The sequence below is a fragment of the Paraburkholderia sp. HP33-1 genome, from assembly GCF_021390595.1.
GTDB lineage: Bacteria > Pseudomonadota > Gammaproteobacteria > Burkholderiales > Burkholderiaceae > Paraburkholderia.
Window position 1 is genome coordinate 57,672 of record NZ_JAJEJR010000004.1, and the last position, 207,671, is coordinate 265,342.

The following is a 207,671-nucleotide window of genomic DNA, read 5'->3' on the forward strand; positions in this document are numbered from 1 at the left end:
CGGATCGAGGTGGCCTGCCTTGCACACGCCCTGGATTTCCGGCCACTGGCACTTCAACGCCAGTTCTTCGAGCGTATCGGCCCGGATGATCAGGCCTTCTTCGATTTCCTTGAGGTTGTCTTGCGACCACGGCGGCACGCGGGAATTCAGCGTCGTCATTGCCGCACCACCGGCACGGACTTTCTCATCGAAGATGTGGAATGCCGGCACGTTCGTGAATTCCGGAGTGCCCGGCGTCGTCACCAACCATGCATCGCGGTTTGCCAATCCGTGTTGAACCACTGACGTATCCACAGTTTCGTTATGGAAGCGCTTCGCCTGTCGGTTCACCCACAACAGGCTGCCACCATCCTTGAAGGCACCGTTTTTGTAGCCGAAGCCCGCGACCTTGTTCAGATCGTACGTCACGTAAACGTGGCCTTCCTTCGTCTTGATGCCCATGTTTAGCGGGCCCGCTACGGCGTTCATGTGCCAGAGTTGCGCGCCGACTTCCTGCGCCATACGAATGCCGTCACCGGTCAGATTAGGGCTACCAAGGAAGTAGATCGGGCAAGCAGTCAGGAACTGTTTGCACATGGCATCGTTGGCTTCGAAGCCGCCGCTGGCCAAGACTACTGCCTTGCGAGCACGAACCGCGATCGTCTTGCCGTTCTGCGCGGCTTCAACGCCGAGAATCCGCCTCGTCACCGGGTGCTGGACCAGTTTGGTGACGCGTGTATTGCACTGGACGCGCGCGCCCGCCTTCTCCGCTTGTGCGGAGATCGCATTCCAGAGGCCTGCACCGCCCGGTGCGGCCACGACGCTCATACCTTTGATGCTCTCGCCGCCCGGAGCGCCCGCGAACTCGGGAAAGAAACCCGGTGCCGAAAACGGTTGCGGGTTGTCCTTGAGCGGCAATTCGAGTTTGTGCTGCCACGCCGGTATGTTCTTGAGACTCGAAACGAAATGACGAAGAACGCTTTCATCTGTCTGGCCTGCGCACAGCCAGTTCAGATAATTAAACGACTCTTCTTCATCGACAGAGGTCATGATCAGACCACCAGCGACACAGACCGAGTTGCCACCGCCCTGCACGCCCTTCTCGAGAACGAGCACGTCGGCTCCCTGTTCAGCGGCTTCGAACGCAAATACCGCGCCTGCACCGCCGTAGCCGACAACAACCATATCGGCTTGCTCATCCCACCGGGGCTCGGTCCAGTTCAATTCCATTTTCGTCATTCCTCGTGACTCAGAAAACATACCAGCGCGGTTCGATCTGCTTAGGCTGCCGGTGCAGCAGCGGCTTGCTCAGCCTCTTCCGCCGTGCGAAGACCGTTGTAGATTTCGTTGTAACGCAGCACCGGTTGATCCATCACCAACATGATCATCTTGCGACCCGGCGTTTTCGAGATCGTCGCCTGCTGCGTTTCGATGATTGCCTTGTCTTCAGCGAATGCTGCTTCGGCGATCGCGAAAGCGTGATCGGTCAGATCGGCATGCTCGTGATCCGGACCGAAGTTGTAGAAGAACATCGACTCCCTATCGTTGATCGGCGTGATCATCTGGCATGTGCAACGGCGGAAGATCGGCTCTTCTGCGGGCTTACCATCGACGAGACGATCTTGAACGCCCGGTGCGTACGAATGGATCTTCAGGATGAAGACGCCCGGTACCAGAAACGTGCTGACCACGTTATCGTCGGAGGGGATTTCGCCGAAGTAAGGATTCGACGGACGGCCCAGGTGCCAGCGATCAGCAACGACGCCACGCTCGATCGTATCGATACCGCGTTTTGCTTCGCCTTCTTTCTGAATCTTGAGCGACACCTTGTTGTTGGCACCAAACGTCGCTTCATGAACATAAGGTGCGTGCGAAAGGTCGAGCAAGTTGTCGGCAACAATTTCCGCATTGCCCTTCCATATCTTCTTCGAGCATTTCATCGCGAAGACAGCGCTGTCCGGACCTTCGATCGGCGGAATCAGTGCGGGATCGGCCTTTGCAGCATCACCCATCCACACCCATGCGGCACCATGCTTTTCTTCGACCGGGTAGCTACGAACGCAGACCTTCGACGAGATACGATCGGTGCCCGGGATTTCGGTGCAGCGTCCATCCGCGGCGAATTTCAGGCCGTGATACATACAGCGCAGTTCGTCACCTTCCTTGCGGCCGACCGACAGCGGAACCAGGCGATGCGGACAAACATCTTCGAGTGCTACCAGCGTGCCGTCTTCCTTGCGATAGAGGGCCAGCGCCTCGTTCATCAGCGTGAACGGGACGATATCAGTAGCCGAGAACTCGCTCGACCATCCAACCATATACCAGCAGTTCCGGAGGAATTTCATTTTCAGTCTCCTGGGAGAGGGATTGAGAACGGATAAATCGAGAACAAGATGCGACACACAGACCTACCAGTCCGCGCATCCGGCTTCTTTGACTTATCCGAATCAGCATCTTATATAGTATTCAATTACGTATTCTTAGAATCTTATCGCGTTGCTGCCCGCGACATGACCCGGGATAACCCCTGAAATGTACAAAAACGGAGTTCCAGATTTTTTGGAACGCCGTTTATGCTCGCAACGTCGCTAGCTAAAGTAGACCCGTTCAGCTGTCGTATGGAGAACCTTGTGCTGATCTTCAGCCGACAGCGTGGACACGGAATCCTTAGCCAACTGCACCATGTCCTTGTACTCGCCTTTCGACTGAGCGATGTCTGAACCCCACATTACGCGGTCGGCACCGAACGAACGCACTACACGCTCGACGACCGGCGCGGAGGGCAGCTCGAGCGCCTTCAACTTGCCGAGGTTGATCATGGAATACAGCAGGAAGACGTTCGGAGTGTCCACGAACCTCAGCAGTGCCTCGTCCACACCGTAGTCCGGTCCCGGACCTTCGCCGACGATATTCGAGAAGTGATCGAGAATGACCGGCGTGTTTGGGAACTCCTTCACGACGTCCTGGAGTGCTTCGAGTGCCGCCAGACGATTCCAGCGGTAGAAGTGCAGACGCACCGAGCCGCCGAGATCCGTCACGGCTGCCCAGGCACGACGCGCTTCTCTCGATGCGAACCAGCTGCTATCCGCGCCCTTCTTCGGCTCCGTCAAACGGATGCCGACCGACTTGCGCTCGCCAACCCAGTATTTCACCGTTTCTTCGACGTTCGGTGCCAGTGCGTCGAGCATGCACAGCGAACGCAGACGAGTCGGGTTTCTTTGCGCCGAATCGACGACGTACTCGTTGTGGAAGCCGTAGAGGTGCGCACGTTGGACCGCGAGCGCCTTATCGATACCGGATGCGTCGAGCAGCTCGATCAAGCGCTCGGCCGTCACGGGGTTGTCAAATGCGTTTTCTTCGAGAACACCACTCAGCGGCGACGGCGGATACTTCTCTCGGTCGGTCGAAATCAGGTGTGCGTGGCTGTCGATCATGACGTTACCTTTATAAAATTTAGTGTGACCAGCAAAATGCGGCGCTATTTCCAAGGGTCCACGCACACGTGGATCGCACCTTGAATCCCCCGGCCTGCAGTGGCTAGAATCGCGTCGTGAACCTGCGACAGACCGAATGTGTGCGAGCACACTTCGTCGATCGGATAGCGACCCGAGCCTACATAGCGCAGTGCCAGTTCGACCGCTGCGTAGCTGCGGCCACGCGGTGCACGAACCGTCAGATAGCGCTTCTTGATCTCGCCGATGGGTACGTGCTGCTCCAAGCCGTTCAGGCTCAAATACGCGCCCTTTGCCGCCAACGCGATCGACTGCTTGACGATCTCGCCCTTCGGGTCGCCAGTCGTATCCACCACTACGTCCACGCCCCGGCCCTTGGTGATACGCATTACTTCGGCTTCGAGGTTCTGCGTTTCGACGTTGATTGCGTAGTCGGCGCCCAGGCGCAGCGATAGATCGAGACGGCTTTGATCGCGCGTCATGCCGGCCAGAATCACCGTATAAGAGCCTGCGGCCTTGGCCGCCAGCACGCAGCCCAAGCCCTGCTGGCCCGGCCCCCACACAAGTACGACCTTACCGGGACCTGCGCCGCCGTCGAGGCACGCCCACTGCACGCCATTGCCGAACGGCACCGCAAGCGTTGCGTGCGTTGCCGGCATGTCTTGAGGAATCTTGTGCATCACCGTGTTGAGCGGCAGATGCATATACTGCGCGTAGCCGCCCCACAGGTGCGGTGCCTTCTTGGCAGTGGACATACCGAAACGATCGGTATTCAGGCGGTCCTTCACATTGAAGAAGTCGACCTCCATACACAGACGAAAATCGCCCTTCATGCACCATTCGCAGTTCCAGCACGGAAGATATTCGTGGAGAGCAACGCGGTCGCCGGACTTGACGCCCCAACGCTTGGCCGCGACTTCGCCGACTTCATTGATGGTTCCGACGTTTTCGTGGCCCATGATGACCGGTACGTGACCGGCCTTACGGTACAACTCAGGATCGCTGCCGCCGACGCCGCTCGCTTCGATGCGCAGAATTCCGGTTTCAGGCTTGACGGTCGGATAATCAAATTCACGGATTTCCGTGGTTTCGACATCTGTCTTGACTGCGGCCAGTACCTTTTTCGTCATGTGTTTGTCTCCTGCTCGTTTCGATCTCAGAGTTTCCCAAATACGCGACGTGCGTTAGCACCAAAGATCGCGCCGAGATCCTCATCAGATAATCCGTTGAGTGCAATCCGGGTCAGTTTCAATGCATTGCCGTAGCCTTCGCGAGAGCTCACGACGGGGAAATCGGAACCCCACATGAGGCGATTCGCGCCGAATGCAGTGACCGCCTCGTGGACAAGCGGTGACGTCGCGTCCCCGAAGGGGCGGCCGAGATGCCATGTTTTCGGGTCGCGAGGCATCAATTCGCCGAGCCCAGGAACTTTGAGCATGACATTCGGAAAGGCCGCGAGTCTGAACACCTGGCGACGAATCGCCAGTTGCTCATCCGTCGTGACCGGCGTGCTATTGCCGCCCAAGTGTTCGAGGATCACCGTCGTCCCCGCCAACTTCGCAACCAGTTCGATAAACCCCGGCGCGGTGAATGCTTCGGCCGACCCGACACAACTGACGGGCAGTCCAGTTTCCTGAACTGCGCGCCACGCTTGCGGAAGACGACCATCCGGAAGACACCAGGAGGGGCGAAGCCGGATACCGGACACGCCTTCGCGTGCCAGGTTCTTGATCGTCATTGCAACGTCCGGCGCTTCGACATCAACCCAAGCCACGCTCGACAGACGGCCTGGATACCGCCTAACGCAGTCTTGCTGATATCGGTTATCCGTCTGTCCGATCATCTGAGTGAGAATGACCATATCAACACCATGTTCATTCATTTGATCGAGCAACGTCTCGACAGGCTCATACCAATGAGGCGAAACGTGCGCGTGACTATCGACGATCATCTGGACCTCAGGCTTTCAGAGTGACATCCGGATTGAGCGGCACTTCGTCCTTCCACGAACGGCTGTTCGAGAAAATTACCGTCGAAGCGTGAATCTGATTCCACGGAATCGAGTTCGTCAGCACGCTCGGCAGTTCGCCGCTGTCCGCGTAAGTACGAGCCGAGCGGATCATTTGACGACGCCACGCAACGACCGCGACGTCCGAGGTGCCGAGGTGTTCCTTCGTGCGGTCGAGGATACGGCCCTGCGTTTCGCTGACTGCGTGGTCCTGCGTCAGGATGCCCTTGATTCCCGACATAGACGACGTCTTCATGGCTTCGCGGTCCTGGTTGTACCAGTTGTCGATGTTGAGTTCCTTGCGGAAGTTTTGATCGACCCAGTGACCGCCTTCCTGAACGCGATATTCGATATCGACAGGCTGTGTTTCGTCGAAGAACCACTGGATGTGCCATGTCGATTCATCATCGCGTGGGACGAATGCATTGGCCATGCGACGGTTCTTGCGAACGCCGAAGCCATCGGGCGGAATCAGCGTGAAGAACGGCAGGATCACTTCCGTCACGCGGGCGTGCAATTTGCCTTCCTCACGGAAATTGCGGACACCGGCGTAGCGCAAGCCGTACAGCGTGTATTCGACCTCGATCTTCGGACGCAGATCGCGCTCGTGATCGTACTTGGCCGGCGCTGCCCACGGTTGTTCCCGGTGCAGGACCCCTGCGTGTGCGGAGTCGATCGTGCCTTCGACGGCTTGAGCGTAGTTGCAGTCTTCGAGCACCTTGAATGCGGCGACTTTTTCCGCCGGGTACGACAGGAAGTCGAAGTCGGGGAATTGCGGGACTTTCACCGGATCGCCCATGTAGGTCCAGATCACACCAGCGACTTCACGAGTCGGATATGCGACTGCCTTGATACGCGAGCACAGCTTCGAATTTTCCGGTTCGGTCGGCGTGTCCATGCACTGGCCGTCGACGGCGAACTTCCAGCCATGGTAGAGGCAACGCAGACCGCCTTCCGAGTTGTCGCCAAGTGCAAGCGATGCACGACGGTGCGGGCACTGCTCTTCGAGCAGGCCGACCTTGCCGTCGCTGTCGCGGAATGCGACGAGATCTTCGCCCATCAGACGCAGACGCACCGGCTTGCCGCCCGGTTCGCTGATTTCCGATGCCAGCATCGCCGGAATCCAGAATTGACGGATCATCTCGCCGTTCGGCGTGCCTTTACCAATCTGAGTCAGAACGTCGTTATCTTCGCGGGAAAGCATGGGTTTGCTCCTAAATTTCTTTATCTGTGAATATGGGTGGGAGATACGTGCTCTCTCACTAGCCTTAAACGAGTTCGACGGCCTTCACAAGTCGATCACGCGCGTCTACCGTGTTGCCGTCATTGCCAATGAAGTCGTGCGCTTCGACAATCAGCTTGCGCAGAGCAACAAGGTTCCGCACTTCCCGCGTGTTCGATCCCTGCCGTGCTGAGGCCGCAATATCGTTATCGAGCAGCCGCCAGACTTCATCCATCTCGGATTCGCGGTAAATCATCTGTTCGAAAGTGCTTGACTTCTCCACGCGCTCAATCAGTTCACGAAGCGTTTGCGGCAAGTAATCTTCGATCGTGTGAATATCATCCACGTTCATGGGTCATCCTTATTTCTTTGGACCGGGACCGAACTGCGAAGGCGGGAGGCCAAGCGCCTGGCGACCAAAGGCCGTCAACGACGAGTCCCACGTGAAAGCGAAGTGCTGCGCGGCGGAATTTACGTCGCGCCAGATACGTTGGAGGTCCGAAGCATTGTAAATACTGGTACCACCTGCGGCCTCGAACACACTGTTGGCCGCGCGACGAGCGGTTTGAGCCGAATAGGCCCAATCGCGCGGAATACGCGACCATTCGAGCGCCGTCAGCGATTGTGCGCTTTCTGCCGTGTCGATGCGGCGCGTGTCTTCGAGAATCAACGCATAAGCCGCGTCGAGATCTGCCGTAGCATGTGCCAGGCGTTCGATCGTTGCCGACTGTTCTGCCATCTGATCGGCCGGCATTGCCTGGAGACGGGGTGCCAAACCCTCGCCGAACGACCGGAGCGCTGAGCGCGCGATGCCCAGCGGAGCGCCGACGAGCGAGAACGGCGTGACGTTCTGGAACGGCATCCGGTAGATCGGGGCACGCATTGCGTCAGCGCCTTCGACGTTACCCGTCATCATGTCTTTGACCGACACCGAACGATGCTTCGGAATGAACGCCTCCGCAACCTTGATCGTGCGGCTACCGGTGCCACGTAGGCCAGCCGTGTGCCAGTCATCGACAATTTCGATTGCCGAGCGAGGGATCACGAAGAAGCGGGGTTCAGGCGGCCCGTCCAGACGCTGCACGGCGTTGCCGATGATGACCCATTGCACGTGATCGATACCCGAACAGAAGCGGCCCTCGCCGTTCACGAGTTTGTAGCCACCCTCAACTTCGGTAATCGTCCCGCCCAAGCGAAACACAGTCGCCGTCAGTGCGTGACCTTCGCCAAGTACGTCTTGCTGTGCCCGCAACGGGAACAGGTTCAACATCCAGCTATGGCCAGCCAGAACGCCGAACACCCAACCCGTCGAGCCACAGGCCGATGCGATTTCTGCCGTAACTTCGACGAGCGTCGTGAAGCCCAACTCGGAACCGCCAAACGACTTCGGTGTGATGATGTTGAAAAGACCTGAATCGCGCAGCGCGTCGATCGTTTCTTTTGGCACCACACGATCGCTTTCGGTCTGTTTGACGCGCGAACGAATCGCATCATGCAAACCACGGGCGATATCAAGGGCTTCCTCGCGGCTGTTAATACGGCTCAAGACATTCTCCTGGTGGAACTTGCTGCCGCGGAACGGAGCCCGGCGCGCAGAATAGTTTTGCTTCAAATATCGCTTAGTGTTCGTTGCGACCGTAACGACCTTCGACGTTCATACGTTCCTTGGCGTCGAGGAACCAGCGATAGTGGCCTCCCTTCGAGATTGGCGGCACATCTTCGGAGACGATGTACCAGCTCTCGCCATCGTTTTCCGTCGCATAAATTTCGCCCGTTGCAGTACCCGCGACGAGCATGATCTTGTCATCCCAATGATGCAGACCCATTCCCTCGATGTTGCCGATGATCTCCTCGGGCAGACCATTGCGCATATGCTCCCAGGTCACACCACCGTCGGCGCTCTTGAGTACAGTTGCGTTCGCCGACTTACGGACGTTCCAATCACGTGGTGCGTTGCCCGGTCCACCGAGATACAGCACGTTGTCGTTGCGTGGGTCGATGAACATGGCGTCGGGATAACCGATAAGGTCTTGACGCGTCATTAAGTGAACCCACGTTTCGCCAGCGTCTGCGCTGTAGTGCAGGCCTTCGCCGCCGCACATAAACATTTGCTTCGGATTCGACGGGCGAATCAGCACGCGGTGGTTGTCGTGATAGAACTTGTCGTGTTCCGATTCGTACGAACGCGGCTCGGTCCACGTCTTGCCGTCGTCGGTGGTCTTCAGAAGTGCGCCCTGCTCGATACAGACATAGAGCGTCTTCGGTTCGGCGGGGTGAAACGAAATGTTCTTGACGTGTGCAATATGCGGCGGCGGCGGGAACGTCCACTTGTCTTGGCCCGGCACCGTCATCATTTCGGGAATTTCGACCCACGAAGCACCCAGATCGTCGCTGCGATAGAGGGTGGACGGCTCGGTGCCCAGGAACAGGACGGTTTTCCCGTCCCGCTCCTGTTGCGCCATCGTATAGATATGCGTGCTGTTCAGGCCATTGCTGGCCGGTTCCCAAGTCACGCCCAGGTCCTTCGACACCACGAGACTGCCTTGGCCGTGTGCGCCCGCGAACAGCAGGCCGGCATTCGGAACGTAGAGCAATGCGCTCACGTGGCGATCTTCCAGCGTCTTGCGCGTGAGCTTCCACGAGGCACTAGTGTCTGCACGCTCGAACACCAGCATGCCGCGAATCGTAGCAACCAGCAGCGTGGTTGCCGCGCCATCACCGTGCGTAACGGTTCCACCGTTGGTGGTCAGAACTGCGATCATTTCTCCTCCTAGGGGAATACCCCATGTGATGTCGCCTGTTTGACTCCGAAGAGTCTTTGACTTTTTTTTGCCTAGGCCAAATAATATGCAAAAAAGAATTACACGTCAAACGACGGAAGGAAACTTTCGATGATTGGTGATTGCGATGCAACAAGTCTGGTAACCAGGGAAGAGTGATGTGTACTTCTTGCGCACCATTTGCAGCGTTCCGCGCGTTTTACGATTTTGGAGGTGACATGACTGAACTTAATGAAGTGATGACTCTGCGCTTGACAGCAAGTCAATATTTGGCGCGCAACACGCTGGCTCTGACGTTTGAAGATCCCGAGGGCGAGCGTCTGCCCGCCGCCGACGCGGGTTCCCACGTCGCATTGATCCTGCCGAACGGATTGACGCGTCAGTACTCTCTGCTTGAGTCCAGCGATAGCCTAATGCAGCGTTCGTACGTGATCGGCGTAAAACTTGACCCACAGTCGCGGGGTGGTTCCCGCTACATTCACGAAACGATGCGTGTCGGTGACCTTGTGCAGGTCGAAACCCCGCGCAATAACTTCCCGCTCGACGAAGACGCTGAGCACACTGTTCTGGTTGCCGGTGGTATCGGAATCACGCCGATTCTGTGTATGGCTCGCCGCCTGAAGGAAATCGGAAAATCGCCGCGTATCTACTATTCGTGCCGTGACCGTGTTGATGTCGCCTACGCCGATGAATTGAAGACGTTCGAAGGTTCGGTCGTTCACGTCGATGCGGAGGTCGGCACCTTCCTCGATATTGCAGACGTCGTAAAGCAGGAGCCGGCGTCGGCCCATTTCTACTGCTGCGGTCCTGGCCCGATGCTCGAAGCATTCGAAAAGGCCTGCTTGACATTGCCTCCGGAACAGGTCCACGTCGAGTACTTCAGTGCCAAACACGAAGCCGCACTCGATGGCAACTTCGTCGTTGAACTGCGTAAGAGCGGCAAGACGCTGACTGTCCCGCAGGGTAAGACGATTCTCAGCGTCGTGCGTGAAGCCGGTGTGCCGATATCGTATTCGTGCGAAGAAGGCGTATGCGGCGCATGTGAAGTCCGCGTGCTGGACGGTGAGCCCGATCACCGCGACGCCATTCTGTCGGAGCCCGAAAAGGCATCGAACAAGACGATGATCATCTGCTGTTCTGGCTGCAAGGGCGATCGCCTCGTCCTCGATCTGTAGGAAACACCAGAGTGCCCACGCCCACCCATCATCTCACGTTAATTTAGGAGACAAGTAAGTGATTATCGATTGCCACGGTCACGTCAGCGCACCCGCAGAATTGTGGGTCTACAAGGCACACATTTTGTCTCATCGCGGCGAGCACGGCCGGAAGATGCCGGAAGTGTCCGACGAAGAAATCCTGCACTACGCCAACAAGAAGGAAATGGCACCGGTCGGCCACCTCGACATGCTCGACCGGGTCGGCACGAACGTCCAGTTGATGTCGCCGCGTCCCTTCCAGATGATGCACAACCAGAAGCCGGGCAAACTCGTGCACTGGTTCACGGAGGAAACCAACAACATCATCTCCCGCACGGTCAAGCTGCTGCCGAAGCGTTTCATCGGTATCGGCGGCCTGCCGCAAGTGTCGGGCGACCCGATCGAAGTCGTGCTGCCGGAACTCGAGCGCTGCATCAAGGAACTCGGCTTCAAGGGCGTGCTGCTGAATCCGGACCCGTTCGAAAACAGCGGTGTCGAGGCCCCGGGGCTAGGCGACCGTTACTGGTATCCGCTGTACGAAAAGCTGTGTGAGCTCGACGTACCGGCGCACATCCACGCTACTGGCTCGCACTCGGCACGTTCGCCGTACACCGTTCACTTCGTCAACGAAGAAACGATCGCGGTGTTCAACCTCGTCAATTCGAACGTCTTCAAGGACTTCCCAACTCTGAAGATCATGGTGTCGCACGGCGGTGGTTCCATCCCCTATCAGATCGGCCGTTTCCAGTCGGGCGCTTCGCGCGCCGGCCGTAACTTCCTCGACGGCATGCGTAACCTGTACTACGACACCGTGCTCTATTCGGAAGAATCACTGCGTCTCCTGATCAAGACGGTTGGCGCCGACCGCTGCATGTTCGGTGCTGAGTGCCCAGGCGTGGGTTCAGCTATCAACCCGGACACCGGCCGAACATTCGACGACATCAAGCCGTACATCGAAAGCTTCGACTGGCTCTCGCAGGCAGACAAGGATGCGATCTTCTTCGGCAACGCTCGTGACTTCTTCAAGCTCAACCTTGCGGATTACGAATAATCCCGACGCCCATAGGACTCTAAATCATGGCAAAAATCGTATTGGGTATGGGAACGTCGCATGGCCCCATGCTCATCACGCCACCTGAGACCTGGGGCGCTCGCGTGCCTGACGATCGACTGAGCAAGCATGAGTTCGAGGGCCGGGAATGGGCCTTCGATGAACTCGTCGAATATCGGCGTAGCGAAAACCTCGCGGATCAGATCACGCTCGAAAAGTGGACCGAGCGACATGCTCAGTGTCGGGCGGCTATCGAGGAAATGGCGCGCGTGCTTGCTGAAGCCAAACCTGACGTCGTTGTCATTGTGGGCAACGATCAGATGGAAATCTTCACCACGGATTGCATTCCCGCATTTGGCGTCATGCACGGCCCGACGATCGTGAACAACATGATCAGTCACGAGAAACTGATGCAAATGCCCCCGGGCGTGCGTCATTCGATGCCGGGTTACAAGCCGGAATCTGCCACGCATGAAGGCGTTCCAGAACTTGCGAAGCACATCATCAAAAGCGCGATCGCCGACAACTTCGACGTGGCCGCTCTTAGCCGCTTGTCGGAATCGGAAACACCGCATGCGTACGGGTTCGTGTTCCGCCAGTTGATGAAAGACCAGGTCGTTCCGACCGTGCCGGTGTTCGTCAATACGTTCTATCCGCCGAATCAGCCGACAGTCGCACGCTGCCACGCTTTCGGTGCATCGATTGCTTGCGCAATCGAATCATGGGATTCGGACGCACGCGTGGCTGTCATCGCTTCCGGTGGCCTGACGCACTTTGTCATCGACGAGCGCGTTGACAATCTGATACTCGGTGCGATGAAGAAGCACGATCTCACGCCGGTATTCGCATTGGGCGAAGAAATCTTTCAAGCGGGCACCTCGGAAATCAAGAACTGGATTCCCGTCGCCGGCATGATGGACAAGCTTGGCTTCGACATGACGGTGGTCGACTACGTGCCCTGCTACCGCAGCGAAGCCGGTACTGGCAACGCGATGGGCTTTGTGTACTGGAAGCCGCAGGCCGAATAAGGAATATTCAAATATATGGCAACTAAAGACGAATACATCCATCGCCTTCGTCGGCTGGACTGCTGTGCGGTCTCGGACGCACTCGACAAACTCGGCTTGTCCGGCGTTGTAAGCGGGGTCGCCCAAGCCTCAGGCACGACGCGCATCGCCGGTCGCGTGATCACGATGAAACTCGGTGTTGGTGATCCGCCTCCGGGGCCGCCGCGTCATCTGGGCACCACCGCTATCGAACTCGGCGGCTGCGACGATGTGATCGTTGTCGAGCAGCGTACCGGTATTGAAGCTGGTTCGTGGGGCGGCATTCTCTCGCTGGGTGCCAAGGTTCGCGGTATCGCCGGCGTGATCGCTGACGGTCCGGTTCGTGACATCGATGAATCGCGCGAGATGGGACTGCCGGTGTTCGCAAACAAGTTCACTGCCCTCACCGCACGTGGTCGTATCGTCGAAAAGGGCGTGAACGTCCCGGTTGTAGTCTTCGGAACCGCAGTGGAAGCCGGCGACTACGTGATCGCCGATAGCAGCGCCGTGATCTTCATCGGCCGGGAAAACATCGCCGAGGTGATCGAGACTGCTGAGTCGATCGTCGCGCGCGAAGCCTTGATGGCCAAGGCAGTATTGGCGGGCACGCCGATCCATGAAGTCATGGGCGGCAACTACGAACTTATGCTTAAGGATTGACCATGTCGGAAATCAAACGAGACAGGAACGTTTCGCGCGCGGCGAAACTCGAAACGGCGACCCTGAGCGACGCACTGGACCGCGTGGGCTTGAACGGCCAGTGCTACAAGATCAAGCCGCGTGATTCGTCCTTCCGGATGGCCGGACGGGCATTCACGATTCTCTACGGCCCGGCCGCGTCGCCCGCAGGCACCGTGGGTGATTTCATCGACGACGTTCCGCCCGGCTCGGTTATCGTCCTCGACAACGGTGGTCGAGAAGACGCAACGGTTTGGGGTGACATCCTGACCGAGATCGCACATCGCCGTGGTATAGCTGGTACCGTGATCGACGGCATCAACCGCGACGTACATCTGTGCCTGTCGCTCGGCTACCCGGTTTTCTCCAAGGACAACTGGATGCGAACGGGCAAGGACCGCGTTCAGGTCGAAGCCACCAACGTACCGGTGAATATCGGTAACGTGCGCGTTGCTCCGGGTGATCTCCTGTGCGGTGACGCTGACGGCGTGATCTCGATCCCGAAGGAACACGAAGAGCGCGTGCTTGCTGCTGCTGAGGAAATCGATGCCGCCGAGAAGGCGATTCGTGAGGCTGTTGCAACAGGTATGCGGCTGGACGAGGCTCGCAAGCAGTTCAAGTACCACCAACTGCAAACGCGCCGCGTCGGAGAAGAGGCATGACGGGACCGATATTCAATCGTCTCGCGACCACGCGACGCGATATCCAGCGACCGGACATCACTCTGCTTAACGCCGCTGCAAAGCTGCCGGCAGCAACCCTTCACGAGGCTGCCGGAAAGATCGGAGTGCTGCCCTATGCAATTAAACCTGTCGCTCCCGGATTCAAGATTTGCGGCCCCGCTGTGACCGTCCATTCGCCCGGCGGTGATAACCTCTGGCTTCACCGTGCGATTTACTCCGCACAAGCAGGTGATGTTTTAGTCGTCTCTGTAAGCGAAGCGTATGAACATGGATACTGGGGCGAGATCATGTCAACGGCCGCCAAAGTTCGCGGGCTTGCCGGTCTGGTCATTAACGGCTGTGTTCGCGATCAGCGACTGTTGTCCGAGATCGGGTTTCCTGTTTTCGCTCGCGGACTTTGTATCCGTGGCACGGGAAAGGATTTCGGTGCCAGAGGTTGGATCAACGCTCCGACTCGATTCGACGACGTGACCGTAAATGCGGGTGACCTGATCATTGGTGACGAAGATGGTGTTGTATGCATCCCGCGCGAGCGAATCGCCGAGGTGATCACTGCATCGGAAGCACGTGAAGCATCGGAAGCACAGCAGATGAAGCGACTAGAGGCGGGCGAGAGCACGCTCAGCATCTTCGGTTGGGACCAGTAAGCCGGCTGAGACTTGCGGGTCCATCGGATGAGGTGGTGTCCGTAAAGATCACTACCCCATCCATTTTTTCCTAGTTCTTCCGATTAGGAAGGTAAATTGAGCATAGAAGAATCTGAATTCAAACGCGCCATGCGCTGCTTGACCGGGCACGTATGTTTGATCACGACTGGTTCTGACACGGACGGCCCGCTTGCCGGCATGACGGCAACCGCTGTGACGTCTGTTAGTGCGGTGCCCCCTATTCTGCTGGTCTGTATCAATCGTTCGAACTCCTCTGTGGCGCACGTGCAGGCCACTGGCAAGTTTGTCGTCAACGTTCTCGCGCGCAGTGAGCAGGAATTGGCTCAGCGTTTCTCGCGACCGATTTCGCCTCAAGAAAAGTTTCAGGCAGGGGCGTGGAATCGTATTAAGACAGGCGCCCCGGCTTTGGCCAGTGCTATGGTCAATTTCGATTGCAGCGTCGAACGCATTATTGAGATCGGTACGCACGACGTGATTTTTGGTCATGTCGAAGGCACCGCCATTAATGGCCACGCAATGACGCCACTGCTGTATTCCCAAGGCTCCTACGGCGAATTTCAAACGAATAAGGCCGTCGATTTCCATGATTTGCTGTGGATCTCCAACTGGGGGTCCGATCAATTTAGCAAGTTCTGAAGGAGGTTCGGCCCGGATCTTACCGCACGCGATATAAGGCGCGGTTATGCTAATAAATGACGAAGAATTGGATCTGCATCAGGTTATTAGAAAAGGCGTTTCGGTATGGCCTTCGGTCTTTGTGCTCCCGCGGTGACCGGAGGCATGCACAAAGCAGAGTTACGACCGGCGGTGTTTTCGATGAGCTGTCGACCAGCGCGTTGATTGAGAACGCGCGTCGGTCGCGTGGGCAACGCCGATATCGGTGACGTCCGCTTCGGCCATTGGCACGAATTCAACTTCGACGACTTCTTGATCGCCGGCATCGATCCTGCAACGGGCATCGCAGGCGATATGCTGACTTCCGCACTGGTTCGTTCGGCTCCGATCTCGTCGCCTACCCCGGTTATTCCAGCGGGGGTCCGCTCGTGCTGATTACCAATGCACAGGCATCCTCAACGGCATGGAGGCCACCGATTGGTATCCGGCCGGCGACAAGCGCATGAGCAATGCTATCAAGTTCATGAGCGATGAATGCGGCCGATTCTCTGGCGGCGTCATGTCGACATTGATCAACGCCGACCACCTCGGTCTGGCTAACCTGACCGTGGGCTGGCACTGGCTACGATCTGACGCCAGCAGTGAGCGTCCGTGTGGCGCAAACGCAGGAATATGGCAATATCCTGCTGCAGAACGTTCGCGTAAATCAAGCCGCTGTGGGTCACGTACGCACCGTCGAGGCGCAAGAGGGTCTATCTGATCAGTGTGTACCAGAATACGACTGGCGCGTATGCTGTTGAAATCAGTAACATCATTTCCAGCGGCAAGCCTCAGAGCCTAGCCGAACTCGGACTGCTGACGTCGTTCTAACGAGGGCTGTCCATGAAAAAAGGTCACCTTTAGGTCTCCTTGTTCGTTCTATTCTCGAGCCGCAAGCACCCGCATCAACCCCTCGAGGACCACCATTCGCCCTTTCTCATAAGTCGCGAGTAGCAATCCCCGATCCTTGCTCTCTAAAGCCTTCACCAGCCTTGCTTCGATATTGGCACTCCGATGTTGCGGATGCGCTGAGATATCAGCAGCCAGTGCCCGATAACGATCGGTGAGTCGCATCAATCGTAGGACTTCCCGCTTGATCACCTTATTTGGCGAGAGGTCGAAAATCTTGTCGTGAAGCTCACGGTGTAATTCAATCCAGCCCTCACGATTACCCGCTTGAATGAATTCTTCAAGCTTGGCGAGTAAGACCTTGAATTCCCTAATCTGCGCGGCTGTCGGCCATTCGACCGTCATGAGTACCTCTGCTTCGAGGAGCTGGCGCATCCGATACAGTTGTCGGGCCTCATCGCTTGACAGCTGAGCGACGAAAAATCCGCGATTCGGATCGTGTTCGATGATGCCTTCCGCCGCTAGCAGTTTCAACGCCTCACGCACCGGCACACGACTGATGCCGAAACGTTCAGCGAGGTCCGACTGTCGAAGCTGAAAGCCGGGGGCGAGCGTTCCCCTATTGATCAGTTTTCGCGTCTCTGACGCGACCTGAGCTGGAAAATCAATGCCATCCAGTTCCGGGAGGGTGGTGGCGGGCGTTCGGCTTTGCGTCAGGATCGTATTCATTTTCGCATTATATCTCGAAATTTTTGACCGATGAAATCTACCGTGGATGCTACGGGAGCTCACCTGGCTTTCCCTTGACGTCTCCGCATTCTCTATTCGTTTTCTTTCAAAATCTCCGGTGAATCATGCGATCGTGTATCAACCCGTCGATCGCGCCGTCTATCAAGAAAATCATTACGACCCGCAAGAGCGTGGACAATCTTCCTCTGTAGCGTGCGAATATGAATCTCTTCGAGTTTGGTGTCTTCGCGCAGACTGATCATGCTATGCCGGGCTGTTCTGGTTCAGTAGGCGGTTCAATCGACTTTCCCGGTTCGGGTATCAAAAAAAACAAAAGCCCGCTCCATGCGGGCTTTTGTTTGTTGCTATTTGGATTCAGATCAGTACACGAAGCCGGGCATCACTTCGCTAGCAGTCGGGACGTCCTTGATTTCGGGGATACGCGCCGAACCGAAGACCACCAACGGACGCATCTGACCATTCTTGATGTACGGGGCTGCGACCTCGTATGGAACCGGGATCACTTGCACCTTCGCTTTCATCAAGCCTTCGATTTCTGACGCTGTGTCTTTGTAGGACAACTTGACCATGCGAACGCCGTTCCGCTTTTGCAATGTGGTCATCGCGGTCAGGTCACGCGCACCGTCATCCGTCGTACCGAAGGTGTAGCAATCCGGATTGTCTTTCAGGCGGCTAATCAGATCCGCGTAGTCCTTGATGTCGGTTCCGGACACGCCTTTGCCTATTTCAGCGACGAGGACAACACCCGTGGGCGCAGGAACCGGCGCATCCGCTGCCGGTTTAGCCGCAGGAGCCGGTACTGGTTTAGCAGGTGTACCCGCCAGGGCGACACCGGAGATCAGTGCGTCTGCTGCGAGGACGGCCGAGAGGAAGAGTTTCCGGATGGGTTTCAAGATCGATTGTCTCCACGTATTCGAAATGACGCTTGAAAGGCGGGCCTGTTCGCCCTGTCACGAATGTAATACAGTTTTGTATTACATGTCAATCTTCGTTGCCGTTGCGTGTTATCATCCAGGGGCTCGTTGAGCCTTCCATGCTGTTCATGATTTATCTTCAGTCGTACGATATATTTCAGACCGTGTATTGCTAGAGCGGCGAATGAGTTGAGTATCGTTAGACAGGTACGCGCCAGAACTGAAGTTGTTCTCACGGCGGCGGCCGAACTCGTGGCCGGCAATGAGTACCTAAGTCAGCATCCCGAGAAACGGTCAGAATCGCTCGAACAAACGGAAACCAGCGTGGCTCAACTGACGGCCCTCGTCGAGGAAGCGACGGAAGCTGCGCATGACGTTCACTCGGAAGCCGACCGCCTGCAGACGTTGATCGGAACTTCAAGATCCCACGCTCCAAATGATCTGGTACGACCAAGGACGGCTTCTTAGCGTGGCGCCGGAAAACGCCACTTCTCCAGCGGCGTTAATGAGCAACTGTCTTACCTGTCAAGCCGTGTGGATGGACTCATCAAAGGCTTTCCTGTTTTAGCGATGGTGTTGAGGTTAACCAGCAGGTTTTGCATGCATGCAAGCAGAACAACCTTGTTCGGCTTACCGGTCGCGACGAGCCGCTGATAAAAGGTGCCGATCACGAGTCTCGGTTGAAGGGCACTACCTCGATCAATGCAATGACCTCACGCCGCGTCAAGTTGCCAAGTTCCGGCACGTCAGCAATCAGCCTGGCGACGGTCGCTGGATTGGCTCCGCGGACATTGGATAGGAGGTCCACGAGACTGGCGCAGTGCGCCTGGACGTGCTTTGCCAGGGCTGCTTCAACAGCCTTGAGCTGTTATCGAGGAGCGGTAACGATCACGCGTCGAATGCTCATCAACGGGCTTTTAGGCTCGTGATGCTTATCAGGCTGCGTGAGCGCCGTCCGTAAGCAGAAAGATACAGGTCGGTTACCCGGCCCAAGCGGCCCGATCGCCGTACGCTGTTCGGACCGTTTCCTCGTGGGCTATCTGCGAGGCGGCGTCGCGACCGCCCATACGCTTCGCGGCCGTCAATGCCCGAACAGCGGACACTACTTGCTTCATAGCCCGCGCCCGGCAAGCACGGCCAGAATCGACTGGTTTATTTTTTCTCGCTCAAGTTCGTAGGCTCGCATAACTTTTTCACGCTCGCGCGTGCGAATTGCAGTCATGAGCCGGTGTTCGAGGTGCGCCTTCGGACGTTCGCCCGGTCGATGCACTTCGGTCGCCAGTGCGCGATACCGGTCGGTCAGTCGAATCAAGCGCAGGGCCTCGCGGCGTACAATCTTGTCGGGTGAAAGATCAAAGAGCAGCCCGTAGAATGCGTAGTATTCTTCGAGCCATTCGGCGCGCTGATGGCTTCCCAAGTACTCGTCGAGCTTGGCAAGCATTCCATTGAGCTCGACCGTTTGAGTGCGATCGGGCCACTCTATCGATTGAAACAGATCGCGTTCTACCAAAAAGCGGTAGCGGTAAAGCTGCGCCGCCTCATCCGACGATAGCGGCCCCACGAAAAAACCCCGGTTGGGGTCATGCACGATCACGCCCCACGCTGCGAGCAGATTCAATGCCTCGCGTACAGGCACCCGACTGACACCGAAGCGTTCCGCCAGTTCCGACTGACGCATTTGGTGCCCTGGCGACAGGACACCTCTGTTAATCAGCTTGCGCACCTCATCAGCAATCTGCGCCGGAAGATCGATATCATTGAGTTCGATTTTGCTCACGTGTGTAATCGTATGGTTCGCCGTTTCCGACACTGTTCGTGGGTTCCGTCAGTTCGAATTCCGACCATATTGTATGCGATCCTCGAACCCATCCCTTAAAGCGGTGCGCGTGTCGAATCCGCGAGGTAGTGGACACAAAAAGCCTGTCGGATTCCCCGATCCGCAGATTTTTCACGATTCACCTAAGAGCGCCTACGCCACGTGGGCACCGCCGGGACCTAGAATTCCACGGACCGATTCGAAGCGATAGAAAGCCGAAATAAAAACTACTGAAATAGATCGGAAACGCAACGCCGGCCGCCCCGGTGTCGTCGCCGACCGCGAGAGGTGCACGGCGATGCGGATTGAACGACTGCACGCGCCACATTTTGCCAATGCTCACAGAGTCGATGTCCGAGCGTGGAGCCGCTCCGCTTGGACATCGCGAGATTGCGCCCACGCATGCGTGTCCAACTGGTTCACTGTCCAAAAAGCGCAGGTTGAGCGCAGGTTAATGGCCGCAGCCATGCGGCCAGTGGGCGGCTTGACCGAGCAACCAGCACTTTGCGGTTGAACAAGTATCGTCAGGTACGACCATCCCGTGTGACACGACCGGCCCGGCAATCTGGCGACCGTCAGCTTCGGACTGCGCTATGAAGAAAACCGAGGATCGTTCCGGTACTGGAGACCAACGTGACACCCAAAAGCGCGGACAGGCACACTCGCAGATACAACCGAGACTGCCGGAACCGTCGTCTATTTGTCGCCGGCGTCACGGTCGCTGTATGGCCGGCTGGCTCCATCGCAACTCGCGGGGCATCTCGGAAGCCATGCAACGGAAGGCCTCGGCGCACCACCCGAGCGTGCCGCGAGTTCAAGTTTTCTTCAAAAATGCGATACTCGATGCGGTTGTAATGATAAGTTTTCTTATCATAAGATGTATGTTTATGACGTAAACTCTGCAGCATGAAAACGCGCCAGTCCTCCCTGCCCGCCCCGGCTTTCCACTCCGAACCGCCGGCCTTTCCCGATGCCGACGAGCTCGCCATGCTGCGCGCGTGGTATGCGGGGCTCGCGGTGCGGCAAGCCGCCGAACGCTACCTGCCTTCAGCGCCCGGTGAAGGGACCTCCGCACGGGGCGTGCTTGGGCGTATCCGGCGAAGACTCATTGCCATCGCCCGCGCCGCATGTCGCGACGATCTGGTGACGCTGCTCGGGCATCCACCAGAGGAGCGCGAACGCCACGCGAAGGCGGTGGCGCACGCCATCGACACCCTGCGCATGGCTCGCGCACCTGAGCCACAGATCGCCGACGACATCGCGCAGTGGTTCACGCCACGCGCCGTGCGCGTGCTGCGCGCCCACGGCATCACCACGCTGGCCGATCTGACCGTACGCATTCCGCGCCGGCGCCAGTGGTGGAAGGCCGTCCCCGGGCTCGGTGCGGCGAGCGCCCGCGCGATCGAGGCGTTCTTCGCCGCGTGGCCCGCGTTGACGGAAAAGGCGCGCGCCCTGATCGTGGCGAGCCAGCGCAATGACATCGTGCCGTGGGAATCGATCCGGCTGCCGCACGAGGTTGACGGCACGACGGGCACCTTCCGCGCGCCGCGCGAGACCTGCACGCTCGACGCTTCCAACGACTACGAGGCCGTACAGACCTGGCTTGCGCTGCACGAGTCGCCAGCCACGCAGCGCACCTACCGCAAGGAGGCCGAGCGCCTGATCCTGTGGGCGATTGTCGAGCGCGACCGCGCGCTTTCATCGCTGACGACCGAAGACGCGATCGCCTACCGCGCGTTTCTCCGCCATCCTTCGCCACGCGGACGCTGGGTCGGCCCGGTGCGTCCGCGAACCTCGCCCGACTGGCGTCCGTTCAATGGCAGCCTCTCGGCGCGCTCGGTTGCGCATGCGCTGTCGATCCTGGGCGCCCTCTTCCGCTGGCTCATTGAACAGCGCTACGTGCTCGCCAACCCGTTTTCCGGCGTGAAGGTCCGCGACGCCACCGGCACCGGTGTGCTGGATGTCTCGCACGCGTTCACCGAAGGCGAATGGGCGCTGGTACGCACGATTGCTGACGGGCTCGAATGGTCACACGGCTGGTCGGTGCCCGCCGCGCAGCGACTGCGCTTCCTGCTCGACTTTGGCTATGCCACGGGCCTGCGCGCGAGCGAACTCGTCGGCGCGACGCTTGGGCACGTCGAGACAGACGCCCGCGGCGATCACTGGCTGCGTGTCACTGGCAAGGGCAAAAAGCTCGCTCGCGTGGCGCTTCCGCCGCTCGCGTGGGAGGCGCTCGCGCGTTACCTGGCCGAACGCGGCCAGCCGGTCCTGCCCGTACGGTGGCAGCCCGGGACGCCAGTCATTGGCAGCCTCGAGACCGACAGCGGTGCGGCGATCAGTAGCGTGCGGCTCTGGGGCGTGCTCAGGCGGTTCTTCCTGCTGGCCGCGAGCTCGATCGAGGCTGATCACGCTCCCCTCGCGGAGAAGCTGTGCCGCGCGAGCCCGCACTGGATGCGGCACACGCACGCGACCCATGCGCTCGGTCGCGGTGCCGAACTCACGACGGTGCGCGACAACCTGCGGCACGCGTCGGTATCGACAACGTCGATCTATCTGCACAGCGACGAGGTGAAGCGGGCGCGCCAGATCGGCGACGCGTTTGGCAGCCGCAAATGAGCGGCCGCGCGGACCACGCGAACGACGGGTGCCTGTCACCGAATCGACTATCGCGTAGCCATGCCGACATGCCAGAAGCTGCATCGCTTGCGTAATAATCCTGACGCGCGTGAGCGCGCTGCTCTCCTGACCACCATGGATACCGTGTTGACTTTGACCCCGTGTGCTCGCCAGCCGTCGCGGCGTGGCGTTCAGCCTCGTCCGTCCGAACGGCACGGTCGAATGCCAGATCACGATCGCAGCACTGGAAGCGCATTTCTTGCTGGAACCCCGGGCCACTGATGCCCGGATCCTGAAGATATTCCGGGACGGCCGGCCGCATCCGGGCGCAAGTTGCTTGCCCATCCGGCCGTCAATCTCGAACTGACCCCTGACGTTTTCACGCTCGCCCCCGATACACGCACCCCACCCGTTCTCAAGTTGCTCGGCAGACCGGAGAGGCGTTACGTTTTCGCAGGCCACGGGTCGACATGCTGTGGACTAGCGCTCTCGTCGCGATACCGGCACGCTTTGTGATTTCCGTTGCGCGATGCCGCTCTCCCCGGTCTACTGGCGACATATCCGCTTCGCAAGAATCAGTGCAATCCGGCTTCGCGATAGTCGCCGCAAGCAGCTTATCGCGCGTCTTTTGCCGTCCTTTTTCCCGAAAGCGCGGAACATAGCGCCCGGTCCGCGTCGTCACCCATAGCACAATCCTTCGACGCCAACCAGGCGGCATGATGAAGCGAGACGCGCTCAATGTCTGTTATGGCGTCTCCATCAAGAGTCCACCCTAATGGTGCTGAAGTCAGCCCTCTTTCCACTCTCTTCGCCTTGTCGGCGTCCGACTCTCCCGCCGGGCCTTGTTTTTGCAATATTTCGAAGAGAATTGGAGATGACAGCGACCAGCGAACGAGATGTCCCTCAGGAAGCCGTTTTGCCAGCGTCTCGACATTGTATCCCGCGCGTCCCGCGCGTGCGTTCTCAAAGATGCTTCCCGCTGCGAACAGCGTGCCTAAAGCCGAACCTGATTTAAAGCGATTCCCTTCAACGGTCGGAAGGTCCGCTTCCGGATTACTGGAAACGTAAACGACATAAATCCGCTCCATTCGGACCCCTGCCCGTACGAGTTCGTCGACCAGATAGGACAGGGCGTCGGCACCGGAATTGTCAATGTATCCGCCATCTGCGACAGCTACCGGAAAACCACGTGCACCACACACATCAGCGTTCATCAAAGGCCTCGGCGACCAGACACCGTCGTCCGAGCAGGCGACACCTACGGTACTAACGATCGGAAACCTGGCGCTGTCCAATACCGCTGCAGCAAGTGGCTTCTGTTCATCCAGCAGGTGCTCACCGGGAAAGACACCGCCTGCGCTGGAGTTGACCGCAACCTTTCCATCAGACGCCGACGATGCATTGAGCAGCAGAAGAGGAAGATGGCCCGGCTGGGAATTCAGCGTCGCTACGCTGTCGTCAAAGGGGTTCCTGCTTGACTGAGTGCGCTCCCTTGAACGTAGTGAACCATATGCTTGCGACCAAAGATCGACCAGCAGGGAATCACGACTGTTGGCGTCCGTGCCATTCCAGATCAGCGATTTCAGTAGATCCCATGCAAAGTATCGACTCGCCACAGGAGATACAAAATCGTTCTCGAAAAACGGCCTCATCCTGGCGACGGCTTCGCTCCCCGGCACTTGTGCCTGCCGTGCAGATACACCAAGACCATCCTTGAGTGAAGATTCCCACAGGGCCGCTCCAAGACTGCCCCCAGAAACGGCACTGATTGCAAACACCCGGTCGCCAAAATGCCCATTAGTGATGGCGTCGGCGGCCGCTAGGCTATCTGCAACATGTGCCGCGGCCCTAATTCCTCCCCCGGCCGCAGCGATCAATAAGACGGGGGCGTCGGCGTACGTGTCTGCGCGATGGCTCTCCCAGGCTGTGATGAAGGGCGAAAGCGAGCGCCTTTCAAAAAAACTGCGGTCTTTATGGCCGCTAGCCGCTGCGCGTGCGCCGTCCGCAGCGAAATCGAGGTCGGGACCTAGTTGGCTCAGTGTTCGGAGGCCCACCACGACCGATAGTATGGCCACGGCTATCAAAGCAACCTTCACGAAAAGGACGCGACGAAGCGACACGACCGAAAGCAGCACCCCGCCCGCTGCGACGGGCATAATGAGCGCCACGAGCCGTGCGTGCCAACCCTGTAGTCCAAGGACAGCGACCAGAATGAAGGCAGGCCAAGCGTAGGCCAGCAATCTTTTCGTGCGATTCGTACTTCGCGGGAGCTGTCGACGTTCCCTTTGAACAGGCGAAAGTCGAAGCAGCACGAACCCAATTGCGGCGGGCCACAACCAGAGAAACAGCGTTAGAAAAAACATAGCGCCGGAGGCCGTCTCGTCCGTTGGCAACACTAGGTGCAGCCGTTGACCGAACGGCCCCACAACCCCAGAAGCCCACGCCACCATGACGGCGACCAGCGAGGATGCGGTCCTTCTAGCGACGAATCGCTCGTAGTAATACGCAGCCAACGGCACCATTACCATGGCGATTGAGAGCAACGGGCTGTTGCGCTTTCCAGTGTAGGCCGATGCAAGTACCCATATGAAGCAAACCAGAAGCGACCCAGGCGACTTCCCTGGCAAAACCGACGTCATCGCAAGGAATATAAATACAACTACAAAGGCGCCGACAGAGGACGCGTCAATCAACGTCACATTCCTCTCTGTCGCGAATGGCAGCAACCCAAGGGCAGACCACATGATGGTACATCCCACCATACCCACCATCCGCGCGACATTTTCACTTTCAATGAGCCACTTCCTGCGCAATTGGGGAGACACATCGAAAGAACGCAAGTCCCGCCTTACGCTTCGACGCAGTGGACGAAGCTCTGCCTGAAAGTGACGCCAAGAGACGATCGCGAAAAGCGTGTTTACTCCGGCCCACCCGAGCACCTGAATCAAGTCGCGTCGATATCCGGACTGCAATGTCCCGGGGTACAAGGCATGGAACAGCCGCCTAGACAAAGCTACAGACTGTCCTGGAATGGACAACACGCCATAAATTGCGAGCGTGACCACGCCGATTGGTACAAGTGCACACAACGCCCGTACGACCGCGATACGAGAAGGGCGGAAGAATATGCGCTGAAGTCCTGTCAGGACGTCATTGACCGAGCCAGACAGGGTAAAAAGCAGAGGCGCGGCCAACAACATAAACGGTACGTGAATCGTCCACTCTGGCATTAGTTGAAGCCAGGTCAGGAACCACTCCACGGATTTCCATAGAGGATCAAAAAGCAATTTTGACACGTCAAGTATTTATCCAAGGGCTAAAAATCGTATCCACATCAACCTCGTAATCACGAACGAACGGCGCATTGAAGCTCAATCCGCAACTCCTACGAATCCGTGGTTCGAGGGCATTTTGATTTTCAACGCACCGATATTCAGATGCGTTGGGTTATTACAGGAAGAAGCCGCACTCTTTCAGAGTGTGTGGGTCGATATCGGAGGGGTTCTTACAATAATCATCGCCTTGTCGGCAAGCCTGCTCATATCGATTGCCAACGTCTAACGTCAACCCAAGAATGCAGTGGCAGACGTCTAACGCCGCGAGAGAAAGAGGTTTGAGGCTTCAGCGATTAACTCAGAGAGGGCCAACCGCATCCCCGCACCAACGCTTGATATCCGCGTAGCCCGTCTCCTGAGTCCGCCAGTTGAGATCCTCCGCTTGGCGCGAAAGCAGCTGATTGACTGCCGCTTCACCCAACAGATGGATATACGACTGAACCTGACACTTTACGCTCGCGCGCAAATGCATTATCGGCAGCGTGGCTCAAAGCTTTACCGTCCCCTTCCGCCGAGCTCCCTGATCACCGTGGCCTCAAATCGCACGCGCAATTTGCGCATAGCCTTGTCTGGAACGACAACCTACAGGAGGTCGCGCACTTGCGTTTGCTATCCATCGAACTTCCAAGACGCGGCGTCCTTCTGGAGGCGGCCGCGAACGTCACCTGATGTGCAGGGTAGTAAGTCGCACTGTGCACCGCTGCGTAATGGGCCGGATGCGCAGGGTTGAGGGCGAGGTTGACGGTTTTTACGCCGTAAGATTTTCTACCACCCATGATCACGTCACCCACTGGAATCAACAGCGATTTACCACGCGACGCAGGGGCGTCCCTCGACCCGATCTCGTCGAACCAGGCGTCGGCGCGCACGATCGCATACTTCACGCCATCGACGATGACATATGTCTCTATGCTGCCAAGCTGGTAGATGTTGTCCTTGACGTCGATTGCCACAAAGGACACTTCCTCGGCCAATACCGACGCTAGTGTGTGGGCAGATCAAATCAGCGGCATACCGCCGCCGTTTCGAGAAATCCGTACGCGTGCCTTATCCGGACCTGTCGCAGCATCACTGGATCGCCCAGCGTTGCGGCGCCTCGATCGCGCCCGCGTCGGAGGGAGAATCGCCGAGGTCGCCCGAATACTTCAGCTCTACGGCATCTTCGCCTGCCGAGACGCGACGATAAATTTTTGCGCGTGCGCAGCAACGGCGGCCTTCATCGAGAGGCAAAACATCGGTGTGAAACTCCTCGTAGTCGAATTGCATGGTTGCCTCTGAAAAGGTGTGCTGCTCATCACGCTGGATAGGCCGCAGCCACGCGGATGCGTCTGGACCTATGTTTTCGAGCTAGTTTCGGTAGTCAAAGGCGCGACAAATGAAAAAATCCACCTTCGTCAGCCTGGGATTCGACCTCATCGAAGGCAAAACGGGCGACGGCTTGCTAACCGATGCCGACAATACCGATAGCGTGACTGGCGCCCGGTATGGGGATACCCAGTTCCCGCCCGGACCATGACAACGTCATGTCGCTGAACGAAGTCCAGCGGTGCAAACTGGCGAGTCCCTTCAACGAGCGCTTACTCGGCGCTCACAGAAGTGAGGCAGCATACGCGTCCTCGCTCGCCGCGAAGTCCATCGGGTGACGTTCGATGTTGACCCGGATCCCAGCCCACACCTGGCAGGTTTGGACCTGTCAGTCCATACGCGCGAGGTTATGAAGGAGCGAATCTTTTACTCCTGCGTAACGCGAGGCCGTTCAGTCAGTCAGCCCCGCCGGTAAGCTTCTAGATGCCCGCAATGTTGAAATGAATCGGCAGCGTCACGAAACGGATCAGTGGGAGTCAAATGCATTGGCAGGCTCCCGGAAACGCTCACCTTCATGTCGAACTCGCCGCCTAGCCGCACCGTCGCGCTGCAGCCCGCCCCGCTGGAAACGCTCGCGATTCTCACGGCGCTCGACGGCCGCGCGCAGATTGCCGTAGCGAATGATCTCGAGGCGATCTGCGCGTGGCTCGCGCGCCTTGCCAACAAACCGGCGACCTTCGACAGCGACGGCAGGGAGGCCGAACGGCTGCTGCTCTGGTCGCTCGTGCAGTTCGGCAAGGCGCTGTCGCCGGACTGCCCGCGCATCACCCGCTATCTCGAGCCGGCGTTGTGGCAGGAGGTTAAGGATCACATCCCGTCAATGCCGCAGAAAACCCAGCGAGACCACGCGGACTTTTACCGCGTGCGATGGCTCCTCACCCTGCTGTATCTGGGCCGCCTACGCGTCGGCGAGGTCGGCGGCAATATTATGGGCCAGTTCTTCGTGCGGCGCTATGCGGATAGCACGATGCGCTGGTGGCTGACCGTACACGGCGAGGACGATAGGGAACGCCTAGTGCCGGCAACCCGCGAACTGACGACGGAACTCTCACGCGACCGGCAATCGTTGGGGACGACCGCCCTGCCCTCGCCCAGCGAGGCTATGCCGCTCGTGCTCCCGATCGGCAACACAACAGAGCCGCAACGGAAGAAAACGGAAGGCCTGTCGCTAAGGCCGTTGACGCGGGCGATCGTCACGGAGTTGTCTGCGGGCGCGGCATCTCCGCTGCGTGAACGCGGTGAAGCGTGCGCGGCATCCGCCGACCTGTTTGAGCAGGCCTCGGAGCACTGGCTGCGGCACTGCGCCCGGTCGCGCATGGCCGATCGACAGGTGGACATCGGGCCCGTGCGCGATAACCTCGGCCACGCGTCGCTGACGACGAGCCTGCATCTGCACGTCGACGGCGATCGCCGGCACTCTGAGACCGACGAAAAGCACTGCATCGACGGGCGAGACCCGTGAGGTTGTCGGGCATGAATTCCGTCGCACGGGGCTGGATCCAAAATAACGCTACGGTTCGCAAACCGCACCGCCTTTGCAAGAATCCTTGTATCGCGTGTTGTGCGTGGCCACCCCTGCCCTGCCATGGAAACCCTTGAACTCGACCGCAGGAGCTCGCGAATCGCCGCGGCGTCGCGTTTGGTCTTGTACGTCAGCACAATACCGTTGAATGCCTGATCACAATCGCGGCGCTGGAAGCGTATTTCTGGCTTGAACCCTGGGCCAGTGACGCGCGGATCCTGAAGATATTCCGGGACGGATACGGCCGCATCCGGGAGATGGCAGAGCCCAAGTCGCTTGCCCATCCGGCGACGCATCTTGAGCTGACAGCCGACGATTTCGCGCGACTGTGAGCAGATGATGCGAAGCGTTGCCTGCCGCGGTTTGGCGCCTGGGGGCAAACGGTGTTGGTCCCGGCAAATTGCACCGTCCCGATGTCACCGGTTCAAGTCGGCGATCATCGATGCGCGAAGCGCACCGGGATGCTCTGTTATCGGGTCGTCGGCGAACGGGCCGCCGCGGCGACGGCATCAGTGGGTTACTGTTCCCTTCATGTGTGTTTCCGCTCACGAAACCCCGTGAATCGCAGGTCAGCATCCCCCTCCCGTCACAATGAAGCGAAAGGCAGCGAGCGAGACTCGAGCGAACGCTTTCCAGACGAAAGAGAATCGAGGTCGGAGTCGATCTGTCGGAGACGCGTGAGGAGTGCCGCTGCGGTTCTGCAAGCCGGTTTGTGGCGGAGCGGACCGGAGTCGCTTGCGTGACTGACCGTTAGTTGCACCCAATCACCTATATTGGCTCATTGAATATCCGCGACGGCGGCGATATGCTTCGCCGCTGAACGGATCCGCGTCAATAAACTCGGTACGGAATGAAGGGCAACACAATGCGACTGCGACGTATCACAGCACGGCGATCACCGGTGCACGGCAAGGGGTTGTTTGCATTGCGGCCGATCGCCGCTGGCGAGCGACTGATCGAATACAAGGGCGAAGTCACAACCTGGCGTCGTGCGTCCGCTCGCCAGCAATCGGCTGCCGGACATACCTTCGTGTTCGGCCTGACCAGCGGACGCGTGATCGATGGCAGCCGCGGCGGGAACGGTGCCCGTTTCCTCAACCATGCCTGCATGCCCAACTGCGAAGCCATTGAGGTCGGCGACCGGGTGTTCATTTACGCGCTCGTCGCCGTCGCTGCGGGTGAGGAACTGTTCATCGACTACGGCCTTACCGTCGACGACGAGGTCACCGAAGAGGTGCGCGCCCAGTACTCATGTCGTTGTGGCACTTCGGCGTGCAGGCAGTCGATGCTAAGCGCAGGTCAGCCATAGCGACCGTGGCCTTTCCGCTTCCTTTGCAGTCTGCTTCGATACCCGCTTCGTCATACGCGCTCGTCTGGCGTTGCGCTGCGGCTGATGCGGAGAGCACCAACTAATGCCGATTGTCGGACTCACAGCCACTGGACGTGCCGTAAAAGCTTCAACGGCAGGTACCGGAGGCAGTCCGGTCATCGGGGGCCGCTCCAACAAATGACACGTCTGCCCGAACGCGCTGGCACGGAGGTACGCCCTGCAAAGGGCTATTGCTCATCTTCGTCGACCGCGAGTAAGACACGATTTCGTAAAGACTGTTGTGCTCTCCGAAGGGTGTTCCAGCAGATCGCGCAACAACCGAGTTTGAGGAACGCTTCGTCCACGTCAACGCGACATTCGAAGCGAATTCCAGACCAAAAATAATCTATCCCTGCACCGTGATTGCATTTGGTCGAGTGTCGCTTCGAGATAGTCCGTCGATAACAGTCACACCCCACGCACCTTGCGGTGTCTGACCTGTCACTTCGATGTTGCACTTTACTAGTGAATCATTTGACACGACCTCGGTTGCAGATATTTGGTCGGAGCCTTTGACAAACTTTACGGCTTTTACGGTATTTAGATTATCCCCTGTGACACTCACGTTGTACTGTCCGGGTGTCGACACCGACAGCGGCTTGTCCGACGTAACACTGCGGACGATGGGCGGCATCTTCGCACCATCAGATACCGCACCCACGGCGCCGGACTTTGATCCAAAATAAAAGCTTGACACAGCGGTGACCAAAGTTCCAACAAGAACGAGCAGTTGCTTGGCGAAATCGCCACTCGTTTGATTAGAAGGGTCTCGATAGGTGACTTTGTACTTCCCCGCATCCATCGTTACAACTATATCGGTCATGCTTTTGTTATTGATTAAAAACTCGGTTTTCTGTTGTTCGTTCAATTCTCCAATCGAACGAGCCTCGCCGAGATTTAAGCTTTCAAATAGGAAAACTGACAGGATCGCGAACAGTACTACAAGGGACAGCGCAATTACGGCTCGAACTGAACCCTCAGGCAGCGCTAGTGCTTGCGATTTGTCGGATAGTCCAAAGGTGCCGAATGCAAGCGAAACAAGCGCCAAGGTCGCAAGTAAGACGACGACACCTGAAATCGCAAGTACCGGCAACCTCACCTCGAGCCCAGAACTTTCCCACAAACGAGCGACGGCCGCAATGCAACCCAGAAGGAGTGCGACGGCTATTAAAACGGTCAGCAATGTAAAAACCAGTTGTTTTGTCATGATCCACCCAACATATTTACAAGTAAAAAAACATCTTCAATGGAATTTGCATCTCCGCTTAATTCTTCTTGGACGATAACTCGTAGTAGAAGTAACTACGACTCAAGGTCACATCGAAATATGCTCAATGGCTTTGAAATATAGTCTCCAGCCTGCAGCAATCCGAGAAATATAATCTACGAGTGTGGGGCAGCGCACATCATCTGGACCTTAGATCAGGTCGAATAGTTTTGAGCGATGCGCGTTTGTAGCACTTCTCAAGTTCGAGGATAGCGAACAAATCGAAGTGTCCGGCAAGGAGAAAGGCACCCGGATGGATCTTTTCGGGTAGCCGCCAAGTTGTTGGTCGCCCTCCCACTAATCGTTGCTAGTGCCTCAAGTTTGGCCGCGAGTTCATCGGCCTCTTCTTTGGCCGCATGTTCTTCCAGCCAAGCCGCATGAGTCCAGCAGCTTCGAGCTCATCCGAAGTTGTCGCGAGTTGTAGTTGGTTTGTTCGTCGGTCCAGTAACAGATTGGGGAAACAGCACCGCCACCTGAATCTAGCGCGGTTATACGGATCAACATGTGTAGGCGGGAATTGAAATAAATAGAATTTCGAACGAACAGTGCGAGTTGTGCCGATCGAACCGGCGGCGAGAAGTGGGCATACAACTCCTTGAAAGATCGGTTTTGCGTCGGAGGATGGATCGACCTTTCATCGGCACTAGTACCTCTATTTTTTACGGAAGTGTGCATGTAGAGCAACCTCACCGAGAATTCACTGGACCTTTTCAATGACTGTCACGGGTGTCGTATGAAGTGTCTAACAATTCTGCTAATACTACTACTGGGTGGTTGCGCCGCAAACGTCACCCACGAATTGGAGAACGCCAATTCATCTGGACTACGCTATTACGAAAGCGCTCCATACTTGCTGGTCTATTCTGACGGAAAGGGTGGCTTGGTTTGGCAAGTGATCTTCCTGCCAGATCAAAGCCACGTCATGGTAGCCAGTCCAGAAATATGGGGTGGCCGCACTCAAATGGCGCTCAAATTCCAGAATGGCATTCTCACGACAGCGACAACTGTCGGCGACACTACCGTTGTGTCGAAAGCCATCCTCGCTGCCGTGCAGAGCGCATTGCCGCTGATTGCCAAGGCTGCGCTTGAGGGGCCACCCGAAAGTTTGTTCCCGGCACCGTCGATCTACAAAATCGTCGTAAAAGACGACATCATCAGTTTCCTCGGCGGCCGAGGGGATAAAGACATAGCGGTGCCTCTCAACACTGGAGCGGGCCAATGAGACAACATGCGAACGGCCGGTTTAGAACGCTGATGATTCTGTTGTCCAGCGGTTCGTTAATTGCTGGTTGCGCCAACATCGACGTAAAGAAGGTTGACGGTGATCTATCTGCCGTGAAGGGGCAGCGATACTATCTCCCCAAACCAGCTATCCAAGTCGTGCCGCAAACGAATGGTACCGTGGCGGTTAGTATTCTCTATTTGCCCGACAAGTCACACAGCTACGCCATCGACGCGAAATCATGGTTAAGCGCGTACAGTTTGCAAGTCCTGTCAAACCCGGACGGGACGCTCTCCGGCGTGTACTATCAAGGCGACACAACGGCGGTATCACAGCAGGCTGCAACTACAGCGGGGAGTTTGGCCACCCAGTCTGCAAATTTTTCGCTTGGCAAGGCTGAGGCGCAACAGTCCAATATCACTGCAGCACAGACGGCCGTGGACACTGCCCAGGCGGCCGCTGACGCTGCCAATGCTGCTTTGGCTAGCGACAAGAACTCTGTTGCCTCGAATCCAAACAGCGTCAGCTCTACAGCAATTGCGGCAGATGAGTCTGCTGCCGCGCAGGCGGCTGCCAAACTGGCGGTTGCCAAGCAGGTGTTACAACGGGCAAGTAGCCAAGTTCCGCTGCCCGGTAGCACAACTTTGACTCCAAGTGCCGTCGCGACCACAGATGCGGCTCCCACGCCCGACACAACATTCAGTGGTGGTACTTGGGCCGCGTCGACGTCGGTATCCCTGCCCAATCCCCACCCGGCGATGCTCTACGTACTGAATGATACGATCGATCCAGCCACAAAAAAGGAAGCCGTTTCATTGAAATCGGCAGTCGCAGTGTTCGATGCGACCGGCAATCCGGTGGGCAAAGACGGCAATCTCATTTCCAGTCTTCCTGATTTTCCTGTCGCCTATAGTGGCCTTGGATCGCCCACGGTGATTGCACCGACCGATCCGTTTCCTGCCAAGGACCATCAAATCACTCTGCAGCTTAGCCGGGCCATTGTAGGTATTATCAACCCGCGAGTACTTACTGGCACACCGGAAAAAATCGTCACTCTTGCAACCGATCCGAAGGTAATGCAAGACTATCAGACGCTGCAGATTGACACGACTGGTCTGAAAGCAGGTACTTATAAATTCGCATTTTCGGCGAATTATCGTCTAACCAACAATAAGGACAACACTCGTTTGGTAAACCTCAGTACAACATTCATCTTGCAATAGTCGAGGTGATTCTTGATCACGATCTTTCCCGCAGATGTGAATCTTACGCCTGATCTGCCACATGTATCTGGGTTGGATTATCAGGGGGTTCCGATTGAGACTTACTTCAGCCAGTCTGCACCCGCTTTGCAGCTTAGCGTAGATTGGAGTTTTCGCAACCAGGCTTCATCCATTCTCGCGGACAGCGGTTTGGACATGGCGCACCTGGAGCAAGCTCTTGAGCTAATTCTCCCTCACGGTGCGGGAACCTCGGCCGGATTGTTGCTTTGTGATAGTCTCATAGACGATCCAGTACTGGGTCTCGATCCTAACCAATACGGGTTCATGTTCGACCTAGAAGGCGATACAAACACAGAACTGCAACCGCGAAGGGGTTGTGCAATTTTTTTATCGGCGATACAGGCGCGGTCGGGGGACTTAAGCCCAGCTGATATGCAAGAGTTTATTGCCTTCACGGCGATACATGAACTTGGTCACCTCTTCAATCTGTGGCATTCGGCAGACAGTTCGTCCACTTTCATGACCCCGCACCCTGACCCGGAACAGATCCCGAGCCACGCGCTAGGAAATACTTTTGAAGAGATTCACGAGGATTATCTAAAGTTCGTCAATGATCCCTCTGAGAGTCAGTTCGTTCTACCAGGTGGATCGAACTTCGGAGATCGTATATCGGGCTTTCCGTCAGGCACAGACCCAGCCGACAGCCTAGAGAGCCCGGCGGATCGACTCAACTTGCAAATCCACGTTTCCCACGAGACATGCTATTCCTGCGAGCCTATTGAACTGTTTGTCACTGCCAGTGTGGCGGACCCCGTACATCAGCTGGTGACATTGGACGAGTTCCACCCCAGTTACCCACGCTTTGAAATCTGGATTACGAATCCCGCTGGCGAGCGTCGACGGCATCGCCCGACTCATCTGTACTGTCGCCCCGGTCCTTCAATAGCGATCCGGCAAGCAGAAGCCATTCACCGCGAGATATGGCTAGGAGGCAGCTCGCGCGCACCAACCTTCCGAGCCCCTGGCATTTATGAACTTGAAGTATGGCTAAAAGGTGGTGCTGCTTCTGTAGCCACGTCTAACCGGGTTCAAGTGGAGGTGCTACCGGCCGAACCCCGAGATCGCAGGTGGCAGGAAATGAAAGGCTTGCTCGCAATACCTTCCTTGCGCAACACGCTGAGATATCGCCGGCTCACTTCGCGCTCAGCCTACGAGGCACTATCGCGAATGAACGAGGTTAGAGAAAATTCGGCAACAGGACGCGCGATCAACTATGCCTTGGGAGTGGCGCTTCAAAAGGCTGGCAAATCTTCACGCTCAAACGAACGTGCTCTTGCGCTTCAAAAGCAAGGCATCCTTTATCTTCAACAGGCGCTATTAGGTGAAACGCACGAAGGCCGTCGCGCACGTATCGATCGCATGGTGCGGGAGACAAAAAAAGGTAAGATCAAGTAGGCCACGATGCGATAGTCGTGGACCGCCGGACGCTAAGCGTTCGCGCATCCAAAGCTTATGTTCGGATGAATAGACGCACTTGCGACTGCCTGCATACGGCCGATACGGTTGAAAGACTCTGCCCAGAGGTCCTCCATGACGTACCTGCCCATGGTAAGACGGGATGCTGTGGGCCATCCCAACTTCACGGGACGGCTCTCGCACCGCCCGATTAGCCTTTAGAGTGGCAGCACGACCAGCATATGGGTCGAAGCCCAAAAAGTGGGCCGCCAAATCCTCAACGTCGAAGAACATGAACTCGAGACCGACCAGTCGTCCTGATTCGAGTCAGCGGTTCTGGACGCGCGGGGAACTCACGGGACAATGTGCGAACGTTCAGCAACCACTAGGTGATCGAGCGCTCCAGACAGCTAGCTGGGGTGAATCCCGTGCGGCACAAACCGTTCGAGCCATTTCTGCCCATAGCTCGCTTCGTGCTTTCTCCCAGTCGACCGCGCCGCATCTTTGCCGCCAAGCAAGATTGGCTTCGTTTGTTTCGCAGGCCTTGAGCTCGTTCTACCTCTTCGTTTGGTACCACGTCCATTCACGGTCGAGGACCAACTTCTCCGCGACCGTCAAACGCGCACCTACCGGCTTCCCGGGAGGTGCAGACGAAAACTTGGACTACCTGGACGTAGTTCATGTACTCGTACGAAGACCGCGTTCGAGCGGTCCGGCTCTACATAAAATTAGGAAAGCGCATCGCGGCGACCATTCGTCAACTCGGATACCCGACGAAGAACTCTCTGAAGTCCTGGCATCAAGAATACGAAAGATGTCATGATCTGCGGTCGGGCTATGTGCGTTCGAAGCCGAAGTACTCGCCTGAACAGAAGAAGGCGGCCGTTGAACACTATCTAAGCCATGACCGGTGTGCCGCTGAGACCATAAGGGCTTTGGGATACCCGGGGCGCGGAACGCTCGCGGCCTGGGTTGAAGAACTGCACCCCGGGACCGGGAAACGCGTTGTGGGTAGCATAGGCGAGATTAGCAAACAAGACACCTTACCGTTCCTGAGTGTGCGCTGTCGCGCATACGATTGAAACTACGCCCTTCGGCCGTCTTGAATTGTAAGCTACGTGTCCTAGAGTTCACCAGCACTTGCGGGAGAACAGAAATGAATATCGATTAATATTGTTAGTAATCCAATCGCGTATTGCGGATATTAATTTCCTTCAATTGGTCCAGGATGGCTATGGCGAACTTTCGGCAACGCGATTGGGATTCCTCGTCCGGGTCATTTGTGAAATTGTTGTAGTCGACAAACGAGAGCGTCCGGTTTTGGGTAAGTGCATCCTGCCTAAATCCCCCCGTAAAATAGTGCGTCGCCGCTCGATGGCGAGCGAAGTCAGATCGGCAAGTCTGAAAGTGGCGTTGGAGTTTCAAGCAATTATTTCCTTAAAATTATCATCGGAGGAAATGTATAGCATTTGCATCCGGTGAGTCGCTATTGGAAGGATCATGCCCAATGCAATAAGGATTGCTTACAATAATATTTAATAAGATGAATGCAATCAATCTAAAGCATTGTTTACCGACACATAACCAGGATCATCTCATCATGGCAATTGAAACGATTAAGCCTCTGATGTCACTGCCAGAGAACTTCAAGATCAACGAAGTGCTCCCGGAGCCCGTGGCAGGCCTCCCGAAGCCCGAACCCACGCTGGGGATCGCGCTGTCCCACTTCACGGGAACCTTCGCTGGCACAGGCTTCAATACCATATTCCGCCCTAACAGCGCAGCGCCGACCACGACCACCTTCACCAATCCGGTCACCCCAGCACCGCCGACGCCCCCCAGCGAGAACGTGCTCGAACTCAATTTGACGCAGGAAACGCTTACGTTTGCGTCGTCGCTGGGCACCGTACCCAATCGCGGACTGGAAGCGCAGAACGACATCGTCCTCAATGGCGTTCCTTATGCGCAAGCCATCAACGACGTGACCAACCCGGCTACCGGCCGCGGCGACGGCAAGGCGACCGCGATCCACTTCGAACCTGGCCTCTGGATGCGCGTGCCCACGACCGAAACCACTCCCAAGCTCGGAGCCTCCCTGGTGCGCATGGGATCGATCCCGCATGGCACCACCATCAATGCGCAAGGTCTGGAACCGAAGGCGGCGGCAAATGGACCGCCCACCATCCCGCCGGTGAACATTACCCCGTTCGTCATCAATTCCAGCCCGCCGCACTTCATACCGTTCATCAGCCAGACGGCGACCAACAAGAACACTCCGCGCATACCGCAGGACTTGACGACCTTCATCGCGGCAGGCACGATTACCCAAGAAATCCTGAACGACCCCAACCAGGTCCTGCGCAACGCAATCGCTGGCCAGACCATCACCAGCACCATCACCTTCACCGTTTCCACGACGCCGCCGCCACCGGAATTCGGCGGCGGGGCCGGCAACATCGCGTTCCTCGAGGGCGACGTCAACACCACCAATCCGAATGCCGACGCCGTCCGCATGACCGCCACGTTCTGGATCGAAACCGTGGAACATAAGATTGTGGTTCCGCCGTTCAAGCCCGGCGAGCCGGCGCTGAAAATACCCGCCACGCCAGCCAAACCCGGCCTGCCGGCCCCAGTCTTCGACGTATTGCCGCCGCGCGAACTGCTCGAGCCGACCACCATCACGGTAACCTCGACCCAGATCCAGTATTCGCAAGTGGTATTCCTCAACTTCGGCGGTCTGACGTGGCCGCACGTGTCGGTCGCGACGCTGGTGCCAGGCCATACGCAGACGGTGCCGCATTCGGCTTGGGGATGATCTGACACAGGAATAGATGGACTGCCGGCAGTCAGTCCATTCAACGCCCAAGCACGGCCCTTTGGCGCCGTTCGGGTAATGTTGTCCGTCTTGGCAGCGGTCTCAATCACCCTCCAAGGTGCTTCCGGCTGCTGCCAAAGTGCCCAAGGTTCCCGCCGTCTCACCCATCAACAAGTAGGCTATGGGAGCCTTGGCCTTACCGGGCGTCCGGTAGAAAAACGACGACGCAACACCTAGCTCTTCGAGTTCCTTTCGGAGCTTGCCAACATTCTCCGCAACACGGCGGCTACGCCCTTCGTTCGTCATCACTTTGTATTCCCCTGTCCGCCGTGGCGGGCGCCGCGCTCAACGATTTACGACGTATACCGGCTTTGCTGTCATAAGCATCAAGAAGTAGCATACGAGGCCAATCGCCATCAGCGGCAGCCAGACCCAGGCAAGTAGGGAAAACAGGCCCAGCGAGACTACGGAGCCTGCGATGCCATACAGCGGATCAGTCCGTTTTACGTTATCAACCACCAGCCACGCAGCGATCAAGGCACCGACGAGCATTAGCACCATCCCGTTCAAAGTGTCGCCATGAGACTGCTGCGCCGAGTGTCGCCACATCTGACCGACGGCGTACACCCCGATTGCGGCTGCGGTGATGTAAAACGCTCGCTTGGTAAAAAACACATGGCCAAATTTCGATGCGCAACGGTTGTTGAAATTTGTGATACCGACAAGAAATGCAACTAGCACAGTGGCCACTAATATCAATTTGATTACCAGCATTTTGAAGCCCGTAGTTGCAGTTTATTTTCCGGCATCCGGCCGGTGCGGGGCGCGATGACGCCTGTTTTCCTAACCCTTTTCATTAGAGCAGCCACGCTTCACGCAAGGGCGTCGGCTACGCTCCATGTTGGAATCCGCCGTCATCGAAAGCACCAGGTATTTGTCCGTCACGTTCGCATTCCGGCCGTTTTAGTCTCGTGCTCCGTCAAGCTCGGCAGCGCAACGGCTCGCATGATTGCGTCACCCAAAGTGAGAATGAGGTGCATGTTGTCTTGGACTGGTTTTAGGTCAGTGCCCGCAGCTCGGCTACTCTCAAGCATGGCGCGATGATCCAATGCGGCGAAGTAGGCCCTGTTAAAAGCGTTTCGAACGTCAGGTTCCAAGTACAGCGCATTGTCGTCCCACCATGTCTGACATTCAACTGCTACATGGCCAATATTCTTATTGTCAATGTTGGCGATCAGCTTCCGCCAGCGAGAGAAAGCTTCTTGATGCGCCTGCAAACGGCGATCGACCGCTGCAAACCGTAACTCGTGTGTTGCCTTTAATTGCTCGATCAGCACTGCGTTTTGATGAGATATCGAGGCCAGCCGCGCCGCATTCTGGGTTTTTATATCTTCGACAGTGCGGGTGAGCTTCGCGATATCTTGCGCCGTGGCGCGGTTTTTACCCTTTTCCTGCATGTAGCTGACCAGATATCCGCATACCACGACCAGTAGCGTGACGATCGGCGACACCACTGTCAGCCAATCGGTGCGATGGAAGGAACTCATGTCTCTCGCGCCTTTTCCTGTTTTCCTAGGTCTCCCAGCGAGGCTGCGCCGCACTAGCGCTACGCGGCGCCGGCGGTACTCGTAGGGCCTGCGTACCCGCGGCCGGCGCCGCTTTCGGCGGTGATTTCTTAGCCGCAGTTGTTTTTGCCGCGGCCTTTTTGGCCGGAGGTTTCTTTGCCGGAGCGTTCTTAGCGGCAACCTTTTTCGCCGCACCCTTCGACGCTGCCTTGTTCGTTGGCAATTTCCTCATCGCTGCATTCGCCCTTCGAGCGGGCCGGACTTTCAGCAACTTCGAGAAGTGATACAAAATACTTTGCCTAAGTGTCTCCGAAACGGCCCCCGCTACGTTCCACACTATTGGGGTCCCACCGAGCAGACAGAAATACACGAATATCTGGTGGCCCGACAGATCGCGCAGACTAACGAGCGCACCGATACCGCCCGCCATACTCGCAAGCTTCCCGATCGATGCTCCTGAAATAGGAGACCGCATCACGGGGATCGATGTGTTGGTCAGAAGTGCGGCATATTCAGGAATCACGTGTGTACCGTGACACCTTTCCAGTGATGCGACTGTTGGTCGGGTACGTGACCGCACGACTCCTCTTGCATCGATCGACGACCGCAGGAAGCCCTCTAGAATGAGGCCGACGTCGCGCTTATCGATGCTCGAAACCGCCATGCGCTCGCTTCGCCCCTTTTTCAGATCAACCACGACGTCACGGACTGCCTTCCGAAACTCCTCCGGCCGATGATAGCCAGGGAGTGTCAATATCTCGAAACTGGGCAGCTCTGCAATCGAGGCTGAAATGTTTGTAACGAAGAGTTGCTGCACTGACAGGTCATTCTGGTCCATTTTTATAGTCCTTGTCTTGCTCGCGCGAGCTCTCTTACTTCCTGTTAGCGAAACACCAAAACAGTCAGGACAAGCGTCATGGGAGACGCTATTTCGGCTAGTCTCAGGGCTTTTCCCACTGTCTTGTAGCCATCAAATAGCACCCTACTACAACCAAGACCAGAAAGCCGACCGCAGCAATTTATCGAGTATCGGGATTCACGCTTTACCCCATTTTCCGATGCGTAGTAAACGTGTCTTAGACGATCTGAGAGGAAGGTGAAAATTGATTCAGGACTCGGACGATCTCCACTCCGACCTTCTGGCGACCTGTCTCAATCTGAATCTGGATATCTGTGGCGACCGTTGCGACTTTGGCGTGATCTTGGAGAATGATCGTCGGATTGCGACGCAAAGTCTCCAAATACTCCTTCATCGTGCGCACCGCGCCCTTGATGAGCGTTACGCCTTCCACTGCGCCCACCGTCCCTAGCTCGAGCATTGGAATCTGCTGGAGGACATCAAAAGCATCTTGAAAGGCGAGCGCGTCGTAGTCCGCGACGTAACGCTCAGCCATATGACGATCAAGAAGCGCAATAACCGCATCGCCCACAAGGGTGACGGCGTGCTCAGTAATCCCTCGAACGGCAGCAAGCTTACTCGAACGCCGCATGACGTCCTGCTGATTCGCCTCGCGTCGCTGGCTTGAGGCGATACTGACAGCATAGAAGATCGCGCCGATGGAGCCAAAGGCTTGAACCCAGCCCGCGTAGTCTGCGCTTGTGGAAGGGCGATGGAAAATGAAGGCGGCGACCAGCGTTCCAACGAGAAGGACGAACCAGAACCTCTTTACCCTCGCGAGGGTGATCTTGCTAGACAACAGGCCAATCGATTGATCCATCTTGCCTCCTTAGTTTCCGTCGCTCACGCGTCGTTTTCTCCGTCGCTCAGCCTGTCGAAGCGACCCATCGTTTGTCTGTTACGTTCGAGCTCGAGATAGCATTCAGAGAACGCCGACGACCGCGGCACCAATCAGCACAGAACGAGAAATGCCGTTACAAACGCAGTCCACAAGGAGCCCTTGGTTTCGTCATTCAACATCATAAGATGATCGCGTTTTCCTCTCTGTACCTCGTCACGTCAGCGTCTGCCAGTCGTGCGAGCCTTCTCTGCCTCGCCAACGATGGCCAAATTGTGGACTTGCTTCATTCGCTTTAACTGCTCGCGGATGTCGGCCAGATCACAGGCGGGGTCCATCAAGTCAATCTGAATTTGCTCAAGCGTACCTTTCGTGATGCGATTTGCACGCCACTTTGCAGCAAATCCACCCGAAGCAGATATTACGGCGAGCAGAGACGAGATAGCCGCGAGTGCTGTAGCCAAGTCCGTCCGCGACGTCGGCTCGATACTGATGGACTTTAGCTGCAGTATCAGGGCCGCAGCGGCGCTAAGTATGGCGGCCCCAAAAACGAACCCGTGATACAGCAGGCTCCAAAGCTTGGTCCATCGGTTTTCAGCGCTCAGCTGTCGAGCCACATAGTTCGTGATTTGCTTACGTTCATCCGCATCAGGCATAGGGAGATCTCCGAAAATCCGTCGGCAAACCTTCGACTTTCCTCGTTTTCCGTGATCAATGTACTCGGCGCCATGCGTCATCTATTGCACCGAAAACGATCGGAACAAAATCATGGCCTTCGAACGACACCGGTCGGTCATACTTTGGGTGTTCAAGCGCCGCAGGAGCACGGAGCATGTCGAGGATGCGCGTGCTGTGCTTCCCGGTCGCTGCCACTTCCGCAAGAACTTCCGCCTCGATCTCATGCAAGAGTGCCCACGTCGGCACTCCGGCGGCACGATGCCGCAGGACCACAGCAGGCACCACTTCCTTCACCGCCGCGTTGGCGGAAAACAGCACATCCATTCTCTGGTCCTCGTGTTCCGATTTTCTGTTCAGTTCGTTGACGAAGGCGTTGCCTGCTTCTTATGAGAACCTGACGGCCGCTCGGCCGCTCCTTTCCTGATCCCCTCGACCAACGATTGCATTTCATCGAGCTTTTTCTGCATCCTATCGACCTGATCCGGAGGCAAGTGCCTACCACCAATAGCCTTTTCGATCTCCCACCGTATGGCGTTCGTCTCAGCCATTAGAAGCGACAACTGGTTGAACCGATCGATCGCAATTTCTCCGTCTCGACGCAGTGTATCGATCTCTAAAGAAAGACCAGCAACGTGTACTCGTTTGATCCGCCACTCCGTGGCGGCATTCAGAAAAGCGCTGAAGGGTCGCCGGAACAACGATAGGCAGAAGATCAGCACGACAGGCCATGAAAGAACTACCGTGGCCCACTCCAACGGCATGTTCATGGGTCACTCCTCGCTGCTTTCCGTTCTCAAAAGTCCTGCGTGACAAGCAAGCAGCGGCCGGCAGGGAGGCGCTGCGGTAGTCTCACCCTGGCAACCGCCTCGATCTCGGCCCGGTGCGCGTCGAAGGCGGCCACCAGATCCGCGCCGCGCATCGACCTTGCGCCGAAATGATCTTCCAGAGCTTCGGCAGAAATCTCACATTCAACCTCTGCTCCGTCGACCAGCGCTGGGAAAGCAACAGTGGTCTTTGGCGTGTATCGCGCAGGCTGGTTGAGAAGTGGATCACCACGATCGCTCTCCTTTTCCTATACCCGCAACTTACGTTTTCCACCCAACAGCGTGGGCGGGCAAGCTGTTTCACGCTGACCCAAAGGGTTCGATCTCGCTTGCAAGGCATCGATTTCCTTGTCCACAATTCTCCGCGCAGCCTCGATGCTTTCGAAGGCCAAGCGCGCCGCTGGGTCGATGCGGGCGGTCTGTTGTAAGCGAAGTCTCACTTGAGCATTCGACGCGTTCTTCAACAGCCTCTTCATCCGGTTCAGGTCCGCTTCGTTCATGATTTCCGTTGCGTTACTTGTTCAATGTTCGGGCGGCCCAGAAGAATGCCGTCCACACATGATAGTGGCCCGGATTACGACCCGTCTACAGGCGAGTCGTCCGCATCCGCTTCCTTTTTATTGAGGCTATTGGCATGTATTGCGACCGCAACGGCTGAGATAAACACGACCTGTATGAATGCCACTTGCAACAGCGATATTCGAAAATGCTCCAAAAGCGAAGTGGAGCCGGAGATCCAGCAAGCACTCCCTGCAGACAGCCATATCCACCACATTGCCGTGTACACCAGGTTGAACCATTTGTGCCTATCTGACCCGGTCAAAACGGACCTGACGGCAGATTTCTTGACAAGACGGTGGACGGGCACGTCCATGACGAGACGACCACCGAGGAACGCACTAGCCAAGGCAAATTGATCTACAGCGACGACTAAGGGGCCATCCAGTTGATCTGCCGGGACCGCAGCAAGCGTTACGACTACAAGGATCGCCGTGGCGAACGCGGCCGCGACGCCCTTCGTCGTCAATGCGTCTAATTTTTCCACGGCGAGTCTTCCTTATTTCGGTCTTTCCCCGTTTTCCTTGTTCAAATGCGGCCGCCGCTCTTCAAGGCCTCTATGGCGGCAATGCAATTTGGATCGCCACAGTCCGCCATGCATTGCAAACAGCCCCGCCGCAACTGACGCTGACCGGATCATCCGGATTTTGAAGCTCGCGCCCGCAAATCGCACAGCGCGCAGATTCAGGGGTCGCCAATACTTGCTCCATCGCTTTTCCGGATTGTCTGATTGAACGTCGTTAGCTGGAGTTCGACAATGAGCCTTTCCGCCGGCGCATTCCCCTGTTGCCTCCTACCCGCTGCCGTTCGCTGCTTCGTTGGCATACGACGAACGGCAGCGGGCCTTTTCCCGTTTTCCGATGACTTGGATCCTACGATGCCTTCCTGGCCGCCAATACACGATTAATAGTCACGCCGGGAGGTGCCACGAGCGGTCCGCTCGAGTGCGCAGGAAGCAAGCACAAAGAACCGGTGCAAGGCACATTCCGAACCACCCCACCTTGTGTAACTTGCAACTCCGTAGCGACCACATCGAAATCGCAACTATTCCCTGTCTGACCTCCCGAAATCCACAAGCATTTCAGAGGATCTGATTTAACCTGTGCCACTGGAAATACGCCGTGCCACTCCAAATCAAAAACACCAACTGCTGCGCCCACAACTGCCACGACGTAATAGATAACCACCAGTGTCACAATTGCCTTGGCGAATAGACTCCGCTCAAAGTAACCGATCAACTTGCCCTGCCAACTTCCGTCGCTTTCGCCATCCGCAACCGGTCTCTTGGTCACAGTCTCCCCTCCAGCCTGTCAACCTCCCGGCATCCGGCCGTGCGGTACCGCAAAGAACGTTTGAACGTCCTACTCATCCAAATTAGTTGCTTTGATAACACTGCAGCATCGCTTGAATGCGGACAGGGCCGGGTGGGTGATTCAGATTGCCCGGATTGTTTCCAAACAATTGAATGAGAGCACTGAAAGCTTGGGGCGGAAACCAACCTTGATGCTTCCCTGTCGTCACCGCCCAACAGTCAGCACCAATTTCGTTTGCGCCCACAAAAGCGTGGCCACATTCGTGCGCGTAGGCCCATAGTTTAAGCACGTGCGGAAAGGTCCCAACTACGGCGGGATTTATCAGGATGGCTTGACCATTGTTCATCGCTGCGTCTGGGATGTTTGTAGTTAGAATGGTTGGAAGCGGCCCGCAGGCTACCGGTATCCCATCAATCGCAAAGCCTCCCGGAGGAAAAACCTGGGCCATGAGATTAGGGCTTATCGTCATCGATAGAGCCATTGTTGCAGCAAAGAGTGCACTACGAAGGCAAGAGATCTTTTTCATCTTCTTTCCCCTTCCGGCCTGAGGCCGGCGCTGATTGGACTACTCGACAGTCTTCACTCCATCTAGCTCAAGCATCGCGGCATTTCCCGTTTGTCCTGTCATTCGATTTTGACTGTGCCTTTGATCACCAAGCTATCGAAGTCAGCTGCTGTGAAGCCTGCGTTGGAGCCAGTGAAGTCGGAGATGTAAAAGCCTAGCTCCTTGCGCAAGCGGTCGCGAAGCGCCTTCTGTTGATCACGATCCGCATCGCGAACCTGGCTGAGCAGCGCCCTCACGCGGTCTGCGTCCGATGCCGAGAAGACTGTTCGACCTTTCAAGGGCGCCTCCAGCCGTTTTCCGTTATTCAAAAGGGTTCAAGATGCGAGCGCCTGTTCCCGCAAAGTCGTCAACGTTCCGCGTGACAACAGTCAGGTCATGGATCATCGCGGTCGCCGCAATCAACTTGTCCAGCGCGTGTTCCGCGTGCGGTACTCTCAGACGCCCCCATACCTGGCCGATCTCTTCATCGACCGGCAGGATGTTCTGTGCAAACTCCTGCAACACTGCGTTCAGCCACTTTTCGAGACGCGTCGCCTGCGGCTCGTCTCCCCGGTGTCGAATCAGCTCGACACCTCGGCGCAACTCGCCGACTGTCACAACCGAAAGGTACAGATCGATATCGTCACGCGCTGCCGCGCGGAAGAATCCCAAGACGCCCTTGTTTGCCCGACCCTGTTTGCGAATCTCGCTTATGACATTGGTGTCAACCAAATACATGTCCCGCCTCGCCGTCGTCCACTCGCACGAAATCGGCGTCGTCACCCACATTCGGCATCGCCATCAGGACTTCCGCGAAGGTCTTGCGTTGCGGTCTGCGCAGGGCCTTCGCAAGAATCTCGCGGTGCTCCGCCTCGGCGCTCCGACCGTGCGCAGCCGCACGCTCTTTCAGGCTCTGGACGAGCGCGTCATCCAGATTCCTCACGACAAGATTTGCCATGCTCACCTCTCTTTCAAAGCATGCTATCAATGCTAGCACAATCTGAGGGTAATGCAATCATTGCAATCACTTTTGTGGCTTCCTGGACGGACCAGGGAAGGACGAGAGTTTTATCAGCCGCAGGCCTCCGATTGTTGAGGAAGATACGCCGCCATTGCACGCCTCAATCAGATGACTCCACGCACAATCGACGCGAGTGTCACAGGATCGCTCTCAACCAGCTTCTTCACCGCACCCAGGCTCGATACTCCGATCAGTTCCTGAATGATTTTCACCGAGCGTCCTTGGCGATAAAGCCCGACCGCAAACGATCGGCGCGCGGCCAGAGCGCCGCCATGCTCGATGCCGGCTTGCTGATGCAGTCGTCGAATAATTTCGGCCAAGACCTCGCAGGAGTAGCTGACGGCGCCGCTGGCCGTCACTCGGCGCGTAAAGGCGAACGGCTCGCCATCCCCCGCCAGAAACAACGGGCTTCTATCATCTAGGCCACGGAAAGCCGCTGGTGTCGTCGTGATGCCATGTCGTGCTACCAGCCGGTACGCCAGATAATCATCGATCGCCCGACAGGTTTTGGCATTCGCCCAGATCAACGGGCGAGCCTTGCCGTTGAAGGCGATTTCGGCACGAACGATGGATTCGACGCGCACCCGATTGTTGGCCTCAAGATAGTCTGAGACGAGAAGTTTGGCTGCTTCATTGGGCATGAGGCCAGTGCCGTGGAAGAGCAGCAAAAGCGCCACGTCGCGGACCGGGTTTTGTCCCGTGACGGCCGCGACTTTCAGGGCGTGGCGCAGCTCATGCGGTTCGATAACTGGGGGCTTTGCCATCCTGTATTCCCGAAGATTTTGTGCAGCATTCTCGGTCATTACGAGGAAGTCTGCTCTCGGCTTCCGGGTATCGGTGCTTGCAGCCTTTGTCTACGTGGAAACCTCGGAAAACCGGCCCGCGGCTTGCGCTGCCGGCGCGGCGGTATGCGGTATGAATGGTGCTCACTCTTAGATGAGATCCGCCTCCAGGACTGGTCCTGATGAACGCCGATGAAATTCTGCTGCAGGCGATTCGCGCCGCGGTCATTGCCGACGTGGTGCACCGTGCACGCTACGCTCCTGTGCACGCCTGCACGCCCGCCGGTGAGGAACAGTAAAAAAGCCCACGGTTCCGGAGTACGCGAGGGCTGCTCAAGATTTCAGGCGTTGAAGGAAAGGCGGAACTGATCACCAGAAGCTGGCGCCGCGCGACGCGTGGCCGCTGCCATCCAGCGATTCATTTCCGCTGCCCGATGGGCAACCGTATTCGGGATCCCGGCCCGTCGGGCTTTCACCCGCGCCGCGAAATCTGCTGCCATCGAATCGATACTCGCCACGTGGTCGAACATCTTGACGCGGGATAGCGCCTGTCCCTTCACGCCATACAGATGCAGACGCGCCCCTTATGGAAGATGCCCCTCCAGTCCCTCAAGTATGGAAAAAAGCCCGTGCCGAGGATCGGTCAGGTGCCGTCGACAGACGGAGCCGACGCCGATCAGAACTGGAGGTGCGATCCAGGGCATCCATCGCTCCCACACTTCCATCATGAGATCGATACTGCGTTTGTAATCGTCGACGGCCCACCCCTGCGCAGCGGGAACCGGGATGCGAACGGCATTCTGCACTGCGTCGACGCCCATCGTTTTCGACAACTCATCCTGCCACGCATACACGACACGTAGCATCCCTCCAGAAGCGTCGCCGTTGCGTTGACGCGATAGTCGATTGCCGTCTGGTCGGCGGCAACCTCGGGCTCGCAACAGAGATCAGGCTGGGCAACCCATGATGCACCGGAGACCCGCGAACTTGACGATCCAGACTTGAATTTGGTGTGCACGCTCGATCCCGGGGCGAAGATCCGAATGTGCCACCATCAGACCGCTTGCTGATGGCCCCCTGGATGATCGTCGCGGCCGGTTACCGACTCGATTCCCGGGGCCGTTTCCGGCGGACAGATCTGGCGCGAGCACTTGCCGTTGTCGGCCCCTGACGTATAGAAGCCGCCGCTCTCACTTATCACCACTGCGCGACCAGAGTGTCGTCCTTGCAGTTCGTGGCAACATATGAACGATGCCCGCTAAGGAGACCCACTATGGCGCTGAAAGTCGCCGCCCCAATGAAAGCTACGGAAGTTTTTCTATCGGAAGCCCTTCTGTCCGAAGCCAGGGATCTCGGCGTGGACATAACCCAAGCTGCAGAAACCGGACTCGTCAAAGCTGTATCGGACAAACGTGCCGAGCTTTGGCTAAAGGAAAACGAGGAGGCGATCGCCTCCAGCAACGCCTATGTGGAGCAGCATGGCCTGCCGCTTGATGAGTTCAGGATGTTCTGATGGAGCGAATCAATATTCATCAGCATCCATGCGATACATGGCTCGCCCGGAACCACGGGCGGGAGATGGCAGGCTGGGGCGTTTCTGTCTGGTTACCAGCTTTGGGGACTCTTTCGGCCAACACTGCCGCACTTCCTGATTTGGCTTTGATCCAGTGATGACTTTGGGCATAACCAGAAATGAGCGATTCCATGCGATGCTCTGACTGGATTTAAACACACTGTTAATTTTTACAGCCCGTCGCGCCACCGCAAGATGGATTTCAAGCAGCGGGTGCCGGTTCGCTTCACCTGCCCAGACGGCATGGTCGACCTCGTGTCGAGCAGGATCAATTGAGCTATAATGACGGCTCAACTGACCACTGACGGGTGCGTACCATGCAACTCGTTTCCCCCGAGAAAATCGCTGCAGTCATGGGTCTCAGCCCGGTTCCGCATTCGATCGCTGAACTCGAGGCCCAGGTTGCTGAAGGCCTGCCCAAATCTGCCTTGCGAAACGGCGTCGAGCAGATCGCCCTGACCGCGGAGGCAAGGCGCGCGCTCCAGGCACGCGTCGTCCCCGAGGCAACCTACAAACGCCGGCGCGACAGGCTGACGCCTGACGAATCGGAAAAGACGGAGCGACTCGCGCGGGTCTACGCGAGCGCGGCGTACGTCTGGGACGACCCGGCGGATGCGCGAACCTTCCTTGCGACGCCACACCCCCTGCTGGAGGGGCGCGCGCCGCTCGAGGTCGCGCTGACCGAGCTGGGCGCGCGCCGCGTTGAAGAACTGCTCTGGAAACTCTTCTATGGGCTGCCGGCCTGATGAGGATCTTCCGCATTGCCGACAGACGCCATCCGGTCTGGAGCGGCACCGGCGCCATGCTGGTCGGCGGCCGGTTCAACAACGCCGGCCGTCCTGCTATTTATGGCGCCCTCACCTTTGCGGGCGCCATGCTGGAGGTTCTGGTTCACGCGAGAATCGGCAAGGTGCCAAAGACTCATGTCTGGATCGAGGCACAGGTTCCCGATGGTGTGCCGATCGAAAGGCAGACAACGGCCACGCTCCCCGAGGGATGGGACGGACCCTCCCCTGAGATCGCGCGTGAGTTCGGCAACCGCTGGCTGGAGGAATGTCGCTCCGCGATCCTGATCGTGCCTTCGGTCGTTGCACGCGCCGAGTCCAATGCCCTGGTGAATCCCGCTCATCCGGACGCTGCGAAGATCGTCGTATCCGCACCGCAGCCCGTCGTATGGGATGACCGCCTGTTCCTTCTGCCCGTGGAAGATGACTCCGCGAAAGCAGAACGGCACTGAACGTTTCCAGCACAAGATCTGCGTCGGGCACTCATGCTCACGTCGACGCACAACTCTGCGCGAGTCACGAAGGCCCTGTCAGCCGACGCAGCAAATCGCGCAGGCGGTTTCCTCCGGCAGACCCAAGATGTTCATGGGGATCTGATTGGTCAGCGCGCGCCGCACTTCGTCGCTCAGGTTGTCGAGCATCGACGTGTCGATAGGACCGACGCTTACCGTGTCGACCCGTTTTCCTATTCGGGCGCTTTATGACCGGAACATGTTGTCCCGATGCAACTGAAGGAACGGACGCATGTCGATGAGCTCGCTGGTCGTCAATCGCATGTGAGGCGTGACGTCGAGCTGTGAGAGAGTGCCGGCCTTGAGCAGCGGGCTGATCTGGATGCGGAAGCTATCGTCGAAGGTAATCAAGCCTCTGTCGAACAGCCTAGCTCGCCTTCGGAGTACCTGCAGACTTCGAGGCCGCGGCGATCAGGAACTTCGTCCGATCCTTTGCGCTTGCGATCCAGGCCGGTGCGCGACCACGACCGCTCCACGTCACTCCCGTTCTGGGGTCCTGATACATCGGAGGCTGCGGCCCACGGACGTACTTCCCGGTCTTTGGTGTTTTCTGTGCAGTCGCTGCTGATTTCGCCGCGGTTTCCGCGATCAGAAACTTGCTGCGGTCCTTCGCTTGAGCTATCCAGGCGGGCGCACGACCGTGGCCAGACCAGGTCGCACCCGTCCTCGGGTCCGCGTATTTGGCAGCCGAGGCCGCCTGCTTCGCCGGCGAACTCACGGCGGATTTACGACCACGACGTTTGCCCAGAGATGCTTCGATGTCAGCAACGGTCAGGGAATGCTGTTCCATAAGATCCCGGATCTTCCCGATCACCCTGGTGGAATCTCTTGCCGCTAACGCTGTTGCCTGGGCCTGGAGCTTTGCGATCTTTGCCTGCACGGATTCCAGCGTTGCCATAGGTTGCTTTCCTTTGGATAAGATGACGAGCCGCACTATGCCATATTGCCCAGCGAATACAACACTCCGAAAAACATCGCTTGAGAGCTAACACACGTCGGGATGCTCGACCCCAGGCTGAGGCGGATATCGGCTATTCGAGTGGCGCCCGCCAATGAGGCCCGAACTTCGCGCATGTTCAAACCGACGCATCGATCGAACAGGGAAAAGCTCTCACGCCTCGAGCGCCACGTCCGCCAGTTTCTCCTGCGTCAGTCGTTGCGTTCACCTGGAGAGGCAGTCGACGTCGAGGCGACAGACCCATAAAAAAGCCCGCGTGAAAGCGGGCTTCCGTGAATCGGACACTCTTCTCAGGCTGCCGCGTCCTTCAGCTTCTTCAGCGGACGTACCTTCAGACGGACGGTCGCCGGTTTGGCATCGAACCAGCGCTCTTCGCCCGTAAACGGGTCCTTGCCGAAACGCTTTTTCTTCGCCGGAACCTGCTGCACGCCAATCTTGAGCAAGCCCGAAAGGGTAAACTCGCCTGCCCCTTTCTTGTGGACGGCACCGAGGATGGTGCTTTCGAGTGCGGCGAGCACAGCCTTTGCCTGCTTCGGCTCAACCCCGGCTTGCGTAGCAACATGGCTCGCAAGCGACGCCTTGGTGAATTGCTCTTTCAAGGGCTTGAGCGTCGCGCTCGCGGCAGCCGTCTTCTTTGCCGACGCTGCATTTTTCGCTGCGGGTTTCGTTGCAGCCTTCTTTGCTGCAGAGTCTGCGGTCTTCTTTGCCATTGAATCCTCTTTCAGGGTTTAGAGAACCGCTTAAGACGGCACACGACGCTGCGCGCTACTGTGCCGTCTTAAGCTGGGCCCTAGCGTAGCAATGGTTGTTTCGGTATGCAAGAAGTTGGGCCCTTAAAACAAGCCGCTTTGTGAATTTTTTGCCGGCAGACTTGCCTGAAGCTGACTTCAACACCCGCCTCATTCTGATGGCGCGCCCGACATTCTGGACGCGCCGCATTTCGCCATGGACGGAGGTCATCAACACGGAACTCGCCGTGCAAAGCAGGTGATTGGGCAGCGGCACTATCCTGTCCATATCGCCAGTGCTTTCCGGCGGACCGATCGCTGTTGGTCAGGGTGGCGCGCGCCACGCGGCCGTGCGACAGGCTGCCTAGCGTAGCAAAACACCGAGTCGCGAGCAGACTGGACGGTTGCGAAGGTACATAACGACGTGATGGCGAGATAGGTTGGACCGCAAGAACATAAGCCTGATTGACGCTGAGCGCTTCGAGCGCGCTGGATAGTAGAGGCCGTTCTTGGCGCATTCCATCAGGGCGCGCAGCGTTGGCTGTAGACGCCGCATATAAGCCTGCAGCCAAACCCTCATCGAGCTTCACGGCGATATTACCTTGCAAGCCGGGCGGCGTTCATATAAGCGTCAAGCAGGACGACCGGACGTAGTCATTGTCGCCCCCCACTTGGAGCGTCCAGACAAGACAGGCGAAGGCAACACTAGCAGACACAACACCGACATGGGCAAAAAGGCGGCGACCCTTGACTTCTTGAGCGTCTCAGCTTGCATTCAGGGACCTGGCGCTATAACCGTATCCTTGCCCTGCACGGTCAGATCAGTCCCACCCGACTGGTTCGATTAATATAATTAGTATTGGAGAACAACACACTGTTCTCTTTCGACGGGAATTTCGCGACAGCTAGCGATTTAGCGAGAGATCCACTGATCCGGGATAAGACCCGCGATATTCGCACGACCAGCTCCGGCCGACTGTGGACTGCCACGACTGCCGGGTTCGTCGGCACCAAGATCAGCGTCGATAGCGACGCGTGAATCGTACGTCGGCCGCGAAGTACCGTCTCAACGCGACAAACAGCCATACAGCCACGGTCGCAAACACCAGGGTCGAAACGAACTCGAATGACTTGCTCAAGAGCCGTTGCGCGGCGAAACCGGGTATCAACGCGGCGCCGACAGCAAGGAACGCTGCCAGCCCGGTATTTCCGTATCGGATTTCAGCCTGGCATCCCACGCAGACCCGTGCACCGTACGGCACCCGATTGACGCAGTGAGGGCACGTCATCCGGGTTGTGGTCCTGAGCGGGTAAGATCTGGTCAATTCCCGCTCTTTCATTCGGCATCGCATGGGTATCAGCTCCCGGCACCGACGACCGGTACCGCTTGTGGCACGTATCGCGGCCTTGATACCAGCGGGGCGCTACGCTGATTCGTTGCCACCCGTGCATCGATGGCCGCTACGTAGCTGTCGTAGGTTGTACAAGCACCACCTTGGGTGAACATGTTGGGCTCACCCGTCTGAAGCGGAAAGCGCGCGAAATACGGCGCGTAGTTGCCGCTCGCGCAGTCCGCTCGGGCGTACTCCCACATGATGTACTGGTGCATTTCGGCGTATGGGGGAATGTTCGCATCGGCCGCCTCCAGCATCGCCAGCGTATAGAGTGCAGTCGTATCGAACGTCCCGCCCTGCCACTCGCCGATGTTGATCGCCGCGCCATCCGGGAGGGTGGCCGATGCTTGGCCGCTCAACTGGCTCTGCGACAGCACGTGGCCGACTACCGATGACGGCAGATCGTACTCGACGCCATAGGCTTCAATAGCGTTCAGCGCATCTGCATACGCATTCAGTGTGTCCGCCGCCGAGCCCGGCACCAGCGCGAGGTAGTCCACACCCGGTGTCCCCGTGTCCTGCGGGAGAATCGGATCCGTCATACCGATCAACGACAACACCATGCTCGCGCCGCCCGTGTAGCCGTTCACCACCGAGCCCCCCGTTGAGGTCACCTGGGCCATGCGCTGCGAAGCGACAAGGGTCAGCGGTGTAATCACGAAGTGGCTGAAAGCCGTCGTGATGAACGGTGTCACGAGTTCCAGCGAGCCGTTGGCCTGCGTCGTGCCGTCGGACGTCGAGACGTACGTACCGCCCGTCGCCACGAAACGCACAAAGCTGGCCGTCGCATACGGCGTGTGATTCAGCGTCATGCTGAATGTGCCGTCGGCAGCGGTCGTTGCCGTGCCGATTACCGTGCCGTTCGAGCCGTCCGCGCCAAGCATGTAAGCCGTCACTGTCGAGCCTGCCGTTGCGCCACTGCTGTATACCTCTCCCGTGACCGCCATCGTCGAAGCACCGGGGGCTGGCTGATTGCTGTACGGATTCCTGGGAACGGAAGCAGCCGGCGGTGTGGCAGGGCTGCCTGTGTCAGTGCTGCCGCCGCCACTCACAGGATCAGCTGACCCGCTGGCCCCACCTCCTCCGCATCCAGCCAGAATCCCCGCAATCAAGAATGCAGAAAGCGGCGGTATTTTCATTGCTTCACCCGGTTGAGCGTCATCGTACCGGCGCCATTCATCAGCGGCAGCACGAGCGTGTCATCGGCCTCTATGTGGGTCACGACCACCGACCGGTCGCCGACCATGAGCTTGAGCAGGCCATCCTGATAGACCCCGGGCAACGTGGCATCGGACGGTTTGGGATTCTTGTCCGTCACCAGCTCGCGCAACAGGAAACTCGGCCCGTTTCGCGTGATCTGGACTTTCTCCCCCTTGTCCGGGTTGTACCAGGTGCCGGCAAATTCGGATCCATCCGGCTTCTTCGTGCAGCCCGTCATGACGACGGCCCCGGCCACGATCAACGAGGCGATCTTTTTCATTTTTCTCATTTCCTTGTAGTCAGATACCGGGCACGTCGAAGCCGGGTAAGCCGCGCGCATATAGCCATGCCCAGTGTCGTCAGCAGCGAGCCGTGCCCTCACCGCGGGTCTCACTTCCTGCGCTCCAGGCCACGAATGTTGTCGACCAGCATCACAAGTGACCGGGCGCGGTTGCGCCTGCGCCCGGTCCGCGCCCCGCTGCACAAAAGTCGCCCCGAGCATCAGCGGCGCAAGCAGACCGCAGGTGTAACGCGGGCGTTCAAATGATCTCCCGGCGAGGCGGTTGAATCCGACGCCGTGACCGCGTGACTCGTCGTCCGGCACGCCGATGCCATACTTCAACTCGACTCTCGACAACTTCATGTCGAGCCTGTCGAGCACGGCTGCGAAACGGCTCAGGCGCACCAGCAGCCACGCGAGTGCCGGCGTCAGTGCCACGTCAGACATGGCTGATGCGTACGTGTCGACCACCTCTCTGTTCTTCTCAACCAACCCGTTCTTTACACCCTCCATACGAAGGAACAGATCGTACAGATCTGCCCGGCCATCGCCGTTTCCGCGGAGCTGGGCAGCAACGCTCCGACGGTCGTATTGCGCGTATTCACACAGGCACTGACTCGTCACGCTCATGGTTTTCTCCTTGATGTGTCTTGCACAAATCAATCTACAGAAGAGAACGTTGGTTTCTAGCCCTGTCGTTTCAGTCCGGCAGCCACATCTACTGCGCCTGCGACGCCAACAGTTCGGATAATGTGTGGACGCCAGCCTCAGTAACGGATTGCGGGCGAGCCGGGACGAGTGCGCCCGGCTCGCGCACCTTGACGCCGTGATTCGCTTCGGATTGCTTATTGGGTGATGTTGTCGTTTGCACCACGGCCAGCGGTGCCGGGGCACCCAACCTGACAATGTCCGCAAGCGTCATCGGCCCGTACAGAGGCTCCAGCTGAGCGCCGATACCGGCCAGACGCAGGAACTCCGCATTTGCGCTGGAGGCAGTGTCAAGTCACTGGAGACGATGACAAGCCGCGTGATACGACTGAACGCGAACGCGGCCGAATGGACGATGAAGAGCGAGCCATGTTCGAGTCCTCAGGCTTAAGCACAGATGAACGCGTCGCGCGGCAACCACAATTCACCACGAAACGGAAACCCGCTTACCTGGCTGTGGACGGGAGTCGGGTCGGGGCGACATTTATTCAGCGGCAACACGGCTCTCACCTGTCTCCGGTCCGGAACCGGTGATGCAGATGCCGGCCTGGCCGGCATCTGATCCTTCCCGCACGCCGTCGCCCTCAACGACAACCAGCATGTTCTTCAGGTACGCCGCGCTCGCCTCATCACCTTCCTCGGACATGATGCGCAGGTACACAGGCGTGCGAAGCAGGGCTTCCAGTTCCGTCCTCAGCCCGAGGGTGAGTTGGCCCTTCTCCCCGAACGTCATGAACTCGTACGGAATGCTGGTGTCCTGTGGGCGGCGCTTTCCCATTGCCCTCGCCCCAACCAAATACAGGCTGACGAAGCCATTCCGCCCGACCGCCTCGCTCATCGTGCCAAGGTGCGGCTGGAGCGCATCGAGTTCCGCGATCGCGCGCCTCTTGTGGATTTCGGTCATGTTCGACACGCTGCCGCAGTACGCGCTGATGATCGACACGCGGGAGTGCCCCAGAAGCTGCGCCACCAGTTGAGCCGCCACGCGCGTCTCGCCACGCAGGGGGCTGTTGCCACCGCGGATTGCGCTGTGCACGCCAGACAGGTGCTCGAACTCGTTATTGGCAATCTCGTGGCGCAGGCCGTGGAGCGTTACACCCAGATCGGCCTTCGTGAGCCCGAACTTTGTCGCGATGTACGAAAGGCGGCGCGCATTGGTCTTGAGCGACTCACCCGGCCAGCCGAGGAAGCCGTCATGGTCCCGCACGACCGCCTGAAGCTGTCGCAGTACGTCGAGCTTTTCCGGCGTATCGAGCGGGAGCACCCGATACCGCCCCCCCTTTGTGCCTTTCCTGATGGGAAGCCCCGAGCCGCTCGCCGCGATCGCCGCCGTCAGTTCGTCGCGCGAGACCTTCACATCTCTGAATGCGACGATGTTTGTTGTGCTGCCCACCACCACCGTCGCATGCGGACGAAGACAAACCATCTCGAGACGACGCAGCCCCCATGTGCGGCCCGCAAGCAGCATGAGCCACGCGCGCTCGTCAAACCGCCGGACTTGTGCGAGTTTCTCATCGACGTCCACACCGTTTGCCGACCAGCTTTTGTCCGTCTGCGCCGAGAGCGTGCGCCTGACCTGCGTCGGGACTTTGACGTACTGGGCTGACGGGCCGATCAGCCCGGGCTTGCCGATCCAGCAGCAAAAGATGCGAAACGTCGTGATCCGGTTCTGTATCGTCGACGCAGCCTTGCGCTCCTCGAGCCACCTGTTCACCAGTGCCTGCATGTGCTTCTGCCGGAAGCTTGTAATCGTGTCGAACCGATATCCAAGGATGCGCAGTTCGCGGAAGGCCTGAAAGAGGATGTCGCCACGCGCCTTGAGCGTGAGGTCCGACGCACGGCGATCGCCGCGAACCGTGCGCATGTTCTCCCGCTGCCTGAGAAGGTCCGCCAGTTGCTGTTTCCAGTTCCCCCGCGAAAAAATCGCCTGCCCGTTATTAGTACGCATACCCGATGCTTTTCTGACTGCGCCAAAAAATCTAGTCATTCCCACACTCCTTTGCCGGATGTCGTCTAGCTGCCTCGTGCACCTTGCGTGCGCAGGAGCATGCCGCTTTTACCACCGGTCTCATCCCCGCAGGAGTCTGCGCACAGGCGCGCCCTTCCCGCCGGGCTCGAGACCGGACCATTGCTTCGCTTCCTGCGGGGTGGTTCTTGTCGCCTTCCGGAGCGACGGGGGATGCCAATGCCTGTACGTTAGAAATTTCTGGGGCCGGACAACCGATCCCTCGGCCGTCCGGACGCGCTTTCGCACCATCCCTGCCTGGATACAGGCGGGGAGCCTTCGTCGCGGTCTTTTGAGGTGCGACCTCCTCGTGACTCGCGATTCGCGCCCTGAGCATTTCGCGGGCGAGTCGGTTTCCTCGCTTTCCTTCTCTTGCAGCCACCGAACCCGTGACGGGATTCGAGCAAGTTGCCAGATACCCGGGCCATTCTCGACACGCCTGTTCTTGCGGTCGAAAACGGACAGGTCAGCTTCCATGCGTTCGCACGAAGCCGCGTCCAGCGGAAATAGGATGATCGGAATGACAAAAAGCGCTTGCGCTTCGCGCCAGTGGATTGCGCCCGTGCAGGATCGGGCAGCTGGCGAAGTGCTCCGGACGGAGCCATCACACAAGTCGGGTCAGTGGTGTACACCGAGACCGTCTTGCGAAAAACTCGCGCCGCACGCTTCCTTCGGAAGTGTGAGCGGCAAGAGCTTTGGGTGTGCCAGAAGCTTCCAGTGCTGATGCAAACGCTGACCGCACGCTCGATGCGCGACAATTGCCGGACCAACCCGGCGCTCTTCGCGCAGGAATCCTTCGTGGGATCAGTGCTTGAGTCGAGATGAAAAACGCTCTGGCGGACAATGCCCGGCGGCGGTGACTTCGCGTGCCGTGCAAATCCGCGAGGGACTCACGAGTTGAATTTTGCCCGTGAGATCCTCATCGGATTTCGGGCGAGGCGGATGCCTCGACAGTCCTGCTTCGTGGACGCGATACCGTCCGGTTGTGTCGCTGAGGAACGTCGTTGGCTAGATGCGGCCCAGCTGCCGATCAACACAACGCGTGGTGTGGTCGATGGTTGGGAGGTTAGAGACATACACGCTTCCTGTCAAGAACAGGACCGGTTATCCATACTCCTCACTATTGCAAAATCGCCTAAAAGCACTAGCGCTTATGAACCTCACGCGCATGGCTAGACACTCCCTTTACAACCGCTTTTGCAAATCGGTCAAAAAATACGGGGGCTGGCACTCCTGATCTCGTCGATCACAACTCCAACATAGCGGACGACCGTTGAAAGGGTGGCCAGCTATGGCCAGTAAGCGGTCAATAACTGGCCATTGTTCTCGCATCCAGCCGCTCATTTCCCATCACCCCCTTGCCGTGGCCAGTTTCTGGCCAGAAATGGCCAATATGTGGCCAATAACTGGCCATTGTTCTCGTATCCAACCGCTCATTTCCCATCACCCCCTTACCGTGGCCAGTAACTGGCCAAAGTTCTCGTATCCCAACCCCTCATTTTCCACCCCCGTGGGGGCATCCATCCGGAGCAGCATCTTGAATCGTTGGCCGATGCCTATGCGGCGACGAGGCCATCTACGAAACGGGCCGTGTACGTCACGCACGTACACCCACAGTCGCCCGGTTTTGGTCCGGCCGTTGCTCGGTGCGAGCACGGGCACGGGCACGGGCGTACATCGGCATGCAGTACTTGAGGCCTGCTGGGCGCATTATCTCGAGCGCGGTTCTATTCGTGTTAGCGCCGATTTAAAACTGACCCACCGGGGGTGCGGCAGAAATCTTGGACTACCTGGAGGTAGTCCATGTATTCGTACGAAGACCGTATCCGAGCGGTTAAGCTCTACATAAAACTCGGAAAACGCATCGCAGCGACGATTCGTCAACTGGGTTACCCGACAAAGAATGCTCTCAAGAGCTGGCATCGGGAATACGAACAATGCCATGATCTGCCTGCTCGCTATGTGCGTTCGCGGCCGAGGTACTCGGTCGAACAGAAGAAGACGGCCGTCGAGCACTATCTGAGCCATGGTCAATGTCTTGCTGCCACCGTGAAAGCATTGGGATTTCCGGGGCGCGAGACGCTCGCAGCCTGGACAGATGAGTTGCGCCCTGAAACCAGGAAACGCGTTGTCGGAAAAGCTGGCGGCGTATCTCAGCCTCCAGAGTTGAAGCAGGCAGCAGTCATCGAGCTGTGCACTCGAGAGGAGGGTGCGCAAGAGGTTGCCCAACGGATAGGCGTGAGCAGGCCGACGTTATACAACTGGAAAAATAAATTACTCGGTCATGAGGTTCCGGCATCCATGAAACGCCACAACGATTCGCCGCAGGCCCCTGAACGAGGAGAACCGGAGCGGCAGGTCGAATCGCTTCGACGTGATATCCGGCAATTGCAGCTTGAGCACGACATCTTGAAGAAGGCCAATGAACTGCTAAAAAAAGCCGGGGCGTCGACCTGCGGCTCCTGACCAATCGGGAGAAGACGGTGCTGGTTGATGCCCTGAGACAAACGTATGCGCTGTCAGAACTCTTTGCCGGCCTGGGCCTTGCGCGCAGCTCCTACTTTTATCATCGGGGACGGCTACGCGTCTCTGACAAGTTTGCCGACGTGCGTCGTACCATTGCGAGCATCTTCGAGCTCAATCATCGTTGCTACGGCTATCGTCGGATTCGGGCGGCTCTCGGCCGGCAGCATGTCTTCATCTCGGAAAAGGTCGTGCGACGTTTGATGAAGCAGGAGCGCCTGTCCGTTGCCATCACGAAGCGGCGTCGCTACGGTTCCTACCTGGGAGAAATCAGCCCTGCGCCAGAGAACCTCATCAACCGTGACTTCCAGGCGGCAGCCCCGAATGAGAAGTGGCTCACCGACATTACGGAGTTCCAGATCCCGGCTGGCAAGGTATATCTGTCGCCCGTCATCGACTGCTTCGATGGGTTGGTGATCAGCTGGTCAATAGGCACGCGTCCAGATGCCGAGCTCGTGAACACCATGCTGGATGCAGCCATCGAGAAGGTGGCCAATAGCAACGACCGACCTGTCGTCCACTCCGATCGCGGTGCCCACTATCGCTGGCCGGGGTGGCTCTCACGTATCCGCGATGCAAAGCTGATTCGCTCGATGTCGCGCAAAGGGTGTTCCCCCGACAATGCGGCCTGCGAAGGTTTCTTCGGGCGGCTGAAAACGGAGCTGTTCTATCCTCGGGACTGGCAGGCTACAACAGTTGACCAGTTCATTGACGTAGTGGATTCGTACATCCGCTGGTATAACGAGAAGCGCATCAAAATCTCGCTTGGCTCGCGCAGTCCCTTGGAATACCGTCAGAGCCTTGGGCTCGCAGCATAAACGTAAACGAGTCCAAGATTTCTGCCGCACCCCCGTCGCAGGGGCGGCCAACTACTAACACGAGCTCACGGCTCAACGTATAGGAATGGCCTGCCCACCCGAAGTGCTCCCCAGTGCCCCATGTCCCGGATGGTCACACCATACGACCGAACTGCACGGCGCGGGACCGTGAGGCACCGGCTATATCATGCCGGTTACGAATGCCATAGAATCGATCAACATGAGCCTGCGCAAGGTGATCAAGACCCGCAGTTCGTTCCCGACCGATGAGGCCGTCACCAAGCTGTTTTACCTGGCCCTGAACAACATCAGCAAGAAGTGGACGATGCCGATCCGCGACTGGAAGGCCGCACTGAACCGCTTCACGATCCAGTTCGAAGAGCGGCTGGTGCCGGGTTAAACCTCAACCCGTTTACACAAAATTCCGGACACCCCCCAAGCCCCGTCGTTCAGGGCGGGGAGAATGTCAAGTGATGTTCGCCGCCGCCTCTTTGTGCGGCGACGCGCCCTGTCGTTCGAGAGACGCTTTTGCGCCGCGTCACGTCCAAAAGTGATTTTGTGCGACCCGCCGGCCTCGGTTCAGCTGCGGAAGGTGCGGCCATTCCCCCGTAAGGTAACCCATTCCGACCCGGGCGAATTCACATCCTCCCCGTCCTTTAGGGCGGGGAGGATGTCGGGACTCGGCGACAAAGCGTACCTATTCATAGTTTCGACGTCAGTCGCTGCTCGTCCGATGCGGCGCCTCCCAGAAATGTTTAGGTGTGCGCGGCGTTTCTAGAGGCCCTATGTTTTGTCGCCTCGGGGTTTAGCGGCTTTGATCTTAGTGAAAACGTGGCCCGCAAATCCGTCTCTCAAGTCGGGGAACTTGTCGACCATCGACTCCGCCAGGTCCCCAGTGGGATCTATCCCAAGCCTGCGCAGTGTCAGCTTACCCGCGGGGCTAGCTTTATAGGTTCGCCGCCAGTCATCTCGCTGCTTGGACCCGGCAGCTTCATAAGCCTCCCATCCGCGCCGGAGTTCCTCGCCCCTTCGGTCTTGAGCACGCACATCCTGGGCCGCGACCCGCAACGCCACTTGATTCGCGGCCCGTTCTTTCAGTTCGACTTCGCGTTGTTCTGTCAGGGCCAGGTTCTCCTGGATCTCAACCATCTGCCGCTCGGCGTCTGAGATGATCCACCCTTCCTTCAAGGCCTTCATGAAGAAGCCTGCCGGACTCTTCGACACCTTGCCCAATTTCAAGCTGAACCGCGTCCGCTCGATCGCCTGTTCCAACCGTTCATCGTTGTACGTGTCGCGCGATGCCGCAATCTGGTTGAGTTGAGCGCTGGACAGCCCGAACTCCTGCTTCAACGTTTGATAGATCGCTTGCGCCTGCTCGTGGGTATGAAGGATGCGCTCAGCCATCTCTTTGCGCTCGATGCGAAACTTCAAGCGGCCGATTTTCCGGGATCCCTGCTCATTGCGCGTCTCATACGACAGCCTCAGGTCAGAGACCTCGTTGATCTGGTCAATGGCAGGTACTAGCCAGTCTCGTTTGAAATACTTGAACTCGTTCGCCTTGGCACCCATTGCGCCTTGCCACAAACGCAATTCATCGAGGCTTAGCCAATCCGTTTCCCCTTCATCCGCGTAGGGAAGCAAGTGGTCGTACATGACACGCGCGTAGCTGAGAGTGAAGAGAGACGTAATGCGCAGGCTGAGCCAATGCGACTTGCCCGGGCCACGTATGATCCCTACGAGATCGGGGGGTACTCGAAACTGGAAGCGGCCGCCTGAGTACGAGATACGTCCGATCAGTTGCACTGAGCCAAAAGGCTTTTCGCCGTTGGCTTCAGGCGCGGTGGTCGCTTGGATCAAAGCCCGTTGGGCTTCGGTGATGACCTGCTCGAGATGTGTGTTGTTGCGACTCGAGTAACGCATGAGCCACTTGAAGTAGTCCAGCTCAACGTCATACAGATCACGTACCTGTTCGTCCTGAGCAACGATGAAATACGCCGCGTCGATCAAACGTCGAGCTGCAACCCCCAGATCGATAATGCGGATGAGAACGTTTTTTCTCGCGAAGCCAATGTCGGACCGCGCTGTGTCGACCGGTAAGTCCTGACCCGTTGCGTCGTCGAACAGAGCTAAGGCCAGTTGCCGCGATGTGGCTACCTGCCCTGCTGTTGTCATACGGCCCCCAAAGCTCATGGTCAAAGATGTCTGGAGCGGTACGGTACCGATGGGAAGGTGCCGCGTCAACACAGATCACCTCACCTTGCCCGGTGTGGTCTACACAGAACACCTCACCTTTGTAGAGGCGCCCTCCACAATTCGCCTCACCATCCGCGCCAAAACGCCTCACCTTGCGGATCAATTTGCTTCACCTTTCAGTGGTAAACACCTCACCGTGGCGCTCAATTCACAGCACCTTTGACACAATTCGCCTCACCTCTTGAGCCTAACTCTTTGTTTTTTATGGTTGGACCTGTTTGCGTTAGTTGTTTGTGGGTTTTTTTTTACTAAATACTAACCACCAGAGAGGCCAGCGAATAGAACGGTCAAGCTCGAGTCAACCCGAGTGCGGGCAACGGCATGGAAGTCTTGTTCCGGCCTGCCGCGTGGTTCTGTTCGGGCGCACGTCGGTTTTTTTTGCCAAAAGATAGTCAGATGGAGACCGATCGGAGGTGAGGGAAATTGTGTGTTGCACAGAAACGGAGACTAAGTAGCGCCGCTTTGCGGACGCTAAGGTGAGGTGTTCTGTGTTGGAGATGGGACATACACAGGCCGATGCACCCACCTTTTTCTTTGGATTTTTGGGTTATCTGCGGAACCTTTCCTTTCATTAAGTACGGTAAGTCATTGAATGTAAAAGAGAACGTTTGACTTTTTGATTGAGGTGGCTTTCGCCCCCAGATTTCAATGGTAATTCTCCGTCACGTTGAGTATTCTACGGTTCGACGCGTTATCCAACAGAAACCGTAAAAACAGCTGATGAGCGTGAAGAAATCATCTCACCGTCGATAAAACATAGGAACTGAAAATGAATTTGAGCGAATTGCCCGGGATCGACCGGCGCGTAAAGCTCTCCAACTTGGGAGAGTTTGCCGAACGTCTGTCGGTCATGGCGAATGAGCTGCGCGACCAAATTCTGGCCCCAAGGCCTCGTAAGAACCCTCCCGTCTTCACAATCGGGGAATTGGCGGAGCTATGCGGCATCGACCGTCAGAAGATCAATTACTTGGCGACCAAGGAAGGTGGCGAACTTCCGCCGGGTATGGCTCATGGTACTGGAAGGGCGCGCATTTTCTCTCTGAAAGATGTACGGACGTGGGTACAGCAGGTATCCGACATTTATCAGACTCCACTCGTCACGGGCACTCGGGAGCATCGCGGGCGCGTGTTGATCACGGCGAACTTTAAGGGTGGCTCTTGTAAGACCACAACAACAATGTGTATCGCGCAGGGCTTGAGCTTGCGTGGTCGCAAAGTACTTGTCATTGACCTCGATCCGCAAGCATCTCTTTCGGAACTATGCGGTCTGTATGCCGAAAAAGATGTGACCTGGGAGGACACCGTCCTCCCGTTCATCTATGACCCGGACATCGAGGGCGGACTTGCGTCGAAGGTTCAAAGCACATATTGGGATGGCTTGGATGTGATCCCAGCACACAACTACCTGCACGACGCGGAGTTCCATCTTCCGACAGCACAACAGACTAACCCTGGCTTCGAGTTCTGGTCTGTGCTTCGCAAGGGGATCGAACCACTTCGAGCCCAGTACGACTACATCATTCTGGATACTGCACCGTCCCTGTCCTACATGACCCTTAATGGTCTTATGGCAGCTGATTCGATGGTTATGCCGTTAGTCCCGGAAAGCTTGGACTTTATCTCCTCAGTATCTTTCTGGTCACTGTTCGCCGAGGTCGCGCACGGGTTTGTGGAACATGAGGTCGACAAAACGTACGACTTCATCTCCGTCCTGCTGTCGCGCGTGGACTATGGAACGACGTCGTCTGCGCCCGTTGTTCGCTCCTGGTCGCAGCGAGCATACGGCGATTGGCTGCATGCAACCGAGGTCCCGGCGAGTTCTGTTATGAGCAACGGCGCATTGGCCTTCTCGACGGTCTTTGACCTTTCCCGTTCCGATGCTGTCGCAAAGACGCTAGCTCGAGTCAAGCAACCGCTCCTAGATTACTGCAAATGGATTGATGATCAATATGTCGCGCAATGGAGGGCTGGACAATGAGCAACTTGCGTGAACGCATGATGAGCAAGACTGCTGAAGTTCGAGCCGCGAAGGACATCCAACTCGACCAGCAGCAAGAGAAGCCCACTAGCCCTCGGACCGCACCGGGGATGGCCGGCGCATTGGCCCAGGCGCAACAGCGAATTGTCGCGCTCGAGAAAGCAGGTACGGCGTCAGACGTTAATGTTTCGGAGATTGTTCCAAACCCATGGCAACCGCGGAAGGTGTTCAACGAAGCGAAGTTGACACAACTTGCGGAATCAATTCGCGAAGCAGGATTGGTCCAGCCGATCATTGTTCGACGCGCTGCGCACGGCCACCAGATCGTTGCGGGCGAAAGGCGGTGGCGAGCTCACAAGATGATCGATAAGGAGACGATCAAGGCCGTCATCATCGATCTTTCTGATGAAGAGATGGCGATGTTGGCCTTGGTGGAAAACATCGTGCGCGATGACTTGTCGGATTATGAGATCGCTCGTTCTATCCGCAGCACTGAGAAAGAATTTCCCAACAGAAAGCGTATGGCAGAGGCTCTGGGTTTCTCTCGTTCGGAACTCTATCGCTTCCTCGCGTTTGCTGACCTTCCGGACTTTGTGATCAAAGATCTGGATATACAGCCTAGGCTATTGGGCGCGACCGCGGCGGAAGGCTTAGTGTCGATCCTGCGAGACAAGAACCCGAAGGCGGTGGATGTTGCAAGAGAGATGTGGGCAAGGGTGGTTGCAGGGGACCTCGATCAATTGAAACTCGCTAGGGCGATCAAGCAGGCTATCCAGAGCGGCGATAATGGGTCGCGCGGCGTCAGTGACCGTAGTATCGAAAAGATCTTTGCGGGGAAAAATCAGGCAGGATCAATAACGAAAGATGCCGTGGGCTTCACGGTGAAAATCCGAGCGGGAATGCTCACGTCAGAGAAGGAGCAGCAGATACGTAGGCTTATATCAGAGCTTTTTTCGGCAAGCGGCGGTAGCGCCGATTGAGGCGAACAGTAAAAGGTGCCCCAAGAGGCACCTTTTTTATCGTCACGGATTTGGGATCCGATCGTGGTCCAAGTTTGGACACTGTTCTCGTTATGGGCGACAAGTAGCCATAGGCAAGGCCATGTCGTGGCGACGCAAGTTCGGATGTGTCGGCAAGGCATTTTTCGCGGTTTGGGTAGGCGCACCTCCCTCCGTAAGGGGAAAACGCGCTGCCGCTCTCCACAGTTTTCCGGACGCTTTGAGTCCGTGTCCCAAGTTGGGACACTCCGCGCGGACACCTTTGTTTGATTCGCCGCCGCCAACAGTTGGCTCTCTCTCCGGTCCCTGCCTCGGCTTCGAATAACCCGTTCGTCGTGACGACGGCCCACGCCAGTGACGCGATGGCCGCATCGTTCCAACTAGGGTCATTGGTCGTGCGCCGCGTCCGGAACAGCTGCAGAAGCGCCCTCTTTCCGCCGGGAATGGCGAACGGCATCGTGGTGTTCACGAAATACGCATCGAATCTAGGATTTTCGACCCATAGATCGAATCGTGCCGGCTCGATTCTCAGCCCACGTCGACCGACCACGGGGACTGCGAATAAGGCATCAATTAGTGCGAGACTGCACGCGCATCGGTAGTATTGAGAAGGTCGCTGCGGGAAAGTCAGGCGGGGTTAATAACGAAAGACGCTGTGTGATTCACGGTAACAATCAGGGCAGGAATGCTCACGGCAGAGGAGGAGAAGCGGCGGCAGCGCCGATTGATGTGAACGGGAAGGGTGCCTACGAGGCGCCGTTCTTTTGGGGCCGCGATACTATCGCGAAGCGTGTCCCAAGTTGGGACGCGACTCCGCGCGGGCGATGGGTTGTGGCCGGTTGCGCGATGAAGTGAAAGGTACAAGTCGGTAGGCGTTGAGCAGGAAATCTCTCGCAGATCGCAAGCTTTGGTCTCTCACCCGCGCGGGAGGAAACCGCGCCAAATGCTACCCGCTCCCGATTTTCGCCGCTCTTTGATCTCTTGGCGTCGTGTCCCAAGTTGGGACACGACAAGCGGAAGACTTCTCTGATTTCCTATCACCTGGAGTGTGCACTCTTCCGACCGGGGCGGCTTTGAGCGAGCCTTGGGCCGTGAAGGCAGCCATGGCAGAGACGCAAATCGGGACGATTTCCCACCAAACGATTGTCAGCTAGGCGATTGGCATCCTGCGCAGCAGCAAAGGCCTTTGCATGAGCCCAGAAGTGATTTTGCTCTATTGGCGGCCCCGCGGTCGCTGTGGGGCCGCCGTAGCCGTTTCCTGGGGAGGTGGAGTTCGCTGTACGGGTGGAAAATCGAAGGCTCGGATCGTCCTTATTGATGGCCGCCGGGGGCGTTGGTTATTCCTGAGCACTGCCCCGTTTCGCCACTAGTGCGAAGGGACGGTAGCAGCGGCTTGCCTTCACGCGCAGGACTACGGTCCCGCAACGCTGGTGGACCGCTCGCGCTGTGCCCGGGAGAGTCTGGCACGCAGAACACCGTCAGTCGAGCGCGCCCGGCGTGGGTCGGGCACATGATCAGCCGGCGCCTGCGCGATCAGGGCCGCATGGAAGTGCACTCTCGCACCGCGGCCACCATCCCGCATAGCCACCGCCAGATCGACAGCGCGGAGTTCGGCCGCCACGCCGTGGCAGCGCTTGGAGCATGCGCAGCTCGACGAACCCTAGTAGATGGATTCCTAAAGCTGGATCGATCTGCACCACAGACGACGCCCTTCGCCATCGACGGTGCTCGACGACCATTCGCGCTACTCCCTTACGCTCGACGCCTGCTGCTGTATCTGGATCGTTCGTTCCGGCGCTACGGGTTGCGGTTTTCCATCACCACGGAAAACGGTTCGTCGTCGGGCAACCCCAGCGGACCGGGGCAACCCAACGAACTGGCCATCTGGCCGCCCGGTGTGCCACAAACTTGCGCCACATACGGAGTTGGTCCGTTGCACTTTGGGGTTGTAAAACTTGGAGCGCGGGGTTTGGCCCCTGAGAGTAGATAGCCGGCACGAAGCCAGTAGGAGCGGTTAAGTTCGTACACCTAAGCGCTTGCCGTTCTCCCGACTTGATTTACCGCTGTGAGTTGAGAACGTTGGCCGCGGCATGGCTGCCCATCTCCGTGAAACATTGATGAACAATTTTCAGTTGCTGGAAAGCCCCGTCCATCGGCGCTTCTTTGCATTTCCCGGCAATTGTTTCACGACGTACTCTAATTAGAAGCAACCAAACGGCGATTGTGCGAAGATAGAACGATGATCTCGGTATGGTCTTGATTTGATGGTAGTGAATATTACGTAATCTGTAACGTATCTTGCATTGCTGCCGGACGGCTTTCCGGTTGTTCCTCGCGGTTGGCGGGCGAGATAAAGTTGGATTCTCGCATGGGCCGATCACCTCTAAATCTGTGGCGCTCGCGCTGCCCGCTAGCTGCGCACCCGAATCGCTCGCGGCGCCAGTGTCTGGGCGGCGACAATTATCTTGTCCGGTTGATTGACGATTGTCTTGGCCGGTGGTGAGGAGTCGGAGGCGGCGTAGCCGCCGGAGACGACGAACCACCGGCAGCGCCGGGATGACGGGGTCATAGGATGGCTGGTCGCGTTCAAGAAGAAGCGAACAGCCATGTCCGGAACCCGAATCACGGACCAGCAGGTCCGCCTCTATATGAGCAAGCGCAAACATCACACTCAGGAAGTCGCCGCCGCCAAGGCGGGCATGAGTTCGCGCACGGCACGGCGCATTGAACGGGATGGCCGGTTACCGTCACAGAAGCCGCGTCGCGATTGGCGCACCCGCCCCGATCCGTTTGCCGAGGTCTGGGAGAGTGAAGTGCTGCCGTTGCTGCGCAGCGTGCCCGACCTGAAGGCAGTCACATTGCTGGGCAGGCTGCAGGAGACGCACCCGGGCCAGTTTCCCGACAGCATGCGGCGCACGCTGGAGCGACGCGTTAGCCAGTGGCGCGCCCTTGAGGGACCGGGCAAGGAAGTGTTCTTTCCTCAGGAACATCTGCCGGGCGCACGAGGACTGTCCGACTTCACCGATATGGGCGGACTCGGTGTCACGATCGCCGGCGTGGCGTTTGCCCACCGGCTGTACCACTTTGTGCTTGCGTTCTCGCACTGGGAATACGCCTGTATCGTCGATGGGGGCGAGAGCTTTGAAGCGCTCTCCCAAGGCTTGCAGAATGCGTTATGGCAGGCCGGCGGATGTCCACGGGAACACCGCACCGACAGCCTGTCGGCGGCGTTCAGGAATCTGCAGGAACAGGACGACTTCACGGCCCGCTATGCCGCGCTGCTCGAGCATTACGGCATGGTCGGCACGCGCAACAACCGCGGCCAGGGCCACGAGAACGGTAGCGTGGAGTCATCGCATCGTCACCTGAAGGAGGCAATCGATCAGGCGTTGATGCTGCGCGGTCATCGCGACTTTGCCGAGCGTGCTGCCTATGACGGATTCGTTCGCGAAGTCGTCATGCGCCGCAACCGGCGCAATGCTGCCGGGTTCAACGTTGAGCGCGAGCATCTCCACGATCTGCCCGAGCGTCGCACGACCGACTTCGTCGAGGAGGAGGCGCGTGTTACCCGCTGTGGCACCTTTACCGTGCGCGGGATCCTCTACAGCGCACCATCGCGCCTGATCGGCCACCGCCTGCGGGTGCGGCTCTATACCGACCGACTCGACTGCTATCTGTCCGGCGCACTGGTGCACAGCACCCAGCGAGGCTCGCGTGTGCCCTACGGCCGCGGCCGTGCCCTCGACTACCGACACTTCATCGAGGCACTCAAGCGTAAGCCGCAGGCCTTCAAGGGCCTGGCGTTTCGCGACGACCTGTTTCCGCGCGAAGCGTATCGCCGCACCTGGGAGCAGCTTGAGGCGAGACTGGCACAACGGGAAGCCTGCAAGCTCATGGTCGGGCTACTCGAGCTGGCCGCGCATCACGGCGTCGAGGCAATCCTGGCCGAACGGCTCGATGCGTTGCTCGCTGCCGGCAAGTTGCCCGACCTGGAGCAGTTGCGTCACGAATTTGCACCACGTCAGCCCCAGTGTCCTGAAGTGGTGGTTGAGACGCCATCGGCGGCACTCTATGACACGCTGCTCGATGACGAGGTGCCGGTATGAACACCGCTGCTACCTGCGATGCCGCGCGTCTGGGGTTGATGCTCAATGAGCTGCGGCTGCCGACCATCGGCCGGCTGTGGCCTGAATTTGCCCAGCGTTCCGACAAGGAAGGCTGGCAGGCTACGCGGCTACTTGGTGCGCTGCTCGAACACGAACTCGCCGAGCGCGTGAAACGGCGCATTGAGCGGCACCGCGTCGAATCGCATCTGGATCCGACCAAGACGCTCGACACCTTCAACTTCAGCATGGTGCCGATGGTCTCGAAGGCGCACGTCATGGCGCTGGCCAGCGGCGATTCGTGGCTGGAGAAAGGCGCCACGATCCTGTTGTTCGGGCCGCCCGGCGGCGGCAAGACACATCTCGGTTCCGCCATCGGCCACGCTCTGATCGACGCCGGTTACCGGGTGCTGTTCACCCGCACCAGCGAATTCGTGCAGAAGCTGCAGGTCGCACGCCAGAGCCTGCAGTTGCCGTCGATGCTCGCTAAGCTCGACCATTTCGATCTGATCATCCTCGACGACCTCTCATACGTCCGTAAGGATCAGGCCGAAACCAGCGTGCTGTTCGAGCTGATCGCCGAGAGATATGAGCGGCGCAGCCTTCTGATCACAGCCAACCAGCCGTTCTCCGGCTGGAATGATGTCTTCCCCGACCCGGCCATGACCGTGGCCGCCATCGATCGCCTCGTCCATCACTCGACGATCTTCGAACTGAACGTCGAGAGCTACCGGCGCCGGAACGCCAGCGACAACAAGGCTGCACGGCGGCGTCAATTACCGGATCCCGAGCCACAAGGAGCGACAACCATGACCTCTTGAACAGCGACAATTACCCCCGCTGACCGGACAAGATAATTGTCGTTCGGCCGGACTTCATGCTTGACGCTCTACAAGTGTCCCCATTCATAAGTCACCTGCTGGTCCGGTATGAGCCGCGCACAGTTCCTTTACCGCATGCGACGGCTTGCGTTACGCGCTTTGCTGCATGTGCGTCCGGAACCTGGGCCCGATTGCGTTCGTCTGTATGAACTGGTGCTGGTGATGGGGCTCGCGCGCCAAATTTCTCGCTCATGTGCGGCGGCTCGCGCGCTGCGGAGGCTCCCGGTGAGCGAGCGCTTCCTTACCGCCGGTCCGGGACGCGAGGCAAAGGGGGTATTTCTGACTATCGCGTCGCGTGGTTTTGCTTGGGGATAGACCAGCTCGCCGCGGAACAACCAGATAGCGTCCCCACGCTCAAGCGGTGACGCACGCCGCTAACCGACGCTCTTCGCACAGTGGCTGAGGCAGTTGGCGGCGCGGTGGGCGCAGAAGCCGCAGCTCGTCGCGAGGAACGTCGCAGTCGGGAAGCGGTGAGTTCTCGCACTGGAGGTGCCGCGTGTTCCGTATGGACCAGGTTTCCTGTAACGGGCCGTTTGTGCCCACGGACACACCGATACCGCGCTTCATGAGTTGCGACCAGTTGGTCGCCCGTGCGTCCCGGCTCGCGTTACCAGTTTTGCTGCACGCGGCCGGGACTGGTGTCTTCAGAGTACCAAAATTTGGTACTATGCCTTCATCACCAGCCGGAGCCCATCATGAGCAAGAATACGTCCGTTTCCCTAGGAAGACACTTTGCCGAATTTGTCGAGGACCGCGTCCGCGCCGGGCGCTATAGCACCGCGAGCGACGTGGTGCGGGCTGGCCTACGCTTGCTCGAAGAACAGGAAGCGACGCTCGATGCGCTGCGCTCAGAACTGGAAAAGGGAGAACGTTCGGGTGCGTCCAGGCCATTCGATTTTGACGCTTTCCTGGCTCGCAAACGGAAGTCAACCCCGTGAAGGGTTTTGTCCTTTCCCCGGCCGCAGAACTCGATCTCGATGATATATGGGACTACTCGGTCGAAAACTGGGGGGCCGCGCAGGCCGAACGCCATATCCGACTGATTCAGGACACCATCATCGGGCTGGTGCAAGGCACGCAACCGAGCCGATCCGCTTCCCATGTTCGTGCCGGTTATCGAAGCGTGCTGGTCGGTGCGCACGTTGTGTTCTTCAGGGAGCACGATGAACTCGTCGATGTCATCCGGATACTTCATCAGAGGATGGATCCTTCGCAACATTTGGCAAGCGAGAACTAGTTCCTTGAACGGCTCGCTCATCAGCATTGCCGCTCCCGATTTTCTTGCGCTCGCAGTGCTGCTGATCAGCACACGCGGATGCTCGCCTCTCCGATCCCTGTCCCAGCATCGCGTCCACATGCCGCAAGGTGCACGAGGCCAATCCGTTTTTGCGGGAATTCGTTGTATCGTTCGGCGCCTCCGGCCATATCGCGCGGTTCGAAATCGAAGGGGGCGGCAAATGCCGGTCAGACAATCACCTGACCGAAAAGAGGTGGTACGTTTCGATCCTGGCCGTTCGCCACCACCGCGAAGACGAGTACCACTAAGTGGCTTTCATCCCCCTCATTTCTGGACCGCGGTCGCCCGGGCCGACAGAAGCGCTGGCAGTTGAGACTTTCAACCCCTACGGGTGGGGACGTCGGAGCCTAGCGACGTGCTCCGGTGACAGGTGCGCGTCCTGTTTGCAGCGGACTCGCCTCGTTGAATCCCTTGGTGGCGCGAATCCGCCAATTCTTCTCCGGACCCTTACCATGAGTGCGCGACGCTCCACGTTGCGTGCGCCAGCGCCATTTCTGTTTTGCCTGAGGAACGCGAGAAACTCGCACGCAACTAACGGTCAGGCCGATCCGAATCCGGGTGCGCCTATCGGTGGCATCAGCGCATCAATGGAGCGCGCGGCGTACAACAGGTGGGCGAAAAACGTTGAATGCGATCCCTGTCAGCGGTGAACGGCCGCTGCCGCGTGGGGAGTTAAGCCGACGAAGCCGGGCGTATCCGTTTTCGCCGTATTGTCGGCGACGAAACCTACAAGGCGGGCTCGCTCTGACACGTTCTCATAACGAAGATGGCGAAGTGGCGGCTTCGTCATAGCCGGAGAGGTGTTCGAAGACGATGTCCGGAGTTCTTCGCGACCTTCGGGTTGAAGTCCTGTTAGCCGAAGCTCGATCCCGCGACGATGCTGTTGCCCCTGGCCGCCAGATCGCGAAAACGCACTCCGGTTCCGCCGACTCAGGTACGTTGCTGATCCGCACCACCGGACCTTGTTGCCGAACCTCGCTTCGACCGCTTTGACTCCTGCGCGCGCCCATAGGTTAAGCCGGCGTCGCCGGGATTACCCCGCATGACGACGGCAATGCCGACCGGCCTTGCTGCGGAGCGAGGGGTTCATCGAACAGGTGTCAGAGCCGATGACAGACCGAAACATTAAGCGCCGGCGGGCGGTCGTACACGCAGCTCGACGCACGCACGGTCACGGACACGTCCGCGGGAAAAATGCAGAGACGTCTGCGGCAGGTTGAGGCCGTCAGGGCGCCCGATGTCGCGGCTGAACAGCGCCGCCGGTTGCTGTGCCATTGATGGCGACCGGCGCGGTCAGTGGGGAAGCAGGCGACGCCGTGCGTACCTTCGCACAAGGCCGAGGCCGCCGCGCCGGACGTTGCCGGGCAGCGCGACTTCCGCCAGGATAGCGGGATCCGCACTTCGTCGCCCCACATGGCAGATCGCTTCGAACTCGTCGCCCTCGCGCTGCCCGCCAACTGCGCACCCGAATCGCTCCCGGCGGTAGTGCCCCAGTTCATCGCCGCGTGCTGGCCCGGCATGAGCCGCGCCCAGCTGCTCGACCGCGCGCGCCGGCTCGCGATACGCGCTTCGCTGCGCGCACACCCCGAATCCGGGCCCGATGGTGTACGGCTGTACGCACTGGTGCTCGTGATCGGGGACGTACGTGCTGAACTTATCGCCCACGTACGACGGCTCGCGCGTCGAGGCGGTGCGCGGCGCGCCAGGGCTTCGTTACCGCCGGCGCGGGACGCGAGGCAAAGGGGGCTTTTCTGAGCACAGGATTTCATTTCTTCGTTGGGAGAGCGGCTCCGTGCAAATAGATGTCGGGGCAGGGCAGGATCCTGTCTGAGTGACGACGCGAAGCAGTTTGGTGTGGGCGCTCGTGCCCATTTCGCGAGACCACGCACCCTGCGGTTGCAGTACGGCGAACAATGCCGCCGGCTGAATATTGAGGACGTGATTTTCGCGAAGCGGCATCTGGCATGTCGCTGGGTCGGCTACAACCTGCGTGAAGCAATGCTGGGCGTCAGCAAGGCAAACCGGCCCGACAGCTTTATCGATCCTCCCGCCGGATCAAGGGAACTTCTACTCTTTCTCTTGCCGATGCGGGAAGCCGGAATTCGCCAGACCGCGCGCCTCGCTAACAATCAATAGTGCTAACTTTTTCGGTCCACTGCGGCGTCTGGTTTGCGCCGGAACCGTTCGACTGGCTGGATTTGTGACGACGACTCTTTAGGCTGGCTTGCCTGCCCTCGCGACAACTGGCTGAACCGTCTGTTGATCTCAAAGGATTCGATCGCCGTAGAAGGGCGTCAAACACTCCGATTCTTGCGGTCAAATTTCGCATAGGATGCGCGTGGAATTTGACCGCAAGAAACGGGGTGATTTCTTGGGGCGCGAATTTCAGTATCTGACTGTGGGGTACGGGTCTCAGCGCATGCATCGCCACGCAGATGATGGGAGCCTGCAATGCGAGTGATATATCTGTCTGCTTACGTATTGGCTGCGTTCGTGCTGTTCGCGAGTACAGAGTCACAATCGACGACATTGGCCAGCGAGCCACAAGCGGCGTCCACTAAAGCCACTACATCGCATGAACTGAAAACTTTGAAGGAGCGGTTGAGCGATAAAGCAAGCGACGAGCAACGTGTTGATAACTGCAAGGTACCCTTTGCGCAGCGAGGAACAAAGGTGCGACCGGATAGTTGCACACATACAGAGCAGATGCAGCAGTAGATCTGTCTCTGTTGCGTAATTAAAAGTGTCAACTCGCGTCGGCGCTTCGGACATGCAACTAACCGTCATGCGCCGCAACCGCCTTCCACGGCTTCGCCACAAACCGTTCGGAAAGAGGGAGGCCAGACTGCTACCCCGCCGACGGCACCGAAACGCGACGACTAGCCTCTCGCCAGACCCTACTCATCACTGCCTAGTCGCAGATACCCCGATCCTGGATCGCGAGGCGGTCCTGCCGTCGCATCGAGGGCGTCGTCGAACGGATCGGGAGAAGCCCATAGCAGAAATGTGAACGACACCAGACGCAGCGGAATGGCGCTTCGATCACGCTGCTGCTGATAATGAACGGACTCCGCCGGCGGCATTGCGGACAGCGCGTGCGCAGTCTTTGCCGATGGGCCGCACACCAATCTTCCTCCGCAAGCTGATGCAGCACACTGATTCGCGACGTCGTCACAGCGAAAAGCCCGTGGATCGCGATTAACGACGTCATCCAGCCGCCGGGCTGGCTGCCGAACGGTGGAGGCGAAACGACGGCAGAACTGCGCCGCATGCGCAAAAAAGTCAGCGCGTGCGATGTCGTCAACGGCTAATGGCGCAGTGCAAAGTGAAAGGCGCAGGGTGCAGACACGCGCCTTGCTGCGTTTTCCGGCTTTATTCCGGCGTCGGAGACCACCGGGACTAATTGACCGATGTTTTGATTGCCGTTGGTTCTGCCCTGCATTTGGCAAGCACCCCTCTGCCACCGAAGGGTACGAAGGCCTCAAGTATGCCGGCGACGAACGCGATGCCGTGCTTCTCGCGCATATCGTCCGGGTTCTAGCCGACTAATTCGTTGAAGCGGGATCAGATCCCGAAACCGCAATACAGGAGGCGTCACTGTTCCGGACTCGTCGCGTTGCTCGACATTACGCCAGGAATGTCGTGTTGCGACTCCTGACCCAAGTGAGCGGATCCTCTACGGCTGCCTGCTCGAAATCAACCATCGCGCGCCCCGCGGACAGAACTGCGCGCTGTTTGCCCGACTGCTTACCGAGAGTGGATGGAACAGCTTGGGCTCTACGTCGGCAATTGTGCAGATTGCTGACTGCGCGCGGCATCGTGCAGACGACGGTCAAGACGTGGAATGGTTAATGACCATCACTCGCCGGCTCGATGGACAGCGGAGTTCCACACCAGCGGCACTCGTGTCACACAGTTCACCATTCCTCCCTCAAAGCTGATCTGCCCAGCAGGATCGAGCGCAAAATCGGGAATGCGCTGGAACCACTCTTCAAGGAAAATGCGAATCTCGTTGCGTGCCAGGAGCGCCCCAGCGCAGCGATGTGGACCGTTGCCGAAGGCTGCATGTTGCGACGCATTAGGGCGCGCAAAGTCGGCATGCATCGGACACTGAAACTTGCGCTCGTCCATGCCGTGTAGCAGCGGACGGACGTACACCCGGTCGCCAGCTTTGAAACGAACGCCCTTGTATTCAAAGTCGCGCGTCATCACGCGGCCTGTGCTGGATGGCGCAAACATGCGCAGCAATTCCTCCACCGCGTTGCCAACGAGTTCCGGGTGTTCTGCCAGCTGACGACGATGTTCAGGATTGCGAGCGAGATAGAGCACGGCAAAGCCCATGGTGGATGCAACCGTGTCGAGTCCACCGAAGATGACATTGACCATCATGCCGCGGATTTCTTGTTCTGTGAGGCGTCTACCGAATACAGTTCCGTTCACTATCGCACTGATCAGGTCCGTACCAGGTTCCTTCTGGCGCTCGCGAATAATACTCTCGAGGTAGCCGAACAGCATCCGTTGTGACCATTCGCGACGCTCGGGGTCGTTGGCGCGAACGCTCGCCTCGGTCCATGCTAGCAGATCGTCCAGATCGCCGAGCGGGAGGTTCACGAGCCGCATGAAGATGGTTATCGGAAACTTCAATGCGAAGTCGGCCATGAATTCACACTGGCCTTTATCCCGGAAGCTTTCGATCAGGGATACCGCCAGGTCGCGGATCTCGCCTTCCATGTCGCGTATGACTCTCGGCGCGAAGAAGCGATTGATCAGTGCGCGATAGTCGGCGTGCTCGGGAGGATCGGCCGAGAGAGGCAAGATCTGCATTGTCGTGCTCGCGGGCAGAGTGATCTCGCGCATGGAAAATGGATCGTGATTCCGCTGCGCGAATTCAATATCTTCTGCTCGCGTGAGGATCCAGTGACCGCCGTTATGCGGTGTCCACACAATGTCCGGACCATCGTGCAGACGCTTCCACGCGCCGACGATGTCAGCTTCGCCGCCGGGAGGTCTGCTGAAATCCCACGCAACAACGAGTTCGTGAGGGACATGGTCGGGAACTGGAACGAGAGGGACTGCAATATGAGACATGTGTGTTCTCCGCGATCAGGTTTTCGCCGTCGGTTTCGGTCAGGTTTGGGAAACAGGTAGCCTGACGACTAACCCATCCAGTTCATTGGTCAATCGAATCTGGCAGCCGAGTCGGCTGTTGTTGCTTGCATCGATGGCGCCGCTCAGCATGTCGAGCTCGGCGTGTTGAGCGGGCGGAATCTTTGCGGCCCATCTATCATCGACGTAGCAATGGCACGTCGCGCAATTGCAGTAGCCCCCGCAGTCTGCGAGGATCCCGGGCACCGAGTTGTCGATTGCGGCTTGCATTAACGACTGTCCCGCAATGGCATCGACGGTATGCTCTGTGTTGTCGTGCTCGATAAAGGTAATCTTTGGCATTTCAGTATCCTAAGGTTCTACAGTGGGGCGAACATCGTAGTGGAATCCGCCTAGCCGACCGTGAAACCGCCGTCTGCAGCGATGATCTGACCGGTAACGTAGCTTGCGGCAGGGCTTGCGAGAAAGAACACGCTTCGGGCAACCTCGATCGGGGCGGCCATTCGTCCCATCGGAATCCGGCCCGCACCTACGATGGGGCCGCGAATCCGGAAGGTCGAGCTGATGTTTTTGCCGCCCTCGCTGGACATGCCGCCCGGAAGGATCGAATTGACGCGGATTCCGTCGGCCGCGAACTCGCTGGCCAGTGAACGCGTGATGCTGTCCACACCGGCCTTCGCAGCGTCGTAATGGGCGTTGACGCCCCATAGCGTGGGTCGAAGCGAGCCAACGGACGAAATGTTTACGATCGAGCCACCGCCGCCCTTCGTCTTCATGCGCGTGATGGCCTCGCGGCAACACAGGAACGTGCCTCGCAGCGTGACGTCCTGCATTCGGTCCCATTGCTCGACGGTCATTTCAAAGAATTCGGCCTTCGAACGGTGCGCGGCGTTGTTGATGAGAATATCTACGCCGCCGAACCTTGCATCGACGCTTGCGAATAGGGCTTTGACGGATGCTTCATCTGCCACGTCGACTTTGCATGGCATCGAAATGCCGCCGCCGGATTCGATATTCGCCGCTGTTGCGGACGCGGCGTCTGCGTTCAGGTCGGCGATCACGACATTGGCGCCGGCTCCGGCAAGCAACCCCGCGATCTCGCAGCCGAGACCTTGCGCAGAGCCGGTAACAACGGCGGTCTTGCCAGTGAGATTGAAAATCTGCGCGAGGCGCGCGCCGATCTGGGTTTCGTTAAACATGGAATGCTCCGTTTCGAGGGATCGAGAAAGGTCAGCTAATCAGAAATCCCCCATCGAGGGTGATTGACTGGCCCGTCATATAGCGGCCTGATGGCCCTGCGAGGTAAAGCACCGCGGCGGCGATATCGGCGGGGTCACCCCATCCGAGCGGCAGGCGCCGCTCCGCATCCGTCCCGGGTCCCGTGAGTTTCCCTGTCTTCAGGCGAGCCTGCATGTCCGGATGAAACTGAACCTTGCCGGGCACCGCCCCAGGAAGAACGCAGTTGACGAGGATCTGGTCGCGGGCATAGTCGAGCGCCGCGGATCGCACTAACCCTGCTACGCCGGCTCGCGCGGCGCCATAGGCGCCATTGCCATTGAGTACGGCATGCGAGGCTCCCATGGTGGTTACGTTCACGATGCGCCCGCCCCGGCCTGCGGCGAGCATGTGCTTGATCGCCTCTCGCATGCAAAAGAACACAGACTTCAGGTCGATCGCCATGACTTCGTCCCAGGCCGCTTCGGAGAACTCCGTAAGCGGCCCGTTATTGGTCATCGCCGCGCAGTTGACCACGATGTCCGGGCTGCCCCAGGCCGCCGTGACCTGCTCGAACAATGCAATCACGGAGGCTTCGCGTTCCACGTCTACCTCTATCGCGATTGCCTCACCGCCCGCCGAAAGGATCTTGTCGACGATCGGTTTCGAATGCGCCGCGCTGTGATCCGCAAATACGACCCGTGCGCCGGCCTCGGCCAGCACGGGTGCGATATCGACGCTGGAATTGCCTCCCTTGTCGGTAATGACAGCGATCTTTCCGCTGATGCCGAATAGCCGTTCAAGCACGGTCGTGGTCATCGAGTTGTCTCCTGTGAGGCTGTCACTAGGTATTTGTTAAGAATTCTAGCGAAAACATCCGACGAGAAATGGTTACCGTAGGGAACAATCAGAGTGAGCTAATTTCACTAATTCAGCGTCTCATGTGCGGCAGGAATGAAGCCACGCGGCGCCATGTTAGTAGACACAGTTGAAACGCGACGCAAAAATGCGCACGACGTTCTAAAAACATAACAGTTGTGCCAGCCGGGATTTCCCTCGTTGCGGGCCTTTTGACCTGCCGCGCAACATGCGCGTGGAGAACGTCGGACAGGCAGATGATGGGCCGGCGCAAACGCACATGCAACTCACAGGAGCGCATCAAGATGAGTGTTGCGACAAATAGCCCCGACCTGATGTATTCACACGGACGACTGCAAGATACTGACCGACTTCCACTGCAGGTTGAGGAAGTTACATCCTCGTGGCTGACCTCGGCGCTCGCGCGGAGCCATGAGGGCGTGGTGGTCGAATCACTGGCCATAGACGACGTGATGTACGGCACGGCTACCAAAGTCAGGGTGCGTCCCGCCTATAACGCACGAGGGCGCGAGCTTGGCTTGCCGGAGTCTCTGATCGTCAAGGGTGGATTTGTTCCTGAATATCGGAATCTGAACGCCTACATTTACGAATACGAGGCGAAGTTCTTCAGCGAAGTCCATCCGCGCTTGTATGCGAATGTGCCTGCCTGCTTCCATGCTGAGACGGATGGTCAAAGCGGGCAGTCGATTGTGATCCTCGAGGATCTGTGTTCTCGGGAAGTGGAGTTCTGTCGCGTGCAAAGGCCGCTGACGTTCGCGCAGGCGGCGGCAAATCTGGATGCGCAAGCGCGGTGGCATGCACAGTTCTGGCAATCGTCTGCGCTCGAGAACGATGGCGAATTGGGCTGGCTCGCGGCGCAGGACCCGCTCCCCGATGGCGAGACCGGTACCTATCACTGGGGCCAGTTGAAACCCGATGTGTTCGCCAGCTATACGCAGTTACCGCGCGGGGCTGCCGTGCCGAAGCGGTTTCACGATCGTGACTGGATGGAGCGGGCGCTCCTCAATCTACGCGCTTTCGACCGGATCGGGCCGATGACGTTTCTCCACGGCGATGTACACCTCGGAAACCTGTATTTCGACCGCGACGGCACGCCTGGTTTTCTCGACTGGCAATCGTATCGACGGGGACCTTGGGCCCATGACGTCACGTACTTCCTGATATCGGCACTGGATATCGCGGATCGGCCGAGATGGGAGCGTGCGTTGCTCGAATACTATCTCGAGCGGCTTGCATTTTACGGCGTCAGCAACCCGCCCTCATTCGAAAGCGCGCTAGATGCCTACCGGCGCCACATAGTCTATGGGCTGTTCTTCTGGCTAGTGAATCCCGTGGAATGGCAGGCGGAAGTCAACAATTGTGCGGTAGCGCCAAGGTTCGCGATGGCCGCGCTTGATCATGACATTCATGAACTCATGGGGCAATAACTTGTCAGGCGCTGAGCAACCCGGCTGGATATGCTGCTGCCGATGTCGCATCGAGTGTGGCGCTTGACGTAGCCACCTTCGCGGAGTACATTTTTCCGATCATCATTCGAAAATATGAATGACGCAAAAACTAGCGAGGAGGCGAAGCATGTCCGAAATGGTTGCACGGCGCACCACGACATGGCACAGAGTGTATGCGTGGGCAGGGCTCGGTGCGCTTTTCGTGTTAGCACAAATCCGCGCCTACGTGGCATGGATTCGTTCAGACGACTTCCGACCCGTCGATTTGGGCGGGGATCCGATTCCGGAGTCCGTGAAGGCGACCATCGACCACTACCAGTGGGTCAGCGTGCTCCTCTTGCTTCCAGTAGCGACATGGTATGTCTACGGAATCGTCAAAAGTCGCCGCATCGACGCGGTGCGTTTGATGATGATCGGCTGGCTCTCGGCATACTGGCTGGATCCATGGCTGGACTTTCTTCGCCCGATGTTCACGTATAACGCCTACGCGCTTAACTTCGGCTGCTGGTGTCGTTTCATTCCATTCTGGCAATCATCGCATGCCCGCATCGCCGAGCCCATCCTCATCGATGCGCCGAGCTATTTCTATACCTTTACGGGCACGGCCGTGGTGGCGCTATGGGCGATGCGTGGGGTCCGCAGGCGTTGGCCTCGCGCGGGCCACGTACGACTCGCACTCGCGGGTTTCGCCGCCATCTGGATGACAATGGGCTTGCTCGACATCGCCGCCAGCCGCTTCATGGGATTCGACGCGTGGCCGGGTGCGTTCCAGAGTGTTTCTTTTTGGGGTGGTCACTACTACCAGTTCCCGGTCTATGAGTTCCTGTTGTTTCCGTCTGCTTTCGTGGCGTCGGCTTTCCTTCTTCTGAGCGTCGACAAAGACGGATTCACGGCCATCGAGCGAGGTGTCGATCGTGTCGAGTGCCATTTAGCGGTTCGCACGGCGCTTCGGGTGCTGGCTTTCATCGCGTTTTGCAACGTACTGAATCTGGCCTACACGACCTCGATGGGTGTGCACGCGCTGTTTGCCGATCCGTGGCCAACAGATATGCCGAGCTGGCTCGCGAACATCCGCTAGCCGTACATAGTCTGCATGTCAAATGTCTCAGCGGAGAACGGATGACGCAATGCACGCCACAGCGCTTCGCCGACGTCGAGTATCGTGTAGAAGACGAAGTCGCTATCGTCACGATGAGCTATGCGCCGGTCAACGGTCTAGGGCTGGGCGTCCGTCGCGGACTTGTCGCCGCGTTCGAAGCCGCCCGGCGCGATGCGCGGGTTCGCGCGATCGTACTCAATGGCAGTGGACGCGGCTTTTCCGCGGGAGGCGACATTCGCGAATTCGGCACGTCTGCAGCGGCAGCCGCGCCAGCGTTGTCACTGCACGTTCATCCGGTGATCGAGGCGAGCGACAAGCCGGTTGTCGCCGCAATCCACGGATTTGCGATTGGTGGAGGTCTGGAAACCGCGTTGGTGTGCCACTACCGTCTGGTCGCGGACAGTGCGCAGATCGGTCTGCCCGAATGCAAGCTCGGCGTGATTCCTTTGTCCGGCACGCAGCGCTTACCGCGTGTGCTGGGCCTTGCAAAATCGATCGAATTCATTCTTGGTGCGCAGATCCTGCGTGCAAGCGCGTTCCGGGGTACCGCGTTATTTGACCGGATCGTCGAAGGCGATGAGCAGCACATATTGCGCCTTGCGATAGAGCTGGCGCGAGAGAAGATAGGTAGCGCGTCGTTGCCGTTGATTCGCCGGTGGCCATTGCCCGATCGCGATCCGGTTTCCGTTCTCGCTGAGGCGCGCTCGCGCCTCACATGTAGCGAAGCAATAGAAAGCGAGTGTCTGAATGCCATCGCTGCCGCGGCCGAGTCGGCCGATTTCGATGCCGGCATGGCCGCAGCCCGTGCGATTTACGATCGCCTCGTTTCGTCTGACGAGGTGTCAACGCAGCGAGACCGGTTTTTCAAGTCGCGCCAGAAGGGCTCCGCGGCATGAGTATCGGCTGACCCGGGGTTACACCAAGAGTTGCTTGCGCAGGTCGCCTTTTCGCACCTTTCCCGAAGGCGTGCGCGGCAATTCTGAAACCACGCAAAGGTGCTCCGGCGTCTTTTGCTTCGCGACACCCGCGGCGGCAAAGTGTGTCTGCACTGCGCCCAGATCGAGCGATGTGTGTTCATGCAAGATGACGACCGCACAGACTCTTTCGCCATATCGCGCGTCTGGCTGCGCCACAACAGCGACGTCGCGCACGGATGGGTGAGTGGCAAGCACTCGCTCCACTTCGAGTGATGAAATGTTTTCTCCTCCGCGAATGACGATGTCCTTCTTTCGGTCCGTGATGGTCAAGCAACCGTTTTCGTCCAGATGGCCGATATCGCCCGTCCTGAACCAGCCATCGTCAGTGAATGCGGCTACATTGAGTTCCGGGTCGGTGTAACCGACAAACAGCTCCGGTCCTTTGATCAGAATCTCGCCGTCGTGTCCAGCGGGGAGCTCGCTGTCCGACTCGTCGACAACGCGCACCTGCGAGCCGGGTTGAATGCTGCCGTCGGTGCAGGCCCGCATGTCAAAAGGCGAGTCGGCCCAGCCAACGCTCACTGTCGAATGCTCGGTCAGACCGTACGCGCGGGTTCCGGCGAATCCGGCGCGATCGGCCATGGCGACATGCTCAGGCGTGACGCCCGTGCCGCCCAAGCCGTAAGACACGAGCGACGCCAGGCTGCGTCCGTCGCGGCGGGCCGCTTCAAGGAGGCCCTGAAGATGGAACGGTGTGCCACCCGACAGCCGCACCCGATACTTCTCGACGAGTCGCGCGGCAAGCGAGGCGTCCCATCGGTCCATGAACACCATCTCTGTGCCTGTAATGAATGGACGCAACAGGAAATTGAAGCCCGCAATATGGCCAGCAGGGAATGGCGTCAGATACGGTCCTGGCCCGTCGATGAACGGAATCTGCCACTCTGCGCCTACTGTGCGATGAGAGTGCTGCACTCCTTTGGGCGAAGCTGTCGTGCCTGACGTGTACAGCAGCAGGCAGATGTCTTCTGACGTTGGCGGGTCGTCAGCGCGCCGATCATGCGTGGTCGCCGCGAGTCGCTGCAGCGCGCTAAACGTGATGCCGTTCGGAGGCGCCCGATCCCCGACGACGATAACGCGCTCGAGCTCGGGCGTGTCGCCGAGCGCGGCGATGCGCTCCAGGTAGTCGGTGCCTGACCAGAAGTCGGGCACGCAAAGAAATCGGGCGCGCGATTGTCGAAGGATAAAGCCGACTTCCGCAGCACCGTAGATGTGGACGATCGGCACGAGCACCGCACCGATCTCGAGTGCAGCCAGATACAGAAGCGCAGTCTCGCGCTGTGTGGGAAGCTGTATCGCGATCGCATCGCCCCGACGCAGGCCGATGGCTCTCAGCGCCCGGCCTATCTCTTTCGCGTCGTGCAGCAGGGACCGGGTGGTGCAAGTATAGGCGCCGCCTTGGGTATGAAAATGGAGTGGCGTCGCGCCGTGCTTTTCGACGGCGTGCGCAATCAGGCCAGCGAGAGGCAGCTCGGTCGACCACGGCGTTGTTTTCGATTCGCGCATGTCGGGATTCATGCTAGCAACGCTCGCAAGAGGCTCACCAGCGCGAGCGGCTGGTCAAGCATCATGTGATGGCCCGCGAGTGGCATCGTGACGGGCCCCTTCGCGCCGGGAATTGCAGCTACGATCCGGCGAGCGCGATCGGCGCTGACCACGCTGCTGCACTCTGCGTGAACATAGCTGACGGGAACGGTAATGCGGGTAAGCAGATCTTCCTCGCCTTCGACCGGCTGGAGGTTCCGCAGCTTCGGGTCGAAGCGCCATACCCAGCCGTCGGCAGTTTGCCGAAGCGATGTCTGCGCGAGATGCGCGAGGAGCCACGGCTCGCAATCCTGTTCGGGGATGAGACGAAAGCGACTGACTGCGGTATGCCAGTCCGGATAGGGACGAGGAGGCGGACGTCGTTCCACGATAGGCACGTTTTCGCCGCGCAGCATGAAATACGAATCGAGCACGATTGCATGCGAGAGACGATCTGGAAAGCTAGCGCATGCCTGAAGAAGGCGCGATCCGCCAAAGCTGTGTCCCACTGCGACGCACGGTCCGGCGCCGATCGCATCCACCACAGCGACGAGGTCGCGCACGAAAATGTCGGCGCTGTATTCCTGCCTGTTGGCGCTGTCGCCCATGCCGCTGAAATCCAGAGCGAAGACGCGAAAGCGATCGGTGAAGAATGGTGCGATGAAGTCCCACCAGTGCGTGTGCCCGAGAAAGCCGTGTGCAAAGACAAGTGGTGGTTTGCTAATGTCTGCAGCGTTCCACGAGACGTAATGCACGATAACCCCGTCGTCTTCAGTGAAGTGAGATCGATGCGGCTCGGTCAAGGCGCGATCGAACCATGAGGGGATACGGTCATTCATGAGGATTTTCCAAAATCTGAGGCTTCCACATGTCGTTGCACGAGACGGTGCGCAGCAGATTACACGCGAGAGGCTCTTCGATGTGCAACATATCGATTGCTTTGCAACGCCAGCTATGCAAGTGTGATGTGCTTTCGATGCGTGTCGATCCAGTCCGCCATTGGGGTGAGTTGGACACCACGTTCGGCAATCGAATCGATATCGACGCGATACCCCACCGCGTTGATCCATTCCTGTGCATTCACCCATCCGGGTGCGAGACCCCTTGTTCGGGCTTCATCCGGTGAGACGTGCGAAACGCTGATCCGTGCGCCCAGAACGTCGCCAAGGCGGCGCGCAACTTCAGACATCGTGAGCTTTTCAGACGCCAGCGGTACGGTCTGACCGTGCCAGCGCTGCGGATCGTTTAGCGCGCTGGCTGCGAACGCGCCCACGTCGTCGGCGGCAATCCAGTCGAGTCGTGCATCGGGTAGCAACGCGCTGAGCAGCAAGCCCTCGCGCAGATGCGGAAACATGGCGCCCGCTTTCGGCTCAGCGAGGTTGTCCATCATGAACGCAGGTTGCAAGATCGTCCATGAGGCGAATCCCGCCGCGCGTACGGCCTCTTCGACGTCCCATTTGTCGGTCCAGTATTTTCGGTTCCAACGCTTCTCGCTCCAACCTGGAAACGTCTCATGGTTGCCGGCCTGCGCCACCGACGTATGAACGAACTGCGGGACGCCCGCAGTGCGGGCCGCGTTGATGAGTGCAAAACCCTGGCGGCGTTCGCGGTCGCTGCGATCAACATCAGGAAGGAGAACGGAGAAGACTGATCCGACGCCCTCCATCGCTTTTTCGAGCGACTTGCGGTCGTCCAGATCTCCCCGCAGCGCCTGCGCATTCATCTCGACGAGTGCCCGTGCCGCCGGCGCGTCTGAATTTCGCGTCAGGAAGCGCACCTTGAGCCCAGCCGCGAGGAGGTGGCGAGCCGTGGCGCCGCCTTGCATGCCAGTGGCGCCGATGACGAGTACCGCGTCGGATGAATTGATCATGACTTGTCCCGAGGTCGAAACGATGGGCTAGGCGAGGCGTATTCTGGTCGGGCAGCTTGCGCGCGATGCCGCCAACCCAATGACAGTCGTTGCAGATTCGTGGCCCCGTGTTTCGAAGCGCACGTTCCGATATTAGCACGACGTTCAGACAACGAGCGAGCGGAGCGTGCCGCCAATTGATTCCTTGGGACCGCGATGCCAGAGAGCATGATCATTCGCGCGAGCAGACGCAAAGACGAAGCTTCGCCTTTGCGTCTGGCATGACGATCAATGCTGCGGCCGTAGCGTTTGAACGAGGCCGCCTTGATGTGCAACGATCACCTCGGAGCCCGGCCGATAAACGTCGGCGATTTCGTCTCCGCGCAGGCGGTTGCCCTGGAAGCCGCGCAGATAGCTCGTCTCGTCGAGTCGCAACGCATGTTCACCCTGCGCGTCGCGCACGATGATCCCGTCCGGTGTGATCGACGTCAGCGTACCCACATAGGGTAGCCGCGGCTCGAACGGAAAACTTCCGCCATGCGGCAGGATGCGCGTGTCGAGTGAAAGACGAAAGCGGTCCGAATGATTGCTGAGCCCAGAGTGCGGCGTGCGTCGGCTCATCAACAGGACGTCGCCCAAGCGGTAGTTCGTGCGCCGCCATGCATCTTCGGGTACGCTCGCAAGATCGATGGGGATGATTTTGTCGCCGTCTTTCCTGTGCAGGCACGCAAGCTTGTGCAATCCTTCCGCTACGGCCAGTCCGCCGACTTGCTCGTCGATATCGCTGAGCGGAATCCAGCAGATGATGAAATCGAGGCGGTCGCTATAGATAGCGTCTTCATGAATGAAGTCGAAGCGCGTGCGGCTTTTGTCGATGGCGGGTGGCGACGTGCGGTATTCGGTGAACGGGACCCAGTAAAGCGGTACGCTGAAAAGCCGCTGAAAGAACGCATGAATCGCGGGGTCTTCCATCACGGTGCGTGCGGCACGCTGCTCATTCATCGCCTTCACGGGAAAGAAGCTGAAATTCTCGCGGTCCTTGCCAGTCCATCGCACGTCTTGATCGTTGCGGTCCACGAAGCCATGACTGGCGAGGTGGTCAACTAGCAGAGCGCGCATGCGCTCCAGCGGCTCGTGGTCTAGAACGTCGCGAAAGAACAGATAGCCGTCTTCGTTCCATCGTTCCTGCAGCGCGGCGTGATTGCCAAGCAGGTCGTTAGAAACGTTGAATTCGCGCATCGTCGGCACGATATCCACGATCGGTGTGCTCATAAATTGTCTCCTTTTGTCGCAGGGGCGGATGTCGCCTCACAGCAATCCGCGCTCTTCGGCAGTGCGGGTCGTGGTGTCGATGCCCAATTCCCGTAGCGTCTCGAGAACGGCAGTGGTGGCGGAGGCGACGGCCGGGAAGCCTGCATACGGAAGCGCCTGAATCAGTACCCCTTCGAGCTCGCGTGCGCTCAGGCCGTTACGCACGGCGATGCGGACGTGGTTCTTTAGTTCGAGTGTCTGCCGGTTGGCGATCAGGATGCCCAGTGTTACGAGGCTGCGCTGCTTGCGCTCGAGCTTGTCGTCGCCCCATACATCGGCGAACGCATAGTTGACGGCAAGGCGTGAAATGTCGGATCCGAAGCCTGTGGATTCGCTTGCTGCTCGCAGGCCGGCTGCCTTGTCTTCACCCATGATTTCGCCGAACACTTTCAAACCATAGGCATGTTTTTCTTCGAGGCTCTTCACTTGTGTCTCCTGTTTAACCGCGGCCGCGCGGCTATTGATAGCGGATGCGACTCCGCTTTCCCCGCCGTTCTTGTTGCCGGCGATACCGACGATGATGCGTGCTACGATCGCTGCTAAAGAGGATCAAAATCTGCATATTAGGGGATCGAAATTCGCAAGCCCACCGCTCCGACTGAGCCAGTGAAAGACGTTGCCGCGCTCGTGCTGCCAGGCAGTTATCTGTCGAGCGTCGGCGCTCTGGTTGACGGATTCGCGCTGATTGCACGACACATATTCACCCAATTCGCACCTCCGTACCGTCACACGATGAAAACGCAGGTACGCCTGCTGAGCACCAACGGAAACAGCCTGGAGTTCGCTGGCGGGCGAGGGATGGAGAGTGACGGGAACCTGCTCGGCGATACTGAGTACCGCATCGTGTATGTCCCGGCTTTCGCCGTGGCCAGCGAAGAGGCACTCGTTACTCTCCTGGACCACGCGAAGCCCTTGACGGAGTGGTTGCGCTGGCAGCGCGCACGGGGAGCCGTATTGGCAGCGAGCGGCACGGGGGCGGCACTCCTTGCGCAGGCTGGGCTGCTCGACGGCGGCCCAGCAGCGGTCCCGCGAGTGCTCAGAAGCCTGTTCCGGTCGCGCTTTCCAAAGGTGCGCGTAAGCACTGGCTCTACGATCGCCGAGCACGATGGCGTGCACACTTGCAGCGTGCCAGCAGGCGAGTGGCAACTCGTGGCCCGCCTCGTCGATCGTGCAATATCGCCGCATACCGCCCAATGGCTTGCATCTACCACAGGCACGGACGGCGCCCGCGAGGAAGGCCGCTTGACGAGCGACGATCCTCTCGTGAGCAGCGCGCAATTCTGGCTCGCGCAGCGTTTCGCTCAGGACTTCAAGATCAGCGAGCTGGCGGACGTCCTCGCCGTTAGCCATGCCACGTTGCTGCGGCGCTTTGCGCGGAGCCTGGGCATGACGCCGCGTGCCTATGTGAGCTCACTACGCATCGAGTCTGCAAAGCGAATGCTGCGTAACACGCAGATATCAATCGAGCAGATCGCCGTCATGGTCGGCTATTCGGACGTGCGCGCATTCCGCAACATTTTTCACAAGCACGTTTCGACGAGTCCTTCCGCGTATCGGCGGCGTAGGACGGACCGCGAATGAAGGCGGCCCGCGTTCAGGCTGAATATTTGTCGAGTTCCGCCTTGCCGATATCGGCTGTCCGAAAACGTTCGAGCAGGTAGTCCACGAAAACCCTGACTTTGGCAGGCAAGTACTGGCGGTGGGGATAGTGAACATAGATGCGGGGTCCCGTACTGTCGGCCTCGTCACTCCGCACCCTGTATTCGGGAAGGACGATCCTGAGTGCTCCGGAATGCAGATACGGCAGCACCACAGGCACCGAGGACGGCGTGATGCCGGCGCCGCTGATCGTGGCGACCAGACTGATATCCGGCTGACCCGCCACGGTGAGGCGGCCGCGCGAATGATGGATGAACGTTTTATTCCTGCGCGCCGCGCCTTTGCGCGTACTGCCGGGCAAGCGTTCGAGATGAAGCGCTGCGAGTCCAAAAGCCATACGAATGCCGACGAAGTCATGTACGGTCAGTTCATCCGGCGACTGGGGCACGCCCTTGCGTTCAAGGTAGTCCGGGCTTGCGACCAGTACGATAGGGTAGTCACACAGCGGACGGGAGACATGGTTGGTCCCGCGTCCCCGCGCATGCTGGATGCTCACGTCGACACCGTCATTTACCAGGCTGGGCGCAATCTCGTCGTAGCTGATGTCGATTTCGACGAGTGGGTAGCGTTGAAGAAACTCGGCGATTACCGGAGTCAGACAATGCCTTCCGAACGTGGGCGTCACTGAAACCTTGATCAAACCCTCGGGGTGCTCGGGACTGCGTCGCACGTCCGCGACGGCTTCGTCGAGTTGACTCAACAAAGGCGCCACGCGTTGAAAGAACTGCCGTCCCTCGCTCGTGAGACTGAGCTTGCGCGTGGTCCGGTTGAAGAGACGCACACCCAGTTCGCGCTCCAGAGCGGCAATGCTCTTGCTAACGGCAGGCGGTGTAACCTGGAGCCGCGTCGCCGCCGCGATGAAGCTGCCGCAACGGACGGCCTGAACGAAAGGCAGCAGGTGTCGGATTTCGGGCATCGTAAATTAGTGAAAAAAAGTCACTCTAGAGGTTCCATTTGGTAAGCAGTGTAAAACATCAGCCGCCACTAGAATCGAATTTATCAAAGGCGGACCGCGTCGCGCGCTAGCCCGACAGCGAGACTGTTCAGGAGACGACGCGATTGAGCGCGACGGCGAGCGACCGGCGCCTGCCCCTGCATGCGTCTGCTGCCAGTAGAAGTCAAACGCTCAATGGAACAGCACATGGCATTTTTCTCATCGCACCAACGCCCAATTGACGTCCCCGGCGGCCTCTTTATCGGCGGCACGTTTGTCGAAGGTGATGGCGCTGCGAGCATCGGGCACGTCAACCCTTCGACAGGTCATCCGCAGGCCGTTGTGCGCCTGGGTAGCTCGGGCGACATCGACCGCGCGGTCAAGGCGGCCAAGGCGGCGCAACGCTTATGGATGGAGATGGGGCCACGCGCGAGGATGCGATGCTTCAGGCGCCTCGGCGAGCTGCTCGAAGCGAACAAGGAGCAGTTGGCTTTTCTCGGAGCCCGCGAGTCCGGCATTCCAGTATCACTCCCGCTGATGGACATGGCGCTTGGCTGGGTCGATCACTACATGGGATGGATCGACAAGATCGAGGGTTCATATGGTGAGTCCTATCCGGCGCCGGGCTTCAGCTACACGCGGCGAGAGCCCTATGGTGTAGTGGGCGTCATCATTCCCTGGAACGGTCCCCTCATGGCGACCTGCATGATGGCGCTACCGGCAATCGCGGCTGGCAATGGTGTCGTGTTGAAGCCGCCAGCGCTGGCGCCTTTCGTCGCGCTGCGAATCGCCGAACTCGCTCATGAGGCCGGCTTGCCGGCGGGGCTGTTCAACGTCGTACCCGGTGAGGCGGAGGCGGGCGAGGCGCTCGTGGCTCACCCCGACGTCGGCAAAGTCACCTTCACGGGCGGCGAAGGCGTCGCGCGGCGCGTAATGGCAACGGCGGCGGCATGTCTCAAACCGGTCGCATTGGAACTGGGCGGCAAGTCCGCCAATCTCGTCTTCGAAGACGCCGATCTCGACGTCGTAGCGGTAAAGGCGGTCTATGGCGCGTTGGCACTGAGCGGACAGGGTTGCGTAAACCCGACTCGGTTACTCGTTCACCGAAGCCGCTACGACGAAATGGTAGCGCGTGCCGCTGCGATAGCTGCCAGCATGAAGGTAGGCGATCCCTTCGATGCCGATACTGTCGCTGGACCGGTGATATGCCAGTCGGCTTGCGATCGTATCCTCGGCGTCATCGCGCAAGCGCGACGCCACGCGAAACTCGTTGCGGGAGGCGAGCGGTTGGGGGGTGAGCTGGCCAACGGTTTCTTCATCGAGCCAACCGTGTTTGCCGATGTGCAGCCCGGCAGCGACCTGGAACAGAACGAGGTGTTCGGTCCCGTGTTGTCTATCACTCCGTTCGCCGACGACGCCGAAGCCCTCGCGATTGCCAACGGTACGCGTTATGGACTAGGTGCGTATCTGCACACCAGCGATCTTGACCGGGCGCACGCATTCGCCGAGCGCCTCGATGCGGGCTACGTGAGCATCAACGGCTTCGCTTCGATGGCACCGGGCGCGCCGTTCGGCGGATACCGGCAAAGCGGGTTCGGCAGAGTGGGCGGCTGGGCGGGAATCGAGGAATATCTGCAACTCAAGAACGTTTTTGTTGCACGAAGAGAATGCAAGCGATGAGCGAGAGTGTTTTCGACTATATCGTGATCGGTGGCGGTTCGGCTGGATGCGTGATCGCGTCCCGGCTGAGCGAGAATCCTTCCACTCGCGTGTTGCTGCTGGAGGCGGGCAGGGAGGGGAAGGGCTTCATCTTCGACATGCCAGCCGGCAGTTTCGCGCTGATGGGAAATCCCAAGGCAGACTGGATTTATCCGACCGCACCGGATCCCTCCGCTGGTGCGCGCGTGACGACATGGGCTGCCGGAAAGGGGCTAGGCGGAAGCAGCAGCATCAACGGGATGGTCTACATCCGCGGCCAGCGTGGAGACTACGACGCGTGGCGCGACAGCGGGTGCACAGGCTGGGGATTCGACGATCTACTTCCGTATTTCCGGAAGTCTGAGAGGTTTACTGGTCCGGCGTCCTCCGCGCATGGATCTGACGGTCCGTTGGCGGTCTCGCCGCCGCGCGTATTGCATCCGTTGGCACACACATTTCTCGAGGCAGCCGCGCATTGCGGCATGCCAACGCGAAGTGAGTATTGCGCGGGAGACGTGCATGGATCATTTATCGTCTACGGCACTACTCGGAAGGGCAAGCGCTGCAGCACACGCAAGGCGTATCTCGAACCTGCCCTGGATCGGTCCAATCTCACTGTCGCTACAGACGCGGTCGTGGACCGCGTGCTTTTCGAAGAACGGCGGGCGATTGGTGTAAAGGTGATCGTCGCGGGCGAGAGGCGGACATTTACCGCTCGCCGTGAGGTTGTGCTGAGTGCGGGAACGATCGCGTCGCCCGCCGTGTTGTTGCGATCCGGCATCGGCGCTGGTACGGATCTGTCCTCGATGGGAATCGAAATCGTTGCCGATCTGCCCGGCGTTGGCCGCAATGTGCAGGAGCACTGCGGGGTTTCGCAAAGCCGCCTGATCGACGTGCCGACGTACAACACAATGGTGGGCCCGCTGCGTCTAGCGGGACATCTGCTGAAGTATGCAACGCTCAAGAGAGGGATTCTGACTTCGATAGCAGTCCACGCGATGGCCTACGCGCGCAGCGCACCCGGATTGAACGAGCCGGACATCGCCATGAGCTTCTTGCCGCTGGCGATAGGATTCGTCGGCGGACATCCCGCGCTGGCGAAGCAGGCAGGCGTTACGATCGGCTCGCAGGTGCTGAGGCCCCATGGACGCGGACGCATCCGCCTGAATGATCTCGATCCACACTCCAAGCCGCTAATCGAGCACGCGTTGCTTGGTGATCTGCGCGATCTTGCGCTGACGATCAAGGGCAGCCGTCTCGTGACCAAGATGTTCTCCGCGCCCCCGCTGGCGAGACACGTCATCGGCGATCTTGAACCCGCGTCGTTGCCTCAAAGCGATAGTGCGTGGGAGGCCTATGTGCGCCAACGTGTGGGCATCGGTTACCACCCGGTAGGCAGTTGCCGGATGGGAACGGACGACATGGCCGTTGTCGACGCTCACCTGCGGGTTCACGGTGTCGAGCGGCTGCGCGTAGTCGACGCTTCCGTCATGCCGAACATCATTTCGGGCAACACGAACGCTGCAACGATCGCTGTCGCCGAGAAGGCTGCGGAGGTGATCATCGCGGGTTGATCTCAGGACAATTTTGGCCCCGGTTGAAACTTGGGTGAAATGCGATCGTATTCGACCTACCGGGACGCAGCTGCCATCGTGACGGACCGCTGGAAGGGATGACGCTAAAGCGGCAGGCTCGCTCCGTTCTCCGTGACATGGACGATGCGAACATCGAGCGCGCCGTTCTCCATCGCCGGGATTCTTCTAACGTTCATCTAGCACCACGGTTTTACCCGCCAGTTCCGCTCAGCAGCATGTTCCGTTCGTCGCGAGACAGCGTGAAAACACAAAGCATTTCGGCAAGTCGCTCAGTCTGCTGCTTCATGCTATCGGCTGCCGCCGTGTGTTGCTGAACGAGCGTCGAGTTTACCTGTGTCATCCGGTCCAACTGTTCTACCGCCGCGCTTACCTGACTGACCCCGGCCGACTGTTCTCGCGATGCCTCGGCGATCTGGCCAACCAGTTCGGTTACCCCGCGAACTTGTGCAACGATGTCGGCGATCGTCTTGCCTGCCGAATCGACCAGCTTCGATCCATCCTCGACCGTTTCCACACTTTGCGTGATCAGCGCCTTGATTTCCTTCGCGGCTTGAGCGCTGCGTTGAGCGAGATTACGTACTTCCCCCGCTACCACGGCGAACCCGCGTCCGTCTTCGCCGGCTCGCGCCGCTTCGACTGCAGCGTTCAGGGCCAGGATGTTGGTCTGGAAAGCGATGGCGTCGATAACCGAGATAATGTCCGCTATCTTGCTACTCGATTGCGTGATTCTTTCCATCGTCCAAATGACCTGATCTACCACCCGGCCCCCATCTTCCGCTGCTTGGCTCGCGCGGGCTGCCAAATCACTCGCCTGTCTGGCCGCGTCGGCATTGTTGCCAACCGTCGAATTGATCTGCTCCATCGAAGCAGCCGTCTCTTCGAGACTGCTCGCCTGCGTTTCCGTTCGGCCGGAAAGCTCGAACGTGCCCGAGGCAATGTCCGAAGTCGCCTTTTGCATGGCCTTTACGCCATTGCGTACGTCGAGCACGGTGGCACGCATGTTGATACTGACCTGATTCAAGGTTCGGAGCACGTCACCGATTTCATCGCTTCGAACGCTGTGGCACGAGGCACTTAGATCGCCCGCGGCAATCTTCATCGCTGTCCGCGCAGCTTCCTGCAGCGGGGCGGCGATGACGCGCGACAGGAAAACCCCTGCCGCGGAAGTCAGCAGAATCAGGGCAACGAGTTCGCTCCAGAACGAGAACGAGGAAAGACCGTCGCTGCCGCTTGCCAGTTCGAGTATGTTCACCAGGGTGAGCGCGAAGAGGGCGCCCCAGATGTAGCGCTTGAGTCCAAATGAGCGAATCCGGCTAGCGGCTTTTCCAAAGAGGCCGCGACGAACGATGCGCCCTTGTTCCCAACCGAGTTTTCCATCACGGTCGAGGCTCAAGCGTCGGTAAAGTGCTTCGGTCCGCTCGATTTCCCCGTGAACCGGCTTGCTCAGAACCATCAGGGAGCCAATGTATTGCCCGTGCGAAACGAGTGGCGCCATGTTCAGGCGGCACCACACGAGCGTGCCACGCTTGCAGGCAAGCTTGATAAGGCCGCTCCAGGACTTGCCCTGCTTAACAGCCGCGCCGAGGTCGGCCAGTACCGGTTGCGGAACATCGCGTATGCGGTTCGCTCCCTGCATTGTCTGGAGCTCCTGCAGCGAATATCCGGTCACGCGTTGATAAACCGGGTTCGAATAGACGACCTGAGATTTCACGCCTACGCAGCAGACCATCAGCTCATGGTCCTCCAGCTCGTATTCGCGATTCGAATTGTTCTCTTGCCCCATTCTCCGTTCCAACCCATCCCAGCCGCCTTGGCCATTATTCGTATTATAGAACGACATTCAAAAATGTACGTTGAACGCTTCTGAACGTCAAGCTGGGGTGCACCCGACATGGCGTTGGATGTATCGTGCATACACCAAGTCGCGTTCAACAATGTGACCAGGGTTCGCCCTTGGTGCACCGAAACGGGACAAAGGCGATATGCTGGCGGCACCCGATATCAAAGCCATATCACGTCATGGAATTGCGGCATCTCAGACACTTCGTTGCGGTTGCGGAGACCCAGCACTTTGGCCGTGCGGCTGCGCGCCTAGGCATGGCGCAGCCGCCGCTCAGCCAGTCGATCATGCGGCTGGAAGAGCAGCTTGGTATCAAGCTCCTCGAACGCACACCGCGGGGCGTTTCGCTTACACCCGCCGGAGCCGCGTTGCTGGCGGAAGCGAAGCCACTGATCGCGCAAGCGGAGCTGGCCGAGCGGCGCGTGCGGCAAGCCGCCGACGAACTGGCGAGCTTGAGCGTAGCGTTCGTGCCGATGTGTGCCCTGAGAATCATGCCGCTGGCCATTCAGGGGCTTCGCAAGCAATGGCCTGGCGTTGATGTCCGGTTGATCGAGCGCGGCAGTGCTTTGACCGTCGCCAGCGTGAAAAATGGCAGCATCGACATGGGCGTGGTAGTTACCAGCTCCGCGGACCTCTCGGGTTTAGAGAGCGTGGTCATCGAGCGTCTGCGCGTGGTGGCCGCGGTCCCGGCGAAATGGCCCGTGGCGACGCAGCGCTCGATTCGCATCGTGGATCTCGCGCGATATCCGCTCATCATGTTCCCACAGCAGATGTCGCAGCCGCTCTTCGCTGCGTTCGAGGCAGCGCGCCGCGAGGCGGGGCTGTCGCCGCGGGTGACCCAGCAAGCCCGCCATCCATACACGATGCTCAACCTCGTGGCTCACGAACTGGGCATCGGTCTGATGCTGGACTCGGCGCGATACTTGCCAGTGGAGGGTGTCGCCTTTGTCGACATTGAAGATGTTCCAGCTTCAGGCGAAACCGAAGTATCGCTGGTCTGGGCGGATCGACCTCACAAGCCCTACCACCGATCGATGCTCGACATCATGCGCGACATCGCGTCGCCGACGACTACGTGAGCCGCGCAGTCACACCGTTCAACAGTTTCACTATCGTTGCTCCTTCCGTCATTCGCATCCTCGTTTATCTTGACACCATGAAGTCGTGCGTTTATTTTTCCGAATGATGTTCACAAAATAACCCGCTCGCACGGCGAGCCAAAGGAGGAGCAGTGAGCACGAATGTGGCGAGTCTATTCAATCTCGATCAGAAAGTAGCGGTGGTGACAGGGGCGGGCTCGGGCATCGGCCGTGAAACGGCTCTGCTGCTGGCGTCGGCCGGCGCGGCGGTGGTCGCGGCAGATTTGAACGAGGAAGCGGCGCAGCAGACGGCCAAACAGATCCAAAGCGCTTCCGGCAAGGCTATCGCGGTCAAAGTGGACATCGGCGATGAATCGTCGATTCTCGCGATGTACGAGGTCGTGCAGGCGAAGTTGGGGCGCCTCGATATTCTCGTCAACAACGCGGGCATCTATCCGAAGACGCAGTTCGTCGAGACATCGGCCGAAAAGTGGGACAAGGTGCTCGGCGTCAACCTGCGCGGCACCTTCCTGTGCATGCGCGAAGCGATCAAGCGGATGCGAGGTGCCAAGAACGGCGGTTCCATTATCAATATTTCGTCGGTGGCTTCGCTGCAACCGGTGATTTTCGACAACGGTGACTACGGCGCATCGAAGGCGGGGGTCAACAACCTCACCAAGGTGGCAGCTCTGGAATTCGCAGCGGATGGGATTCGTGTGAACGCAGTGCTGCCCGGGGGCGTGGCAACCGAGGGCGCGGCCGCATCGACGAAGGTTCATCAGGCCCACGGGCCGATTACGCAGCCTGGTCGCATGCCGCTGGGCCGCATCGGCGTCGCCTCCGATATCGCGAGGGCAGTGCTGTTCTTCGCCTCGCCCGCATCGGACTATGTCACCGGGCAGCTTCTCGCCGTCGATGGCGGCTTCCAGATCTCCTGATTGACCATCTGCGTCTCAATTCGAATCGCTAAGCTGCATTGAGAGCGCGGCTTAGCGCTTGAATCGACTTTCCTCGATTGATTGCCGACCCGTTAGCGCACATGTCCGTGTGTGCAACGGGCGCGCGCACGCGCTTCGTTCCTTCACCGCATTAGGTAGTGAAAACACCGACGACGTTAATTGAACGACTTGTTGCATAACCGTTTTCCGTGGCCTAGGATGTCTATCTAGAGGCGCCGTGCATGCGCCCAAGAGGCATAAGCCTGATCGGAGACATGCGATGTACATTCTCGACAGCGATCTACGTGGTCCTCTTGCGGACTATACGTTCGACTATCGTCGCCAGCGCGCTGAAAAGCGGGCTCTCTCGTCGGACGAATCGGCTCGCGCAAAACAACTGAGTTGGGCGGCGCGCGTGCTGGGTGCTATGGCGCCTCGTATTCGCGACAAGATGCGCACGGAGGGCAGGGTGCGATGAAAACGCTGACTCGCGAGAGCGCTCGCGAAGCGCGCAGGGTATGGCTCCCGCTCCTTCTCCTGTCGATTTCGGCAGCGGCCGCCTGGCTGTTGCAACGTGACCTGCGCATGGACGAACTAGGCCGGTCGGCGCTTTTCGACGTCGTGATGACGTTTGCCGTGCTTGGGACGACAGCATTCGCGGGCCTGATCGGCTGTGCGATAGCGAGCCGTGCGCGAGCGCAGGAGACCGATTTGTCGACTGGCGAAGGTTATTGCTTCCTGGGCGCGCTGATCGGTGCGGTCGTCTTTTTTGTCGCCATGACCATCTAATTGTAGAAGCCATGAATAAAGAGTTGAACGCACGCGTTGAAGCGCTGTTGGACACGCAGGCCATACTCGAATGCGTGCACCGGTACTGCCGTGGGGTCGACCGCATGGACCGTGAGTTGACGCTTTCGGCGTACCATCCGGACGCGATCGACGATCACGGCGCATTCGTCGGGAATGCAGAGGAATTCGTTGATTGGGCCTTCGCATACCATACCGAGCACCAGCTGTCGCACCATCATATGGTGTTCAATCACAGCGTCGAATTGCAAGGCGACGAGGCGCACGGGGAAACGTACTGGCTCTTCTTCGGAGAAAATCGCGTTAAGCCAGACACGCTAGCGGTGGGGCGCTATATCGACCGCTTCGAGAAGCGTGATGGCGTTTGGGCGATTGCCGCTCGTGTCTGTATCTCCGAAGCGATCAACGAACTGACGCCTGCAAAAGTGCCTGCTGCGTGGCGCGAGATCCTGATGAGCAATGGCGTTAGTGAAAGAAATCGCGAAGACGTCTCTTACGAGCGGCCTCTGACGACGCGTCAACCCAGCGAGGTTTAAGGCCTCACGGAAGCCTGCAACGACGTTCACCGAGGACACGGGAATCGAGTTGCCATGAAAGCCAACGTCGGCAGGAAGCCGACGTTGGCTTTCAGCTATTTGGTAAGGGCGTGATCGTGCTGTGACCGACGATCGAGAGAAACTCGCGGCGCGTGGAAGGATCATCCCGGAATGCGCCCAGCATTCGACTCGTCACCAGCGACGCTCCGGGCTTATGCACGCCTCGCGTGCTCATGCACTGATGCGCGGCTTCAAGAATCACAGCCACCCCCTTGGGCTGCAGCACGGTGTTCAGTGCATCGGCGATCTGAACGGTCATCTTCTCCTGAATCTGCAGACGCTTGGCGTAGACGTCGACGAGGCGCGCGAGTTTGGAGATGCCGACCACGCGATGCTCGGGTAAATAAGCAACGTGAGCACGTCCGATGATGGGCACCATATGGTGTTCGCAGTAGCTTTCAAAGCGGATGTCCTTTAACACCACCATCTCGTCGTAGCCATCCACTTCGGAAAACGTGGTTGCGAGAATCTGCATCGGATCCGATTCGTAGCCCGAGAAGAACTCGCGGTACGCGCGCGCGACGCGTGCCGGCGTTTGCATGAGACCTTCTCTATCAGGGTCGTCGCCCGCCCACCGGATGAGCGTACGCACGGCTTCTTCCGCCTGATCCCGCGTGGGGCGAAGCGACGTTTCCTCACCCGCAATGTTGTTGTCCCGCTTGTTCATCGACTCTCCTGATCGTTGATGCCTCCTCATGCCATCACAGACGTGTCTGCGAGTGCAGCACACGAATGTCGGTAGCGTGGAGAAAGTGTATATAATTGCACGGTGTTCGTAAATATAAACGTGTACTAAACCTCACACGCGACGCTCGACGGCTGCACATTGAAGATTCAGGTTGCACTTACACAGAGATCAGCACATGAAAACGCGCATTACGGATTTACTCGGGATTCGATACCCCATCGTTCAGGGGGGCATGATGTGGGTGGGCCGCGCCGAACTGGCCGCTGCGGTCTCGAACGCCGGTGCGCTTGGCACCATCACCGCTCTCACGCAGCCCACGCCCGAGGCGCTTCGCAACGAAATCGCTCGCGTTCGCTCAATGACGGATCAGCCATTCGCCGTAAACCTGACCATCTTGCCGACGATCAAACCTGTGCCATACGACGAGTACGTGCAGGCGGTCGTGGAGAACGGCGTGAAGATCGTCGAGACGGCGGGACGCAATCCCGAGCCATATATGCCGGCATTCAAGGCGGCGGGAATGAAGGTCATCCACAAGTGCACGTCGGTGCGTCACGCGCTGAAAGCAGAGGCGTTGGGATGCGACGCCGTGAGCGTGGACGGATTCGAATGCGCCGGACATCCAGGTGAGGACGACGTGCCCAATCTCATCTTGTTGCCGGCTGCGGCCGCCAGGCTGCGCATTCCAATGCTTGCGTCAGGTGGTATCGCGGATGCGCGCGGCATGGTCGCCGCGCTTGCACTCGGCGCGGATGGCATCAACATGGGCACCCGCTTCATGGCCACGCGGGAGGCGCCGATTCACGAGAACGTCAAGCGCAGGCTCGTCGAGCATGACGAGCGCAATACAGCGTTGATCTTTCGGACGCTGAAGAACACGTCGCGAATCTTCAGGAATTCGGTAGCCGAGCAGGTGTTGGAACTCGAGCATAAAGAGGGCACGACATTTGCGGATCTCAAGCCGCTTGTGAGCGGTGAGCGCGGCAAGCGGGTGTACGAGACGGGCGATACCGAAGACGGAACGTTCCCGGCTGGCCTCGCAATCGGGCTTATCGAGGATATACCCACCTGTGCGGAACTCGTGAGCCGGATGGTCACTGAGGCGCGCGCACTCATTCAGGGACGGCTGACCGCGCTCGTAGAAGAGAACTGACTCCGAGAAGACGGCAATCGAATGCGGCTGTGCGCGCCTGCGATTGAGCGGACGCGAACAGCCGGTGCATGCATCACGATCGCAATCAGGCGGGCGAGGTTGGATGACGCTGTTCGTCGAGTCGTTCGAGGTGAGCCAACAGCGACCGGGACGCGGCTGGCCGGAGCCTTTCGGGAACATCAGCGTAAGCAAGACGCAGCCAGTCGTCGATCGACCCGGTCGGCAGCGCACTGACCGCCTCGGCGATCTTTGCTTCCCGCGCGAGACGGTGTGCCTTGAGGCGGGCGATCCGGTCGCGCGCGCAGTCGAGTACGTACCCGTGTGCAGGCAGAATAAATTCGATCTCACGTTCGGCGCAGATCGCGTCCAACCGGTCCAATGACGTGAGGTACGCCGTCATGTTGCCGTCCGGAGGGTCGATGATGGTCGTGCTGCCGTTCAGAATGTGATCGCCGCTAAATAGCAGTCCATCTTCCAGAAGGACCAGGCACACGTGGTTGCTTGCGTGCCCCGGCGTTGAGACGATGAGCAATCGATGCGTCTCGCCGCCATGAGCAAGCGTTAGCAACTCCCCATCGAACAAGTCATGGTCGGGGACGAAGTGATTGCTTGCCCTGTCGCCGGGCCGAGACGGCAGGCCTAGGATTGGAGGCTTGTGCTGGCACATGGACTGCAGTGGTCTCGCTCCGGTAGCATGGTCCACATGGGAGTGCGTGCAGACGATCATTCGAATGTCGCCACCCGTCGCTGCAAAGATGCGTTGAAGATGCGCCCTATCGTCCGGCCCCGGATCGATTACGATAAAGCCGGTCGCCGCCGTGCCGACGATGTAGCTATTCGTGCCTGGGCCCGTCATCATCCCGCCATTCGCGGCCGTCAAGCGCAATACGTTTCTGAGAAGCGGGACGGCTTCGGTTGATTGCCAATCGAGTGCGTGGAGAACTTGACCGTCAGGACACACGAGGCGCAGTTCCCCGTATGGAGGGTCACCCTCCATGCAGCGCACGACACTGCCTGCCCTCATCCCACCGCGCGGACAACTGCTCCAGAGCGACCTTTCAGACGTACACGCCGCGAGCACTGCATCAACCGATTCGAACGAGCTAAGGCGTTCAAGCGTGCGCACGGTCGGGAAGATCATCGTGAAGTCGCCGGCGGCATGGCGCGCCAGCGCCTCATCGGGACGGACCCACACGGGTTCGAATTGTTCGGTGCCGTCCGCGACAGCGGTTTGATCGAGGGGCATGCGCGCCACGAAAAACTGCACGTCAAAGCGCCGCGGCAGGTCGCGGTCGGTGATCCAATGCGCAAACGGATAAACGCAATCCGCCGCGAGTGTGAGGCCATGCTGTGAGCAATGGATCTCGATCGCTGTTGACCGGTCTAGCCTTGCAATGTCGTAGTCGACGACAAACACGCCATCGTGTCGCCGTGCTAGCAGCACGCCGAGCTCTTCGAATGTTTCTCGAATGGCGGCCACGGCCTCAGTCGCTTGATCATCTCCTTGCGTGGCACGTCGTCGAACGCTGCCGGCGATTCGTCCATCGGATGGATCGATTGAGCCGCCTGGGAAGACGAACGCGCCCGGCGCAAAGCTCGCTTGCGCCGAACGTCGTGTCATCAGTACTTCAATGGTGTGCGACCTGTCGTATTGCGCATCGCGTAGCAAGAGCATCGTCGCCGCAGGGCGTGGAGCCACCGGCTGTCGTAGCGGGTGAAGCAGTTGTTCGGGGCGTACCACGTCTCTCCCTCTGGTTGAATGGATAACGCTGCGGGAGCCCCTAAATGCGCTCGAATATGGCCGCGATGCCTTGGCCTCCGCCGATGCACATTGTCACTAGCGCATAGCGCCCACCGCAGCGATGCAACTCGTGAATGGCTTTGACGGCAATGACCGCGCCCGTTGCGCCAATCGGATGGCCGAGCGAGATGCCTGATCCGTTTGGGTTGACCTTGGCGCTGTCGAATTCCAGCTCCTTTGCAACGGCGCAAGCTTGCGCAGCGAACGCCTCGTTCGCTTCGATCACATCGAGATCTGCAACGGTCAAACCCGCGCGCTGCAGTGCCTTCCGTGTTGCAGGCACCGGACCAATGCCCATGTATTGCGGGTCGACGCCCGCGTGAGCCCAGGAAACGAGGCGCGCAAGTGGACGAAGGCCGCGTTGCTCGGAGGTGCGGCGGGCCATCAGCAGGACTGCTGCGGCGCCGTCGTTGAGACCGGACGCATTGCCGGCCGTGACCGTGCCGTCTTTTTGGAACGCCGGGCGCAATTTGGCGAGGTCGGCGATGGACGTGCCCGACCGCACATGTTCATCGGTGTCGAAAAGGACCTCGCCTTTTTTCGTACGCAGTGTTACCGGCACGATCTGTTCGCGGAAGTTGCCGTCATGAATAGCTTGGGCAGCGCGCCGGTGCGATTCGACGGCGAGCAGGTCCTGGTCGTCGCGCGAAATGCCATACTTCTTCGCGACGTTCTCTGCGGTTACGCCCATATGGCAAGCGCTGAAAGGGTCAGTCAACGCGCCGACCATCATGTCGATCAGGCGGATGTCGCCCATGCGCGAACCCCAACGTGCGCCGGTCGCGACGTATGCTGCGCGCGACATGCTTTCTGCACCTGCGCCGATTGCAATCTCCGTGTCACCGTGCGCAATAGCCTGTGCGGCGGAGATGATAGCCTGGAGGCCGGAGCCGCACAGCCTGTTGAGCGTTAGCGCCGGTGCGTCCGCGCTGACGCCGCCTTCCATTGCGGCGACGCGCGCGAGATACATGTCGCGTGGCTCAGTATGGATAACGTTGCCCAACACCACGTGACCCACATCTTCACCCGGCAGCTTCGTGCGCTCGAGTAGCGCGCGGACGACTGTTGCGCCTAGCGTCGTGGGCGGAACGCTCGATAACGCGCCACCGAAATCTCCAATAGCGGTGCGAACGGCAGCGGTGACGACGACCTCATCCGACATGATGGCTCCTTGATCCCGATGATCGGCTACGATCCGATGTCATGTTTAACAATATGAATGACGTTCATAAAGTAGCGCATTTTCCGTTTTGTGTCCACGTTATTGTGCGGTGCGCAAGGCCCGGATCGTGACGGGCATCCAGTGCCGTATTTGCGCCAGATCCAGCGTTTGGTATCGGGCTTCCTATTGGGTGTAAACGGATAGACGTGATTGCGATTTGGCGTTATGCTGGTTCAACATTATGATCGACGTTCAATTATTGGTTGACGTTGGTCCGCAAGATCCCTGCGCGTCGGAAGGCGATGTGAGCGCTTGCGGGACATGACTTGCCAGATAACAACAGGACGACTCAGATGGATGCAGGTACGGCTTCGCACGACCCCCTGATGGATGTGCCGTTTCGCCCAATTCGCCTCGGCAGCATGGATGCCATCGTCGAGCGAAGACGCGATGGAAGCGTGGTATATGAACTGGAGGAACCGCTCGAACCGTATCCTGTCCGCTTGACGGAGCGGCTCGAACACTGGGCGAGCGTCACGCCCGATCGCGCGTTGCTCGCGCGGCGGACGCCAGACGGCAAGTCATGGGAATCCCTGACCTATCGGCAGGCGTTTGACGGAGCGCGTGCGCTGGGGCAGGCGCTGCTTGATCGAGGTTTGTCTCCGTCTCGTCCGTTGATGATTCTTTCGGATCGAGGCTTCGAACACGCGCTTTTCGCGCTCGCCGCGTTGCACGTCGGGATTCCCTATATTCCGGTGACGCCCGCGTATTCGCTCTTATCGGAGGACTTTTCGAAGCTCAAGCAACTTGCGGCCGTGTGCACCCCCGGCGTCGTCTTCGCGGATGACGGCGCGCGATATGGCCGTGCATTGCGTGAGGTGTTCGGCGACGTGGAATGTGTCGTCGTTGGTCCCTTGCCGGAGGGGCGTGCCGGCTCGCGCGTCGCGGACTGGCTGAAGACGCCTGTTACGGCCGACGTCGAGAAGGCGTTCAAGGCAGTCGGCCCGGATACGGTGGGCAAGATCATGTTTACATCGGGAACGACGGGCGCGCCGAAGGGCGTCATCTACCCGCAGCGCATGTTGTGCAGCAATCGACAGCAAGTCGCCCAGGTGTTCGCGTTTCTGCAAGATGGGCCTCCGGATCTCGTCGACTGGCTGCCGTGGCATCACACTTTTGGCGGTACGCACAACTTCGGCATGGTGTTGTACGGCGGGGGGACTTACTACCTGGACCCTGGCAAGCCAATGCCGGAGGAAATTGGCCCGACGGTGCAGGCATTGCGTGAAATTGCGCCGGTCGTCTACCTCAATACGCCCCAAGGGCTTGCCTCGCTCATTCCCCATCTCCAGGCGGACCGGGCGTTGCGGGAAAAATTCTTCAGCAAGCTCGCGCTCATCTACTACGGTGGTGCGAGCCTGCCGCAGTACATCTGGGCTCAACTCGACGAACTCGCGGTGCGTACCATCGGTCAGCGTGTGCTGATCATGTCGGGCATTGGCGGCACGGAAGCGGGGCCCACGCCGATGTCTGCAGCTTGGGATCCGCGACGGGAGGCGATCGCCGGGTTGCCTGTGCCGGGTGTCAAAGTGAAGGTGGTGCCGGTCGACGGGAAGCTGGAAATCCGCTTTCTCGGCGACTGTGTTACGCCCGGGTACTGGAAAGATCCCGAGCGCACCGCTGCTTCATTCGACGAAGAGGGCTATTTTCGCTCAGGTGACGCTGCAACGTTCATCGACCCGCAGCGTCTCGAACTTGGACTGCGCTTCGACGGACGCCTCGCGGAAAATTTCAAGCTGTCCTCCGGCACGTGGGTCAACGTCGCCGAGTTGCGACTGCACGCGCTGAACGTATTTGGCCCGTATGCTCGCGACATCGTGATCGCGGGGCACGACCGCGAGTACCTGACCGCGCTAGTCTTCCCTGACACCGAAGCGTGCCGCGCGCTTTGCGACGACCTCCACGATCCGATGCCGGGCGTCGACCAGATCGTCCACAGCCACGGCGTGCGCGCGTACTTCCAGGAGGGACTCGACAAGCTAGCCGCGCGTCCTGGCGGCAGCTCTGCCCGCATTGCGCGCATCGTCCTCGAAAGCGAACAGCCGTCGCTCGATAACGGCGAGTTGAGCGCAAAGAGCGCAATAAGCCAACGCAATGTGCTCGAGCGGCGGCGCGGTGTCGTGGACGAGCTTTATTGCGTGCCGCCCACGCCGCGTACTCTGATCGGCAACGCTGCCGCAGCAGCGGACGCAGATCGGGTTAAACGAACTGAAAACGCTGGAAGCTAAACAATGGATTTTCGCGTAGACACCGCGGACATTGCGTTCCGTGAAGAAGTTCGGGCGTACCTCAAGGAGCATCTGCCGGCGGACTTGGCCTTTCGCGGGCAGCAGGGCTTTCTCGCAGGTGATGACGATTCACAGCGCTGGACTCGCATTCTGTACGAAACGCGCGGGTGGTCAGTGCCGCATTGGCCGGTTGCTGACGGCGGCACCGGGTGGACGGCGATGCAGCGCTACATCTTCGAGGAAGAGTGCTATCTGGCGGGCGCTCCAATACAGAATCAGGCGGGCGTGTCGCTCGTCGGCCCCGTAATTTGCGAGTTCGGAAACGAAGAGCAGAAGCGGCGCTTTCTTCCTCCTATTCAACGTGGCGAAGTGTTCTGGGTGCAAGGTTTTTCGGAGCCGGGCTCGGGTTCCGACCTTGCATCGCTACGTACGACGGCGGTTCGCGATGGAGACCACTACATCGTCAATGGACAGAAGATCTGGACCAGCTTCGGCGCCTACGGCCAATGGAATTTCGTGCTAGTCCGCACGGATAGTGAAGTGAAGCCGCAGAAGGGCATCTCCTTCCTGCTCCTCGACATGTCGTCGCCGGGCGTTACCGTGCGTCCCATCGCGTCGCTCGATGGCTGCCATCACCTGGCGGAAGTCTTCTACGACAACGTGCGTGTACCCGCCGAAAACCTTATCGGCGAGGTGAACAAGGGCTGGGGATACACCAAGTTTCTGCTCTTCAACGAGCGGGCGTTTCTTGGCGCCGAGGCGCCTGCGCTCAAGCGCTATCTGCGCAAGATCCGGCACTACGCTTCGCGCGAGCGCGCGGCCGGCAAACCATTGATCCAGGACCCGACGTTTGCGGCACGTCTCGCACAGCACGAGCTGGAGGTTCGCGCAATCGACATGGCGGTGCAGAAGATCCTGCACGAGGGAATAGACGAGCGCAGCGGCGGTATGGCGATCGGATCCATGCTCAAGGTGCGTGGATCGGAACTCCATCAGAAGCTCACGGAAATGCTGCTGGAGGTGATCGGCGATTATGGCGCCGTGTTCTATCCCGATCCGAATGAAGAGCGAGAGCTACGGGAGGCCTCGTTCATCGGGCCCGAATACGCGCCGGGCCTGGCCGCGGAGGTTTTTTATCGGCGGGCTTGCTCAATCTATGGCGGGACGGCCGAAATCCAGCGCAACATCATCGCCAAAGCGCTGTTCGGCCTTTGACGCCGCTTCGAGCCACGACAGTCTCCGATCCCCGAGCCGTGGGATCGCCTCAATTGCCGGAAGAATAAGGGTGCAGCATGGACTTTGAGTTGAGCGACGAACAGCGGATGTTGCAGGAAAGCGCGCAACGCTTCGTGCAAAAGAGCTATACGTTCGAACATCGTCGCAATCTTGCCTCGCAAGCTGGGGGATTTTCGCGCGAGACGTGGCGCACGCTCGGCGAAATGGGTTGGCTTGGTGTCGCGGTGCCGGATGAGTTGGGGGGGCTTGGTCTCTCGCCAGTCGAAAGCGCGATCGTGGCCGAGCAACTCGGACGCGCGCTGGTGCTGGAGCCATACGTGATGTGCGGTGTGTTTCCTGTGTCGCTTGTCACGCGCTGCGGGGGAGAAGCGCAGCGTGAGACGATACTTGGCGAGATCGTTTCGGGCGAGACTGTCTATGCAGTCGCGCACAGTGAACGTGAGGCGCGGGGCCAGGTGCATTACGTGACGGCCACCGCGAAGAAAACAGACGACGGCACGTGGCAGCTGGACGGCTACAAGACCCTCGTGGTTGGAGCGCCGGTTGCAGACCGCCTGCTCGTTGTCGCTCGCACGGCGGGCGCCGCAGATGCCACGGACGGCATCGGGATTTTTGTCGTCGATCCGAAGCAGGCCGGCGTGACGCTCAAGACTCGCGCGTTGCTCGACGGCACGCCGTCTGCCGACTTGCTGCTCGACGGTGTGATCGTCGCAGAATCCAATGTTTTGGGTGCAGCGGGTCGTGCGTTCGAAGGACTGCAGGCCGCCGTTGACGAAGCGGCCGTCGCGATCTGCGCAGAACTGGTGGGTGATATCGAGGACGCTATCGAACTCGCATCGGATTACTTGAAAACGCGCAAGCAGTTTGGCGTGACGATCGGCAGCTTCCAGGCACTGCAACACCGGATGGCCGACATGGCGATCGAAGCGATGCAGGCGCGAGCAACGCTTCACCGCGCGTTGCTCGCAATCAGCGAGGACGGGGAGAACAGGAGCGTGGAAATCTCCGGGTGCAAGGCCCAGACCACTCGTAGCGCGAAGTTCGTCACGCAGCAAGGTATCCAGTTGCACGGAGGCTACGGCATCACGACTGAATACAAGGTGGGCCATCATTATCGCCGTCATCTGGTGCTCGACGCATTGCTTGGCAACATGGAGTACCACCTGAATCGCTACGCTCGCCAGATTCAGCACGAGGCATTGGTCGCGGCGGCCTGAACCCTATCGAGGCATTGCTATGAACTCGCAAGCAACTGATTTGCTTGGCGTGCAGCGTGACGAAGCGGTTCTCACCTTGACGCTGAACCGCCCCGGAGCGCGTAATGCGCTGAACCTCGCTTTGACCGAACTCCTCGTCGAGGCATTGCATCGTTTCGAAGCAGACGAAAGCTTGCGCGTCCTTATCGTGACGGGCACCGATCCGGCCTTTTGTGCTGGGCTCGACCTGAATGACTTTTCCGCGCCCGATGCGCCGCGCGCGAGAGTCGCGGAAATGATCGACATGTGGCCGCGCATCAGTAAACCAGTAATCGCGGCGGTCAATGGCGCTGCCATTACTGGCGGCCTGGAACTTGCAATGGGATGTGATTTCATCATCGCGTCCGAGCGTGCCCGCTTTGCCGACACGCACACGAAGATCGGTGCGCTCGCGGGAGGCGGCATGACCTCGAGGTTGCCTTATATCGTGGGTCCGAGGTGGGCAAAGCAGATCAGCTTTACCAGCGACCTGATGGACGCGGCCACGGCGTGGCGCATTGGCCTCGTGAACGAGGTGGTCAGCCACGATCAGGTGATGGAGCGGGCAGCGTCACTTGCGAAGACGATTGCGAGCCGCCGACCGGATCTCGTCGCGACGGTCAAGCGCGTGATCGATCAGGGTGCGTTAGCTTCGCTGGGAGAGGCCTTGCAAATCGAGAAGGCTGCATTAGCGCAAAGAAAGCAAAGCGTCGGCATGACATGGCAGGTGGGGAAATAATCGATCGCCCGTCCGAAACACGCGACGTGAACGCCGTCGCGTCAGCTCAATCGGCAACTTCGCCCTACGGGGATTCGCATGGCAAATCTCTACGATCTTCCAGACGACATTCAAGTGAAGGCCGATGGCGGCCTCCGGATCATTACGCTCAATCGACCAGACGATTTGAACGCGTCGACCACGGAAATGCTGCTCAGCTACCCGAAGCTCTTTGCCGCGCTGGCTTCGGATGCCGAGGCGCGCGTCGGCATTCTCACCGGTGCGGGGCGAGCGTTCAGCGCTGGCGGAGACATGAATCACTTCGTCAAGACGATCGACGACCCCGAGTTTGCGCGGCGAGTGCAGGAGAATGCGCGTCAAACGATACACGGCTTCATTGACGTGCCGATTCCGCTTATCGCGGCCGTCAACGGGCCTGCAGTGGGCTGGGGCGCGACGATGGCCACACTGTGCGACATTGTTCTAATGTCGGAGAAGTCGTTTTTCGCGGAGCCGCATATCAATATCGGTCTGGTTGTCGGTGACGGGATCTCCGTGTCGTGGCCGCTCTACACCAGTTTGCTGCGAGCGAAGGAGCTGATCTTTACTGGCGATCGCATCACACCGCAGCAAGCCGTTGAGTTTGGTCTTGCCAATCGGGTTGTCGATCCCGACAAGCTGATGGACGAGGCCCTGACACTTGCGGCAAAGCTGCTCAAGCAACCGCGCCACGCGCTGCGCGAAACCAAGAAACTGATGAACCTCCATCTTCATCGAAGTGCCGCCCAGATGCTCGACACGACACTCGCACGCCAACTGGAGGCGACGCTCAGCGACGAGCATCACGAGATCGCGTCGGCGTTCGTCGCCCAGCAGAAACGCAAGCAAGCCTGATTAAGAACGGTGGACGTCTCGTTAGTCGGCGAGCCTCTTTTTGTGGAGTATGTATGCGCTCATCGCTTTTCGACCTCACGGACAAGGTCGCAATTGTTACGGGATCGAGTCGCGGCATCGGGTATGCCAGCGCGCTCGGCATGGCGGAACACGGCGCGAAAGTCGTCATTTCCGGCCGTAACGCCGACGCCTGCGAAACTGCCGCGCAAGCCATCAACGAAAGGATCGGCATCAGCGTGGCCTTGCCCTTCGCTTGCAACATCGGCCGTAAAGCCGAACTGCAAGGTTTGGTGGCTGCGGCGAATGGTGAGTGGGGCAGCGTCGATATTGTGATGGCCAATGCGGCGATTCATCCGTGGATAGGATCCACACTCGATCTGCAAGACGAAACGTTTAACAAGTTCATGCAGGTAAACGTTCAGAGCAATATCTGGCTCTCCCAGATGACCATGCCCGGCATGATCGAGCGTGGCTATGGGCGCTTCATTTCGGTGGCATCCGTAGTCGGCCTGTTCGGCGATGCGGTGACCGGAACCTACGGGCTCACCAAAGCCGCCGACATGCAGCTGGTGAGAAACCTCGCGATGGAATTTGCCGCAAAGGGGATCACCGCCAATTGCATCGCGCCTGGCACCTTCAAGACCGAGATGGCGCGGTCGCAATGGGAGGACGAGGCGATGGTCGAATGGTACCGGGGTCGCAATCCATCGCAGCGCTTCGGCGAGGTCGGGGAGATCGCTGGGCTCGCGGTGATGCTCGCTTCGCCTTCGGGCGGCTATATCAACGGCCAGACGATCGCGGTGGATGGCGGCCACTCGATCTCGTTCCGCTGACCTGCGGGAGGAAGCATCATGCGCCCCCAGCTGTTCAGGACGCGGATCACTGACCTGCTCGGCATTCGCCATCCTATTCTTTGCGGCGGTCTCGGGCCGCGCGTATCCGACGCACGGTATGTCGCGGCCGTCGTCAACGCAGGCGGCATGGGCTTCATCGTCGGCGCGGGCTTTCCCGATTCCGATGAATTCCACAACGAGTTGCGCACCTGTCGAGCACTCACCGGTGCAAAGAACTTTGGTGTCAATCTCTACATATCGCGGCAAGCGGGCGGCGTGGAGCGAGTCAAGCAACAGATCCGCATTCTGATCGAAGAGAACGTTGCGTGCGTGGAGACGGCCGGTGCGAGCCCCGAGACGGTCGTGCCGTTGCTCAAGGAGGCGGGCATCAAAATCTTGCACAAGGTGCCCGCTGTGCGCTATGCACATACGGCGGTGCGGATGGGCGTCGACGCTGTGATCGTCGTCGGCAATGAATGCGGCGGGCATCCGGGCATCTACCAGATCGGTAGTATCGTGCAGGCCGCGCAGGCGCCGCGGGAAATCGGTTTGCCGGTTGTGATCGGCGGCGGCATCGGCACCGGGCGGCAGCTTGCAGGCGTGCTGGCGATGGGCGCTGACGCGGTCATCATGGGTACGCGCATGATGGTGGCCGAGGAGCTGTGGATCCACCCTGATGTCAAAGCGAAGGTGGTGGCAGGCGACGGCAGCGAAAGCGTCGTGGTCAAGTCTGCGATTCGTGACCATCACCGCGTGCTTCGCAACGACAGCGCCGAGGCGGTCCTGGAACTGGATCGCGCGCAGGTGAGCGAGTTCGAGCGGTTCCGTCCTCACGTGATGGGCGCCCTCGCACACCAGGCTTACGTGACTGGTGACACGCGCAAGGGCATGATCGACTACGGCCATGCTGCGGTCTTTGCTGACGGGGTGAGGAAGATCGAGGTAATTTTCGACGAGATCATCGACGACGCGGTAGCGGCGTCGAGCCGGTTGAGCACGCTGATGACGTAGACGGCCCTACATGGTGTCGATAGGCTGGATGTTGCACGACATACTCGAAGCCATCGAGCAAAAGCCCGCATCGTCACCGAGCTTCGAAGAGGCCGCCCACGCGCATAGGGTGGTGGAGGCAGTGATCGAGTCCGGCCGCAGCGGATGGTGGATCAAGATCGGCGATCGTTGAGGCGGACAGCGCGGCCACTACTCTAGCCACGTTCTGATGCCCGCGATGTACTCGGCAATCTGCCCGCGAGCCCGATTGCTGTCGCGGGCGATAATCGCCCGCGCGATTTCCCGATGGTATTCCTTGATCCTCGCCACGACGCGGTCGCGATCAGGGCGGCTTCGCCGGTGAAATGTGGAATGGGCATCGGCCAGTTGCAGGACGATGCCGGTGAAGAGGCGCAGTGCTGGATCGCCGCAAAGTTCAGCGAGCAGGAAATGGAATCGCAGCAGCTCATCGGCGCCAGCCCGGCCGTCGAGTTGCACCTCGGCCTGTACTAGCTCGCGCAGTCGTTGCTCGCCTTCATGGTCGAGACGTTCAATCACGAGATCCAGGGCGGCGAGTTCGAGCGTGCGGCGCGTCGCGAGAATATCGCGCGGCGCAATGCCCGCATACTCCAGATAGACGCCGACTGCCTGCATCGTCGCGCTCAGGTCCGGCTGGGCGACGATTACGCTACCGCCGCGTTGGATTTTAACGATCGAGTGATGCTCGAGCAGCCGGATCGCTCCACGCAACGCGGCGCGACTTACTCCATGGACTTTCATCAACTCCTGCTCAGAGCCGAGAGGCAGTCCCGCAGGCCATCCTAGATCGATGATGTGCTTCAGCATCGACACGAAAAGAGTCTGAGCGCGCGTAATCGGAGCACCGAGCGCATTGCGTTTGCGTCGCGGCGTGGTGGATGGGGGCGGCGCGGGTGTCATCGCGGTCAGCATCGAAAGCCACTGCTGACGCGGCGCGTCGGCAGGATGCCTGCCTTCGCGCAGCTTATCGCGGCGTAGCGCAGCGAATTGGGTAAAGAGCGCGACATCTGCCACCGGCACGATCAGCGTCAGGCTCGCCATACCCTCGGCCACCTTGCGTGCACGATAGTCGGCGACACGTTCTGCGGACGACTTTGCCATATCGGTTCGTCTGGATATGAATGCGAATGCCGTTCAATATATCGCACATATCGTTACATGTAACGAGGTTTTCAGACGCAAAGCCGATGTGTCCGCGCGGGCGGAAGCGAAGTCAGGCAAATCAATGCGTTAGCGCCAATGGAGTACCGGCATTTTCTCGAACCGCGTGTGTTGGGCAAAGCGCGCGAATCGACTGGTTTTTCTCCGCGAGCCGGGATACCTATAGTAAGTCACCACAACCACTTGATCATCGTGACCTGATATCGACCATGAGTGACACGAAACCCACTATGCCGCGCCGCGGCGACTTTGGCTGGCAGCCTCTCGTCAGTGCCTTCGAACCCACCATCGACGACATGATGTCCAACCGCGCCTACTTCGGGATGCCGCCGGAGGCGCTCTATCTGTGGGGAACGTTTCGCGACGAGGATGGCGAAATCTACTGCCCGATGCGACGAATTCCAGCCGGTCTGCAGACAGACGCGAAGGACACTCGTCGCCGCTTTTATCTTTGTACGACGCTCGGGCATGACGACGGTATGCACATGCATCCCGTCGGGAAGGAGTCTGTGCCGAACGATGGCTTTTCGAGAGCGCTCGAAGGCGACCGTATCCACTGGCGTAGCCATCCGCAGGCGCCCGGCAATCGTTTTCACGTGACCTGGACGCCGGAAGAATGCAGTTGGTACGAAGAGAACGGCATGGATATCAAGGGCAAGCTCGTCAAGCCCGGCATGCACTGGTATCTGCCGGGACGCGACGCGGGCATGTACTACGTCGCGAATATCTTTGAGATGGAAGGGACGATTCTGGGCAAGAAGGTGCGCGGCATGATCGGCTTCGATCCGATTTACATGTATGAGGGCGGTGAAATCTACAAGACGAAAGACGCGCTTGTGCAGGAGAAGCTGGAACTCGTCTGGTACACGTGGGCCACGCGCTACAAGGATGGCAGCATCGATTTTGGACACTTCACGCTTGGCAATGACATGTTCGGGTTTGCGATTCTCGGCAACGAAAAGGGGGAGGTGCGCTATACCTACGACGTGACTGGCAAGGTGGACTTCGGTGCAAGCGGCTATTGGCAGGAAGGCATCCGGTACTCGGCATTCGGCGATGAGTGGGAATTCATTCCCGACCCGAAGGGGCGCCTGGTGGGTCTCGGGACGCTGAAGAACCCCCAAGTGGACGGCCGCTGGCGCCGCGTTGGCGACACACGCGAACCCGACGTCTGGTTTGCGTGGGGAGAAGCGGCACCGGAGCACGGCGATCGTCCGGTGAACCGGCTGAAGGATCTGGGCACGCGAGTTGGCGTGAACTTCCGTAAATATTGACACCGCCTGAAGGGGGCCCTCGCGATCGGCATGCTTGGGCGGCGTGGCGGCGGGTGAAGCGAGTTGTAGCCCGGTACAACTCGACGTATTCCCGCCGCGCAGGCCTGTTCATTCGAAGCGAGGGAACAAAAGTGTTGGCGAGCAAAGAGAAGGAGAACGCAGTGAGCGGGAAAGTCGGTGTCAGCGGAGCAAATCAGATTGCAGACCGGATCGAAGGGCTCGCCGCTCGCGACCGGCAGTTTCGGGATGCGTTGCCCCTTGCAGCTGTGAACGAAGCGAAGCTGCGCCCAGGCTTGGGTTTGGCGCAGGTCGTCGCTGTCTGTCTTGAAGCTTACGCGGAACGGCCGGCGCTGGCGCGACGGGCGACGAGCCTGGTGACCGATCCGGTTACGGGACGGGCCTCGCTTCAGTTGGACACCGCCTTTGAGACCATTACGTATCTGCAACTGTGGTCGCGAGCTCGTGCACTCGCGAATACCTGGTACCACAGCGAAAGCAGTCCGCTGCGCGCGAACGACCTCATCTGCGTGATGGCGTTTGCGGGGGTTGATTTTACGACTGTTGACCTTGCAGCAATCCACAACGGCGCGGTTGTCGTCCCGCTTCAGACCAACGCGCCTCACCAGCAGCTACGCGATATCGTGAAGGAGGTGCAACCCCGGTGGCTGGCGACAAGCCTCGAGTGCCTTGAGACTGCAGTCGATCTTGTTCTAGACGGGCATCGCCCTTCAGGGCTGTTGCTATTCGATTTTCATCCGGAGGTCGATGACGAGCGGGCGCGTTGCGAGCATGCGCGCAAACGACTGGCTGCGTCCGGCATCCCCGACCTTATCCTTACGTTGCACGAGGCCCTTGACGGCGGAAGTCAACTGAAGCCGGCGCCGCTCTATGCCGAAGAGGGCACCGAAACAAGGATGTGCACGATCTATTACACGTCTGGCAGCACTGGATCGCCCAAGGGCGCCATGTACCCGGAGTCGATGGTGAAGGCGAGTTGGTGCGCGGTTACGCCGCTGCCGCTGCTGTATATGCATTACATGCCTATGAATCATTCATTCGGGCGCAGTGGGGTATTTTCGACGCTCGGCTCGGGAGGCACCTGTCACTTCACCGCCACGGCCGATCTTTCGTCCCTATTCGATGATATTGGGCTTGCCCGTCCGACCTCGATGGGGATTGTGCCGCGTATCTGCGAAATGGTTTATCAGCAATATTACGTTGCACTTGAGCGCCGTCGATCCGAGATGGCAGATATCGATGTGCTGAAGCATCAACTAATGATGGACGTTCGCAATCGGGTGCTAGGCGGACGCCTGCTGAGTGGAAACTTCGGCTCCGCACCTCTCGCTCCCGACTTGCGGCAGTTCATGGAAGACTGCCTCGGATTCAAGCTGGATGACCATTATGGTGCGACTGAGATTGCCGGTGCAGTACGCAATACACATGTCATGCGGCCACCTGTCGTCGAATACAAACTCGACGATGTTCCCGAACTCGGGTATTTCAAAACGGATCGTCCGTATCCGCGTGGCGAGTTGCTCATCAAGACCAACAGCATCATGCTTGGCTATTTCAGGAGGCCCGAGGTCACCGCATCGGTGTTTGACAAGGACGGCTTTTACAAGACAGGCGACATCATGGCCGAGGTCGGCGAAGACCAGTTGGTCTACGTGGACCGGCGCAATAACGTGCTCAAACTCGCGCAGGGCGAATTCGTGGCGATATCGCGACTGGAGGCCCTTTATACCAACGGCCACCCTCTGATTCGTCAGGTGTACTTATACGGCACTAGCGAGCGATCGTATCTGCTTGGAGTATTCGTGCCGAATGAAGGCACTCTAGTGGAAAAAGGCATTGCCGGCGACGATCGGGCAATCAAGTCGGCACTGCGAGAGGCCATCAAGGACGTTGCACGTGCGGAACAACTTAACGCATACGAGGTGCCACGAGATTTTATTGTCGAGCGTGAGCCGTTCAGCGTCGAAAACGGCCTGCTGGCTGGTATCGGAAAATACCAACGGCCCAAGTTCAAAGAGCGCTACGGCATCCGCCTGGAAAATCTGTATAGCGAGATCGCCGCCAGTCAGGCCAACGAGCTCGAGTCATTGCGCCGCGAAAGTCGGGATGCACCGGTGGCGGAAGTGGTCGCCCGAATCGCAGGCGCGACATTGGGCGTCGGCGTTACGGACCTTCCGGTGGATGCGACCTTCGCGGAACTGGGAGGAGATTCGCTATCGGCACTTTCGTGTTCCCTTCACTTGGAGGAGATTTATGGTATCGAAGTGCCGGTAGGCGTTATCAACAACCCGAGCGGCGGTCTATTGCATGTGTCCCGTTACATCGAGCGTGCGAGACAGGCCGGTCACCAGCGCCCGACGTTCGCTTCGATCCATGGTCGCGGCGCCACGAAGATCTGTGCCAGCGACCTGACCATCGACAGATTTGTGGATGCCGAAACGCTTGCAAATGCGTCCGATCTGAGCCCCGCCCGTGCTCCCGTTCGGACTGTGCTGGTCACAGGTGCAAACGGCTTCCTCGGCCGCTTTCTGTGTCTCGAGTGGCTGCAGCGTGTGGCCGCGGTTGGGGGCAAGGTTATCTGCATCATGCGAGGCCGCGATGCATCCGCGGCCAGCGACCGTATCGCGCAGGCCTTCGATACTGGCGACGCGAATCTGCGGAAGCAGTTCGAAGCGCTCGCCGCCCAACACCTCGAAGTTCTAGCCGGGGATCTGGGTGAGCATAATCTCGGGTTGAGTTCCGCCGCATGGCAACGCCTCGCAGATGAGGTAGATCTCATCGTTCATCCGGCTGCGCTTGTCAATCACGTATTGCCGTATTCGCAGCTTTTCGGCCCTAACGTGCTTGGCACCGCGGAACTGATACGTCTCGCATTGACGAGCAGAATCAAGCCGATCAGCTTCGTCTCAACTGTCGCTGCTGCGGCGGTCCCGGACGGCGGTCTGGTCGATGAGGACGCGGACGTGCGCGTGGCGACGCCGGTTCGTCCTCTCGACGGAGACCGCTATGCGGACGGCTACGCGAATAGCAAATGGGCCGGCGAAGCCCTTTTACGCGATGCCCACGAGCGATTTGGTCTTCCGGTCGCCGTATTCCGCTCGGGCATGATTCTGGCCCATAGCCAGTTCACAGGGCAGGTCAATGTTCCCGACATGTTCACACGATGGCTTCTAAGCATCGTTATCACCGGTGTCGCTCCGCGGAGCTTTTATTCGGACGGTAGCGCGAACCCGCACTACGACGGTTTGCCGGTCGATTTCACCGCGAAATCGATTGCCATGCTCGGTGCTAACGCGTTGACGGGTTATAGGACGTGGCACGTCGTGAATCCTCACGATGACGGAATTTCGATGGATACATTTGTCGATTGGGCGGTCGTCGACGGCTGCAAGATAAGGCGCATTGACGAGTATGCCGACTGGCTCGCCCGCTTTGAGACGGCGTTGCGTGCTCTACCAGAGAAGGCGCGCCAGCAATCTTCGCTACCGCTGATTCATCAGTTTGGCGTCCCGTGGTCCCGTGTCGCCGGCAACAGCGTGCCATCCGCCAGGTTCGAAGACGATGTGCGCAAATACATGGTCGGAGGCGATGGACGGATTCCCCATATCTCTGCGCGCTTCATTGGCAAGTATCTCGCAGATATGCGCCATCTTGGACTGATGAACTGAAAGATCGTCGTAACAAATCCGTGTTGGGGGAATCCATGACAGATGTTATCAACGGCTACGCTGCTGCCGCTCCGGGGGACGCGCTCGCACCTTTCCAGTTCACCCGGCGCCATCCACGGGTCGATGACGTAGTCATTGAAATCCAGTACTGCGGCGTGTGCCACTCGGATCTTCATCAAGCGCATAACGATTGGGGCAATACCCGCTATCCGGTCGTACCCGGGCATGAAATCATCGGCCGTGTCAGCGAGGTCGGCGCGTCGGTGACCCGATTCAAGACGGGCGATATCGTTGGCGTTGGCTGCCTTGTCGATTCCTGTGGCGATTGCTCACCATGTTGTGAAGGTGAAGAGCAATATTGTTTGAAAAAGCCTACGCCAACGTACAACGGTGTCGACCGACACGATGGGTCACCGACGTACGGTGGTTACTCGGAGCGGATCATTGTCTCGGAGAAGTTTGTGCTGCGGATTCCGGACGGTCTAGACCCTAAGGCAGCAGCGCCATTGTTGTGCGCGGGGATCACGAGCTATTCACCCTTGCGCCACTGGAATGTCGGGCGAGGTCAGAAGGTTGCTGTTGTCGGTCTGGGCGGCCTCGGTCATATGGGATTGAAATTTGCCAAGGCGATGAACGCCGAGGTGACGCTGATCACGCGCAGCGCCGGAAAGGAGCAAGAGGCTCGGCGTCTCGGTGCAGACCATGTGCTGGTGTCCAGCGACCCCGCGCAAATCGGTCTTGCGGCCGGGCGATTTGATCTCATTCTCGATACCATCCCAACCCCGCATGACCTCAACCCTTACCTGTCTACGTTACGGTTGAATGGCACACTTGTCCTGGTTGGCTTGATTGGCCCCATTGCGCCGCCTGTTCACAGCGGTTTGCTGGTGATGGGGCGCAGATCGATAGCGGGTTCCGCCATTGGAGGTGTAGGGGAGATGCAGGAGATGCTGAACTTCTGCGCTACGCACAACATCAACTGCGATGTGGAAATGATCAGGATACAAGATATCAATCGCGCATATGAGCGATTGCTCAAGAGCGACGTGCGTTATCGCTTTGTGATTGACATGAGTTCGCTAAAGGCACTAGCCGCAGCCGACTAATTGTACAGGCGCGCTGTTTGTGGCGATGACATCGGCGCCAGTGGACGGGCGCCGTTGCCATACTCGTCAGTCCTGACGGGCCGCCGATCTACCTTGCCTCGAACAATTTGGCGACATCCAGGAAATGCCGTGCCAATTTTTTTGCTGCATCACTGGCAGGTCGCGCGGCAGATCCGGTTCGTGTTTGTCAATGTCGGGAGCGTGGCTTGAAAGTATTGATGACGTAATTGTCGCTTGCAATTACAGGGATTAAATCGTGCCTTTTAGTCCGGGAAACCGATAAGACAACACGGAGATGCAATGACTGATAAGTGTGGAATTGGGCAGGCTCCTGATATGGATCGCCGCACGGCAATTCGAGTTCTGGGCGCAGCGGCCATCGGCGCCAACGGCCTCTTTGACATGGCCGCGCCAGGGGGCGCGTGGGCAACGTCTCGTCCCGCAAGCGCGGACAAGTCGTTGCCTTGGCCCCCAGCCGGCGCATTCGGAGGCAAGGCGATCGTGGGGCCGCACCAGCCTTCTGCGGAGACGATGCTTGATATGGCCGATCTGCTGGGCCTGCCACCGCAAATGTCATTTATTTACGGTTGTCTTCGAGACGAAGATGGCAATATGTCTGAGTGGGTCCGAACTTTCAACTTTCAGCCGGATGCTGCGCGGCAGGGTCTTTTCGTACAGTCGAACGTCGGCAAGGACGCACTGAGGGTCTTGCCTGACGTCTTCACAAAGGCCGCGACAGAAGCTGTCGCTTTGGCGGAAGGCGGATACGCCACATGGCGTTCATCGGACGGGGCGACGGGGAATCCGTATAAGCTCGAAATGTCGGCCGATGGCGAAACAATTCGTTGGACCGATGGCGGAGCGCTCGACGTCGCTGGCACTTTGATGGGACCCGGACTGCAGTGGTACATCGCGGAGCCGTCAGGTAGCGAGCTCTACGTGTCGCAGATCTATGAGATGAAAGGCATCGCGCTTGGCAAGCCTGTTCGCGGTGTGATGGCGTTCGACAAGGCCTATCTGCCGAAGGGTGTCAGAATGTACGGCGGCAAGGATCCCCTATTCCGCCCGAAGGAGCACCATCGGACCTGGTACACATGGGGTACGCGCTACAAGGACGGTAGCTATGACGCGGGTCACTTCGTTCTCGGTACCGACCGCATCGGCTTCGCATTGTTGACAAACGAACGCGGAGAACTCGTTCTCGATACGAATGTAACCGGTACTGTCGAACTTCTGTCCAATCAACCCTGGCCGAAGCGGGTATCGGTACGAACATCGTCAGGCGCTGAATGGGAGTTTATTCCCGACCCGAAGGGCCATATGCCGGACATGCTGGGCACGGGTGCGACAACTGCTTTCACGCCGCAAACTGAAGGTCGTTGGCGCCGTCTTGGCGATAGAAGAGAACCCCAAGCCTGGTTTGCGTGGGGCGAGGTTGCCGAACGCGGTCGTACTAACCAGGCATGGAACTATCGGTTTTGAGAATCCAACCGCGGCCAAGGGAGGCGGAAGCTACGTGCGTCCCCGGGCACGTCGCATTCGATGCAAACGCGCGAAGATCGAAAAGATGAGGGATGGCGACGGTTGGCCGATCCGTCGCCACGCTTTGGCTTTGACTTATTTCACGTACTTGCGAAACTCAGGCTTGCGTTTCTCGCGGAACGCATTGCCACCTTCCTTCGATTCGTCCGTGTCGTAGTAGAGCGCGAGCGCCTGCATTGCAAATGCACCGATGCCGCGAATATTCTCGGTGTCGATGTTGAACGAGCGCTTTGCCAGCGCAATTGCGGTGGGGCTCATCTGGAGAATCTCCTCGCACCACTTCTTCGTTTCCGCGTCGAGCTGCTCGGGCGGCACGACCGCATTGATGAGACCCCAGTCGAGCGCCTCTTTCGCACTGTATTTGCGGCACAGATACCAGATTTCTCTCGCGCGCTTCTCGCCGACGATTCGTGCGAGGTAGGCGGTGCCGAAACCGGGATCGACAGATCCTACCTTTGGGCCGACCTGGCCGAAGACCGCGGTCTCGGAAGCAATGGCAAGATCGCAGATCGTCACGAGCACGTTGCCGCCCCCGATCGCATAGCCGTTCACGCGTGCGATGACGGGCTTCGGAATGTCGCGGATGATGCTTTGGAGCTCTTCGATCGGCAGACCTACTGTGCCGCGACCGTTGTATCCGTCGCCGGACTGGTCGCCGCCGGTGCAGAATGCCTTCTCGCCCGCACCCGTGAGCACGACGACACCGATATCCTTGTTCCATCCAGCGAGGCCGAAGGCCTTGATGAGTTCCTCAACAGTGTTGGCGCTGAATGCGTTGTAGACCTTCGGGCGATTGATGGTGATCGTGGCGACCCCGTCCGCCTCCTGATAGCTAATGTCCTTGAATTCCATTTCGTGTTCCAATGTTGTTTGTTGATCGCGTTCGCGGCGCCGTCTAGCCGGCCATTGTCAGACCGCCTGACACGCTGATGACCTGGCCGCTGATGAATGCGGCGTCGTCACTCGCGAGGAAGGCAACCGTACCTGGGATGTCGCCCGGTTGGCCCATGCGGCCGAACGGTACGGCCTTGACGAGCGCCGCCTTGATGCGTTCGCCTTTTTCGCCCTGTGCGAGGTTGTCCAGAAGAGGAGTCGCGGTGGGGCCGGGGCAAACGACATTGACGGGAATCTGCTGACGGGCCATTTCGCGTGCCATCGTCTTCGTGAATGCGATAAGGCCGCCCTTGCAGAACGAGTACACCGCTTCCATCGAAGAGCCCACGCGTCCCGCATCCGACGAGATGTTGACGACACGGCCACGGCCGCGTTCGGCCATCCGCCGCAGAACGGCGTGGTGCATGTTCAGGGGTCCGTAGAGATTGATAGCGACCACCTTGTCCCAGAACGGCTTTTCGGTTTGCAGGAAAAATGCGCCCATGTCCCAGCCGGCGTTGTTGACGAGGACCTCGATGGGGCCGAGCTCGTCCTCGACTTTCGCCACCGCGGCGTGCACACCTTCGTGGTCAGTGATGTCGACGCGGTACGCGCGCGCCTTACCTCCCGCTGCTTCGATTTCCGCCGCCACACGTGCAGCGCCTTCCTCGTTAAGGTCGAACAGCGCGACGGTCGAGCCTTCCTCGCCGAATCGTCTGCTGATGGCGGATCCGATGCCGCCTGCTGCACCGGTGACGACGACGACCTTTTCCTTGAGCCCCTTCATTGATTCCCTCCGTAATATGCGAGACGCTTTCGCGCCAGTTATTCCTTGCTCAGCGCTTCAGAGACTTGTTCGGTTCTTCCCGTGGCCCGGGCGAAGAGCGCACTGGCTTCGCTTGCGCTGTAACCCGCTTCGATCAGAACCTCGATGCTGTGCTCGCCGAGATTCGGCGGTAGGTAGCGTACGTTGCCAGGCGACTCGGAAAAGTGCACCGGTATCGAGGTCATGACCATGTCGCCCTCCGTTGGGTGCTCGAAGCGCTGAAAGAAACCGGTCTCCTTGATGTACGCATCGTGCATCAGGTCTTTCAGGTCGCGTACTGGACCGTGCGGCACGTCCGCCGAGGCGAAGATGGCGTTCCATTCCGCAGTCGTCTTATTGAGGATAGCGTCGCCGACGATGCGGTACAGCTCGTTGATGTTGCGCATGCGCTCTGCCATGTGGCAGAAGCGTGGGTCTTCGAGCAGGTGCGCGGCATCGATTGCGCACAGCACGCGGCGCCATTGCTCGTTGTTCACGGCGAGTAGGCAGATATGGCCGTCTTTTGTCGCGTAGGGCCGGCGGTGCGGCGAGAACATGCGCGGATAGCCGAGGCCGGTTCCGTCATTGGAGCCCAGCGCCCCTTCCCAAAGATGCTCGAACAGATTGAATTGCAGCATCGTCTCGAACATCGGCACATGCACGAGCTGGCCGACGCCGGTACGCTCGCGGTGGTACAGCGCCATTCCGATCGACGACGCCAGCACGTAACCGCAGAACTTGTCGACGATCACGGTGGGGAAGTAGCGCGGCGAGCCGCCCGCGTCACGGTTCATCGCAGCAATGCCGGTTTCGCCCTGGATCACGTCATCGAAAGCCGGGCGGTCCTTGTAGGGGCCGTCGATTCGATAGCCGGCGCCCGACGCATACACGATGCGCGGATTGCGCGCCCGCACGGTTTCATAGTCGATTCCGAGGCGCTCGGCGGCACTCGGGCGCATGCTGTGCACGATCACGTCGGCGGTTTCGACGAGCTTGAGCAGCGCTTCGCGGCATTCGGCCTGCTTGAGGTTCAGGATCACGCTCCGCTTGTTGCGGTTCATGATCGTATAGAACACGGCCATATCGGGATTGCGGCCGGGACCGTTCTTTCGGTTCTGGTCGCCTTCGGGCGGTTCGATCTTGATGACGTCTGCGCCCATGTCGCCGAGCAGCTGCGTGGCGACCGGACCGAGCACGTTAATGGTCAGGTCGATCACGCGGACACCGGCTAACGGGCCGGTCGCCCGTTCGAGGGGTTGTTGTGGATTATCCATGCTCAGGCCTTGTACTCCTTGCCTTTAACGAGCCTGAGGGGCGTGTACACCATCACTTCCGTGCCGTCCTGCTTGATCACGCGATTGCGGGTGCGCACAAGCCCAAGTCCGGGGCGCCCCTTGCTAGGCCGACATTCGATGACCTCGCATTCCACATGGATCGTGTCGCCGACATAGGTCGGGCCTTTGATATCGAGTTCCATGTTCAGGAAGGCGAAGCCGACGCCCTGCATGGTGGCCTGAGTGAGCAGCCCTTCCATGAGTGTAAACACCAGCGCGCCCGGCGCGACGCGCCCCTTGATGGCCGACTGCTCCCGCAGAAACTCGGTGTTCGTGAACAGCACTTCCAGCATGCCGGTCACGGAAACAAAATTCACGACGTCCGTTTCTGTGACCGTCCGGCCCACCGTCTTGAACTTGCGTCCAACGGGCAGGTCCTCCCAGTGAATTCCCAGACCAACCGTTTCGATTTCTTCCATCGCCTGTCCTCTGTTGTTGTCGGCTCGCTAGTTAGCTCAGCTGTCGTTGTCAGTTCTTCTTGATGCGGCCCAGCACGTTGTCCGCGACGATGTTGCGCTGGATCTGGTTGGTGCCTTCAATGATCTGCACTACCTTTGCGTCGCGGAAATATCGGTTGATCGGGTACTCGTTGGAGATGCCTGCGGCGCCAAAAAGCTGTACGGCGTCGGTCGCGACTTTCATCGCGACGTCCGATGCGAACATCTTTGCCATCGCGGCCATTGGGGCGAGTTCACGGCCGCGAACGCCCGCGTCGACCAGTGACGCCGTGCGATAGACGAGCTGGCGCGCGGCCTCGGTCTGCGTAACCATGTCGGCGATCATCCAGCGCACTCCCTGAAAATTGCTGATGGACTGACCGAACGCAACGCGGTCCTGAATGAATTTGACGGTGTGATCGATTGCACCCTGCGCGATGCCAACAGCACGCGCGGCCACGATGGGACGGCTCGTGTTGAGCGCTTCCATTGCCACCTTGAACCCCTGGCCGCCTTCCGGCCCGAGACGGTCTTCGGCGCGGATGAACGCGTCGTCGAAATAGAGGGGACACGACGCCACGCCGCGCGCGCCCATCTTGTCTTCTTCGTTCCCGATAGTCAGACCAGGTGTGTTGCGGTCAACGATAAAAAGATTGATGCCCAGCGGTTGTCCTTCCTCATCGAGCGTCTTGGCGGCGACGAGAATGAAGTCGGCGATATGCGAATTCGTGCACCAGATCTTCGAGCCATTGAGCACATAGCCGCCGTTCTTGCGGCGCGCCGTAGTGCGAATGCCCGAGACGTCGGAGCCACTTTGAGCTTCGGTAATGGAGAGCGCGCCGCGCAAGTCGCCTGAGGCGAGTCCGGGCAGAAGGCGGGCCTTCTGCTCATCGGTGCCGCCTTCAAGAATGGCTCCGAAGGGCGTCCATTGCACGACCAGCAGATAGCCTGTGTTGTAGCAAACCCGCCCGAACTCCTCGACGGCGATGCAGGCCGACATCACGCTCCCGGCGCCGCCATATGCTTCAGGAAACGGCAACGTGAAGAGGCCCAGTTCCTTGAGCAGTGCGTACATGTCGTGCGGATACTCGGCCGTACGGTCGATCTCGTCGGCGCGCGGCGCCACGCGCTCCCTTGCGACGCGACGGATGAGGTCGCGAATCTGCACCTGGTCGTCTGTTAGTTCGTATGTCACTTCGAGCTCTCTTGCTAGCGGTTTCCCCGGCCGGGCTCGGATTCGTCTCTGGAGTGCGGATACGTCACCCGCCCCGCCGGCCACTTCCGAATCCTGCCCGGTGTGTCTTCATGTTTGTGAACAATGTTCGATAAAGTAAACGAAGCACTTGTGAGTCGTCAAGCGCTGAAACCGGCTGCCGCGGGTTTGTCCGAGGTGCGTCGGGAATTTGGTCGGGATGTAGTTACAGCCTTGCTCGGCGGGGCATGGAAGGGGTTTCCCACCGTTGACAGCGCCCTTCCTATGCGTTTAGTATTTGGAACAATGTTCGGTTATGTGTTCCATTTTGACCCGATAACGCGGCTCGATTCGGCGCGAGCCCATCGCAAAACGATTTGGAGGAGCGGGGAATGGACTCTCTTTGTCCTGAAGTCGATTATCAGAAATTTCTGGCCGAGGGCCGTTTGATGATTCAGCGTAGCCGCAGCAGCGGCCGCTACGTGTTCTACCCGCGGGTGGCGGAACCGGTTACCGGTGCGCGCGACCTTGAGTGGGTCGAAGCCTGCGGGAAGGGAACGGTTTATTCAACTACCGTGGTGCGCCAGAAATCGCCCACGCCAAGCTACAACGTAGCAGTGATCGATCTGGATGAAGGTGTGCGCATGCTCAGCTGTGTAGAGGGCATCGAGCCGGAGGCTGTGCGCATCGGCATGCCCGTGCAGGCGAAGATCGTGTACCGGGGGGATGCGGCACTGCTTGTGTTCGAGCCAGCTTGACGCCCGCTAACCCGCAACCGGCCGTCAAGAGCCGGTCGCACCGATGAAAGGTAGATCGAATGGAATTCAACTTGCGCGGGCGTACCGCACTGGTGGCAGGTGCCACCTATGGGATTGGGGAAGCACCTGGCTTGTCGTCGCTGGACCTCGCTGCGCGCGCCTCCGTTGACGCGCTGGCTCAGGTAGGGCTTACGCCTGGCGATGTCGACGGGCTTTTCGTGTGCACGCCGGACGACATGCTCTCGGGTCTTACGTTTGCCGAGTACCTCGGTATTAACCCGAAGTTCACCGACAATAATCGAAGCGGCGGCTCGGCGTTCGAGATCTACGCGCACACCGCGGCGATGGCGTTGTGTACGGGACAGATCGACGTTGCCTTGATCGCATACGGGAGCAATCAGCGCAGCGCGGCAGGCAAGCTTGTGCAGTCGTCGCGCCCCTCGCCGTGGGAGAGCCCGTATAGGCCGATGAATCCGGTGTCGTCTTATGCACTTGCGGCGGCGCGGCATATGCACCAGTACGGCACGAAGCGCGAGCATCTTGCCGAAGTGGCCGTGGCCGCGCGCAAGTGGGCGCAACTCAATCCTGAAGCGTACATGCGTACGCCCTTGTCGATCGAAGATGTGATGGGCGCGCGCCTCGTGTCTGACCCACTTTCCGTGCGCGATTGTTGCCTCGTGACCGATGGCGCGGCGGCGGTTGTGATGGTGCGCGCCGAGCGGGCGCGTGATCTCACCGACAAGCCCGTGTATCTGCTCGGCGCAGCTTCGGCCACTTCGCATCGCGAAATAGCGAGCATGCCGGATCTCACGGTGACTGCGGCAGCGCAATCGGGCCGACGTGCATATGAAATGGCGGGCGTGAAAGCAGGCGATATCGACGTCGCGATGCTCTACGACGCCTTCACGATCAACACCATTCTGTTTCTCGAGGACCTCGGCTTTTGCCCCAAAGGCGAAGGCGGCGACTTCGTTTCGGAGGGTGGCATCGCGCCAGGCGGCCGGCTCGCGGTGAATACCAACGGCGGCGGTTTGTCCTGCGTTCACCCCGGCATGTATGGGCTATTTCTGATGGAAGAATCGATGCGGCAATTGACGGGCCGTGCCGGTGAGCGTCAGATCCCCGGCGCGAAGCTGGCGATCGCGCACGGCAACGGAGGTGTGCTCTCGAGCCAGGCTACGGTGATTCTCGGGACACAGGAAACGCTGTAAGACACGCCACCCACGAGGGTCACTGTCAACAGCTTTGCATGGGATCAGGGTAAGGCGTTGCATGGGACTGATGTAAGCGCTAAAGCGCTAACACCAGTCGACACGCTAAAGGGCTAACGCTGATCGACAGGAGACGGACAGATGAGCGAAGAGACCAGCAACGATGCAGCGGAGATCGTACAGGTCCGACAAAACGGTGCAGTTGCGATCGTCACATTGAACTATCCGCAACGGCGCAACGCGTTTTCGCTGAAGATGCGCGAGACGTTGCATGCGCAACTCTATCGCCTGATGCATCACGAGGAAAACTGCCGTGCGATAGTCCTGACCGGCGCGGGCAATACGTTTTGCGCGGGCGGTGATATCTCGGAAATGCAGGCGCGCAAGGTGCTGGAGTATCGCCAGCGCAACGAACTGCCGCTCGATATTTTCAGACTGATGGTCGAAGGCCCGAAAGCGGTCGTCGCTGCTGTCGAGGGGTTCGCGTTTGGCGCTGGGCTCTCGCTCGCCGCTGCTTGCGACTACGTGGTCACATCGTCGGCCGCGCGATATGCGAGTGCCTTCGTCAAGGTGGGGCTGCTGCCCGATACAGGGCTCTATTGGTCCCTGTCGCAGCGCGTGGGCGGAGGTCTTGCACGCGAGCTGATGCTGAGTGCGCGCCAGTTCGATGGCGCCGAAGCTGGCGAGACCGGTTTTGCGAATCAGGTCGTAGCACCTGGCGAGGCACTCGACGCTGCGATGAAGGTGGCGCGACAGTACGCGGAACTTCCTTCGGTGGCCACCGCACACCTCAAGGCCGCGCTCGCGACGGGCATCCGCACGCTCGACGACGCGATCGAGGCCGAAGTCAACCTGCAGCCCATCCTGCGCCGCAGCCGCGAACACCAGGAGGCCGTGAGCGCCTTCATGGAGAAGCGCAAGCCAATGTTCGTGGCCGACTGAGGAAGCCAACATGAGCGAAACACAAACGGCAGAAAAAGATATGACGTCGCTGATCGAGGTGACTCGCGACGGACCGGTCGCGATCGTGACGCTGAACAATCCCAGGCGCCGGAACGCAATGGGACGCCAGATGCGTCAGTTGTTGCGCGACATCATGCATCGGCTCATGGTCGACGATCCGGATTCGCGCGCGATCGTCCTGACGGGCGCGGGAGAGCACTTTTGCGCGGGCGCCGACATCTCCGAGATGACGAAGCGCACGATCCTGCAAAGTCGCGAGATTCTGGCGGAGTCGTGCGTGGTGGTGCGCGAGATGCAGGCGGGACCGAAGCCGGTCGTGGCAGCCGTGGAAGGCGTAGCCTTCGGCGCCGGGCTGTCGCTCGCGGTGGCAACTGACTACGTCGTCGCGGCTTCCACTGCGCGCTTTTGCGCGGCGTTTTTGCGCGTGGGGCTGATTCCGGATACCGGCATTCTGTGGACGCTGCCGAAGCGCATCGGCATGGCTCGCGCGAGGGAAATGCTATCGCTCGCCACGGAGATCGACGGCAACAAGGCGGTAAAGATCGGCCTGGCGAACGAAGTCGTCGAGCCGGGTAGCGCGTGCGCAAAGGCAATCGAAGTTGCACGCGGTCTCGCCGACTTGCCGCCGCTCGGCGTGGCGCTGCTAAAACACGCGCTCACCAACGCGACGACCATGGAAGGCGCGTTGAAAGCCGAGATCGACTATCAGCCCATCCTGCGCCAGTCGAAAGACCATCAGGCTGCCTGCAGGGCGTTTATGGAAAAGACCACACCGGTCTTCACGGGTGAGTGAGCGCGGGGAGCAATGCGATGAGTATCGAGCAGAGTGAAAAGGCCGGGGGCGAGGAAGAGATCGTGCAGGTGCGCCGTCAAGGCGACGTGACCATCGTCACGATGAACTATCCAGAGCGTCGCAACGCGTTCTCCATGAAGATGCGCCTCGCGCTGACGGAGGTGTTCCAGCGGCTCATGCACGATGACCCGGACACGCGCGCAATCGTGCTGACGGGCGCGGGCGGCCATTTCTGCGCGGGCGGCGACCTGTCCGAAATGCAGGTGACCACTCCGCCGTTGTTGGCGCTTCGTGAGCGCATCGCAGTGGGCGTGCGTCTCTTCAAGCTGATTTATACGGGCACAAAGCCGGTCGTCGCAGCGGTGGAGGGCACGTGCTACGGGGCGGGGCTCTCACTGGCTGCTGCTTGCGATGTCGTGGTCAGTGCTGATTCGGCAAAGTACTCGTGTGCGTTCGGGAGGGTCGGCCTGCTTCCCGACACCGGAATTCTCTGGACATTGCCGCAGAAGGTCGGCGGCGGCAAGGCGCGTGAGTTGATGCTCAGGGGAAATGTGATCGACGCAGCCGAGGCGCGCCAGCTCGGTCTCGTCAGCGAGGTGGCCGCGAGCGGCAGCGCGCTCGATGCGGCGATCGAGAGCGCAGCGCGCTTCGCGAGCTATCCGCCGGTGACGCTGGCGCTCCTGAAGGCGAGCCTCGCCAACGCGGGCAATTCGATCGAAGACGCTTGCCGCCTCGAAACTGACCTTAATCCGCTGACCCGTCAAACGAGCGACCACACCGAGGCGGTGGCGGCCTTCATGGAAAAGCGCAAGCCGATTTTCACGGGTGCCTGACACTGCCATTCTCCGTTGCTGTCTCTACTGGAAGTTCAACGCATATGTTTACGCCTGACCTGTTGAAGAACAAAAGAATTCTCATCACCGGGGGTGGCACTGGCCTTGGCAAAAGTATCGGCCGACGCTACCTCGAACTGGGCGCCGAGCTCGTCATCTGTGGCCGCCGCAAGGAAGTGCTCGACGCGACGGCCGACGAGTTTCGCGGTGTCGTACCTGGCGCGCGCGTGACGACGGTGCAGGCGGACGTGCGCAGCGCGGAGTCCGTGGAGTCCATGATGGACGCCGTCTGGAAGGATGGGCCGCTCGACGTGTTGCTGAACAACGCCGCGGCCAACTTCATCGCGCGCACGGAAAGCCTGTCGGCGCGCGCGGTTGATGCTGTGCTCGACATCGCGCTGCACGGCAGCTTCTATTGCACGATCGCGGCGGGCAAGCGCTGGATCGACGCGGGTCACTCGGGCAACGTGATCAGCACGGTGTCGACGCCCACGATGACCGGCTCGGCCTTTACAGTGCCGTCCGCTGCGGCGAAGGCCGGTGTTCTCGCAATGACCCGCAGCCTCGCCGTCGAGTGGGGCCCGAAAGGCATTCGCCTGAATGCGGTGGCGCCCGGTCTCTTCCCGACGCCGGGCGCATGGGAGCAGTTGTACCCGCCGGGCTCGCAGGTCGAGCCGCAGGAGCGCTCGGTGCCTCTCAGGCGCTTCGGCGAGCATACGGAACTCGCCGATCTCTACGCTTATCTGGCCTCGGATGGCTCCGGCTACATCAACGGCGACATGATCGTGATCGACGGCGGCCGCTGGATGCAAGGTGTTGGTGGCCCGACCTTCCGCGCGATGCAGGACTGGACCGACGAACAATGGGACGCCATGCGCGCCCACGCTCGCAAGGGATGAACCATGGGTCCGCTTGCAGGAGTTCGAATCATCGAGCTGGCCGGGATCGGGCCTGGGCCCATGGCGGCGATGCTGCTCGCCGATCTCGGCGCGACGGTGTTACGCATCGAGCGTCGCCAGCCGGTCAAGCTCGGTATCGAGCGGCCGCTGCGCTACAACCTGTTGCTGCGCAACCGAAAGACAATTGCGCTCGACCTCAAAGATCCGGAGGCAGTCGAACTCGTGCTTACGCTGGTGGAGCGCGCCGACGCCTTGATAGAAGGTTTCCGGCCCGGCGTGACAGAGCGACTCGGGCTGGGCCCGCAAGCCTGCCTCGAACGCAATCCGAAGCTCGCTTACGGACGCATCACGGGATGGGGCCAGGAAGGTCCACTCGCGCAGTACGCCGGGCATGACCTGAACTACATCGCGATCACCGGTGTGCTCAACGCAATTGGCCGCCGCGATCAGCCACCTTCGATACCGCTGAATCTGATCGGCGACTATGCGGGCGGATCGCTGTACCTTGCAATGGGGCTGCTTTCGGCGATTTTGCATGCGCGTAACGGCGGCACCGGTCAGATCGTGGATGCCGCAATCGTCGACGGTACAGCCAACCTTGCCACCACGTTCTTCGGCATGCAGGCCGCCGGCATCTGGCGAGACGGGCGCGGGACGAATATCACGGATTCGGGATCGCACTTCTACGACGTGTATGAGTGTGCGGACGGCAAGTGGATCACGGTCGGTCCCATCGAGGACAAGTTCTATCTCGAACTGCTTCGCTTGCTCGACATCGACCCCCAAACGCTGGGTACCCAGCTCGACGCAAGCAACTGGCCCGCCGCGCGCGCGCTGTTCGCGCTGAAGTTCAAGGGCCGCACACGCGAGCAATGGACCACGTTGCTCGAGCAGACGGATGCATGCTTCGCACCGGTTCTGTCGTGGAGCGAGGCGCCCGAGCATGCGCATCTGAAAGCGCGCGGCACGTTCATCGAAGTGGACGGCATCGTGCAGCCCGCGCCGGCGCCACGCTTTTCCGCCACCGTGCCCGCGACGCCGACGGCGCCCGAGGCGCCCGACGCGTCCACGCTCGACGCCGCGCTGGCCGCATGGCTCGATCCGGGCCGCATCGGCGAGCTCAAAGAAGCCGGAACGCTGGCCTGACCGAACCCGGCAGGCGAGCCATAAAGACGAAACGAGACACTCATGGATCTGCGATATACCGACAAAGAGCTGGCGTTCCGTAATGAGGTGAGAGCCTTCTTCAAGGAAGCGTTGCCCTCCGACATTCGACGCAAGGCGACTTTGGGGCAGCGTTATTCGGCGGCCGACCTGCGCCGCTGGCAACGCATTCTCTACGAGCGCGGCTGGGCGACGCCAGCGTGGGATAACGCGTGGGGCGGCACGGGTTGGAGCGCGGTGCAGCAGTACATCTTCAAGGAAGAGCTGCACATGGCGCCGGCGCCGGAGACACTGTCATTCAACGTGAACATGATCGGTCCGGTTCTGATCGCGTTCGGCAGCGAAGAGCAGAAGCGCCATTTCCTTCCTCGCATCGCGAGCCTGGAATACTGGTTTTGCCAGGGATTTTCCGAGCCCGGCGCCGGTTCGGACCTAGCCGCGCTTCGAACCCAGGCGGTCCGCGACGGGGACGACTACATCATCAACGGGCAGAAGCTGTGGACTTCGACGGCGCATCACGCCGACTGGATGTTCTGTCTCGTGCGCACGGATTCGAGCGGCAAGAAGCAGCAGGGCATTACGTACCTGCTGGTCGACATGAAGACACCGGGCCTGACTGTTCGCCCGATTATCACGATCGACGGCCACCATGAAACCAACGAAGTGTTCTTCGATAACGTGCGCGTACCGGTTGCGAATCGCATTGGCGAGGAAAACAAGGGTTGGGACTACGCCAAGTATCTGCTCGGCAACGAGCGCAGCGGCATCGCGCGCGTGGGCGTTTCGAAGATGCGCGTGCGTTACGCGAAGGATCTTGCGAAGCGCGTGCCGTGTGGTGACGGTGTGCTGTGGGACGACCCGCGTTTTCGCGAACGCGTCGCGGCAGTTGAGGTAGAGCTGAAGGCCCTGGAGATGACGCAGATGCGCGTGATCGCTGAGAGCAACGCGCAGGAGAGCCACTTGCCCGACCCGAAGACTTCGATCCTGAAGATCAAGGGTTCCGAGCTACAGCAACTCTCAGCTGAATTGCTCCTCGAAGTGGCAGGTCCTGACGCTTTACCACTTGATCTCGACTTCCTGCGTGGACTTGGCGAACCAGTCCGAGAACCCGAATGGGCGCTCACGATCGCGCCGAATCACTACTTCGCGCGTCATGTCTCGATTGTGGGCGGCTCCAATGAGATTCAGAAGAACATTCTGGCTAAGTCCGTTCTCGGACTTTGAGCGAAGGGCGAACTGCGGAGAAGCATGAGATATGGACTTTGATTTTACCGACGAGCAACGCATGCTCAAGGACAGCGTCGAGCGGCTCGTCAAGGACGAGTACGGGTTCGAGCAGCGCGCGAAGTATCTCGCTGAGCCGGATGGTTTCAGCCGTGAGCAATGGGCGCGTTACGCCGAAATGGGCCTGTTGGGCCTTTCGTTTGACGAGGAATACGGCGGCAGTAATTGCGGCCCGGTCGAAACGATGATCGTCATGGAGGCGTTGGGCCGTGGGCTCGCAGTCGAACCGTATCTCGCGACGGTCGTGCTAGGCGGCGGCTTCGCGCGCCTCGCTGGCAACGCAGCACAACGCGCCGCGATTCTGCCGGCGATTGCGCAGGGTGAGCTGCAGATGGCGTTCGCCCACAGCGAGGCGCAGTCGCGGTACGACCTCGCAGACGTTGCGACCACCGCACGGCGTGAAGGTGACGGTTGGGTGCTCGACGGCGCCAAGCGCATGGTGCTGCACGGCGGCAGCGCCGATCTGCTCGTTGTGTCGGCGCGCATGTCGGGTGGCAGGCGTGAACGCGACGGCATCGGTCTGTTCGTAGTCAGGGGCGACGCGGCGGGCGTGACGCGCCACTCGTATCCGACGCAAGACCGGCTGCGCGCGGCCGACATTGAGTTCTCCGGCGTGCGCGTCCCGGACAGCGACGTGCTGGGCGTGGCGGGTGCCGCGTTGCCGCTTATAGAAACGGTCGTCGCGCACGCCATCGCGGCGGTGAGCGCGGAAGCCGTGGGTGCCATGGCCGCCGCGCACGAGGAAACAGTGGAATATCTCAAGGTCCGCAAGCAGTTTGGCGTGCCTATCGGATCGTTTCAGGCGCTCCAGCATCGCGCGGTCGACATGCTTGTCATGGTGGAGCAGGCGCGCAGCATGGCGCTCTTCGCGACCATGATGAGCGAGGAGCCGAATGCGGCAGAACGCGATCGCAGCATGTCTGCGGCGAAAGTGCAAATCGGACGCTCGGGCCGTTTCGTGGGCCAGCAAGGCGTGCAGTTGCACGGCGGCATCGGCATGACTGAGGAGTGCAAGATCGGCCACTACCTGAGACGCCTGAGCGTAATCGATATCCAGTTCGGCTCGACCGAACATCATCTGACCCAGCTCGCCAATGCCGGCGGACTGATCGATGCAGCAGCGTGAGCCGTGCGTCCTGCCAAGTAAACGGAAACCATTCATGAGCCGAATTTCCACACCCGATCAATATCAGGAACTGCGCGATGCCCTGCGCGACCTCTCGAAGGAGTACCCCGACGAGTACTGGCGCCGCATCGATCACGAGCGCGTCTATCCGGAGGCCTTCGTCGACGCGTTAACGAAGGCCGGCTGGATGGCGGCGCTGATTCCCCAGGAGTATGGCGGCTCCGGCCTCGGGCTGACCGAGGCGTCCGTGATCATGGAGGAGATCAACCGCAACGGCGGCAACTCCGGGTTCTGCCATGGGCAGATGTACAACATGAATACGCTACTGCGGAACGGCTCGGAAGCACAAAAGCGCAAATATCTGCCGAAGATCGCGAGCGGAGAACTGCGCCTGCAGTCGATGGCCGTCACCGAGCCGACGACGGGAACCGACACGACAAAACTGAAGACCACCGCCGTAAAGAAAGACGGCCGTTACGTGGTGAACGGCCAGAAGGTGTGGATATCCCGCGTGCAGCACTCGGACATGATGATCCTGCTCGCGCGTACCACGCCCTTGTCGGACGTGAAGAAAAAATCGGATGGGCTGTCCTGCTTCCTGGTGGATCTGCACCAGGCTATCGGCAATGGTCTGACCGTGCGGCCGATTCCCAACATGGTCAATCACGAGACGAACGAACTGTTCTTCGACAATCTCGAGATTCCTGAAGAGAACCTTATTGGTGAGGAAGGCAAGGGCTTCAAGTACATCCTCGATGGACTCAATGCCGAACGCGCACTGATCGCGGCCGAGTGCATCGGCGACGGTTACTGGTTCGTCGAACGCGCATCGAAGTACGCGAGCGAGCGGATCGTGTTCGACCGGCCCATCGGCATGAATCAGGGCATCCAGTTCCCGATTGCCGAGGCGTACATCGACGTGCGCGCGGCCGATCTCATGCGCTACAAGGCCTGCGAGCTTTTCGACAATCATCAGCCGTGCGGGGCCGAAGCGAATATGGCGAAGCATCTCGCGGCAACGGCTTCGTGGAAAGCCGCGAATGCCTGTTTGCAGACACATGGCGGCTTCGGTTTCGCCTGTGAATACGATGTCGAACGCAAGTTCCGCGAAACCCGGCTCTATCAGGTGGCACCGATTTCGACGAACCTGATTCTGTCCTACGTCGCCGAGCACGTGCTCGACCTGCCGCGTTCTTTCTGAAATCGAGGGGGATCTCATGCGCTTCGAGAGCATTCTGTACGACGTCAGGGACCGTATCGCGACGATCACGCTGAACCGTCCTGAACACATGAACACCTGGAACGACCAGGTGGCGACCGAGGTGTACGACGCGATGCAGGCGGCGGGTTCAGACCGTGGCGTGCGCGTCATCGTTTTCACCGGCGCGGGCAAGGCCTTCTGTGCAGGGGGCGATATTCATAGCTTCGGCGGCGACCCTGCGGCGCTCATGACGAAGCTTCCGCGCCCGTTCGACATGCGCAAACGCGCCGACTGGCAGACGCGCTGCTCGTACTACCCGGCCATCCCGAAGCCCGTCATCGCCATGCTCAACGGCGCGACCGTCGGCATTGGCCTGATTCACGCGCTGTTTTGCGACATCCGGTTTGCGTCGGAAGACGCCACTATCACGACAGCATTCGCGCGGCGAGGTCTGACGGCGGAATACGGCATGGCCTGGATACTCGCCAGACACGTGGGGCAGGCGCACGCGCTCGACCTGCTGCTGTCGGGACGCAAAATCAAGGGGCGCGAAGCGGAACGTATGGGACTCGTGAATCGGGCAATTCCGGCCGACAAGCTGGTCGAGGAGACCTATGCCTACGCGCGCGAAATGGCGGAGTACTGCTCGCCGCGTTCGATGCGCATCATGAAGGAGCAGGTCTGGGAAGTGCCGTTCCAGACGCCCCACGAGGCGGTCATGTACGCCGGGTTGGACATGCCGATCGCCAACCAGTGCGATGACTATAAGGAAGGCATTGCCAGCTTTCTCGAGAAGCGCAAGCCCAACTTCACGGACTACTGAGCACATACAGGACTACCTCATGCTGAACTACGAAGTCGTCAAGAACTGGCCGATTGAAGATGTCACGCAGACGTACAGCGAGCGCGACGTGATGCTGTATTCACTGGGCCTCGGTCTGGGTGGAGACCCGTTGGACGCAGAGCAACTGCGCTACGTGTACGAGAAAAACCTGCAAGCGATGCCGACTTGCGCGGCCGCGTTCGCGTGGCCGAAATCGTGGATGCGCGATCCGCGTACGGGTATCGACTACCTGAAGCTTGTGCATGGTGAGCAGGATGTCCGTTTCGCGCGCCCGATGCCCGTGGCGGCGACCATCGTTAGCAAGACGCGCGTGAGCCGCATCTCAGACAAGGGCGCAGGCAAGGGCGCGATCGTCGAACTCAAGCGAGACATCATCGACGCCTCGACGGGCGAACAACTCGCTGAAGTCCGGCAGGTGTCCTTTCTGCGCGGCGACGGAGGGTTCAGCGCCGAGTCGGGCGAGAGCGACTCGCCGCCCGAAGCGCTGCCGCCTGTGCCGGAACGAGCGCCGGATGCGGAATACGTCTTCTCGACCGGCCCCCATGCTGCGTTGATCTACCGTCTTTCCGGCGATGCCAACCCTTTGCACGCGGACCCCGATGTGGCATCGAAGGCCGGATTCAGCCGGCCGATTCTTCACGGCCTCGCGACCTACGGCATGGCCGGTTATGCGGCGATTCGCACGTTCGCGGGTAACGACGCATCACGTTTGAAGCGACTCGCTTTGCGCCTGACTTCGCCGGTGTACCCGGGCGAACAGGTTCGCTTCCAGTTCTGGCGGGACAGTGACACGCGCTTGCATCTGCGGGCGCGCGTCGACGCACGCGATGTGGTGGTACTGAACAACGGAATCGTGGAAATTGCCTGAAACCGCGCCCGGCAGCGCCGATCGTGTTTTGCCGGGCCGCGACTGGAGCCTGACGATGGACCTGAAAGAGAGTCCCGCCGACAATGAATTTCGCGCCATAGTGCGTGAATTCGTAGCGACGCATTTGCCCGACGACATTCGTGATCGGGTGCTCAACTTCCGTCATGTGCCGCGCGAAGACTATGTGCGCTGGCAGCGGATTCTGGCCGGGAAGGGGTGGGGCGCACCTGCTTGGCCCGCACAATTCGGCGGCGCCGCCTGGAATGCCGCGCAGCGCAATATTTTCGACGAGGAATGCTTTACCGCTGGCGCGCCGCGTCAGATGCCGTTCGGCCTTTCGATGGTTGGACCTGTGATTCAGAAGTTCGGCACCGACGCGCAGCGCGAACGGTTCCTGCCGCGCATCATCTCGATGGAGGACTGGTGGTGTCAGGGTTACTCCGAGCCGGGTGCTGGTTCCGATCTGGCGTCGCTCAAGACGCGTGCGGAGCGCGTCGAGCGAGACGGTCAATCGTTTTACGTCGTCAATGGCCAGAAGATCTGGACCTCGTTTGCCCAATGGGCGAACTGGATTTTTTGTCTGGTCCGCACGGATGGCAGCGGCCGCCCGCAAGAAGGCATCTCGTTCCTGCTGATCGATATGTCGACCCCCGGGATCACGGTCAGACCTATTCGCACGCTTGACGGGGGCCACGATGTCAACGAAGTGTTTTTCGACAATGTTGAAGTGCCGGTAAGCAATCTCGTCGGTGACGAGCATCGCGGCTGGTCGATCGCGAAGTATCTGCTCGGACACGAGCGGACGAACATCGCCGGGCTTGGCAACTGCAAGCGCTTCATGCGACGTCTCAAGGAGATTGCCGGCAGCGAGCGTAAGCACGGCAAGCCGCTCATCGAGGACGTCCGCTTTCGTGATCGCATCGCCAAGGTGGAAATCGATTTGATCGCTCACGAATGGTCGCTTCTGCGCGTCGTCTCGGCGGAAACAGCGGGACGTCCTATCGGACCGGAAGCTTCGGTGCTGAAAATCCGCGGTTCGGAGATTCAGCAGGAGCTTACGGAACTGATAATGGAATGCGCGGGCCCGTATGCGGTGCCCTTTGTAAGCGAAGCGCTGGAGGCGGACTGGCGCGGCGAAACCGCGAACGGCGAGCTGCTCAACGCGCTGGCCGCGCATTACCTGGACTGGCGCAAGATTTCGATCTACGGCGGTTCGACTGAAGTGCAGAAAAACATCATCGCCAAACAGGCGCTCGGCATCTGAGGACACGCCATGGACTTCACGCTGGTTGAAGAGGAACAGATGCTGGCCGACGTGGTCGGCCGTTTCGTCGAAAAGGAGTACGACTTCGAGGCGAGGCGCCGTCTTGCCGCCACTCCCGAGGGTTGGTCAGCTGCACACTGGTCTACGCTCGCTGAAATGGGCGTGCTGGCGCTGAACGTGCCGCAGGAGCATGGCGGCCTTGGCATGGGTCCGGTCGAGACCATGCTCGTGATGGAGGCCTTTGGCCGTGGACTCGTACTGGAGCCGTTTGTATCGACGGCCGTAATCGGCGCGAAGCTGATCGGGCGCGCGGGCTCCGAGGCGCACAAGGTCACGATGCTGGCCGGTATAGCGGACGGCAGCCTGAAGACCGCACTGGCAACGCTGGAACCCGGCGCGCGTTTTGATTTGTGGGATGTGGCGACGAGGGCCGAGCCAACGCGTGGCGGCTTTATCCTGAATGGACGCAAGGGCGTCGTACTGCATGGCGACAGCGCAGACATTCTGCTGGTCTCCGCGCGTACCGCAGGCGAGCAGACGGACAAGCACGGCATCACGCTCTTTGCCGTCGATGCTCGAACGCAAGGTGTGAGCATCAAAGGGTTTCCCGCACTCGATGGCCAGCGTATCGCCGAGGTGGTGCTGGACGGCGTGCGCGTCGATGCACAGGCTGTCATCGGCGCCATTGATCAGGGCTGCCCCTTGCTCGAGTGGACCGTCGATCAAGGCATTTTTGCGCTGTGCGCGGAGGCGGTGGGCGCGATGTCGCGGCTGAGCGAGCTGACTTTTGAGTACCTGCGCACGCGAAAGCAGTTTGGCTCGCCGATCGGCAAATTCCAGGCGCTGCAGCATCGTGCCGCGGATATCTTGACCGCGGTCGAGCAGGCGAAATCGATCGTCTACTTTGCCGCCGCCAAACTTGGCGCGGACGACGACCTGGAAGCTCATCGCGCTGTCCTTGCCGCCAAGGCGCTGATTGGCCGTAGTGCGCGCTTCGTGGCACAGCAAGCCGTACAACTGCACGGAGGGATGGGCATGACGGACGAACTCGCGGTGGGGTGGTACGTGAAGCGGCTCACCTGCATCGATATGACATGGGGAAACACCGAGCACCATATCGAGCTATACGGCGCGTTCCTGTAATTGCAGTTAAGCAGACGACAAAATTGGTCCCGACCGCCCATACTGGTCGATTCGAAAAAAGGAGACAACTGATGTCAGTAGCTGGTCATGGCGCGACTCCGGAGCTGGCGCCGGTTCCCGCGCACGTATTGCCTGAACGGGTGTTCGACATCGACATTTACAATCCGCCGGGTGCCGAAGATGACTACCATCTCTCGCTCAAGCGGTTGCACGCCGAAGGCATTCCCGACATTCTCTGGACACCGCGCAACAGTGGACACTGGATCGCAACGCGCGGCGACGACATCTATCACATCCTCAAGGACTACGAGAATTTTTCGTCGAAGCAGTTGACAGTGCCGCTCGTCGAGCATCAACCGTTACCGCCGATCTTCTTCGATCCTCCGCAGCACACCGCCTATCGCGCGCTGATCGCGCCTGCCTTCATGCCGCAAGCGATCGGCAAGCTCGAGGAGAAGGCGCGCGAAATGGCGATCGAACTGATCGAGGGCTTTTGTCCGACGGGCGAGGTGGAATTCGTATCGGGATTTGCGCAGCATCTGCCGATCGGCATTTTCATGAACATGGTGGCGTTGCCCGCCGAGGATCGCGAGTACTTGCTCAGCCTCGCCGACAAAATGGTCCGCCCGGTCGATGCCAACGAGAAGCTCCAGGCGCTTGGAGCGATCTTTCAGTACCTGGGCGTGAAGATCGCCGAACGCCGCGCGAACCCGGGTGACGACCTCATCAGCAAGATCGTCCATTCGAAGATCGACGGGCGCGCGCTTACGGACGAAGAAGTTCGCGGGCTTTGTGGTCTCGTGCTGATTGGCGGCCTCGATACGGTTGCTTCGGCCATGGGCTTTATCGCGCGATTCCTCGCCGGCAGCCCGGCCCACCGCAAGCAGCTCATCGACAACCCCGAACTGACGCAGAAGGCCGTCGACGAGCTTCTGCGGCGTTTCCCGGTGGTCAATCAAGGGCGGCGGATCACACACGATTTCGAATACAAGGGCGTGCATATGAAGGCGGGCGACATGATCATCATGCCGACCACGCTGCACGGTCTCGACGAAAGAAAGTTCGACGATCCGCTGAGCGTCGATTTCACTCGGCCCACGCCGATTCATTCGACGTTCGGCAATGGCGCGCATCGTTGCCCTGGCTCGTTCCTCGCACGCGTGGAATTGAAGGTCTTCCTTCAGGAATGGCTCAAGCGCATTCCTGATTTCCAGATCAAGCCGGGCGAGAAGGCGGGTGTCCACGGAGGCGTAAACGGTACGCTGTACCACTTGCCTCTCGTCTGGGAGGTGGTCCGCTGAGGATCGGTCGCAATGGCCTGAAAGAGCCGTTGCGACCATGTGCGCCTGTAGAAGGCGGTCAGCGGCGCGGCGCAGGTCCCCTAGCGCGTGCCGACCGCTCCACCTGGGCGCGATTCTGGCTTAGGCACCCGCCTTCCAGTCTTATGGAGAAGCCTTGCTTAACGCTCGCCAGACGACTTTCATGGCGTGACGGAATGAGTCCCGATCAAGCGTGTTCGCGTTGGACCGGCGAAGAAAGACGACCAGACCTTGTAGATGTGAAAGGAGCAGGGCGCCACGCAGCGTACATTCGGCCGACGCCAACGTTGGGTTTATCTGCGCGATCAGTTCCGCCAGAAGATCCTGGAAATCCGCGGTGGATTTCGCCATCAAGGCATGCAAAAAGGGCTCATGCTCCGCCAGACTCCAGCACTCCAGAACAAAGGCGCTAACGCGATTGCCGCCGGCTGACGTCAGTACCGAGAACGCCTCGTCGACGATGACCTCCAGCCGGGCCTCCGGTGGCCGCAGTTTGTCTTGGGCGATGGTCCGATAGTGTTCGAAATAGCGATCTGTAAATGCCTCGATCGTGGCCCGCAATAGTTCCTCGCGGGTGCTGAAATAGTGCTGCAGGGTCCTCAGTCGGATTCCTGCGTCGCTGGCAATTCGGCGTTGAGTGAAGCCAGCGTTACCTTCCGATGCGAAGACCTCGATCGCTACTTCGATGATGACGGGCACACGCGTCGTTCTGTTCCCTCGCCGTCTGGGCTCGTCGTCTGCCAACTTGCCGAGCTCTGCCGATGAGATGGTCAGGTCTTTCATCTTTTGGCTCTCCTTGGCGCCTGCTGCCCGTCGCGCGCGCGTTGTCGATCCGGGGTGTGTAACGGCGGCTTTGATCTGATGATTAGTCAAACGACGAATAAAAATGCAACCTTCGACTAATTGTTTTTCAGAAAACGCCTGATCCCGTCTCGCACCCAGCATTGCATATGCTACCCCATTAACGCGTGGTCTTGTCCATACCAGCATTTCCCCTGGTGCCGACTGGGCTTGATAGTGGGTCGGCTGACTACTATTATTTAGTCAACCGACACATTGTGACCAAACCCAACCCTTCCCGCTGCGTCGAAACCGGAGCAGGAGATGCGCACGGTCTGGGGCTGGCCGGTTAAGGTCACCAATTTTTGCGTTCCTGGTTGGATAGTCAGAAGCGCGTATAGGGCGGTCGAAGGAGCAGGACATGAAGCTTGGAGAAGGTTCTTTGCGTTCGCTCATCGAGAAGTGGCTTGCACCCACTGCGGCCACCCCGGTGCATCTAACCCGATGTACTTTCGCGAATTCGAGCCAGACCAGGTGTGTGCTTGCGCGGTCAGCCGCCTCCGAGAGGTCCTTCGCGATATTCTTCTTCCGGCACGACGATGGTGCCTGGCGCGTGTTCCCGCCCCCTCCACGAAAACCGCAAATGCATTCCCGCGCAGGAACGGGATAAGAGATTGATCGGGTCGTGGTCATGACCAGGGTATAGAGAAGGACTGCCAAGGAAACCGACTCAATCGCGCAATCGTTTTCGGATGCTTTTTCGGTTCGTCGTTTTATCGCGTACGAATGGAAAGCCGATAGGCTGACACGTCCGTGACCTGTACTGCTTACCGGACCAGGGCCGGGGAATACTGGCTGCGTCCGACCTGCGTATCGATCCGTATCCGCTTTGACGGATCGCAAGGAAGCCCCCCATGGTTTGCATCGCCAATCCGCGCAGGCGAGGTGAAAGCCTCGCAAATTCAGTCGTCGACAACATTTCGTTTGCGCTACGCGCTCCGCACGCATCTGGAACCGTCGCGACGCTGGTTCCCGTACACCGGTTCAAACCCATTACGAATCTCGAAATCACGTTTGCCTTGATCTTTGAACGACGTTCAAAAAAATGCATCACGTAGGGTGAGCGAGCGTTGACAGTCGAGTTTCGAGCGTTTATCTTTGCGAACAGCATTCGTATTCTGGTTGAGCTGTCGGAAGTATCCAGGACGGACGCGATGCTGACGAGGTAGGGAGGCCGGTTTCGCTTCATTGCAAGAAGTCTGCGGCAGTCCAAAGGCCTAGGCCTTTTCTGCGGCAGTTCGACGAAGACAAGAGGAGACGCATGAAAAAGAAAAGTCTGAAGCCAAGCGCGATCAGCCTTGGTGTGCAAGCAACCTGTATCGCGGCGGCGTGCGGGTTGTGGAGCGCGAACGCAAACGCCTTCCATTTCGATGTTCCGAACCCGGACATCGACATGGAATGGGACAACACGGTGCGCGCTGACTACGATATCCGGCTTCAGAATCCGGACCACTTCTACACCAACAGTCCGACCTACGATGAAGGCGATCTGTCGACGCCGAAATTCAGCACGATCCAGTCGATGCTGAACCTCTACAGCGAATTCGACTTCAAGTACAAGGAGACGTCAGGTTTCCGCATCAGTATGGACGCGTGGTATGACCCGACGTTCAAGAATCACAATACGAGCAATCCCGCATTTCCGCCCAACTATCCCAACAACGAGTACACGAGCTATATCAAGAAGTACTATCAGGGCCCGAGCGCCGAACTGCGCGATGCGTTCGTGTTTAACACGTTTGACCTCGGTGGTCACTCTGTGAACGTCAAGCTGGGCCGGACGGCACTCACATGGGGGCAGTCGGCGTTTGCTACGCTGGGCGGAGCGAACTCGGTGGCGATCGGTCAGCAGCCTCTCGATCTGATGAAACTGACGCAGAGCCCGAGCGCTTCGCTTAAGGAAATTGTGTTGCCGACGGCTCAGGCCAACGTGACGACGAGCATTACCGACACGTTCACCCTCGGGGCACAATACACGTTCGAATGGAACCACGACCGTCTGCCTGAAGGCGGCACATATTTCGGCGGTGCGGATCCTATTCTTTATGGCCCTCCGATCGCCAGCTACGAAAACATTCCGGGGCTGGGCACGTTCGCGATTCCGCGCATCGCGCCGACTAAAGGTCAGATCGGCGATATCGGCCTCGACGGGAAGTGGCGTGTCGATTCGCTCGCAACGACCTATGAATTCACGTACCGCCACTTCGCCATGAAGATGCCGTGGGCGGCGGTGCTACTCCCGGGTGCGGGACCGGAACTCTTCCCAGGCACCAACCTTCCTGGTGTTACGGCGAAGTATGGCAACGACGTGAACCTGATCGGCGCTGGCTTCAACAGTGCGATCGGCAACGCGGCGGTGGCAGGCGAGCTGTCGTACCGCTGGAACATGCCGCTCAGTGCGGTCAACGCGACCACGGTCAACGACGCGCCAACGGGCCGTACGTTGCATGGTCTTTTGAACGTTACCCAGTCGTTCGGCAAGTCACCGCTGTGGGACAACATGTTCCTGCAGGGCGAATTCGCGTTCAATCAGTTGTTGAGCGTGCAATCAAACCCCGGGAACTTCGCGATGTCCGGCTATGACACGACCGGCCAATGTTCTGCAAGCGGGAATAACCCGTTCAACAACTGTTCCACCCGTTTCTGGGCCGGAATCGGTATTGGTGCTAGCCCGCAGTGGTACCAGGTGTTCCCGGGGGTCGATCTGACGATGCCGCTGTTCGTCAACCTGAATCTTAAGGGCTATTCATCGGTTATTTCGCCAGCGGCCGAAGCACAAGGTCAGAACACGTTCGTGGTCGGGCTTGATTTCACGATCTATAACAAGCACGAAGTGGACATTACCTACACCTACTACATGAACAAGAAGGGGTACTCAACGGCGGGAGCCGCCACGGCTCTCGGCGCGCCGTACAGCGACAAGTCGTGGCTGGGCATCACCTATCAGACAACGTTTTGATGATGGAGACACCTGTGAAAAGATTCCCAAAGCTTCTTAAGGCGCTGGCGATACTCGCGGCTGTTTGGGCTTCACCCTACACGCTGGCGATCGAGGGCGGGATGACGCCGTTCGGCGCAGAAATTGCCGGCAACAAGGACGGGTCGATTCCTGCATACACGGGGGGCATCAAGGAGTTTCCGAGCGGATTCAAGGCCGACTCCGGAAAATGGGCGGACCCGTTTGCCGGTGAAAAGCCCGTTCTGCAAATCACGGCCCAGAATTATCAGCAATACGCTGACAAGCTGAGCGCGGCGTCGGTCGAGTTGTTCAAGCGGTATCCTACTTACCGGATGGACATCTACCCGACGCATCGCTCCGTGGCGTATCCGGACTGGTACCTCGAGAACTCGGAAAAGAACGCGGAGAACGCGAAACTCGAGAAGGGTGGCCTGTACATATCTGGCGCTTTCGGCGGCAAGCCGTTCCCGGTGCCCAAGAACGGTCAGGAAGCGTTGTGGGACTGGGAGATGCACTATGTCGGCACGGCCCAGAAAAACAATGTGAAAACGTGGCTCGTCGATTCGAGCGGCACCCCGATTCTTGCCGCGCAGTTCAAGAGTTCGCTGCTCTATCCTTATTTCGAGCCTAAGTACGAGGCGGAGTTTCGCAAGAAGGGGCCCCTCGCGATCTGGTATCAGGTCTACAACGACTACGCGGCACCGGCGCGGCTGATTGGTGACACGACGCTCTTCTGGTACTTCACGGATTCGGCCGATCACGACCAGCAATCCTGGGAATACAACCCGGGTCAACGCCGCGTCCGTGTGGCGCCCGATCTCGCCTACGACACGCCGAACCCCGGCTATTCCGGCGCCATCACGATGGACGACATCCAGCTGTTCTACGGGAAGATCGACCGCTGGGATGCGAAGCTGGTCGGAAAGAAGGAAATGTACATCCCGTACAACGACTACAAGCAGCAGTACGAGACGCCGGCAAGCAAGATCCTCACGCAGCATTTCGTCAATCCGGATTATGTCCGGTGGGAACTGCACCGCGTATGGGTCGTCGAGCTGACGCTCAAGCAGGGTGCGCGTCATATCTACAGCAAGAAGACGCTGTATTTCGATGAGGACGGCGGTGGCGGAATGATGGACGCCTACGACCAGTCGGGCAAGCTCTATCGCGCCGGCTTCCAGACCACGGTTCCCGCGTATGACTACAAGGTGCCGTACGCGATGGGCAACTGGTTCTACGACTTCAACAGCGGCATCTATATCTTCGGCAGCCACCCGGCCGAAGCGCCCGGCATCTACTTCAACGTGAGTTTCCCGAACGATTACTACACGCCGGAGCGCATGCAATCTGCGGGTGTCCGCTAATTGCACGATCAGTTGCAATAAGGTATTGAGTGTACATCCCGCTCGACGCACCGAGCGGGATGTCTCACCAACGGTGGCTTACGTGAGGCTCGCGCATCAAAAGTAGTGGAGTAGCTGTTGCTTTTGGTATTGGATCAACCTGGAAAGTGATGGAGACAGTTTTGAAGAAACACCGGATGTTGATTAAGGCGCTCGCGCTTGTTGCAGCAGTCTGCGCGGCGCCAATGAGTAATGCGATCGAAAGCGGGGTGACGCCTTTCGGGGCGGAAATAGCCGGGAACAAGGACGGGACGATTCCGGCATACACAGGGGGAGTCACGCAGTTTCCGGCGGGATTCAAAGCCGATTCGGGCAAATGGGCGGACCCGTTTCCAGGCGAGAAGCCGGTGTTGCAGATCACTGCCCAAAACTACCAGCAATACGCGGACAAGCTGAGCGCGAGCGCAATCGAACTGTTCAAGCGTTATCCGACCTACCGGATGGACATCTATCCGACGCACCGCTCGGTGTCGTATCCGGACTGGTATCTCGAGAATTCGGAAAAAAACGGGCAGAATGCGAAGCTGGAAAAGAACGGCCTGTTCGTTTCCGGTGCGTTCGGCGGAAAACCATTCCCGGTGCCGAAGAACGGTCAGGAAGCACTGTGGGATTGGGAAATGCGCTACGTGGGTACGGCTCAGCGCAATAACGTGAAGACCTGGTTGGTTGATTCGAGCGGCACGCCGATCCTCGCCGCCCAGTTCAAGAGCTCACTGTACTACCCATACTTCGATCTCAAGCAGGAAGGCGAATTCAGGAAGAAGGGTGGTCTTGCCATCTGGCAATACATCAACAACGATTTCGTCGCGCCGGCACGAATGATCGGCGACACGACGCTCTACTGGTTTTTCACTGACACGGCCGATCACAACCAGCAATCGTGGGAATACAACCCGGGCCAGCGCCGCGTGCGCGTGGCACCTGACCTTGCCTACGACACGCCGAACCCCGGATATTCCGGCGCGATCACGATGGACGACATCCAGTTGTTCTACGGACGTATTGATCGCTGGGACGCGAAGCTCGTCGGCAAGAAAGAGATGTACATCCCGTACAACGACTACAAGCAACAGTACGAAACGGCGGCGAGCAAGATCCTCACGCCGCATTTTGTCAATCCGGATCATGTGCGCTGGGAACTGCACCGCGTGTGGGTCGTCGACTTGACGCTCAAGCAGGGTTCGCGTCACGTGTATGGCAAAAAGACGCTTTATTTCGACGAGGACGGTGGCGGCGGAATGATGGATGCCTATGACCAGTCGGGCAAGCTCTATCGCGGTGGCTTCGAGACCACGGCGCCTGCTTACGACTACAAGGTGCCCTATTCGCTCGGCAACTGGTTCTACGACTTCAACAGCGGCATCTACATCTTCGGCAGCCATCCTGCTGAGGCACCGGGGATCATGTTCAACACGAGCTTCACGAAAGACTTCTTTACGCCCGAGTATATGCAATCCACCGGCGTCCGATAGCCGACACAGTTGCAAGGAAGCGCGCAGCAGGTGCGTCATGCCGGTACGGCATGGCGCACGGAGAAGTTTCATAAAAGCCCAGGACTGTTCGCGTGATCGATCGCCAGTTACTGTGAAGGAGACGCAATGCGCAAGACACTGTTTCGTTGGCTGGCACTCGTCGCGGCGGCATGCGCCGCCAATGGGCCGGTCCAAGCCGAATTTGCCGACCCGATGCGTTCACCTGCCGTGATGAACCCGCAGGCCGCGCATGAACCCCTCATGGCGTTGGCGCAAGCCGGAGAGCGCCTCGTCGCGGTAGGCCCGCGCGGGGCGATTCTCGTGTCGGACGACGGTGCCATGAACTGGCGCCAGGTACAGGTTCCGGTGAGTTCCGATCTGGTGGCCGTTACGTTCAAGTCGGCCTCGCTGGGCTGGGTGGTGGGACACGACGGCGAAGTGCTCCACACCATCGACGGCGGCAATACCTGGGCTCGGCAACTCGACGGCCAGCAGGCGGCGAAGCTGATGAGCGCGTACTACTCGAAGCAACAGGGCGATTCGCCCGATCCCAAGGCGTCGCGCGAAGAGGCAGAGCGCTTCGAAGCAGACCAGGGCGGACGTCCGTTCCTCGACGTCTGGTTTGATGACGAGCGTTCCGGCTGGGTCATCGGTTCGTTCAACATCATTTTCCACACCGACGACGGTGGCAAGAGCTGGGCGCCCTGGTTCGATCGCGTGGACAATCCCAACGCGTTGAACCTGCATGCGATGCGCCGTATCAACGGGACGCTTTATATCGCCGGCGAACAGGGGCTGCTGCTCAAGCTCGATCCCGACAAGCAGCGTTTCGTCGCGGTGCCGACGCCCTCGAAGGGCAGCTTCTTCGGTCTCGCGTCGATGGGCAACGCGACGATCGTCTACGGTCTGCTCGGCAACGCGTATCGCTCCACTGACGGCGGCGCCACGTGGGACAAAGTCACGCTGCCGACCGGCGCGAGCATTCTGGCTTCGGCTGAACTGCCGAACGGTCACCTTGTTCTCGCGACTCAGGCGGGTGAGTTGCTCGAGAGCGTCGACCAGGGCGCAACGTTTCATGTACTTGGCGCCAGCCAGCCGGGCGGCATCTTCGCCATGGCGCTGCGCGGCGACACCGCGGTGCTGGCCGGTGCGGCCGGGCTGTCGCGGATCGCATTGTCGAAGTCGCACTAAGGGGGAGCAGACATGGCTGGCGGCAACAATGCCCAATTCGACAAGATGCCCGTGGTGGCAGATCTTGCCCAGTTCGATTCACGTTCAGGCAACGCGCTTGAACGGCTGATCTTCAACCGCCGTCCCTGGCTCATCGTCATCTGCGCAATCATCACGGCGGTGCTGGGGCTTCAGGCGCTGCGGCTCGATGTGAATGCGAGTTTCGAGAAGATGATTCCGCTCTCGCATCCCTACATCAAGAACTATCTTGCCAACAAGGCGGACCTCAAAGGGCTCGGCAATTCGCTGCGAATCGTCGTCGAGAACCCCTCGGGCGACATCTACGATCCAAAGTATCTCGCTGCGCTGCGGCGCATCAACGATGCCTTGTTCCTGATTCCCGGTGTCGACCGTCCTGGCGTGAAGTCGATCTGGATGCCGATCGTCCGCTGGAACGTAGTCACGGAGCGCGGCTTTGCAGGTGGCCCGGTGATGCCAGACGGCTTCGACGGGGCCGCTCAGGCAATCGCACAGCTACGCACGAACATTGCGCGGGCAAATATCGTGGGCAGCATCGTGTCGAATGATCTGCATTCGAGCATGATCCAGCTACCGCTGCTCGATCATTATGCCGATACCGGCAAGCCGCTCGACTATGCAAAGCTTTCACACCAGATCGACGATGTCATCAAGCACGAGGGTCACGGCGAGGTGCACGTACACGTGGTGGGCTTCGCGAAGCTGATCGGCGACCTGATCGACGGCTTGAAGCTCGTAGCGATGTACTTCGGCGTGGCCGCGGCAATCGCGCTCGCGGTGATCTTTCTCTACACGCGCTGCTATCGCAGCACGCTGCTGGTGGTGGCGTGTTCGCTGATTGCCGTGGTCTGGCAGCTCGGCATCATTCGCACGCTCGGCTATGTGCTGGACCCTTATTCGGTGCTGGTGCCGTTCCTGGTTTTTGCCATCGGCGTCTCGCATGGCGCGCAGAAGATGAACGGGATCACGCAGGACATCGGGCGCGGCACGCATCGCTACGTCGCGGCACGCTACACGTTCCGGCGGCTCTTCCTTGCCGGTCTCACGGCGTTGCTCGCGGACGTGGTCGGCTTCGCCGTGCTGATGGTCATTGACATTCCGGTGATCAAGGATCTGGCGTTCACCGCGAGCGTTGGCGTGGGTGTGCTTGTCTTCACGAACCTGCTGCTGCTGCCGGTACTGCTCTCATACGTCGGCGTGAGTCCGTCGGCTGCACGACGTAGCGTGCGTGGCGAGCAGAACGATGCGCTCGGCACCTCGTCGGCGGGCGCGCTATGGAATCTGCTCGATCGCTTCACCGAGCGCCGCTGGGCCGTGGGTGCGATCGTTTGCGCGGCGGCACTCACTGCGGTCGGCTGGTCGATCAGTCAGCATCTGCAGATCGGCGACCTCGATTCAGGCGCGCCGGAACTCAGACCCGACTCGCGCTACAACCTGGACAACGCGTACACCAATGCGCATTTCGGCCTGTCGAGCGACCTTTTCGTCGTGGTCGGCAAGTCGTCGCACGGCACCTGCGACGCCAACAACTTCCCGCTCGTGCTCGAAGCTGACCGGCTCGAAACCGCGCTACGCGGCGTGCCGGGCGTGCAGACGACGACTTCGGTCGGCGGCCTCGCGCGTTGGATGACCGCGGGCTTCTACGAGGGATACCCGAAGTGGTACACGATCGACCGCGTGCCATCGATCGTGAACAAGACAGTGTGGCAGATCCTGCTCGACCATCCGGACCTCCTAAGCCAAACTTGCGGCACAGCGCCCGTCATTGCGTATCTGACCGATCACAAAGCCGCGACGCTCTCGCGCGTCATGGAGGCAGCAGAGGCATTTGCCAAAGCACATAGCGACGACGATCACCAGTTCCTGATGGTTGCCGGCTCTGCCGGTATCGATGCAGTGACGAACGTGGTCGTCGCAAAAGCGAACCGCACCATGCTGTTCATGGTGTACGCTGCGGTGATCCTCCTGTGCTTTATCACGTTCCGCAGCTGGCGCGCGGTCGTGGTAGCTGTCGTGCCGCTCGGGATCACTTCGGTGCTGTGCGAGGCGCTCATGGTCAAGCTCGGGATCGGCGTTAAGGTGGCGACGCTGCCTGTGATTGCACTGGGCGTGGGGATTGGCGTCGACTATGCGCTCTATCTGCTGAGCGTGCAGCTCGCATATCAGCGCGCGGGGCAACCGCTGCGCGTGGCTTATCGTCATGCGGTGCAGTTCACGGGCAAGGTCGTGGCGCTGGTTGGGGTGACGCTGGCGGCCGGTGTTGTGACGTGGGCGTTCTCGCCGATCAAGTTCCAGGCGGACATGGGCATCCTGCTGACGTTCATGTTCCTGTGGAACATGATCGGCGCGCTCATCCTCATTCCTGCGCTGTCGCATTTCCTTTTGCAAGGCATTTCGCGTAGGGCAGTGGCGAAGGGCGTAGCGGCGGGCTCAGCGAACGTCGAGGCCTGTAGTGGCGAGGTGACGCTGCGGTCGTAACTGTATGGCGCGTGCCGCTTTACGCGCGGGATCGCCCGCAGCACCGATGAATTGGCCCGCCAATTGTGCAGATAGCGGGCCAGTTCGTGTTCAGGACAATCGCGCGTCAGGGCGAGCGGCTCCCGGAGTCCTTGCGGCGCGCATGGGGCGTGAAGGGCACGTTCGCGAAGACGGCCCTTCCGCTCGCCACGAGCCTGCCATCTGCTTCGGTCACCCGAACCTCGGTTGAAGCGATACGGCGACCGATGCGCAGCACGCTCGCTGTTGCGACGAGCAGAGGTGAGCGTTGCGCCTCATGAAAATCCACACTGAGGTCGATCGTTACCACGCTCTCGCCTGTCTGCGCGATGACTGCAAATGAGCATGCCGTGTCGATGAGACAACCCATAAACCCGCCGTGTAAAACGCGGGTGTCGGGATTGCCGGTCATTTCGGCGCGAACTGGCATCTGCAGCGTAATACCGCTGTCTTCAAGGTCCAGGACGGTGATGCCCAACCATCGGTTGGCGGGCGACCGGTCGATGCGTTGCTGAATCTGCTGGATCGTGAGTTTGGCGCTCATATCGCGCCCTACACCACGGACATCGAGAAGCTCAGGATTTCCGAGACTCCGCCGTCGACCATCAGCATTTGCCCGTTCATGTAGGAGCTCGCCTCGGAGGCGAGAAACACGGCAACACCGCCGAGTTCCTCCGGGTTCCCCCAGCGGCCCACGGAGATATGCGAGCGCACGATCTCCTTCATTTGCGGATTGGACGAAACGGGCTCAGCCATATCGGTGAGAAAGTAGCCCGGGCAGATGCCGTTGCAACGAATGCCGTGTTTGCCCAACTCTGCGCCGAGCGATTTCGTGAGCCCTGCGATGGCGTGCTTGCTGGCCACGTACGCCTGAAGCTTCTCGCGACCGAGCACCGACACATAAGAGCCGACGTTGATGATGCGTCCGTGGCCGTGTTGGATCATGGGACGCGCCACTTCCTGCGCGAGCAGGTATGCGGCCGTGACGTTTATATCCATCGTTCTTTGCCACATTTCTACGTTCGACTGGAGAAAGTCGCTCCACTCGCAAATGCCTGCGTTGTTGAGCAGTACGTCGACGCGTCCATAGCGCGCGAGGACATTGCGAACGCCGTTTCGGATGGCGTGCTGATCGGTGAGGTCGAATGGTTCGATATCGACGTTACCGCCCGTGTTGCGGATCGATTCCGCGGCCGTTTCGAGGCTCGTGCGCGAACGCGCGCAGAGGATGACGGTCGCCCCTGCTGACGCTAACGCGGACGCCATGGCATAACCGAGACCGCGCGATGCGCCGGTGATGAGGGCAATCTGTCCTTCCAGCGAAAACTGTTTCATGTTCTGACTCCAGTGGATCATGCGAAGGCTGGTCAACGATGGCGAATGACGATCTTGCCGAAATGCTTCTGGCTTTCGAGGTACTGAAGCGCATCCGGTGCATGCGCAAAGTCATAAACCGAGTCGATGACCGGCCTGAGTTTGTGCAACGCGATTGCACGGTTCATGGACTCGAAATCCTGACGTGAGCCGACGCGAATCGGTGCGATCGACAGCCCGCGCGTGAAGAATCCCTCGCCGGGAGAAGGGGCGCCGGTCAGCAGCCCCACGACGCTGATTCGGCCGCCGTCGCGTGTGGCGGCAACGGACTTGCTGAAAGTTTGAGCGCCACCCACCTCGACGACGAGATCGACCCCACGGCCATCCGTCAGGCGTAGCACGGCGTCATCCCAATTCGGCGTGTCGCGGTAGTTGATCGTGGCGTCGGCGCCGAGTTCGGCAAGGCGATTGAGCTTCGTTTCGCTCGACGAAGTGGCGATCACGCGGGCGCCGAATAGACGTGCCAGTTGCAAAGCGAAGATAGATACGCCGCCGGAGCCTTGCACGAGAACGGATTGACCCGGCAGCAGAGGCGCATGCTGGCACAGCGCGTTCCATGCGGTGACCGCGGCGCAAGGCAGCGTGGCGGCTTCCTCATCCGAAAGGTGATCCGGAACACCAACCAGCTCTTCCTCGCTGAGTACCACCTTCTCGCGGAGCATTCCTTCGACAATGGCGCCGCGGCCCAAAGTATCTGCGTGTTGCGGGCGCGTGCCGCCATGCCAGTTCTCCGCAAAATTGGCCATCACGCGGTCTCCGGCCCTGAAGCGCCGTACGCCCGCGCCGACGGCAAGCACGACGCCCGCGCCATCCGAGGCCGGAATGAAGTTGGGCTGCATCCAGTCGCGAAACGCACCGTTCATCAGCAGCAACTCTCGGAAATTCAGCGAACTGGCATTGATCTGCACCAATACCTGATAAGCGCCGGGAGGCCCCGGATCGGGTTCCTCGCATAACGCCAGGCCCGCAATGCCTTCAAAACGCTCGCATCGATAGAGCTTCATTTGTCGTCTCCATGGTGGTGAACGAGGGCATCGGATTGGGTGCCGAGCGACGCTTTCCTCATTCTTGTCGTTGACAGCAGCAAAAAGATGAGTTCAGAATATAGAACATTGTTCAACAAAGCGTTCGGAGCGTCAAATTGAAGATACTGGTCGCGGTGAAGCGCGTGATCGACTACAACGTGAAACCTCGAGTGAAGTCCGACGGCTCTGGCGTCGATCTGGCCAACGTGAAAATGGCCATGAACCCGTTCGACGAGATCGCGGTGGAGGAGGCAGTGCGCCTGAAGGAAGCTGGCGTTGCGAGTGAAGTAGTCGTGGTGTCGGCCGGAACCGCTCAATCGCAGGAGGTACTGCGTACCGCACTCGCCATGGGGGGCGATCGCGCCGTGCTCGTGGAGAGCGATGTAGATTTGCAGCCGCTCGCAGTCGCGAAGCTGCTGGCCGCCTTGGCCGCGCGGGAAAATCCGCAATTGGTATTGCTCGGCAAGCAGGCGATCGACAACGATGCAGGCCAAACCGGACAGAAGCTAGCCGCATTGCTTGGGTGGCCACAAGCGACGTTCGCGTTCAAGACGGAAGTGGACGGTCAACAACTACTCGTCACGCGTGAGATCGATGGCGGCCTCGAACGGATCGCGCTCGATCTGCCCGCCGTGATCACGACGGATTTGCGCCTGAACAGTCCGCGGTATGTGACGCTGCCCAACATTATGAAAGCCAAGAAGAAGCCTCTGGAGACGTTGAGCCCCGAGGCGTTGGGCGTTGACGTCGCGCCTCGTCTGAAGGTTCTCGAAGTGACCGAGCCCCCATCCCGTAAGGGCGGAGTGATGGTCCCGGATGTTGCAGCGCTGATTGAAAAGCTTCGCAACGAAGCGAAGGTGATCTGATCATGACTATTCTCGTTATCGCCGAACACGACAATGCAACCCTTAAGCGCGCCACGCTCAACGCCGTCACGGCGGCGGGCGCAGCGGGCCGCGACATTCATGTGCTGGTGGCGGGCCACGGTGCGTCATCCGTTGTAGAGCAAGCCGCGAGCGTGGCCGGCGTCGCCGAAGTGCTCGTCGCGGATGCACCCGAGTACGCACACGGGCTGCCAGAAAACCTCGCCGCACTGGTCGTTTCACTGGCCGGCGCCTATACCCATGTGATCGCAGCGTCGACGGCCGTGGGCAAAAACTTCATGCCCCGTGTGGCGGCGTTGCTCGACAGCGCGCAGATTTCAGACGTCGTTGCCTTCAAGGGACCCGATGTTTTCGTGCGCCCGATCTACGCTGGCAATGCACTCGCAACGGTGCAATCGTCCGACCCGATCAAGGTCATCACGATTCGTCCGACCGCCTTCGATGCGGCAGCTACCGGTTCGGCCACCGCGTCGTCACGTGCTGTTACATCGGCCCCGGCTTTCGATAAGGCCCGTTTTGTCGGGCAGGAATTGACGAAGTCGAGCCGGCCGGAGCTGGCCGCCGCAAACATCGTAGTGTCGGGCGGCCGCGGCATGCAGAACGGCGAGAACTTCAAGCTTCTCGACGCGCTTGCGGACAAGCTTGGCGCGGCCGTCGGCGCGTCGCGCGCGGCTGTCGACGCCGGTTTCGTGCCGAACGACTATCAGGTCGGCCAGACAGGCAAGATCGTCGCGCCTCAGTTGTACATTGCCGTGGGCATATCGGGGGCCATTCAGCACCTCGCCGGCATGAAGGATTCGAAAGTCATCGTCGCGATCAACAAGGATGCCGAGGCGCCCATCTTTCAGGTGGCCGACTATGGTCTCAACGCCGACCTCTTCGAAGCTGTTCCGGCGCTGACCGCTGCGCTCGATTGACGTTCCCCCGGATTGACAGCAATCCGGGCGTCAGCCTAGCATCTGAACGCCGTTCATAATAAATGCACGAGAAGTTGCATAATGACCGCGAACCAGGCGGCCATTACACAAAAGAGCCGAAACCGGCGCTTACGCCGGCCACATCACGAAGGAGATATCAATGGGTAACAGACGTCCCGATTCGGGTGAACACACAGTCCGCCTCGATTTTGTCCCGAAGGACAGTTACCTGTCGAAGCAATTTCTCGAACGGGAGAACGGGCGCCTGTGGCCGCGCGTGTGGCAGGTTGCCTGCCGGCTGGAAGAGATTCCCAACGTCGGCGATTACGTTACTTTCGACGTGGCCGGCGAGTCGATCATCGTTGTGCGTACGGCGGCTGATGAGATCAAGGCCTATTTCAACGTCTGCCAGCATCGTGGCCGTCGCTTGACCAACGGCTGCGGCAAGGCCGCGAAATTTCACTGCGCCTATCACGGGTGGCAATGGAATCTGGATGGCAGCGTAGCGCGCGTGCTCGATCGTGACGACTGGGCCGGCTGTCCGGAAATGGCCGACGGCGATCTGCGCCTCGCCGATGTTCTGGTGGATACGTGGGGCGGTTTCGTGTTCATCAACATGGACCCCAATGCCGAGCCGCTCGCCAAATTCCTCGATCCGGTGCCGGAGATCACGAACTGCTTCGAGTTCGAGAAGATGCGCTACCGTTGGTATAAGTCGATTCGTCTGCCCTGCAACTGGAAGGTTGCACTCGAAGCGTTCAACGAAGGCTATCACGTAGCAGCAACGCATCCGCAACTGCTCGACGTTGCCGGCGACGACGTGACGCGCAGCTTCGCCTATGGCCGCCATGGCATGTTCGGTTACTCGACAGCCACGCGTCTGATCGGTGCGCCCTCCCCGCGAACCGGCAAGCCGATGCCAGAGGACGTGCGCCAAGGTCTCGTGAACTTCTTCCGTGTCATGGAAGAGACACTTAAGGCCATTAATACCGCTCGTGACTACGACGCCGCGAAGCGCCTCATGCAAGAAATGTCGCCGTCGGGCAACCAGTTCGAAGTCCTTGCGAAAGCAATGGAATTCCAGCGGGAGGCGGCCATGGCCGAAGGTGCAGGCTGGCCTGAGATCACTTTCGAGCAACTCGGCCGTGCGGGTGCGGACTGGCACGTGTTCCCGAACCTGATATTTCTCCCGTACCCGGACGGCGCGCTGTTCTATCGCGCTCGGCCTGACGGCGACAACCCCGATTCCTGCATCTACGACATCTGGTCGCTGCAGCGTTTCGCGCCGGGCGCGGAGCCGCCCCTGAAGCGTGAGTTCTACTACGGTGTGGACGACTGGAAGGAAAACGCACAGGAGAACTTCGGCCTGATCCTGTGGCAGGACTTCCAGAACATGACCAACGTGCAGCAGGGCATGAAGTCGCGTGGCTTCAAGGGCTCACGCACGAATCCGCTGCAGGAAACGTCGGTTTCGAACTTCCATCGCGCGTTGCGCGAATTCATCGCGCGGGAGGAATGATGGCGGTAGCCTGGGACGCAACCTACGATTTCGTGGTGGTCGGCAGTGGCGGCGGTTCGATGTGTGCGGCGCTTGCCTGCAGGTCGGTGGGCAAGGAGGCGCTCATCATCGAGAAGCAGTCAAAGGTCGGCGGCTCGACGGGTTATTCGGGCGGGGTGTGGTGGCTACCTAACAATCACGTGATGAAACGTCGTGGCGTGAGCGATTCATATGAGCGCGCGCGCCAGTACTTCGACGCAGCGGTAACGTACCAGGGCCCAGGGACGTCGGAGGCGCGCCGCGAGGCTTATTTGCGGACCGGGCCAAAAATGGCTGAGTTTCTCGAACAGCAGGGCATGCGGTTCGTGTACGCAGACGGCTGGTCCGATTACTACGACACGCTGCCCGGCGGCGAACCGCGCGGTCGATCACTGCTGGCGAAGTTGTTCGATGTGAAGGAGCTGGGTGAATGGGCGCCGCGTCTGTCGCGCTACAAGGGCCCTTCGATGCCGGCCAACTCGGACGAGTACCCGCAACTTTTTCTGATGAAGCGCACGTGGGGCGGTAAGCGGAAGGCGATGCAGCTTGGCGGACGCATGCTCTACCAGAAGATCACTGGCAAGGAGCTGGTGGCTAACGGCGCGGCGATTCAGGGGCGCATGCTGCAGATGGCGTTGCGCGCGAACGTGCCGATCTGGACGGACACGCCTGTGCGCGAGTTCATCGTCGAAGAAGGGCGCGTGACCGGCATTGTCGCGGTGAGGGGCGGTCGCGAGTTGCGCGTGCGCGCTCGCCAGGGCGTCCTGCTCAATACCGGCGGCTTTTCTCGCAACGCGGAAATGCGCCGCAAGTACCAGCCACAGCCGTCGTCTGCCGACTGGACCAATGCGAATCCAGGCGATACCGGTGAAATTCTGCAAGCCGCCATCGCGCTCGGCGGCGCGGTGGACTGCATGGAAGAAGCCTGGTGGGTCGTGACGTCGCTTGGCCCCAATGAGGAACTCCCCGAAGGCGCGCGTGCACCGGATGGTTCACCGCTGCCGTTCATGCATCACCTCGATCTATCGTTGCCGTTTTCAATCATGGTCGATCAGGACGGCGAGCGCTTTTGCGACGAAGCGGGGGCGTACATGGAGATCGGTCAACGCATGTATCAGCGGCACAAGCAGACTGGTAAGGCCGTGCCCGCGTGGGTCGTCATGGACAGCCGCCAGCGTAAGTACTACCCGTGGGGCACGGCGATGCCGGGCCAGATTCCGCAGAAGTGGCTCGACAGTGGATACATGATCAAAGCTGACACGCTCGAAGAACTGGCCGAGAAATGCAGTATTGACCGCGCTGGTCTGCTCAAGACCGTCAAGCGCTTCAATGGCTTCTGCGAATCGGGCATCGACGAGGACTATGGTCGCGGTTCGCGCGCGTTCGATCGTTGTCACGGTGATCCGACCATCAAGCCGAACCCGAATCTCGGGCCAATCGAAGAGGGGCCGTTCTACGCCGTGCGCATGTATCCAGGGGATGTGGGCACGGCAGGCGGTCTCGTGACTGACGAGTTCGGACGTGTGCTCAAGGACGATGGTTCGCAGATTCCTGGGCTGTACGCCACCGGCAACTGCACTGCATCCGTGGTTGGCCGGTGTTATCCCGGCGCCGGCAGCAGCATCGGCGCGTCGTTCGTGTTCGGTTACATCGCGGCGCTGCATGCTAGCGGCGCGCCAAAGATCTGGTAACAGAGGAGGGTTCCGAATGAATGCCTATCAGCCGCCCAGCAGTGAAGTTCTGGTCGACATTTACCGGCGCATGGCTCTCATCAAGCAGAACGATGAGCGCTTTCGTGCCGTTATCAAGGCCGGCAAGCTGGTCATGCCGTACTACTCGCCGCGCGGGCAGGAAGTGATTCCGTCGGCGATGTCGGTGTGTCTTACCGACGACGACTACATCTGCACGATCTACCGCGGCGTTCACGACATGATCGCCAAGGGCGTGCCGCTCAAGGAACTCTGGGCCGAGCTCGGGGGGCGGGTAACGGGCACGTGCAAAGGCAAGGGTGGCCCGATGCACGTCACCCATCCCGCCTCCGGTGTGATGGTGACGACCGGCATTGTCGGCAGTTCGATGCCGATCGCGAACGGGCTTGCGCTCGCCGCGCAGATTCGTGGTGAGCCGCGTGTGGCCGTGGCCTACTTCGGTGATGGTGCCTCAAACATTGGTGCGTTCCACGAGTCGCTGAACATGGCGTCCGTGTGGAAGTTGCCGGTGATTTTCGTGTGCCAGAACAACGGCTACGCGGAGCACACCAAATACGCTTACGGCACGTCGGTGGCGAATATCGCGCAGCGCGCGGTCGCGTACCAGATGCCCGGCATCACCGTGAACGGCAACGATCCGATCGCGATGCACGGGGCGGCGCGCGAAGCGGTCGAGCGCGCGCGCAACGGTGACGGCCCGACGCTGATCGAAGCGAACACGTTCCGCTTTCAGGGGCACGTGTTCGGCGACCCGGACGCCTATATGGACAAGCACGAAAAGGCGGCCTGGGTCGCCAGGGATCCAGTGCCGCTATTCCGTCAGTGGCTCATCGACGCCAAGCATGCGAGCGAGGAGCAACTGGCCGCGATGGAAGCCGAACACGAGGCGCAAATTGACGCTGCGGTCGAATTCACGCTGTCGAGCGAATATCCCGATGTTGCGGAGCTGCGGCGCGACATCTTCAAGGACGAGGTGCTTGCATGAGCCAACTGCCAACCAACATCAACACGATCCAGGCGGTGAACTTCGCGCTCGACGACGCGATGGCCGCGGACGCCGACGTCATCGTGCTGGGTGAAGACGTTGCCGACGGCCAGGAAGGCGGCATTGTCGGCGTAACCAAGGGACTGTCGTCGAAATACGGCACCTCGCGCGTGCGTTCGACGCCAATCTCGGAGCAGGCCATCATCGGTGCGGCAATCGGCGCTTCGATGGTCGGGATGCGTCCCGTGGCGGAGATCATGCTGATGAACTTCACGACTGTCGCGATGGACATGATCGTGAATCACGCCGCGAAACTGCGCTTCATGTCGGGAGGACAGACCAACGTACCGATCGTGATCCGCACCATGACAGGTGCGGGCTTCGGCACGGGCGGTCAGCACGCAGACTATCTCGAGGCCTGGTTCGCGCACGTCGCTGGCATCAAGGTCGTCGCACCGTCGAATCCTGCTGATGCGTATGGCCTCATGTTGTCCTGTATCCGCGATGACGATCCCTGCCTTTTCATCGAGAACATGCCGTCGTACTGGAACCCGGGCAACGCGCCGGAGCGCGGCGTGGCGATTCCGCTTGGAAAGGCCAACGTCGTGCGTGCAGGCACCGACGTAACGGTGATCAGCTACAGCCGCCGTGTGCAGGAGGTCATGGTTGTCGCGGAGGCGCTCGCCAAGGACGGGATCGCCTGTGAAGTGATCGATTTGCGCACGGTCTCTCCTCTGGATACTGAAACCATCCTGACTTCGGTTGCAAAAACAGGGCGTGCGGTTGTCGTACACGAGGCCGTCAAGCCATTCGGCGTGGGTGCGGAAATCGCGTCGCGCATCTACGAGGCTCTGTTTCGTGAGCTCAAAGCGCCCGTGCAGCGCGTGGGCGCGCAATTCTGCCCAGTGCCGTTCTCCAAGCCGCTCGAAGACGCGTTCGTACCGGGCGTGGCCGAGATCGAAGCGGCGGTTCGCGCGACGCTGAAATGACTGGCGCGCCACCTGGAAATTCCATCATCAATAGAGCAAGGTCATGACCACACAAGTTCTGCTTCCCAAACTGGGTTTCTCGATGAATGAAGGTACGCTTGCCGAATGGCTAGCGGAAGACGGCGCCACCGTGAGCGAAGGGCAAATCCTTTACGCGCTCGAGAGCGACAAATCGATTCAGGAAGTCGAGTCGCCGGCGTCGGGCACGCTGCGCATCGTTGCCCAGGTTGGCGAAGTGTATCCCGTCGGCACCGTGCTAGCCGAAATCGTCTGATTGGCCGCAGGCCGTCCCGTTTTTCAAGAGTCATTCGAAGAGGCATCCGCGATGAGTGTCGAATCCGTTGCTAACCGGCCGCAGGGCAATGCGCAGGCCGGATCTGGCGAAGCCGCAACCCCCGCATTCGGTTCGAATTTGCCGCCCTGGCCGCAGGTCGATTTCACGGAATTCGGCGAGGTGGAGGTGAAGCCGGTGTCGCGCATCCAGAAGCTTACAGGTGCTTTCCTGTCGCGCAATTGGCTGACGATTCCGCATGTGACCCACCACGACGACGCGGATATTACGTCGCTGGAAAGCTATCGCAAGGCGCGTAATGAGGCGAATCCGTTGGTCAAGCTGACGCCGCTCGTCTTCCTGATCAAAGCCGTGGTGCGGGCTTTGCAGGAGTTTCCGCAATTCAACGCGTCGCTCGACGGTGACGGCAAAAACATCGTTCTCAAGAAGTACTTTCATATCGGGGTCGCGGTGGACACGCGTTTTGGATTGCTCGTGCCAGTGCTGCGCAATTGCGACAAGAAAAGCCTCGAAGAACTCGCGGTGGAACTGGCAGCGATTTCGCAGAAGGCGCGCGAAAAGGGACTATCGATGGCAGAGATGTCCGGTGGTTGCTTCTCGATCAGTTCGCTCGGTGGCTTCGGCGGTACCGGCTTTACGCCGATCGTCAACGCGCCGGAGGTGGCGATTCTCGGCGTGACCAAAACCCGGTTGGCTCCCACGCCGGCGGATGACGGCGGCGTGAGCTGGCGCAAGATGTTGCCCCTGTCGCTCAGCTACGACCATCGGGTTATCAACGGAGCCGATGCGGCGCGCTTCGCTGCCTTCGTTGGAACCGTGCTGGCCGATCCGCAGACGCTCGCAGGCTAACAGACGATCTGACCAAACAACGACGGGATTGAGATGAGAACCCTTGGTGAGATGATCGAGCGAAACGCTCGCTTGCATGCCGACCACACGGCGCTCGCGTACGCGGAACGGCGTCTGACGCATAGTCAGTTGGCGGAGCGTGCGCGCCGCTTTTCGGGAGCGCTCTATGAGCGTGGCCTGCGACGCCAGGACCGGGTTGCGATCCTCGCGATGAATTGCGCGGAGTACTACGAGAGCTACCGCGCATGCGAGTGGGCTGGCTTTATTCTCGCAACCGTCAACTTTCGGCTGGCGCCCGCTGAGATTCTTTACATTCTCAAGGATGCCGCTCCCAAAGCGCTCGTATTCGAGACCCAGTATGCCGATATCGTGGACGGACTGCGTTCGCAATTGCCCGAAATCGAGCAGTACATCTGCATCGGCGACGCGCCGGATTGGGCCGTTTCATTCGAGGCCGTGATGGAAGACGGCCCCGTGGAAGGGCCGCCGATTCGCTCGAATCCGGAAGATTACGCGTACCTGATGTACACGAGCGGCACCACCGGGCGTCCCAAGGGCGTCGTGCGCACGCACCATGCCATGTGCGTCACTGCGGAAAGCTGCGCGCTGGTGACCGAGTTTTCGGGCAATACGCGGGTGCTACAAACGACGCCGGCGTTTCATGTCGGGGGCATTGGCTTCGTTAATTCGGTGGCCTGGATGGGCGGCACGACGGTCGTACATCGCGCGTTCGACCCGAAGCACATGCTGGAGACCATCGCGCAAGAACGCATCACCTTCACCTTCATGGTTGCCGCGATGCTTCAGGCGGTCCTCGACGTGCCAGAGCTGTCGAGCTATGACGTGTCAAGCATCGAAAACATCGTCACTGCGGCTGCACCGGTGCCGCCGCCGCTGCTTTCGCGCGGCATTCAGGTGCTCGGCCCCGTGTTTTCGGTCCAGTATGGCATGACCGAGAGCAACGCCTGCTGGCTGCCTGCGCATGAGGTCAAGCCCAAAGGGTCCCCGGAACAGGTACGGCGCCTCGCATCGGTGGGACGCCCGTGTCCCGGCATCGACCTGCGCATCGTTGACGATCACGGCAACGATTTGCCGCAAGGCCAGACCGGCGAGGTATGGCTGCGCTCGGAGACGCAATTGAGTGGCTACTGGAACAACAGCGTGGCGACGGTCGAAGCGCTGCGCGACGGTTGGTATCGCTCGGGCGACATGGGCTACCAGGACGAGGACGGCTACATCTTCCTCGTTGACCGCAAGAAGGACATGATCATTTCAGGCGGCGAAAACATTTACAGCCGTGAAGTGGAAGATGCGCTGGTCCAGCATCCGGCGGTCGTCGACGTGGCGGTGATCGGCGTGCCGCACGAGAAGTGGGGAGAGTGCGTCATGGCGATCGTCGTGTTGCGCCGGGGCGAGCCAGCAGGCGAAGCCGAGTTGATCGAGTTCTGCCGCAGCCTGATCGCGAGCTACAAATGTCCGAAAGCCATTGCGTTCGTCGACGAACTGCCAAGGCTGCCGACGGGCAAGATCAGCAAGGTGAGCTTGCGCAAACAGTTTGCCCAGTGAACGGCAATCGCCTCATTTGGAGAGGATCGACCATGGCCAAATGGCTCAAAAGTTCGGAGTGCGTGAAGTTTGAAGTAGTGGAACGCGTTGCGCGTATCACGCTGAATCGTCCGGACAAACGCAACGCCATCAACAATCCGCTTCTGCAGGAACTCAAAGCGGCGTTGCTCGAAGCTGACGACCTCAAATCGGTGAACGCGATCGTGTTGTCGGGAGCTGGCCGTGACTTCTGCGCGGGTTACGATCTTGTGACGACGTATTCGGATCGAGCCGCGGACGCCATTGATCCAGGTGATTATCGTGGCGCGATTCGCAGTTTCGACGACGACTGCTGGTCGATGGAGCGGCAGTCGGAGACGGTTAATCTGATGGCCGAAATCCACAAACCGATCATCGCGCAGGTCCATGGCAATTGTCTCGCTGGCGGCACGGATCTCGCGCTCGCGTGCGACATGGTGATCGCCGCCGACAATGCAAGGATCGGGTTTCCCGCCACGCGCGCGAACGGCTCGCCGCCTGCGCATATGTGGTTCTATCACGTGGGCCCACAGTGGGCGAAGCGTCTGCTGCTGTCCGGCGACTCGCTTACGGGCCGCGACGCCGCGAAGATAGGGCTCATCATGGATGCGGTGCCGGCCGAGGAGCTTGACGCGGAAGTCAGCGAACTGGCGCGCCGCCTGTCCTTCGTCGACGCCGATCTGCTGGCTGCGAATAAGCGCATCGTCAACCTCGGGTTGGAGTTGGCCGGCTCGCGCACGCTTCAACGCCTCGCGGTGGAGAACGACGCCCGCGCTCACCAGAGCCAGGGGCCGCGTCGCGCGCAATTCAAGGCGGACATGGAAGCGGTTGGTCTCAAGGAAGCGTTGAAGCGCCGCGACGAGCCGTTCGGCGACGGGATGATCCGCCTGCACGCCCGCGGCAGTTGACCGGTCGTTTGCTGCAACGAATCCAACCCAAACGAAGATCCGAACATCATGGACGTTGAACTCACATTCAATGGCGGGCTCGCAACGCTGCGCCTGAACCGCCCCGAGAAGCTCAATGCGCTGACGCCGGAGATGCTTCAGCTGATTCTTGGCCACATCGATCGTATCGAACACGATCCGGAGATTCGCGCGGTGATTCTCACTGGCGCCGGCCGCGCTTTTTGCGCTGGCGCCGACATTAAGGGCAGCGGCGCCGCGCCGCCGCAAATGAGCGTGGCACATGCTCGCGCTTCGATGGCGGTGTATCAGAAGGTCGCGCTTGGGCTGTACAACCTCAACAAACCGGTGGTCGCGGCAGTACGTGGCGTTGCCGTGGGAATTGCGTGGAGCTTCGCGCTTTGCGCGGACCAGCTCATCGTTTCCGATACGGCGCAGTTCATTCCCGCCTTCCTGATGCGCGCCACCTTACCTGAAGGTGGCATGGTGCATCTGCTTGCGCGTCATTGCGGCGAATTTCGCGCCAAGGAAATCATGTATCTGAATCGCCGATTGAGTGGCAAGGAAGCGCTCGATATGGGTCTTGCCAGCCATCTTGTCGAGGACGCTGGCCTTGACGCCGCCGCCGAAAAGCTGGCCGGCGAACTGGCAGCTGGACCGACTTTTTCGCTCGGTCTCACCAAGCACTTGTTCAGGTTGAACACCGGCGGCATGGAAGAGTTTCTTGCCCAGGAACTCAACGCGGTGGCGCTCGCGGTGAACTCCGAGGATGCAGCGGAGGGCCGGCTCGCAGCGAGGGAAAAGCGCGCCCCCGTTTTCAGGGGCCGCTAGGGGGAGGACCCGCGCGAGCGCGGCGCGGCGCCGTGAAAAAGCAGGCAAATGAGGGCGAAAGGGATTCAGGAGTGAGGCATGCATTTTGGCTATAGCGAGGAAGACGAGTCATTTCGTCAGGAAGTCGGGAAGTTTTTCAACGAGCATGCGCCGGCGGACATTTCGCGCCGCTGGCGTGTTGGCGTGCATCCGCCTGCGCGCGATGATATCCGCAGATGGCAGCGCATTTTGTACGAGCGCGGTTGGGGCGCGCCTCATTGGCCGGCCGAGCATGGGGGCACCGGCTGGAGTGCGCTTCGCAAGCATATCTTCATGGAAGAGCTGTACAACGCCGACGCCATGGACTACGGATGGCAGTCTACGCAGATGGTGGCGCCCGTCATCATCGCGTTCGGCTCGGACTGTCAGAAGGAGCGTTTCCTCGGGCCTATTCTGCGTGGCGACGAGTTCTGGTGTCAGGGCTTTTCGGAACCGAATGCCGGCTCGGATCTGGCCGGACTGAAGACCACGGCTGTGCTCGACGGTGACGAGTACGTCATCAACGGCCAGAAGATCTGGACCAGCGACGCAACGATTGCCGATTGGGGTTTCTTCCTCGTCAAAACTGATACGACCGTCAAGCCGCAACGCGGCATCTCGTTTCTGCTGGTCAAGATGGACACGCCCGGCATCACGGTGCGTCCGATCGTTTCGATCGAGGGCGGCAAGGGCCTGAACGAAGTGTTCCTCGAGAACGTGCGTGTTCCGAAGTCGCATCTCGTGGGCGAGGCAGGCATGGGCTGGACCTATGCGAAATACCTGTTGGAAAAGGAGCGCACGGCGAGCGCGTTCCTCTACTTCAACAAACGTGAGCTGCAACGCGCGAAAGACATCGCCGCGCAGGAGATAGCGGACGGCGTGCGGCTCATCGACACACCCGGGTTCGCTCGCAAGGTCGCGGAGGTCGAAGCGGATCTGATGGCGCTCGAATGGTCCGTATTGCGCATCCTTGCCGAAGAGAAGAGCGAGCGTAATCTCGATGCCGTCGTCTCTGCGCTGAAGATTAGCGGGTCGGAGATGCAACAGCGCGTGACCCAGCTGCAGGTGGACGCACTCGGCCCCCGCGTGATGCGCTTTGACGATCACGGCGAGCCGCATGGTGATGGGGCGGTCGATGCAAGCTGGCCGGGCTACACGGGCGGCCGCACGTCGGGCTATCTCATCGCGCGAGCATCCACCATCTATGGCGGCGCGCGCGAGGTGCAGAAGAACATCATTGCCAAGCTGGCATTTGGACTGTAGCCATGGACTTCAACTTCTCCGAAGAACAATTGATGCTGAAGGATGGCGCGGAGCGCTATGTTCAGCAGGAGTATGGATTCGAGGCGCGTGCGCGCATCGCGGCGGGGCAAGAGGGCTTCAGCCGTGAACATTGGCGCGCATATGCCGAGCTTGGCTGGCTCGGACTGACCATGCCGGAAGATGTCGGCGGTCTCGGGTGCTCGTTTATCGAAACGGCGATCCTGATGGAGGCGCTTGGCCGCGGTATGGCGCTCGAGCCGGTCGTGCAGACGGCGCTGCTTTGCGCGACGATCATCGAACGAGGCGATGCGCCGGGGCAGCGCGAGACGCTGTTGCCCGCCGTCATCGAAGGCAGGCTGCTGCTTTCGCTCGCGGACAGCGAAGCGGGCAGCCGATACAAGGTGGGATGCCACGAGAAAACGCGCGCGCTCAAGACAGCCTCGGGTTACCTCATCAGCGGCGCGAAAACGCTGGTGATCGCTGGCGCGTCCGTGGATCAACTGCTCGTGACCGCACGAGTCGAAGGCGCCTCGCAAGGCGTGGGTGTTTTTCTCGTCGATCGCCGCGCTGCAGGCGTGACGTGCCGTTCATACCGCTTACTCGATGGATCGCGTGCCGCGGATGTCGACCTGCACAACGTCGAGCTCCGTGAAGATGCGTTGATCGTCGGACCGGAACGCGCGCTGGAGGTGCTCACGCAAGCAACCGAACTCGCCATTCTGGCGAGCGTGGCCGAGAGCCTCGGCATGATGGAAGCCGTGATGGCGATTACCTCGGAGTACATCAAGGGACGCTCGCAGTTCGGCCAACCGATCGGCAAATTCCAGGCGTTGCAGCATCGCATGGCGGAGATGTTCGTCGCGACCCAGGAGGCGCGCTCGATGCTGTATTGCGGGATCGCGCACCTGAACGGACCGGCGGCCGAACGCAGCCGCGTCATCTCGGCGGCCAAAGCCGTTGCGGCGCGCGCAAATCGCTTCGTTTGCGCGCAGGGCATCCAGTTGCACGGTGGCATGGGGCTCACCGAGGAATATCCGGTGGGGCACTACTTCCGCAAGATGACGATGATGGAAAAGATGTTTGGCGATATCGACTTTCATCTCGACCGCGTTGCGGCAGGCAGCCGGACGGCAATAGCTTCTTGACCTCGGAGGGGCGGATCGTGCAACGCGTGAAGAAGAAGATTGCAATCGTGACCGGGGCCGCCTCGGGTATCGGCGCTGCCTGTGCCGTGAAGCTTGCGCACGAGGGCGCCTTGCTTGTCGTGGCGGACCTGAATTTCGCGGGCGCGCAGGAACAGGTTCGCCGCATCAACGAATCGGGCGGCCACGCGGTCGCGGCCCAGGTCGATATTGGTGACGAAAAGTCGATCGATGCGTTGTTCGATCTGACGCGCAACACTTGGGGCGGGCTCGATATCCTGCACAACAATGCCGCGGCTACCTCGCTTTCCAGTACTGTCGATGCGGCAGTCGAGGCCGTCGACGTCTCTGTGTGGGACGACACGATGCGCATCAATCTTCGCGGCACCATGCTGGCTTCACGGCGTGCTATCCCGCTCATGCGCGCGCGCGGCGGCGGTTCGATCATCAATACCTCTTCAGGTGCCGCTCAGGCGGGCGCGCTGGGATACAGCGCCTATGGCGTCTGCAAGGCCGGTATCGAGGCGCTGACGCGCTACATCGCCGCGCAGCACGGCAAGGAGGGGATACGCTGCAACGCGATTGCTCCCGGTCTGATCGTCACGCCGGTGACCCAGGCGTACTACGCGGGGCAGATCGGGGAGATGATGCTGAGCCACCATCTCACGCCTCGCCTGGGTCAGCCAGAAGACATCGCTCACGCGGTGGTGTATCTCGCTTCGGATGAGGCGGCGTTCGTAACCGGCCAGGTGTTCAACGTCGATGGCGGACTTCTTTCGCATCAGCCTTATTATGCCGACGAAATCCGCGCTCGCTCGGCCGCCTTGGCCAACGCTGCGAAGGAGGAGGCATGACGACGGATTCCGCTCTGGTCGCGCGGATCGAGCGCATCGAGGCGCAACTCGCCATACAACAGTTGCCGGTGCGATACGCGCTCGCGGTCGATTCGCGCGATCTGGACGGCCTCGTGCAATTGTTTCTGGAAGACGTCGATTGCGGCCGTTGGGGCGTGGGGCGTGGGGCACTGAAGACGTTCTACGGGTCCGAGCATATTCTGCGCAGCTTTTACCGCAGCATTCACCAGATCTGCGGCCACGCAGTCGACTTTATCGATGCCGACCATGCGACGGGGAGCGTCTATTGTCGCGCGGAGCACGAGGACAACGGTGCGTGGGTGGTGATGGCGATCCGCTACTTCGATCACTATGTGCGGCGCGACGGGCAGTGGTACTTCGAGCGTCGCGAGGAACAGCACTGGTATTCGACGGACTGGCTCGCCCGCCCCGGTGCGCCGCGCTTCCAGAACTGGCCCGGCAAGTATGAAGGCGACCGGTATCAACCTCGCCTTCCGCAGGGATTTCCGACGTGGGCGGTGTTCTGGAGTACGAGCGATCAGCACGCCATCGACGCGTTGACGAAGGTGCCGTGAGCGCGACGGCGTCTTCGGCTCGGGCGTGATCGGGGGCCCTTTGGAAACGGATTTTTTCGTATGCTTAGGTGTCCAGGTCGATTTCCTAACCCGTAACGGCCGGTAGTCTTGCGCAGGATTAGTAAAGCGGTCACCGTGCCTTGCTGGATCGACGCGGCCAGGCGAACCGAACCATATCGTCGAATTCCCGTTCGACCAGTTTGCCTGCTGATCGAGCCGCCGATCAGCGACGATAGCGCCGGCCAGTCGCCCGGCTTACCGGGGACGTACGGATCTTTGTCGGCTAGTCCGCGGAAGCACTGGCCATCGGACGACGAGGTGGCCGATCAGTCGGTCGTCGGTTCCAGCAACGCCCGTCGGCCGCCAGGACGTCAAGCAAGATAGATGTCGCGGACTGATATGGCTCACGGAACGCAATCAAACCCACTGCGGCATGCCGGTATCGGCGTAACGTGCGCCGAAACTACCGTGTGGCAGAATCTCCTTAACACGCGCGAGGTCTTCCTGGCTCAGAACAAGATCGAGGGCGCCGACATTCTCGATCAGGCGATCTTGGCGGCGGGTTCCAGGAATAGGAACGATGTCGTCGCCCTGAGCAAGCAACCACGCAAGCGCAAGTTGGGCGACCGTCGCGCCTTTGCTTTCCGCGAGGTTGATCAGTTGACGGACCGCATCCACGTTCCCCTCAAAGTTGCCTGGCTGCCAACGGGGATCGTCGCGACGCATATCCGTCTCTTCGTATTCGGCGGCTGGCTTGACTGCGCCCGTCAAGAACCCGCGACCTAGCGGGGAATAGGCGACGAATCCAATGCCAAGTTCACGAACTGTCGGCAGAATCGTTTCGACATTGCGTTCGAACATGGAGTATTCAGTCTGGACAACGGTGACGGGTTGGATGGCGTTCGCTTTGCGGATGGTCTGCGGGCCAGCCTCGCTCAGCCCGAAGTACTTGACTTTGCCCTCGATGACGAGGTCTCGAACCGTTCCCGCGACATCTTCAATCGGCACATTCGGATCGACTCGATGCTGATAGAGAATGTCAATGTGATCGACACCGAGATGCCGCAAGCTGTTTTCCGTAACTTCCCGGATATGTTCCGGGCGGCTGTCGGTGCCGTAGCTGCGGGTGAATCCAAACTTCGTTGCGATGACTACATCGTCGCGCACATCCCTCAGCGCGCGGCCAACCACCTTTTCGTTCTCTCCCCATGCGTAGAGTTCGGCCGTGTCGAAAAGCGTCACGCCGAGATCATAGGCTCGCCGGATTGTTTCGATTCCGTGTCGTTCGTCGCTGGTGCCGTAGAAACTGCTGATGCCCATGGCGCCATACCCGATCGCCGAGACTTCGGGGCCGTTCTTGCCCAGTTTGCGCTTCTGCATTTTCAACCTCCGGTTGTTGTTCGCGGCTTACTATCGCAAACCAGCGCAAGGGTAGCGATGCCTGATGCTGTCGAAAGATTGCCTAATCCTGCCAATCCATTGACGTTATCGTGCAAACGGTGTGAACTGACTACATGACAACTATTGCTGATCTCCGTTGCGCTGTTTTGCCCCACGCGGGTCGTTGCGACACGGCGTTACCGCGTCTGCGGATATATTCGTCCGCGCGCCCGACTGAACTCCTTGCGACAATTTACGATCCCGTGGTGTGCCTTATCCTCCAAGGCGCGAAGAGGACAGTGATCGGCGACAAGCCGCTGGAGTACGGGGCTGGAGACTGCTTGGTCGTGGCCGCAGAAGTTGCAGCGATGGTACAGATCAGCCGTGCGAGTTCCGACTGTCCGTATTTGGCGCTGAACCTGTCCCTCGACCCGGAGATGATCTCTGCCCTGTTGGTCGATATGGCAGGGATGCCGGAGTCGTCGACCACGCCGGGTTTCAGTGTGAGTCCGGCGTCTCCCTTGCTGCTCGACGCGTGGCGAAGGATGGTGGAACTCCTGGATCGGCCTGACGAGATGCAGGTAATGGCTCCGCGCGTCGAAGAGGAAGTTTTGTTCAGGCTCCTCATGGGGCCGCAGGGATCGATTCTTCGGCAAATCGCCGGAACGGATTCCCGCCTATGGCGGATCCGCCGTGCGATGAAGTGGATAAGAGAGCACTATGCCGAGCGGTTGAGCATTGGAGCGATGGCAAATATCGCGAACATGAGCCCGTCGGTGTTCCATCGGAGGTTCAAGGCAGTCACCGGTCTAAGCCCATTGCAGTATCAAAAGCAGGTACGGCTTCACGAGGCACGTCGTCAAATTCTTTCGGAAGGAGCCACGGCGTTATCGGTCGGCTTTATGGTCGGGTATGAAAGCGCCTCTCAGTTCAGCAGAGAGTACAAGCGGCTCTTCGGCGAGCCTCCTCGGAGGGATGCGTCGGCGATGCAGTTTGTGTTGCCTGTTAATAACTTTCCAGCAAAGTAAAGTATCGATCAGCCAGTGACAACTCGCGATGTCGCGGAAATTCGCGGAAGAGTAAGGAGCAACCTGATGATGTTGAGGTCATGCCGGAGGACCGCTCAGCACCGATCGGCGACGCACGCGACGAACATCCTGATCGCTTGGCGTACGAAAAAATCCCTTTATTGACGGCACGCTATGTTATGGCGCCGCTTCGCCGCGCAGGAGCACGTCGGCCCCGCCGTCGACGAACGGGACTTGGCCCACCATGTAGCCATTGGCCGGACTAGCGAGGAATGCAAGGAGCGGCACGATCTGCTCGGCGGTTGCGTAGTCGTGCACGGCGGTGGGCACACCGGCGGCAAGCGCCTCGCGTCCCTCGGCCGTTTCTAGCAGCGGGGCGACCATGGGCGTCTTCACGACGCCCGGCGCCACGCCATTGAGTAACACGCCCTTCTCGGCCCGCCGGGCAGCGCCGCGGTGCGCCGTATCCACTGCGTCAGCGCGCGCTTCGATGATGCATAGCTTTGTGCGCCGATCTTTCCAGCCTGTTCGCGTGCCGCGGATTCGTTGCCTTCGAGGCACAACTCGACAAGGCGGGTATCGACCGGATGAAGCGATGCGAGTGATGAGATCACCACGACCCGTGGTTCTTTTCCTCGATGAAGGATCGGCAACAGACGTGGCAACAGATCGGTGACGCCGAAGTAATTCACCGCCACCAGCGTGTCGCCTGACACGGGCGGCGACACCCCCGCACAGGCCACCACAGCGTCGATCGACGGCGTGAGGTGCCTCACGCGCGCGGCGAACGCCGTGCGCTGCGCCGGAATAGAGAGGTCTACGCAAACTTCCGCATCGCGGAGATCGACCCCGATCACCCGTTCGCCAAGCGCTGTCAAATGCCGGGCCAGCGCCGCACCCATGCCTGACGCGGCGCCCGTGATCAGCGTCGTGCCGGAAGGTTTCGTGCTCATGATGCTTAGGTCGCCGAGCCGGGCAGACGCACCACCAGCCCGTCCAATTCCGGCGTCATGAAGATCTGGCACGTCAAACGGCTGTTTTCGCGCACGTCCATCGCGCAGGTAAGCATGTCGACCTCATAGGGTTCGGCCGCAGGCACATGGCCGCTCCAGGCTTCGTCGACATACGCATGACAGGTTGCGCAGCTGCAACTGCCGCCGCAGTCGCCGAGAATGCCTGGAATCTGATTATTCACTGCCGTTTGCATGACCGAGTCGCCAACATTGGCGCTCACGGCGGCTTCGTTGCCGTCCGGCTGGATGAATCGAATGAGCGGCATGGATTCTGGACCTCTGAAAAATTATTTGGACTGGGGAAGCAGACTTTTCAACGGGATCGATTCGTCGGCGAGATCGGCCGCGCGGAGCGGAATTTTCTCGGCAACGAAGCGCTTGGCCAGCATGAAGTCGGGCGCGCGGCTGACGGTATCGGCTGCTAGCATGATGCCGTCCTTGAGATAAAACGCCGAAAACGAGCGGGTATCGGGATTGCCGCGCAGGACGAATTGGTCGTAGCCGAGGGACAAGCCGACCATCTTGAGCTTCAGATCGTATTGATCGGACCAGAACCACGGCACGCTGTCGTAGGCGCGCTCCTTGCCACACAATGAAGCAGCCGCGGTGCGGGCCTGCTCCAGCGCGTTGGGGACGGACTCGAGACGCAGGCGGCGGCCGAGGGATGGGTTGGGGTGGTTGGTGCAATCCCCGGCCGCAAAAATATCCGGGTCGGACGTGCGCGTGTGTTCGTCTACGACGATGCCGTTGTCGACGGCAAGGCCGGCCGCTTGCGCGAGTTCGGTGGCAGGCTCCAATCCCACGCCGACTATGACAAGATCCGCGGCGACGCGCGTGCCGTCCGCGCAGCATACGGCGGCAATGGCGTCGCCGGATGGGTCGAGCACGAACTCAGTTACGATGGCGTTCGTGCGGATGTCGACCCCGGCTTCGCGGTGCACTTTCTCGTAGAACGTAGATAGCTCAGGAGCCGTTACGCGGGCGAGGACGCGCGGCAACGCTTCGAGCACCGTAACGTGCAAGCCGCGCTTCACTGCCACGGCGGCCACCTCCAGCCCGACATATCCTCCGCCGATGATGACGAGGCGCGAGCCGGCATGAAACTGGTTTCGAATGCGCGTGACGTGATCGAGCGTGCGAAGGTAGTGAAAATTCTGGAGCTTCTCGATCGTTTCGATACCCGGCAACGCGAGACGCCGCGCACGGCCTCCGGTGGCCAGTACGAGTTTCGTGTAGCTGATTTCTCTGCCGTTGGAGAGCGTGACCCGTTTCGCGGTACGGTCGATGCGCTCCGCGCGCGTATTCTGGATGAACTCGACACGCGCCTTGTCGTACGTCGACAGCGGTTTCAAATAAAGTTGCTCGGCAGTCGATTCGCCCGACAGGAATGCCTTGGAGAGCGGCGGCCGCTGGTAGGGCAAATGCGGTTCTTCTCCAACCATCACGATGCGCCCCGTCCACCCCTGTTCGCGGATCGCGGTCGCACACTCTCCCGCTGCGTGACCGGCTCCGACGATCAATGCGGTGTTCTCTGCGTCTCCAGCTGTCATGAAGCTGACTCCATTTCGCGCGGCCGCAGGCGCGCTGCGACCAGAGTTATTCCGAATAGTGTTCTAAATTGTGAACGACCGTCGTTGTCACTGTCAATGCTCACGAACCCGGTTGAACCGACGTGGAGCTGATCATCGCCTCGATGCCGCCAACCGCGAAACGAATCAGATAGGTGCGCATGCGCTCGATATGTGCTGTCGTGAGTGCCCGTGCTCCGGAGCGCGCTTCCTGCGCGTAAAGCTCGTTGAGCACGAGATGAAACACGGACTCGACGAAATGCTGGACAAGTTCGACGGTGTCCCGCGTGACGCGCGGAAGCGCTTTGACGAAGGCGTCCCGGTAGCGTGCGGCCGCAGGCGCGTATTGGTCGTAAAACGGCGCAGTGAGGTCGGGGCGCTCCAGAAGGCAGCCAATTTGGGTCAGCAGGCGCAGATAGTTACGCCACCCGGGGTCGCCGCTTGTCAGATGCGCAAAGGCGGGCGCGGAAAGCGCGGTCACGATGGTTTCGACATCGGGCCGCTTGCCATGCAGCGGAGCTAGCGCGATCTCCAGCGATTCGATCACCTGCTGGCTTATCAAGGTTGCGCGGCGGCCAATCGCTTGCTGGAACAGGGCATCTTTGCTGCCAAAGTGGTAGCGCGCGAGGCTCATCTCCATACCACAGCTCTGCATGATGTCGCGAATCGACGTGCCGAAGTAACCGTGCATCGCGAACAGCCTTTCGGCCGTGTCGAGAATGCGCTCGGGCGTCGTGCTGCGCGCTGAAACGCGCGGCTCCTTGAAAGCGGTTGCCGGATTGCTGGCCGCGTGCGTGTTCCTGGACGACATGGTTTCCCTTTCGTGGCGGGGCACGAACTGGAAAAGCGCGGCCCCTTCCAGTCAATGATAAAACGTTCTTGCACAATCGTGCAAAATAGAACATAGTTCAAATATCGGCACGATGCGGGATGATCCGGAGTGCCTTCAAACGAACGATTTATGGAGACACGACCATGGCCGGCGCGCTGCGACTTGAGGACTTCGACGATCCTGCGTTCAACCCCTTTTTTGAGGATTCGCTTGCCTACGGCGCCGATGCCAATCCGTATCCCCGCATTGCCGAGCTACGCGAGAACGGTGCCGTGCAGGAAGGCGACTATCGTGTGCTGATGGGCGGAGCGGCGGACCTGACGATGTCTGATGTCGCGCACTACTGCGTCTTCGGATACGACGAGGTATCGCAGGTGCTGGGCGACCCGGCCACGTTTTCGAACAGGTCTTACGAGCGTAATATCGGCATCAGCTTTGGTCGTAGCATCTCGACGATGGATGCACCCGAGCACCCGCGCTATCGCCGGATTTTCCAGAAGGCCTTTTTGCCGCACACGGTGGCGGCATGGGGCGATACATTGGTCGATCCAGTTGTAAGCGAGCTGATGTCGAAGTTCGTGGATCGGGGGCATGCGGATCTCGTCAACGAATTCACGCTTCACTATCCGTTCAACATCATCTATCGGCAACTGGCATTGCCACCGGAGGACGTGAAGGTCTTCCACAAGCTGGCGATCGCCCAGACGCTGGTTTCGATCGACGTGGCGCACGGCGTGGAAGCGTCGACCAAGCTGGGTGCCTATTTCGCGCGACTCATCGAGGAACGTCGTAGCAACCCCGCCGACGATCTCGTCAGCTCGCTCGCCACCGCGGAAGTCGATGGCGAATTGCTGCCTGACGAGGTGGTCATTTCGTTCCTGCGCCAACTGGTGAATGCGGGCGGGGACACCACCTATCGCGCAACCAGTGTGCTACTGCTCGCGCTGTTGCGCGATCCCGCACAGCTCGAAGCGGTTCGCCAGGATCGGACGCTGGTCGCGCAGGCGATTGAAGAGGCCTTGCGTTGGGATGGCCCCGTGCTGATGCAGTCGCGCATGGCGACTCGTGATGTCACGCTCGGTGGCGTCGAGATTCCCGCAGGCGCATTTCTCGACGTGTTGGCGGGTAGCGCCAATCGCGACCCCAGCCGATTCGCCGATCCGGACAAATTCGACATCTATCGCAAGCCGATTCACCGGCATTTTGCGTTTGCCTTTGGCCCCCACGTGTGCATTGGTCAGCACCTCGCGCGTGTGGAAATGACGCGCGCGCTCAACGCGATTCTCGATCGCCTGCCCAATCTTCGTCTCGATCCGGCCGCGCCCGCACCACAAATCAGCGGCATCATGATGCGCGTCCCGCATGCGATTCCCGTCGTTTTCGGCTAACTCTAACAATGACGGCCTCGCGTGCTGCGCAGGAAGCCGGCCGACAACGCAAGTGCTCAGGCACACGTTGATCCGGTTAGCACGCATGGGCGGTGGAGAACGAATCGATGACCGAGTTTGACTTTATCGTGGTTGGCGCGGGGGCGGCGGGTTGCGTGCTCGCCAATCGTCTTTCGGAAGGCGGGCGCCATACGGTCTTGCTCATCGAAGCAGGTCCCGAGGACCGCAATCCTTTGATCCGAATGCCTAAGGGATTCGGAAAACTACTGGGCGATCCAGCTCACGCCTGGTTCATCCCCGTGCAGCCCGACGATGGGAACGGACACCGCAACGAGATCTGGCTTCGCGGCAAGATGCTCGGCGGTTCCAGCAGCATCAACGGCATGGTGTATATGCGAGGTCATCCAGAAGACTATGACGGATGGGCTGAGCTGGGTGTTGAAGGGTGGGGCTGGCACAACCTGGCACCGTGCTTCCGGCAAATCGAAGATCATGCGCTCGGCGCCGATGAGCTGCGAGGCGAGGGCGGCCCGCTGAAAGTGTCGCCATACGCGCAGCGCAATCGTATCGGGGACGCTGTGCTCGAGGCGTGCAGGTCGCTCGGCGTTCGGCGCGTGGAAGATATTAACCGGCTCGATCACGAGGGCGCGGCTTATCTGATCTATACGATACGCAACGGCAAGCGGCAAAGCTCGGCCGAAGCCTTTCTGAAGCCTGCGAGGCCGCGCAAAAACCTTACCGTCGTCACCGGCACGCAAGCCACGCGACTTGTGTTCGACGGCACGCGCGCCGTCGGCGTGCAGTGCGAAAGCGCGGGGCAGCCGATCGCTTACCGTGCGCGACGCGAGGTTGTGCTCTCGGCGGGCGCGATCGAGTCGCCGCGGCTTTTGCAGCTTTCGGGCGTTGGCGATCCCGACCATCTGCAGTCACTTGGTATTCCCGTCGTGGCGGCGAGTCCGGGTGTCGGACGGAACATGCGCGAGCACTATCTGTATATGGTGCAGGCGCGTTTGCAGCATTGGCGCGATTCGCAGAACCGGCAGTTCAGCGGCATCCGTCTATGGCGTAACGCGATGCAATATTTTCTGTTCCGCCGTGGCGTGATGTCGCTCGGCTCGTACCAGGTGGGCGGCTTCGTCAAGACCGCACCCGATGCGACGCGTCCCGATGTTCAATTGATGATGGCGCCTTACTCGATGGATTTCGGCGCAGCCAGTTATGCTTTCGAGACGTTCCCGGGCATGCAGCTCTTCAGCTATCCGCTGCGTCCGCGCAGCGAGGGGCATGTCAGGATCCAGTCCGCCGACCGTCAGGTACCGCCTGAAGTCGTAGCGAACTACCTCGCGGACCCGTACGACCAGCAGATGGCCGTCAACGCATTCCGGCTCATGCGCAGTGTGCTGGCAGCCGAGCCGCTCGCGGGCCTGCTGGCGGGGGAGACACGCCCTGGCCCCGCCGTTCAGACCGATGATGAGATTCTCGATCTTTACAGGCAGGAGGGACAATCGGGCTATCACGCCTGCGGCACCTGCAAGATGGGCTCGGACCCGCTTGCCGTGCTTGATTCGCGGCTGCGCGTGAGGGGCGTGGAAGGCTTGCGCGTGATGGATCTCTCCGTCACCCCCACGATGATTTCCGGCAACACCAATGGTCCGATGATGGCGATGGCATGGCGCGCCGCTGGCCTGATGCTGGAGGACACGCGATGAGCCGCCTCGAAGACTACCGCGGGCACTTTGCCAATATCGAACTCGAGCGATGCGATGGTGTACTCCAGGTGCGCCTGCATACGGATGGCGGCCCGCTCAGGTGGGGCGCGCTCGAAGGCAGTATTCACAGTCAGCTAGGCGAGGCGTTCTACCAGATCGCGCATGACCTGGACAATCGCGTGGTCATCCTGACCGGTACTGGAGATTCATTCTGCGACGCCATGAATTACGCCGAGCTGCCAACGGCACCGCTTGCGCAAATCTGGCCGCGCTTGCAGCGCGAGGGACAGGACCTGCTCATGCAACTGCTGGATATTCCGGTTCCCGTTATCGGCGCGATCAACGGGGCGGCGCATATACATGCCGAGTTGCTCGTACTATCGGACATTGTGATCGCCTCCAGTCACGTGGAAATCTCAGACCAGGCACACTTTGTTCACGGCGTCGTGCCAGCGGACGGTGTGCAGATCATCTGGCCGATGCTGATTGGCCACAACCGCGCTCGCCACTTCCTGCTGACCGGCGAGAGCTTCACGGCGAAACGCGCGTGGGAGCTTGGTGTCGTCGGCGAAGTCGTCGCACACGAACAGATCCTCGAGCGCGCTTGGCAGATGGCTCGCGACCTGGCGGCGAAGCCGATTGAAACGCTGCGACTAACGCGCGCGGTGTTTACGCAGCCATTCAAGCGCCGCATGGTCGACGAACTGGGCTACGGGCTCGCGCTCGAAGGGCTTGCCGGTATCACCGCGCAGTCCGGGAAGACGTAACCCGTCAACGCGACATGTTCACGAATGGGAGACATGATATGACCTTGGCAGTGCAAGCATCAACGCAACGCAACGCTGTCGTTCAGCGGGCGCTCGACCGCGCCACGCGGGAAGGCGGCGAGATCGGCGTGCAGGTGGCGGCTTATCTGAACGGCAAGCTCGTGATCGACGCATGGAGCGGCTTGGCGGACCAATTCACTGGGCGCCGTGTCGACGGCGACACGCTCTTCAATGTCTATTCGGTGACAAAAGCCGTTGCCGCAACCGCGTTGCACATCCTGGCAGACCGCGGGCTGATCGAATACGACGCGCCGGTAACGCGCTACTGGCCGGAGTACGGCGCACACGGCAAGGATAAAACGACGGTACGCGATGTGCTGACTCACCGTGCTTGTGTGCCGCAGATGCCCGATGGCGTGACGCCGGAACTGATGTGTGACTGGCAGTGGATGACGCGCGCGATCGCGAACCTGGAGCCGCTTGCCGAACCAGGCACGAAGACGCTTTACCTGTCGATGACGTTCGGCTGGATCGTTGGCGAACTGGTGCGACGCGCCGATCCGAAGAAGCGCTCGCTGGGCCGTTTTGTCAGGGAGGAGATCGCGATGCCGCTCGGCATCAACGATCTATGGATTGGCATCCCTGAGGAAGTCGAATCGCGCATCGCGCGACTCACTGATGCGATGGTGCCGGTCCCTGCCGAATACCTGCCAGCGCTGTTCCTGCGTTCGATGCCGCAACAGGTCGCATTGACGCCGCAAGTGTTCGAGCGCCCCGACGTTCGGCGCGCGGAAGTTGCGGGCGTCGGAGGGATCTTCAATGCGCGGAGTGAAGCGCGCTTCTGGGCGATGCTTGCATGCGGCGGCGAATTGGACGGCGTGAGGATACTCTCGAAGGAACTCGTCGCCACGCTGAACACGCCGCGTGCCAACAGCGAAGAACCCGATCCGGTGATGTTTGGCTTTCCGATTCCGATCACCATCGGTGGCTTCTGGTTTGGCGGGGATCATCCACCGGTGACCGCGGTACGTTCGCCGCGCGCCTTGTGCCATCCGGGGCAGGGCAACTCGATCGGTTGGGCGGACCCCGATACTGGACTAGCCGTCGCCATCTGCCATAACAAGCTGTTCAACCCGACCACGCCAGAGGAGGATCCGCTGCTTCCGATCGCGGTGGCGATTCGCGACGCACTGGATCTTGAGTGATAGACGCCATGGTCATGGATATCGCTTATTTGCAGCAATGGACCGGGCACACCGAGGAAGTTCGTGACCAGATCACGTTCACGCCGATGGCGGCGCTCGGTGCCATGCTTGACCGCAGTGACCCCCCTCCCACTCCCGGCATTGACTTGCCGCCATTGTGGCACTGGCTTTATTTTTTGCCGGTTCATCGTCAGTCGGTGGTCGGGACGGACGGTCATCCTAAGCGCGGTGGCTTCCTGCCGCCTGTCGACTTACCGCGCCGCATGTGGGCAGGCGGTCAACTCGAGTTTGTACGCCCGCTGAAAGCGGGCAACGCGGTCACCCGGCTTTCTTCGATCGAAAGCGTTACGCACAAGCAGGGGCGTACCGGCGATCTGGTGTTCGTCAAGGTGAAGCACGAGGTCAGCGACGCCAATGGCCTCGCGATCGTCGAACGCCAGGATATCGTGTATCGCGATCATCCGGCCGCGAGTGAGAAGGTGGCAGATTCACTGGCCGCGCCCGCTGGCGGCCAATGGGCCCGCGAGATCAATCCCGATCCCGTGCTCCTGTTTCGCTATTCGGCACTGACGTTGAACGGCCATCGCATTCACTACGATCGGCCCTACGCGACCGGCGAAGAGGAGTACGAAGGACTCGTCGTGCATGGCCCGCTGCTCGCCACATTACTGCTGGAATCAGTGCGATCCGAATTGCCGGGTGCGAAAGTGGGCGCTTTTTCGTTTCGCGCGATCAAACCGGTGCTGGACACGTCGCCTTTCTATGTCTGCGGAAAGCGAGACCAATCGGACCCGAGCAAGGTAAGTTTGTGGATCGCCGGTAGCGACGGATCGTTGCGTATGGACGCTTCGGCTGTTCTGGCCTGATCGTTGAAACCGGTCCGCTGACGTGGACCGGACTCTCAAGTGGAGATTTATGCGTTCGTTTCTTTTTGTGCCGGGAAGCAAGCCCGAACGATTCGTGAAGGCGCTCGCGGCAGGCGCCGATGCGGTGATCGTGGACCTCGAGGACGCTGTGGCGGACGCGGACAAAGCGTCGGCGCGTGCACATGTTGCCGATGCGGCGAGAACATTTTCGGCATCGCCAGTTCGCGTACTGTTGCGCATCAATGGCGCTGCCACACAGTGGTTCGAGGAGGACCTGTCACTGGCAGCGTTAGATGGTATCGATGGCGTCGTGTTGCCCAAGGCTGAGAATCCGGCCGCGTTGACATCCGTCGCCGCAGTAACGACGAAGTCAATATGGCCGATCATCGAATCGGCTCAGGGCGTCTGGAATGCATTGGACGTGGCGCGCATGTCCGGCGTCGAGCGGCTCATATTCGGCTCGGTCGACTTTGAGCTCGATCTGGATTGTGACGGTTCCAGGGACGCGTTGCTGCACGCGCGTTCGCGCATCGTGCTGGCCTCGCGTGTCGCTGGAATTCAGTCTCCAGTGGATGGCATCACCGTGTCGATCGACGACGAACGGCAAGTCGCGGAGGACTCATCAAAGGCGCGATCGCTGGGTTTCGGCGGCAAGCTGTGCATTCATCCGCGTCAGGTTAAAGCGGTCAATGCTGCGTTCACCCCGAGCGCGGATGAAATTGCCAACGCGCGGCGGATTGTCGAAGCGTATGAGAAGGCAGAAGGCGGGGTAGTGTCCGTGGATGGGCGCATGGTGGACTTGCCGGTATTGGTCAAGGCAAGACGCATCGTCAGCTTGTTCGAAAACGTACGCGGTGCCGTAGAAGGGTGAGAGATGCGGCGAGATAGTCGCCGCACCGCCGGCGCCACCACTGCACGAGGTGGCGCCGGCGTGGTCCGATTTCGGTTATACCGGATCCCATGGAGTGAGCGCCATGGAGGGCACGTTCGGGAAGAAACTCGCTTCGAATGCCGGCATGACCTGCTCGGCAATTGCTTCGGGTGTCCAGCCGCCGTCGCGATGCAGCGAGCGGATCATGCGGATCTGGTTGAAGAAATAGATTTCGTTGGCGCGCACGCCGAAGATCTGGCCCGACACCTTTCCGGCCTGGTCGGAGGCGAGATAGACCGCGAGCGGCGCGACCTTGCGCGATTCCATGCGCTTGAGAACCTCGACCCGCGCTTTCTGCTCAGGCGTTTCCGAGGGGATCGAAGCGGTCATCGCGGTCCATGCCCACGGTGCAATGCAGTTCGAGCGCACGTTGAATTTCGCCATGTCGAGGGCAATCGACTTCGACAGACCGACGATACCCATCTTGGCGGCGGAGTAATTGGCCTGTCCGATGTTGCCGATCAAACCCGACGTGGAGGTCATATGAACGAAGCTGCCGCCGTTTTGCGCCTTGAAATGCGGAGCCGCCGCACGTGCCACAAAAAACGACCCGTTCAGGTGGACGTCGACGACGGCCTTCCACTCCTCGAGGCTCATGTTGAAGAACATGCGGTCACGGACGATGCCGGCGTTGTTGACCACACAGTCAATGCGGCCGAACGTGTCCAGAGCAGCCTGCACGATCTTCTGCGCGGAATCCCATTCGGCGACGCTGTCCGTCGAGGCAACCGCTTGACCGCCCGCTTCCTTGATTTCCGCGACGACACGGGCTGCGGCGAATTCGCCGGTTTCGGCGTTGCGACCGAGGTCATTGACGACGACCTTGGCGCCGTTCGCCGCGAATTGCAACGCGAAATCGCGCCCAATCCCCGCACCCGCACCTGTTACCACTACCACCTTGTCCTTGACGAAATCGCTCACTCTTGTCTCCCTTCAATACAGGCGTTGATGTAGAAAAGCTCGCCTCGGTATAATAGCAAAACTGAACGGCGTTGCATAATATGAACGTGAGGTATTGGCAAAAAGGGTGGCAAGTCATCTATTCGACGACAACGACATGAAAGGAGATGCGAGATGAACGATACCAAAGGCTGGACCTTGCCGGACCATGTTCCGCGAGAACTCGTGGTCGATTTCGACTATATGACTCCGCCAGGCGCAGAAGACGACGTCCATCTGGCGTGGAAGACGCTACATACCGGGCCTGATATCGTCTGGTCTCCGTACCATGGCGGCCACTGGATCGCCACCCGGGGAGAAGACATCGAGGCGATGCAGAAGGACCATGCCCGCTTTTCGCATCGCAGTGTCAACATCCCGCCGCTCAACGAAACGCAGCTCGTGCCGCTCGAACTCGACCCGCCCGAGCACGGCGCATACCGCAACCTGATCACGCCTGCTTTCCTGCCGCAGGCAATCGCGTCGCTGGAGAACGACGTGCGCAGCCTCGCAATTGAGCTGATCGAGAAACTCGCTTCGCGAGGCGAATGCGAGTTTGTTTCCGAGTTCTCGAAGATCCTGCCGATCGTGATTTTTCTGCGCCTGGCCGATCTTCCGCTGAGTGATCGTGAGCAATTGCTCGAATGGGCGGAATGGGCCGTGCGCGGCAACTTTGAGCAGCGTAACGAATCTCAGCACCGGCTGATTGGCTATATCTCCGGCTGGGTGGAAAAGCGCAGGGCAGAGGCGGGCGGTGATCTCGTGAGCCTTATCGCCAACGCGCAGATCGACGGCAAGCCGATCAACCCCGAGCGCATGTTCGGGATGTTTATCGTCGTGTTGTTCGGCGGCCTCGATACCGTCGCATCGATGATGGGTTTCATCGCGCGCTTTCTCGCCGAGAACCCAGCGCACCGGCGACAGCTCATCGAGAATCCGGAGCTGATGGTTTCATCGGTCGACGAGCTGATCCGCCGGTTCGGCGTGGCAAATACGGCGCGGCTGATCACGCAGGACATGGAATACAAGGGCATCCAGTTCAAGAAGGGGGAGCAGATCCAGCTTCCGAACTCCCTTTTCGGTCTCGACGACCGCAAGTTTAGCAATCCGCTTGCCGTTGACCTGACGCGCAAGCCGGTCATTCACGCAGCGTTCGGCAATGGCCCTCATCGCTGCCCCGGCTCATTCCTCGCGCGCACGGAGATCAAGGTGTTCCTGCAGGAATGGCTCAAGCGCATTCCCGACTTCCGCATCCGCGAGGGCGACAAACCGCGATGCGGATCGGGTTCCGTCAACGGCATGCTCTATCTTCCGCTCGTCTGGGACGTAGCGCCCTGAAATCTCCCAATCTCAACGACTCATCGACGATCATGAAAAAGTGGCAATGTATTTTTTGCGGGTTTTACTACGACGAAGCAGCGGGACTTCCGACCGAGGGCATCGCGCCAGGCACTCGTTGGGAAGACATCCCGGATGACTGGGCATGCCCCGAATGTGGCGCGACCAAGGCCGATTTCGTGATGGTCGAGGTCGAGGCCTAAGTCGAGGCCTGAGCGCTCGGACACGCGCACGGCGCAAGGCCGTGCGCTTCACAACCTTGACTCAGGCGCGCTCGAATACCGCCGCAATGCCTTGGCCACCGCCGATGCACATGGTCTCGAGCGCATAGCGCCCCTTTCGACGCGTCAGTTCGTGCAAGAGTGTGGTCATGATCCGCACGCCGGTTGCGCCAATCGGGTGGCCGAGCGATATGCCAGAGCCGTTCACGTTGAGCCGGTCGATATCGTGCCAGTTCCAGCCTTTGAGAACTGCCAGTACCTGACATGCGAACGCTTCGTTCACCTCCACGAGATCCATCTGATCGAGCGTGAGACCGGTGCGGGCGAGTAGCTTTCGAACCGCCGGCACCGGGCCGATGCCCATACGTGACGGCTCGCAGCCCGCTGCGGCCCACCCGGTGAGCCAGGCAATGGGTTCGAGTCCGAGCGCTTCGAGACGGTCTTCCGCAACCACGAGGCAAGCGGCGGCGGCGTCGTTCTGCTGACTGGAATTGCCAGCGGTGACCGTGCCGCCGGGCATTAGCGAGCGAAGCTTGCTGAGGCTTTCCATGCTGGCGTCGGCGCGGAATCCTTCATCTTTGGCAAACAGGAGTGGCTCGCCCTTTTTCTGAGGAACACTGACCGCAACGATCTCTTCGGCCATATGACCCGACTCCCACGCCGCCGCCGCGCGTTGATGGCTGCGCAGCGCGAACTCGTCGGCGGCCTCGCGGGTGATGCCATAGTCGGTAGCGAGATTTTCCGCGGTCTCGATCATGCCGGAGATGTAACCGAAGCGCGATTCCGGCTGCGAGCGCTCACGGCCGCGCGCGAGCCGGTCGTGAAACTGGACGGAGCCCGAGCGGGCTCCCCAGCGCATGTCCGTGCTGTAGTACTCGATATTGCTCATGCTCTCCACGCCGCCCGCCAGAACCACGTCGGCTGCGCCGGTCTGCACCATCATCGCGGCGGTGACGAGGGCCTGCAGGCCGCCGCCGCAGCGGCGGTCGAGTTGCATGCCAGGCACTTCGACGGGCAGGCCCGCCTGCAGCGCGATCCAGCGGCCCACGCATGGCGTTTCGCTGTTCGCATACGATTGTGCGAAGACGACGTCGTCGATGCGCGCGGGGTCGAGCCCCGCTCGCCGGATTGTTTCGTTCGCGACGAGTGCACCGAGCTCTTCGACGCAAACGCCGCGCAGGCTACCACCAAAGGTGCCGACGGGCGTTCTTACAGGGGAGACAATCGCTGCGCGTTTCATGGGGCATTTCCTTGCAGGGTTTCAAAGTTCTGATTTCGGCGCGGTTGCAATCAGGCAATGAGCGTCGCGCTTGCAGAGCCATTCGAACGTGGGACGCCCGCCATCCGATCGAGGGCGCCGCGATGATCCGGATGGGCGATTGCCAGCATGCGATCGCGCCGTTGACGTAGCGTCAGTCCGCGCAGATCGGCTACGCCGTATTCGGTTACCACGATGGCGGCGTCGCTGCGTGGGGTGCTGACTGGTCCGTTCAACGACGCGACGATGCGGGTGGCGCCCTTGCCCGCTGTTGACGGCAATGCGATGACGGGAACGCCCCCACGGGAGCGCCGCGCGCCGCGCAGGAAATCCAGTGCGCCACCGACCGCGCCCACATACACGCCGCCGGCAATCTCGGCGTTGATCTGTCCGCTCAGATCGACTTCAACGGCCGAGTTGATGGCGACGAAGCGGTCGATGCTCGCGAGCACGTTCGCGTCGTGGGTGTAGCGGGTCGAACGAAACTCGATGGCGTCGTTGCGATGCGCGAACTCGTGAATGCGACGGCCGCCCATCATCACACCCGCAATGGTCTTGCGTGTGTCGATGGGCTTGCGCGCATTATTGATCACGCCGCTTTCCATGAGATCGGCGACTTTGTCCCCGATCGTGCCGGAATGAATGCCGAGGTCTCGCCGATCGCCGAGGCTAGCAAGGATCGCTTCGGGAATCGCGCCGAGGCCGAGTTGAATGGTGGCGCCGTCTTCGATCAAACTCGCCGTGTACCGCGCAATTGCCAGATCCGTCGCGCTTGCTGCGCTGGGCGAACTCTCGGGCAGGGTGCGTGACGTCGGGAGAATGAAGTCGATGTCGTCGTCGTGAAGATATCGCTCGCCGTAAGTCCAGGGTGCCTGTTCGTTGACTTCCGCAACGATGACTCGCGCGCGCTCGAGCGCAGGGATCAGATACTCATGCGCGACGGACAAGCTATAACGGCCTTGCGAATCGGGCGGAGCCAACTGCAGCAGAAGGACGTCGATCAAAAGCTGACCCGACTCCATCATCTCTGGGAACTGCGAATAATGGCACGGAAGGATATCAAGCACGCTAGCCTTGGCCAGGGCTCGGTTTGATCCGGTGCCGCAGTAGGAAACGAAATCGATGCAGTCGGCGTGCTCGGGGCGGCACGTGTCGTAGCTGCTGGCGCCGAGAAAGACCCGGAACGCGCCGATGCTGTGCCGCTGCTCAACCAGCTTTCGCGTGAGCGCAAGGGGTTCTGCGTTCGATTGGCCCCATGCGACGGTATCGCCGGGACGGATGAAGGACGCAAAGTCGATGGCGTCCGCCTCTAGCAGTAAGGGCATGATCTTGTTTGCGTCAAATCGTGGTTTGCGCAAAGGCAGGGGTTTCGATGTGCTGTCGCCGCACGGCGCCTGAGGCGACGAGTTCCGCGATCCGATCCTCGCTGTAGCCGATGCCGCGCAGCACGAATTCCGCGTGCTCGCTCAGTCCTGGAACAGCGAGCGGTGGCGACGCGGGCTCCATGCGGAAGTGAATCGGACTCGCAACGTGGGCGCGCCCGGACGGATCGGCCTGGATCATTCCTCGCTCATGGGCGTGGGGATGATCAAGCGCTTCGGCGACCGAGAGCACCGGCGCGACGCTGATGTTTCGACCTTCGAACCAATCGAGCCATTCATCGACCGTGCGCGCCAGGAATGTTTGGGTCAGGAATGACCGCACGCGCAATTGACCTTCACCGGCCGGGCCGGTCGCGTCGGCGATGAGGTCAGGACGTCCGAGCGGCGTAAGGAGGTTGCTGGCAAAGCTATATTCCCGGCCGCCGAGGCAAAGCCATTTCGAATCAGCGGTCTCATAGGTGCTGAGCAGCGCGAGTCCGCTGTCAACGTCGCTTGTTTCTGACGATTGCCCGTCCGGCGCGTTGAGCAAACGGCCGCTCAGGTATGGCTGCGCCGTGAGCGCCGCATCGAAGAGCGACACGTCGATGTAGTCGCCGCGCCCCGTTTCCCGCGCGCGCAGGAGCGCCATCAACACGGCGGACAACGCGGTCAATGAACCGGCCAGCGCAGCGAGGGACGGACCCGTGGTAATTGGCATTCCCCGATCATCGCGCGGCAGTGTACCTGCAAGCGATTGAACTACCGGATCGTGTGCGGGCAATTGGGAGAGCGGGCCGGTCTGGCCGAATGCGGTAATCGCGCAATAAACGACTTTGGGGTTCGTGCGGCTTACCGTATCGTAGTCGATGCCAAGGCGAGCAGCCACGCCCGGCCTCGATGATTCGATGACGACGTCGGCCTCGTTTATCAGCTTTAGCGCGACCTCACGTCCGTCCGGACGCTTCAGGTCGACCGCGATGCTGCGCTTGCCGCGGTTGATTGCCGCGAAGAATGCGCCATCCGTGCCGGGTGCGCCGCGGGTGGGGTCGCCGGTAACCGGTTCGATCTTGATGACTTCCGCCCCGTGCTCGGCGAGATTGGCGGCGAGAAACGGACCCGGCATGAACTGCGACAGGTCCACGACGCGAAGTCCGGTCAGTTTCATGCCAGAGCAGCGCTGAAGCCGAGGTGGCGCTGCGCAATCGCGGCGGCTTCCTTCACGATGCGGCCGATCAATTCCTCACACGTCGGCAGGTCGTGAATGAGTCCGGTCACGATACCGGCGGGGAAGGCGCCGCCTTCGACTTCTCCCGTGACGAACGCATCCATCCAGCGCTTCGCTCCGGTCAGCGCGTAGAGGTCGGCGGGCGTCACGTTGCCGCCCCGCTCGAGTTCGAGCGCGGCGAGGCTCACGCTGTTCTTGACCACGCGGCTCGAATCGCCGATCGAGCGGCCAACGAGCACGGTATCGCGCTCGGTCGCTTCCAGCAGCCGTTGCTTGATCGCGGGGTGGACCTGCGATTCCTGCGTCAGCATGAAACGCGTGCCCATGTTGATGCCTTCCGCGCCGAGCGCGAGAGCCGCCATCAGTCCTCGACCATCGGCGAAGCCACCCGACGCGAGGATCGGCACCTTCAGCTTGTCGGCGGCGGAGGGAATCAGGATCAGTCCAGGGATATCGTCTTCCCCAGGGTGCCCCGCGCATTCGAACCCGTCTATGCTAACGGCGTCTGCGCCGAGTGATTCCGCCTTCACCGCGTGGCGAACCGTGACACACTTGTGGACGACCTTGACGCCGTGCGCCTTGAACTCGGCGATGTATTTCGCCGGATTGCTGCCTGCTGTCTCAACAACCTTGACGCCTTGGGACACGATCGTGCGCACATACGCGTCATAGTCGAGGCCGGCGTTGGCGCCGAGAACGGTCAGGTTGACTCCAAAGGGTTTGTCCGTGAGCGAACGCACCTTGTCGATCTCGCGCGCAAGTGCATCGGCGCTTGCATGGGTGTGCGCCGAGATGAAACCGAGACCTCCCGCGTTGCCCACGGCCGCCGCCAGTTCGGCTCGCGCCACCCAGCGCATGCCGCCTTGAATGATGGGATATTGAATGCCGAGTAATTCAGTAATGCGGTTGACATACGGTTTCATCGCGCGCCTGTGAGCTGGATAGGAAGTGTGGGTGCCAGAGAAATGCGCCTGACGCGCGTGACCTGGCATGCTCGGTTCGCCGCGACGAGCGCGGCGCTCTTTAGTAAATCAACAATCGCGAAACTGCGGTTTGCGCTTTTCGGCGAAGGCTGCCATGCCTTCCTTTCGATCTTCAGTAGCGAAGGTCGAATACGCCATGCGCCGCTCGAACAGAATGCCTTCCGTGAGGCTCGATTCATAGGCACGGTTGACGCACTCCTTTGCCATCGCCACGACAGGTTGCGAGTATCGCGCGATCTCTTCGGCCGTTTTCAGCGCTTCCTCGACGAGCATGTCGACAGGGATGATGCGGCTCACGAGGCCACATCGCTCGGCTTCGACTGCGTCCATCCTGCGGCCGGTGAGGATCATTTCCATCGCCTTCGATTTGCCGAGCACGCGCGTGAGGCGCTGAGTGCCGCCGGCGCCGGGAATGGTCGCCAGCGTGATCTCGGGCAGCGCGAAACGAGCGTTGTCGGCGGCTAGAATGAAGTCGCACATCATGGCCAGTTCGCAGCCTCCGCCCAACGCGAGACCCGCGACTGCGGCGACGACCGGCTTGCGGCAACGCGAGGTGCGTTCCCAGTTCGACGTGATGAACTGATTCTTGTAGACGTCCATGTACGTCCATTCGTTCATCATCTTGATGTCGGCTCCGGCGGCGAAAGCCTTTTCGCTACCGGTCATCACGATGGCGCCGATAGCAGGATCGGCTTCAAGGTCGTCCAGTGCCGCCGTCAGCTCGTCCATCAGCTGGTTGTTCAGAGCGTTGTAGGCTTGCGGACGGTTCAACTTGATCAAACCGGTTTTTCCGTGCGTTTCGACGATGATCGTCTCGAAGGCCATTGTTCTTCCTTGAGGGAATGAAGGGAAACGCTTCAGCCCGCATCCGGGCCTGCTCGCCCGTGGTTTGTGGGCCGCGGTGCGCCGTTCGGGGTGCATTGAAGCGTACCGCACGTTGCCAATTTTGTGAACGACGTTTATGATTCTGAATGTGTGACCCAGCTTTGTCAATTGAGCGCGAGGTCAGATTCGCTAACGGAAAACACCGCGAGGAGACACTGCATGACCACTCGTCACGAAGACGGACAGATTCGCGTTGAGCAGCGCGGGAACCTGCTTCTGATGGGCATCGACCGGCCGGAAAAACGCAACGGTTTCACTCCGAAGATGTTCAGAGAGCTCGCCATGGCGTACACGCAACTCGAAAAGAGCAGCGATATTTTCTGCGGGCTGGTCTACGCCGAAGGCGATCACTTTACGGCAGGGCTCGACATGCCAAAGATTGCACCGTTGCGCCGCGAAGGTAAGCCGCTGCTTCCTGAAGGCGAGGTCGATCCGTTCAACTTGCGCGCGCCGCTACGCACCAAGCCAGTCGTCATTGCCCTCAAGGGAATCTGCTTCACGGTCGCAGTCGAATTGATGCTCGCTTCGGAAGTGGCTGTAGCGGCCGATAACTGCCGTTTCTCCCAGCTTGAAGTTAAGCGTGGAATCATGGCAGGTTGTGGTGCGACGTTCCGCATGGTCCAGCGTGCCGGTTGGGGCAACGCGATGAAGGTACTACTTACAGGCGACGAATTCACCGCGGACGAGGCGCGGCACATGAACTTCGTGCAGGATGTCGTTCCTGCGGGGCAGGAGTTCGACCGGGCGCTCGCGATCGCAGAGCGGATCGCGGCGCAGGCACCGCTAGCTGTACAGGCCACGATGCAGAACGCGCGGGTTTCGCTGGGACAAGGCTGGCAGGATGCTTACGCGACCATTCAGTCGACCCAGCAGTTTCTCTACAACACTGACGACGCTAAGGAAGGCGTTCAGTCCTTCATCGAAAAACGCACGGCGAAGTTCGTCGGACGCTGAAGCATGGCTTCCGGCGCGACCGGAGTGAATTCAAGGGGACAGTTTGTTATGACAAAAGGCGCGTTGGCGGGTGTTCGCGTACTCGACCTGAGCCGGATTCTCGCGGGGCCTTGGGGGGCCCAGATGCTGGCGGATCTCGGCGCGGAGGTCATCAAGGTCGAGCGTCCGGGCAAGGGCGACGATTCGCGGCAATTCGGCCCTCCGTTTCTCATGGATCGGAAAGGCAAGGTCACGCGAGAGTCGACGTTTTTTATCAGCGCGAATCGCGGCAAGAAGTCAATTACGTGCGATATCTCTACGCCCGAAGGTCAGACGCTGATCCGCTCGCTGGCCGCCCAATGCGACGTGTTGCTTGAGAACTATAAGGTGGGCGACCTCAAGCGTTACGGGCTCGACTACGAGAGTGTGAAGCTGGTCAATCCGCGCCTGATCTACTGTTCCATCACCGGATTCGGCCAGACCGGGCCATATAGCCCACGCCCTGGGTATGACTCGATTTTCCAGGCAATGGGCGGCCTGATGAGCGTTACGGGAAACGGCGACGACGTGCCGGGCGGCGGTCCAATGAAAACCGGGCCTAGCCTCGCGGATATCCTCTGTGGTCAGTACGCGGCTTCGGCGATCATCGCGGCGCTCTATCATCGCGACGCGGTGCAAGGCGGTACTGGACAGGGGCAGTACATCGACCTGGCGTTGCTGGACGCGATGATTGCTGCCACGTCGCACTATGCAAGCCAATACCTCGTTTCTGGCCAAATTCCGATCCGGCGCGGTACAGAGGGCAATGGTGGCATGCCGTCCCGCATGTTCCGTTGCGCGGATCGCGACATCATGATCGTTGCGGGGAACAACGAGCAATACGCGCGCATGTGCAATGTTCTCGGGCATCCCGAACTCGCCACTGATCCGCGATTCAGCGAGATCGCTCTGCGCGTTAAAAATCGTCGAGCGCTTGGCGAAGTGTTCGAGCCGCTTATCCTCGAATGGCAGAGCAATGCATTGCTCGCGGCACTCGACGCCGCCGGGGTTCCAGCTGGACCGATCAACAATCTGGAGCAGGTCTTCGCAGATCCGCACGTGCAGGCACGCGCCATGTGCGTGGAAGTTGCGCACCCGCTCACAGATAACACAGTCAGAATGGTCGCCAATCCGGTCAAGATGTCAGGCACACCTATCGATTCATACGGGGCGCCGCCGATGCTCGGGCAACATACGGATGAGGTGCTACGTGACGTGCTGAGCATGTTGCAGTCCGACATCGATACCCTGCGCGAAAAGAAAGTTATATAGAAAGCGAAAAAACCGGGAAGTGCCGCCCTCCAAGGCGCGCTCTCTTACAGATTACTTATATCAATCAGGACTGCGATTGGCTTTTGTTGGCCAAAAGGAATCGCGGGAGCGGCGCGACTTCAGCGAAGGATAGGCGCTCGGTCCAACCGGACTTTGGGCGTGACCATTTGCCGATGTTCGTGCCGTTCTGATACCTCACGCCCGCTCGTCGAGGATTTATCGCGATCGACGATTGAATGATCGCTGCGTTTTGCATCGGGCTCGTGGGTACTTTCGTATCACGCTTATCTAATCAGGGGTTCTTTGATGCGCATTGGAATACCCGCGGAATCGCGGGCGAACGAAAACCGTGTGGCTGCGACGCCCGAGACAGTCAAGAAATATGTCGCCCAAGGCCACACGGTGACGATCCAGGCTGGCGCGGGAGTCGGCGCGAGCTATCCCGACGAGGCGTACACGGCCGTGGGGGCGCAAGTCGCCGATGCGGCCACCGCCTTCGGCGCTGACCTCGTGCTCAAGGTTCAGTCGCCGGCGGTGAACGAATTGCCGTTCATGAGACAAGGCGCGGTGCTCGTCGGTATGCTCGATCCCTTTGATGCGGAGAACGCGGCCAGGCTTGCCGAAGCAGGCGTGACGGCTTTCGCGATGGAAGCCGCGCCGCGCAACACGCGCGCGCAGAGCCTTGATGTGCTGTCCTCGCAGGCGAACATCGCCGGGTACAAGGCGGTGCTGCTGGCTGCAACGCTCTATCCGCGCTTCATGCCAATGCTCATGACCGCCGCCGGCACCGTGAAGGCCGCGCGCGTGCTGATCCTCGGCGCTGGCGTGGCGGGCCTGCAGGCCATTGCCACGGCGCGACGTCTTGGCGCGGTGATCGAAGCCTCGGATGTGCGCCCGGCGGTAAAGGAGCAGATCGAGTCGCTCGGCGGGAAATTCCTCGACGTGCCCTACGAAACAGAGGAGGAGCGCGAGGCCGCCGAAGGCGTGGGGGGCTACGCTCGCCCCATGCCACCTTCCTGGCTTGCACGCCAATCTGCGCTGGTGCACGAGCGCGCGAAGCAGGCCGACATCGTCATCTCGACTGCGCTCATTCCGGGCCGTGACGCGCCGACGCTACTGCATTCGGAAACCGTGCAGGCGATGAAGTCAGGTTCAGTCGTGATCGACCTCGCGGCAGGACGGGGTCCGGTCGCTGATCAAGCGACGGGCCGGCGCGGCGGCAACTGTCCGCTCACCGAGGCCGACAAGATCGTGACGCACCATTGCGTACAGATCTGCGGCTATACGAATCTTGCGTCGATGGTCGCCGCCGACGCCTCAGCGCTCTACGCGCGCAATCTGCTCGACTTCCTGAAGCTGATCATCGCGAAGGAGGGCACGCTGAACATCGATCTTTCGGACGACATCGTCGCCGCCACACTGCTGACCCGCGATGGCCTGGTCACGCGCAAGACATGACGAGGAGGAGAACAAAAATGGAAGTCATTAACCATACCGTCATCAATCTGATCATTTTTGTGCTGGCCGTATACGTGGGCTATCACGTGGTCTGGAACGTCACACCCGCGTTGCATACGCCGCTCATGGCCGTGACCAATGCGATTTCGGCGATCGTGATCGTCGGTGCGATGCTTGCCACGGGCCTAACCGTGGGCGGCGCGGGCAAGCTCTTCGGCGCGTTAGCCGTGCTGCTCGCGGCCGTGAACGTGTTCGGCGGTTTTTTGGTCACGCGGCGCATGCTGGAGATGTTCCGCAAGAAGGAGCCGAGGAAGCTCACCGCCAAGGAGGGCGCGTAAATGAGTATGAACGTCGTTACGCTGCTTTATCTGGTCGCCTCGGTCTGCTTCATCCAGGCGCTCAAGGGGCTTTCTAACCCGAGGACCGCGCGTGCCGGCAACGTGTTCGGCATGGTCGGCATGGCCATCGCCATTCTCACCACTCTCGTGCTGATTGCGAAAGAGTCCGCGCAGTTGGGCTCCAACCTCGGGATTGGGCTTGCGTTGCTGTTCGCGGCGCTCGTGGTAGGCGGCAGTCTGGGCGCCTATGTCGCCGCGCGCGTCGAGATGACGAAGATGCCCGAACTCGTCGCGGCCATGCACTCGCTGATCGGTCTTGCCGCAGTGTGCATCGCGTACGCGGTAGTTTCCGAGCCCGCCGCTTTCGGGCTCGTGGCAGAAGACGCACCGTATGCGGGCTTCCTGCCGTACGGCAATCGTATCGAACTTTTCATCGGCACGTTCGTGGGCGCGATAACGTTCAGCGGCTCGGTGATCGCGTTCGGCAAGCTCTCCGGCAAGTACAGGTTCCGCCTCTTCCAGGGCGCGCCCGTGGTCTACCCCGGCCAGCATCTGATCAACCTGATGCTAGCGCTGGCTATGATCGGCTTCGGCATCCTGTTCTTCCTGACGCAGTCGTGGCTGCCGTTCATCATCATGACGCTGATCGCGTTTTCGCTGGGCGTGCTCATCATCATCCCGATCGGCGGCGCGGACATGCCGGTGGTCGTTTCGATGCTGAATTCGTACTCGGGCTGGGCGGCCGCGGGCATTGGCTTCTCGCTGAACAACGCCATGCTTATCATCGCGGGCTCGCTGGTGGGCTCTTCCGGCGCGATTCTCTCGTACATCATGTGCCACGCGATGAACCGCTCTTTTTTCAACGTGTTGCTGGGCGGCTTCGGCGGCGACGCGAGCGCGGCGGGAGCGGGCGGCGTGCAGGAACAGCGCTCGGTGAAGTCGGGTTCAGCCGATGACGCCGCGTTCATGCTTGGCAATGCTGAGAGTGTCGTGATCGTGCCGGGCTACGGTCTTGCAGTGGCGCGCGCGCAGCATGCCTTGAAAGAGTTGACGGACAAGCTCACCGAGAAGGGCGTGGACGTGCGCTATGCGATCCACCCAGTGGCGGGCCGCATGCCGGGCCACATGAACGTGCTACTCGCGGAAGCCGAGGTGCCCTATGACCTCGTGTTCGAGATGGAAGACATCAACAGCGAATTCGGCCAGATCGATGTAGTGCTGGTGCTTGGCGCGAACGATGTGGTGAACCCGGCGGCGAAGAACGATCCGATGTCGCCGATCGCGGGCATGCCAATCATCGAGGCGTACAAGGCGCGCACCGTCATCGTGAACAAGCGCTCGATGGCCGCCGGTTACGCGGGCCTCGACAACGAGCTCTTCTACATGGACAAGACGATGATGGTGTTCGGCGATGCGAAGAAGGTGATAGAGGAGATGGTGAAAAATTGCAGCTAAGGGGCGAGTCATGACGACCGAGACAAGCAACAGCCGTATCGTAGGTACAAACCAGGCAGGAGTCGGGAATATCGACTCGGGCAGGGACAGCCGGGATAATTCGAGTCAGCATCAACGCTCGGACATTCCCGCCTGCGTCGGAAAGTCACCTCAGTGGGCCTGGGCGAATAGCCGCAGCGGGTTCGACTGGATGGACGTGCACTTGCCGTTCGTCACGTCGGAATGGTGTTAGAAATCCTCCTAACAGGAACGATCGAAATCGCAATCTCTCCGATCGCTTTGGACTGCTGTTGCAACGCGGGGTCGCGGGCCCGGCGTTGCCCTTGGAGACGGGCTAGGTAAGTCTCTTCATGCATCTCTCTTTCGCGCGAGCGCATCCAACTCGACGTTTTACAAAAATCCGTTGATTGTTTTGCTGACTCGAGTGACTCTCGGCGCCGGGGCATGCAAGCGCTTGCTTCGGCCGAAAATCCCAAGGGTAACGGCGAAAAAAAACGCCTTGGCTCGGTCTCCCGCCGCCAAGGCCAAATTCCGCACGCTCTCGCGAAGTGTGGCGGAGGAGAAATGCTTTTCCACGCTTTGGTCCTCACGGTACGAACCGTGTGCGAAGCCCGCAGCTTGGACCGAAAAACGGATTAATGCAACGATTAGTTCAATTAAGTTCTTTTTGGGCTTTTAGAAATGCAACTGACAGTTTCATATTCTGCACCGCGTTCAAAAAGACGCACTAAAGCATTGACTGGCCACCGTCCACGCTGATAGTCTGCCCCGTTATGAAATTAGCGTCTTCACTGCAAAGAAATGCAACTGTTCGTCCAATATCGCGTTGAGGATCGCCGAAGCGGCCAAGTGCAATTTCGGAAAGATAGCGGGTGCGCTCCTGGGGATTGGCTTCGAGGTAGGCTTCGGCAGCAGGCGTGAGCGCTGCCGGGCAAACGACGTTGACGGTAATGCCATAGCAGCCCCATTCGCGCGCGGCAACGCGCGAGAGTCCACGAATGCCCTCTTTGGCTGCAGCGTACGCGCTGAATCCCTTGAGCCCTTCGATGCCTGTGCGTGAGCCGAAGTTGATGATGGCGCCGCGGCCTTGCGACTTCATCCGCGGCAGTACCGCCTGCATGAAATACAGTGTGCCGTACAAGCCCGATTCAAGCGTGTTGCTCCAGTCATCGTCCGTGACAGACTCGAGCGGTACACCCGGGCTGCTACTTTGTGCATTGTTGATAAGCGCGTCCACACGCCCGAATCGCTCGACGGCAAGCGCGACGCTCCGCTCCGCGTCGGCGCGATTGCGCGTATCACCGGGCACGACGAGCACTTGCGAACCGAGGGCGCTCAATTCCTCGGCGGCCCGCGTGAGTTTGGCCTCCGTACGACCAGTCAGGACCAGACTCGCCCCGTCGGTCGCAAGCGCACGGGCGATGCCGAGTCCAACGCCTTGCCCGCCTCCAGTCACGATGGCGACCTTTTCTGCCAGCTTTTTCGTGTACATGAGTGATTCCAGAAGTGGTGGTAAATGCTGTTGTTTGACGCGCAAGCGCACGGGGGATGTTCAGCAGAGCGATGCTCAATCGATTTCAATTTTGTGAACGTCGTTCAACTATATCGTAACTAGGATGAGGCGACGCCCTGGCGTATTCCCGAATTCGGACGGTGTAAAAGTATGCCAAATTGTGATCGTTGTAAAACTATGTGAATAGTTCCCGTATAATCGATACAGTCAATTCATGGGGAAAATCATGTTGAAAGAGACCTCAGCGCCGGCGGACCGGGATGTCAGCGGGCCGCGCTCGCTGACCCGACTCCTCGGAATATTCGATGTGCTCGCGAAGTCTCCGGACGGGATGTCGCTGGCAGAACTGAATGTTGCCCTCGAGTCGCCAAAGAGCAGTCTGCTGAATTTGCTGAGGCCGTTGGTGGCGGAAGGATATCTGATGCACGACGCAGGTCGCTATCGCCTGGGGCCATCGATTTTCCGGTTGTCGGCCGGCGTGATGGCCGCGTGGAGTTTCTCGAAGACGCTGCGCCCGTACCTGGTGGACCTCTCGAAAAGCACCAATGAAACGGTGTACATAGGCGTACTTGACGCCGAGCACAAAGAGATCACTTACGTCGACGTGATTGAGAGCGATCAGTCCGTGCGTTATTCGATGCACGTCGGTCGCCGGGTTCCGCTCTATTGCACGGCTGCGGGGCGCGTGCTGCTGGCTCATGCACCCGAAGCCTTCGTTACCGACTATATGAAGACGGTCAAGTTCGAGCGCCACACGCCGCGAACGATTACGACGAAGAAGGCGCTGCGTGACGAGCTCGATCACATCCTCCAAAGCGGCCTGTCTGTAAGTCGCGGTGAACTACTGCCCGATTCCGCAGGTGTTTCGTCGCCCATCTTCGGTCCTAACGGCAACGTGATCGCAGCGATGGCGATTGGCGCGCCGCTCGAGCGCTTCGATCGCGAACGCCCGCAACTCGAGGCAAACATGATCAGGGTCGCCCAGCGGGCGTCCGCGTTGGGTCAGGCCGAAGAGGATTGACTGGCCGGTCGGCCGGCAGCACGGTGAAGGACCTGATTCACCGTGCTGCGGTCACCGCACAGTTTACGAAGCGTTGCACCCACGTCCAACGGATACGATCATTGACTACGTCGCTTTGGCAGCATGTAAGCGATCAGCATTCCGGCAATTGAACTGCAGGCTATGTAAACGAATACCGAAACATAGCCGCTATCGGCGGGAAACGATGCACCGTCGTGCCCCGTTGTCGCGCTGCGCAGCAGCGCAAATACCGCTTGGGCGCCTACTGCGAAGAAACACGAGAAGAACACGTAGAGCATGCCTGTAGCCTCGCCTGTCTGATGCGCAGGCGTCGTTTCCACGATCTGGTTGTACAGCGCCGTGCTCGCGAAGGCGAGGCCGAAAGAACACAACACCGCACCTGGAACGAACAGCAGCAGGCTGCGATGAAGCACGATCAGAGAGGACCAGGCCAAGGCCAGAATGAGCATGCCGATCAAGGCAGCGGGACGGGCCTTGTAACGGGTGGCAACGCGGCCGCTCCACGGGCTCGCGACCAGCGCCGCAATATTGATGCTGAACATCAGTATTCCAGCCGTCGTTGCGCTCAGCCCGAATCCGGCGTGCGAGCCAGCAGGTTGCTGGGCGAGCAGAGAGAAAACCTGTCCTAGTTGCATGGCCCCTGCCGCGAGGAATGCCATGCATGCATTAGCCAATACCACTTCGCGCGTCTTCAGCAGACGCACGTTGATGAGCGGATGACGCGCCCGGTGTTGATGGCGTGCCCAGAGTCCGAGCGCGATCATCCCGCCAACGATCAAGCCCCACAGGCGCGGATCGCCGAGCCCCCACGTGCGGATTTGCTGCACTGCAAAGAGGATGGCGCAAAGTGCAGGGGCGAACGCGAGCCCTCGAACGTAGTCGATCCGTACCCCGGGATTCGGTGGCGACGGCGGCGCCCACGCGCGTACCGCCACGACAGCCACGACGCAAAGCGCGACTTTGAACCAGAAGCCACCCTGCCACGAATAGTGATCCACGACGACGCCGGCGCAGATGTAAATCAGCCCCGCCGATACCATTCCTGCCGCGCTGATCAATCCCACCGCGGCAGGCACCCTGGCGGGTGGCAGGTTCTCACGAACCAGTCCGATGGAGAGCGGCGTGATGCCTGCCGCGATCGATTGCATTGCACACCCCGCGACGAGCATGCCGACATCGGTAGCGCATGCCGCCACGACTGCGCCGGCCCCAGCGACTGACATCACCACGAGCAGGATTCGGCGGTAGCCCAACAGGTCACCGAGGCGTCCGCTCACTGCGGCAAAGACGGCCGCGCCGAGCCAGTATGCGGTCACGGTCCAACTCACAGAGTCCGACGCAGGAAAGGCCTTGTACAGCGTGACCAGCACGGTATAGATGACGGTGATGCCAGACGAGGCCGCTACCGCGGCAAGCACGATCGCCATCGTGAACCCGCGCGGTGGACCGGCTACGGGTTGCGCCCGGTGTGCCTGCTGGGAGAGGACTTCGGCTTGCATAAACGTCTCCGGTTGTGTTGTATCGTTTCGATTATACTTATATACGAACGACGTTCGTATTTGTGTTTGTCAGCGAAGTCAAGCAAACCGAGGGAAAGGCGAGGCCCTCGCCCGATATCAAATCGATATCGACGCTTTTGAGTTCGATATGAGAGTTTTTTGGGTGGTGGCTTGACCCGATACTTCTCTCAAGGGCGCACGTTCAGCAGCGCTCCCCACAATCAGGAGATAGAGCATGCAAACATATCAAGGGAAGATCTACGACGCCGACACGCACTTTTACGAAGTCGAGGACGCATTCAGTCGCTACTTGCCCGAGCAGTTCAAGAAGGACTGGTCGTTCACCAGCCGCGTCACCGCAGACGGCAACCGTTGCATGTATGTCGGCGACCGCAAGGTGGAAATCAGCGAAGGCTACACCTCGGCCGAGGGGCACGTGCCGCCGCCGGGCAAACTGCATGAATGGCTGCGTGCGATGAAGGATGGCAAGGATAACGTCGACATGCGGGTGCCTCCGACGCCGGACATGTTTAATCGCGACGCGCGTCTCCAGAAGATGGATCAATTTGGCGTCGAGGCCTGCACGATGTACATCGGCGAAATGGTCGCGTGTATTTCGTATCTCAACGAGCCGGTCGCGGCGAACGCGGTTCTTCATGCATACAACCGCTGGATGCTGGAAGACTGGGGCTTCAACTACAAGGACCGCATCTACACGACGCCGGTCGTCACGCTCGACGATCTCGATGCGGCTGTCGCCGAGGCCAAGTGGCTCGTTGCAAACGGCGTGCGCGTGATCCTTATGCCGATGGGGCCATTCAATGGCCGCGCGCCGGCGGATCCTTACTTCGATCCGTTCTGGTCGATTCTGAACGAGGCCGGTGTGCGCGTGACGTTCCACGTGTCGGAAGCGATCTACATGAAGGATCATATGGCGGTGTGGGGCGAACCGGTGCAGCAGTCGCGGCAGCGTCAAACCGCCTTCGTCTGGATGCACGGCTACGGCGAGCGTCCGGTGATGGAGACGCTGTCATCGTTCATCTTCTATAACTTCTTCGAGCGTTTCCCGCGCGTCAAGTTGTGCAGCGCGGAAAACGGCGCGGAATGGGTGCCTTCGCTGCTCATCAAAATGGACAAGTGCCGGGGGATGGCGAAGAATGGCTACTGGCCGTGCGGTCAGCTGAAGAAACGCCCGAGCCAGATCTTCAAGGAAAATGTCTTCGTGGTCGCGTATCCGGAGGACGACATCGCCCAGATCATCGCTCAAACGGGTTCGTCGGACTTCCTGTTGATGGGCTCCGACTATCCGCACGCGGAAGGTGTGCCGGAACCGAAGGACTTCGCGTCGGAAGCGTGCACCGGGCTTTCCGAAGAAGATACGCGCAAGATCATGTACGACAACGGCCGCCGGTTCGTTCCGCTGCACGTGTAATCGGCCTTGCGCTGGACGCGGGGCGCGCCCTAAAGGCACTTTGCATTCGCGCGGTAGCGTGAATGCAGCGAGAGTCGACGGCGGCGGACGGTCCTGGCGTCCCGCGCGATTTCTTCATCATGAACAGGTTAGCCATGAATATTTCGGACTATAAGGCGTTACTGCTCGAACGCGATGGCAGCGTCCTGACGGTTACGCTCAACCGCCCTGAAACGTTGAACGCGTTCGACGAGCAAATGGACATCGAGATGTCGCGGCTTTTTCTCGATGTCGCCGAAGATACGGAGACCCGTGTCGTGGTGTTGACGGGCGCCGGGCGGGCGTTTAGCGCGGGCGGCGATATCGAGCATATGCAGCAGGTCATCGACAATCCGACGCTGTTTCTCGAAGGCATGCAGCGCGCGAAGAAAATTGTTTTTTCCATGCTCGATTGTCCGAAGCCGGTCATTGCGAAGATCAACGGTCATGCGATTGGTCTTGGCGCGACGATCGCGCTGTTCTCGGATCTGAGCTATGCGGCCAATCACGCGAAGATTGGCGATCCGCACGTGAAAGTCGGCTTCGTGGCGGGCGACGGCGGCGCGGTGATCTGGCCGCAGCTCGTAGGCTACGCGAAGGCCAAGGAATACCTCTTGACGGGCGACCTCGTCACCGCGGAAGAGGCGGCGCGACTGGGTCTCATCAATCATGCGGTGCCCGCCGACGAGCTGGATGCCATCGTCGACGCCATGGCGAAGCGTCTCGCAAACGGCGCTTCGCGCGCTATCCAGTGGACCAAGGCGTCGATCAACATCGGCCTGAAGCAACTTGCGCATTCCATTCTCGACGCGTCGATTGCCTACGAGGCGCTGTCGAACCTGACGGAAGATCATCAAGAGGCGGTCAACGCGTTTCGCGAGAAACGCGAGCCGGTGTTCAAGGGACGTTGAGCTTTTGCAGCGTCGGGCGCTAGCGATAGAGTTGGCGTCGGACGCGGCGAGGGAGTAATGCACATGCAACGGGTAGTGGCGATAACGGGTGGATTCGGCGCGTTGGGGCGCACAGTTGGCAGCGTGTTTGCTGAAAACGGCTGGAAGGTTGCACTTATCGACAAGGCGCATGCGCCAGAGAACGCGAGCGCGGAGAGCCTTCACGCTTCGTGGTGGCAAGGCGGCGTCGAGCTGACTGATCTCGATGCGGCGCGCTCGGCGCTCTCCGCGGTCGCCGGGCAGCTTGGCAAGCTCGACGCGATCGTCAATGTAGCGGGGGGCTTTCGTTGGGAAACGCTGGCGGACGGCAGTCTCGACACGTGGGATCTGATGTACCGAATGAACGTGCGCACGGCGGCGACTGCGTCGAAAGCGGCGCTCGACTTCATGAACGACGGCGCGGACGGCGGGCGCATCATCAATATTGGAGCGGGCGCTGCGCTGAAGGCGGGCGTGGGCATGGGAGCGTATGCGGCCTCGAAGTCGGGGGTAATGCGTTTGACCGAGGCGCTGGCCGAAGAACTCAAGGGCCGTTCCGTTACGGTCAACGCTATCTTGCCAGGCATCATCGATACGCCGCAAAACCGCAAGGATATGCCCGACGCCGACTTCTCCCGCTGGGTGCGGCCTGAAGAAATCGCCAACGTGATTCTCTTTCTCGCGTCGGGCGCTGCGTCGGGGATAACGGGCGCGTTGATTCCTGTCACCGGGCGGACGTAAAGCCCCTGAATCGGAAATGGCAGTTAACGCCTGAGGCAACGGCGCCAACTGCTAATCGAGCTTCAGGTAAGGCGTGCGAGCGAGTCGTTGCTGAACCCGAGGAACGGTTCGCCACGCCGTGCGCGCCGCGCCCAGTTCGGGTCATGCAGGAGCGAGCGGCCTACGCCGACAAGATCGAACTCGTTGCGTGAAAAACGTTCGAGCAGGGGGGTGAGATCGGGTTGCGCCGATGTCTCGGCTCCACTCATTGAATCGTAGTAGCCCTTGTTGATGCCGATCCCACCAACCGCCATCGAAAGCTTGCCGGTTACCTTTTTTACCCAACCTGCGAGATTCATCTCGGAGCCTGGGAATTCCGCCCGATTGAAATAACGGGTGCTCGCCTCGAAGATGTCGACGCCCGCGTCCGCGAGCGGGACGAGGATGTGCTCGAGCTCGTGCGGGTCGTTGGCGAGACGCGCGCGAAAATCCTGCTGTTTCCACTGGGAAAAGCGGAACGTGATCGGCATCGTCGCGCCGATCGCTTCCCGGATTGCGCGCACGACTTCGGCGGCGAAGCGGCTGCGTGCCGTGAGATCCTTACCCCACTGATCCATGCGTTGATTGGTTTCGGCCCACAGAAATGCGTCGATCAGATAGCCGTGACCTCCGTGAATCGCGATCCCGTCGAAGCCGGCGGCCTTCGCATAGCGAGCGCTTCGAGCGTAGGCGGCAATGACGTCTGCGATCTCGGCATCGGTCATTGGACGAGTTGGCGGCATGACCCGCTCCATGTAGCCTGCGTTGAGCGATGTCATTCGTCCTGCCGGTCCCCACAGTCCGGAGGGGCGCATCGGTGCGGCACCCGGGAAAGGGCCCGTGTTCGCTTCCTTCATCGGTCCCATGTGCCACAACTGCGGGAAGATGATGCCCCCACTTGCATGAACTTCGTCCGTCACGCGGCGCCAGGCGGTAACGGATTCGCCCTCGACCAGCACGGGAATCGAGTTTTCGCCTAGGCCGGCTTCGCCAAGTGCTGCCGGATGATCGACGCCAACGCCTTCCGTAATGATGAGGCCTGTCTCACCTTCTGCTCGGCGCTTGTAGTAGGCGGCGACATCACTGCCAGGCAATCCATTGGGTGAAAAGCCGCGGGTCATAGGTGACATGACGATGCGGTTGGCAAGCGTGACGTCGCGTACGGTGAGGGGCGTAAACAGCGATCCGATGTCCATGTGCGTTCATATATTTGACTTTCGTGCGGATAATGATACGCTATGTTTTGCCGATGAAAAAGAAATCTGGCGCGGTTTCGCACATGGCGCCGAAGAGGAGAATTGCATTGGAACAAACGGACGCACTCGCCGCCCCCTGTCGCGAAGCCGGCGACGAAGCGCACATTCCAGAAGGATTCGCCTTGATGCCGGCGTTTGGTCCGTTCCACCAGATGTTCGGGCCAACGTACTTTCGCAAGAGCGAGCACGGACACGTCATAGGGATGTATGTGCGCGAGGCCCATCGCAACCTCGGTCAGATGATGCACGGCGGCGCCGTTTGCATGCTCGTAGACACGGCCATTACGTGGGCGAGCAAGCATTCGCGTGAACCGGCGGTGAAGGTGCTGACGACGGGCTTGACAGTCAACTTCATGGGCAACGCTGAGCCTGGCGATTGGGTCGAAGCCCGCGTCGACGTTTTGCGTTCCGGACGGCGTGTGATTTTTTCAGACTGTCAAATCTGGGCGAATGCAAGGTGCATCGCCCAGGCGTCGGGACAGTTTCAGGTGATGGGGGCCTTTGATAAGTAGTCTTCGGGGAAGCACGAATGGCGGCGGCCGATGCTATGACGTTGACCTGCCTCGAACCTTATCCAGGGTCGCCCGATACTTCCACGCCGTCAGGATGAACCGATGAATACGTTCGGCCCGGCGTTTGCGTTCCGCGCGCGTGGTTTGAATCGCAAGGTGGACTTCGGGTGTGCCGGTGACCAATGTCAGGAGATCGCGCGCCGCGTTTGCAGGATCATCGATTTCGATCATTCCGCTTGCCGCTGCGGATTCGAGGGCGCTGGCGAGCGGCTCCAGCATCGTGGCCGTGAATTGGAGAAATTGTTTTGCGATGTCTGGAAAGCGCATCGCTTCGCCGATGACCAGCCGGGAAGTGTGCATGCTATCCGGTGTCGCCATATGCTCGACAAGCGCGTCGATAAGGGATGCCAGGTTCGTCGAAAAATCGCGGCCCTGCTCGAAATGCTGTGAAATCTTGCCGCGCAAATCAGCCATTCCGCGCCAGACGATGGCGCGAAACAACTCTTCCTTCGTTCCGAACTGACGATAAATGGTCGTCTTGCTGACGCCTGCGAGCGAGGCGATTTCTTCGACTCTGGCGGCGCCGAAACCTTCTCTCATGAAGACGGACTTGGCGGCGTCAAGGAGGCACTCACGCATCTGGAGCGCATCGTCGTGGGTGGGCCGGCCGGCCGTTCGTTGTTTGCCCGCCGCAGCGAGCCGCGAAGCTCCGTCGGGAGCAAGAACTGCCATAGGTTTGGACATCGGTAAGCGTTTGATGACGGATACAGGGCGCCAGTATACTCACGTGCCTCGGGGGGCGCCACTCGCGGCGCCCCCTGGTTCCGGGCCGGCGTCGAGGCGATCAAACGTTGATCATGCCACGTACATACGACTCCATCGTGCCTGCGCATGAAAGCTTGTCCTCGCCTTCTTCGAGATCGGCATACCGGCCAACCTGCCTGACTAGCGGTCCATGCAATCCGTCAGTGTTGCCTGTCGGTGAAAAGTCGACCGTGACCTTGTCGCCGGTAATGAAACCACCCCAGTATCCTTCGGACAGCAGGTCGAAGAACGCGAACCGCCCCTCGACGACACCCTGACCATCCGCAGGATTCAGCAGGTGCTCACCCGCCTTGTCGAGAACGAACGGAACGATCCATGGGCAAATTGCGTACCCCTGCGCAACGTCCGACCAGGGCCCGGTTCCGATCATCTCGGTCATGCCATAGCTGTTCTGAACGTTTTCCGGCCGGATACCGTAGAAGCGGATGATTTGCTCGCGATAGTCGGCGGGCGCCGTAGTGCCCTTCAGACCACCTCCGGCAGTAATCACCGTGTCGGGGTGGCAGATTCCATCGGCTATGCCGCGCTGACGCGCGCGCTCCACGAGAGTCCAGTGCAACGACCAGTTGCCTTGCACGAGCACCGGAACTTCCCGGCGCGCCGTAAGCTTGTCGAGGAACCGGTCGATCATCGCGCCGGTGTGTCGTTGGCGTGCCACCGCCTGCTCCTGCAGCGCCGCCACTTCACTTGGCTTGGCGGTGCCATCGGCGATCGCACGACGCATGCGGCCCATCGAAATTGTTGCAGATGCAAGCACGGGCTCATCGAACATCAGTGTGCTTTCGGTGCCGAGCCGTTTGGCTGCGTTCAGTACCGGCTCAATATGCCGATGTGCCCCGCCCGGCGGCATCATCAGGAATACCGGGCGTTTGCCGAAATCTCTGCGGATCAACGCGTTGCCGTACACCCCCAGTTTCACGCAGGACTCGGTGACATTGTCGAGATCGGCTCGAGTCTGGCTGACGAAACTGCATTTGCCGGACGTACCGCTCGAACTGAACACGTGATGACCCGCTGCCCGCAAGCGATCCATCCATGCGTCGACGCCGTCTACGCCGTTGACCTCGACGTCACCAACGCGTTTGCTCGAAAGCGTTTGCAACCAGACCGACAGATGCTTCCATCGGCCGTTGTCGATGAACTGTTCGGGGTAGCTCTTGTAGATTTGATGCGCAAACAGGAGGGGCACCATGTCTGCGTGGCGGTTGATGTTTTCGATGCCGACGTCGTCCGCTCTTCGGCGCAGGAGCTTGATCTGCTCACGGCGCTCGGCGAAGCGCTCTTTCATGGCGGCGAGCTGAAGCTCGCGGAGATTCTCGGGGTGATTGCGGAAAGGGTCGCCATCGCCATGAAGCATTGTGTAGAACGGGTCCAGAGCGGACATGTTGCCTCCTCTGCAAGAAATTGCTGCGACTTTATTGATCGAAGTTGGTGGAACTCGAGACTTCAAGCCATGTTTCGAGATTGTCCTGTATGACCCCAAGTTTCTTGCGGACGACGTCGACGGCGTCGAGACCGAGCGGCAGGCGTAGCGGCGGCGCGTCTGCTAACACCGCGCGCACGATGGCCTCGGCAGCTTTCGCGGGGTCACCCGTCTGGGTCCCGTGGTAACTGCTCATATATCGGCGCATCTTGCCGACTGTCTCCGAGTATTCGGGCAATTCGTTCCCGCTCCACTTCAACGATCCACCAGCGAAGTTCGTGCGGAAGCCGCCCGGCTCGACGAGGGTCACACCAATACCAAACGGGTGAAGCTCCTGAGCTAGGGATTCCGAAAGCCCTTCGATCGCATGTTTCGAGGCGCAATAGAAGCTGCAGCCAGCGATGCCAATGACGCCGGCGACCGACGAGAAATTCACAATATGGCCGCGTTTACGCTCACGAAAGTGCGGCAGCACCGCGCGTATCACATTGACCGTGCCGAAGACGTTGGTATCGAAAAGTTGGCGCGCCTCCGCGTCGGAAACCTCTTCCAACGCGCCAAACAGGCCATAGCCGGCATTGTTGACGAGTATATCGATGGCGCCAGTACGCTTCAGTGCGTGCGCAACGGCGCGGGGCACTGCTGCCGTATCGGTGACATCGAGTAGAACGCAGTGCGCGCGGCCAGGCGCGAGATTCTCAAACGGAGCGATTTGCGCGTCATTGCGTACAGTGCCGACCACGGTATCGCCGCGAGCGAGAACCGCCTCGGCAAGAGAACGGCCGAAGCCGGAAGAAACACCGGTGATAAACCACACGGATGGACTTGTCATTTGCTGATTCATCGTTGAGTAGGTACTGTGGATTTCGCGAGAGGTGAATTCATCTGGCGGTGCGAGCCTCAGTCATGTCTGCGACCTCTCCGCGGACATAGGCGTCGATCGTTCCGGCGCAAGAGAGCTTGTCGTCACCGCCGGGCAAGTCCTTGTAGCGGACGACGTCGAGGATGATGGGCGTGCGCACGCCGTCAATGCCATGACCAAACTCAACGGCGACCTTGTCGCCGCTTATGACGCCGCCCCAGCGACCATCCGCCAGCAAGTCGATCATCGCGAGCCGCCCCTCGACGACGCCTTTCCCATCGGGCGGATTGAGAAGTTCTTCGCCCTTGGAGTCGAGCACGAGCGGAACGATCCACGGCGGTACGGCCCAAGCCTTAGCTTCATGGAACCACGGGCAAAAGCCAGACACCTCGCCCATTCCGTAGCCGTCATTGAAGTTGGTCGCGTTGAAATTGAAAAATCGCTCGCACTGCTGCTGGAAATCTTCTGGCAAGTTC

At 59.7% G+C, this 207,671-nt stretch carries 187 protein-coding genes and 8 pseudogenes (1 of these 195 only partly in view); 110 read left to right on the forward strand and 85 right to left on the reverse strand.

From position 1 onward, the window contains the following. The 9 genes from L0U81_RS32500 to L0U81_RS32540 all read right to left on the reverse strand — a co-directional run. On the reverse strand, positions 1-1,209 hold the 5' portion of the coding sequence (locus tag L0U81_RS32500; protein ID WP_233810209.1) for an FAD-dependent oxidoreductase. 354 nt of this gene lie to the left of the window's left edge; 1,209 of the gene's 1,563 nt are visible here — the first part of the coding sequence; the start codon lies at positions 1,207-1,209; the stop codon falls past the left edge of the window. A 50-nt stretch (positions 1,210-1,259) separates the two neighbouring features. Next, a complete protein-coding gene (locus tag L0U81_RS32505) occupies positions 1,260-2,324 on the reverse strand; it encodes an aromatic ring-hydroxylating dioxygenase subunit alpha (RefSeq protein WP_233810211.1) in 1,065 nt (354 codons plus the stop codon). Between the two features lie 243 nt (positions 2,325-2,567). After that, the gene (locus L0U81_RS32510; protein WP_233810213.1) at positions 2,568-3,413 is read right to left on the reverse strand and encodes an amidohydrolase family protein; all 846 of its coding nucleotides are present in this window, start codon (positions 3,411-3,413) and stop codon (positions 2,568-2,570) included. A 44-nt stretch (positions 3,414-3,457) separates the two neighbouring features. Then, positions 3,458-4,561, reverse strand: coding sequence for a zinc-dependent alcohol dehydrogenase (locus L0U81_RS32515; RefSeq protein WP_233810215.1), 1,104 nt, complete (start codon positions 4,559-4,561; stop codon positions 3,458-3,460). Positions 4,562-4,587: 26 nt separating this feature from the next. Continuing rightward, positions 4,588-5,382: an amidohydrolase family protein gene (locus L0U81_RS32520; RefSeq protein WP_233810217.1), complete on the reverse strand. Its 795-nt coding sequence runs from the start codon at positions 5,380-5,382 to the stop codon at positions 4,588-4,590. A 7-nt stretch (positions 5,383-5,389) separates the two neighbouring features. Beyond that, positions 5,390-6,643, reverse strand: coding sequence for a Rieske 2Fe-2S domain-containing protein (locus L0U81_RS32525; RefSeq protein WP_233810219.1), 1,254 nt, complete (start codon positions 6,641-6,643; stop codon positions 5,390-5,392). Positions 6,644-6,707: 64 nt separating this feature from the next. Next, positions 6,708-7,013, reverse strand: coding sequence for a hypothetical protein (locus tag L0U81_RS32530; RefSeq protein ID WP_233810221.1), 306 nt, complete (start codon positions 7,011-7,013; stop codon positions 6,708-6,710). 9 nt (positions 7,014-7,022) lie between these two features. Next, positions 7,023-8,273: an acyl-CoA dehydrogenase family protein gene (locus L0U81_RS32535; RefSeq protein WP_233810223.1), complete on the reverse strand. Its 1,251-nt coding sequence runs from the start codon at positions 8,271-8,273 to the stop codon at positions 7,023-7,025. A 7-nt stretch (positions 8,274-8,280) separates the two neighbouring features. After that, positions 8,281-9,336: a WD40/YVTN/BNR-like repeat-containing protein gene (locus L0U81_RS32540; RefSeq protein WP_233810225.1), complete on the reverse strand. Its 1,056-nt coding sequence runs from the start codon at positions 9,334-9,336 to the stop codon at positions 8,281-8,283. Between the two features lie 323 nt (positions 9,337-9,659). Here L0U81_RS32540 and L0U81_RS32545 point away from each other — a divergent pair, with 323 nt between their 5' ends. The 8 genes from L0U81_RS32545 (at position 9,660) to L0U81_RS32580 (ending at position 15,813) form a co-directional block, all read left to right on the forward strand. Then, positions 9,660-10,616, forward strand: a complete 957-nt coding sequence (locus tag L0U81_RS32545) for a PDR/VanB family oxidoreductase (protein WP_233810227.1) — start codon at positions 9,660-9,662, stop codon at positions 10,614-10,616. A 58-nt stretch (positions 10,617-10,674) separates the two neighbouring features. Continuing rightward, positions 10,675-11,688, forward strand: coding sequence for an amidohydrolase family protein (locus L0U81_RS32550; protein ID WP_233810229.1), 1,014 nt, complete (start codon positions 10,675-10,677; stop codon positions 11,686-11,688). Positions 11,689-11,714: 26 nt separating this feature from the next. Beyond that, on the forward strand, positions 11,715-12,716 hold the full coding sequence (locus L0U81_RS32555; RefSeq protein ID WP_233810231.1) for a protocatechuate 3,4-dioxygenase: 1,002 nt from the start codon (positions 11,715-11,717) through the stop codon (positions 12,714-12,716). A gap of 15 nt (positions 12,717-12,731) precedes the next feature. Beyond that, on the forward strand, positions 12,732-13,394 hold the full coding sequence (locus L0U81_RS32560) for an RraA family protein (RefSeq protein ID WP_233810232.1): 663 nt from the start codon (positions 12,732-12,734) through the stop codon (positions 13,392-13,394). 2 nt (positions 13,395-13,396) lie between these two features. Next, positions 13,397-14,074 (forward strand): RraA family protein, encoded by a 678-nt coding sequence (locus tag L0U81_RS32565; protein ID WP_233810234.1) that lies wholly within the window; start codon positions 13,397-13,399, stop codon positions 14,072-14,074. Continuing rightward, positions 14,071-14,742 carry a 4-carboxy-4-hydroxy-2-oxoadipate aldolase/oxaloacetate decarboxylase gene (locus L0U81_RS32570; protein WP_233810236.1) on the forward strand — a complete coding sequence of 224 codons (672 nt, stop codon included), beginning with the start codon at positions 14,071-14,073 and terminating at the stop codon, positions 14,740-14,742. The genes L0U81_RS32565 and L0U81_RS32570 overlap by 4 nt, the downstream gene beginning before the upstream one ends. A gap of 96 nt (positions 14,743-14,838) precedes the next feature. After that, a complete protein-coding gene (locus L0U81_RS32575) occupies positions 14,839-15,399 on the forward strand; it encodes a flavin reductase family protein (protein ID WP_233810238.1) in 561 nt (186 codons plus the stop codon). Positions 15,400-15,624: 225 nt separating this feature from the next. Then, positions 15,625-15,813, forward strand: coding sequence for a hypothetical protein (locus L0U81_RS32580; RefSeq protein WP_233810240.1), 189 nt, complete (start codon positions 15,625-15,627; stop codon positions 15,811-15,813). Between the two features lie 483 nt (positions 15,814-16,296). On the opposite strand, the gene L0U81_RS32585 is transcribed toward L0U81_RS32580, so the two are convergent. The 3 genes from L0U81_RS32585 to L0U81_RS32595 form a co-directional block, all read right to left on the reverse strand. Further along, positions 16,297-16,995 carry a GntR family transcriptional regulator gene (locus L0U81_RS32585; RefSeq protein ID WP_233810242.1) on the reverse strand — a complete coding sequence of 233 codons (699 nt, stop codon included), beginning with the start codon at positions 16,993-16,995 and terminating at the stop codon, positions 16,297-16,299. A gap of 380 nt (positions 16,996-17,375) precedes the next feature. After that, complete coding sequence (locus L0U81_RS32590; RefSeq protein ID WP_233810244.1) at positions 17,376-17,909, reverse strand: tripartite tricarboxylate transporter substrate-binding protein; 534 nt, start codon at positions 17,907-17,909, stop codon at positions 17,376-17,378. A 1,132-nt stretch (positions 17,910-19,041) separates the two neighbouring features. Continuing rightward, positions 19,042-19,707: a GntR family transcriptional regulator gene (locus L0U81_RS32595; RefSeq protein ID WP_233810246.1), complete on the reverse strand. Its 666-nt coding sequence runs from the start codon at positions 19,705-19,707 to the stop codon at positions 19,042-19,044. Between the two features lie 945 nt (positions 19,708-20,652). Between L0U81_RS32595 and L0U81_RS32600 the strand changes: the two genes are divergently transcribed. Both L0U81_RS32600 and L0U81_RS32605 read left to right on the forward strand, forming a co-directional pair. After that, positions 20,653-22,362, forward strand: coding sequence for a site-specific integrase (locus L0U81_RS32600; RefSeq protein WP_233810248.1), 1,710 nt, complete (start codon positions 20,653-20,655; stop codon positions 22,360-22,362). A 163-nt stretch (positions 22,363-22,525) separates the two neighbouring features. Continuing rightward, positions 22,526-22,743: pseudogene (locus L0U81_RS32605) on the forward strand (DUF1488 family protein); the annotation flags it as partial. A gap of 233 nt (positions 22,744-22,976) precedes the next feature. On the opposite strand, the gene L0U81_RS32610 reads toward L0U81_RS32605, so the two are convergent. From L0U81_RS32610 to L0U81_RS32620, 3 genes are all read right to left on the reverse strand, one after another. Next, the gene (locus tag L0U81_RS32610; RefSeq protein WP_233810250.1) at positions 22,977-25,658 is read right to left on the reverse strand and encodes a hypothetical protein; all 2,682 of its coding nucleotides are present in this window, start codon (positions 25,656-25,658) and stop codon (positions 22,977-22,979) included. Between the two features lie 563 nt (positions 25,659-26,221). After that, the gene (locus L0U81_RS32615; RefSeq protein ID WP_233810252.1) at positions 26,222-26,650 is read right to left on the reverse strand and encodes a hypothetical protein; all 429 of its coding nucleotides are present in this window, start codon (positions 26,648-26,650) and stop codon (positions 26,222-26,224) included. Positions 26,651-26,765: 115 nt separating this feature from the next. Then, a complete protein-coding gene (locus tag L0U81_RS32620) occupies positions 26,766-26,963 on the reverse strand; it encodes a hypothetical protein (protein WP_233810254.1) in 198 nt (65 codons plus the stop codon). 109 nt (positions 26,964-27,072) lie between these two features. On the opposite strand from L0U81_RS32620, the gene L0U81_RS32625 reads away from it, so the two are divergent. The 4 genes and pseudogenes from L0U81_RS32625 to L0U81_RS32640 all read left to right on the forward strand — a co-directional run bounded on the left by L0U81_RS32625 (position 27,073) and on the right by L0U81_RS32640 (position 29,893). Beyond that, positions 27,073-27,213, forward strand: a complete 141-nt coding sequence (locus L0U81_RS32625) for a hypothetical protein (protein WP_233810256.1) — start codon at positions 27,073-27,075, stop codon at positions 27,211-27,213. A 363-nt stretch (positions 27,214-27,576) separates the two neighbouring features. After that, positions 27,577-28,524, forward strand: a complete 948-nt coding sequence (locus tag L0U81_RS32630) for a hypothetical protein (protein ID WP_233810258.1) — start codon at positions 27,577-27,579, stop codon at positions 28,522-28,524. Positions 28,525-28,647: 123 nt separating this feature from the next. Further along, a pseudogene (locus L0U81_RS32635) lies at positions 28,648-28,916 on the forward strand (DUF1488 family protein). A 533-nt stretch (positions 28,917-29,449) separates the two neighbouring features. Further along, positions 29,450-29,893, forward strand: a complete 444-nt coding sequence (locus L0U81_RS32640; protein ID WP_233810565.1) for an SET domain-containing protein — start codon at positions 29,450-29,452, stop codon at positions 29,891-29,893. 406 nt (positions 29,894-30,299) lie between these two features. On the opposite strand, the gene L0U81_RS32645 is transcribed toward L0U81_RS32640, so the two are convergent. Next, positions 30,300-31,160, reverse strand: a complete 861-nt coding sequence (locus tag L0U81_RS32645; RefSeq protein ID WP_233810260.1) for a hypothetical protein — start codon at positions 31,158-31,160, stop codon at positions 30,300-30,302. Positions 31,161-32,070: 910 nt separating this feature from the next. On the opposite strand from L0U81_RS32645, the gene L0U81_RS32650 reads away from it, so the two are divergent. From L0U81_RS32650 to L0U81_RS32670, 5 genes and pseudogenes are all read left to right on the forward strand, one after another. After that, a complete protein-coding gene (locus tag L0U81_RS32650) occupies positions 32,071-32,442 on the forward strand; it encodes a hypothetical protein (protein ID WP_233810262.1) in 372 nt (123 codons plus the stop codon). Beyond that, complete coding sequence (locus tag L0U81_RS32655) at positions 32,439-33,665, forward strand: hypothetical protein (protein WP_233810264.1); 1,227 nt, start codon at positions 32,439-32,441, stop codon at positions 33,663-33,665. The genes L0U81_RS32650 and L0U81_RS32655 overlap by 4 nt, the downstream gene beginning before the upstream one ends. A gap of 12 nt (positions 33,666-33,677) precedes the next feature. Then, a complete protein-coding gene (locus L0U81_RS32660; protein ID WP_233810266.1) occupies positions 33,678-35,120 on the forward strand; it encodes a hypothetical protein in 1,443 nt (480 codons plus the stop codon). 680 nt (positions 35,121-35,800) lie between these two features. After that, positions 35,801-36,142, forward strand: a pseudogene (locus L0U81_RS32665) (IS3 family transposase); the annotation flags it as partial. A 578-nt stretch (positions 36,143-36,720) separates the two neighbouring features. Beyond that, positions 36,721-37,935, forward strand: coding sequence for a heme-binding protein (locus tag L0U81_RS32670; protein WP_233810268.1), 1,215 nt, complete (start codon positions 36,721-36,723; stop codon positions 37,933-37,935). 345 nt (positions 37,936-38,280) lie between these two features. On the opposite strand, the gene L0U81_RS32675 is transcribed toward L0U81_RS32670, so the two are convergent. From L0U81_RS32675 to L0U81_RS33930, 17 genes and pseudogenes are all read right to left on the reverse strand, one after another. Beyond that, positions 38,281-38,709 carry a hypothetical protein gene (locus L0U81_RS32675; RefSeq protein ID WP_233810270.1) on the reverse strand — a complete coding sequence of 143 codons (429 nt, stop codon included), beginning with the start codon at positions 38,707-38,709 and terminating at the stop codon, positions 38,281-38,283. A gap of 167 nt (positions 38,710-38,876) precedes the next feature. Continuing rightward, on the reverse strand, positions 38,877-39,482 hold the full coding sequence (locus L0U81_RS32680) for a hypothetical protein (protein WP_233810272.1): 606 nt from the start codon (positions 39,480-39,482) through the stop codon (positions 38,877-38,879). A gap of 25 nt (positions 39,483-39,507) precedes the next feature. Next, the gene (locus L0U81_RS32685) at positions 39,508-40,338 is read right to left on the reverse strand and encodes a hypothetical protein (RefSeq protein WP_233810274.1); all 831 of its coding nucleotides are present in this window, start codon (positions 40,336-40,338) and stop codon (positions 39,508-39,510) included. Positions 40,339-40,576: 238 nt separating this feature from the next. Beyond that, positions 40,577-41,218, reverse strand: coding sequence for a hypothetical protein (locus tag L0U81_RS32690; RefSeq protein WP_233810276.1), 642 nt, complete (start codon positions 41,216-41,218; stop codon positions 40,577-40,579). 239 nt (positions 41,219-41,457) lie between these two features. Then, complete coding sequence (locus L0U81_RS32695) at positions 41,458-41,892, reverse strand: hypothetical protein (protein ID WP_233810278.1); 435 nt, start codon at positions 41,890-41,892, stop codon at positions 41,458-41,460. Between the two features lie 55 nt (positions 41,893-41,947). Then, positions 41,948-42,238 carry a DUF2471 family protein gene (locus L0U81_RS32700; RefSeq protein ID WP_233810280.1) on the reverse strand — a complete coding sequence of 97 codons (291 nt, stop codon included), beginning with the start codon at positions 42,236-42,238 and terminating at the stop codon, positions 41,948-41,950. A 29-nt stretch (positions 42,239-42,267) separates the two neighbouring features. Beyond that, positions 42,268-42,681 carry a hypothetical protein gene (locus tag L0U81_RS32705; protein ID WP_233810282.1) on the reverse strand — a complete coding sequence of 138 codons (414 nt, stop codon included), beginning with the start codon at positions 42,679-42,681 and terminating at the stop codon, positions 42,268-42,270. Between the two features lie 26 nt (positions 42,682-42,707). Further along, positions 42,708-42,920 (reverse strand): annotated as a pseudogene (locus tag L0U81_RS32710) (DUF1488 domain-containing protein); the annotation flags it as partial. Positions 42,921-42,986: 66 nt separating this feature from the next. Then, complete coding sequence (locus L0U81_RS32715; protein WP_233810284.1) at positions 42,987-43,238, reverse strand: hypothetical protein; 252 nt, start codon at positions 43,236-43,238, stop codon at positions 42,987-42,989. Positions 43,239-43,312: 74 nt separating this feature from the next. Beyond that, positions 43,313-43,783: a hypothetical protein gene (locus L0U81_RS32720; RefSeq protein ID WP_233810286.1), complete on the reverse strand. Its 471-nt coding sequence runs from the start codon at positions 43,781-43,783 to the stop codon at positions 43,313-43,315. Between the two features lie 887 nt (positions 43,784-44,670). Further along, a complete protein-coding gene (locus tag L0U81_RS32725) occupies positions 44,671-45,135 on the reverse strand; it encodes a hypothetical protein (RefSeq protein ID WP_233810288.1) in 465 nt (154 codons plus the stop codon). 98 nt (positions 45,136-45,233) lie between these two features. After that, positions 45,234-45,452 (reverse strand): hypothetical protein, encoded by a 219-nt coding sequence (locus L0U81_RS32730; protein WP_233810290.1) that lies wholly within the window; start codon positions 45,450-45,452, stop codon positions 45,234-45,236. Between the two features lie 22 nt (positions 45,453-45,474). Then, positions 45,475-45,891 carry a type II toxin-antitoxin system VapC family toxin gene (locus L0U81_RS32735; protein ID WP_233810292.1) on the reverse strand — a complete coding sequence of 139 codons (417 nt, stop codon included), beginning with the start codon at positions 45,889-45,891 and terminating at the stop codon, positions 45,475-45,477. Beyond that, positions 45,878-46,111, reverse strand: coding sequence for a FitA-like ribbon-helix-helix domain-containing protein (locus L0U81_RS32740; RefSeq protein WP_233810294.1), 234 nt, complete (start codon positions 46,109-46,111; stop codon positions 45,878-45,880). The genes L0U81_RS32735 and L0U81_RS32740 overlap by 14 nt, the downstream gene beginning before the upstream one ends. A 167-nt stretch (positions 46,112-46,278) precedes the next feature. Then, entirely contained in the window at positions 46,279-46,977 is a 699-nt protein-coding gene (locus L0U81_RS32745; protein ID WP_233810296.1) for a site-specific integrase, read from the reverse strand. A gap of 320 nt (positions 46,978-47,297) precedes the next feature. Next, positions 47,298-47,486, reverse strand: a complete 189-nt coding sequence (locus L0U81_RS32750; RefSeq protein WP_233810298.1) for a hypothetical protein — start codon at positions 47,484-47,486, stop codon at positions 47,298-47,300. 54 nt (positions 47,487-47,540) lie between these two features. After that, positions 47,541-47,822 carry a deazapurine DNA modification protein DpdA family protein gene (locus tag L0U81_RS33930; RefSeq protein WP_442793486.1) on the reverse strand — a complete coding sequence of 94 codons (282 nt, stop codon included), beginning with the start codon at positions 47,820-47,822 and terminating at the stop codon, positions 47,541-47,543. A 407-nt stretch (positions 47,823-48,229) separates the two neighbouring features. Here L0U81_RS33930 and L0U81_RS32755 point away from each other — a divergent pair, with 407 nt between their 5' ends. From L0U81_RS32755 to L0U81_RS32765, 3 genes are all read left to right on the forward strand, one after another. Then, entirely contained in the window at positions 48,230-48,469 is a 240-nt protein-coding gene (locus L0U81_RS32755) for a type II toxin-antitoxin system CcdA family antitoxin (RefSeq protein ID WP_233810300.1), read from the forward strand. A 377-nt stretch (positions 48,470-48,846) separates the two neighbouring features. Further along, positions 48,847-49,275: an antitoxin Xre/MbcA/ParS toxin-binding domain-containing protein gene (locus L0U81_RS32760; protein WP_233810302.1), complete on the forward strand. Its 429-nt coding sequence runs from the start codon at positions 48,847-48,849 to the stop codon at positions 49,273-49,275. Then, positions 49,275-49,766, forward strand: coding sequence for an RES family NAD+ phosphorylase (locus tag L0U81_RS32765; protein ID WP_233810304.1), 492 nt, complete (start codon positions 49,275-49,277; stop codon positions 49,764-49,766). Before L0U81_RS32760 ends, L0U81_RS32765 begins: the two co-directional genes overlap by 1 nt. A 246-nt stretch (positions 49,767-50,012) precedes the next feature. Here the strand turns inward: L0U81_RS32765 and L0U81_RS32770 are convergent, their stop codons facing one another. The 6 genes from L0U81_RS32770 to L0U81_RS32795 form a co-directional block, all read right to left on the reverse strand. Further along, entirely contained in the window at positions 50,013-50,177 is a 165-nt protein-coding gene (locus L0U81_RS32770; RefSeq protein ID WP_233810306.1) for a hypothetical protein, read from the reverse strand. 16 nt (positions 50,178-50,193) lie between these two features. Beyond that, entirely contained in the window at positions 50,194-50,724 is a 531-nt protein-coding gene (locus L0U81_RS32775; RefSeq protein ID WP_326489893.1) for an H-NS family nucleoid-associated regulatory protein, read from the reverse strand. A 350-nt stretch (positions 50,725-51,074) separates the two neighbouring features. Then, positions 51,075-51,494, reverse strand: a complete 420-nt coding sequence (locus L0U81_RS32780) for an HU family DNA-binding protein (RefSeq protein ID WP_233810308.1) — start codon at positions 51,492-51,494, stop codon at positions 51,075-51,077. A gap of 1,375 nt (positions 51,495-52,869) precedes the next feature. After that, positions 52,870-53,853, reverse strand: coding sequence for a hypothetical protein (locus L0U81_RS32785; RefSeq protein ID WP_233810310.1), 984 nt, complete (start codon positions 53,851-53,853; stop codon positions 52,870-52,872). A 188-nt stretch (positions 53,854-54,041) separates the two neighbouring features. Continuing rightward, positions 54,042-55,016 carry a hypothetical protein gene (locus tag L0U81_RS32790; RefSeq protein ID WP_233810312.1) on the reverse strand — a complete coding sequence of 325 codons (975 nt, stop codon included), beginning with the start codon at positions 55,014-55,016 and terminating at the stop codon, positions 54,042-54,044. A gap of 562 nt (positions 55,017-55,578) precedes the next feature. Further along, entirely contained in the window at positions 55,579-57,081 is a 1,503-nt protein-coding gene (locus tag L0U81_RS32795) for a phage integrase N-terminal domain-containing protein (protein WP_233810314.1), read from the reverse strand. 1,821 nt (positions 57,082-58,902) lie between these two features. Between L0U81_RS32795 and L0U81_RS32805 the strand changes: the two genes are divergently transcribed. Then, positions 58,903-60,440 (forward strand): IS3 family transposase gene (locus L0U81_RS32805; RefSeq protein ID WP_233810316.1). Its coding sequence is split into 2 segments (ribosomal slippage): positions 58,903-59,542 and positions 59,542-60,440, totalling 1,539 coding nucleotides; the frame shifts between segments, so codons are not numbered across the junction. A 184-nt stretch (positions 60,441-60,624) separates the two neighbouring features. After that, positions 60,625-60,840 (forward strand): annotated as a pseudogene (locus tag L0U81_RS32810) (transposase); the annotation flags it as partial. A 383-nt stretch (positions 60,841-61,223) separates the two neighbouring features. Here the strand turns inward: L0U81_RS32810 and L0U81_RS32815 are convergent. Continuing rightward, positions 61,224-62,612, reverse strand: coding sequence for a replication initiation protein (locus L0U81_RS32815; RefSeq protein WP_233810318.1), 1,389 nt, complete (start codon positions 62,610-62,612; stop codon positions 61,224-61,226). A 16-nt stretch (positions 62,613-62,628) separates the two neighbouring features. Between L0U81_RS32815 and L0U81_RS32820 the strand changes: the two genes are divergently transcribed. The 8 genes from L0U81_RS32820 (at position 62,629) to L0U81_RS32855 (ending at position 74,086) form a co-directional block, all read left to right on the forward strand. Then, on the forward strand, positions 62,629-62,856 hold the full coding sequence (locus tag L0U81_RS32820) for a hypothetical protein (RefSeq protein ID WP_233810320.1): 228 nt from the start codon (positions 62,629-62,631) through the stop codon (positions 62,854-62,856). A gap of 606 nt (positions 62,857-63,462) precedes the next feature. Then, positions 63,463-64,671 carry a ParA family protein gene (locus L0U81_RS32825; protein ID WP_233810323.1) on the forward strand — a complete coding sequence of 403 codons (1,209 nt, stop codon included), beginning with the start codon at positions 63,463-63,465 and terminating at the stop codon, positions 64,669-64,671. Beyond that, positions 64,668-65,651, forward strand: coding sequence for a ParB/RepB/Spo0J family partition protein (locus L0U81_RS32830; RefSeq protein ID WP_233810324.1), 984 nt, complete (start codon positions 64,668-64,670; stop codon positions 65,649-65,651). The genes L0U81_RS32825 and L0U81_RS32830 overlap by 4 nt, the downstream gene beginning before the upstream one ends. A 2,624-nt stretch (positions 65,652-68,275) precedes the next feature. Further along, entirely contained in the window at positions 68,276-69,775 is a 1,500-nt protein-coding gene (gene istA / locus L0U81_RS32835; RefSeq protein ID WP_233810326.1) for an IS21 family transposase, read from the forward strand. Further along, entirely contained in the window at positions 69,772-70,593 is an 822-nt protein-coding gene (gene istB, locus L0U81_RS32840) for an IS21-like element helper ATPase IstB (protein ID WP_233810329.1), read from the forward strand. Before istA ends, istB begins: the two co-directional genes overlap by 4 nt. A gap of 755 nt (positions 70,594-71,348) precedes the next feature. Further along, a complete protein-coding gene (locus L0U81_RS32845; RefSeq protein ID WP_233810331.1) occupies positions 71,349-71,591 on the forward strand; it encodes a type II toxin-antitoxin system ParD family antitoxin in 243 nt (80 codons plus the stop codon). Next, positions 71,588-71,890, forward strand: a complete 303-nt coding sequence (locus tag L0U81_RS32850; RefSeq protein ID WP_233810333.1) for a type II toxin-antitoxin system RelE/ParE family toxin — start codon at positions 71,588-71,590, stop codon at positions 71,888-71,890. Before L0U81_RS32845 ends, L0U81_RS32850 begins: the two co-directional genes overlap by 4 nt. A 1,914-nt stretch (positions 71,891-73,804) precedes the next feature. Next, positions 73,805-74,086: a hypothetical protein gene (locus L0U81_RS32855; RefSeq protein WP_233810335.1), complete on the forward strand. Its 282-nt coding sequence runs from the start codon at positions 73,805-73,807 to the stop codon at positions 74,084-74,086. Between the two features lie 1,722 nt (positions 74,087-75,808). Here the strand turns inward: L0U81_RS32855 and L0U81_RS32860 are convergent. The 4 genes from L0U81_RS32860 to L0U81_RS32875 are packed head-to-tail and all read right to left on the reverse strand — an operon-like array spanning position 75,809 to position 79,090. Continuing rightward, a complete protein-coding gene (locus L0U81_RS32860) occupies positions 75,809-77,038 on the reverse strand; it encodes a cytochrome P450 (RefSeq protein WP_233810337.1) in 1,230 nt (409 codons plus the stop codon). 39 nt (positions 77,039-77,077) lie between these two features. Then, positions 77,078-77,398, reverse strand: coding sequence for a 2Fe-2S iron-sulfur cluster-binding protein (locus tag L0U81_RS32865; RefSeq protein ID WP_233810339.1), 321 nt, complete (start codon positions 77,396-77,398; stop codon positions 77,078-77,080). Between the two features lie 50 nt (positions 77,399-77,448). Continuing rightward, complete coding sequence (locus tag L0U81_RS32870; RefSeq protein ID WP_233810341.1) at positions 77,449-78,255, reverse strand: SDR family NAD(P)-dependent oxidoreductase; 807 nt, start codon at positions 78,253-78,255, stop codon at positions 77,449-77,451. 31 nt (positions 78,256-78,286) lie between these two features. Beyond that, on the reverse strand, positions 78,287-79,090 hold the full coding sequence (locus tag L0U81_RS32875) for an SDR family NAD(P)-dependent oxidoreductase (protein ID WP_233810343.1): 804 nt from the start codon (positions 79,088-79,090) through the stop codon (positions 78,287-78,289). Between the two features lie 344 nt (positions 79,091-79,434). Here L0U81_RS32875 and L0U81_RS32880 point away from each other — a divergent pair, with 344 nt between their 5' ends. The 3 genes from L0U81_RS32880 (at position 79,435) to L0U81_RS32890 (ending at position 82,593) form a co-directional block, all read left to right on the forward strand. After that, a complete protein-coding gene (locus tag L0U81_RS32880) occupies positions 79,435-80,577 on the forward strand; it encodes an ecdysteroid 22-kinase family protein (RefSeq protein WP_233810345.1) in 1,143 nt (380 codons plus the stop codon). A 148-nt stretch (positions 80,578-80,725) separates the two neighbouring features. Next, positions 80,726-81,676: a spirocyclase AveC family protein gene (locus L0U81_RS32885; protein ID WP_233810347.1), complete on the forward strand. Its 951-nt coding sequence runs from the start codon at positions 80,726-80,728 to the stop codon at positions 81,674-81,676. A 41-nt stretch (positions 81,677-81,717) separates the two neighbouring features. After that, on the forward strand, positions 81,718-82,593 hold the full coding sequence (locus L0U81_RS32890; protein WP_267957422.1) for an enoyl-CoA hydratase-related protein: 876 nt from the start codon (positions 81,718-81,720) through the stop codon (positions 82,591-82,593). 18 nt (positions 82,594-82,611) lie between these two features. Here L0U81_RS32890 and L0U81_RS32895 read toward each other — a convergent pair whose 3' ends face one another. The 5 genes from L0U81_RS32895 to L0U81_RS32915 form a co-directional block, all read right to left on the reverse strand. Further along, positions 82,612-84,192, reverse strand: a complete 1,581-nt coding sequence (locus L0U81_RS32895) for an AMP-binding protein (RefSeq protein ID WP_233810349.1) — start codon at positions 84,190-84,192, stop codon at positions 82,612-82,614. Next, complete coding sequence (locus L0U81_RS32900) at positions 84,189-85,037, reverse strand: alpha/beta fold hydrolase (protein WP_233810351.1); 849 nt, start codon at positions 85,035-85,037, stop codon at positions 84,189-84,191. The genes L0U81_RS32895 and L0U81_RS32900 overlap by 4 nt, the downstream gene beginning before the upstream one ends. 113 nt (positions 85,038-85,150) lie before the next feature. Beyond that, on the reverse strand, positions 85,151-86,068 hold the full coding sequence (locus tag L0U81_RS32905) for an NmrA/HSCARG family protein (RefSeq protein WP_233810353.1): 918 nt from the start codon (positions 86,066-86,068) through the stop codon (positions 85,151-85,153). A gap of 267 nt (positions 86,069-86,335) precedes the next feature. After that, positions 86,336-87,319 carry a phytanoyl-CoA dioxygenase family protein gene (locus tag L0U81_RS32910; protein WP_233810355.1) on the reverse strand — a complete coding sequence of 328 codons (984 nt, stop codon included), beginning with the start codon at positions 87,317-87,319 and terminating at the stop codon, positions 86,336-86,338. 36 nt (positions 87,320-87,355) lie between these two features. Continuing rightward, a complete protein-coding gene (locus L0U81_RS32915) occupies positions 87,356-87,784 on the reverse strand; it encodes a carboxymuconolactone decarboxylase family protein (protein ID WP_233810357.1) in 429 nt (142 codons plus the stop codon). Between the two features lie 306 nt (positions 87,785-88,090). Here L0U81_RS32915 and L0U81_RS32920 point away from each other — a divergent pair, with 306 nt between their 5' ends. Continuing rightward, positions 88,091-88,939 (forward strand): GlxA family transcriptional regulator, encoded by an 849-nt coding sequence (locus L0U81_RS32920; protein WP_233810359.1) that lies wholly within the window; start codon positions 88,091-88,093, stop codon positions 88,937-88,939. 13 nt (positions 88,940-88,952) lie between these two features. Here the strand turns inward: L0U81_RS32920 and L0U81_RS32925 are convergent, their stop codons facing one another. After that, entirely contained in the window at positions 88,953-89,933 is a 981-nt protein-coding gene (locus L0U81_RS32925) for a LysR family transcriptional regulator (RefSeq protein ID WP_233810361.1), read from the reverse strand. A 213-nt stretch (positions 89,934-90,146) separates the two neighbouring features. Here L0U81_RS32925 and L0U81_RS32930 point away from each other — a divergent pair, with 213 nt between their 5' ends. Together L0U81_RS32930 and L0U81_RS32935 are read left to right on the forward strand one after the other, a co-directional pair. Then, positions 90,147-91,631 (forward strand): aldehyde dehydrogenase family protein, encoded by a 1,485-nt coding sequence (locus tag L0U81_RS32930; RefSeq protein ID WP_233810363.1) that lies wholly within the window; start codon positions 90,147-90,149, stop codon positions 91,629-91,631. Beyond that, entirely contained in the window at positions 91,628-93,223 is a 1,596-nt protein-coding gene (locus tag L0U81_RS32935; RefSeq protein WP_233810365.1) for a GMC family oxidoreductase, read from the forward strand. The genes L0U81_RS32930 and L0U81_RS32935 overlap by 4 nt, the downstream gene beginning before the upstream one ends. A gap of 211 nt (positions 93,224-93,434) precedes the next feature. On the opposite strand, the gene L0U81_RS32940 is transcribed toward L0U81_RS32935, so the two are convergent. Continuing rightward, positions 93,435-95,027, reverse strand: a complete 1,593-nt coding sequence (locus L0U81_RS32940; protein WP_233810367.1) for a methyl-accepting chemotaxis protein — start codon at positions 95,025-95,027, stop codon at positions 93,435-93,437. Positions 95,028-95,263: 236 nt separating this feature from the next. Here L0U81_RS32940 and L0U81_RS32945 point away from each other — a divergent pair, with 236 nt between their 5' ends. From L0U81_RS32945 to L0U81_RS32965, 5 genes are all read left to right on the forward strand, one after another. Next, positions 95,264-96,163, forward strand: a complete 900-nt coding sequence (locus L0U81_RS32945; protein WP_233810369.1) for a LysR family transcriptional regulator — start codon at positions 95,264-95,266, stop codon at positions 96,161-96,163. Between the two features lie 152 nt (positions 96,164-96,315). Next, positions 96,316-97,101 carry an SDR family NAD(P)-dependent oxidoreductase gene (locus L0U81_RS32950; protein ID WP_233810371.1) on the forward strand — a complete coding sequence of 262 codons (786 nt, stop codon included), beginning with the start codon at positions 96,316-96,318 and terminating at the stop codon, positions 97,099-97,101. A 280-nt stretch (positions 97,102-97,381) separates the two neighbouring features. Beyond that, complete coding sequence (locus tag L0U81_RS32955; protein WP_233810373.1) at positions 97,382-97,579, forward strand: hypothetical protein; 198 nt, start codon at positions 97,382-97,384, stop codon at positions 97,577-97,579. Positions 97,580-97,686: 107 nt separating this feature from the next. Further along, positions 97,687-97,890, forward strand: coding sequence for a hypothetical protein (locus L0U81_RS32960; RefSeq protein WP_233810375.1), 204 nt, complete (start codon positions 97,687-97,689; stop codon positions 97,888-97,890). Between the two features lie 11 nt (positions 97,891-97,901). Then, positions 97,902-98,444, forward strand: coding sequence for a nuclear transport factor 2 family protein (locus L0U81_RS32965; RefSeq protein WP_233810377.1), 543 nt, complete (start codon positions 97,902-97,904; stop codon positions 98,442-98,444). 91 nt (positions 98,445-98,535) lie between these two features. Here the strand turns inward: L0U81_RS32965 and folE are convergent, their stop codons facing one another. Beyond that, the gene (gene folE / locus L0U81_RS32970) at positions 98,536-99,171 is read right to left on the reverse strand and encodes a GTP cyclohydrolase I FolE (RefSeq protein WP_233810379.1); all 636 of its coding nucleotides are present in this window, start codon (positions 99,169-99,171) and stop codon (positions 98,536-98,538) included. A gap of 196 nt (positions 99,172-99,367) precedes the next feature. Between folE and L0U81_RS32975 the strand changes: the two genes are divergently transcribed. Beyond that, positions 99,368-100,345: an NAD(P)H-dependent flavin oxidoreductase gene (locus L0U81_RS32975; protein ID WP_233810381.1), complete on the forward strand. Its 978-nt coding sequence runs from the start codon at positions 99,368-99,370 to the stop codon at positions 100,343-100,345. A gap of 85 nt (positions 100,346-100,430) precedes the next feature. On the opposite strand, the gene L0U81_RS32980 is transcribed toward L0U81_RS32975, so the two are convergent. Together L0U81_RS32980 and bktB are read right to left on the reverse strand one after the other, a co-directional pair. Beyond that, entirely contained in the window at positions 100,431-102,086 is a 1,656-nt protein-coding gene (locus tag L0U81_RS32980) for an MBL fold metallo-hydrolase (protein WP_233810383.1), read from the reverse strand. A 40-nt stretch (positions 102,087-102,126) separates the two neighbouring features. Further along, the gene (gene bktB / locus L0U81_RS32985) at positions 102,127-103,308 is read right to left on the reverse strand and encodes a beta-ketothiolase BktB (RefSeq protein WP_233810385.1); all 1,182 of its coding nucleotides are present in this window, start codon (positions 103,306-103,308) and stop codon (positions 102,127-102,129) included. A gap of 353 nt (positions 103,309-103,661) precedes the next feature. Between bktB and L0U81_RS32990 the strand changes: the two genes are divergently transcribed. From L0U81_RS32990 to L0U81_RS33025, 8 genes are all read left to right on the forward strand, one after another. Continuing rightward, positions 103,662-105,596: an AMP-binding protein gene (locus L0U81_RS32990; protein ID WP_233810387.1), complete on the forward strand. Its 1,935-nt coding sequence runs from the start codon at positions 103,662-103,664 to the stop codon at positions 105,594-105,596. Between the two features lie 3 nt (positions 105,597-105,599). Then, a complete protein-coding gene (locus L0U81_RS32995; protein ID WP_233810389.1) occupies positions 105,600-106,811 on the forward strand; it encodes an acyl-CoA dehydrogenase family protein in 1,212 nt (403 codons plus the stop codon). An 89-nt stretch (positions 106,812-106,900) separates the two neighbouring features. Beyond that, on the forward strand, positions 106,901-108,049 hold the full coding sequence (locus tag L0U81_RS33000; RefSeq protein ID WP_233810391.1) for an acyl-CoA dehydrogenase family protein: 1,149 nt from the start codon (positions 106,901-106,903) through the stop codon (positions 108,047-108,049). Positions 108,050-108,068: 19 nt separating this feature from the next. Then, complete coding sequence (locus tag L0U81_RS33005; RefSeq protein WP_233810393.1) at positions 108,069-108,806, forward strand: enoyl-CoA hydratase; 738 nt, start codon at positions 108,069-108,071, stop codon at positions 108,804-108,806. A 78-nt stretch (positions 108,807-108,884) separates the two neighbouring features. Further along, positions 108,885-109,679: an enoyl-CoA hydratase/isomerase family protein gene (locus L0U81_RS33010; RefSeq protein ID WP_233810395.1), complete on the forward strand. Its 795-nt coding sequence runs from the start codon at positions 108,885-108,887 to the stop codon at positions 109,677-109,679. Between the two features lie 53 nt (positions 109,680-109,732). Then, positions 109,733-110,512: an SDR family NAD(P)-dependent oxidoreductase gene (locus L0U81_RS33015; protein WP_233810397.1), complete on the forward strand. Its 780-nt coding sequence runs from the start codon at positions 109,733-109,735 to the stop codon at positions 110,510-110,512. 18 nt (positions 110,513-110,530) lie between these two features. Beyond that, on the forward strand, positions 110,531-111,523 hold the full coding sequence (locus L0U81_RS33020; protein ID WP_233810399.1) for an NAD(P)H-dependent flavin oxidoreductase: 993 nt from the start codon (positions 110,531-110,533) through the stop codon (positions 111,521-111,523). Positions 111,524-111,551: 28 nt separating this feature from the next. Continuing rightward, positions 111,552-111,695: a hypothetical protein gene (locus L0U81_RS33025; protein WP_233810401.1), complete on the forward strand. Its 144-nt coding sequence runs from the start codon at positions 111,552-111,554 to the stop codon at positions 111,693-111,695. A gap of 17 nt (positions 111,696-111,712) precedes the next feature. Here L0U81_RS33025 and L0U81_RS33030 read toward each other — a convergent pair whose 3' ends face one another. Further along, entirely contained in the window at positions 111,713-112,582 is an 870-nt protein-coding gene (locus tag L0U81_RS33030; protein WP_233810403.1) for a FadR/GntR family transcriptional regulator, read from the reverse strand. A 329-nt stretch (positions 112,583-112,911) separates the two neighbouring features. Between L0U81_RS33030 and L0U81_RS33035 the strand changes: the two genes are divergently transcribed. From L0U81_RS33035 to L0U81_RS33050, 4 genes are all read left to right on the forward strand, one after another. Continuing rightward, positions 112,912-113,976: a hypothetical protein gene (locus L0U81_RS33035; RefSeq protein ID WP_233810405.1), complete on the forward strand. Its 1,065-nt coding sequence runs from the start codon at positions 112,912-112,914 to the stop codon at positions 113,974-113,976. Positions 113,977-114,137: 161 nt separating this feature from the next. Beyond that, a complete protein-coding gene (gene car, locus L0U81_RS33040) occupies positions 114,138-117,662 on the forward strand; it encodes a carboxylic acid reductase (RefSeq protein WP_233810407.1) in 3,525 nt (1,174 codons plus the stop codon). A 35-nt stretch (positions 117,663-117,697) separates the two neighbouring features. Further along, complete coding sequence (locus L0U81_RS33045) at positions 117,698-118,768, forward strand: NAD(P)-dependent alcohol dehydrogenase (RefSeq protein WP_233810409.1); 1,071 nt, start codon at positions 117,698-117,700, stop codon at positions 118,766-118,768. A 300-nt stretch (positions 118,769-119,068) separates the two neighbouring features. Further along, positions 119,069-120,250: a hypothetical protein gene (locus tag L0U81_RS33050; protein WP_233810411.1), complete on the forward strand. Its 1,182-nt coding sequence runs from the start codon at positions 119,069-119,071 to the stop codon at positions 120,248-120,250. A gap of 135 nt (positions 120,251-120,385) precedes the next feature. Here L0U81_RS33050 and L0U81_RS33055 read toward each other — a convergent pair whose 3' ends face one another. Genes L0U81_RS33055 through L0U81_RS33075 form a run of 5 tightly spaced genes read right to left on the reverse strand, consistent with a single transcriptional unit; the run spans position 120,386 to position 124,954 of the window. Continuing rightward, positions 120,386-121,162 (reverse strand): enoyl-CoA hydratase-related protein, encoded by a 777-nt coding sequence (locus L0U81_RS33055; protein ID WP_233810413.1) that lies wholly within the window; start codon positions 121,160-121,162, stop codon positions 120,386-120,388. Positions 121,163-121,205: 43 nt separating this feature from the next. Continuing rightward, complete coding sequence (locus L0U81_RS33060) at positions 121,206-121,970, reverse strand: glucose 1-dehydrogenase (protein WP_233810415.1); 765 nt, start codon at positions 121,968-121,970, stop codon at positions 121,206-121,208. 38 nt (positions 121,971-122,008) lie between these two features. Beyond that, positions 122,009-123,262: a CaiB/BaiF CoA transferase family protein gene (locus tag L0U81_RS33065; protein WP_233810417.1), complete on the reverse strand. Its 1,254-nt coding sequence runs from the start codon at positions 123,260-123,262 to the stop codon at positions 122,009-122,011. Between the two features lie 2 nt (positions 123,263-123,264). Then, positions 123,265-123,741 carry a MaoC family dehydratase gene (locus L0U81_RS33070; RefSeq protein ID WP_090870024.1) on the reverse strand — a complete coding sequence of 159 codons (477 nt, stop codon included), beginning with the start codon at positions 123,739-123,741 and terminating at the stop codon, positions 123,265-123,267. A 49-nt stretch (positions 123,742-123,790) separates the two neighbouring features. Then, complete coding sequence (locus L0U81_RS33075) at positions 123,791-124,954, reverse strand: acyl-CoA dehydrogenase family protein (protein ID WP_233810419.1); 1,164 nt, start codon at positions 124,952-124,954, stop codon at positions 123,791-123,793. A 389-nt stretch (positions 124,955-125,343) separates the two neighbouring features. Between L0U81_RS33075 and L0U81_RS33080 the strand changes: the two genes are divergently transcribed. The 15 genes from L0U81_RS33080 to L0U81_RS33150 all read left to right on the forward strand — a co-directional run bounded on the left by L0U81_RS33080 (position 125,344) and on the right by L0U81_RS33150 (position 140,603). Next, complete coding sequence (locus L0U81_RS33080; RefSeq protein ID WP_233810421.1) at positions 125,344-125,709, forward strand: Zn-ribbon domain-containing OB-fold protein; 366 nt, start codon at positions 125,344-125,346, stop codon at positions 125,707-125,709. Between the two features lie 59 nt (positions 125,710-125,768). Further along, a complete protein-coding gene (locus tag L0U81_RS33085) occupies positions 125,769-126,920 on the forward strand; it encodes a thiolase (RefSeq protein WP_233810423.1) in 1,152 nt (383 codons plus the stop codon). A gap of 141 nt (positions 126,921-127,061) precedes the next feature. Then, complete coding sequence (locus L0U81_RS33090; protein WP_233810425.1) at positions 127,062-127,862, forward strand: enoyl-CoA hydratase/isomerase family protein; 801 nt, start codon at positions 127,062-127,064, stop codon at positions 127,860-127,862. Between the two features lie 10 nt (positions 127,863-127,872). Then, entirely contained in the window at positions 127,873-128,676 is an 804-nt protein-coding gene (locus tag L0U81_RS33095; RefSeq protein ID WP_233810427.1) for an enoyl-CoA hydratase/isomerase family protein, read from the forward strand. Positions 128,677-128,693: 17 nt separating this feature from the next. Next, positions 128,694-129,509, forward strand: coding sequence for an enoyl-CoA hydratase/isomerase family protein (locus tag L0U81_RS33100; protein WP_233810429.1), 816 nt, complete (start codon positions 128,694-128,696; stop codon positions 129,507-129,509). A 44-nt stretch (positions 129,510-129,553) separates the two neighbouring features. After that, positions 129,554-130,408, forward strand: a complete 855-nt coding sequence (locus L0U81_RS33105; protein ID WP_442793487.1) for an SDR family oxidoreductase — start codon at positions 129,554-129,556, stop codon at positions 130,406-130,408. A 3-nt stretch (positions 130,409-130,411) separates the two neighbouring features. Beyond that, complete coding sequence (locus tag L0U81_RS33110; protein ID WP_233810433.1) at positions 130,412-131,554, forward strand: CaiB/BaiF CoA transferase family protein; 1,143 nt, start codon at positions 130,412-130,414, stop codon at positions 131,552-131,554. 42 nt (positions 131,555-131,596) lie between these two features. Continuing rightward, positions 131,597-132,796 carry an acyl-CoA dehydrogenase family protein gene (locus L0U81_RS33115; protein ID WP_233810435.1) on the forward strand — a complete coding sequence of 400 codons (1,200 nt, stop codon included), beginning with the start codon at positions 131,597-131,599 and terminating at the stop codon, positions 132,794-132,796. Between the two features lie 31 nt (positions 132,797-132,827). Further along, the gene (locus tag L0U81_RS33120; RefSeq protein WP_233810437.1) at positions 132,828-133,982 is read left to right on the forward strand and encodes an acyl-CoA dehydrogenase family protein; all 1,155 of its coding nucleotides are present in this window, start codon (positions 132,828-132,830) and stop codon (positions 133,980-133,982) included. Positions 133,983-134,016: 34 nt separating this feature from the next. Further along, positions 134,017-135,183 carry an acyl-CoA dehydrogenase family protein gene (locus L0U81_RS33125; protein WP_233810439.1) on the forward strand — a complete coding sequence of 389 codons (1,167 nt, stop codon included), beginning with the start codon at positions 134,017-134,019 and terminating at the stop codon, positions 135,181-135,183. Between the two features lie 16 nt (positions 135,184-135,199). Beyond that, complete coding sequence (locus L0U81_RS33130; protein WP_233810441.1) at positions 135,200-136,006, forward strand: enoyl-CoA hydratase; 807 nt, start codon at positions 135,200-135,202, stop codon at positions 136,004-136,006. 19 nt (positions 136,007-136,025) lie between these two features. Beyond that, positions 136,026-136,895 carry a MaoC/PaaZ C-terminal domain-containing protein gene (locus L0U81_RS33135; protein ID WP_233810443.1) on the forward strand — a complete coding sequence of 290 codons (870 nt, stop codon included), beginning with the start codon at positions 136,026-136,028 and terminating at the stop codon, positions 136,893-136,895. A gap of 55 nt (positions 136,896-136,950) precedes the next feature. Next, positions 136,951-138,159, forward strand: a complete 1,209-nt coding sequence (locus L0U81_RS33140; protein WP_233810569.1) for an acyl-CoA dehydrogenase family protein — start codon at positions 136,951-136,953, stop codon at positions 138,157-138,159. A gap of 9 nt (positions 138,160-138,168) precedes the next feature. Beyond that, positions 138,169-139,302 carry an acyl-CoA dehydrogenase family protein gene (locus L0U81_RS33145; protein WP_233810445.1) on the forward strand — a complete coding sequence of 378 codons (1,134 nt, stop codon included), beginning with the start codon at positions 138,169-138,171 and terminating at the stop codon, positions 139,300-139,302. A 71-nt stretch (positions 139,303-139,373) separates the two neighbouring features. Further along, complete coding sequence (locus L0U81_RS33150) at positions 139,374-140,603, forward strand: cytochrome P450 (protein ID WP_233810571.1); 1,230 nt, start codon at positions 139,374-139,376, stop codon at positions 140,601-140,603. 141 nt (positions 140,604-140,744) lie between these two features. Here L0U81_RS33150 and L0U81_RS33155 read toward each other — a convergent pair whose 3' ends face one another. Further along, the gene (locus tag L0U81_RS33155; RefSeq protein ID WP_233810447.1) at positions 140,745-141,404 is read right to left on the reverse strand and encodes a TetR/AcrR family transcriptional regulator; all 660 of its coding nucleotides are present in this window, start codon (positions 141,402-141,404) and stop codon (positions 140,745-140,747) included. 1,318 nt (positions 141,405-142,722) lie between these two features. On the opposite strand from L0U81_RS33155, the gene L0U81_RS33160 reads away from it, so the two are divergent. The 5 genes from L0U81_RS33160 (at position 142,723) to L0U81_RS33180 (ending at position 150,982) form a co-directional block, all read left to right on the forward strand. Further along, positions 142,723-144,420, forward strand: a complete 1,698-nt coding sequence (locus tag L0U81_RS33160; RefSeq protein ID WP_233810449.1) for a DUF1302 domain-containing protein — start codon at positions 142,723-142,725, stop codon at positions 144,418-144,420. A gap of 14 nt (positions 144,421-144,434) precedes the next feature. Beyond that, positions 144,435-145,784 (forward strand): DUF1329 domain-containing protein, encoded by a 1,350-nt coding sequence (locus tag L0U81_RS33165; protein WP_233810451.1) that lies wholly within the window; start codon positions 144,435-144,437, stop codon positions 145,782-145,784. Between the two features lie 149 nt (positions 145,785-145,933). Then, entirely contained in the window at positions 145,934-147,295 is a 1,362-nt protein-coding gene (locus L0U81_RS33170; protein WP_326489894.1) for a DUF1329 domain-containing protein, read from the forward strand. 126 nt (positions 147,296-147,421) lie between these two features. Continuing rightward, positions 147,422-148,486, forward strand: coding sequence for a WD40/YVTN/BNR-like repeat-containing protein (locus tag L0U81_RS33175; RefSeq protein WP_233810455.1), 1,065 nt, complete (start codon positions 147,422-147,424; stop codon positions 148,484-148,486). 12 nt (positions 148,487-148,498) lie between these two features. Further along, positions 148,499-150,982, forward strand: a complete 2,484-nt coding sequence (locus L0U81_RS33180) for an efflux RND transporter permease subunit (RefSeq protein WP_233810457.1) — start codon at positions 148,499-148,501, stop codon at positions 150,980-150,982. 106 nt (positions 150,983-151,088) lie between these two features. On the opposite strand, the gene L0U81_RS33185 is transcribed toward L0U81_RS33180, so the two are convergent. Genes L0U81_RS33185 through L0U81_RS33195 form a run of 3 tightly spaced genes read right to left on the reverse strand, consistent with a single transcriptional unit; the run spans position 151,089 to position 153,378 of the window. Then, positions 151,089-151,544 carry a PaaI family thioesterase gene (locus L0U81_RS33185; protein WP_233810459.1) on the reverse strand — a complete coding sequence of 152 codons (456 nt, stop codon included), beginning with the start codon at positions 151,542-151,544 and terminating at the stop codon, positions 151,089-151,091. Positions 151,545-151,552: 8 nt separating this feature from the next. Further along, positions 151,553-152,335, reverse strand: coding sequence for an SDR family oxidoreductase (locus L0U81_RS33190; RefSeq protein WP_233810461.1), 783 nt, complete (start codon positions 152,333-152,335; stop codon positions 151,553-151,555). 32 nt (positions 152,336-152,367) lie between these two features. Next, a complete protein-coding gene (locus tag L0U81_RS33195) occupies positions 152,368-153,378 on the reverse strand; it encodes a zinc-dependent alcohol dehydrogenase family protein (protein ID WP_233810463.1) in 1,011 nt (336 codons plus the stop codon). Between the two features lie 137 nt (positions 153,379-153,515). Between L0U81_RS33195 and L0U81_RS33200 the strand changes: the two genes are divergently transcribed. The 15 genes from L0U81_RS33200 (at position 153,516) to L0U81_RS33270 (ending at position 168,733) form a co-directional block, all read left to right on the forward strand. Continuing rightward, the gene (locus L0U81_RS33200; RefSeq protein WP_233810465.1) at positions 153,516-154,265 is read left to right on the forward strand and encodes an electron transfer flavoprotein subunit beta/FixA family protein; all 750 of its coding nucleotides are present in this window, start codon (positions 153,516-153,518) and stop codon (positions 154,263-154,265) included. A gap of 2 nt (positions 154,266-154,267) precedes the next feature. Further along, positions 154,268-155,200: an electron transfer flavoprotein subunit alpha/FixB family protein gene (locus tag L0U81_RS33205; RefSeq protein ID WP_233810467.1), complete on the forward strand. Its 933-nt coding sequence runs from the start codon at positions 154,268-154,270 to the stop codon at positions 155,198-155,200. 160 nt (positions 155,201-155,360) lie between these two features. Continuing rightward, positions 155,361-156,719: an aromatic ring-hydroxylating oxygenase subunit alpha gene (locus L0U81_RS33210; RefSeq protein ID WP_233810469.1), complete on the forward strand. Its 1,359-nt coding sequence runs from the start codon at positions 155,361-155,363 to the stop codon at positions 156,717-156,719. Next, positions 156,716-158,428 carry an FAD-binding protein gene (locus L0U81_RS33215; RefSeq protein ID WP_233810471.1) on the forward strand — a complete coding sequence of 571 codons (1,713 nt, stop codon included), beginning with the start codon at positions 156,716-156,718 and terminating at the stop codon, positions 158,426-158,428. The genes L0U81_RS33210 and L0U81_RS33215 overlap by 4 nt, the downstream gene beginning before the upstream one ends. A gap of 16 nt (positions 158,429-158,444) precedes the next feature. Then, positions 158,445-159,431, forward strand: coding sequence for a thiamine pyrophosphate-dependent dehydrogenase E1 component subunit alpha (locus tag L0U81_RS33220; protein ID WP_233810473.1), 987 nt, complete (start codon positions 158,445-158,447; stop codon positions 159,429-159,431). Next, complete coding sequence (locus tag L0U81_RS33225; RefSeq protein WP_233810475.1) at positions 159,428-160,420, forward strand: alpha-ketoacid dehydrogenase subunit beta; 993 nt, start codon at positions 159,428-159,430, stop codon at positions 160,418-160,420. The genes L0U81_RS33220 and L0U81_RS33225 overlap by 4 nt, the downstream gene beginning before the upstream one ends. A 43-nt stretch (positions 160,421-160,463) precedes the next feature. Further along, entirely contained in the window at positions 160,464-160,694 is a 231-nt protein-coding gene (locus L0U81_RS33230; protein ID WP_233810477.1) for a lipoyl domain-containing protein, read from the forward strand. Between the two features lie 51 nt (positions 160,695-160,745). Next, the gene (locus L0U81_RS33235; RefSeq protein WP_233810573.1) at positions 160,746-161,561 is read left to right on the forward strand and encodes a 2-oxo acid dehydrogenase subunit E2; all 816 of its coding nucleotides are present in this window, start codon (positions 160,746-160,748) and stop codon (positions 161,559-161,561) included. 33 nt (positions 161,562-161,594) lie between these two features. After that, positions 161,595-163,127: a class I adenylate-forming enzyme family protein gene (locus tag L0U81_RS33240; RefSeq protein ID WP_233810479.1), complete on the forward strand. Its 1,533-nt coding sequence runs from the start codon at positions 161,595-161,597 to the stop codon at positions 163,125-163,127. Positions 163,128-163,159: 32 nt separating this feature from the next. Continuing rightward, a complete protein-coding gene (locus L0U81_RS33245; RefSeq protein WP_267957423.1) occupies positions 163,160-164,053 on the forward strand; it encodes a crotonase/enoyl-CoA hydratase family protein in 894 nt (297 codons plus the stop codon). A gap of 48 nt (positions 164,054-164,101) precedes the next feature. Continuing rightward, positions 164,102-164,881 carry an enoyl-CoA hydratase/isomerase family protein gene (locus tag L0U81_RS33250; protein ID WP_233810483.1) on the forward strand — a complete coding sequence of 260 codons (780 nt, stop codon included), beginning with the start codon at positions 164,102-164,104 and terminating at the stop codon, positions 164,879-164,881. 78 nt (positions 164,882-164,959) lie between these two features. Then, the gene (locus tag L0U81_RS33255) at positions 164,960-166,162 is read left to right on the forward strand and encodes an acyl-CoA dehydrogenase family protein (RefSeq protein WP_233810485.1); all 1,203 of its coding nucleotides are present in this window, start codon (positions 164,960-164,962) and stop codon (positions 166,160-166,162) included. Positions 166,163-166,164: 2 nt separating this feature from the next. Beyond that, a complete protein-coding gene (locus tag L0U81_RS33260) occupies positions 166,165-167,307 on the forward strand; it encodes an acyl-CoA dehydrogenase family protein (protein ID WP_233810487.1) in 1,143 nt (380 codons plus the stop codon). Positions 167,308-167,333: 26 nt separating this feature from the next. Then, the gene (locus tag L0U81_RS33265; RefSeq protein ID WP_233810489.1) at positions 167,334-168,158 is read left to right on the forward strand and encodes an SDR family oxidoreductase; all 825 of its coding nucleotides are present in this window, start codon (positions 167,334-167,336) and stop codon (positions 168,156-168,158) included. After that, a complete protein-coding gene (locus L0U81_RS33270; RefSeq protein ID WP_233810491.1) occupies positions 168,155-168,733 on the forward strand; it encodes a nuclear transport factor 2 family protein in 579 nt (192 codons plus the stop codon). The genes L0U81_RS33265 and L0U81_RS33270 overlap by 4 nt, the downstream gene beginning before the upstream one ends. 107 nt (positions 168,734-168,840) lie before the next feature. On the opposite strand, the pseudogene L0U81_RS33935 reads toward L0U81_RS33270, so the two are convergent. Together L0U81_RS33935 and L0U81_RS33275 are read right to left on the reverse strand one after the other, a co-directional pair. After that, positions 168,841-169,020 (reverse strand): annotated as a pseudogene (locus L0U81_RS33935) (Tn3 family transposase); the annotation flags it as partial. A 130-nt stretch (positions 169,021-169,150) separates the two neighbouring features. Further along, positions 169,151-170,113, reverse strand: coding sequence for an aldo/keto reductase (locus L0U81_RS33275; RefSeq protein ID WP_233810493.1), 963 nt, complete (start codon positions 170,111-170,113; stop codon positions 169,151-169,153). 134 nt (positions 170,114-170,247) lie between these two features. Here L0U81_RS33275 and L0U81_RS33280 point away from each other — a divergent pair, with 134 nt between their 5' ends. Next, entirely contained in the window at positions 170,248-171,141 is an 894-nt protein-coding gene (locus tag L0U81_RS33280; RefSeq protein ID WP_233810495.1) for an AraC family transcriptional regulator, read from the forward strand. A gap of 177 nt (positions 171,142-171,318) precedes the next feature. On the opposite strand, the gene L0U81_RS33765 is transcribed toward L0U81_RS33280, so the two are convergent. The 6 genes and pseudogenes from L0U81_RS33765 to L0U81_RS33775 form a co-directional block, all read right to left on the reverse strand. Next, positions 171,319-171,612 carry an SDR family oxidoreductase gene (locus tag L0U81_RS33765; RefSeq protein WP_326489895.1) on the reverse strand — a complete coding sequence of 98 codons (294 nt, stop codon included), beginning with the start codon at positions 171,610-171,612 and terminating at the stop codon, positions 171,319-171,321. Next, entirely contained in the window at positions 171,534-172,094 is a 561-nt protein-coding gene (locus tag L0U81_RS33770; protein ID WP_233810497.1) for an SDR family NAD(P)-dependent oxidoreductase, read from the reverse strand. Before L0U81_RS33770 ends, L0U81_RS33765 begins: the two co-directional genes overlap by 79 nt. A gap of 5 nt (positions 172,095-172,099) precedes the next feature. Continuing rightward, the gene (locus tag L0U81_RS33295) at positions 172,100-172,420 is read right to left on the reverse strand and encodes a 2Fe-2S iron-sulfur cluster-binding protein (RefSeq protein WP_233810499.1); all 321 of its coding nucleotides are present in this window, start codon (positions 172,418-172,420) and stop codon (positions 172,100-172,102) included. A 21-nt stretch (positions 172,421-172,441) separates the two neighbouring features. Further along, a complete protein-coding gene (locus tag L0U81_RS33300) occupies positions 172,442-173,704 on the reverse strand; it encodes an NAD(P)/FAD-dependent oxidoreductase (protein WP_233810501.1) in 1,263 nt (420 codons plus the stop codon). A gap of 100 nt (positions 173,705-173,804) precedes the next feature. Next, the gene (locus L0U81_RS33305) at positions 173,805-174,362 is read right to left on the reverse strand and encodes a TetR/AcrR family transcriptional regulator (RefSeq protein WP_233810577.1); all 558 of its coding nucleotides are present in this window, start codon (positions 174,360-174,362) and stop codon (positions 173,805-173,807) included. Positions 174,363-174,365: 3 nt separating this feature from the next. Beyond that, a pseudogene (locus tag L0U81_RS33775) lies at positions 174,366-174,533 on the reverse strand (TetR/AcrR family transcriptional regulator); the annotation flags it as partial. Positions 174,534-174,697: 164 nt separating this feature from the next. Between L0U81_RS33775 and L0U81_RS33315 the strand changes: the two are divergent. The 6 genes from L0U81_RS33315 (at position 174,698) to L0U81_RS33340 (ending at position 181,360) form a co-directional block, all read left to right on the forward strand. Continuing rightward, positions 174,698-175,942: a cytochrome P450 gene (locus L0U81_RS33315; RefSeq protein WP_233810503.1), complete on the forward strand. Its 1,245-nt coding sequence runs from the start codon at positions 174,698-174,700 to the stop codon at positions 175,940-175,942. A 107-nt stretch (positions 175,943-176,049) separates the two neighbouring features. After that, positions 176,050-177,651, forward strand: coding sequence for a GMC family oxidoreductase (locus L0U81_RS33320; protein WP_233810505.1), 1,602 nt, complete (start codon positions 176,050-176,052; stop codon positions 177,649-177,651). Further along, on the forward strand, positions 177,648-178,418 hold the full coding sequence (locus tag L0U81_RS33325; protein ID WP_233810507.1) for an enoyl-CoA hydratase/isomerase family protein: 771 nt from the start codon (positions 177,648-177,650) through the stop codon (positions 178,416-178,418). Before L0U81_RS33320 ends, L0U81_RS33325 begins: the two co-directional genes overlap by 4 nt. Positions 178,419-178,456: 38 nt before the next feature. Next, positions 178,457-179,623, forward strand: coding sequence for a serine hydrolase domain-containing protein (locus L0U81_RS33330; protein WP_233810509.1), 1,167 nt, complete (start codon positions 178,457-178,459; stop codon positions 179,621-179,623). A gap of 8 nt (positions 179,624-179,631) precedes the next feature. Further along, complete coding sequence (locus L0U81_RS33335; protein WP_233810511.1) at positions 179,632-180,489, forward strand: FAS1-like dehydratase domain-containing protein; 858 nt, start codon at positions 179,632-179,634, stop codon at positions 180,487-180,489. Positions 180,490-180,538: 49 nt separating this feature from the next. Beyond that, complete coding sequence (locus L0U81_RS33340) at positions 180,539-181,360, forward strand: HpcH/HpaI aldolase/citrate lyase family protein (RefSeq protein ID WP_233810513.1); 822 nt, start codon at positions 180,539-180,541, stop codon at positions 181,358-181,360. Between the two features lie 75 nt (positions 181,361-181,435). On the opposite strand, the gene L0U81_RS33345 is transcribed toward L0U81_RS33340, so the two are convergent. After that, positions 181,436-182,341: an SDR family NAD(P)-dependent oxidoreductase gene (locus L0U81_RS33345; RefSeq protein WP_233810515.1), complete on the reverse strand. Its 906-nt coding sequence runs from the start codon at positions 182,339-182,341 to the stop codon at positions 181,436-181,438. A gap of 153 nt (positions 182,342-182,494) precedes the next feature. Here L0U81_RS33345 and L0U81_RS33350 point away from each other — a divergent pair, with 153 nt between their 5' ends. Then, positions 182,495-183,697: a cytochrome P450 gene (locus L0U81_RS33350; protein ID WP_233810517.1), complete on the forward strand. Its 1,203-nt coding sequence runs from the start codon at positions 182,495-182,497 to the stop codon at positions 183,695-183,697. Positions 183,698-183,729: 32 nt separating this feature from the next. Further along, on the forward strand, positions 183,730-183,900 hold the full coding sequence (locus L0U81_RS33355) for a rubredoxin (RefSeq protein ID WP_233810519.1): 171 nt from the start codon (positions 183,730-183,732) through the stop codon (positions 183,898-183,900). A 61-nt stretch (positions 183,901-183,961) separates the two neighbouring features. Here L0U81_RS33355 and L0U81_RS33360 read toward each other — a convergent pair whose 3' ends face one another. The 5 genes from L0U81_RS33360 to L0U81_RS33380 all read right to left on the reverse strand — a co-directional run bounded on the left by L0U81_RS33360 (position 183,962) and on the right by L0U81_RS33380 (position 189,570). Next, a complete protein-coding gene (locus L0U81_RS33360) occupies positions 183,962-185,158 on the reverse strand; it encodes an acetyl-CoA C-acetyltransferase (RefSeq protein ID WP_233810521.1) in 1,197 nt (398 codons plus the stop codon). 50 nt (positions 185,159-185,208) lie between these two features. Further along, a complete protein-coding gene (locus L0U81_RS33365; protein WP_233810579.1) occupies positions 185,209-186,501 on the reverse strand; it encodes an acetyl-CoA hydrolase/transferase family protein in 1,293 nt (430 codons plus the stop codon). A gap of 13 nt (positions 186,502-186,514) precedes the next feature. Next, positions 186,515-187,702 (reverse strand): CaiB/BaiF CoA transferase family protein, encoded by a 1,188-nt coding sequence (locus L0U81_RS33370; RefSeq protein WP_233810523.1) that lies wholly within the window; start codon positions 187,700-187,702, stop codon positions 186,515-186,517. Further along, positions 187,699-188,685 carry an NAD(P)H-dependent flavin oxidoreductase gene (locus tag L0U81_RS33375; RefSeq protein WP_233810525.1) on the reverse strand — a complete coding sequence of 329 codons (987 nt, stop codon included), beginning with the start codon at positions 188,683-188,685 and terminating at the stop codon, positions 187,699-187,701. Before L0U81_RS33375 ends, L0U81_RS33370 begins: the two co-directional genes overlap by 4 nt. 108 nt (positions 188,686-188,793) lie before the next feature. Then, complete coding sequence (locus L0U81_RS33380; protein WP_233810581.1) at positions 188,794-189,570, reverse strand: enoyl-CoA hydratase; 777 nt, start codon at positions 189,568-189,570, stop codon at positions 188,794-188,796. Positions 189,571-189,789: 219 nt separating this feature from the next. Between L0U81_RS33380 and L0U81_RS33385 the strand changes: the two genes are divergently transcribed. The 5 genes from L0U81_RS33385 to L0U81_RS33405 all read left to right on the forward strand — a co-directional run bounded on the left by L0U81_RS33385 (position 189,790) and on the right by L0U81_RS33405 (position 195,125). Continuing rightward, the gene (locus L0U81_RS33385; protein ID WP_233810527.1) at positions 189,790-190,584 is read left to right on the forward strand and encodes a crotonase/enoyl-CoA hydratase family protein; all 795 of its coding nucleotides are present in this window, start codon (positions 189,790-189,792) and stop codon (positions 190,582-190,584) included. Between the two features lie 48 nt (positions 190,585-190,632). Further along, positions 190,633-191,874: a CaiB/BaiF CoA transferase family protein gene (locus tag L0U81_RS33390; protein WP_233810583.1), complete on the forward strand. Its 1,242-nt coding sequence runs from the start codon at positions 190,633-190,635 to the stop codon at positions 191,872-191,874. A gap of 306 nt (positions 191,875-192,180) precedes the next feature. Further along, a complete protein-coding gene (locus L0U81_RS33395) occupies positions 192,181-193,332 on the forward strand; it encodes a Re/Si-specific NAD(P)(+) transhydrogenase subunit alpha (protein ID WP_233810529.1) in 1,152 nt (383 codons plus the stop codon). A 17-nt stretch (positions 193,333-193,349) separates the two neighbouring features. Then, the gene (locus tag L0U81_RS33400) at positions 193,350-193,670 is read left to right on the forward strand and encodes an NAD(P) transhydrogenase subunit alpha (RefSeq protein WP_233810531.1); all 321 of its coding nucleotides are present in this window, start codon (positions 193,350-193,352) and stop codon (positions 193,668-193,670) included. Beyond that, positions 193,671-195,125, forward strand: a complete 1,455-nt coding sequence (locus L0U81_RS33405) for an NAD(P)(+) transhydrogenase (Re/Si-specific) subunit beta (RefSeq protein WP_233810533.1) — start codon at positions 193,671-193,673, stop codon at positions 195,123-195,125. 727 nt (positions 195,126-195,852) lie between these two features. On the opposite strand, the gene L0U81_RS33410 is transcribed toward L0U81_RS33405, so the two are convergent. Then, a complete protein-coding gene (locus tag L0U81_RS33410; RefSeq protein ID WP_233810535.1) occupies positions 195,853-196,617 on the reverse strand; it encodes an SDR family NAD(P)-dependent oxidoreductase in 765 nt (254 codons plus the stop codon). Positions 196,618-196,864: 247 nt separating this feature from the next. On the opposite strand from L0U81_RS33410, the gene L0U81_RS33415 reads away from it, so the two are divergent. Beyond that, positions 196,865-197,659, forward strand: a complete 795-nt coding sequence (locus L0U81_RS33415) for an IclR family transcriptional regulator (RefSeq protein WP_233810537.1) — start codon at positions 196,865-196,867, stop codon at positions 197,657-197,659. A gap of 98 nt (positions 197,660-197,757) precedes the next feature. On the opposite strand, the gene L0U81_RS33420 is transcribed toward L0U81_RS33415, so the two are convergent. Next, a complete protein-coding gene (locus tag L0U81_RS33420) occupies positions 197,758-199,179 on the reverse strand; it encodes an MFS transporter (protein WP_233810539.1) in 1,422 nt (473 codons plus the stop codon). A gap of 235 nt (positions 199,180-199,414) precedes the next feature. On the opposite strand from L0U81_RS33420, the gene L0U81_RS33425 reads away from it, so the two are divergent. The 3 genes from L0U81_RS33425 (at position 199,415) to L0U81_RS33435 (ending at position 202,299) form a co-directional block, all read left to right on the forward strand. Next, positions 199,415-200,611 carry an amidohydrolase family protein gene (locus L0U81_RS33425; protein WP_233810541.1) on the forward strand — a complete coding sequence of 399 codons (1,197 nt, stop codon included), beginning with the start codon at positions 199,415-199,417 and terminating at the stop codon, positions 200,609-200,611. Between the two features lie 134 nt (positions 200,612-200,745). Further along, entirely contained in the window at positions 200,746-201,540 is a 795-nt protein-coding gene (locus tag L0U81_RS33430; RefSeq protein WP_233810543.1) for an enoyl-CoA hydratase/isomerase family protein, read from the forward strand. A 63-nt stretch (positions 201,541-201,603) separates the two neighbouring features. Beyond that, positions 201,604-202,299, forward strand: coding sequence for an SDR family NAD(P)-dependent oxidoreductase (locus L0U81_RS33435; protein WP_233810545.1), 696 nt, complete (start codon positions 201,604-201,606; stop codon positions 202,297-202,299). Between the two features lie 62 nt (positions 202,300-202,361). Here the strand turns inward: L0U81_RS33435 and L0U81_RS33440 are convergent, their stop codons facing one another. After that, the gene (locus tag L0U81_RS33440) at positions 202,362-203,513 is read right to left on the reverse strand and encodes an NADH:flavin oxidoreductase (protein ID WP_233810547.1); all 1,152 of its coding nucleotides are present in this window, start codon (positions 203,511-203,513) and stop codon (positions 202,362-202,364) included. Positions 203,514-203,566: 53 nt separating this feature from the next. Between L0U81_RS33440 and L0U81_RS33445 the strand changes: the two genes are divergently transcribed. Continuing rightward, entirely contained in the window at positions 203,567-204,085 is a 519-nt protein-coding gene (locus L0U81_RS33445; protein ID WP_233810549.1) for a PaaI family thioesterase, read from the forward strand. 33 nt (positions 204,086-204,118) lie between these two features. Here the strand turns inward: L0U81_RS33445 and L0U81_RS33450 are convergent, their stop codons facing one another. The 4 genes and pseudogenes from L0U81_RS33450 to L0U81_RS33465 form a co-directional block, all read right to left on the reverse strand. Continuing rightward, complete coding sequence (locus tag L0U81_RS33450) at positions 204,119-204,817, reverse strand: TetR/AcrR family transcriptional regulator (protein ID WP_233810551.1); 699 nt, start codon at positions 204,815-204,817, stop codon at positions 204,119-204,121. A 112-nt stretch (positions 204,818-204,929) separates the two neighbouring features. Beyond that, positions 204,930-206,294 (reverse strand): hypothetical protein, encoded by a 1,365-nt coding sequence (locus L0U81_RS33455; protein WP_233810553.1) that lies wholly within the window; start codon positions 206,292-206,294, stop codon positions 204,930-204,932. Between the two features lie 31 nt (positions 206,295-206,325). Beyond that, a complete protein-coding gene (locus L0U81_RS33460; RefSeq protein ID WP_233810555.1) occupies positions 206,326-207,165 on the reverse strand; it encodes an oxidoreductase in 840 nt (279 codons plus the stop codon). Positions 207,166-207,214: 49 nt separating this feature from the next. Next, positions 207,215-207,671, reverse strand: a pseudogene (locus tag L0U81_RS33465) (hypothetical protein); the annotation flags it as partial.

Excerpts from the sequence above, each read along its gene's own strand:
- L0U81_RS33065 (WP_233810417.1), bottom strand. The coding sequence starts at position 123,262 with ATGGATAATCCACAACAACCCCTCGAACGGGCGACCGGCCCGTTAGCC.
- L0U81_RS33185 (WP_233810459.1), bottom strand. The coding sequence starts at position 151,544 with ATGAGCGCCAAACTCACGATCCAGCAGATTCAGCAACGCATCGACCGG.
- L0U81_RS32520 (WP_233810217.1), bottom strand. The coding sequence starts at position 5,382 with ATGATCGTCGATAGTCACGCGCACGTTTCGCCTCATTGGTATGAGCCT.
- L0U81_RS33320 (WP_233810505.1), top strand. The coding sequence starts at position 176,050 with ATGACCGAGTTTGACTTTATCGTGGTTGGCGCGGGGGCGGCGGGTTGC.
- L0U81_RS32925 (WP_233810361.1), bottom strand. The coding sequence starts at position 89,933 with ATGCCCGAAATCCGACACCTGCTGCCTTTCGTTCAGGCCGTCCGTTGC.
- L0U81_RS33280 (WP_233810495.1), top strand. The coding sequence starts at position 170,248 with ATGACAACTATTGCTGATCTCCGTTGCGCTGTTTTGCCCCACGCGGGT.
- L0U81_RS33390 (WP_233810583.1), top strand. The coding sequence starts at position 190,633 with ATGACAAAAGGCGCGTTGGCGGGTGTTCGCGTACTCGACCTGAGCCGG.
- L0U81_RS32780 (WP_233810308.1), bottom strand. The coding sequence starts at position 51,494 with ATGGCAAAGAAGACCGCAGACTCTGCAGCAAAGAAGGCTGCAACGAAA.
- L0U81_RS32705 (WP_233810282.1), bottom strand. The coding sequence starts at position 42,681 with ATGAACATGCCGTTGGAGTGGGCCACGGTAGTTCTTTCATGGCCTGTC.
- L0U81_RS33245 (WP_267957423.1), top strand. The coding sequence starts at position 163,160 with ATGGCCAAATGGCTCAAAAGTTCGGAGTGCGTGAAGTTTGAAGTAGTG.
- L0U81_RS33315 (WP_233810503.1), top strand. The coding sequence starts at position 174,698 with ATGGCCGGCGCGCTGCGACTTGAGGACTTCGACGATCCTGCGTTCAAC.
- L0U81_RS33275 (WP_233810493.1), bottom strand. The coding sequence starts at position 170,113 with ATGCAGAAGCGCAAACTGGGCAAGAACGGCCCCGAAGTCTCGGCGATC.
- L0U81_RS32640 (WP_233810565.1), top strand. The coding sequence starts at position 29,450 with ATGCGACTGCGACGTATCACAGCACGGCGATCACCGGTGCACGGCAAG.
- L0U81_RS32655 (WP_233810264.1), top strand. The coding sequence starts at position 32,439 with ATGAGACAACATGCGAACGGCCGGTTTAGAACGCTGATGATTCTGTTG.
- L0U81_RS33395 (WP_233810529.1), top strand. The coding sequence starts at position 192,181 with ATGCGCATTGGAATACCCGCGGAATCGCGGGCGAACGAAAACCGTGTG.
- L0U81_RS33425 (WP_233810541.1), top strand. The coding sequence starts at position 199,415 with ATGCAAACATATCAAGGGAAGATCTACGACGCCGACACGCACTTTTAC.
- L0U81_RS33175 (WP_233810455.1), top strand. The coding sequence starts at position 147,422 with ATGCGCAAGACACTGTTTCGTTGGCTGGCACTCGTCGCGGCGGCATGC.
- L0U81_RS33295 (WP_233810499.1), bottom strand. The coding sequence starts at position 172,420 with ATGCCGCTCATTCGATTCATCCAGCCGGACGGCAACGAAGCCGCCGTG.
- L0U81_RS32600 (WP_233810248.1), top strand. The coding sequence starts at position 20,653 with ATGAAAACGCGCCAGTCCTCCCTGCCCGCCCCGGCTTTCCACTCCGAA.
- L0U81_RS32820 (WP_233810320.1), top strand. The coding sequence starts at position 62,629 with ATGGTCAAAGATGTCTGGAGCGGTACGGTACCGATGGGAAGGTGCCGC.
- L0U81_RS32890 (WP_267957422.1), top strand. The coding sequence starts at position 81,718 with ATGACGCAATGCACGCCACAGCGCTTCGCCGACGTCGAGTATCGTGTA.
- L0U81_RS33455 (WP_233810553.1), bottom strand. The coding sequence starts at position 206,294 with ATGTCCGCTCTGGACCCGTTCTACACAATGCTTCATGGCGATGGCGAC.
- L0U81_RS33460 (WP_233810555.1), bottom strand. The coding sequence starts at position 207,165 with ATGACAAGTCCATCCGTGTGGTTTATCACCGGTGTTTCTTCCGGCTTC.
- L0U81_RS33250 (WP_233810483.1), top strand. The coding sequence starts at position 164,102 with ATGGACGTTGAACTCACATTCAATGGCGGGCTCGCAACGCTGCGCCTG.
- L0U81_RS33045 (WP_233810409.1), top strand. The coding sequence starts at position 117,698 with ATGACAGATGTTATCAACGGCTACGCTGCTGCCGCTCCGGGGGACGCG.
- L0U81_RS32885 (WP_233810347.1), top strand. The coding sequence starts at position 80,726 with ATGTCCGAAATGGTTGCACGGCGCACCACGACATGGCACAGAGTGTAT.
- L0U81_RS32975 (WP_233810381.1), top strand. The coding sequence starts at position 99,368 with ATGAAAACGCGCATTACGGATTTACTCGGGATTCGATACCCCATCGTT.
- L0U81_RS32680 (WP_233810272.1), bottom strand. The coding sequence starts at position 39,482 with ATGAGTTCCTTCCATCGCACCGATTGGCTGACAGTGGTGTCGCCGATC.
- L0U81_RS33155 (WP_233810447.1), bottom strand. The coding sequence starts at position 141,404 with ATGAAAGACCTGACCATCTCATCGGCAGAGCTCGGCAAGTTGGCAGAC.
- L0U81_RS32545 (WP_233810227.1), top strand. The coding sequence starts at position 9,660 with ATGACTGAACTTAATGAAGTGATGACTCTGCGCTTGACAGCAAGTCAA.
- L0U81_RS32875 (WP_233810343.1), bottom strand. The coding sequence starts at position 79,090 with ATGACCACGACCGTGCTTGAACGGCTATTCGGCATCAGCGGAAAGATC.
- L0U81_RS33195 (WP_233810463.1), bottom strand. The coding sequence starts at position 153,378 with ATGAAGCTCTATCGATGCGAGCGTTTTGAAGGCATTGCGGGCCTGGCG.
- L0U81_RS33380 (WP_233810581.1), bottom strand. The coding sequence starts at position 189,570 with ATGGCCTTCGAGACGATCATCGTCGAAACGCACGGAAAAACCGGTTTG.
- L0U81_RS32530 (WP_233810221.1), bottom strand. The coding sequence starts at position 7,013 with ATGAACGTGGATGATATTCACACGATCGAAGATTACTTGCCGCAAACG.
- L0U81_RS32900 (WP_233810351.1), bottom strand. The coding sequence starts at position 85,037 with ATGAATGACCGTATCCCCTCATGGTTCGATCGCGCCTTGACCGAGCCG.
- L0U81_RS33005 (WP_233810393.1), top strand. The coding sequence starts at position 108,069 with ATGAACTCGCAAGCAACTGATTTGCTTGGCGTGCAGCGTGACGAAGCG.
- L0U81_RS33010 (WP_233810395.1), top strand. The coding sequence starts at position 108,885 with ATGGCAAATCTCTACGATCTTCCAGACGACATTCAAGTGAAGGCCGAT.
- L0U81_RS32645 (WP_233810260.1), bottom strand. The coding sequence starts at position 31,160 with ATGACAAAACAACTGGTTTTTACATTGCTGACCGTTTTAATAGCCGTC.
- L0U81_RS33225 (WP_233810475.1), top strand. The coding sequence starts at position 159,428 with ATGAGCCAACTGCCAACCAACATCAACACGATCCAGGCGGTGAACTTC.
- L0U81_RS32755 (WP_233810300.1), top strand. The coding sequence starts at position 48,230 with ATGGCGCTGAAAGTCGCCGCCCCAATGAAAGCTACGGAAGTTTTTCTA.
- L0U81_RS33030 (WP_233810403.1), bottom strand. The coding sequence starts at position 112,582 with ATGGCGAGCCTGACGCTGATCGTGCCGGTGGCAGATGTCGCGCTCTTT.
- L0U81_RS32785 (WP_233810310.1), bottom strand. The coding sequence starts at position 53,853 with ATGGCGGTCACGGGAGAGGTATACAGCAGTGGCGCAACGGCAGGCTCG.
- L0U81_RS32540 (WP_233810225.1), bottom strand. The coding sequence starts at position 9,336 with ATGCTGGTGTTCGAGCGTGCAGACACTAGTGCCTCGTGGAAGCTCACG.
- L0U81_RS33210 (WP_233810469.1), top strand. The coding sequence starts at position 155,361 with ATGGGTAACAGACGTCCCGATTCGGGTGAACACACAGTCCGCCTCGAT.
- L0U81_RS32715 (WP_233810284.1), bottom strand. The coding sequence starts at position 43,238 with ATGAACGAAGCGGACCTGAACCGGATGAAGAGGCTGTTGAAGAACGCG.
- L0U81_RS33405 (WP_233810533.1), top strand. The coding sequence starts at position 193,671 with ATGAGTATGAACGTCGTTACGCTGCTTTATCTGGTCGCCTCGGTCTGC.
- L0U81_RS32685 (WP_233810274.1), bottom strand. The coding sequence starts at position 40,338 with ATGGACCAGAATGACCTGTCAGTGCAGCAACTCTTCGTTACAAACATT.
- L0U81_RS32735 (WP_233810292.1), bottom strand. The coding sequence starts at position 45,891 with ATGTATTTGGTTGACACCAATGTCATAAGCGAGATTCGCAAACAGGGT.
- L0U81_RS33100 (WP_233810429.1), top strand. The coding sequence starts at position 128,694 with ATGAGTATCGAGCAGAGTGAAAAGGCCGGGGGCGAGGAAGAGATCGTG.
- L0U81_RS32620 (WP_233810254.1), bottom strand. The coding sequence starts at position 26,963 with ATGCAATTCGACTACGAGGAGTTTCACACCGATGTTTTGCCTCTCGAT.
- L0U81_RS33135 (WP_233810443.1), top strand. The coding sequence starts at position 136,026 with ATGCTGAACTACGAAGTCGTCAAGAACTGGCCGATTGAAGATGTCACG.
- L0U81_RS32845 (WP_233810331.1), top strand. The coding sequence starts at position 71,349 with ATGAGCAAGAATACGTCCGTTTCCCTAGGAAGACACTTTGCCGAATTT.
- L0U81_RS32815 (WP_233810318.1), bottom strand. The coding sequence starts at position 62,612 with ATGACAACAGCAGGGCAGGTAGCCACATCGCGGCAACTGGCCTTAGCT.
- L0U81_RS32905 (WP_233810353.1), bottom strand. The coding sequence starts at position 86,068 with ATGATCAATTCATCCGACGCGGTACTCGTCATCGGCGCCACTGGCATG.
- L0U81_RS32675 (WP_233810270.1), bottom strand. The coding sequence starts at position 38,709 with ATGCTGGTAATCAAATTGATATTAGTGGCCACTGTGCTAGTTGCATTT.
- L0U81_RS32725 (WP_233810288.1), bottom strand. The coding sequence starts at position 45,135 with ATGAAAAAGATCTCTTGCCTTCGTAGTGCACTCTTTGCTGCAACAATG.
- L0U81_RS33015 (WP_233810397.1), top strand. The coding sequence starts at position 109,733 with ATGCGCTCATCGCTTTTCGACCTCACGGACAAGGTCGCAATTGTTACG.
- L0U81_RS32695 (WP_233810278.1), bottom strand. The coding sequence starts at position 41,892 with ATGCCTGATGCGGATGAACGTAAGCAAATCACGAACTATGTGGCTCGA.
- bktB (WP_233810385.1), bottom strand. The coding sequence starts at position 103,308 with ATGTCGGATGAGGTCGTCGTCACCGCTGCCGTTCGCACCGCTATTGGA.
- L0U81_RS33055 (WP_233810413.1), bottom strand. The coding sequence starts at position 121,162 with ATGGAATTCAAGGACATTAGCTATCAGGAGGCGGACGGGGTCGCCACG.
- L0U81_RS32825 (WP_233810323.1), top strand. The coding sequence starts at position 63,463 with ATGAATTTGAGCGAATTGCCCGGGATCGACCGGCGCGTAAAGCTCTCC.
- L0U81_RS32930 (WP_233810363.1), top strand. The coding sequence starts at position 90,147 with ATGGAACAGCACATGGCATTTTTCTCATCGCACCAACGCCCAATTGAC.
- L0U81_RS33095 (WP_233810427.1), top strand. The coding sequence starts at position 127,873 with ATGAGCGAAACACAAACGGCAGAAAAAGATATGACGTCGCTGATCGAG.
- L0U81_RS33255 (WP_233810485.1), top strand. The coding sequence starts at position 164,960 with ATGCATTTTGGCTATAGCGAGGAAGACGAGTCATTTCGTCAGGAAGTC.
- L0U81_RS32630 (WP_233810258.1), top strand. The coding sequence starts at position 27,577 with ATGTCGAACTCGCCGCCTAGCCGCACCGTCGCGCTGCAGCCCGCCCCG.
- L0U81_RS33020 (WP_233810399.1), top strand. The coding sequence starts at position 110,531 with ATGCGCCCCCAGCTGTTCAGGACGCGGATCACTGACCTGCTCGGCATT.
- L0U81_RS33130 (WP_233810441.1), top strand. The coding sequence starts at position 135,200 with ATGCGCTTCGAGAGCATTCTGTACGACGTCAGGGACCGTATCGCGACG.
- L0U81_RS33445 (WP_233810549.1), top strand. The coding sequence starts at position 203,567 with ATGAAAAAGAAATCTGGCGCGGTTTCGCACATGGCGCCGAAGAGGAGA.
- L0U81_RS33930 (WP_442793486.1), bottom strand. The coding sequence starts at position 47,822 with ATGCTACGTGTCGTGTATGCGTGGCAGGATGAGTTGTCGAAAACGATG.
- L0U81_RS33270 (WP_233810491.1), top strand. The coding sequence starts at position 168,155 with ATGACGACGGATTCCGCTCTGGTCGCGCGGATCGAGCGCATCGAGGCG.
- L0U81_RS33340 (WP_233810513.1), top strand. The coding sequence starts at position 180,539 with ATGCGTTCGTTTCTTTTTGTGCCGGGAAGCAAGCCCGAACGATTCGTG.
- L0U81_RS32585 (WP_233810242.1), bottom strand. The coding sequence starts at position 16,995 with ATGAATACGATCCTGACGCAAAGCCGAACGCCCGCCACCACCCTCCCG.
- L0U81_RS33330 (WP_233810509.1), top strand. The coding sequence starts at position 178,457 with ATGACCTTGGCAGTGCAAGCATCAACGCAACGCAACGCTGTCGTTCAG.
- L0U81_RS33415 (WP_233810537.1), top strand. The coding sequence starts at position 196,865 with ATGTTGAAAGAGACCTCAGCGCCGGCGGACCGGGATGTCAGCGGGCCG.
- L0U81_RS33335 (WP_233810511.1), top strand. The coding sequence starts at position 179,632 with ATGGTCATGGATATCGCTTATTTGCAGCAATGGACCGGGCACACCGAG.
- L0U81_RS33215 (WP_233810471.1), top strand. The coding sequence starts at position 156,716 with ATGATGGCGGTAGCCTGGGACGCAACCTACGATTTCGTGGTGGTCGGC.
- L0U81_RS33375 (WP_233810525.1), bottom strand. The coding sequence starts at position 188,685 with ATGAAACCGTATGTCAACCGCATTACTGAATTACTCGGCATTCAATAT.
- L0U81_RS33180 (WP_233810457.1), top strand. The coding sequence starts at position 148,499 with ATGGCTGGCGGCAACAATGCCCAATTCGACAAGATGCCCGTGGTGGCA.
- L0U81_RS32670 (WP_233810268.1), top strand. The coding sequence starts at position 36,721 with ATGGCAATTGAAACGATTAAGCCTCTGATGTCACTGCCAGAGAACTTC.
- L0U81_RS33355 (WP_233810519.1), top strand. The coding sequence starts at position 183,730 with ATGAAAAAGTGGCAATGTATTTTTTGCGGGTTTTACTACGACGAAGCA.
- L0U81_RS33120 (WP_233810437.1), top strand. The coding sequence starts at position 132,828 with ATGGACTTTGATTTTACCGACGAGCAACGCATGCTCAAGGACAGCGTC.
- L0U81_RS33170 (WP_326489894.1), top strand. The coding sequence starts at position 145,934 with ATGGAGACAGTTTTGAAGAAACACCGGATGTTGATTAAGGCGCTCGCG.
- L0U81_RS33080 (WP_233810421.1), top strand. The coding sequence starts at position 125,344 with ATGGACTCTCTTTGTCCTGAAGTCGATTATCAGAAATTTCTGGCCGAG.
- L0U81_RS33150 (WP_233810571.1), top strand. The coding sequence starts at position 139,374 with ATGTCAGTAGCTGGTCATGGCGCGACTCCGGAGCTGGCGCCGGTTCCC.
- L0U81_RS33050 (WP_233810411.1), top strand. The coding sequence starts at position 119,069 with ATGACTGATAAGTGTGGAATTGGGCAGGCTCCTGATATGGATCGCCGC.
- L0U81_RS32745 (WP_233810296.1), bottom strand. The coding sequence starts at position 46,977 with ATGACCGAGAATGCTGCACAAAATCTTCGGGAATACAGGATGGCAAAG.
- L0U81_RS33300 (WP_233810501.1), bottom strand. The coding sequence starts at position 173,704 with ATGACAGCTGGAGACGCAGAGAACACCGCATTGATCGTCGGAGCCGGT.
- L0U81_RS33230 (WP_233810477.1), top strand. The coding sequence starts at position 160,464 with ATGACCACACAAGTTCTGCTTCCCAAACTGGGTTTCTCGATGAATGAA.
- L0U81_RS33430 (WP_233810543.1), top strand. The coding sequence starts at position 200,746 with ATGAATATTTCGGACTATAAGGCGTTACTGCTCGAACGCGATGGCAGC.
- L0U81_RS32910 (WP_233810355.1), bottom strand. The coding sequence starts at position 87,319 with ATGAGCACACCGATCGTGGATATCGTGCCGACGATGCGCGAATTCAAC.
- L0U81_RS33035 (WP_233810405.1), top strand. The coding sequence starts at position 112,912 with ATGAGTGACACGAAACCCACTATGCCGCGCCGCGGCGACTTTGGCTGG.
- L0U81_RS32935 (WP_233810365.1), top strand. The coding sequence starts at position 91,628 with ATGAGCGAGAGTGTTTTCGACTATATCGTGATCGGTGGCGGTTCGGCT.
- L0U81_RS32565 (WP_233810234.1), top strand. The coding sequence starts at position 13,397 with ATGTCGGAAATCAAACGAGACAGGAACGTTTCGCGCGCGGCGAAACTC.
- L0U81_RS32570 (WP_233810236.1), top strand. The coding sequence starts at position 14,071 with ATGACGGGACCGATATTCAATCGTCTCGCGACCACGCGACGCGATATC.
- L0U81_RS32750 (WP_233810298.1), bottom strand. The coding sequence starts at position 47,486 with ATGTTCGACCACGTGGCGAGTATCGATTCGATGGCAGCAGATTTCGCG.
- L0U81_RS32865 (WP_233810339.1), bottom strand. The coding sequence starts at position 77,398 with ATGCCAAAGATTACCTTTATCGAGCACGACAACACAGAGCATACCGTC.
- L0U81_RS33125 (WP_233810439.1), top strand. The coding sequence starts at position 134,017 with ATGAGCCGAATTTCCACACCCGATCAATATCAGGAACTGCGCGATGCC.
- istB (WP_233810329.1), top strand. The coding sequence starts at position 69,772 with ATGAACACCGCTGCTACCTGCGATGCCGCGCGTCTGGGGTTGATGCTC.
- L0U81_RS33305 (WP_233810577.1), bottom strand. The coding sequence starts at position 174,362 with ATGGAGATGAGCCTCGCGCGCTACCACTTTGGCAGCAAAGATGCCCTG.
- L0U81_RS32860 (WP_233810337.1), bottom strand. The coding sequence starts at position 77,038 with ATGTCTCATATTGCAGTCCCTCTCGTTCCAGTTCCCGACCATGTCCCT.
- L0U81_RS32555 (WP_233810231.1), top strand. The coding sequence starts at position 11,715 with ATGGCAAAAATCGTATTGGGTATGGGAACGTCGCATGGCCCCATGCTC.
- L0U81_RS32945 (WP_233810369.1), top strand. The coding sequence starts at position 95,264 with ATGGAATTGCGGCATCTCAGACACTTCGTTGCGGTTGCGGAGACCCAG.
- istA (WP_233810326.1), top strand. The coding sequence starts at position 68,276 with ATGTCCGGAACCCGAATCACGGACCAGCAGGTCCGCCTCTATATGAGC.
- L0U81_RS33365 (WP_233810579.1), bottom strand. The coding sequence starts at position 186,501 with ATGCCCTTACTGCTAGAGGCGGACGCCATCGACTTTGCGTCCTTCATC.
- L0U81_RS32790 (WP_233810312.1), bottom strand. The coding sequence starts at position 55,016 with ATGAGCGTGACGAGTCAGTGCCTGTGTGAATACGCGCAATACGACCGT.
- L0U81_RS33350 (WP_233810517.1), top strand. The coding sequence starts at position 182,495 with ATGAACGATACCAAAGGCTGGACCTTGCCGGACCATGTTCCGCGAGAA.
- L0U81_RS33370 (WP_233810523.1), bottom strand. The coding sequence starts at position 187,702 with ATGAAACTGACCGGACTTCGCGTCGTGGACCTGTCGCAGTTCATGCCG.
- L0U81_RS32515 (WP_233810215.1), bottom strand. The coding sequence starts at position 4,561 with ATGACGAAAAAGGTACTGGCCGCAGTCAAGACAGATGTCGAAACCACG.
- L0U81_RS32955 (WP_233810373.1), top strand. The coding sequence starts at position 97,382 with ATGTACATTCTCGACAGCGATCTACGTGGTCCTCTTGCGGACTATACG.
- L0U81_RS32960 (WP_233810375.1), top strand. The coding sequence starts at position 97,687 with ATGGACGAACTAGGCCGGTCGGCGCTTTTCGACGTCGTGATGACGTTT.
- L0U81_RS32990 (WP_233810387.1), top strand. The coding sequence starts at position 103,662 with ATGGATGCAGGTACGGCTTCGCACGACCCCCTGATGGATGTGCCGTTT.
- folE (WP_233810379.1), bottom strand. The coding sequence starts at position 99,171 with ATGAACAAGCGGGACAACAACATTGCGGGTGAGGAAACGTCGCTTCGC.
- L0U81_RS33420 (WP_233810539.1), bottom strand. The coding sequence starts at position 199,179 with ATGCAAGCCGAAGTCCTCTCCCAGCAGGCACACCGGGCGCAACCCGTA.
- L0U81_RS33410 (WP_233810535.1), bottom strand. The coding sequence starts at position 196,617 with ATGTACACGAAAAAGCTGGCAGAAAAGGTCGCCATCGTGACTGGAGGC.
- L0U81_RS33070 (WP_090870024.1), bottom strand. The coding sequence starts at position 123,741 with ATGGAAGAAATCGAAACGGTTGGTCTGGGAATTCACTGGGAGGACCTG.
- L0U81_RS33240 (WP_233810479.1), top strand. The coding sequence starts at position 161,595 with ATGAGAACCCTTGGTGAGATGATCGAGCGAAACGCTCGCTTGCATGCC.
- L0U81_RS32760 (WP_233810302.1), top strand. The coding sequence starts at position 48,847 with ATGCAACTCGTTTCCCCCGAGAAAATCGCTGCAGTCATGGGTCTCAGC.
- L0U81_RS32625 (WP_233810256.1), top strand. The coding sequence starts at position 27,073 with ATGAAAAAATCCACCTTCGTCAGCCTGGGATTCGACCTCATCGAAGGC.
- L0U81_RS33060 (WP_233810415.1), bottom strand. The coding sequence starts at position 121,970 with ATGAAGGGGCTCAAGGAAAAGGTCGTCGTCGTCACCGGTGCAGCAGGC.
- L0U81_RS33260 (WP_233810487.1), top strand. The coding sequence starts at position 166,165 with ATGGACTTCAACTTCTCCGAAGAACAATTGATGCTGAAGGATGGCGCG.
- L0U81_RS32765 (WP_233810304.1), top strand. The coding sequence starts at position 49,275 with ATGAGGATCTTCCGCATTGCCGACAGACGCCATCCGGTCTGGAGCGGC.
- L0U81_RS32895 (WP_233810349.1), bottom strand. The coding sequence starts at position 84,192 with ATGAATCCCGACATGCGCGAATCGAAAACAACGCCGTGGTCGACCGAG.
- L0U81_RS32995 (WP_233810389.1), top strand. The coding sequence starts at position 105,600 with ATGGATTTTCGCGTAGACACCGCGGACATTGCGTTCCGTGAAGAAGTT.
- L0U81_RS32740 (WP_233810294.1), bottom strand. The coding sequence starts at position 46,111 with ATGGCAAATCTTGTCGTGAGGAATCTGGATGACGCGCTCGTCCAGAGC.
- L0U81_RS33205 (WP_233810467.1), top strand. The coding sequence starts at position 154,268 with ATGACTATTCTCGTTATCGCCGAACACGACAATGCAACCCTTAAGCGC.
- L0U81_RS32560 (WP_233810232.1), top strand. The coding sequence starts at position 12,732 with ATGGCAACTAAAGACGAATACATCCATCGCCTTCGTCGGCTGGACTGC.
- L0U81_RS33105 (WP_442793487.1), top strand. The coding sequence starts at position 129,554 with ATGTTTACGCCTGACCTGTTGAAGAACAAAAGAATTCTCATCACCGGG.
- L0U81_RS33090 (WP_233810425.1), top strand. The coding sequence starts at position 127,062 with ATGAGCGAAGAGACCAGCAACGATGCAGCGGAGATCGTACAGGTCCGA.
- L0U81_RS33435 (WP_233810545.1), top strand. The coding sequence starts at position 201,604 with ATGCAACGGGTAGTGGCGATAACGGGTGGATTCGGCGCGTTGGGGCGC.
- L0U81_RS33145 (WP_233810445.1), top strand. The coding sequence starts at position 138,169 with ATGGACTTCACGCTGGTTGAAGAGGAACAGATGCTGGCCGACGTGGTC.
- L0U81_RS33450 (WP_233810551.1), bottom strand. The coding sequence starts at position 204,817 with ATGGCAGTTCTTGCTCCCGACGGAGCTTCGCGGCTCGCTGCGGCGGGC.
- L0U81_RS32510 (WP_233810213.1), bottom strand. The coding sequence starts at position 3,413 with ATGATCGACAGCCACGCACACCTGATTTCGACCGACCGAGAGAAGTAT.
- L0U81_RS32870 (WP_233810341.1), bottom strand. The coding sequence starts at position 78,255 with ATGTTTAACGAAACCCAGATCGGCGCGCGCCTCGCGCAGATTTTCAAT.
- L0U81_RS33085 (WP_233810423.1), top strand. The coding sequence starts at position 125,769 with ATGGAATTCAACTTGCGCGGGCGTACCGCACTGGTGGCAGGTGCCACC.
- L0U81_RS33325 (WP_233810507.1), top strand. The coding sequence starts at position 177,648 with ATGAGCCGCCTCGAAGACTACCGCGGGCACTTTGCCAATATCGAACTC.
- L0U81_RS32505 (WP_233810211.1), bottom strand. The coding sequence starts at position 2,324 with ATGAAATTCCTCCGGAACTGCTGGTATATGGTTGGATGGTCGAGCGAG.
- L0U81_RS33400 (WP_233810531.1), top strand. The coding sequence starts at position 193,350 with ATGGAAGTCATTAACCATACCGTCATCAATCTGATCATTTTTGTGCTG.
- L0U81_RS32830 (WP_233810324.1), top strand. The coding sequence starts at position 64,668 with ATGAGCAACTTGCGTGAACGCATGATGAGCAAGACTGCTGAAGTTCGA.
- L0U81_RS32525 (WP_233810219.1), bottom strand. The coding sequence starts at position 6,643 with ATGCTTTCCCGCGAAGATAACGACGTTCTGACTCAGATTGGTAAAGGC.
- L0U81_RS33440 (WP_233810547.1), bottom strand. The coding sequence starts at position 203,513 with ATGGACATCGGATCGCTGTTTACGCCCCTCACCGTACGCGACGTCACG.
- L0U81_RS33385 (WP_233810527.1), top strand. The coding sequence starts at position 189,790 with ATGACCACTCGTCACGAAGACGGACAGATTCGCGTTGAGCAGCGCGGG.
- L0U81_RS32920 (WP_233810359.1), top strand. The coding sequence starts at position 88,091 with ATGAAAACGCAGGTACGCCTGCTGAGCACCAACGGAAACAGCCTGGAG.
- L0U81_RS32795 (WP_233810314.1), bottom strand. The coding sequence starts at position 57,081 with ATGACTAGATTTTTTGGCGCAGTCAGAAAAGCATCGGGTATGCGTACT.
- L0U81_RS32880 (WP_233810345.1), top strand. The coding sequence starts at position 79,435 with ATGAGTGTTGCGACAAATAGCCCCGACCTGATGTATTCACACGGACGA.
- L0U81_RS33115 (WP_233810435.1), top strand. The coding sequence starts at position 131,597 with ATGGATCTGCGATATACCGACAAAGAGCTGGCGTTCCGTAATGAGGTG.
- L0U81_RS32700 (WP_233810280.1), bottom strand. The coding sequence starts at position 42,238 with ATGGATGTGCTGTTTTCCGCCAACGCGGCGGTGAAGGAAGTGGTGCCT.
- L0U81_RS32690 (WP_233810276.1), bottom strand. The coding sequence starts at position 41,218 with ATGGATCAATCGATTGGCCTGTTGTCTAGCAAGATCACCCTCGCGAGG.
- L0U81_RS33160 (WP_233810449.1), top strand. The coding sequence starts at position 142,723 with ATGAAAAAGAAAAGTCTGAAGCCAAGCGCGATCAGCCTTGGTGTGCAA.
- L0U81_RS32965 (WP_233810377.1), top strand. The coding sequence starts at position 97,902 with ATGAATAAAGAGTTGAACGCACGCGTTGAAGCGCTGTTGGACACGCAG.
- L0U81_RS33770 (WP_233810497.1), bottom strand. The coding sequence starts at position 172,094 with ATGAGCACGAAACCTTCCGGCACGACGCTGATCACGGGCGCCGCGTCA.
- L0U81_RS33360 (WP_233810521.1), bottom strand. The coding sequence starts at position 185,158 with ATGAAACGCGCAGCGATTGTCTCCCCTGTAAGAACGCCCGTCGGCACC.
- L0U81_RS33110 (WP_233810433.1), top strand. The coding sequence starts at position 130,412 with ATGGGTCCGCTTGCAGGAGTTCGAATCATCGAGCTGGCCGGGATCGGG.
- L0U81_RS33220 (WP_233810473.1), top strand. The coding sequence starts at position 158,445 with ATGAATGCCTATCAGCCGCCCAGCAGTGAAGTTCTGGTCGACATTTAC.
- L0U81_RS32775 (WP_326489893.1), bottom strand. The coding sequence starts at position 50,724 with ATGGCAACGCTGGAATCCGTGCAGGCAAAGATCGCAAAGCTCCAGGCC.
- L0U81_RS33235 (WP_233810573.1), top strand. The coding sequence starts at position 160,746 with ATGAGTGTCGAATCCGTTGCTAACCGGCCGCAGGGCAATGCGCAGGCC.
- L0U81_RS33190 (WP_233810461.1), bottom strand. The coding sequence starts at position 152,335 with ATGAAACAGTTTTCGCTGGAAGGACAGATTGCCCTCATCACCGGCGCA.
- L0U81_RS33025 (WP_233810401.1), top strand. The coding sequence starts at position 111,552 with ATGTTGCACGACATACTCGAAGCCATCGAGCAAAAGCCCGCATCGTCA.
- L0U81_RS33140 (WP_233810569.1), top strand. The coding sequence starts at position 136,951 with ATGGACCTGAAAGAGAGTCCCGCCGACAATGAATTTCGCGCCATAGTG.
- L0U81_RS32940 (WP_233810367.1), bottom strand. The coding sequence starts at position 95,027 with ATGGGGCAAGAGAACAATTCGAATCGCGAATACGAGCTGGAGGACCAT.